Below are 230,686 nucleotides of genomic sequence, written 5' to 3'. Positions count from 1 at the left end.
GGTCGGCCCTTGTGAGTTGTCGACCGGGAGGATCTGTTAATTAGCGACGGATGAAAAGCGCTACGGTTGCACTGATGGCGCTGGAGATTGCGACGATCAGAAAGACAGCAGATGTATCACCGTGCGTATCCATATAACCCCCGATCAGAGGCTCACCGAGACCAGCGAACAGGTAGGCAAAGAAGTTCATGACCCCGATTGCGGTTCCGGCTCGCTTGTGTCCGACAAGATCGGGGCACAGTGCCCAGAACGAGGACTGAGGACCGTAGACGAAAAAGCCGCAGAGGAAGAGAACCACCAAACCCTTGTAAACGTCCGTCGCGGGGATCGTGTACATGTACAGCGACGTGACCGCCGCCAACGCCATATAGAGCACGATGGCAATGTACCGTTTGGAATTAAATAGCCGATCCGATACCCAGCCATTGGTAGCCGCGCCGAAAGCCATGCCGACCGGCAAGGCTACGCTGATCCATTTCGGGTCGATGACGGCGGTTTCGGCGCTCGCCTTTGCCCAGTTGGAGCCAAGAAAATGCACCGGCACCCAGACGAGGAGGCCGTATCGTGCTGCGTTTTGAAAGCCGATTGCCAGACCGCCAACCAATAGGCGCCAGTTCTTGAGAACACCTTTGTAGCGCTCCAGTGAAGTCTCATCGTCGGCGACCTTGGCCGCCTCACCGTCGTCGATAGCGTCGTCGTGCGGGGAGCGGTACCCAAGGTCTTCCGGCCGTTCACGCGCAACGAAGTAGAAGGTAATCCCTCCAAGCAGGAGGAGGAGCACAGGCAGTCGGAAGATCCAACGCCAATCGAGTTGCAAATAGTGAACGACCACCAGCGAGGTCACATAGGAGAGCACAGAGGCAAGCCCGGCGGCAAAGACATAGCAGCCGAACACCTTGCCCCGTTCGTGCCTGCCCCACCAATTGGACAGAAGTCGACTGCCGGGCGCCCAGCCCAGCGCCTGGAAGTAGCCGTTTGCGCCCCACAGAATGCCCAGGCTGAGCACGCCACCGGCAAAGCTCGTTGCCCAGTTCATGGCGCAGGAAAGAATGGCGCCGGCGCTCATGACGCGCCTCCCGCCGAACTTGTCGCCGAGATTGCCATTGATGGCCTGCCCGATCGCATAGCACCAGAGCATGGCGGCACTGACCCAACCCAGAGCTTCCTTGGAAACACCGAATTCGGCCTGGATGCCGGGGATGGCAAACCCAAAGGTCTGCCTTCCGGTATAGAAAAACAGGTAGCAGAACATGGCCGCAAGCAGCATTCGCCATTGCGCCCGACGGAAACCGCTGCCCGCCACGGATTGGACGGCGTAGCGGGACGTGTCGATTGAACTCATGGTAACCTCCCCTGGTTTCAGTGGCAGGCGAAGGCTCCTCTCCTTCGCCGCGGCTGTTTTCCGATGAGCCGAGTGGTGAACCGGAGCCGGCGCGCGCCAATCGCGGGCGCGGCTCCGATCCGCGCTACGTCAGCCCCATGGCATCGACCAAGTGCGCACGTTGGTGAAGCTCTTCATCGCCTCCACAACGCCTTCCTTGTAACCGAGGCCCGAATCCTTGATGCCGCCGAATGGAGACATTTCGATCCGATATCCCGGTACTTCCCAGATGTTCACCGTGCCGACCTCGAGCTCGGCGACAAAGCGCGAGATGTAATCGAAACGGTTGGTGCAGACGCCAGACGACAGGCCGTAGGCGGTGGAGTTCGAGATGCGGACGACCTCGGCGATATCATCCGGGCAACGGATGATCGGAATGACTGGACCGAAGGTCTCCTCGTGTACGAGCTCGCAGTCATATGGAACGCGGTCGACGACTGTAGGTGGAAACAGGGCTCCTTGCCGTGGCGTCCCATGAAGCACCTCGGCTCCCAAGCGCTCAGCATCCTTGACGCGGGTTTCGAACAAGGCCGCCGAGCGCTCGTTGATCACCGTTCCAATATCGGTTTCCGGATCCATCGGGTTGCCGCATTTGAGCCGTTTCGCCTTTTCGACGACCAACTTGGAAAAGGCATCGGCGACGCTTTCGACCACAAGAATGCGTTTGACGGCAGTACAGCGCTGACCGGAGTTCTTGGTCGCTCCGGTCACAGCCAGTTCCGCCGCCTTGTCGAGGTCGGCGTCTTCCATGACGATTAGCGGGTCGTTGCCGCCTAATTCCAACACCACGCGCTTATAGCCGGCGGTTGAGGCAATATGCTTGCCAACACGAACGGAGCCGGTGAACGTCACGAGGTCCGCGTCCGGATCGGTGATCATCGCATCACCCATCGTCGATGGATTGCCGGTGACGACCGACAGCATTTCAGGCGGCAGCCCGGCTTCGTAGAGCAGATCGGCAAGCGCCAATGCAGTCAGCGGCGTGAGTTCGGTCGGCTTCAGCACCACCCTGTTGTTGGTCGCGATGGCCGGCGCGATCTTATGGCTCACCATATTGAGCGGATGGTTGAAAGGCGTGATCGCGGAGATGACACCGAGCAGCGGCAACCTGGTCGTATAAATCTTCCGGTTCTTGCCGTTCGGTGAGATGTCGCAAGAGTAGATCTCCCCGTCATCCTTGATTGAAAGCTGCGCGGCGAAGGACCAGACGTCGTAGGCGCGGCTCGCCTCGTAAAGCGAGTCCTTCCAGCAAAGCCCGGCTTCCGCTGTGATGAGACGTGCGAAGTCCTCTTTTCGGTCGCGCAGCAATTCCGCCGCTCGCTGCAAGATCGTCTGGCGCTCGTAACGTGTCAGTTTGGGCTTGAACGCCTGTGCCTTGGCGAAGGCGTCGCGAACGTGCTCCGCCCGTGCGGCAGGCACTGTTCCGACGACCGAATTGTCATAGGGGTTGAGCACCTCGATCCGATCATCCGTATCGACCAGTTTGCCGGCGATCCGCATAGCCTCGCGACGAGGAGAGAGTGTGGTGTTGGTATCCATGGTTCAGCGCACCAGATTGAGCGCGACGTCGAAGACATCGAAATTGCGGAGGATCCGTCCGTCAGGAACCTCGATCTTGCGGTTAGCAATCAATGGGACCCTTTGCTCGGTGAGACCGCCGTGCGAACGCAGCGGTTCGGTCAGACCGGAAAGATCGTGGCGTGCCCTTGCCGTTCCGAGCACCTTGTGGCGCGAAGACAGCACCACGACATCACCGATCCGGTCAGCTGGCAGCTCAAACCGTTCGCAGGCTTCATCCGCCGAAACGGCGACGTCTATTCCCGCGATCCCATTCAGAAAATCGATGATATCTTCGTGATCGCCCACGTCGGCGTAAACTGTGGCGAAGGACCCAAGCGCGCCGTGATGGGCAACGTAAGGATCGGTAATCGGCAGGATGACGCGAGTGGCACCGGCGCCATAGCGCGCGTCGAGTATCTCCTGAAGGTAGATGACATCCGGTTCACCATTCTTCAGGTGCTTGTCATTCATGCCGTGGTCGGCGGTCATGACCAGTGTGCAGCCGGCGCTGTCGAGTTCGCCAACATATCGATCGAACATCTGATAAAAGTCGTTGGCGACCTTGGAACCGGGTGCCGCCTTGTGCTGCACATAGTCTGTCGTCGACAGATACATCAGGTCCGGTTTAAACGTCTTAAGCAGCTTGACGCCTGCGGCAAAGACGAATTCGGAGAGATCGGCCGAATAGACCTCCGGCAAGGGTAGACCGACGAAATCGAGGACATCTGCGATGCCGTTCTCGGTAACGGTCGCCTTGTCCGCCTTTTCAGAAGAAAAGGCGATGGCGGTTCCCTTGGTGAAATCGAGCCCCTTGCCGAGCAGCGTGCGGAGCTTGTCCTTGGCGGTTACCATTGCGACCTTAAGGTCCGCCTTCTGGAATTCGGCAAGAATGGTCGGCGCGCGCAAGAAGCGCGCATCGTTCATCATGACCTCTTCGCCACTCTCCCGATCGTAAAAGTAATTGCCGGCGATGCCATGGACGGCCGGAGGGCGACCGGTAATGATCGAGATGTTGTTGGGATTGGTGAAGCTCGGGATTACGGACAGAGCGCTCGTGTTTGCACCGGACTTCATCACCCGATCGAGGTTCGGCGCCAGCCCCTTCTCGATCGCCTGTTCGATGTAGCCCGGTTCCGACCCGTCGATGCAGATCACCACCACAGGCCTGTCGGGTCGCTTGTAGCTGCGACCGTTCGCGACGACCTCGGCACCGAAATTGACATAGGTGTTCATGATGGCTCCCTTATGCTGCGGCGAGGATTGCTTCGCGGCTGCCGATGAAGTTGCGGCCGCGCTCGCCCAGAAGTGCGTCGTTGATAGCGTTCAGCCAGTTGTCTTGAGTCACGCCATAGTCCGTCGCCTGGGTGGACACCCCAAGGCCCGCTAGAAAGGCGTCTAGATTGCTTGCGCCACGGACGAGGTCGTCGCCAAAGATCTGCTTGAGCGCCGCATCACAGTCCGCGTTTTTCCCGATCACGCTGCGCAAGATCGCCGGCAGAGTGAAGGAACACGCGATCCCATGCACCGTACCGTGGTGAAGCGTGAGGTAATATGAAAGCGAGTGCGCTAGCGCCGTCTTGGTGTTCGAGAACGCAAGACCTGCAAGAAGGCTTGCCCGGGACATACGTGACCTGAGATCGAGATTGTCGAGACGTTCCAGCAATTGGGGCAGAACCACCATGATCTCACGCGCTGCGAAAACGGCGTGGTTTGACGAGACCGGGTTGGCGTTTACGTTCCAGATGCTCTCAAGCGCATGCGACAAGGCGTCGAGACCCGTGCTCAGCGTGAGCGCGCGTGGGATGCCAAGCGTGAGTTCCGGATCAAGGATCGCATGTTCGGGATATAGGCTTTCGTGGGCGAGCGAGTATTTCTTCTTCGCGTCGGTGTCCCACACCGTGGCCCAACACGTCACCTCGCTTCCGGTACCGGACGTGGTCGGAACCGCGATTATCGGCAGATTGAGAAGGGTGTCGGCGCCAGCGCGGCCCTGAAGATAGGCTTGGACGCGTGCAAAATCCTTGCCCGAAGCGGCCAGGACCTTTGCCGTATCGATCACGGAGCCGCCGCCGATTGCCACGATCACCTGCGGAACCTTCGCAGCCGCACCGAATGCGGCGCATGCGGCGCGGAGGCCCTGAAAGCTCGGATTGGGCTCTACGTCGCGGACCACAACAGATGGTCGGCCGGCTTCCTTGGACACGCGGTCCACCAAAGCATCGAAGGCCGGATGGTCATTGTATGTCAGCAGGCAGTAGCTTCGGCCTGCAAGCTTCTCGCCGATTCTGGATATGGATCCCACGCCAAATGTGACGTTGACCGGGTTGGCGTATTTCCACGACTGCGACATCGCTTTCCTCCGAATTTCGTCTTCGGACGGTATAAGCGGGCCGTCGGTCACATTTGTCCAATTGATAGTTTATTGCTTATTCATATGTAAAACCTATGGACAACGAGCGGTGCGCGCGGCATGGTGCCCTGCCTCAAGTTTGTAGGAGCATGCTCGTGGCCATCGTTTTTACCCATCTTCGGTCATTTCATGCGGTGGCCGAACATCGCGGTTTCACAGCCGCAGCAAACGCGCTGCGCGTGAGCCAGCCGACGGTGACGACACAGGTCAGGGAGCTTGAAGAGCGCTACGGGGTGGAACTGTTTCTTCGGCAGGGCCGTCGCGTCGAACTTTCTGAAACCGGCCGTGCCCTTTACGCAATCAGTACACGCATCTTGAAGCTGCACGAAGAAGCGGAAGACCTTCTATCCAGCAGCGGTCACCTGACGACCGGGCAACTGCAGATCGCTGCCGTGGGTCCGTTCCACGCAACCGAAATGATCGCACGTTTTGTGGCGCGTTACCCCCTCTTCAAGGTCAGCATGCTGCTGGGCAACTCCGATCTCACGCTCTCGCGGATCCTCAATCTCGAAGCCGATGTCGCGATCCTGGCCCACCTGGTTGACGACCCCAGAGTACACACGGTGCCCTTCAGTACGCATGAGGTCGTCGTGTTCGTGAACTGCGACCATCCCTGGTATGGTCGAGACGAGATCAGCATCAGAGAGATCGAAGGGCAGCCGCTCATTCTTCGCGAACAAGGTTCAACGACGCGCCGAGCTCTGGAGACAATTGCCGAGAGTGCCGGCATAGCTTTGAGCCCGTTTCTGGAAATCGGCAGCCGAGAAGGGGTGTGGAAAGCTGTCGAACGAGGGCTTGGAATTGGCGTCGTCGCCGATTTCGAATTTGTCTCCCATCCCCGCCTGAAAACCATTCGCATCGCCGATTGCGCCGTGAGGACCGAATATCGGCTGGCCTGTCTCCAGGAACGACGCTCGTCGCGCAAGATCAACGCTTTTCTGGAAGCCGTGCTGTGATGCCGCCACGGCGGCGGTTGACGCGCGGCTTCAATCCTGCGGACTCCTTTGGCCAGACCTCGGCAAAGACGACGGGCGCGGATTGAAGCCGCGCCTTTCACGGCCGCACGCAATGCGGTCTCCTAAGGGCCTTCTGGGGACGCCTAAGCTCGCACATCGGGTACTGAAGGCGCAAAATCTGCCCGGTTCCGATCGCCGCCTGCGGTCACGCTATCCCATTCATCTCATTGTCGCAGAAACTGAGTAGGCTGCCTCACCCATATATAAAATCAATGAGGAGCATAGATACGATGTATTTCGCCAATACAGTAACACGTGTAAAGTTCAAGGCGGGAGATCAAATACGACAACGGAAACGTGCCAGCGCCGGCATCAGAGGTACCGTCGCGGGAATTCTTTTGACCATTGGCCGCTGCTGATACTGGGGAGGTTGGGCATGTCTGCAATTTCAAAGCGTGAGTTTTTACAACTACTTGGATTGACTGGCCTCGTATTGGGAGCAGCGTCTCTTTCGCCCGGGCGAGCCTTCGCACAATCGGTCGGCGCTCAACCGGCCTGGGCGAACCTTCCGGAGGGAGCGGTTCCGAAAACCGGTGGCAAACTCGTCTACGGACAGACCTACCCGAACTGGGCGGTCGGGACCTCTGACAATGGCAAACATCCCCATTTCTGGATCGACCTTCTGACGCGCTCGATCTGGAACTGCCTCCTGTGGGTGGACCACGACTTCAATCTTCAGGGCGAACTGGCAGAAAGTTGGCAGCCGACCGACAATTCGCTGACGGTCTGGGACTTCAAGCTCCGCGAAGGGGTCATGTTTCACAATGGCCAGGAAATGACGGCGGATGATGTCGTTGCCTCCATCAACGCCCACGTCGCCCAGAAAGGCAGTTCCTTCTTGAACAAGTGGTTCTCGAAGGTTGAGACCCAAGGCAAATACGCCGTCCGTTTCACTTTGAACGCCGGCTATGCCGAGTTTCCGTTCGCTTTGGCGGAATATCGCCTCGCGATCGTACCGGCTGCGACACCGGAGACCATCCTTACCGACGGTATCGGCACGGGTCCGTTCAAATTGATCGAAGTCGATAATCGCCGCGGCTTCCGCGCCGTGCGCAATGAGAATTACTGGCTCAAGGGGCGACCTTTTGTCGATGAGCTCGAAGGTTACGTCGTCAACTCGCAAACCGCGATCAACGGCTTCCGTTCTGGCCAATTCAATGCGGTGTTCAACATCGATCCGACGACGGCCGCCCAGTACGAGGGCGCGAACGGGGTTGTACATAAGTCAGCAGGCGGCGACCAGTTCCTGATCAGCCTGCCCAAGAACCTCGATTTGGTATGGAACGATCCGCGTATCCGTGAGGCAATCAGCCTGAGTATCGATCGCAACGCCATCAATACGATCGTCTACAACGACCCTGGCACCTGGGTCGGCAACGACACGCACATGTCAGGGCTAAATCAGGAATTCCTGCCACGCCCCAAGCCATACGACCCCGAGAGGGCCAAGCAACTTCTCGCCGAGGCTGGTCATTCGGGCGGGCTTACTCTGCCTGCAATCGTCTACTGCCCTTCGTTCCCCGAAGAACCCCGGGTCATGGCCGTGGTCGCAGAATCCCTCAAGAAGAACGGCATCAACGTCGAAATCCGCGAGATGCCTTGCGACGGCTTCAGCGCCTACCAACAACAGGTGAACGCGCCGTTTGGAAGGCCGGCACGTTCGCTTGTGGGACCGCGCAATCCGGCCATCAATCTCGGTCGCATGGCGACAAACGATTCTGAGTCTGCCGGCTGGTCGGGTGAAAAGGGGGACGGCTACAAGGCGCTTTATGCCAAGGCGATCGCGGAGCCGGACGGCGAGAAGCGCACCGAAATGTACCAACAGCTCCAGGCCATCGCCCAGTCGGACACACCGGCGATTGTCCTTGGTGGTCGCCGCAATATGTTGGCGCACGCTCCCTCGGTGAAGAACCTGAAGTCGCACTCTCAGAACTGGGGCAGCCGCTTCGACGACGTCTGGATCGAAAGCTAGCTGTCTCCGGGCCGCGGACCCCGCGGCCCTCATCACGTATCTGGGAGATTGACGTGCCGCGCATCGCCGCAATTATCGGGCGCAGACTTGTTCTGTCGTTCTTTATTCTGACCTTGACATCGCTGATCGTTTTCCTCGGCACAGAAGTGCTGCCAGGCGACGCGCTGACAGCAACCATTCCGGCCGACGAACTCGCTTTCATGCCGAAGGAACAGATCGATCAGATGCGCCAAGAGCTTGGGCTTGACCGGTCGATTCCTGTGCGTTTTTTCGAGGTATGGCAGCGGCTTATCACTTTCGACTTTGGGTCGACGATCATCAAGCGCGAACCCGTGTTCGACCGGATCCTCCATCCGATGATCAATTCCGCGGTCATGGCCGGCGTCGCCTTGCTGATCATGCTTACGCTCGTTGTCTGCCTGGGAGTACTCGCCACGCTTAGATCCGGTGGCCGGCTGGACACGGCAATCAGCGGCTCCACCCTGTTCACCTATTCGATGCCCGACTTCGTGGTCAGCAACATTTTCGTCATCATTTTCGCGGTCTGGCTCGGTCTGATGCCGGCCGTCATACTGGCACCGACGAACGCGCCCAAGTTGACGATACTTGCCGCGTCCATCCTTCCCGCAGTGGCGTTGTGCGTTCACGGGGCAGCCTATCAGTTCCGGCTGCTGCGTGCCGGCATGATCGAGGCGCTCAACAGCGACTACGTCGAACGCGCCCGGCTCGCCGGCGTTCCGACCTGGCGCATCGCGGTAAGACACGCGCTACCGTCCGCATTGATCCCGATGCTGAACGGCACCGCCACCTTCGTTGCCGGCCTGCTTTCGGGCGCAGTGGTCGTCGAAGCGGTTTTCAAGTACCCGGGTGCCGGAGGCGAATTGCTGCGGGCGATCTCCCAGCGCGAAATTCCGACCATTCAGGCAATCGCTTTTCTTGCCGCTCTCGCGGTGATCGCTGCAAATCTTGTGGCCGATCTTGCCGTCCTCGTCCTCGATCCACGCGTTCGCACGAGCTATCGTCATGGTTGATGTCAACACTTCGCCGCCGCAGGAAGCGCCGATCTATCGCTTGTCGCCATTGCGCCGCGCGCTATCCGAACCCGTAACGCTGATCGGCGTCATCGTCGTTGTCCTGCATCTGTTGCTCGGCGTCCTGAGCCCGCTGATCGCGCCATACGACGCAAGTGCTCTCGTCGGCGCACCGCTTATGCCGCCGTCGTCGGACTTCCTGATGGGCACCGACCAGATCGGGCGTGACTATTTCAGCCGCATCATCGAGGGAGGGCGGATTGCCCTGATGGTATCCTTTTGCGGGGTCGCGATCGCTCTCGTGATTGGCAGCATTCTTGGGGTATTCGCCGGGTACCTGGGCGGTCGGTTCGACGAGGCGATCATGCGCTTTGTCGACGCGATGATGGCCATCCCAGAGATCATCATGATCGCGATCCTCACCTTAGCGCTCGGCAAGGACGTGGTGGCGCTGATCCCAATCGTCGCCGTTGTTTACACCTGGGGTGTTGTCCGCGTCATCCGCTCGAAGACCATCAGCCTTTCGACGCTCGACTTTGTTCGGGCAGCCGAACTGCGCGGCGAGACCCGCTGGTCGATCATGCTGAGGGAGATCTTCCCCAATCTGATCGGCCTGCTTGGGGTCGAACTGGCGGTGCGCGTTTCCTCGGCCGTGTTGCGCATCAGCGCCCTGTCGTTCCTCGGTCTTGGCATCAGCCAACCGACACCCGACTGGGGCCTGATGGTGCAGGAAGCAATGGGTGTGGTCTTCACAGATCCCTGGTTCCTGCTGCTTCCAGCGGCGATGCTCTCCAGCTTGATCATTGCCGTCAACTTCGCCGTGGACGGTTTCGCCCGCGCCTTCGGCATTACATCGACGGAGCTTTGACCGATGCATCCTTCACACATTGAGGTTCGCGATCTCAAGCTCGTTTACGCGACCGGCCCCAAGCAAGAGGTCACCGCAGTCGACAGTGTCAGTTTTTCGATCGCAAAGGGCGAGACGCTCGGCATCGTTGGAGAAAGCGGATGCGGCAAGTCTTCGTTGGCGCGTGCGTTCCTTGCCTACACACGGCCCGGGGCTCGCTTTGCTGGCGGCTCCGTCAAGGTGTCTGGCGTCGACGTCTTGAATTTCGGGCCCGGGGAGCTTCTGAAATACCGTGGACGGAAGGCGGCGATGGTGCCCCAGAACCCGCTTTCCTCCCTGACCCCGCATCGCACGATCGGCAAGCATCTTGTCGAGTTGATCGAGCTTCACGATGCGGCCGGAAACAATTCCCCCCGGGCAAAAGCACTTGAGTTGCTTGCCGCGATGGAGCTTCCAGCCCCTGAGGCAATCTATGACCGCTACCCGCATCAGCTCTCCGGCGGCCAGCGGCAGCGCGTGGTGATTGCTGCAGCGCTGGTGGCAGAACCGGAATTGATCGTGCTGGACGAACCTACGACAGCCCTCGACAAGACGGTGGAATCCCAGGTTCTCGATCTCGTCGGTCGTCTCCAGAAGCGCACCAACACGACCGTTATATATGTCAGTCACGACCTGAACGTCATTGCGCGCATGTGCGAGCGCGTCCTGGTCATGAAAGATGGAAAGGTGCTGGAAGACGGACCAACGACGGAAGTCTTCGCCAATCCACGAACCGATTATGCGCGGGCCTTGATCGCCGCGATCCCAAGATTGAGCACGGCTACGCGCTCCAATGTGAAACGCCTGTCGTCGCCCTCGATGCTTGCTGCACGTAACCTTGACTTTGCCTACAGGACCGGAAGCAGTTGGACACCGCTCGGCCGCCTGTTTCCCAAGCGACAACAGCCCAACATCCTCTCGGAGATTTCGCTCGCTATTCCGGTCAACTCCACGCTCGGCGTGGTCGGCGAATCAGGTAGCGGCAAGTCCACCTTGGCGGCCATCATCGCCGGCCTCGTCGACGGAAACAGCGGCGCAATCGAGTTCGACGGCAAACGATTGTCGGGCCTGGCGACCCAACGTAATCGCGATCTTCGCCGACGCATCCAGATGATTTTCCAGGATCCGGCCTCGTCCCTTAATCCGCAGCATACCGTTGAGCAGATCATCGTGAGGCCGCTTCAGATCTTCTTCGGCATGACACGGGCAGCCGCTAGGGATCGGGCGGTGGAATTGCTGGGTGAACTTGATCTTGGTGCGCAGTTTCTAAGCCGCTCGCCGCGCCAGCTTTCCGGTGGGCAGCAGCAGCGCGTGGCGATTGCCCGGGCGTTTGCGGGCAAGCCGGATCTGGTCCTATGCGACGAAGTGACCTCAGCACTCGACGTGACCGTGCAGGCATCCGTGCTCAAGGCCATGAAGCGCCTGCAACGCGAGCACGGCACGGCCTATCTTTTCATCTCCCACGATTTGCCCGTCGTGGCCGAGATGTCGGACCAAATACTCGTCCTCGAAAAGGGAAACATCCGCGACTACGGCGATACCGCTACTGTCCTTAGCACTCCGACCTCAGACTATACGAAACGGCTCCTGGCGGCATTCGAGACCGCCTCTCAACAACTAGCAAACAGGACTTTGAAGCATGCAAATTGACGCCTTCGCCGCACCGGGAAAGTTCTATCGGGGCAATCTGCACACACACTCCACCATTTCGGATGGCAAGTTGCATGCTGAAGAAGTGTGCGAACGATACCGTGCTCGTGGCTATGATTTCATTTGTCTTTCAGACCATTTCCATGCCGCCTACAAATTCGCGATAGCAGACACGCGCGCCTACAGGACGGATCGCTTTACGACCATCATAGGGGCGGAATGCCACGCGCCTGCGACTGAAAACGGTGAGGCATGGCATATTCTCGCCGTCGGCTTGCCTCTCGAGTTCGCCAAATACGCTGAAGACGAAACAGGCCCGCAAGTTGCTCAACGCTGCCTGGATGCCGGCGCGTTCGTCGCAATTCCACACCCTGAATGGTACGCCCTTTCGATCGCGGATGCGGCCACGATCCCCGGCGCGCACGCAGTCGAAGTCTATAACCACACCAGTCAGGTGCTGAATGGGCGCGGAGGCGGTTCCTACTACCTCGACGATTTGCTTAATGCGGGCCGGCGCATCAATGCGCTTGCTTGCGACGATGCCCATTGGGTCGTGGAAGCCGATCGCAATCGTGATGCATTCGGCGGTTGGGTCATGGTGAAGTCCGAAGCCAACGAGCCCGACGCGCTCGTCGAAGCGCTCAAGAATGGCCACTACTACTCGTCGCAAGGGCCGATGATCGAGGACATCTCGATCGACGGCGACAACATCGAGATCAAATGCTCAGCAGCGTTTCAGATTTCTGTCGTCGGCCGTGCATCCAAGAACGAGAAGATCTCGGGCATTGACCTCACCTCGGCCAAGCTCCCGTGGAAGAAGTTCGCGGGCGATTGGGCAAGGGTCGTCGTCATCGATGCATCGGGCAAGATCGCTTGGTCGAATCCATTTTATTTGTAATCCTGCGTGTCGCCGGCTACCGGATTCTATATGAGAGGACGTGAGAGGCCGGGGACAAGCAGGGTTCAGTCGAGACATGAAAAGGCCAACCAGCCACGACGTAGCCCGGAAGGCGGGTGTTTCCCGCACGACGGTCTCGCTTGTTCTCAACGGATCCGATCTTCTAAACGTCACGGACGAAACGCGAAAGCGCGTGCACGAGGCGGCTCGCGCGCTGAACTATCGGCCGAACCGTGCGGCCCTTGGCCTGGTCAAGGGACGCTCGGAAACGCTCGGCATCGTGGTCACGCATCCGACCCTCCTTGCGGTGGACGGTTTCGTGACGGCGCTCATCCAGGCGCTGGTGACCCGAAGTCGTGAGGAAGGGTATCGCGTGATACTCGACTATGTCAGCGGTCAGGGAGAGAGGACCTATACGAACCTCGTCTCAGAAGGGTCGGTCGACGGTCTCTTGGTGATCAATCCTCTGAGCGGCGATAGCGAACTGTGCAACATCATCGAGACTGGATTTCCTGTCGTTCTGATCGGTCAGATGGGGTCGCCGAACGAACATAGCGTGCGGACGGACATCGAAAGCGGCGTGCGTGCCGTGGTCAAACATTTGAGCGACCTTGGACACCAGCGAATTGCACATGTGGCGTTTGCGCCGCCGGAATTCATCGCAGGAAAGGCCCGACTTTCAGCCTACACGCGGGCAATTGCGGAACTGAACTTGCAGCAGGACCCCGAACTTGTCACTCATGCCGCTTTCAGCGCCGCCTCGGCAAGACAAGCCACACACCGGTTGCTCGACGGAATGAGCAAGCCTCCCAGCGCGGTTTTCGCCGGCAATGATACAATTGCCGTCGGTGTTCTCAGAGCTTTGACCGAACGTGGTCTCCGCGTCCCGCAAGACATCGCCCTTGCCGGCTTCGACGACCTCCCAATCGCGTCGATGCTCACGCCCTCTCTCACCACGGTTAGGCATGACCCGAGCCAGCATGCCGCGCTGGCCGCGGATATGCTTGTGCGCCAGATCCATCGAAAAACTGTAACCGAACGAAAGGTTGAAATCGCTCCAGAGCTAGTGATCCGCGAGTCCTGCGGTCGGGTATCGGATTGATCGAAACAGCCGCGGGTTGACGCGAGATTTTCACGTCGGCGAGCATTGCTGTCGATACCTATGCCGCTCTAGCAGGAACATAGCGTGTCGAGCGTTGTCGTCGCACCCAATTTGGCCGCGCCGACGTTGCGCTCCAGATCGCCGCACGTTGGGCGACATCGCGCGGATCAGCGCTTCTCAGTTGCAAGCTCTATGGCTGGAGGGGAGGGTCGAAGGCCTCTGGCGCACGGAAAAGCTGCAGCTGGAACGCGACCTGATCAAGCTTTCAGGAAAACCAGCGCGCGCAAGATCTCGGCAAAATCCGCATGCTTGAAGGCAACGGCGCGAGGACCGTGCGCATAGGCTCCGGGATACCAACCGGCACGATAGGCATCTGTCGGATTGTTGAACTCGATCACCACTTCGTAGCGCTCGGCCCTGGACGGCAGCGCCTGAGAAAAATCGCCGGACAGCGCTTCTGCTACGCCTTCACGAATAAGCCGGCGCGACCAGGCAGGCGAGATCGACGTCGTTGACCGACCTTTTCCCTCCAGTGTTTCAACCGACTTCAGCCCCGGCACCATCGCCCGGGCGTCGGCGCAAATACCGGCATCGCCGGCAAGGAAGACCGACGGTACGCCGTACCCGGCGGCACAGAGCGCGTTGACGGTGAATTCCGAGGCGACCTCGCCGTTGAGAACCAGGCGCGAGATGCGCATGGTGGAGGTATGGGCGAGCGGATTTTCCTCGCTGCCGGCTTTGGAGTGATAGCCCGTATAGATCGCGGCCGCGAAGCCGGCATCGAGGCCGAACATCATCGCATCGGGATGGCCGGACCAGCCGCGCACGATGCGGACGTAGTCCGGCAGGCGATCGAGAATGAGGTTGCGTCCACTGTCATGGGCGTCTTTCACCACCACTTCGGTCGCACCGGCGGCACGCGCGCCCTCGCAGGCGGCGACCACCTCGGCGGTCATCAGGGCGCGAAATTCGCTCCAGTCGGCATGGGTGCGCTCGGCTTCGTCCCATTGCGCAATGCCTGCGGTGCCTTCGATATCAGCGGAAATGAAGACTTTCATGGGTAGGTTCCTCTATCGGTCAATCGGGAAGAGCGGGATAGATGCGGTCGTTTCAGGCAGGCATCACGAAGGCCAACACCGCGCTCGGCGCCCGGCAACCGCAGGGCTTCAGCGGCCATTTGGGCAGACTTGGTTATCGGCGAGGCACGCATGATTGGTAACCGGCGATTTGCATGTCGTTGGGACGGAACATTGGTCAAGCTCCCCACCACAGGCCAATTCAATTTGCGCAAAACTCCATGCAAAAATCGCCTAACCCCTGAAATTTCAATTTGTTATGGATACCCTCTCAGGAACAAACGGGCATGCACGATCGGTAGCGCGATGCCGCCGACGCCAACGTCGGCGGCATCGCCACACGCAGGTCTAAAGAAGCTCGCCCATCGACTGCAGGAGCCGATCAATCTGATCGGTCGAGTGCTCGGAAAACACCGCAAGCCGCATGGTCGCGACATCGGACGCGTCGGAATAGCCACCAGGCTGCTGCACCCTGACAATGATATCGCGCTCCGCAAGACGATCGCGCAGTTGTTCGAGGTTGGTGACGCCCTTGATGGTGACGATCGGTACCGGCGTGTCGGCAACGTCGAACCCGAGGCTCCGCAACCCGCTGCGCACATGCTTGACGTTGCGAACGAGATTGGCGCGCTTTTGCGGTGTCGCCTGCAGAACGCGCAACGATGCGGCGGCAGCGGCGGCAAGCCCCGGTGGCGCCGGCGAGGCCCCACGCATGATCATGGCATTGCCCGCGATCTTGGCGGCCAGATCCGCACTGCCAGGAACGATGCCGCCGAGCGCGCCGAACGCCTTGCTCATGGTGCCGGCGAGATAGTTGCCCTCGCCTTCGAGACCCGCGTGCTGCAGCGATCCGCGGCCGGTCTCACCAAGGACGCCGACGCCGTGGGAATCGTCGATGCACAGCAGCGCACCATCATAAGGGGCCATGGCCTGCCGATAATCCCCAAGTGGCGCCAATCGCCCGGACGACGGAAAGACGCCGTCGGTCAGCACCGCCGGGCGCTCGCCCGCCTTCACATACAGCGACAGTTGCGCAGCAAGATCCTCCGGATCGGCATGTCGAAACTCATGAACCCGCTTGCCGAGCGTCGGGATCGCGTCACGGGTGCTGTAATGCGTTGCGGAATCCATGAGGATGACATCGAATTCGTCGCGCAGCCCCTGCAGCAACACCATGGGGCTGGTGTAGCCGGAGATCATGTAGACGACCTCCTCCGTGCCGAACCAGTCGCGCAACCGCTCCTGCAAATCGGCATAGACCTGCATATGGGCAAGTGTCCCCGGACCCATGCCGTAGCGCCTCGTCGCTTCGCAGGCCGCCTCGATCACCTCGGAGTGGCCATGCAGGCAGAAGTACGACGTGCCGCAATAATAGTCGACCTCGCGCCCGCCGATGAACATGCGGGCGCCAAGAGGTGACTCCATCTTGATTGGAGCGGTCATGATTGGGTCACGCAGCTTCGGCTTGAGACGGGCTGCGTCGCTCCAGGAACATCGGGCCGACGCGGATGCCGCGCTTGCCGCTATCGTCGACGGCGTCGAGTTCGAGGATCTCGTCTTCGTAAAGCCGCCCATGCATGAGGAAGCGGCCCTCCTCGACCGGCTCGCATGTGTGGGTGCAGAAGTACTCGATCAGGCACTTCAGGCCGCCATGGCTGTAGGTCAGGTAGGTGATGTTGAAGTCCGGCCCGTATTCGCCGAGATGCGGCGCAATGGCATCGGGCACAGTCTCATCCTCAGGCGTCTCTATGCGTGTCCAGCTTGTATCCCGCCACACGAGCTTGCCGGCTGCCGGGAAGGAGAGGTTCATGTGGGCATAGTCCGCACCGCGCCCGTAGATACGACCGTCGATGACGAAATCGTTGCCGGCCACCGGACGGATCCGGTGCGGTACGCCCTCGCCCATCAAGTAGATCTTGCCGCCCTTGGACTTGACCTCGACGATCTCTTGCGTCGCATCGTCCCGGTAGTAGCCCGGAAGCGTCTCGAGCTGCGCTTCCGTAATTTCCGGCGGACGCTGTGTCCGCTCCGGCATCTTGCCCATCTTGCGTTCGGCAAGGACAATGCGCACACCTTCGACACCGAGCCGCGAGGCGATCTGGTTGGCGAAGTCGAGGGTCGCGAAGATCAGCACGCCGACGCCGGCTGACGGCAGCAGCATCATCTGCGAGGCGTAGCCGTAGACCGCGCCGCCGTGGCCGACGGAAGTCCAGCCGTCAACTTCGCCGGCGCCGAAGCACAGGCCATAACCGGCGAGCGTCTTGTCGCCACCCGGACGCTTGCCGAACGGCGTCCACATTTCGCGCAGCGACGCCGGCGAGATGATGGAATTGCCCTCGGCATCGAAGCCTCCGCGCAGCAGGCATTGGGCGTAGCGCGCCATGTCGCCGGTGGTGGAGAAGATGTTGCCGGCCGGCGACCCGCCGAGGCTGAACACCGGCGCTGGCGTATCGCCGTCGAGCGTCCACATGTCGGCAGGCGCCAGCCGCTCGCGAATGCCCGGCGCCATGCCGCAGGACGAGCCATCCATGTGAAGCGGCTTCAGGATGTTGGCGGCAACATAGTCGGAATAGCTCTGGCCTGTAACGACTTCGATCACCCGACCGACGACGGCGATGCCGGCGTTGGAGTAGTGCATCACCCCGAGGCTCGGGTCCTGCTTCAAGGTCGAGTTCGCGAGCTCGTCGACTGTATCCTCCAGCGGAGGACGGGTCGCGTCGAGATAGTGGCCACTCTTCGGTTCGCGCACGAGGCCCGCCGTATGGGTCATCAGCTTGCGCAGGCTAATGACCGAGCCGTAGGGCCCGCCCTCGGAGCTCGCGAACGGGTTCATCGGCTTGAATCCGGGCAGATAGGTCGAGACGTCGACATCGATATCGACAAGGCCCTTTTCGACCAGTTGCATGATCGCAAGCGACGTGAAGGTCTTGGTGATCGAGCCGATACGGAAGCACGTGTCCTTGCCCATGTGGAAATGGCGGTCATGGCGCTGGACATGGCCTTCGGCAAGCACACCGTCGCGGTCGACGAGGGCGTAGGAGATCGACGGGATCGCCTTATCCTCGACCTCGTACCGGATCAGATCCTCGAATAGCTCGATGGAAGCAGCAGACAGAGGGGACATAGAAAATGCTCCTTGGGTCGTGAAGGGATCGGGTCTCAATGGGCGTGGCGTGGGTCGAGCATGTCGCGCAGCGCATCGCCGACCAGGTTCCACGACAGCACGAACAGGAAGACGGCCGCACCGGGGAAGGCCAGCGTGTACCAGAACTGGAAGGGATTGCCGGGCTGACCGACGATCCAGTTGCGCGAGTAGGCGATGAACTGGCCCCAGTCGGCATAGCCTTCTTCGGTGCCGACGCCGAGGAAGCTGAGGGCCGAGGCGGACAGCACCATGGAGCCGGTCGCCATTGTCGCGAGCACCAGCACCGGGAACATGGCGTTCGGCAGGATATGCAGCACGATCAGCCTGAGATCGCTGGCGCCATAGCTCCTGGCTGCGTGGATGTAATCCATCTCGCGGATCCTCAGGATCTCGCTTCGAACGATACGGGCATAACTCATCCAGCCGAATGTCGTGAGCGCGATCGTGATGGGCACGATGCCTTTGCCGAGCAACGCCGTCAGCACCATGGCAGCGATCAGGAAGGGCACGGCCATGAACACGTCGACAATTCGCATCAGCACTTCCTCGACGACCCCGCCGTAATAGGCCGCGACAGCGCCGACGACCGTGCCGATCAGCACGGAGATCGCCACAACCCCGAGCCCGATCTTGAATGCCGTGCGCGTACCCCAGACGACGCCATAGAAGATGTCGTACTGGCCCTGTGTCGTGCCAAACACGGCCTCCGGCGAAGGCGGTTGCGGCGTCGCCAGGAAACCCGCGCGCGGCGTGTCGTAGGGCGAAAGCTGGAAGCTCTGTGGCGGTGCCAAGACGGGGGCGAAGACGGCGATCAGCACGAAAGCGAGCAGGATCACTACGCCCAACAGCGACACCGGATTGCGCGCGAGGTAACGAAGAAACTTCATTGCGTCTTCACCCTCGGGTCAAGCAACGGATAGATGAGATCGACGACCAGGTTCATCAGCACCAGGACGACTGCGAAATAGAGGCCGAAGCCGAGAACTGCAGGAAAGTCGAGATTGGCGGCGGTCTTGGCCGCGAACTGACCGAGCCCGGCATAGTCAAAGATGGTCTCGGTGATGACCACGCCGCCCATCATCACGGCGAGTTCCATGCCGGCGATAGTTGCGAGTGGCAGAAGCGCGTTGCGTCTGGCGTGATGCAATTCGACGACGCGGCGCGGCAGTCCCTTGGCGCGGGCGGTGCGCACGTAGTCCTGGCGTAGCGTTTCCAGCATCGAGGTGCGCATCACCCGCGTCATGCTGGCGACGTTGACATAGGTCAGCGTGATGACGGGTGCGGCAAGGTGACGAAGTGCGTCGCCGAAGATCGCCAGGTTACCGTTCAAGAGGGCATCGACTGTGTTGGCGCCGGTGTAGCGCACGAAGTCGCCGGAACTGACGATGGTCTGGGCCCACTGGCTGAGCCGGCCGGGCGGGAACCAGTCAAGCGCCGAATAAAAGATCAGAAGCATCAGCAGGCCGAAGACGTAGACCGGAAAAGACCAGCCGAGAATGGTGAAGATGCGAATGACATGGTCCGGCCAGCGGTTGAGATAGATGCCGGCGCGCGAACCGAGGTAGACGGCAAGCAGCATACAGGGCACGAAGGCCAGCACGACCAGCTCCAGCGTCGCCGGAAACAGCGACATCAGCGCCGTCGACACCGGCTGGCGGGCGGTCTCGGACCAGCCGAGATTGCCGCTGAGAACGCCGCCGATCCAGCGGCCGTACTGGAGGTAGAAGGGATCGTTCAGCCCGTACTGCTCGATCATCCGGCGAATGCTTTCCTGACCGCCCTTGAGATAATCGGGCGACGGTGCGTAGGCCGCCAATCTCTGTGTCGGCGAAAGCGACATCTGTAGCGCGAAGATCATCAACGACAGCGCGAAGAGGACGATCGGCAGCATCATCAATCGTCTGAGTGCATAGTTCAGCACGGCTCACACATTCCGATTTCAGGGAAAATGAAACAAGGGCTACCGGGCGGGATCGCCACCCGGCAGCCCTGGCCAATCAGTTGTTGGCCTTGGTGACCGGGTAGAAATCCCAGGCACCGTAGAGGATCATGTTGTCGACATAACCATCGATATTGCTGCGGGTGACGACGTAGCCGAAATCTTCCCAGAGGAACTGGGTGGTGGCGTATTCGTAAGACATTTCCTGCAGCTTGGCGTAGATCGGCTCGCGCACGGCGGGGTCGACCGAAGCCCAGGCTTCGTCCAAGAGCGGTTTGAACTTCTCCGCCATCAGGTCGCGGTAGCCCTGGCCGACCATGCCGCCGACGAGACCCGTGGGCGAGAGGTAGTAGCTGGCGGCGCCGAGCGGACCACCCGGGTCTGAATAGTCAGGCCCCCAACCCATCACCGTCAAGGGTGCTGCCGGCTTTTCGCGGTTGTTGAGCTTGTCCGAAACGGAGGCCCAGGGCAGCGCCTGGATCTGCATCTTGAACTTCGGATTGATGCGCGACAGACCCTGCTGCAGCGCGGAAAGTGCGGCGGTCAGCTGCGGATTGCCTTCGGTCACATAGGCGGTGAAGGCAAAGCCTGTGTCCCAGAGCTTACCGCCAAACGCCTTCTTGAAGTGTTCTTCGGCCTTGGCGGGATCATAGCTGTAGACAGGTGAATCCGGGCGGTAGCCCATGATGCCGCGAACTGTCGGGCCGCGCGACTGCACAGTCTTGTTGAGCAGTACCTGGGTCAACAGCGCATCGTAGTTCTGGGCGTAGTTGAAGCCCTTGCGCACGTCGATGTCGGCAAAGAAGTCCGGCGGAATGCCGGCGCCATCCAGCTTGCCGCTGCCGATTGCCGGATTGTCGTTGTCGTCGAGCGGCCAGGCGAAAAAGGCACCGCGCGAGAACACTTTCTGCAGGCCATCGATGACCTTGACGCCTTCGGTCTTGCTGAGTTCGTCGATGAACTCGACCGGGGCGGTGACGAAATCGGCGTCGCCCGACAGAAGCTGCAGGCGCCGCGTCGTCCATTCCGGCACGGTGCGCATGACCACGCGCTCAAGCTTGGCGGGGCCCATGAAGTAATTATCGAAGCGCTTCAGGGTGATGCGCCGGTCGGTCCGGTCCCATTCCTCGAGCATGAACGGTCCGGTGCCGTTTTCTTCGGCAAACAGCGGATTGGCGCCAAGTTCCGGTCGGTAATAGGCCTTCCAAGTGTCGCCGGAACCATCCCACCCGCCGACAGATGCAACCCATTCCTTGTCGACGACCGAGGTGCCGAAGGGCAGCGCGATCACGCCGAGCGTCGCCGGAAACGACTTCGGCAGTTTCAGCGTGACACTATCGCCGTCGACGACGATCTGCGAGGCGAGCTGGTCATAGACCTTGCGCAAAACCTCGGGGCTGGCGTCATTGATGGATTTGACCTCGCCTTCGGTCTCGACCCACTTGGCAATGTCGGTGTACTTGCCGGCAGTGATCACTTCAGTGATCGCATTCGACATCCACGACTGTCCCTGGAGGATGGCGCGCAACAGCGAATACCGCACATCCTCCGGCGTGATCTGGCCATAGCCAGGCTCGATCGTCGCCTTTTGGGCGTCGGTCAGCTTGTCGTAGTACTCCCAGGTGACTTTGCCGTCAGCGCCCTTGATCCCGACCTTGTGAGCGAGAACGCCTTTGCGGATGGGGAAGGTGTAGCTGACGGAACCATCGGCCGCCTGCTTGATGAGGCCGTTTTCAAGCGACGGCACCTCGGTCGAGAGTGACGGCACGAACTCGGAAATCTTCGAGCCGTTGAAGTTCAACAGGCGGCTGTAGATGTTGAGCGAGCCGTAAGAGCTCGGCGTGTTGGCGATATAGGCCGGATCGAACGACTGGATGTCGTCGGTCCACATGAAGACGAAGGTGCCGGGGTTCTTGGTCTCGGCCATAGCGGGCGCAGCCGCCATGCCGAGCCCTAAGCAGAGAGCTAGGGCTAAGGTGCGTTTCATCGTTGTTCCCATTTGGTGGAGGCGGAAGTTTTTCTTCTCGTTATGGGGGAGGCTAGAAGAGCCCTTGCACGTCTGTCCAATGTGTAATTAGGATAGACTATGCAAAACACGCATGAGGGCCGGCATGGAACTGCAATGGCTTGAAGATTTTCTCGAAATTGCCGCGACAAGGAATTTCTCGACGGCGGCGACTGCGCGCAACATTTCGCAACCCGCCTTTAGCCGCCGCATCAAATCGCTTGAGAACTGGATCGGCGCGGACCTGATCGACCGCAGCACCTATCCTGTTCAATTGACACGGGCGGGAACGATGTTCCTTCCGGGTTGCCAGCGTCTCGTGCGTGAGGCCTACCGGCTGCGCACCGATTGCCGCAACGTCGCGGGCGAAAGCTCGGCCATGCTGACATTTACCTCGCTGCATACGCTGGCGATGTATTTTTTCCCGAGATGGATCGGCTCGCCGCTAATCTCGCGGATGCCGCTTCGCACCAGCATGCATGCCGCCGACTTCCTTGAAAGTATAGATCACCTATGTTCGGGCCAGTGCGATTTTGCCATCACCTATGTGCATCCCGATGGCCCACCGGTGCTGGAAGGCGGTCCGTTCGAATCCCTGCAGATCGGCAGGGACAGGCTCATCCTGGTGTCCGGAACCGACGAGAGCGGCCGCCCGCTATTCGACATCGATGGGCCTGAAACCACGGAAATTCCCTACCTCGCCTATTCCTGGAGCGACGGTTACATCGGCAAGCTGGCAACGCTCATCCAATCCCGCTGGCGCCGCCCGCTCAACCTCAGCACCGTCTACCAGTCGGGCCTTGCCGACGGCCTGAAGCACATGGCCGTCGCCGGGCGCGGCGTCGCCTGGCTGCCACAGATCTGTGTGGAGGAAGCCATTCGCCAAGGCCGCCTCGTCCAGATCGGCGGGCCACAAATGTCGCTCGAAATGGAGATCCGCATCTTCAGGCGCGCCGGCCCTGGTAGCGCCGACAGCGATGCGTTGTGGCAGCATCTCAAGCACTGTGCGGCACTGCCACAATACAAGAACGGATTCGATGCCGGCATCGACGCCGCCTGAGGCACCGTCATGACCGAAATCGCCCGACCGAGACCGTATGCGAAGACAGGCGACACGATGCAGAAAGCGCATAGTTTCGATTACCACATTCGCGACACATTGATTTCACTCGGTTTTGTGGCACGGATCGAAGCCGCTCGGATGCCGCCCGGGCACTGACGGTCAACCGCCCAGGGAGTTCTCCACCATCCGAGCATATTGACAGGATACAACCCCGTTGCGAGACCTGACAGGGCAACGTCCCCTCGAAATCGGGTCCATGTGCTGATGTTCCTGTCTAAATCCGCGCCCCCTGAACTGCCCGAGGATGTCATCCTATCCGTGGAAGACCTTGAGGTTTCCTTCGCGGCCGGCACCCGCTCACAGCTGCGCGCAGTGCGGGGCGTCTCCTTCCGCATCGCGCGCGGCGAGACAGTTGCGCTGGTCGGCGAGTCCGGATCCGGCAAATCGGTGACCGCCATGACGATCATGCGGCTGACCGAATATGACGGCGCGGCAATTACCGGCGGACGGGTGCTGATGCGCTTGAAGGACGGCAAGGTCGCCGACCTTGCGACACTATCGGAAAAGCGCGTCGTAGCCCTTCGCGGCGCGGACATCTCGATCGTGTTCCAGGACCCGATGTCCAGCCTAAACCCGGTCTTCACCGTCGGCGACCAGATTGCCGAAGCGGTGATCCATCACCAGAACAAGAAACCCGAAGAAGCGCGCCAGATCGCGCTCAACACCCTCAAGCTCGTGCGTGTGCCCGATGCGGAGCGCAGGCTCGACCAGTATCCTCACCAGCTCTCCGGCGGCATGCGCCAGCGCGTCATGATCGCCATTGCGCTTGCCTGCCGCCCATCGCTGATGATCCTCGACGAGCCGACGACCGCGCTCGACGTGACCATTCAGGCGCAGATCCTCGATCTGGTTCGCGCCCTCCAGCGCGAAATCGGCATGTCGGTGCTGTTCATTACCCACGACATGGGCGTCGTTGCGGAAGTCGCCGACCGGGTCTGCGTGATGCTCAAGGGTGAAATCGTCGAGATGGGTTCGGTCTACGACATTTTCGCCAAACCGAAGCATGCCTATACACGCGCCCTGATTTCCGCCGTGCCGCGCCTCGGCAGCATGGCCGACAAGGATGCGCCGGAGAAATTTCCGCTGCTGGTGTTTGATCCGGAGCGGCAGCCCGCGGAGGCGACAGAATGAACGCGCCGGCTCATATGACGGAAGCCCCTCGCCCACTCGTCGAGGTGCGAAACCTGGTGACGCGCTTCGATCTCAAGGCCGGGCTGTTCGGCCACGTCTCCGGCCGGGTGCACGCGGTGGAGAACGTCTCCTTCGATATTTTTCCCGGCGAGACCCTGGCGCTGGTCGGTGAATCCGGCTGCGGCAAGTCGACGGTCGCCCGCTCGCTCATGCAGCTCGATCGACCGCGCTCTGGCTCGATCCGCTTTGATGGAACCGAGTTGATCGGCGCGCCGCGCCCCGTCCTCGCGCGATTTCGGCGCGAAGCGCAGATGGTCTTCCAGGATCCGTTTTCTTCGCTCAACCCGCGCATGACGATCGAGCAATCGCTGACGGATCCGATGCGGGTCCACAAGCTGGGTTCGACCGGGGACATGCGCGCCCGCGCCGCCGAACTTCTGGCAAAGGTCGAGCTTTCGCCTGAACACCTCGAGCGCTATCCGCATGCATTTTCCGGTGGCCAGCGCCAGCGTATCTGTATCGCCCGGGCGCTTGCGCTCAGGCCGCGCCTCATCGTCGCCGACGAGGCGGTCGCTTCGCTCGACGTGACGATCCAGGCCCAGGTGATCAACCTGCTCATGGACCTGCAGCGCGAGATGCAGATCGCCCTTCTGTTCATCAGCCACGATATGGCGGTAGTCGAGCGTATCGCTCACCGCGTTGCGGTCATGTATCTCGGCGAAATCGTCGAGATCGGCGATCGCCGCTCGGTCTTCGGCAATCCGCAGCACCCTTATACCCGTAAGCTCCTATCGACCGTGCCGATTGCCGATCCGACGCGCCGTCCAGAAGGGCGCCAGCCAATGTACGACGAAATTCCAAGTGCGGTGCGTGCGCCGGACTTCGTGCCTTCCGAACTGCCGATGCGGCAGATCTCATCGACCCACTACGTGCGCCAGGTCGCAACCGGCTGACAGTAGCCGCGATACGCCATTCCAGATCAGAGTATCCCATCATGAGCACTTTCGAAGTGACGCAACCGGCTGCCACTGCTGCCGGCCTAGCGGCGACAGATATCAGCAACAGCGCAAGCGGGACCAAGGCCACAGGGTTCCTGCGTCCAGCGGCCGCCGAGCGACCGACACCCTATATCGAGGTCGACGAGAAACGGCTCACCCGCAATATCAAGGCCATGCAGCAGCGCGCCGATGCAGCCGGCGTGGCAATGTTTCCGCATGTGAAGACGCACAAGAGCCTCCACATCGCCCGGCAGCAGCTAGCTGCAGGTGCGCGCGGTATCACCGCCTCCAAGCCCAGCGAAGCGCTGGTCTTTGCCGAAGCCGGGATTCCGTCGATCATCCTGGCCTATCCCATCGTCCGCGCGGCGTCGCTCGATCGCCTACTGCCCGCGGTCAAGGCGCGGGGCGTGGAACTGCGCACGATTACGGCAAGCGAAACAGGTGTCGATGCGCTGTCGGAGGCCGCCAGCAGGCACGGCGTCGAGATCGGCGTGTTCCTCAAAGTCGACGTTGGCCTCGGCCGCGTCGGCCTCAAACCCAATGACCCGGCAGCGCCTGAACTGTGCGCAAGGATCGCCCGCGCCCCCGGCTTGCGATTTGCCGGACTGCTTTCACACGCCGGACATGCCTACGCGGCTCCGGAGCCGCACGCCCTCGCCACTATCGCCCGCGACGAGGCGGAGGCCCTCGCCGACCTTGCCGACCGGCTTCGGCAGCGCGGAATCGCCGTCGATTGCATTTCCGTCGGCGCAACGCCGACTTGCCTCGGTGCACCGCTGCCCCAGGAACTCGATTACATCCGCCCCGGCAACTACGTCTTTCTCGATGGCACCGCCCTTCGGCTTGGCATCTGCACCGCCGACGACCTCGCGCTTTCAGTCATCGCCCGCGTCGTTGCCTCCAACGACACGCACTTCATCATCGACGCCGGTTCGAAATCCATGAGCTCCGATCGCGGCGCACATGGCATGGGTGGCGCAGGGTTTGGCACGATCGTCAGCGCCGAAGGCGACGGCGAGACCGGCCTGTGGACGCTCGAGCGACTGTCCGAAGAACATGGGTTCGTCCCCCATTCCGGGCGTGCCCTGCAACTCGGCAGTCGCGTGCGCGTGTTCCCCAACCACTCCTGCGCCTCGATCGCCAACTTCGACAAGTTCATCCTGGCGCGCGCGGATGGCACCGCAGCCAGTCTGCCGGTCGACGCACGCTGCGGTCAGACCTGACGAGCGCACCTGCCTTTCGGCCACCTGGGCGGCGATCAATCGCCGCCCTTGAGCGAGCTGAAATTCTCGCTCCTTCTTCCATCATCAGGATGGATTGCTGGTTTCTGCGACCTAGATCTCCCAAATGTAATTGCGACACCAATATCAGCGCATCGAGAAGCCGACGCGGCTGATCGGACTTCAATTCTACTCCTCCAGTGCAAAGGATATGATCCATGAAGGTCCTAATGGTCCTCACTTCGCACGACACCCTCGGCAACACCGGCAAGAAGACAGGGTTCTGGCTCGAAGAGTTGGCGGCGCCCTATTACGTCTTTAGGGATGCTGGAGCCGAAATCACCCTTGCATCGCCCAAGGGCGGCCAACCGCCACTGGACCCGAAGAGCGATGAACCGATGTTCCAGACCGACCTCACTCGGCGTTTCAAGGCAGACCGGGAAGCCAACGCCCAGCTCGCCGAGACGGTTCGCCTCGACAGCGTCAACCAGGGGGACTTCGACACCGTTTTCTATCCCGGCGGTCACGGTCCGATGTGGGATCTCGCCGAGGACGGAAACTCGATCAGGCTGCTCGAAGCCTTCATTGCGGCGGGCAAGACGATTGCCCTCGTTTGCCACGCCCCCGGAGTTCTGCGCCACGTCAAGAACCCGGACGGCACACCTTTCGTAAACGGTCGAAGGGTCACCGGTTTTACCAATTCCGAGGAAGCGGCCGTCGGCCTGACAGAGGTCGTGCCCTTCCTGGTGGAAGACGAGTTGCTCGATCTCGGCGCCGTTTTCTCAAAGGTGAAGGACTGGGGCGTTCACACGGTCGTCGATGGCCTGCTCATCACCGGCCAGAATCCCGCCTCATCTGGCGAAACGGCAAAAGCCCTCCTGGCCGCCTTGAAATCGTGATCGGAGAATGGATCGCCAGAAAGAGCAGCCGCCTTGCCTTCGCTAGGGCAATAAACATCGATCTCATCGGTAAACATCATTGCGCTCTCATTGAGAGCATATTGCACATGATGCGAGCGGGTGAGCAATCACTACACGCTTGCTCAAATCGGGCTGCCAGATCCCCGGGCCCACCGGCGTTCAACGGCAGGCCGCGCCCAGTGTGGACTTGGTTACAGGCGGCGCCCTACAAAGGCCCACATCCCTGGGCGCTGTCTTAGCCATATGCCTGCGACGACAATTCCCGGTGGCATCGAAGTCAAGGCATCGTCGACGGTCAAGGCTGAAGACTTCAGAGGACTGCGGCAGTTGCAGGAGGCGGTGGGCGACCGCTTCCTACACGGCACCGTTTTGCACGATCACGACCGTGTGGCGCCATTCGGTGATAAATTGCACGCTGCACCGCTTTCGGCGCTGTGGACGATGTAAAATCGCGCAAGATTTATTGTGGAACCTTGTCCGACCATGGTCATCCGTCAATCGGCCAGCGCACGTCAATGACTTCGCATCCCGCGCCTCACAGGGGGAGTATCCCCGCTGTGAGGCCAGTCGGCGTCACCAATGCCCACTCAGGCCCTCAAAGCCTTAATAATGGACAGACAAGGAGTCGATTGGCGCCGCCTTCGGCGGAGCGAACTTTGTCAGGTCGATTCCGTCGACAGCGCTTCGGTACTCTTCCACGCTTGGGGTGCGGCCAAGGATTGCCGACAGCACCACGACCGGGGTCGAGGCCAGAAGCGACTCACCCTTCTTCTCCGCCGTGTCTTCCACCACGCGGCCCTGGAACAGACGAGTCGAGGTGGCGAGAACCGTATCGCCCTTCTCCGCCTTTTCCTGATTGCCCATGCACAGGTTGCAGCCAGGGCGCTCGAGATAGAGGATGTTCTCGTATTCGGTCCGGTTGCTGGTCTTCGGCTTCAGATCATCGAACTCGAAGCCCGAATACTTCTGCAGGATTTCCCAGTCGCCTTCGGCCTTCAACTCGTCGATGATGTTGTAGGTCGGCGCAGCAACGACCAGGGGCGCCTTGAACTCGACCTTGCCCTCTGATTTCTCGATGTTCTTCAGCATCTGCGCGACGATCTTCATGTCGCCCTTATGCACCATGCACGAGCCGACGAAGCCGAGGTCCACCTTCTTGGTGCCGCCGTAGTACGAAACCGGACGGATCGTGTCGTGGGTGTAGCGCTTGGACACGTCGGCGTTGTTGACATCCGGGTCGGCGATCATGGGCTCGTCGATCACGTCCAGGTCGACGACGACTTCGGCGAAATACTTCGCGTTGGCATCGGGAGCCAGCGCCGGCTTCTCGCCCGAGCGGATCTCGGCGATGCGCGCGTCCGCCTTGGCGATCAGGCCCTTCAGGGTGCCGGCGGCATTTTCCATGCCCTTGTCGATCATGATCTGGATGCGCGACTTGGCGATTTCCAGCGACTCGATCAGCGTTTCGTCCTGCGAAATGCAGATCGAGGCCTTGGCCTTCATTTCGGCGGTCCAGTCGGTGAAGGTGAAGGCCTGGTCGGCGAGCAGGGTGCCGATGTGGACCTCGATGATGCGGCCCTGGAAGACGTTGTCGCCACACTGCTTGAGCATCTGCGCCTGGGTCGCGTGCACCACGTCGCGGAAGTCCATGTAAGGCTGCATGGTGCCCTTGAAGGTCACCTTGACCGATTGCGGGATCGGCATGGTTGCCTCGCCGGTCGCGAGCGCCAGCGCAACTGTGCCAGAGTCCGCGCCGAAGGCAACGCCCTTGGACATGCGGGTGTGGCTGTCACCGCCGATGATGATCGCCCAGTCATCCACGGTGATGTCGTTCAGCACCTTGTGGATCACGTCCGTCATCGAATGGTAGACGCCCTTCGGGTCGCGGGCGGTGATCAGGCCGAAATTGTTCATGAAGCTCATGAGCTTCGGAATGTTTGCCTGTGCCTTCTTGTCCCAGACGGATGCCGTGTGGCAACCCGACTGATAGGCGCCGTCCACGAGCGGCGAGATGACGGTGGCCGCCATCGCCTCGAGCTCCTGCGCGGTCATCAGGCCGGTCGTATCCTGCGAGCCGACGATGTTCACCTTCACCCGCACGTCGGAGCCCGCATGAAGGGTCTTGCCCGGCGTCACGCCGACGGCGTTGCGATTGAAGATCTTCTCGACCGCGGTCAGGCCCTGCCCCTCGACGGTGATTTCCTTGTTCGGGGCAAAGACCGGGGTCGCCTCGACGCCAAGGGTCTGCGCTGCGAACGTCTGAAGCTTCTTGCCGAAGACGATGGCATAGGAGCTGCCGGCCTTCATGAACTCCATCTTCTGCGGCGTGAAGGCGGAAGCGACGTCGACCAGTTCCTGGCCGGCCTCGTCGCGGAGTTTCTTGTTCTTCACGTCCAACGAAAGAACGGTGCCGGTCTCGACGGAGAACTTCTGTTCCAGGATCGGATTGCCGTCATTGTTGAGGATCGGCTTGCCGTCTTCACCTGTCTTTTTCACCCAGTTTTTCAGATTGATGCCGATGCCGCCGGTTACGTCGACGGTTGTCGCGAAGATCGGCGAGATGCCGTTGGTGCCTGCAACGACCGGGGCGTAGTTGACGAAGGGCACGTAGGGGCTGGCCTGCTTACCCGTCCAGAGCGCCACGTTGTTGACGCCCGACATGCGCGACGAGCCCACGCCCATGGTGCCTTTTTCGGCGATCATCATCACCCGCTTGTCCGGATGCTGCTTTTGCAACGCCACGATTTCCTGCTGCGCCTCGGGCGTGATCATGCACTGGCCGTGCAGTTCGCGGTCCGAGCGCGAGTGGGCTTGATTGCCGGGAGACAGAAGGTCGGTCGAGATATCGCCTTCGGCAGCGATAAAGGTCACGACCTTGATTTCGTCCTCGACCTCCGGGAGCTTTGTGAAGAACTCGGCCTTGGCGTAGCTCTCGAGAACGCCCTTTGCGATCGCATTGCCCGCCTTGAAGGCGTCACGCAGCCGGAACATGTCGGCATCGTAGAGGAAGACCTGCGTTTTTAGCACCTCACCGGCCTGCCCGGCTATTGCGGCGTCATCGCCAAGGGCAATGTCCAAGAGCACTTCGACCGAGGGACCACCCTTCATGTGCGAAAGCAGCTCCAGAGCGAATGCGGGGGAAATCTCGGAAACTATCGTTTCGCCAAGGATGATCTTCTTCAAGAACGCGGCCTTGACACCAGCCGCACTCGTCGTGCCCGGCAGCGTATTGTAGATGAAGAATTTCAGGGCATCCGCCCGGTGCCCGTTGCCGGCATCCTCGATCAGCGCAATGATTTCGGCCACGAGCCCGCCGTCATCGATCGGTTTGGGAGCGAGCTTTTGACTTTCTCTGCTTTTGATCTCAGCCAGGTAATCGAGGTAAAGGGTCATCGCTATCTCAACGTTTAGAGGTATGTGCCGTCCAATGCCGTTCGTTGAACAGCTTTGCTGGCTGAGGTGGTTATACGCCTCGACTACGTCAACCAACGCCGGCTGACAAGATACCGCAACCGTGTAAAAAAGTGGTCGTTTGGATTCAAGTTTAATCGGCTAGACGTTGCCTTGAATGCGCGTCGGATTGGATTATGGCAAACTTCGATTTTATCCCACTTGGCTTTTCCGATCTGTCCAGCGACGAAGCGTTCGTCGTTTCGGGCTTTCGACTTTGGCAATCGAGCGGCACCTCTTGCCATGAGCCCGAAAACAGCCTGACCGACACGTTGAAAAATGATCGGTTGCGTGAGGGGCTCTGCTTCTTGTTCGACTTTTTTGGAACACTTCCTGATTGGCATCGGCGAAAAGCGTCCGGCAATAGCTCCGTCTTGACGGCGATCGAAGAGACGCTGCTCAACGAAATCGGTTCCGTTGACGGCGCGACAAAGCAATCTGTCAAATCGTTCAAGCAGATTTTGGACCAAGCGGGTATAATCATCCGTCCCGCCTCGGAGATCCCGCGGTCTGGCTATGACCACCTCCTGGAAGTGATTGGTCGAAAAACGGCGAGGGTATTCGACGCGCTCTACCCGGAATTCTGGGAAACGCTGCGTTACCAAGGCTAACCGCCGGTCAATTACCCCCTTGTCATGGCGAGAGCGTTGTCCGGGGTCTGGACAGTTGGCAACCAAGAACGAGACTGTAGGCTCACCGCGTCATGGTTCTTTCGGGCCCGGCGGGAGCTAAGAGGAAACCCGATGGAAGGCCGGAACTGTCCCGTAACTGTAAGCGGAGAGCACCGCGCCCAGGCGATGGATCGTCCCGAGCTTCGTGATGCGGTCTCCAGGCCACGGAGGGACCCTGCCGCCATGAAGAGGGAGATCTGCACTTCAGGCCCCCTGAACCACTTTTTCTTTTGACCGCTTGGCGGCGTTGCGCGGAAGAAAGTTCGGTAAACCTGCCGCCGGGAACAAGTCGCAACCCTTGCGGTTTTGTGGTTGGAATAGTGCGATGCGCCGTTGCGTCTCACGATGAGAGGGGCCAATCCTGGCAGGGGCCTTCCGATGCAAAACCGTTTCCCGCATGCAGCAATCATCATCCTCCAAACCGCGGCTCTAATGGCGGGTTGCGCCAATGTCTCAGCCAGGCAGAGGGCGGCGAACACCAGCGTGGTTGGATACGGTTCGAACCCGGCTTTGCCGAAGCCGCGTCCAACAGTGATACCGACAGTCAAGATTGCCGATGCGACTGGGTGGCAGGACGGTGGCCATCCACGCGCGGCCAAAGGGTTGAAGGTCAACGTCTTCGCAGCGAATTTCGACCATCCGCGCTGGCTGCGCGTGCTGCCCAACGGCGACGTTCTGGTGGCCGAAAGCAATGCCCCGGCCAAGCATGACGAGGGCTTCAGCCTGAAGAAGGTCTTCATGAGTGCGGCCATGAGGCGCGCCGGCGCCGCCACGCCAAGCGCAAACAGGATCACGCTGCTTCGCGACACCAATGGCGACGGCGTTGCAGATATGCGCACCACGTTTGCCGAGGGCCTCAATTCTCCGTTCGGCATGACACTGTCGCAAGGCAAGCTCTATGTTGCCAACACCGACGCGCTTGTCGCCTTTCCCTATTCCAGCGGACAGATCCGGATCACGGCGCCGCCGCAAAAGATCGCGGACCTACCGGCCGGCGATCTCAACCACCATTGGACCAAGGATGTGATCGCCCGCCCGGACGGGCGCAAGCTCTACGTTACCGTCGGCTCCAACAGCAATGTTGCCGAAAACGGCATGGCCGCTGAACGGGGCCGCGCGGCCGTGCTCGAGATCGATAAGGCAAGCGGTCGCATGCGCGTCTTCGCATCCGGCCTGCGCAACCCCAACGGGCTCTCCTGGAACCCGCAAAATGGGGGCCTTTGGGTGGCAGTCAACGAACGCGACGAACTCGGTGACGATCTCGTTCCGGACTACATGACATCCTTGCGCGATGGCGCCTTTTATGGCTGGCCCTACAGCTACTTCGGCCAGAACGTCGACACCCGCGTCAAGCCGCAGCGTCCCGACCTCGTCGCAAGGGCCATCAAGCCCGACTACGCGCTGGGCGCGCATACGGCATCGTTGGGACTGGCATTCTCGACGGGTTCTTCGCTCGGCCCCGCCTATGCAAACGGCGCGTTCGTCGGACAGCATGGCTCCTGGAACAGAAGCGTCCCCAGCGGCTACAAGGTCATCTTCGTCCCGTTTGCGAATGGTAAACCCAGCGGACGGCCGAAAGATGTTCTCACCGGCTTCATCGGCCAACGTGGAAACGCTATGGGGCGCCCAGTCGGCGTGGCGATCGACAAGACAGGCAGCCTTCTGGTTGCCGACGATGTCGGCAATGTCGTATGGCGTGTCAGCAGGAAGTGATCTTCGTCGGCTCCGTACATTGAGCGAAAACGCCCCATCAACACGTTAGTGTGCCTTTGGTCTCGCCCCGCCGGCATTCCTCCGTTGGGACCTGGAGGTCGCGTGGCGGCGCTCTTGAGTTCGGGCCAGCCTCCTGGAAGCGCGCAATTCCTCCAGATCTGGAAGCCACCAGCCCCTTTGATGATCGGCACCGGCCCGGGCCGGCCATACCGAGACCAGCTCTCGCAGGGTTGCGAACCGCCAAGAGGCCCAGACAAACTCCATCAGGCTATTTTTGATGAACGGATAAGAGGCGGAGAGACCTCGAGGGACAATCTCCTGTAAGATCGCAGTGAATATTACGACGCCGTAGGTCTCGGTGGCGACCGGGCGCCCGAGTTGCGGTGGAAAAACCGCGGGGACAGGGTACCGCCGCCTTCGTCGCTCATTGCTGCGGTTCATCGCCTCCAATTCCTCGGCGGACCCACGCAAAGCAAGTCGGCGTAGCTTTCGTGCATCAGGTTCGTTGCGGCGAGCGGCGGCTTCGATCACAGGCCAGCGTTTCCGCAATTCCTCGTAGGAGCGGTAGGGAACATGCCATGATCTGGAACTGTCATCCCAGTGTGCCCACGGCACTTGCCGCAATTCGCCAACGATGGTGCGGGAGAAAGGGGTCCGCAGGCAAAGGTCATCGCCTGCCTCCAGGTATGGGCTGCCGATGGGATCAAAGTCGTAGGCGTCCCTGCCCCTTGCGTCACCGAACGGGTCACGCTCCGACAACTGGCGCTCCATCCATTTGGCAAACCGGCGGTCGGCAGTTTTGCCCGGAATGAACCAATTGCGCCTTTCGTCGCTCCAACGGGCTCGCGGAAACGTCCGCCGAAATTCTCCCAGCATGTTGCGGTCGTAGGGAAACGAGACGTAGGCGCCCAGACCATGTGTTGTTTCGCCGGACATGGTTCCCAAACCTCACTCTTGCGCTATGTAACGGCAACCGGGGTAACGGATAGGATCGTGAGGTCGTTCCCTTGGCACACGATCTTTGCGTGCCGCGCAGTGAAGCCGACATCCCTTCATTGGGCCGGTCGCTTAAATGCTCGCTGGCGTGGCGGTCCCGCGAGTGCTGCGTTTTCCAACAAGGATAGCCCTGCCTCTGTTGAAACCGACACCGTTGATCAGGCCTTCCACTCATCAGGCAGCTCGCCCCGAGCGATCGAACCTCGGTCTCCCTAGCCGCAACAGTGCAAAGCCACGCTCGATCTTGAGTTTAAATGAACGTGAGCCCAGGCGTCTCACGACGCATTGCGCTTCCAGACGGTGGGACAACACTTGAGCGTACCAGGGGGCGGCCACGAAAGCGGCCAGAGCTCGAAGCGCGGCGGCCGATCCTGATAGATCGAAGCCGCTGGAACGACCGAAACACCCGCGCAACGTCATGCGCGGGGATATCCGTTGAAGCGATGATAAACCTGCCTGCCGACAGGCACGCATCGATAATGCTCTGCGAGAGCGCCGATCAAGCGTCCTCGTCAGCAAAAGCCGCGCCTGAGGCCAGCCATGCGCTGATCTGATCGCCCGAATAGCCGAACTCACCGAGGATCTCGCGCGTGTGTTGGCCAACGAGCGGTGCCGGTTTGCGGATTGTCGCGGGAGTTTCGGAATGGCGCACCGCAGGAGCAACGACTTTGACAGTCCCTGCCCGCGGATGCTCGTAGCTCGTCACCAACCCCATATGGCGTACCTGCGGGTCTTCTGCCGCCTGCAGATGCGACTTCACTTCGCCGCACCAGATGTCGGCCGCCAGCAAGGCCTCCAGCAAGGCTGCCGTCGTCCATTTTCCGGTCTCCGCCGCAAGCCTGCGCCAGATCTCGTCGCGTTGCACAAAGAGCTTTTCCGGATCGTCGTAGACAAGCAGGTCATCATTGCCGAGTACACCGACGAGGGTCCGGTAGGGGCTCATCGCGATCGTGACCCAGCCGTCCTTGGTCGGATAGGTTCCGAACGGCGCATCCATGCCCGGATGACCTATACCCGAACGGGGCCGCTGAAAATCCTCGTTGAAGTTCAGAGCCATCACCATTTCCTGGTTCTGGTGCGCAAGCATGCCCGCAAGAAGGTTGACCTGGACCTCTTGGCCCCGCCCGGACTTCTCACGCCAATACAGCGCCGAAAGGATACCGTAGACCATGTTCATCGCGCCGATCTGGTCGGAAAATCCGGCGCCGACCGGCGTTGGCGGCGCGTCCGCCTGCCCGGTTGCGGCCATGATGCCGGTCAGTCCCTGAACCAGCATGTCTTGGCCCGGACGATCGACATAGGGGCCTTCCTCGCCGTAGCCGGAACCGGAGCAATAGATGATGCGCGGATTGACGGCACGAAAGTCGTCGTAGCCATACCCCATCGCCTTCATCACACCGGGACGGAAATTCTGCACCACGATGTCGGCGCTCTTGGCCATCTCCATGATGATCGCCTTTACCTCGGGCGACTTCAGGTTCAGCGCGATCGAGCGCTTGTTGCGGTTCCAGGCAAGGAAATTCGGGCTTTCACTGCCGCCCACCCATTTGTTGCGGAAGGTTAGCGAGCGGAACAGGTCGCCTTTGCCCGGACGCTCGACCTTGATCACGTCCGCGCCCATGTCGGCCAGCAACTGCGTGGCGAAGGGGCCCTGCAGAAGATGGGAGAAATCGAGAATACGGACGCCGGCAAGGGCAGCAGGCGTGGAGTTGGTGTCGTCGGTCATCGGATCAGCCTTTTCGATCATCAAGATGTCCACGCGCAGCCTGGCGCGCACCGCGCCAGAGGGTGCGAAGGACGGAAAGCGTAGTGGCGGGGTCTTCACGCCGCTCGAGTGCGGCGCGGATATGGTCGGCAGCCGCGGCCTGGAAAGCGATGTAGCCGTCGAAGCGGGGGCGCAGCAGCGCTGCTTCCGCAGTCGCAAGCGTGTCTCGATAAAAGTCGCCCCAATGGCGATTGACTGGCAGCGACTGCCAGGCGGCGCGCGCCGAAGGCTGGCCGCCGAAGGCCGGGAAAGTTTCGATCTGGGTTTCAGCCGAAAGCAGGCTTGCGATGTGGTCGAGGAGCTCAGGCGTCGGCCGGCATCGACGTGTAAAGGCGATGCCCGTGCCGCCGATCACGCCGCCAACGCCACCGGCACAGCGGATGGTGTCGGAGAAATGGACGACATGGGGTGCATGGCCCGACGCCGCGTAGGTGACATAACCGAACACCAGCGGCACGAGCGCAATATCCTCGGCGCGCGCCATCGCCTCCAGGAGGCCGATCGGGTTGAGTGCCTCGCTGCCTTTTGGCCGGTAAGCGTAGAGACGCTGCATGGTTTCCAGCGCGCCCGTGGCCTCTTCGTCCGACAGGAGTCCCTCCCCACCAACCGTGCCGCCGGCGCCTGCCACCATCGACATCAGGCTGAGCACGGCATGCGGACCGGCAAGCGACTGGGCAACGGGTTGCCTCTTCGCCGCGTCCAGAACCTCACCCCATGTCTTCGGCGCCTCGCCGATGCGGTCGCCGCGGCGGGCCATTACCTGCGTTGCCACATCAAGCGGCAGCGCCCAGGTCTTGCCGTCCCAGTGATAGCTTGTCGCCGACGGGCCTATGCTCGCTCCGCGCCAGGCCTGTAGCTGCTCCTCGGAATAAAGCTCTTCCAAGGGCCGAAAGCAGCCTTCGGCCACCGCCTCCCCGATATGCGGATGATCCATCACCAGGAGATCGTTTCTATCTGCAAGCTCGCGGATCGGCGCGCTCTCGAAACCTTCGAGCGGTTGCTTGTTCCACTGGATCAGCGCATCACCACGTCCGACATTGATGCGACGTGCCGTCTCGGCAAGCGCATTGTAGCCCCTTGGATGATCCCAGGTCAGGCCGATAAAGGTCATGCGGCAGTCCTCCAGAGCGGCGGCGCCCCGATGTCGCAATCGATCGCCGCGATGTGCCAGCGGCCGAGATTGGCCGCAAAGAGCGTCGTGCCGTCGAAGGCGATGTTGGTCGGGTGGCAGAGCGCATGTGCCGTCGGATCCTCGACCAGCACCGAGATGCGCCGATCGGCGTCCACGCGCAGGATGCGCGAAGGCTCGTAAAGCGAGATCAGGAGGTGTCCGAACTGGTCGAACGCCAGCCCGTCCGGATAGCCGGGGAGATCCTCTACAAATGGGTGAACGGCTCCGACGGCACCACCCGGTCCGATCTCCACGCGGGAAATCCGCCTTGCGAACGTCTCGCAGACATAGACCGCTTCCTCCCCATGACGGATCGCCAGTCCGTTGGCAAAGGCGAACTCGCTTGCGCACCAGAGCGTCCCTGCTCCGCCGGAAATGTCGAACGACCAGAGGCCGGGACCGGCCTTTGCCGCATCGTGGCTGTCCGAAACGAGAAGCCGGTTCCGCTTTCGATCGACGACCGGATAGTTCGGAATGCGCAGCCCTGGCGCATTGAGGCGAATAAGAGCGCCGGTTGCAAGGTCCAGGCGGAAAACCGCCGCGTGTTTGAGGTCACAGGCATAAAGCGCCCGATCTGCGTCAAAGGCGAGGCCGAGAAGGAAGCCTCCGGTGGTTGCAACCCGCTCTATCCGGCTGCCGTCCGGCGCAATGCGGCAGATGTCACCGTCCTGATTGCCACACCAGACCCAGCCATCGGGGCCGACCGCCACACCTTCCGGGTGGCTAAGGCGCGGTTCGCTCCAGATGCCGTCGAAGAAGACGCGCAATCGGTCCGCTGTAAAAATGGGTGTTGGCATCATGCCTCTCCCCGCCGGACGCCGGTCGCCGCATCGAAAAGATGCATGCGCCCCGCCTCGAAGCTGAGACTGACCGGCGTTCCCCGTTCAAGCCCCACTTCCGGCGGCAATTTGGCGGCAACGGATGCGTCGCCGGCCTTGACGGTGAGGATCGTGCAGTCGCCGAGCAGTTCGGAAGAAAAGACCGTGCCCCTGAAATGACCGTTTCCGTCCGACGCGATCCGGACGTGCTCCGGCCGGATACCGAGCGTGATATCGCCGGCAGCGCCCTCAAGGGCGAAGGGGCCGCCGGCACTCACGAACGAACCGTCCTTCAACTGGCCGGAGAGAAGGTTCATCGGTGGCGAACCGATGAAGCTCGCGACGAAGGTGTTCGCCGGGCGCGCATAGACTTCGGCCGGCGTTCCGATCTGCTGGATGACCGCCTTGTTCAGGATCACGATGCGGTCGGCGAGCGTCATCGCCTCGACCTGGTCGTGGGTGACGTAGATGGTGGTGGTGCCCAGATCGCGCTGGAGGTTCTTCAGCTCGCCCCGCATCACCGTGCGAAGCTTCGCATCGAGATTGGACAAGGGCTCGTCCATCAGGAACACCTGCGGACGGCGCACGATGGCGCGCGCAAGCGCCACACGCTGACGCTGGCCGCCGGAAAGCTCCGCCGGCCGCCGGGTCAAGAGGTGCGCCATGTCGACCCGCTGAGCAGCCGCCCGCACGAGCTCTTCGCGTTCGGTGCGGGCCACCTTCCGGATCTTCAGCGGATAGGCGATGTTCTCGCCAACGGTCATATGCGGGTAGAGCGCATAGTTCTGGAACACCATCGCCAGATCGCGGTCGCGCGCCGGAATGTCGTTGACCCGGCGCCCACCGATGAGGATCTCTCCGGACGACGGCTCTTCCAGGCCCGCGACGATGCGCATTGTCGTCGACTTGCCGCAGCCCGACGGACCAAGCAGAACAAGAAACTCGCCGTCGCCGATGTTGAGATCAAGCGCGTCGAGCGCGGTGTAGGAGCCGAAGCTCTTGGTCAGCTTGCGCAACTCTATTGCGGCCATTTTAGTCATTTCCTCTTAGAAAATCGCGGCGCCACGGCAGCATCACCTGCCGCCCGGCGCTGTCCGAGATCATGAGCGCGTCCCCTGCAACAGTGATCCCTGCAATGTCGGTCCAGCCGGCGGGGCGCGGTATGGCACCGGTCACGTGCCGCACGACATGGGTCCGGCCCGGAGCGAGCGCCAATCCGGTCGGAACGCCTTCGGCCGCAACGGGATTTGGCGCAGCCGCCGCTAGTTCGCCGCCAACACCGGCCGCACAACCGTCCTCGATGCCGGTCACGCCGGAAAACCGGCCGTTCCACGGCGCATAGTCACGGCCGCCGTTCGAAAACCACAGCATGGTCACGGGAAGAATTGCGGGATCTTTGAGAAAGAAGACAATGTCGTCCTCTTCTTCGCGCAACACCGCCGACCAGCCGAGCGATGCCCCTGCCGCCTCGACCAGGGTCACGAAGTCCTCGTTGCGCGCGGCGATCGGCCATTGCGTCAGGTCGAGTGCTCCACCATCCGCGCCAATTGCACGGTCGAGCTCCGTCACGTGCATGGGATAGGCCAGGCGCGAGCGTCCGGGCTCGAAAGCCTCATCGGCGGTGAGAGCCGCCCGCTTTTTCGACGTGAAGAAGCGCCCTCGCCCCTTGAGGCGGACCATCGGATGATGGGCCACGGGCAGCAAACCCGTACCGCCGTCGATCCCGTGCTCCTGGTAAAGGAGCGGCGCATCTTTTGCGAGCTCCAGGGTCTTCGTGATGACGGCGCCCAAGACGCGATGTTCAAGCAGGAAGCGCACCTGCCCAGGTTGACGGTCCTGCAATCGCCAGGCGCTGTTGGCGGACCAGCCGTGCGCGGGTACGGCCGGGTCGGCAGCGGCGGCAAAAGGCGCGCAGAAAAAATCGCCGGCAAGCCTGCGCTCCGCCGGAGAGAGCCTAGGATCGGCCTGAGCTTCCGGCTCCTCGCGCCAGGGAGCGGCATAGAGCGGCTCGATCGCCCGGCCAGCCCAGTCAAACCGTAAGACGGGAATATTGCCGACCGCCGGGTCGAACTGCAGCGCGCCGCATTGGGTGCTGATTGAAACCAGACCTTGCATCACTCGCCCCGGATCGCGAGACCGCCGTCGCAGCGGACGATCTCACCGGTGATGAAGCTCGCCCGATCCGAGGCCAGGAACGCAACGAGTTCGGCGACCTCCATTGGCTGGCCGAAGCGGCCGATCGGATGGGCTCGGTTCCAGCTGTCGATCAGCGCCTGTGCATCCTCGGTCTCTTCGAAGATCTTCTCGTTCATCGGTGTCATAATGGTGCCCGGCGCCACCGCGTTGACACGGATCCCCGCCTTGGCAAGGTCAATCGCGCATTGCCGGGTCAAGGCGATAATGGCGCCCTTGGCCGCGGCATAGGCCGGCCAGCCCTGGAAGCCGATCAGCCCCTGCACCGAGGAAAGATTGACTACCGCACCACCGCCGCGCTTGCGCAACAGCGGCACGCAGGCCTTCATCGTCCGCCAGAAGCCGGTGAGATTGGTATCGATGACCGTGGTCCAGCGCTCTTCGTCGATCTCGTCGATGACGCCGTTAAGCGCAATGGCCGCATTGTTGACGATGATGTCGAGGCCGCCGAACTGCTGCTCGGCAAGTGCTGCCATGGCCTGCATATCGTCAAGCTTGCGCACGTCGCCGCGGATGAAAACCGCAGCGTCACCGAGTGTTTCGGCAAGCGCTGAACCGCCTGCCTCGTCGATATCCGAAAAGACCACCTTGCCACCGCGAGCCACGAACAGCTCCACGCAGGACCGCCCGATGCCCTTGGCCCCACCGGTGACGGCGACGACTTTACCCTTGAATTCCATGACCTATTCCATCCTGAACTGCGGATCGCGTTTTTCGAGGAAGGCATCGATGCCTTCCTGGCCATCGGCGGTCGAATAGAGGCGAAAGAGCACCTCCTGCTCGAGGCTCTTTGCCGTCTCGATCCCTGCATCCATGCCTTCCCGTAGCAGCCGCTTCATTTCGGCGGCGGCCAACGGGGCGACCTTTAGGCAGGCGCGGGCGCGCCTCAGGATCGCCTCGTCCATGTCCGCCGGAGCGACCACATCGGCAGCGATGCCAAGAGCCAGCGCGCGCTCGGCGGACATTCGCCAGCCGGCAAGCAGGAGATCAGAGGCCGCATACTTCCCAACAGACCTCAGGAGGCGTTGCGTTCCGCCGCCACCGGGGCAGAGCCCGAGCCGCCCTTCGGGAAGACCGAGCTGGGCCGTGTACGAGAGGATCAGGATGTCGCAGCAAAGCGCGATCTCGAACCCACCACCAAGAGCAAAGCCGTCGATCGCACAGATCACCGGCTTGCCGATGCGCTCAAGCCGGTCGAAGACACGCCGGGAGTTGAGCTGATAGGCGATGAACTCGGCGCGCTTGTCGCCCTGATATTCAGCAATGTCGGCGCCGGCGACGAAGGCTTTGCCGCCGGCGCCACGCAGCACGATGACACGGACGGCCGGATCGGCTGCCGCCTCATCGAGTGCCGCTTCGAACGCGCGCATCAGTGGGGTAGAAAGCGCATTCAGCTTTTCCGGCCGGTTGAAAAGGATCTGGCGGATGCCCGGGATGAGATCCGATGGTTCGATCAGCGCCATTGGCCTAACCTTTCACTGCGCCAGCGGTGACGCCGGCGACGAAATAGCGTTGCAGGAAGAAGAAGATCGCCATCACCGGGAGCGACACCATCACCGAAGATGCCATGAGCTCGCCGTAGCGGATGCCGTATTGGCCAATGAAATCGTTGAGGCCGACTGGGAGCGTGCGCATCTCCTTCGTCGAGGTGAAGGAAAGGGCAAAGAGAAACTCCTGCCAGGTCACGATGAGCACGTAGACCGAGGTGGCGATCAGGCCCGGCCGCGACAGCGGCACCACGATGTCCCAGAAGACGCGCATCGGGGTTGCGCCGTCGATCGCGGCAGACTCCTCGAGTGCAGCCGGGAGCTTCAGGAGAAAGCCCCTAAGCATCCAGATCGCCACGGGCAGGGTCACCGAAACGTAAGCCAGGATCAACGACCAATAGGTGTTGAGCAGGTTGGCACTGCGCATCATCTTGTAGATCGGGATGATGATCGCGGAATGCGGGAACATTTGCGCCAGGACCACGAGCCCGATCAGCGCCGAGATCGCGGCAAGCTGCGCCCGCGTGAAACTGTAGGCGGCCAGCAGGCCGAGGGTCACGGTGATGACCACGGTCGAAAGCGACACGACCAGGGAGTTCAGGAAATAGATCCGGAACTCCGGCCGGAAGGCCGTGACATAGTTGTTGAGTGTCGGATTGTCCGGCCAGAGTTTGGCTGGAATGGCGAATGGCTCTGTCGGCGGCTTGAGGCTGACCGACAGCATCCAGAAAAAGGGCAAAAGCACGATCGCCGCCAGCAGGAGCTGCATCAGCATCAGAAAGGCGCGGGTCGATTTGGTCTGCTTCATGCCGAAGCCCTCCGGCGGTTGGCGCCGTTCTGGACGATCGCATAGAGCGCGACGAGCACCGCAAGAACGAGAATGGAAAACACGCCGTAGGTTGCCGCCTCGCCGAAGCGGAACTGGCCGAAACCGGTCTCGAAGATCTTGGTGGGGAAGATGTGGGTTGCCGATTGCGGCCCACCCTTGGTCAGCACCCAGATGATGTCGAAGTAGTTGAAGGTCAAGATGAGCGTCAGCACGATGTTGACGACGACCACGTCGCGGATCGCCGGCAGCGTCACGTCGATCAGCCGGCGGATGGGGCCGGCCCCATCGAGCGTCGCCGCCTCGATCTGGCTGCGATCGACGTTCTGAAGGGCTGCAAGGTAGATCAGCATCGAGAAGGGAAAGCCCTTCCAGACCGCGGCGATAATGACGGAGACCATGGCCATGCGGCTGTCGGCAAGCCACGCGACGCTGTTTTCGATGAGGCCCGCCTGGAGCAGCAGCGAGTTCACGAGACCGAGCTGCGGATCATACATGAAGCGCCAGAGAATGGCGGCGACCACGCCGGGCAAGATGAACGGCAACAGCACGACCGCACGCAGCGTACCCTGCATGGGCAGGTTCTGATTGAGCAGCAGTGCCGTCAGGAAGCCGAGGATGTTTTGCAGAAGCACGACCCCGAGGGTCCAGACGATCGAGTTCGTCAGCACTTCGGTGAAGGTGCCGTCAGACAGAACGCGCTTGTAGAGCGCGAGCCCGGCGAACTTCGGATCGGGGCTGAGAAAGCTCGTTTCGTGGAAGCTCTCATAAATCGTCCCGAACATTGGATAGTAGAGCATGACCGCCATCAGAAGGAGGGCGGGTGCAAGAAGCAGCCAGTGGAGCCGGCGATCTTGGCGCATCGGAGAAATAACCTTGTCCTTAGCCGCATCCCGCAAGCGGGATGCGGCGGAAGCATGTGATCAGTCGAGAGCGTTGATGATGTCGCAGGCCTTCGCAGCAGCGGCCGCAGGATCGCCACCCGCATAGATGTCCTGGAACATCGCGATCTGCGCATCGGCGAGTTCGAGGTAGCGCGGCGACAGCGGGCGCGCCTTGGCGTTGTCGAGATGGGCGAGGATGATCTGCGGTTCCTGCCGGTTCTTTTCGAGGAAGGCGGCGGCCGCCTTCTTGTTGGCCGGAATGAGATCGACGACGTCGCCGTTGACGTCCTCGCGCACCATGAACTGGATGAATTTCCAGGCGGCTTCCTTGTTTTTGGAGCTTTCGAACACGGCAAGGTTCCAGCCGCCAAAGGTCCCGATCGGCGTCTTGCCTTCCGGCGCCGTGCCGTTGACAAAGCCCCAGCTCAGGCTGCTCTTCTTCAAGGTCGGTTGTTCGAGTGCCGGCCAGAACTCGATGGCGAGCGAACCGTTGAGGAAGAGCTCGCGCATGTCGCCGGATGAGGCGTTGAGAATGCCTTGCGGGGCGGACTTCGAAAGCGTCTGAAGGTAGCTCAGCGCTTCGACCGCCGGCGCCTCCGCCAGGGCACAGCTGCCATCGTCATTGAGGACCTTGCCGCCATTGGAGAAGATGAAGCTGTCGCCGACCACGACCGTGTCTTCGCCCTTGTGGCCGAAAAGGCCGACGCCGAACTTACCGTCCCCAGTCAGTTTCTCTGCAGCTGCCTTCAGTCCCTCGAAGGTGCCGAGGCTTGCCGGCTCGATCTTGGCCGCATCGAGCAACGCCTTGTTGTAATAGCTGAACTGCCAGACATCGACATTGAACGGTATCCCGTAGAGCTTGCCGTCGAGCACGGCCGAATCCCAAGCGCCGCCGAAGAAGCCGTCTCGGGCAAGCCCGCCGGCAGAAGCCTTCTCAGTCAGGTCCGTGACCGCGCCGGCCTTGGCAAATGCACCGACCCAGATCTGGTCGAGCGTAGCAATATCAGGCGCGTTGCCGCCCTGCACCGCCGTCAAAAGCCGCTGCTGGTATTCCGGATAAGGAACGGTGGTCACCTCGATCTTGATATCGGGGTTTTCCTTCATGAACCGATCGACCGCCGCCTTCTGCACGTCGGAAAGCCCGCTTTCGGTCTGCTGGTTGTCCCAGAACTGCAGCGTGACCTCTTCGGCCAGAACGGGGCCCGCGCCCAACAGCGCTGTCCCAAGGTATAAGGTTCTCAGTAGCGATCGCGTCATGGTTTCCTCCCTCGCGATAGTTTTTCAGGATTGGTTCCGGTAGTGTCCGTTCGCCTCTACGGGCGGTTCGGGTAGTGCTTCGCCGGCAATCAGCACCTCGACGCCGACGGCACGGAAGCGCTGGCGATCCTCCGGCAAGGCGCCGTCGTCGGTCAGGACCGAATGGATTTGTGCGACGCCCGCAATGCGATGGTTGGCGTCGGAACCGAGAGCGACGCTGTCGGCAAGAACGATGCTGACCTGAGCGGCATCGATAAACCGCCCGGCCGCCAGCGCGCGGCGCTCGTCGAGCGAGGACAGGCCGAAGCCCGGCGTCACGCCGTCGGCCGCGATGAAGGCGAGATGCGGGCGAACCCGCTCAAAGATGGCGCCAAGGCTCGGGCCGACCAGGCAACGGTCGGCCTTCTGGTATTCGCCCGCCGTCAGGATCACCTTGATCGACGAGACATCTTCCAGCGCGTGCAGCACATCGAAGGAATTGGTGACAACGGTCACACCCTGAAGCCGCTCGGGGCTGGCAGCCGCAATGCCGCGCAGTTCCTCTGCGAGGAAGACATTCGCCTGGCCCTCGTTGAGGGCGACGACCATGCCGGGCCGCATCAGCGCCGCCGCACTTTGTGCGATCTCGCGACGCAACCGCGAAATTTCGGCCGATATCCCGTGATGCGGCGGCGAGATAACGAGCGTTGCGCCGTAGTTCTGGCATCGTACCTGCATTGCGACGGCCATGCTTCGATACCAGTCATGTGCCGGATAGTGCGGCAGAAAGCCGATCCGCCGCGATCGCAGCAGCTTCGTCTGGAAACCGGGTCCGGCCTTGCTCAGGCGATCAAGCACGGCGTCCTTGAGCCGACATCCCTCCGGGCCGTTTTCGAAGTAGTCGGTATAGGTTTCCGGCGTCACGATCGCATGGGGCGTGACCCGATCGACCGGTGTCTGGCCGAGAATGCCGAGAACGGCCATGTCGATGCCGAGACGCCCCACCACCTCCGGGAAGAGGGCGCCAACGGCACGCAGCGGTCCAGCCTTCGTGAGCCTTGCCAGGAACCCGGCGCTTTCGCCACCCATCGCATAGACCGCGACCTGACGGTCCAGCCGCTCTGCCGCCTCGATGCCGGCGATGGCAGCGTGGTCGTTGACTGCGAAGACGAGATTGATCGCTTCGTCGGCCGCAAATGCATCATGAGCGACGCGCAAGCCGATCCTGTAGCTTCCCTGACCGTTGACCCGGTGGATCGCCAAAGGCTTGATGCCCTCCTCCGTCAGCCCGGCCTCGAAGCCTGAGACGCGCTCACGCGTGTTGGGCAGTTCCGCCACGCCAATGACCAATAGGGAGACCGGCTTGTCGCTCATCTCGCGCGCGGCCAGCCGCCCGAGCTCCCTGCCCGCGGCGTAATTGTCCGGGCCGAGATAGGCACCTCCCTGCTGCGCCGCGCTTTCCGCGATGAAGGGAATTGCGCGCCGCACGATCTCGCGCCGCAGGACTTCGCTGCCGCGGCCGGAAATGGGCGGCAGGATGACGGCATCGAGTGCGTCGAGATCGGACGCCAGGACGCTCACCTCGGCGCCGGGGAGCGCGCCTTTGGTGCGAACCAGCGCCTCGTCCGAAAGCACCGCACCACCGTGACGACGTTTGATCGCGCCCAATTCGTCGAGTTGCACAAGGTCGCGCCGAAGCGTCACCGCAGCCACATCAGGCATGGCGCGACGCAAGTCGGCCATGCTGACGACGCCTTGCTGGCGCAGCAATGACAGTATTCTCGCATGGCGCTGTTCTTTGATCATTTGATCTCCTCCGGCCGCAACCTTGCGGATCGGGGGCACCATATCAATCGAATGCGAAGGGGAGAGGCGGAACTGATGCGAGCATTCGATCCAATATGATCAAAATCGATCACGACAATGGAGATCGGCCCGAATTCGGCAGCCGCTTGCTGTGATATTCGCGACCGCTTCCAATCGAGGTGATAGTCGGGAAGGGACGGCTGAGCTCTTTCAGCGGCGGCGGTGCGATCGAGCCGTACCTTGAGCAAACACCCTTTCAGCGGCAGCAACGTCGCGCCTTGCAAGGCGATGAAGACATTGAGCGGCGAGAGGCTGGTCGAGAAACCAAACGTCGGTATCGACCCGGACCCGGCCGTCAGTGCAATGGGAGCTGCGGGGCCGGCTGCTGTGGATCGTCGAGCAAGAGTGCCTCATGCGAGATCAATCGCGCGACCAACCGGCCGCTAGACGTGCTGACATCAATGATTGCATCACGGTAATCGTCGTTCCTGCTCAACTCGTCGACGATCCTTTGGCCGTAGGCGACAGCCAGTCCGTCGGACGAACACATCCGGCCGACCTTGTCACGACTTACAACACCCGCAGCATAAATATCGAACATGTAGCGGCGACGCATGATTCCTCTCCATACATTTGACCGCTTCAGCCAGTCACGATAGCGACCTGACCTGCCCACGGTACATCTTGCTGGTTTGAAATGACCCGTCAGCCTACTCCCCTATCAGGTGCCTGTCGCGTGACCCGAGCGTGACATTTGCCCAACACCATTGGCAGCCACCGGACACTTCAGCCCGATGAAGCTTGCGTTATCGCTGGCTTCAGGGTTCGATGAGGCGAGTGCGAGATAGTGGAGGCGGCGATGGCGTACGACTGGTCCGGTACCCGCGAGCGTCGCATGAAGGTCGCGCGATACAGCGCAGCCGTCAGCCTGGCTGCCCTGGTCGGTGCGGTGATTGCGCAGATCGTCAGCAAAACTCTTTGAGACAGCATCGCTAGCCAACACTATGCCCAGGCGACCACTGGCCAGCAGTTCGGGCCAACTCCTAGACCGCTGATCGTTCGCGCTGTACATTATGGTTTCGGCATGCCGGACGTAGTCCGGATTTCAGCCATTCGCACCGACCGAAATAAAACGCGGTTCTGAGTTGCGCCAAGCCTCCCCCAACACGATTTTCCCACGCCAGACTGGAGGAATTTCCGATGGCAACTGCGCGATGTGCCTGTGGCGCTCTGACACTGAGCTTGAGAGGACCGCCTCAATTGACCGCACTGTGTCACTGCCTTGCTTGCCAGCGACGAACGGGTGCGCCCGTTCAGCGCGAATGCGTTCTACGCAATGGACTGCGTCGAAATCTCAGGGGTGTCGACAGAGTACACGCGCACCGGCGATAGCGGGCGTAAGGTGCGAATGCATTTTTGCCCAACCTGTGGTTCAACAGTTTATTGGACGGCCGAGGCTTCGCCGTCCTGGGTCGGCGTTGCCGTCGGTTCATTCGCCGACCCGGCCTTCAAACGACCTGCCATCTCCGTGTTCGAACAATCGAAACATGACTGGGTGCAGCTCGACGAAAACCTGAATCACTTCCATGGTCTTCCACGCAAACAACCACAGGTGCACTCCGAAGATCGCCCGGGCGAAAAAAGCGACCAGGCTCGGCATGCGGCGCAAAACCTTAAGACAAGAGGCCCTTCGACCGAAGCCCCGCCGAAACCCCGATCGGCCGTCGCGGGCAGCCCGTGGAATTGGCAACGGCATACGTGATGCTTGCCGATCCGATGTCGAGCTATGTATCTGGCGCAACGATTGCCGTTACCGGAGGAAGACCCTTCCTATAATGTGCCGCGCCCGATGGTCCCTTTGCGCATACGCGCAAGCGAACCGATCAGGGAAGATCGCTTTACGTGCAGCACTCCCTCGGCCGGCGGGGCATTTCACGGCTAATGGTGCTGGTACCCTGCGTTTCGCTGCGTCTCTCGCGCAAATTCCGGCTGGACCTGCGGTCAAATCGTTGCTGACGTTTTGAAGTGGCCGTTGGGCAGGCACGTCATCCGGTTTGATCGGGTGCGACGCCGTGGAAAAAAGCGAGCCACGACGAGGGGGCAAAAGACAAGCTCCGGCGGCGGTTTATTTGCGAGGGGTCCTTGTCCAGGAACTTAAATGCCGGCCAAGCATTGACCAACATAGCAATCCGGCAACCTTGAAAGGCAGCCCAGATGCCTTCATTTCCGACCCTTGACGATAAGACACGCCCCCTTGAGATACAGGTGGTGGACCTCATCCCGGCCTTAAGGGCTTTTGCGCGAACCTTTGGCGGTTCGAGATTTGAGGCCGACGATTTGCTGCAGGAAACGCTGTTTCGCGCGCTGCGTGGTATCGACGGCTTCGAACCGGGGACCAACCTCAAATCGTGGCTCTTCACAATCATGCACAACGCGTTTCGCACGCAATACAAGCTGCGCAAACGCGAAGCACCCGGCACCATAAATTGCGCAGATCTCCCCATTGCGATACCTGCTCCGCAGGATTGGTGCGTGTTGAACGGCGAGTTGCGGACCGCGCTTGACAGGCTGGCGCCCGATCACAGGGAAGTTCTGGTGCTCGTCGCCGGCTACGGTTTGAGCTATAAGGAGGCAGCCGACATCTGTGATTGCGCGGTCGGCACCATCAAGAGCAGACTGAGCCGCGCCCGCGACGAACTTGCCCTCCGCATGAACGGTGTTCCGCTGGATTGAGCGACACGGACAATCATCGTTCAAGCCAAGGCAAACGTAATTGCGAGAGCCGCAGCCAAGCCAACAAGAAAGATGAGCCCTTTCTTCGCAACGCGATCGGCGTTTTCGCGCCTGGTCATGGCACGCGCGTCACTTTGCGACAGCTTGGGGCCGAACCGGCCTTCTCGACGCAAATCGCCCGCTCCCTCATCTCGCCTTAGGCGTTTATCCCTATTGGCGGCGACATCGAGCAAAAGCAATCGACGTCTGTATTGCGCCACATCCCCACCTTGCCTTTCCACCTGGGTGAGATTGTCCTGAAGGTCGGCTCGCTTGACGACGGCACCAAGCGCATTGGCCGCCGCGCGTATCGTCAACGCGTCTTTGGTTTCTCCTGGGCGATGGGTCAAGCTTTCGACAGCCGCTACAACGTCTTGGGAAAACCCGGAAACCAGCAATCTCTCGAGCGTCCAGTCCGGAGCCTTTTCGACGATGTCATGAAGAAATGCGACTGTTTTGGCCTTGTCGCCTTCGACCGCCTCTGCAACCCGCTGGCAATGACGGATATAAGGTTCTCCCGCCTTGTCCCGTTGGCCTGCATGAGCGTGCAGGGCCACCTCTTTCGCCCAGACACGCTGCTCCGTGACAGACAGTGAAACCGGAGAGCGCCAAAAAGCGCGCTTTTCGCGGATATCGGCCATGATTAGGGCCTCTGGATATGTGGTCCACCGGGGTTCGTGACGTCTTGCAAGCCGATGCCGGCGAGAGACGGATCCCGGCGCGCTGCGTCGGCAAGCGAAACGAGGCCAACAAGACCCTTGTTGCGGTCGAGGACCGGCAGGCGGCGGACCTGCTCGTTACCAATGTTGTGTGCGAATTCCGACACGTCCTCGTCTTCAAAGCAATAATTGACGTCGGCCGTCATGATGTCGCTCAAACGGGTATGATCGTCACGCCGTTCGCCGACACAGCACACGACAATGTCGCGATCCGTTATCATCCCGACAAGCCGATCGTTGTTACCAACGGGAGGAAAGCCAATATCGTTCTTGGCCATTTCCCGCGCAATTGTCGAAACGGTGTCGTCCGGCCTCGCGACATGGACGTCCTTCCTCATGATGTCAGCTATTCGCATGGGACTGCCCCTCGAAAATCATGGTTCATTGCTTGGCTGACCCGCCTTTCCCCGCGGGGCGGTCGAAGGCGCGACGACCGTTCCCACCTCACTCTCTTCTCGTCTCTCGTCTGTTGGTTCGCTTGGAGGACGTTGATCGCCATCTGCCAACTCGCCTTCTGCCTTTTCCCAATGGCGTCGATCGTCACCCTCGGGGCGGCCTTCGCTTTCCCAAATCGCATAGGCGCGCTGGCGAATGCGTTCTTCCTTGTCGTCCATGTCCTTGACCCTCCTGCCTGTGCAGAAGGACAAACCGACCAATGCCATGTTTGTTCCGTCTCGATGCTCTGGCAAAGACCGCAGCTTCGGAACGCGCCCAAGACGTTGCAGCAGTTGATCGTGCAATGCACCAATGGCAAGCGTGACCCGGCACCGTACAGTCCAGATGACCGGCGAGGCTCCGACGGTGACGCCGTTCGGAACTTTCAGGGGAGTTATCGGTTCGACCTGCAATGCGCCGGAGTGGTGTGAGAAACAGGTACCTATCGGCCAGCCCTGAATTGGGCGTCGACGGCTCTATAGCGGAGAGATGTGATGGCTGAACAGTTGGATGAACGCGGCGAACCGAAAACAGCAACCCACGGCGCTGACCGAACCACTTTCTCCGCGCGTGAAACCCGCCAAGCCGGAATGGGCGCTCGGGTTTTCCTGGTGCTTGCCGCAAGCCTCTTTCTGGCGCTGCTTGTCTGGGGGTTCGTCGAATGGGGCCACCGCGGTGGTGAGCAGACCGGACAACCGGCGTCATCCCAACAGCAACAGCCGGATGCCGAAGAGCGTCCAAGCACCGAGAGCCCGCAGGGTATGGCCCCCGCAGAGCGCACCCCCAATCCACAATAGGCCTGGCGCGATAGCGCTAGAATGCCCGTCGCTCAGAGCACCGACGGACAGCGCCAGGCGCACCGGCCTACCGCCGGGGGTGGCAATTTTCCTCCGGCGATAACCACGTTTCGCAATCAATTTCGATCGACGAACTTATTGAAGCGGCTGAGCTTACCGTCTCCAGTCGTGTCCTGGTAAAGGAAGAGCAGCTTATTGTGATCAAAAATGAGGAAGAACTCCTTCCACGAGATTGGCTCAAGTCCGTTCTCCGGCTCACCGAAATCAATCCTCAGGATGCCATCGAGCGCCCCTTTTACTCTTGCGGGGCGACCTTTCCTCCTCTCGGCCCATTGTTGAATTTCATTGTGATCATCGGTGGTTTTCGCCTCACTCATTGATCTGCTCCTTGCGATCTTTTTGTGCGCCGAACCTCCTTTGCGATCGATTGTTCCGGAACTGCGATCCATCCATCCGACAAACTTTTCGGAACCAAGCGCAGCTACCCTTGTTCTCCCCGTAGACGAGGAGCAAGGACATGACCCCCAAACCACACGATCCAGGCGAGCGGCAACCGCCGATGCCAAGGCCGCATGAGACGCCACCGCCCGTAGAAGAACCCGAACCTGAAGATATGCCGGATGAAAGGAGAACACCGAATCCGGACGAGGTCCGTGAGCCGCCCATTCGCACCGATCGGCGCCCTCTCGCGTCCCGGCGTCCCGAGATGCCTAGTGCGGCCCGTATGGGTTTTCAGTGTGAATTGCCGCGATCAGTTCGTGCAGCCACGCGTCGAGACTTTGAGACCTGTCCCTTGTGCCCGCCAGAGCAATGGCTCGCTCTAGCGTCCGCTCCACAAGACGATCGGCGGCTTTTGCCGGAGCTCCGACCATAAGAAGCCGCGCTCTGAAACGCAGCGCCGGTATCAGTTCGCTCACGGATTGATCAGTCACCCCGGTGTAAAGTGGCGCCAGGTTCGACAGGCTAAGAAGATGCTGCTCAAAAACCGCGCTCACGAGGTCCGACGAGGCGGAACACTTGCTGACACGCGCAACCGCGCGGAAGCGTTCGGGGACGTTCATGTCGTCATAGCCACTGAAAAAAATCACCGGGACCGATCGGCGCGCAAGTTCGTCGGCAACGGGGAAAATCAACTCGCCATTTAGGTTGATATCGAGAACAGCAACCTGAACATCGACCGCCTGCGCGAGACTATTCAACGTTTCCTTTACCGTGGGTGTCGGGCCGATAATCGTCGCGCCGGCCTGCTCAAGCCAAAGCGCGATGTCATTTGCAACAAAAAACTCATCCTCGGCCACGAGCACCCGCAATCGCTGCAGGTCCGGCGTCATTTGCCATCCTCGATCCGCTCGGTGACCATCTCAATGCTTCCGACGTAGGGTACCGGTCGTCGCTCGCGACATCTCCCGATGGTCGAGCGCCCTTTGCAACCGGTTGGCAAGTATCAGCAATCGATCCGGCACATGGTCCAATTGCACCATGTCGCCATCGCCTGGGCAAGGTGCTGCGCTGTCAGCCAGCAACTCCCGTTTTTCATCGTCAGCTTTTTTGCCCGATGCCATCGCCTTGACCCTGTTCGTCGGAACAGCACTTCTTCGGCCGTGTCCGTCGCCTATGGTGTCCTTGTCTGAAGATACGCCTTCGATGCCGAGAAGCCAAGCTATTGACGGCCCAAGAGCCCGGCGGGATGCTCGAAGGGAACGGTGAAACAGCACACCCGCGCCCGAGATAGAAGGTGGCTGACTGTCGTCAATGCCGACAGAAACCGAAGGAACCAATCGTCAAAGAACGCGTTTGACGCCCACATCAGGTGGCTTGATCATGATGAAATTTATCATGCCACGTTTACCTGGAGTTGGGTTTTTGCGCCGCCGCCTGGGTCAGCCTAACCTGTGAGACGACCAGATCGGCCTTCGAGAGGAGATCGCAAGATGCTTGGAACCGTACTGTTGATTATTCTAATCCTGCTGCTCGTCGGCGCGTTCCCCGCTTGGCCCTATTCGTCGGGCTGGGGATACGGGCCATCCGGACTGCTGGGCGTTGTGGTCGTCGTTCTGCTGGTTCTGCTTCTGATGGGGCGGATCTGATTGGACACGCGACAGAGAGGGCGCGACGAGGCAGCCGAGCTTGTATATGTCTCGGATAAGGAACCGGGCTATAGTCGGTCGCGCTCCGCCGAAGGCTTCATTTACCGGCGGCCAAACGGTGAACTCCTGAAAGACAGGAGCATTCTTGCCCGCATCCAGAAGCTTGGACTACCGCCCGCCTACGAAGATGTCTGGATTTGTACCAGGCAAAACGGACACCTCCAGGCAACAGGCTATGATGCGCGCGGTCGCAAGCAGTATCGATACCACGATATCTGGCAGGACATGCGAAGCCGCGACAAATACAGCCAGCTTCCCGCCTTTGCCAAAGTGCTACCCCGGCTGCGGCGAACAATCCGCAAGCAGATGGAGGGCCCGGTCGGCGATCCTGCCACGGTTCTTGCAGCCCTTGCGTCACTGCTTGACCAAGCTCCGCTTCGTATCGGTAACTCAACTTACGTCCAGGAGAATGGCAGCTATGGCGCCGCCACGTTGCTCAAGCGACATCTCAAGATTGCTGACAACTGCATTGAACTGAACTTCAAGGGCAAGGGCGGACAGCGCATCAGAAGACGATTGCGAAACCCTCGACTGCAGCGGATTCTTGAGGAGATTGCGGAGCTTCCAGGCCGCCAACTCTTCGTTTGCGTCGGGCCAGACGGAAGGCCGGATCCGATCGAATCCGGCCGATTCAATCGGTATCTTGCAGAGATCTGCGGAGCGCCGGTTTCAGCCAAGACATTCAGAACCTGGGCGGGGAGCGTTGCTGCATATGCCGTTGCCCGTCGGGCTCTCGTCGAAGGCCGGCGTCCAACCGTTAAGGCGATGTGCCAGGCGGCTGCCGATGCACTTCACAACACTCCGGCCGTTTGCCGCAAGAGTTATGTACATCCGGAAATTCTTGCCTTGGCAGACGCCCACCAAAAAACTCCCCAGCTGCGTAACAACGCCAAGCCGATATCTGGACTTCGCGCCGACGAAATACAGTTCGTTCGTTTCCTCAAATGGCTAGCTAGGAACGGACGGCGGTAGACGGAGTGTGCTCGGCCTCGCGTCGGAAGCTCTCGAAGTGGAATGCTCATATTGAGAAGCGCACTGTGGCCATCAACGCAATGCTGCCGCTTCCAGCGACGGGCGGGAACAATCATCGGGGATACCGGTTGGGAACGAAAACTCGCGATGCCGGTGAGCGTTTCGATCGGCTTTTGAAAGAGCAAACAAGTTCACCGCGCGATCCGCGCCGAACCTCTGCCCCGCAGATCATCGCGTTGTTTCAGGCGGGCTGCTGTGACGGCGCCAACCCTCACTTCCGTCCTAGCGGAGGTTGGAAAATGCCCAAGCTTTTGCGGTTTATCATTTGGCATTTATCGACTGGCTTCGCACTGGGAGCCGTCACCACGCTGGTGATCGCCTTCAGATACCCGCACGCGCTCGGCCATGATGGCGCGATCGAACCAATTGCTCTTCTGCTGCAGATTTATGCCTTCGGCGCATCGTTTGCTCTTGGCTGCCTCGGCACCGCGCTCATGGGAAAGATCGAGTGAGCTCGCCTCGTTAGCTGAAGTCTCCCCCTTGCGTCTGAGGAGGCCAAAATTTTCAGCCGACTCAGAAAAGCGAGTGCGCCGACCAGCAGCGGGGTCGATTGTCTGCATCGTGGAGGGTTTAGCGAGGCGGGGGGCGTGTCCGCCCTCCGCCTTCCGCGTCGTTTAAGCGGCGGCCTTGATGTTTGCGGCGGAAAGAGCCAGCTTGCTAAGCGCCTTGTCGGTGGCGCCTTCCTCCTGAAGCGTCTGATCAAGCAGTACGACTGCTTTTTCGTGCCCAAGCTGCTTGGCCCAGGTCTTCAATGTACCATAGCGCGCGATCTCGTAGTGCTCGACCGCCTGAGCCGCAGATATGAGACCGGCATCGACGGCCGGGCTTCCCTTGAACTCCTCAATAACCTCCTCGCCTTCCGCAATAATGCCTTGAATTGCTTCGCAGGTTTTGCCCTGCGCACGCTTGCCGATGATCTCGAAGACCTGCTGAAGGCGCTCCACATGGCCTTCGGTTTCATCGCGGTGCTTTTCGAATGCCGCCTTGGTATCGGGTGACTGTGCCGCGCGCGCCATCTTCGGAAGCGCTTTCAGGATCTGCCTCTCAGCATAGTAGATGTCTTTCAGAGTTTCATGGAACAACATATCCAAGGTCTTCTCCGGCATGGCAACCTCCTTCGCCTTTCTGGGAGGCGCACCCAACACCACAGGGCTTCGAAGGTTCCGGAAGGGAACAAAAAGCACTGTGGAGCGCTTTGACGGTTTTCCGCAAAAGAACGAGCGGTGATCCACCCGAACGGAAGACACATCGTCGATTAGGGAGAGAAGGATGAAGCACAACCAACCCATGTCGAGCAGCGGCGTATCGCTTTCGGCCTATACCAAGAGAAGACGCGCCAAGATCATAGATCCTTCAGAGGCCGTCTATGGTGGACACTACGACCTCGCCGAGTTCATTGCTGCCTATGGTCTGACGCCGTTGGATGCGCGCGAAATTTTCGTTCGCATCGGCCCCACACGAACCGACCTCGATCGATACATGCACGAGCGCCGCAGCTCCCTGATTTGACCAAGGGGGCCTTGGCGTGGGCAACAGATCGGCTTTGCCTCAAACCAACGGGACGGACGGGGCGTCGTCCGTCCACGTCACAGCCAGGCGGACCCGGGCGCCCCTTTCAATCTCGGCTGCAACGCGCAACGGTTCCTGCAACCTGCCTGCAAGTGGTTCTCGGCGATGCGGTCGGCTCACCATGGTGGCTCCGACTAATGATGTCGTGATTGCACCGGATGACGGGAGGGCCGCAGCCGGAAATGCTAGCCTGACGTTCCTAGAACGCGATGCTTCCGGCCATGAATGCAAGGACAAGGAACAGGAGGAAGATTGCCAGGGCAACGAAAAACAAAACCTTGGCAATACCGGCCGTGGCTGCCGAAATGCCCGAAAACCCGAGCAAACCGGCAACGACCGAGACGATGAAAAATATGATTGCCCATTTGAGCATGCCGATCCTCCTTGATACGCGAATTTGCGCCAGCGTGGGTTTTGAACCCACAAAAGGAAGGATTGTTCCAAGTCGGAAATTCGGAAAACTCGCCTGAGGACCTCTCGGCCCGTGAGCGGCCGCGAGCAAGATCCATCGTAAGCCGATGCGCTCAAGCTCAAGAATTTATAGTTGGAAGCGCAGGCGATGCCATAGGAAGCGGCCCACTAGAGTTGTGGTTCGCCAAGGTTTTCTCGTGCTGCTCCGGTACGGTTCAGACAAGAGCTGTAGAAAACATGGAGCGCGCCCGAAAGTTCCGCCATAGGGCTTCAGTCCGATGGGTTTCCCGCAAAGGTCCTAGTTGGCTGGTGATCCGGTTTCACCGCGCTACCTCCAACCTTAGCCTGGGGTAAACACCCTGGCATTATGCCGTCCCGGGCGGACAACGACACCAGAGCGGCTTAAACGTCCCTTCGGTTGGTTCGGGTGCCGTTGTCCACGAGGCAAGAAGGATCCTGGAATGTACGAACGCTATAGTTACGGCAAACCGCAACGGACTTTCTCTACCGGCCTTCCGATCGGCGTCATGCTCTTCGCATTCGTGGTCATTGGCGGATACCTCGTCATAGGCAGCGCGATCGTGAACGACAGCAACCAAACTGTCGCCGTCGTTCTGCCAACGCCTGTCGCCAGCCTGTCCAAGTAGTCTGCCTGGAACAGGCAAATCATTTGGACAGCGTGGTTCCTCGTCCGACATTTCCAGAGACCACCCGTCGAAGAGGGGAAGCAGCAAGGGATTAATGGACCTGGGCAGAGCCCGATTGGCGATGGTGCTTCCAAAACATCGGAGCCAGCTTGTCTTTCCGTACGGACCGTCCGTACGGTGCCTCGGATCCGCGTGATCGGAGGTGAGGAGATGGGCCAAGACACGGACGGCAGGTTCGCCCTCACCCACGGTGTCAACGGTGGCACTCGTTCGATGCCGCAACGTCATCTGTATTTGACAAGCCGGATCCATGCTCCACTTCAGAAAGATGAGCTTGAGCGAAGTGCGCAGTAGGGCGCAACGGGCAGCAAAACTGGTCAAACGGCCTTTCGGCGAGAAGCGGCGGCGCCCGAGCAGCCCCGTATCCTCCATGCGCAGCTTCTGGGGCCTGTTGTTCGCCTACTGGCTCTCTAATCGGTGGAAAGAAGCCTGGATCCTGACATTTCTCATCCTGCTGCTTACCGGATTGTCGGCCCAGGCAAGCGTCTGGTTTGCGCTGACATCGGGCGAACTGGTCAATCAGATCGCGAATTTCCATCACCCCACCGTCCCAACGACCCCATTGTCACTTCTAAAGATCGCAGCGACGCTCGCTGCGATCGCGATCACGAGGGACGCAGGGTTTACCGCGGTCCGCCACTTCCTTTCGACCAACCTTCACCGTAAATGGCGCCAGTGGTTGGACGAGCGTTTTAACCGGGCGCTACTCGATTCCAATCACACACACTTCCACCTGCAGCAGAACGGGTTTGGTGGCGGGAGCGAGGCGGACACGTCATCAGCACCTGACAACATCGATCAGCGGGTACAGGAGGCGATCAAAGGTATGACGGGCGGTGCGATCGGCCTCGGCGTCGGCATCGCCGGTGTTGTCCTATCGCTCGCCTTCGTTGGTGGCAAATTGATCGAGACGTCGAGCCCGGTGAGAGGGCTCGATTTTCTCGGCAGCTACGGTAGCGCCTGCCTGACGCTGCTAGCGATCGCGATCTACGTTCCCCTCAACACGTTCATTGCAGCCAAGCTGGGCGGTATTTTGCAGGGGCTGTCCATCCGGATTCAATCGGCGGAAGGCAGCTATCGCAGCGAACTCAACCAGTTGCTGCACCGCAGTTTTCATGTTGCGGTCATCAAGGGAGAGCCGGCGCAAAAGGCGCTCAACGTGCGCCGGTACCAGGATATCGACCGGACCTGGGCGAGCCTCAATCGGATTACGGCGAGCTATATGGGCTTTGAACTGGTGCATAATTTCCTCGGCTCACGCATCGTCGCCTACGCGCCCGGTCTGCTTCCCTATGTCGACAAGACAATCAGCCTGCAGGACTACGTGACTGGCGCCGAACTTGCGACAGCCCTGATCAATGAGTGCTCATGGTTCATTCACGCGATGCCCGACATCGCCACGCTCCGGGCCGACGCGCACCGCATAACGGAGCTCGCCGAAGCGATAGAAACGGTCCAGCGCCCGCAAGACTACTATGCGCAAAGTGGTCCTGCAGCGTTTGAATATACGTCCAAGAACGGAGCAAAGGGCCTGACGATCCATGCGGTCGAGCTCATGCATACTGGCGAGGACGAGCCCTTTTTGACTGCCAATGCGCTCAACTTCGCTCCGGGCGAGTGGACGTTGGTGATGGGCGAATCGGGAAGCGGCAAGACCTCGCTTCTCAAGGCGATTAACGGTCTTTGGCCGCACGGGAGGGGTAAGATTGCATTGCCCGACGGTTTGCAAACCCTTCACGCCGCCCAGGACGTCAAACTTCAAGGCGTTTGCCTCAAAGATCTCGTCTGTCTCCCCGATGAAGCCGCCGCGCATCAGGACACTGCGGTCTCAAGCGCATTGAAAGAAGCAGGGCTCGAAGAGTTTCAAGGAGAGCTCCAAGATGAAGGTCGGGATGGTCAGCGGTGGGACAAGCTCCTGTCCGGGGGTGAAAAGCTCGTTCTTGCGAAAATCCTGCTGCTGAAGCCAGGCTTGCTTTTTCTGGACGAGGCGACAAGCGCCCTTGATGGGCAGGCAGTGCAAGCGTTCTTTCAATCGATCAAGGACAATTGCCCGGATGCAACGGTCATCGCCATTATGCACGATACGTCCTCGATCCAATCGGAGGGCGGGATTGATTTCTTCGATAGCGTGCTGGTGATCGGAGAAGGCGTCGCCGAAAAGGTGGCATTTTCGGCGTGGCAGTCGGCGCAAACAAGCGCCCAGACGGGTGTTGCGACAAGGAAATGAGAGGGCGCTAGGCGACATGGTGATGGTTACAAATCCGATGGATGGAACAATGCGTCACCCCGGAGGTTTTCTGCCGAACCGGAGGCAACGGAAATGGAAGCCATTTTTTGGGATCACCCCGTCAGGATCGGCACGCACGGCGAGCGCTGCATCAACGGACCACACGAAGCACTGCAATATTTAAGCGAGCTACCCCAGGGCGGGTGGTTCTATGAGCGCGCACGGAACCGTTGCTATGGCGCATTGGAACGCGGCGAAGCGCTCGATCTTTCACGCAAAGCCTTCATTGGCGCAGCGATTGAGGGGTCACTTCCGATCCTCGACGACGGAAACCAGAGCGTTTGAACCAATCTTAATTCGACGGCTCGCAGCTTGTGCCTGGAGCGGCCAACTGCGGAAATCCGAGGCCTGGTCAGGGCTCCAAGATCTGGATGCAGTACGCTGCAGCCGAGACAACCGGCGCCTGGATGATCAAGGGCAGCAATATTGGCTGGGACCATGAAGCGCAAGGGCAAGACAAATCACCTTGATTTTCCCGACGTTGGCGACCGTACGCTCAAAACGCTACGACGCGGGGGAACAAGCACCTGAGAGTTTTGTTTGAATGTGCATCCCGGGCAAGCAGGAAAGGAATGCTCGCCACGGAGGTTGGGTCATGGATCGATTCTTCGCAAAATTCGCCACGGCAACCGCACATGCGACAGGCAGCCCTTTCGCCTTTATCGTCTGCGTCATCACGGTTCTCGCGTGGGCTTTTTCAGGCCCCGTGTTTGGTTTTTCAGAGACTTGGCAGCTGGTGATCAATACGGGCACGACCATTGTCACGTTTCTGATGGTGTTTCTCATTCAAAATACGCAAAATCGTGATGGCGCCGCGCTCCAAGCAAAGCTCGATGAGATCATTCTGTTCACAGATGCCGAGAATGAATTCGTCGGCATTGAGAAGTTGACTGACAACGAGCTCGATGCGCTACACGCCCGATGCGAAAAGGCCGCTCGGCGATCAAGCGCTATGCTGCAGAGTGCACATGAAGAGCGCGACGCGAGACGGCAGCGGTCGAAGTAGCCGGTTCTATCGGCGCCTGAAGCTACTTGCGTCGACAGGAACAGCTGATGTCGCAGCATCCACACCCAGATCTACGATGCGGGCCTGGCAACGCACACTTTCCAAGTGCGGCGCCTTCGTCCGCCTTCATGAAGAAGGCTTCCGTGTGTGCTGGCTCCGCCACGGCTCAATGAGCTTCAGCGGTTGTGCTCAATTTGGGGCTAACATTGTCCGAGGCTATGCGGCCACAGCCGCTCGGGCCCCGGCAACGTCGACCAACTGGACCCGGAAATGTACCAAGCGCAGCGTCGTAGCCCTCAAATTCTGGCGGAACTAAGCGTTAGACCTTTTTGCGCTCCTCAGCCACCGCGTTTGCTTTCTCTCGCGAGTTGCCCGCTTCCTTGATGATATCGCGGGCCTGCTCCATTGTGAGCCCGTGCTTGCGCTTGAAGTAGTTGAGTTCGTAGGCCTGTCCGGCGGCAACGCGTCGACGGGCGCTGCCAATATTCTTCTTGTAGCGTGCCATAAAGTTCCTCCGGCTCGGCCAACTTCAACGGCAGATGCCCGAGGAATGTTCCAAGCTCGCTCGAAGGCAGAACCCAGCCATTCTGCCTGGATGGCCCATCATGGGCACGTCGGCGAAGGAATTTCATGCAAGCACAGGGGAGGCATTCTGCCGACGGACAGCCGAAAACGGTGGACATGATCGTGACACTTCAGAGGAGCTGGAATGGCGAAATGGAAGAGTGGGAAGGCCCCATAACCGAAGATCAGCCCAGTCGCTTTATGTGAACGAGACGAAAAACAAGCGGCGGCGGAACCTCTTCCAAAGTCAGGCGTTCGTACCGCGGGCCTAGCGTGTTTCCATCCCTCCGGGCCCGCGCATGCATCAAACTCCTTAGCCCCATCTCCAGTTGGGGCCTCTTTTCGCCGCGCAGGACCGAGGGTACACCATGGGATTGATGCAATTGGGTCGAGCACGGCTGGCTCTGTCTTTGCCACGCCATCGCAAACAGTTGCGCGACGCCAGAGATCACCGGCTGTACGGTCTTTTCGAGGAATACGCTCGAGCTTCATCAACGCTCGCCGACCTCCAACGGGAGCTTCCTCGTCGCGAAGCGCTGATAGCCAACTATCAGCAAACCTGCCTGGATCTGCAGGCAGATGTCCTTGTGTTGCTCGGTAAACTGAACGAGCCGCTTTTTTACTAGTGTTCTGACACCCCGCGCCTATCGGAACCAATCCGCAACAGGCGCCAGATCACCGGATCCATTCTTGCTGACTTCCGATCAAATCTTCTGGCCCTCAAGCCACCTTTTGCGCCATCTTTTCTTGCAAGGCCCGGAACGATTTCCCAATGCGCGCGTTCCTGCATTGTCTTGATCCCGTTTCCCCGATCGGGTCAGGCGCAAGGCTTCACAGATGTCCCCCAGTGAAGTCTCCTCGATAAGAGCCTCTGGCCTCGTCGCGCCCCCGACGGGGCCATACTTTTTTGGTCCTCTGATGACGGGCAAGTGAGGCCTCGAAGCTCGGCCGATGGAATAGCGTTCGAACTGCGGCAGGAGTGCGCCGAAGAATAGGAGCTGTTTCGGGTCAAAGCAAATTGCCGGAACCCGCTAGGGATCCGGCAACCCACCATATTCTCACAAAACGGTAGCTATGCTGTGTCTCGAGAGGCGGTTATGAGTATCGATCATGGTGACGCACCCATTCCATCCCCTCGGCTTCGTTACGGCCTTTCGGCATGAGATCGAGAAGGGCATAGGTACCCATCATTAACTCTACGCCGCGACCGAAAGTGGAGTAGGTGTGGAAGACGTTGCCGGCCTCGTCCTTGAAAAAGGCGCTGAGGCCCGGCCATTCCTCGCCCAGCTCGCTCCATTGCCCGAAATTGTAGTCGATATGCCCGCTGGCGACCTCCTCAGGCGTGAAACTGACCCGAAAATCGAAGTTGAACGGGCTGCCATTCGAAGACACCCAGCGGAACCGCCACCCCATGCGTTGGCGAAAGCGCTCGATCTCGGCAAGTGGGGCCCGAGAAACGGCGATCATGGTTACGTCATGCGGGGCCAGGTGCATATTCATACCATCGGTATGATCGGCCATGAAAGAACAGCTCGGGCAGCCTTGCTTCCATCCCGGCGCGAACATGAAGTGTTGCACCAGAAGCTGAGATCGTCCCTCGAAGAGATCAGCCAGCATGCGAGGGCCATCGAGCGTATCGAACACATATTCCGTTTCGATGCGCCTCCATGGGAGCTCCAGCCGCTTTCGAGCGACCTCATCACGATGACGCGTGAGCTCCTTTTCCGCCTTCAGCAAGTCCCGACGGGCGGCTTGCCAGTCATCATGCGAAACGGCAGCGTGTTTCATTGTCAGTCTCCTCGGGTTGGGACGAAATGGTGCCGCGCGCTGTGGATATGCTCAGCCACGGCGGCAGGTGAAAAAGGCTCCTAGGGCTCAGGAAAGCGGCCAGCGGAGCATATGAACACCCGGCGGGTGAAGCAGGCTGTCGGGGCCAAGATTGCGCTCGCAACGAGGCCGAGCCGTCCGGCGAGGCTATCGACCCGCTTGAGCACCGATGGTCCCGTTTCTGCGAACTTCGGCATGTCCTTCCTCCAAATCGTTTCCAGCGATTGTGGCAGGAAGAGGCTATCGCGGGTGGAGGACATGGTGGGAGTTACAAGTATGGCGGGATCCGTACGGACGCGCTGATTATCGTGGCAATGCGGCCCCTTTTTTTCCGCCGAGAGCCGGTCCGCGCTGACAAGGTGGTGATGTGCAGGCTCGTTGCCAATCCGATCGCAACGCTGGACACCAATGCTGTTCTGCCGTTTTTGAACATGCGCGAGATAGATCTGCAGGTCCATGTTTCGGAGGTCGCATACGAAGAGACGGTTACTTCATTTCGAACCAAGATGGTGAAGGCGCTGACCGAAGTCGCGAATGGCTCTCATCCAGGTCGGCCTTGTCCCTCCAGCACCAGCAACTCAAAAAGGCGCTCGATGCACGCAAACGTGCGGAAGCACTCTACGAGACCCGGTTTCGTGCGAGAGCGATCGCGCTGCGCCCGCTGCTTGACGCGCACGCGAAAAAGCCAACGCGCTAGCGGAGGAACGGAAGAGGTAACCATATGAAGGCTTCGCAAGCTCGCACGCTGTCGAAATACGACAGCTGCCGTATGTCAACGGCTCGGCGATCGTCCTAGGCCAAGTCTCCCCGCTTAGAGCCGGGTGATTTCGAACGAAGGAGACGACCAATGAAGATCATGATAGCCGCCGCAGCATCGCTCGCGATCGCGGGCTCTGCCCTTGCTGCTGTACCGTCCACGACCATCGAGCAAAAGCCATCGCTAAAATCGGCCGGCCAAATTGACCTTGCCTGGGGACCAAACCGCAGCGGGAACAAAGTACCATCAACAGGCAAAATCTCGAACGGCAAGACGTTCGGCTGATCGGGCTTGAAAGGGCGGCTAGGGCCGCCCTGAAATTTTGGCATTGTTTTGGCGATGCCGGTATCCCCGCGATGCAAGTAACGGAACGGAGAGGAGCGAACCGTCAGGAAGCGCGACGGTTTGCCTTTTCCTGCATGAGCGTCCTTTACCGTACTTCGATCGTGGCTGCTTGCGCGGCAACCCGGTAACATAAAGCGGCATGGCGTTGGATGCCGATGCCGCCCAGGATCTGTTCGAGCCGCTGGGGATCGCTAGATTTGAATGGTTGCCGGTGACGACGGTGAGCCCGCGCGCCGCGTCAGGATTGCGTTAGACATTGCTGCCGGATCTCGCAAACATTGCGGACTGGCGGAGGGCCGCGGCGTGTACAACGAGCCGAACCGCGAGAAACTAGCCTGCAACATGATTACGATCAGAGCCAGCTCCGTCCGTCAGGGGCACTGCACCCATACGGTGGGAGCTCCCCTTCGAATCTCGATTGCATTTTCCGGCAGCCCCAGCTTCTCAAGGGGAGAGGCATGTAGCCATTCAGCGCGATTCCTACTTCGTCATAAGGACTATCACCCAAGGCTACATACATGTACCACCGCCCACCAATCATCACCGCCATCGCAACGGAAACGAAGATAATGACATGAACTAACTTCTTGATATTATATCTCCTTACGCGTTTGGAGCAGCCTTCTATTCGTTTTGTATCTGCCGATCAAGGCCATCGAAGACGCGCTTTCCGCAGCCACGACCAGATGGCCAGGCGAGCGTTGGCACCGATCTGCATCGCCGCCTGAGTGCTGCGAAATTCTTGTGGCGCCGGCGCGAGGCGTGTTGTTTGGTTTTGAACGGATCGAAACCTAGGCGGAAAACGGTGGCGGAACTCAATCGGCAGACGCAACTCCAATCCTTGTCTTCGACCGCACCGTTCAAATCTCCCGAAACGCCTTGCGAAGAAAGGGACGCCGTTCCAGTTTAGCGGATTTATGGGCCTGCCTGAGGCGAAGCAGGTCCTTGCGGGCGACAAGGCCGAGCAAGGCTCCCGATACCGGATCGGTGATCGGAATCCTCGCTGCATCGGTCGAAATCATGATGTCCGCGATGTGACCAACGGTGTCGTCGGGATGCCCGATCGGGATCGAACTTTCCGACACCTTGTCTCCCAGCAGGTCAGTTCCGATTTCCGGACCTCTCCGCCACCTAAGCGCATCTGCACGCGAAACCATGCCGACAAGGACCCCAACCGCGTCAACCACCGGATAGGTCCGGTGAGCATCGTCCGCAGCGGCAAAGTGTGCGCACACTTCCCGCGCCGACATCGTCGCCGGCAACGTATCGACGGTGCTGACCATGATGTCGCGAGCCCGCTCGAACTCGAAGGGATCGACGCCGTATTCACCGCTGATGTGCTGGCCTCTCCGGGCAATTTTCTCTGTGATAGAGCTGCTCGGCGATCTCCAGACGAAAGGTCCGGTTTCCAAGCCCTGACCGCTTAACCGCCGACAGCTTTCTAAGCCCAGCGACCGCGATCGGTTTGTTCCACCTCTTGATCGCAAAGCAGGTAACTGCGCCGACAAGACGATCACGGGGACCTGACGGCCGCATGGGAATCGTCGACCGCTCCCGTCGGGCCGCATCCGCACGACAATCAATCGGGTTTCATGGCAGCCGAGAAAAACGGCGGCGGAACAATGGCCGTCCTCCGCGGTTGACAGGGATCTCAAGGAGGACTGAACGACATGACGGATCCGGCACGCGAACCAGCAGACAATCAACCACCGGAACTGGCTGGCGAGACAGATCAGCCCACCGAGGCCGATGACATTTATAAGCCTCCCTATGACACGAGAGAGGCCGAACTGGAGGCCTTGCGGTCAGACATGAACAAGCTTCGCACCGAACTGGCCGCGATCGCTGCCGGCACTTCAAGGCTGATCATTCTGGAAGCTGATGCGGTCAAGCAGATGGCGGAGACCAGGATTAGGCCTCACCTTATTCCAGCTCTGGTTGCGGCTGGGATCGTCGGGTATGTCTGGAGCGCGTTTTTGCGGCCGCGATGAGACGCCGAGCTCGACCGAAAAGGACGGTTACCTTTGTCGATGCGTTCGAAATCCCCGAGTACTGATCGTCAAATAGCCCTCGGCGTTTGCGTGGTCGCTGCGATCGGACTTTGGCTTCTTCAAGTGAACCAAGAAACCCAGAATGCTATGCGGAGACGTGCTCTCGATCACCCGGGTGAAGCAATCGACGAAGATCGCGGCAGAAACGCTGACGTCCCCGAGGAAATTCCATCAAAGGGGCTCTACGACGTAGCGTGGCGGGTGGTGCACGAAATACTCAAAGACCGAGTGGCGTTTGTTGCCGCCGGAGTGACCTTTTATGTTCTCCTGGCGCTGTTCCCCGCTTTGGGAGCGATCGTCGCACTTTACGGGTTGCTCATCGATCCGGTCGATATAGCCGACCACTTACGAACGCTTGCGTATGTTCTTCCACCGGGTGCATTCGACATTCTGGCGACACAACTGCTCACGCTTGTGCACATGCGTGACGCGACTTTGAGCCTTACATTCTTCATCGGCCTCACAATTGCTCTTTGGAGTGCGCGAAACGGTGCGCTCGCGCTCTTCGATGCCATGAACGTCGCCTATCAGGAGGTCGAGAAGCGTGGATATTTCCGGCTCAACCTCGTTGCCATTGTATTTACGCTCTGCGCGATCGTGGCGATTGTCCTGATGATTGGTATTGCCGCCGCGTTGCCAACGGTCCTTAGAGTTACGTCGTTTGATCCGACAAACGAAACCATGATCCTGCTCACGGGCAGGTCGCTTGTGGTCATTGCGGCTTTTATAGGCTCGGCTGTGATTTACCGGGTCGGCCCCAGTCGGCAGCCGGCCAAATTCCGCTGGCTGACCTGGGGATCGGTCTTCACGACAGCCACCTGGGTCGCAATGTCTCTGGGCTATGCTTGGTATCTCGACAATCTTGCTAACTATGCCGCCAGTTACGGTGCGCTCGGTGGGCTCGTCGGATTCCTGATATGGCTCTGGCTATCCGTAGCGCTGTTGATCGTAGGAGCCGAGATCAATGCGGAACTTGAGCATCAGACCGCAAGGGACTCGACGACCGGTACGCCCCTTCCGATCGGTTCTCGCGGCGCACACATGGCTGACACGATCGGCAAAGCGGCTAAGTGACCATTCCTACGACTCGGATCGATAGACAAAACTGAGCTCGAAGATGCGATATGTAAGTCTCATCAATCAGATCTAGCGTGACGGCGATCGAAGGGGAGGCCTCCTTCGAGACGTCAAATCACCTGCGAGGCTGGCCAGGATCGCGAGGCTGGAAAATCGAGACCCGAGAAAATCAGGACGGTTTGGGCCGCTCAGGGCGCCAGACATGCTTCTCAGATGTTGCAATCATGCAGCCTTGAGCCTCCTCGAAATGGAAAGGCCCCGTCGTGAGCGACGAGGCCATACTCATGGTGTCGAGGCTTTACTCGGTGAACGCGTCATTTGCTGCTCGGGAGGAGGGAGGTCGTCCGGATCGTCGTCGTCCGGATCATCCAGGTCCGCCTCCTCGGTCTCGGCAAATTCGTCGTCATCCTCAGGATCATCGAATTTCGGCGGCGGGTCGCGTGGCTCGCGCAAGTCGCCTTTGCCGAGCGGGCTATCGTCGGGGAAATCGGTCGGCTCGCGTCCGGCTGCTGTCGACCTATTTGCGATGTTCTCGCCGTTACCGTCTAGATTGCCCATCACCGTTCTCCTTGCTTATGCTTTCGCCTATCTCTGAACGCGTTCCATTTTTGCGAGGACATCCAACGCGCACGAGAATGCGGCCGGCGCCAGCGATATCTTCGGCAATGCCGCGGACGAAATCGTCCGCACCTGAGTGGCTAACCTGGCCCTCTATGACCACGGATGTTCCAAGCACCCTGAAGCAGAGATTTTCCGTGTCGAAGGGCGCTTGGCACGCTAGAGCAAATTTGATCGAGGCGATGAGCCCCGAGACGTCCGCCCCTCCGCCGCCCCGGCAATCGAATTCAGGTCGAATGAAAACCATAGAAACCTCCTGTTCGGAGTCTCAACTCGCCTTCACGGACCTTGTTCCTTGTCGTATTGCTAATTTAATGGCGCCGTTCAGTGCGCCAAGCGAAATGGCCTCCAAAGGACGAGGAAGAAGCGCGCCGCCGATGCGGACCGCGGCTAATGCAACACCGCGCGCGCGACGGAAAAGGTGCAGACGCAACGTTTTAGGGGTCGGATGGGGAGCGGGGCGCTCAATGAAGGGGAGCCTTGGCCTTTCGAATGATGGCACCCGCCCCTTCCTCGAACATTTTCTCCTTGGCATTGAGCATGAACCACCGGTTATGCGCCAGTTCGATCAGCGCTTCGGCGACCTCGCGTTCGGTCCAGCCCGCAGCCTCGCCATACTCGGCCACCGACTGGAAAACATCTTCCATCGCCATCTGACAATCTAGGTCTCGGTCTGGATACGAACCCGCCCGTTTTGACGACAGGAATCTTGGATGCTTTGCCATGACGGACCTCCTTGGATCCGCAGTAGAACGCACTAAGCTATCCGCAAGCTTTCGCTAAAACGCTTGCGACTTCTCCCGGTTCCATGCGCCGTTGCGGCAAAGCCGAAACAGCGGAAGAACCGCGGCTGCCTGCCCGCCAGGCCCGTCCTTCTCAGGTGGGCTGAGTTCCACGTTGCTGCCGCTCTATCGCACGGGCTCAGTCGATCGAGTATCTGGCTGTCCGAATGGGCCACAGGAGAATTGGAACGATTTCTCCGTAAAACTCTTTCTCTCCTGCATTCATCTGCCAAGGAGAGAACCATTGAAATCGCTGGCTGAAATTTTCGAGCATACACTGCAGGATATCTATTTCGCTGAGAACGCCATCACCAAGGCGCTTCCCAAAGTTGCTAAGGCTGCCAACAGCGCCGAACTGAAAAAAGCAGCCGAAGAACACCTCTCGGAAACCAAAGACCAGATCAAGAAGCTGGAGCAGGTTTTCAAGTCGATCGGCAAGACGGCGTCTGGCGAAAAATGCGACGCCATCGAAGGGCTTATCAAGGAAGCCGACGGCTTGATGAAAGAGGCCGAAGGAACAGCTCTCGACGCCGGACTGCTGGCCGCTTGCCAAGCTGTCGAACACTACGAGATCGCGCGCTATGGCTCGCTTCGTGAATGGGCCAAGGATCTCGGTCATGATGAGGCTCACAAGCTTCTGAGCGAGATTCTCGACCAGGAGAAGGCCACCAACAACAAGCTCACCAACCTGGCCGTGACGTCGATCAACAAAACATTGAAGCGATCCAAGGCGGCCTAAGTCGCCAAGCGGCGGCCGCGCCCATTAAGTGGCGCGGCTGGCGGCGGGGCGGCCACTGCAGTCCCGCGCCGGCCAGCGGCCGGTTTCGTGAAACCTCATTCTGCAGCGGCGTTCTTCGGAAAGGAGAAAAGCGCATGACTTACATTGAGGACGACGGCGAGGTCTGGGACCTTGCCGAAAAGATTGGGTTCTGCATGCTGACTACTCAATCCGGAGGGGAACTGAAGGCACGGCCAATGTCGGCCCACATCGAGCGGGTTGAGAACGCCTTGTATTTTTTGACGGACATCAAGGGCCACAAAGATGACGAGGTCGCACAGCACCCAAATGTCTGCCTGGCGTTCGCAGACACGAAGAAGCAAAAATACGTGTCGATCTCGGGCGTGGCCGAAGTGCAAAATGACCGCGAGAAGATCCGCGATCTCTGGTCTACCCCTGCCAAGGCGTGGTGGGATAGCCCCGACGATCCGTCCATTCGCATTCTCAAAGTTACACCTCGCTCTGCAGAGTACTGGGATAGTCCTGGCACTGTGATCAGTTACATCAAGATGGCGGCGGCAGCCGTCACCAGTGCCAAACCGGACATGGGCGAGAACGCCAAGGTTCGGATGTAAGGGGGGCCGGATGGAAAGTAGGCGTGGCGGATTGGTTTGCACCCGTCGGTGTGAAACTCGATATCGTACCGCATCTGATAGCGAAGGATTGCGCCGCCTCCGATGAAAGCCAACACCGTTGATCAGCCCTTCGACCACGCGCGCGGTGGCTTCAGCGTTGCCAACTGTGATCGTCTCTGCCGCCTGAATAAACCCACATGCAGCGATGGCGACCAACGGAATGTCGCCAACGTTCAACCTGGGAGACGGCCGGTCCGGTCCCGTCGAGCGGTAACGCAAGGCAGAATAGATGCCGGACGACACCCGCGGAACCGCGATGGCGGAGCGCATCTGGGCCACGGCCGCAATTGGTGTCGCCGTGGGGCTGAGATCCTATGACACGGCCATCGTTCTCTCGATCGTCACCTTCGCAACACCGAAGATTAGGACAAATTTCAAGTCACCGAGAAACGAAGCCCTGACGCCGCTGGAAAAGGAGGGAAATAGCGTCATGGATTGCGGTAGCGGGAGAGCCGCCAACCCTAAGCTGCGCGACGCAGAAAGTCCCGCGGCAACGAGCAAGAATGTCTACTAAGACATTCCGTCGCGGGCTGAATTCAGGCCGCGTACCATCTGCGGAACCAAGTTCACAAAGCACGCGTCAAGCGCGTCTGAGGCGGAGCTCCCGCGGCCGCGCGCCAGACCGCCAGCCGAGCTTGCGCCTGTTCTGGAACCGGTGCCAAGGCGGCTCGCCGGCAATTGACATGAGTCAATGCAGCATTCCCTCCTTCGGGTTTGTTTGGGCGATCCTTTCGCGCCGCAGTGCGCGGTCGCTGCGCCAGGGGCTTATTCCCGGTTGTGTTTGAATGGCCGCGGACTATTCTCGTGGTCTGTTTTGATGGTGGAACGCTAAAATGGAAAAAGCCCGGAAGAATTGGTTCCTAGTCGGTCTGGTTACTCTGGCGCTCGTGGGCGGCTACTATGCTTGGCAAAACATGGATCGCAATGCACTGCCGGCCGGGATTGCGAGCGGCAACGGGCGCATCGAGGCTGTCGAGATTGATATCTCGACCAAGACGGCGGGCCGGATCAAGGAAATCTTTGTGGACGAGGGTGACTTCGTCAGTGCCGGCCAGGTGCTCGCCCAGATGGATACCGTGCAGTTGGAGGCGCACAAGCGGCAGGCTCAAGCGCAGCAGCAGCGTGCGATCATCAGCGTCGAGGCGGCGAAGAACCTCGTAACGCAGCGCGAAGCCGAAAAGGCGGCTGCCGTGGCTGTCCTCGCGCAGCGGCGCGCGCAACTGGACGCCGCCGAGCGGCGCCTTGCCCGCTCCGAGCAACTGGTAAGATCGAACACCGTTTCGCAACAGGTGCTCGACGACGACCGGGCGACCGCCGAGGGCGCGCGGGCGGCCGCCAGTGCGGCGGAAGCTTCGCTTGCCGCGTCGAACGCGGCGATCAATTCGGCGAAGTCCCAGGTCGTCGATGCCGAAGCCGCGGTCGAGGCCGCCAAGGCGTCGGTCGAAAGCATCATCGCCGACATCAACGACAGCACCCTGATCTCGCCGCGCGACGGCCGCATACAATATCGTGTGGTCCAGCCCGGCGAAGTGCTGGCTGCCGGCGGCCGCGTTCTCAATCTCGTCGATCTCGGCGATGTCTACATGACGTTCTTCCTGCCGACGGATCAGGCCGGCCGCCTGTCGATCGGCAGCGAGGTCCGGCTCGTGCTGGATGCCACCCCGCAATACATCATTCCCGCCAAGGTCTCCTATGTCGCCGATGTCGCGCAGTTTACGCCGAAGACGGTGGAGACCGCCGAGGAACGGCAGAAGTTGACCTTCCGCATTAAGGCGCAGATCCCGAAGGAACTCCTGAAGAAATACATCCGCATGGTGAAAACCGGTCTTCCGGGCGTTGCCTATGTGAAGGTCGATCCGAATGCAGAGTGGCCGGCGAGCCAGACCGGCACGCTGGTGCAGTGATGGCCGCCTCGGACCAGGCCGGCGTGCAGCCGGCAGAGCCCGTGGTTCGCTTGAGCGCCGTCACTCTTTCCTATGGGAAGACAAAGGCGCTGGACGAGGTGACACTGGATATTCCGTCCGGCTGCATGGCTGGGCTGATCGGACCGGACGGCGTCGGGAAATCGAGCCTGCTGTCTCTCGTTGCCGGCGCCCGCGCCGTGCAAGTGGGCCGCGTCGAGGTGCTTGGCGGCGACATTGCCGATGCCGGCCATCGCCGCCGGACCTGCCCACGCATCGCCTATATGCCGCAGGGTCTCGGCAAGAACCTCTATCCAACGCTTTCCGTATTCGAGAATGTCGACTTCTTCGGCCGGCTCTTCGGCCATGATCGCGAAGAACGCGAAAGGCGGATCGAAAGCCTGCTCGAAAGCACCGGGCTTGCTCCCTTCGCGGCGCGCCCCGCGGGCAAGCTCTCCGGCGGCATGAAGCAAAAACTCGGGCTTTGCTGCGCGCTGATCCACGATCCCGATCTCCTGATCCTCGACGAGCCGACGACCGGCGTGGACCCTTTGTCGCGACGTCAGTTCTGGGAACTGATCGACGACATCCGCGCTGAGCGGCCGGGAATGAGCGTCATCGTTGCGACTGCCTATATGGAGGAGGCCGCCCGCTTCGACTGGCTGGTCGCGATAGATGCCGGCCGGGTGCTGGCAACGGGCACACCCGATCAACTGCTTGCAAAGACCGGGGTCGACACGCTCGACGCTGCCTTCATCGCGCTGCTGCCGGAGGAAATCAGGGGCGAACACCACGATGTCGTCATCCCGCCGCGCCCGGAAGGTGCGGGCGATGATATCGCCATCGAGGCGAACAACCTCACCATGCGCTTTGGCGATTTCGTCGCCGTCGACAATGTCAGCTTCCGCATCGGCCATGGCGAGATCTTCGGCTTCCTGGGTTCCAACGGCTGCGGCAAGACGACGACGATGAAGATGCTGACGGGCCTGCTCGCAGCCAGCGAAGGTACAGCAATGCTCTTCGGACGCGAGGTCGACCCGCGCGACATGGAGGTGCGCCACCGCGTCGGCTACATGTCGCAGGCCTTCTCGCTCTACACCGAACTCACGGTGCTGCAGAACCTGGAACTGCATGCCAAGCTGTTCGGCATGGCGGCGGACAGCATTCTCAAACGGATCGAGGAACTGGCGAAGCGCTTCGATCTCTCGGACGTGATGCAAGCCTTGCCGGATGCCTTGCCGCTTGGCGTGCGCCAGAGGCTGTCGCTTGCGGTCGCGCTGATCCATTCACCCGATATCCTCATCCTCGATGAGCCGACATCCGGCGTCGATCCCGTGGCGCGCGACAGTTTCTGGCAGATCCTCGTCGATCTCTCCCGCAACGATCAGGTGACGATCTTCATCTCCACCCACTTCATGAACGAAGCGATGCGCTGCGATCGCATGTCGCTGATGCATGCGGGCAAGGTGCTCGTCAGCGATACGCCGGCCGGCATCATGAAGAGCCGTTCCGCCGCGACGCTGGAAGAGGCTTTCATCGCCTATCTGGAGGAGGCGATCGCCGGGGCGAAGCAGCCGGTGCCCGCAGTGGTCAGGGCCAAGACGCCGCTGGAGCCGGTCACTAAGCGAACGGCCGAGGCGACACGGCCTCCGAAATCCAGTTTTTTCGACGTCGGGCGGATGTTCAGCTATACCCGCCGCGAGGCCCTGGAACTGTTGCGCGATCCCATTCGCGCGACGCTTGCCACGATCGGCACGGTCATCCTGATGTTCGTCATCGGCTACGGCATCAACATGGACGTCGAGGACCTGACCTTTGCGGTGCTCGACCGCGACCAGACGACGACCAGCCGCGAATATATTCTCGAGATTGCCGGCTCGCGCTACTTCATCGAGAAGGATCCGATCACCGACTATGCCGATCTGGACCGGCGCATGCGCAACGGCGAACTGAGCCTCGCGATCGAGATCCCACCGGGTTTTGCCCGGGATGCGGCGCGCGGCGACACGGTGCAAATCGCCGCCTGGATCGATGGCGCGATGGCGAGCCGTGCCGAAACGGTCAAGGGCTACGTGCAGGGGCTGCACGCCCATTGGCTGACCGGCAAGATCCGAGAGCGCTATGGAGCGGCCGCAACCACGGGCGCCTTCAAGATCGAAACGCGCTTCCGCTACAACCCTGATGTCAAGAGCATCGTCGCCATGGTGCCGGCGGTCATCCCGCTGCTACTGATGCTGATCCCGGCCATGCTTTCGGCGCTCAGCGTCGTGCGCGAAAAGGAGCTGGGGTCGATCGTCAATCTCTATGTCTCGCCGGTGACGCGGCTCGAATTCCTAATCGGCAAGCAGATACCCTACATTGCCCTGGCGATGCTCAATTTCGTGCTGCTGACGGCATTCGCGATCTTCGTCTTCCGGGTGCCCTTTACCGGCAGTCTGCTTACCTGGACGGTCGCGGGGCTGATCTATGTCTCGGCGGCAACGGCCATGGGGCTCGTTATCTCCACCTTCATGTCGAGCCAGATCGCGGCGATCTTCGGCACGGCGATCCTGACGCTCATTCCGGCGATCCAGTATTCCGGCATGATCGATCCGGTGTCGTCTCTCGAAGGTGCGGGCGCCTTCATCGGCCAGATCTATCCGACCACGCATTTCATGACGATCGCCCGCGGCACTTTTTCCAAGGCGCTCGGTTTCGCTGATCTTGGCGGTGCCTTCGTGCCGATGCTGATCGCGGTGCCGGTGCTGCTGGCGATCGGCACGTTCTCCCTCAAGAAGCAGGCGAGGTAGTGATGCGCCTGTCCCACATCTACCATCTCGGCATCAAGGAGCTCTGGGGGCTCTGGCGCGATCCGATCCTGCTGATCCTGATCGTCTATTCCTTCACGCTGTCGGTCTATACCGGCTCGACCGCCATGCCCGAAACGCTGAACCGCGCGGCGATCGCCATCGTCGACGAAGACCAATCGCCGGTTTCGACGCGGATATCGACGGCTTTCTATCCGCCCTATTTCGTGCCGCCACAGATGATCACGCCGGCGGAAATGGACCGCCGCATGGACCAGGGGCTCGATACCTTCGCGCTCGACATCCCGCCCGATTTCCAGACAGATCTTTTGGCCGGCCGCTCGCCGACCATCCAGCTCAACGTCGACGCGACGCGCATGAGCCAGGCCTTTTCCGGCAACGGCTATATCCAGCAGATCGTGACCGGCGAGGTCTCGGGCTTTCTAGAGCGCCACCGCAACGAGACGCCGCTGCCGGTCGATCTCGTTCTACGGGCTCGGTTCAATGCCGAGCTGAACAAGGGCTGGTTCGGCGCGGTCATGAACGTCATCACCAACATCACCATCCTGTCGATCGTGCTGACGGGCGCCGCCCTTATCCGCGAGCGCGAGCACGGCACTGTGGAGCACCTGCTGGTCATGCCGGTGACCCCGTTCGAAATCATGGTCAGCAAGGTCTGGTCGATGGGACTGGTGGTGCTGCTCGCGTCCGCGGTCTCGCTGATCTTCGTGGTCAAGGGCGCGCTCGCCGTACCGGTACAGGGGTCGTTTGCCCTTTTTCTGCTGGCTACGGCGCTGCAGCTTTTTGCGACGACGTCGATGGGCATCCTGCTTGCCACGATTGCGGGCTCAATGCCGCAATTCGGCCTGCTGCTGATGCTGGTGCTCCTGCCGCTGCAAGCCCTGTCCGGCGGCATGACGCCGCGTGAAAGCATGCCCGAGATCATCCAGAACATCATGCTGGCGGCGCCGAACACGCACTTCGTCATCCTGGCGCAGGCGGTTCTGTTTCGTGGTGCCGGCCTGGACGTGGTTTGGCCGCAGCTCCTTGCCTTGCTGTTGATTGGTGCGATCCTGTTTGCCTTCGCCATGCGGCGCTTCCGGGCGTTCCTGAAGTAAGCCGCCTTCCGACTGGCAGGCGATGTCGACCACGTCGGGGGTAGAAGCTTCACCCGCAGGGGTAGCGAGCTTCGCTAACTTTACTCGACCGAGCTTTTTGATGATGACTATTCGCGTCGCGTGCGGGCATGGCATGTGAAGTCCGGTCCCGAAGAACAGCTTCCGCTCACCTGGCCGAGTTGCGACTGATGCTGGGCACGTCCATTCAAACCTGCACCAAGTGCCCCAGCGAAACCTCCCTGTATTGGCGCTTGGGCGGTACGTATCCGATAGACTGCACCGGACTTTTGATCTCGTCGGTCGCAATCGATCGTTTCAGATTGCGCCGTACCGGATCCGGCACGGGGACCGCAGCCATTAGCTTGCGCGTATAGGCATGCTGCGGGTGGTCAAAAACCGCCTGGCGCGGCCCGATTTCGACGATCTCGCCCAGATACATTACCGCGACGCGATGGCTCACCCGCTCTACAACCGCCATGTCGTGGCTGATGAACAGATATGCAAGATTGAAACTTTGCTGAAGGTCGAGGAGCAGATTGCAGACCTGTGCTTTTATCGACACGTCGAGCGCGGACACCGCCTCGTCGGCCACGATTACTTTCGGATCAAGCATGAGGGACCGCGCAATTGCGATACGCTGTCGCTGACCGCCGGAAAACTCGTGCGGATAGCGCCGCATTAGATCCGGGTTGAGTCCGACTCGTGTCAGGAGATCAGCCGCCTTATCGCGTGCTTGCAGCTTCGTGCCGAGACCGTGCGCGATGAAAGGCTCCATCACCGCCGGGCCAATTGTCATGCGAGGGTCGAGACTTGCGAAAGGATCCTGAAAGACCATCTGGACGGTGCGCCGCATTTTGCGCAACTGCCCGCGCCGAAGGCCCATCACATCGTTGCCGTCGAGCAGGATCGTTCCGGCAGTCGGTTCGACCAGCCGGGTGATCGAACGCCCCGTCGTCGACTTGCCGCAGCCGGATTCGCCGACAAGCGATAAAGTCTCGCCAGGCTTAAGGTCGAAGGATACATCCTCGACGGCATGCACTGCGCCGCTTTTGCGACCAAGCAGCCCGGACCGAATGTCGAAGCGTGTGGTCAGGTTCCTGACCTCGAGCACAGGGCGTTGACCTGCGGCCGGCAGAACAGCCTCGCGTTCGTCCTGGGTCGCTCGGCCAGTGACAACGTCGATCACCGGGAAATGCATGGGCCGCTCACGTCCCGCCATCGACCCAAGCTTGGGAACCGCCGACAGCAGCGCCCGTGTATAGTGATGTTTGCCGCGTTTGAAGATGTCGTCGGTCGCACCCGTTTCTACCGCATCGCCGCGGAACATGACGATCGTGCGGTCTGCAACTTCTGCCACGACGCCCATGTCGTGCGTTATGAAAAGAACCGCCATGCCCTCCTCTTCCTGAAGCGCCTTGATCAGATCGAGGATTTGCCCCTGGATCGTTACGTCGAGCGCTGTGGTCGGTTCGTCCGCGATCAGGAGCTTGGGCTTTGAAGCGAGAGCCATAGCGATCATCACGCGCTGCCGCATGCCGCCGGAAAGCTGGTGCGGATACTCGTCGAACCGGCCGTTGGCATTCGGAATACGCACCTTGTCCAGAAGCCTGATGACCTCGGCCCTCGCCTCCGCCTTCGAGATCTTGCGATGGCAGGTGATGGCCTCAGCGATCTGCCTGCCGATCGGGTAGATCGGATTGAGCGAGGTCATCGGCTCTTGGAAAATCATCGCGATTTCGTTGCCGCGAACCTTGCGCATGTCCTCGGCGTCGAGTGTGAGCAGGTCACGGCCGCCAAGATACACCTTGCCTTCTATCCGGCTCGAGTATTTCGGCAACAGTTGCATGATCGACAAGGATGTGACGCTCTTGCCCGATCCGGATTCCCCGACGATCGCCACCGTTTCGCGGGGAGCGATGGAGAAAGAAAGGTTGCGAACAACAGACTTCCATCGGTCACCCAGCCTGAAAGAGGTCGTCAGATCGTTGACGGACAGGACGGGAGGCTGGGCGGCAGGTGTGTCCATCTCGCTTTTCCTTCTCACGCGGCGGTGTTGATCGGATCAACAGGGTGCTTGGCCAGCGGAAGCACGTCGATGTCGTACATCCAGGGGTTGGCCGGCAGACTGGTAATAATCTCATGTAACTGGGTCGCATCGGCGGCGCGCCAGAGGCCCCAATTCTCGAAGCGGCAAGGGACGCGCCACATGCGCACCAGATGCCCTTCCTTGATCAATTCCGCCGCATGGGCGCGTTCGTCATGGATTACCTTCGCCTTCAGATCGGGATCCATGTCTTCGGACCAGCGAAGCTTGATGTTGACCAGAAATTCCATCGCATTTTCCCTCATTGATTAAGCTCCAGATCCTTGATGATTGTATTTGCGGCGTTATAGCCGGGGATGCCGGTGACATAGCCGCCCGGCCAGGTGCCGCCGCCCGACAGATAAAGTCCGGGGAGCGGCGTACGGTAATCGTGTGCCTTGCGATGCGGGCGCGCACCGAAAAGCGCGTTCGGCAACATGTCGCCATGGGTGATGTTCGACTGGACGAGACCCAATTCGCTTTCGATCTCGACGGGGTTGAAATAGCGCAAGCCGACCAGTCGCTGACGCAAGTCCGGCATGTAATGCGTAAGTTCGTCGATGCAGATATCGGCGAAGCGCTCGCCCGCCTCGGGCCAGCTACCTTCGGCGAGCGTGTAAGGCGCATGCCAGGCGTTGACGCTGAGGAGATGTCGCCCCGCAGGCGCCATGCCCGAAGACGTCGCCGACGGCATCAGGCCCCACATGATCGGCCGCTGCGCCAGCCTGCCGGCCAGTCCGTCCGCGATGGCCCGCTCGATGTAGTCGAGAGACGGCGCGATGCGGAACTGGACCTGCCCTGCCTGTGCAGGATCGACATCCGCCGGCAGGCCCGAATATCGGGGCATCCCGTCGAGCGCCAGGACCAGCTTGAACGCCGATCCACGCATCGGAACGGCGGCGATTTCGCGCCTGACATCGGCACCCACAGCCTCGTCGTCGAGCATCTGACCGAAAAGGGTCTTCGGGTTCATGGCCGACAACACGATCGGGGCGAGGAACTCGTCGCCGTTGACGGTCACGACGCCCCTGGCCTCACCTGACGCATGCAGTATCCTGTCGATCGGCGCGTCCTTAAGGATCGTGGCGCCATGCGCCACGCAGCATGCTTCGAGCGCATCGATGATGGCGCCCATGCCGCCGACCGGCAGGCCGGTAGAGCCGCGCAGTGCCGCCCGTCGCGGATCGTCATCGTCCAGCGCCGCGTAGGAAGCCAGCGAGATCGGGCGCATCATCAGGCCCACGGCCGAACCGGGCGCAGATGGCGGCGTGAGGGTCGCATTGAGCGCCAACATCCCAAGCAGAGCCTTGGCCTCCTCCGATTTCAGCCGCTCGTCGAGCAGCTGGCGCAGACTGCCGCACATGACGCGGTCGAAAAGTCCGGCAAGCCGTTCGGGCACGTCGCGAGCCGCCCGTACCAGATCGGGAGACGGCGTGAACACTGATGCACCGAGATGCTGCCCCAGCTCCTCCAAATCGGACAGCAAGCCGAAGTAGCGTTTGGCTTCGCCGGAGGCGTAGGCGTTGAGTTGCTGCGTCAGCCGCTCCCTGTCGCGCCAGCCGATGAAGGCTCCACGCGGGAAAGGGTGGACGACCGTCGGGTCTGTGCGGACGAACTTCAGCCCGAAATGTTCGAGCTGCAGCTCAGCGATGAAACGCGGCTCGAAGCTGCCGGGCGAATTGGTGAAGGCGCAGCGGTAACCGGGAAGGAACTCGAAGGTTCCGCAGGGGCCGCCAAGCGTCGAGCGTGCCTCGATCAACAATGGGCGCAATCCGGCCTTGGCGAGATAGGCGGTGGCAACGAGACCATTGTGCCCTCCCCCAACGACTATGACGTCGTATGTGCCAGGCGATCTATCGACGATATCAGACATGCAGTTTCCATCTGGTTTGCAAAGGCAGCCCGCGGCATGCCGACGGTTGAGGTGAAGAGGCGCTATTGAGGAAGCTGGTCGTTTGAAAAGTAGGCCGTTGCGTCCTTCTTGCCGATCATCGTGCCGAATTGCGCAAGTGTTTCATTCATCGACTCCCAGTCCTCCTCCGCCATCCAGCCGAGCGGCTTGCCCTCGGTGCGCTTGGTGTGAAGGGATGCCTCATAGGCATCGAGGACGCCGCGATGAAACTCGGCCGGCTGGGTGTTGCCGGACACCTTGAGGAAAATTCCGACGGCCTCATCCTTGTTGGCGAAGGTGTACTCCATGCCCTTTCTGGTCGCGGCGAGGAAACGCTTCACGATGTCAGGGTTCTGCGCGAGGTAGTCGTTGTTGACGACGATGCCGAAGCCGAGATTGGTGATGCCCCAGTCCGCATATTTCAGGACCGAGACCTCCTTGCCCTGCGCCTTCAACTGCGGGACGTAGAAGTAGTCGTCTCCGCTGATGCAATCGAGCTGGCCAGAGGCAATCCCTGCAAACTTGGCGTCACCCGGCATGTTCACCAGCGTTATGTCGGTCAACTCCAGTCCGTTGGCCTTGAGGAATGCGGGCAAGATCTGACCATCGGAGCCGGTCGGCGTCGAGCCGATCCGCTTGCCCTTGACGTCGGCCGGCGTCTTGATGGCTGGGTCGGTACAGATCAGCGAGATGGGCCCCTGCTGCCACCAGCCGGCAACCGCAGTAATCGGCACACCGGCGGATATTGACTGGGCGACGGTGGAGAGATTGGCATGACCGATCGGATCGGCGTTTTCGCCGACCACCATGGTCGTCGTCTTCGATCCCTGCCCCTGGACGATATCGACATCCAGACCGACCTCGTCATAAAAGCCTTTTTCCTTGGCGAGGATCATCGGGGTCTGTCCGGCCCACCAGCTCCAGTCCAGGCGCAGTCGGATGCTGTCGGCTGCCAGGGCCGTCGTGCTCATCAATGCGAAGGCGAAGAGTGCACCGCCTGCATGCTTGAAGTATCTCATGTCCGGTTCCTTTTTTCTGATGTCAGGCCGCGTCTTCGGCGTCATCGCGAATGACGCCCATGCGTTCGAAATGAACGAGGATCTGGTCAACGATCGCGTTGAACTCCGGCGTGCTGCGGATGGAGAGACGGCGACGGCGTGGCAGAGGCACATCGAGAACTGCCTCGACGCGACCAGGTCGGGGCGCCATCACCACGATCCGGTCGGACAGAAACACCGCCTCCTGAATGCTGTGGGTGACGAAGACGACCGTCGGCCGGGACCGCAGCCAGAGCGACTGGAGATCCACCATCATCTGGTCGCGGGTGAGTGCGTCGAGAGCGCCAAACGGCTCGTCCATCAGAAGCAGCGAGGGATCGTGTACGAGCGCCCGGCAGACGCTGACGCGTTGGCTCATGCCACCCGAAAGCTGATGCGGATAGGCATTCTCGAAACCCGCAAGGCCGGCAGCAGCAAGCAGATCACGCGCCTTGGCGCGATACTCGCCGTCCGGCAGCCCGCGCGCTTCGGCCTGCAGCATGACGTTGCCGATGACAGTGCGCCAGTCCAGCAAGACCGGCGATTGGAAGACATAGCCGAGGTCGGTTTCTGCCTTGACGACACGCTGGCCACCGACCCGGAGCGTCCCGGAAGTCGGAAAATCCAGCCCCGCGATAATACGCAGCAAGGTGCTCTTGCCGCACCCGCTCGGCCCGACGATCGAGAGAAACTCGCCCGGCTCGATGTCGAGAGAGGTCGGCACCAGAGCCTCCAATCCTGCATAAGACCTCGAGACCTTGTCGATGATGACGGATTTGCCCATGTCGTGCTCCTCAATGTCCTTCGTTGCGCTGCGAGCGATGCCAGGGCATGACGCGCGCCTCGACCATTTGCACGATGGCGAAGCTGACGACGCCGATCAGCACCAGCAGGATGAGCGCGGCAAACATCAGCGCTGTCTGCAACTGCCCGCTCGAAAGCAGGATCAAATAGCCCAGGCCGCGATCGGAGCCTACGAACTCACCCACGACGGCTCCGACCACGGCGAGCGTCACGCAGACCTTCAAGCCGCCAAACAGGCTGGGCAGTGCGTGCGGCAAGTAGATCTTGCAGAACATCTGCGCAGACGAGAGGCCCATGGTCCTGCCCAGGAAGACCATGTCCTGCGGCACGCTTTTGAGCCCGACCACCCCGCTGATAACGACTGGGAAGAAAGCCATCAGCACGCCGACGACGATGTTGGTGTGCAGGCCGAAGCCCAGCCAGACGAGAATGAGAGGAGCAAGCGCCACCTTCGGAACCGCCTGGCTGGTCACGAGAAGCGGATAGACAGCATCCTCGAACCATCTGAACCGCGCGATCATCACAGCCAGAGGCAGCGCAATGGCGATACTGAAGAAGAAGGCGATGACGGTCTCGAGCGCCGTAATGCCCGAATGATAGATCAACAGCGGAAACTGCGAGATCAGCGTGGTGGCGACCGCTCCGGGCGACGGCAGGAGATAGGGTGCCGGCTTCAGGACAGAGACGACGAATTGCCAGAGCGCGACGATCACGACCAGCGACAGGATGGGATAGACGATACGGGACATCCTGACGGAAAATCCCACGCCTCCGCTCTGCTGCATTGTTAAATCGGTTTGGCTCATCTTGCTCTCCGGTTCTCGTTTGGTGATGGCGGACTATATCGCGCGCTGCCGCCATCACCGGATTTTTCAGGCCGCGTCAGCCGTTCTCACCGAAGCGGCTGGAACGAAGCCTTCGCGGAACAACGCAAGCCAGTTTCCGCCGGCGATCTTGCCAATTTCGTCATTGGAGAAGCCGCGTCGATCGAGACCCTCAAGGATGTTCGGGAAGTCGACTGGCGACTGGAACCAGGAAGGCCACTTGGAAAAGCCCTTGATCGGGATTGCGCTTTCGCGCGCCCACCGGCCCGCGCGCCACCACTTGATCTGGCTTTCCGGCCAGCCATCGTAAAAGTCCGTACCGAGGCCGACATGGTCGGCACCAACCAGATCCACCGTCCATGAAACCATGTCGAGGAAGGTATCGAGCGTGCAGTTCGATCCGTTCTTCATGATTTTCGGATAATTGCTGAGGCCGATGACGCCACCGGTCTCGGCCAGGCGCTTGATCAACGCCGTCGACTTGTTGCGGCGGTTGAGCTCGATATCGGTTCCCACGAACTCCTGCGGATTGGCGTGGGTGACCGCGATCGGGCGCGAGGAATATTCGATCGCATCGAAGCAGGTGCGCTCGGTGCAATGCGAGACGTCCACGACCATGCCGACGCGGTTCATTTCCGCAATGACGTTGCGACCGAAGAACTTGGAGACACCGGCCTCATCCGGTTCCCAGCAACCGGAGGCAACACGGTTTTGAACGTTGTAGGTGAGTTGCGCGACACGAACGCCAAGCTGATGAAAGATTTCGACCAATTCGATGTCGTCCTCAAACGGCGACGTATCCTGGAAACCGTAGACGACGGCGGTGCGACCGGAGGCGGCGACACGCTCGATGTCCTCTCCGGTCGTGGCAAGTGCGATCAAATCGGCATTCTTCTCCAGCAGCCGGTTCCATTCACCGATGACGGTCAATGTTTCGCGCGCGTCCTCCCAGATCGACAGGGTCACATGCACGCAACCGATGCCTCCCCGCTTCCACTCCTCGAAGCGTGCGCGCTCCGGCTTGTTGTACTGTAATGCATCGATCACCAGGGGCTTCGTTGCCGACATTGTCATCGCGTTTTCCTTTCCGTTCCTATTTCAGTTTGCGAAGGGGTCCGCCGCCGGGCCATGTTCCACGACGATTGCCTTGATCTGGGAAAACTCCTCCAGGGCCTCGACACCGTTCTCGCGGCCGATGCCAGACTGCTTGTAGCCGCCGAAGGGCACGCGCAGATTGATCGCCCGATAGGTGTTCACCCAGACGGTGCCTGCCTGCAACCGGCGCGAGACACGGCGGACCCGGTCGATGTCGCGTGTCCAGAACCCGGCAGCCAGTCCGTAATCGACGCCGTTTGCCATGGAGATCGCCTCGTCTTCGCTTTCGAAGCGCTGAACGGTGACCACCGGGCCGAAGATCTCTTCCCGGCAGATCCGCATGTCGCTTGAGACGTCAACGACTACCGTCGGCTGGACCCAGTAACCCTTGGCCAGGTCCGGCCCGAGATCGGGTCTTTGTCCGCCGGAAGCCACACGCGCTCCGGCCTCGACCGCCTCGCTGACGAAATTATTGATGCGTTCGTACTGGCGCTTGTTCGCAACCGGTCCGATATGCGCCCTGGGCGACGAAGGATGACCGAGTCGGATACGGCCGACGGAGGCGATATATCGTTCCACGAAGGTGTCGTAGATCTCCGACTGCACGAGTATGCGCGACCCGGCGACGCAGGTCTGGCCACTGCCGGAGAAGGCGCCTTGGGTCGCTGCGATCACGGCACCATCGATGTCGCCGTCGGCAAAGACGATGTGCGCCGACTTGCCGCCCGCTTCGCAGACGAAACGCTTCATTCCAGCGGCAACCTTTGCACCCAGGACCTTAGCCGTGGCCGTGCTGCCGGTGAAACTCACCATATTTACGTCCCGATGGGTGGCAAGTGCCTCGCTGGCGATGGCATCGCCGATGACGACGTTGACGATGCCGACTGGAAAGCCCGCTTCGATCGCCAGTTCGGCCAGCGCGATACTGGAACCCGGGGCTTCGGCCGGTGGTTTAAGGATGACCGCGTTGCCCATGGCAAGGGCCGGCGCCAGTTTCCAGGAGCCGAGCGAAAGCGCACCGTTGAACGGTGTGATGGCGACAACGACGCCGAGCGGTTCCCGCACGATGCGGGCATCGGCTGTGCGCGACACGGTGCGCAGGATGTCGTCATGGGTATCGAGAGCGCTCGCATAGTAGTCGTACCAGGTGGCGGTCGCCTTCATCTCGGCGGAGGTTGCGGCATGGCTCTTGCCGTTAGCAAGACTTTCGAGCGTCCCCAGTCGATCGGCGTTGGCAGCAATCAAGGCGCCCAGCTTGCGAAGGAGGATGGCGCGCTCGTACCCCGTCATCGACGCCCATGGCTCACAGCGAAATGCTTTGGCCGCGTTGGCTGTCGCTAGCTCCACAGCCTCGTCCGAGACGAAGGCCGTCGCCCAGACAGCACCCGTCGAGGGATCGTGAAGCGGGACTTCCCGGCCAGCGGGCGCGATCGCCGCACCGGCGATATACGATGTGAAGACGTCCTGATTGGCGGATGTAGGCATGTTCGAGACCGGTTCCGTTTGTAGTGCGTGGGAATGCATCGTCGGCCCCGTTACAGTTTGAGCTTCGGATTGAAGCAGGTGTAAAGAACGTCGACAGCGAAGTTGATCAGCACGAAGGCGATCGCCAGGATCAGGATGCCCCCCTGGATCAGCGGTATGTCGCGGGTGGAGATCGCCTGGTACATGGCAAGACCGATGCCGGGCCAAGAGAAGATGGTCTCGGTGAGTACGGCGCCACTTAAAAGGAAGCCCATCTGCATGCCGATCACCGTGATGATCTGCGGCATTGCATTCGGCAGCGCATGACCAAGCACCACGCGTGATTCACGCATGCCCTTGGCACGGGCCGTGCGGATGTAGTCACTGTTGATCACTTCAAGCAGGGATGACCGGGTCATGCGCGCGATCGTCGCCAACGACCATGCGGCAAGCGTGACGGAGGGCAGGATCATGTGGGCGGCCAACCCGAGCACACCGTCGCCACCGCCCACACTCTGCATGCCGCTGACCGGCAGAAGGCGCAGATTGAGGCCGAAGATCATGATCAACACGAGACCCAGCCAGAAGGACGGCATCGAATTGAAGAACAGAACGACGACCGAAAGCGACTGGTCGCGGAGCGAACCCGGCTTCAACGCCGCCCAGGTACCGGCTGCCACACCGACGAAGGCGGCCAGGACGATTGCGGCCATCGCGAGAATGGCCGTGTTGCCAAGGCGTTCGACGATGACGGTGGCGACGGGCTGCGCGAAGGTGAACGACTGGCCGAGATCGCCCTGGAGCAGATTTCTGACGTAGATCAAGTACTGGATATGGGCCGCCTCATGCAGTCCCATGCTCGAACGCAACCCTTCCTTTGCCTCTTCCGAGGCCGTCGCCCCGAGCAGCATGTCGGCCGGATCCCCGGGGATGATCTTGGCGAGCAGGAAGGTTGCGATCGTCACCCCAATGATGACTGGAATGATCTGCAGCGCGCGTCGGATTGCAAATACGATCATCGTCTTAGTCCCGCTGCTTGTTGAAACGTGGGTCGAGGTAATCGCGCGCACCGTCACCGATAAGATTGAAGGCGACTGCGAGGATGACGATGGCCAGCCCCGGAACGGTTGCCACATGGGCGGCCGTCGCAAGCGCCGCACGTCCGCTCGAAAGCATTTGCCCCCATTCCGGCGTCGGCGGCTGAGGCCCAAGCCCGAGAAAGCTCAGGCTTGACGACAGGATCACGTTTCGACCGGTCTGCAGGGTGCCGTAGACGATCGCTGGACCAAGAATGTTTGGCAGGATGTGCCGAAACGCGATCCGCCTGCTGCGAAAACCGAGAGCATGGGAAGCCTCGATGAACACCTCTTCTTTCACCTGCAGCACGGCACCCCGGATGATGCGGCCGAACGCGGGGACGGTGACGACAACCATCGCGATGATCATCGAAGACAGCCCCGGCCCGAGCGCGGCACTGATGCCGAGTGCCAGAAGAATGCCCGGGAATGCGAACATGACATCAAAGAACCGCATGATGGTCGCGTCGAGGAACCCACCAACATAACCCGAGACCATTCCAAGCAGGCCGCCGAGGACGAGAGCGATCACGGTCGGCACGATCGCGACCAAAAGAGCGTAGCGTGTCCCATGAATGAGGCGGCTCAGGATATCGCGACCGAGTTCATCCGTTCCAAGGATGTTCCAACCCGAAAGGATCCCCTTATACCGCTCGAGCGGATTGGCGCGCAGCGGGTCGAATGGCGATATCCAGTCCGCGAAAATCGCCGCGAGAACGATGGCGACCAGGATGCAGAAGCCGATCGCCAGCGGTGGGTTGCCGCGGATACTCCGCAGCACGGCTTGCCATTTGGGCATCGGTCTGACAGTCGTCTGTTCGATCATGATCGTCATCGTTCTCTTCCGTCGCGGATTTCTCGGTCAGGCGGCCTGCCAGAGCTTGCCGAGATTAGGGATTTGATCCTTCAGACCCACCGCACGGAGTGCGCGCCAAAGCGTGGCCTGGTTGCTCGAGACCACGGCAGCGCCAGTGTCCATCTCCAGATACGGAAGGATCGGGAACGTGCGATAGGTGCCGCAGGAAATCAGGATCGCGTCGCATTTTCCGGCAGCCTTGAAGGCTTGCTTGCCGAGCTTGTAGGCGCTGTCGGCATCATGAACGCTCGCGTCAAAGGGATCGGTGATCTGTAAGCCGACCATGGATGCGATCTTGAAACCCTTAGCCTCCATGAAGGCCCCCATCTTCTCGTTCACTTCGTCGGAATAGATCGTGGCGACGGCAACGGAGGTGGCGCCCAGCGCCTTCAAGGCGTCCATCTGGGCAGCCATCATCGTGATCGCAGGAATACCGGTCTCGGCCTCGATCTCGGCGCAAACTTGCTCGTCGTGACCAACGCCACGCAGGAACGTGCCGGGCGCGCCGCACTGGACGATGAGATCCACCTTGGCAGTCGCCAGTTGGCGCGATGCCTCCAGCACCTGTGACATCATCACCTTCAGGCCTTCTTCGTCGACCCGCGGCACGATGGTCCGGGCGTCGGCGAAGGCGACACCCACAGGCGCAACCGAACGCCACTCCTCGGCCCCCTCAATCGCCGTCGCCGGCCTCATCTGTCCGATACGTGCACGCCAACCTAACATCATCTGCGAATTCTCCTCTTTCAAATGTCAATCAAAGCAGCAGGTTACTTGACCTGAATGCGGGGGTAATCGATGAAGACCGACCTTGCCGGCGAGATCCCGCTAACGCGGGCGCTCAGCACCCTCGGCAGTCGATCCTGATAGAGAAATATCCAGGGGCTATCGTCCGCCAGACGTTCCGCAGCATGCCGGTAGAGATCGAGGCGCTTCGTCTCGTCGCTCTCGCCGCGCGCTCGCGCAAAGACCTGATCTGCCTCCGCATTCGAGAACCACCCGCGATTGACGCCACGCGGCGGCTGTTGGTCGCCCGCGAACATCCGCTCCAGCCAGTAGGCGCTGTCGGCACCGGTCGTCCAGCCGTTGAAAGACCCCTGTACGTCGTCCTTGTAACCAGGCCCCTCGGTCGACACGAGGGTGGCGAACTCTAGGAACTGCGGCTCCAGGTTGATGCCGACTTCGCCCAGATCCTGTTGCAAAAGCGTGATGATCTCGGACGCCTGTCCGAAGCCAGGACCGCTGTTCGGTGCCAGCAACTTTATGGTGACGCCGGTAGAAAAACCGGCCTGAGCCAACAGTTCCTTCGCCTTCGCAGGATCATAAGTATAAGACATGCCGGAATTGCCCGGCAGTTCGTTGCCCGAGGGGACGGGGCCGCCGAGTGGCGTGACCTGTCCATTGAGCAGGGCCGCCAGATTGTCCCGATTGACGGCGTAGTTCAGCGCCTGACGGAAGAGCTTGTTGTCCGTGTACTTTGCCTTGGTATTCAGCCGCACGAAATATTGGTTCGCAGGCTCGGGGTATTGGATCTGCAGGCTCGGATCGGTGGAAAGTTGCGCGATCTGCTGGGAACTGGCGCTCGGGATAATGTCCACCTGGCCGGTCTGCATTGCGATTGCCATCGCTGTTGGATCGGTGACCGGTCGAAAGATGAGGCTCTCGACGTTGGCGGCACCGCCCCAGTAGGCGCCGTTGCGTTTGAGTTCGATCTGTTGGCCCTGCTGAAACGCCTTGAGTGTGAAAGGCCCGGTTCCAACGGGATTCAACCCGATCCCATCCCCTTTATTCGCGCTGATACTGGCGGGGCTGATGATGCCGGAGCGCCGATCGCTGAGCAGGCGCAAGAGACCGGCGAAGGGTTCCTTCAACTTGATTTCGAACGTTCCTGCATCGATTGCCGCGGTGCTTTCGATCCAGCGCGTCAGGAAGGTCATGTTACCGGCGGCGCGCTCATCATAAGCGTCGGAAGTCTTGTCCATGATCCGAGCGAAATTGGCCTGCACGGCGCTGGCATCAAAGTCAGTTCCGTCGTGGAACTTGACGCCGGAGCGAAGCGTAAAGCGGTAGACCAGACCGTCGTCGCTGACCGCCCACTTTTCGGCAAGGCTTGCCTTCAGTGCGGGAGCGGTATCCGTGACTTCAGAAAGATCTTCCCGCACGAGCGGATCGTAGATAGCATCGATCACCCGCAAACCCTGCGTACCGGTCATGCGATGCGGGTCGAGAGGCGGTATCGCCCCTTCGGAACCGATAACCACCGTCTGAGCGAAGGCTTTGACCGGGACGACCAGAGAAGAGCTGGCGACAAGGCATGCGAATGCAGTCGCCAAATGGCGTTTTTTCAACATATTCAACATCCTGTTCCCCTTATTGGTTGGGCTTTTTCCGCAGCAAGGATGAGTGGCTGCGACCCGTGACAATCATTAAATGCGCCACAGTTCGATAAATCAAATTGAAAAACTTTGAGGATTGATCAGTATTGACTATACTTTGAGGTTAGGAGACAGCCGATGGCGCCCCCCCACAACCAGGCATTGCCTGCACCGTCTTTCAGCGCGACAATCCGGCATTTGCGAGCGTTTCTGAGTGTCGCGAAACATCGCAGCTTCACCCGAGCGGCCACGGAACTTCATCTCTCGCAGCCCTCGCTGACCATGACGATCCAGCAGTTGGAGGATATCGTCGGCGGGACGCTCTTCGACAGGACCACGCGCAACATCCTCTTGACGCAGGAAGGAACCGATCTCTTCCCGGTCGCCGAACGCGTCGTCGATGACTTTGATCTAGCCATTCGCAACATCCGGTTGACCGCCTCAAGCCGAAACAGCTGTATACGGGTCGGCGTCGTAAGCTCGATCGCCACCAAGATCATGCCGCGCATTCTGGAGGGGTTCCTTGCCACCCGACCCGGGGTGCGCGTCCAGCTACGCGAAGGCAATTCCAACGACGTGCGACGCCTCGTGCGGCGCAACGAGGTCGATATCGGCTTTGCGAGCATGGATGGCCCCGAAGCTGAACTCGTGTTCAAACCCCTGTTCAAGGACCAGCTCGGTCTTTTCCTTCGCCATACTCACCCCTTGCACGAACGCGCCAAGGACGGCGTGCTGCGGTGGGCCGATCTCGCAAACCACAATTTCGTCGGCTTGACGCTCGACACCGCCACGGGCCCGATCCTTTCGCAGATGGAACAGCTGCCGGAGTCCATTCGGGTACCCAAATATGAGGTATCGACCTATCCGACGCTGTGGGCTCTGATTGAAAACGGGCTTGGTATCACGACGGCGCCAGCGCTAGCGGCGGAGTTCATTCCCGACAACCGCATCGCTTTCCTAGGCCTCACAGAACCAGTGGCGTGGCGCAGCGTCTATATCGTCAGCAGGCTTGGACGGGCTGTTCCCCCGATGGTAACGGCTCTTGTGAAAGCGATCGAGGCGGAACTTGCAGCTATCGCAAAAGGGCATTCAAGGATCAGCACCTTGTAGGAGATTTCTTTGATCAAGCTCCTAAGAACCACGCGAGATAGCATCTAACCTCTGTGGGATCACTCCGTCACGTTCATCGCAGCGGCGTCTCGCATCGTGAGCCGGCGGGCTATAGATCGCCGGCGAGAAACACGAGCGGGACGCCTCAATTGCCAGTCATCTCCTCCAAACCACAGAAGACCGCTCGCGCCATATGAGGTCGGAGGCGAGGAGAAGCTAGGAGCCTCGGCGTTCCCCTCGTCGTCGCAGCGCACGCGCCGCGACGGCGGCGCCCCCATCGGTGACATTGATCAGAACGTTTGAGAAAACATGGATGAACTGCCGGCTCAACCAAACTCTCGTGTTACTCGTCAGCAGCCGAATGGCGGGCGAGCTCCGCAAGCTTGACCTGCACCAGCAGCGATACTTCGTCATACACGTTACACTCGCCGGCAATCTTGCCGACCTTGTAGTGGTAGTGGGTCATGCCCATGGCCTGCAAGCGGGCGCCGGTCGGCTCGACAAATTCCTGTTGGATGCCATAACCGAGATGGTGGCCTTCCATCAGCCATCGAACGGCAACTTCGACGCCGCCTTCTTCGCATGGGTTTGAGCAGAAATGCTGCGCAGTGAAAGGAGCATCTGGGTAGAGCCGATCAGGCCGAGCTTGGGGCCTTTGTCACTATTGGCCGCTTCGATGCCAATCGAGATCATTGAGATAATTGTCAACGTGCAAAGCGGGAAATTCACCGTCCCTTATGGGGGCGGCTCGCATGATACCGTGATCTGAAGGTCATAGACCCCATCATCATCATCGTCTTCGTCTTCAGCCGGGTTGAAAACCAGCGGAAGCTGAACTGTGAGACTGGCCCCGATCCCCTCAATGACCTTATCCGTGTTGGCCAGGATGTCGAACGAAGGTATTTGGATCGATGTTCGGTCAGCAGCGCTGAAGTCGTCCAATTCAACCAATTCGAATTCAGCCGAATCGATGTATCGAACCATGTTGATTTGAGGCAGATCCCGGAATGAATCATCATCGAACTCCAATTCGTCGCTGTTCGGGATATGAACGCGAAGCTGACCTCCAACGCTGACATTGATCTGGATGTCATCGGAACCTGCCTCGCTGCCTAGGAAGCCGTCTGTTTCGTCACGACAGAAAAGCCGCGCCATCGTCCGTGCGCGGGAGCCGGCGTTGCTCGGGTTGCCGTAGAGGTAGCTGACGTTCGACTTCAGGGTGATGGTGAACCGCTGTGCGGTAAAGCTTGGGTCCTGACGTTGCGCCAGAAAATAGCCGATCAGAGGGTGATTGTAGCCTACCTGCGACACGACAGCAGGACTGGGGTCCACTTTATCCAATAGAGCCAAATCGCTTGATCCGGGCTTGGAGGCGAGCACGAGCAGACTGAATGCGTCTATGTCCGCGTTGCTTATGGATATGGTCGATTTGGCGTTCAGACTGCCATCCGGCTCAGTGTCTAGCGCCGCACAGAACCAAACCGTGTCCATCTCATTGAAATCGGGCGTGGACGGGTCATCCAGTGAGTGCGGAGCACCGACCTTGGCTTCGGCAACAAATGGCACGTTGCGCTGCAGGGGAATGGCGTCCAGACGGCTCGTGCCAGCATAACGATGGACCCGCACCCTGTAGCGTCGTTCGCCGTGCCGGCTTGGATAGGCGATGCGGATGAGGAAAGGAGCAAGCGGCAATGCAAACCGCGTCATCTTTTCCTCGCGCGACCCACCTTCGTCCTGGATGCTAAATGGCTTCACCGGAACCGACAGATTGTCGGCGGTGAAGATGTCCATTCTCACGTCAGGCCCTCCTCGTGTGAGGTCGATCGCGTAGCCGCCAGGATCCTTAATGCAGATCCAACGCATCTGACCTTCAACCACGAAGCCATCGAATATCTTGTCACCGCTTCCTATCGGCATGCTGATCTGCTCGGATGTGGCGATCGACGCGAAAGGTCTGTCAAGGTCGAGATCAATGCGGACCGGAAGATGGTCGCTAACGTAAGACGTCGGATTCGTCGCGTCTGTCGCAATGTCGTAGGCGATACACATATGTTGCATCGCCCGTCGTCCGTTCCGTGGGCCCCGGCCGCGTAACGCGTAGTCCAGCCGCTGGTTATGCACGGTCATTCCCCGGTCGAACCAATCAGGTAAAGTTAGCATGCCGAGGCGCACGTCGCCTGGCGACTGTTCGTGCATCCACGCGTCGTGCAGCTGCTTCGTGAAAGGGGCGCCAGGCGTATCGAAGCGCTCGGTCCATTCCTGGCGGAAGCCAGTGGCCGGATGGCTCATACCGTCGATGTTAAGGTCGCCGCACATCAGGATTTCGGCATCTTCGACGTTGCCGGCCATGGTCTTGATCAGGTCGAAAGCCCGGTCGAGCTGCTTGCGGCGTATATCCTTGTGCGCCTCGACGTTATCCGTCGAGTCAGCCTGTGTGTGGCTGTTCAGCAGATGAAATGCCTTTCCATTGTGCACGAGCCTGGCATACAGGACGCCCTTAGAGGCGGCGGAATCGTCCCACACCGAGTCTTCATATTCCACGAACGCGACGATCGGGATCCTGTCCTGTCCGACTATATCCTGCAGCTCGGGTGGGACCGGTGTGCCTTCGAATGGAATGCGGCTGAAAATCATCAGACCCGAGTCTTCAAACTTGCTGAAAGGGACAAGGATCAGTCCAATGACGCCGGCGACGATCGACAGAGCGGCGCCACCGGGAATAGTCGCCGCGTAACCGGCAACGCCCAAAAGGGTAGCGCACACCGTGGCAACCGAGTCACCTTGCGCCTTCTCGACGCGGAAAGGGTATTTGGCCTTGAGATGCGAGATCAAAGCTTCGCGTCCGTCCTCGTCGAATACTTCCTGAAAGCACAAGACGTCATAGTCCCACTCGCTGTCGAGAATCCTCCGCGAGATCAGCTTGGCGCGGTCCTCGACGTTCTCGTATGGCGTTAAGGAACCTTGTGCGCCCGCTTCCATTGCCCACGACCGCATCTGGACATTGTAGGTCAGAACCCTAATCGACGCGCTCATCTTGTCCTCACGGCAGGTGGCAGAGGGCGGTTGGCCGGCGGATGCCGATTTGATCGAGCCTGGCATCGAGGGATACATTCCAGCCCGAGGCGTCGCGAACAACGGAACAGAGTGCAAGCGTTGGAAGGGAGAATGCAACCACCGCCTTATCGCCTGTCACAGCAAGTGCGGCCGGATAGCGCAGGACATCCCCGAGTATCGCCTCCGTGATTCCGCCTGACGGCGAGGTCATGATGGAAAGCCCTTCGCGTGTCAGGTCTCCCACGATGATCGTACCGTCGCAAAGCACGGCGACCGCGGCAGGATTTCGAAATGTTCCCTGCGAACTCACATCCCAAAAGGCATCGTCGAGCTGGGCAAGCTGCACGATCCGCGCAGCGGCCGGATCCGCCACCACCAACCCACCCGGTCCATGGTGAACGCTGACCGGACCAGCGAACCTGCCGGGCCCGATGGAACCCGTCGCAATTTTCCGGCCGTAGGCCTGCCAACCGCTGCCATCAAAGGCGTCCATGGCGACGATCCGGAAATTGCCCGTGTCGGCAACGAATATCTGTCCCTCTTCGGAGACGGCAACGCCCATGGGGTTTTGAAACTGGCCCACGCCGGCGCCCGGCGACCCAAAGCTTTCCCAATTCGTGCCGTCTTCTGCGCAGGCGATGATACGGCTTTGGCGACGATCGGCGGTCAACAGTCGTCCATCTGGGAGGCGGGCCAAGCCATAGGGGAGCCCGAATCCAGCGGACGCTGGCACGTCAGCCGGGGGATCGGACGGATCCGCCTGGAGAATTGAAATTCCTCGCCTCAAGTCGGAAACGGCAAGTCCAGCCATCTTTATAATCCCAGCTGCGGTTGCTCCGGTTGCTAGTCGATGACCCTCGCAATTTACCAGTGCACCCTGCGATCAGCAAGACCGGTATGAAGGCCGCTCATTAAGGCGGGCGCAGTCGAATTCCAATTGAGACGCATGCATCAAAACAGCCACACTGCTGGCGCCCCTCGGACGTCCAGACCACAGGCCTTGGAGCGGACTCTCCACTCGACGGCAGCACGCCGGGCGACCCGGTGGCATTCAAGCTCCTGGCGCAGCCAGGCGGTTGCGAGCGACCGGCAGGCTCCGAGATCGTCTGGACGCAGAAGCATGTGGGCGGCATCGCGGCCAGGCGCATAGCGGATGAGGGCACTACCGAGAAGCTGGGCGCGCGCATTCTTTACGATGAGTGACGTTGATACGGATGTTTGAGATCTGCCGGGATTTCAGCCCGGCTTGTGCCTCGGAGGCAAGGGTCTCCACTGCGCCTAGAAGACCGACGCACAAAGGACGCATGCGCTCACCCGCCCAAAACGCGATGTGATTTCGCGATATCCAACCTACAACGACCGCTCAACCTGCCCGGTCGCGCCAGCGACCAGGCAATGTCAGTGATGTCGTCGGATCCTCCTCACATGAGGAGTATGGCGTCAACAGTGATCAGGGTGGCATCGTGATTTCCTCGTCTCGATCCTAGATCTGAGCCCGATTCTTTTACCGGCCCGGCCTGCGAGCCTGTACAACCTCACATACGGTCGCCGCTGCAGGCGGCTGCACCACGATCCCGCTTGCGGCGGGCAAGGGCTCAGGAGAACGGGACCAACCTTGTTCCCGACTGGTAATGCCATGAGGATCCACGGTCCGTTCACCCGGATCGTCAGGGCTGATCCGGCCCTGAAGATTGTAAACAGCGTTGCAGTTGTATTGTCGGCGGTTAGGCGGATTTCAATATTGCCCCTTCGATGACGACGCCACCATTCACATACTTCCATACGGTGACCAGCAGCTTGCGAGCGAGCGCCACGCTCATCGTCTTTTTGAATCGTCCGCCATTCTGTGTGACGCGCTTCTTAAACCAGCAGGACAGGCTGGAGTCCGGCTGGTAGCGCAGCCATAACCGGGCGAGCTCGACCATCGCCGTTCGCAGCCGCGGATTGCCCGCTTTGGAGACGCCCTGCTCTCGATCGCGCCACTCTGCCAAGGTGACGGCGCCGGCCCCGCATAGGCGGCAACTTGACGGCGGTTGTCAAAATGCCGGAACAGGTCTTCAGAGTGAAGGACGGCCGCAATCTCGGGGCCAAGCCCCCTGCTGCTGGCGAGCGCTTTCACTGGCGCTAGTTAACTCGTCGCCTGCTCGACGATGAGTGCGTCCCGTTCAGCCTCCACGGCCTTGATCTGCTCAAGCACAACTCGAGACGATCGAGTTCGCGGGAGATTTGCGCTGACATGCGTGGGGAGTGCGTGGTCATCGCCCGTACGAATATCTTCCAGTCGCGTTCGCCGATCGCGGCGCAAAGGCGCATAATCTCGGATGCCCTGGCAGAACAGCAGTCCCTTGATCCGATTTACGTGGAGAACACGCTCAGCGACCCGCACTTTCGCTCGCGGCCAATCCGGCGACGATCTTCTTCTTCTGACGTCGGCATCCTGACCATCGAACAGACGCGTGGTTCTCCCCGCTTCCAGGCCAGCAGCGTGCGCATCAAAGTTTCCCCATCGATGCGGTCGGTCTTAGCGCGGCGTCGACGACGCGGCATCGCGATCGATGCTGCCTCGACGAGGTGGCTCTCAACCCAAACGACTTTGTTCAGCGCCCGGCCGATCCAAAACCCGTCCAAGCCCACCTGCTGGATCACCACCAGGGGATAAAGCTTTCCCTCGCGCGACAGTGCTTTTTGACGCAGTTCGGAAAAGAACGCGATCAGACCGGCGATATTGCCGCCACCGACCGCATGGCGAGACATCTTCTCGCTTCCCGGCGAAAGCGATGTGACCAGCCAGGTTGATTTACTCAGTTCCAATGGAGCGAAGATTGCGCCAAGATCGACGCGGATAGCGGCAGGTACCTCGGGTTTGTCGGCTGTCGTAAACATGATGAGCCTCCAGGGAGATTTTCTAGCGAACCCACTCTGCCACGGTGCAGGTCGCTATCGACTCCCCATAGGATCTTCTTCCAGGCAACACCAAGCCCGATCTTGAGATCGACGCCGCGCACTGCTTGAGCTCGAAGTTACGGTTCGACAGATCCTTTGTCCATTCCGGCAGCAAAGCCGATGCCGAGACCGGCAGAAACCAGCGAAAACGTATCGTCGCAGCTATAGGGGATGTTGCCGTTCAGCCCATGGGTCTCGAACATCTCCGAGAAGTACCGCTCTAAGTAGGAGAGGTTCTGCCGCCTCGATGTCGATCTCGGTATGAGCAGCCAGCGGGTTCGCCTTTTCGACCGCCAGCAGATAGCGCTCATGCGTGGTCTAGAAGAGACGTAACGACGGGCGGAAATGCATAACTGGGGGGTCCGCTTGACCGCGCCGATGCTTGGTCACCGCAGGCGGGTGTATCGGCAGACAGCTGCCGACACACCCTTCGCCTCACAGCACCAGGAAACCGGCGTCGACCGGGTCATCGCGGTTGATGGTCCAGGCCGCAGTGCCCAGAATTCCCGCAGTGCCCTTGACCGTCGGGCGCACGGCGCGTACCGAGCCGAGCTTCGTTTCTCCGATCAGGCAGCCTTCGAATACGCCTGAGCCGAGAAGACCTTCCGAGGTGATCGTCTGGTTCACGGTGATGACGCCGCGCTTCTCGAAATAGGCCATCATCGCGGAGGTGCCGGTTCCACCCGGCGAACGATCGAGTTGGCCGGCAGAAAAGACATGCACGTTCTTGTAGAGGCATCCCTCGATCGTCGGCTCGTGCCAGAAGGTGACGAAGTTCAGGTTATTGATGTGGGCTTCGGTCGGATGCTGGACCTTGACCTTCTCGCGGATGGCCTCCCGGGCAATCAAGCCCATGCGCGACAGTTCGGAGCCATTCTCAGGCGCAATGCGCAGCGTGGTGTTGCGCAGATCGATAATGCCGAAGTAGTTGCCGCCCCAGACGAGATCGGCCTTCAGCGAGCCGTATCCCGGCAGCTCGAACTCGATGTCCTGCTCGGCCACATAGGCCGGAACGTTCTCGAACCGTGTCCACAGCACGCGATCGCCTTCGTGGGCGACTTCCGCCACGACCAGACCGGCCGTCGTTTCGAAACGGATCTTGGTCAGTCCGTCCGGCGACCGGCGCACCAGGCCGTTCGCGACCATCGCCATGGCGACTGCGATCGTGCCGTGGCCGCACATGTGCGAATATTCCTTGCCGTCGATGTAGATCAGGCCGGCATCGAACTCCCGCGACGACGGCGGCGTGAGAAACACGCCGAACATGTCGGCATGGCCGCGCGGTTCGCGCATCAAGGCCTTGCGCAGCCAGTCGTAGTTCTCTTCCAGAAAGGCGCGCTTCTCGAGGATGCTCGAGTTCGCCGGATAGGGGACACCGCTATAGATGATGCACAGCGGTTCGCCTTCTGTATGGGTATAGATTACGTTATACACGTCCTGAACGCGCATCGCATGTCTCCTGATATGTTGGGTTTGGTAAGCTTTAACTTCCGGACAGGAAGTCCAGACCGATCAGCCAGTCGATCAGTATGATCGCTATGGCTGCGGCCAAGATGGTCAGCGACGAGACCGCCGCAATCGATGGATCGACCGAATACTGCACGTAATTGAACAGCTGCACCGGGATGGTGTTGAGCGTCGACGTGGTGTTGAAGATCGACAGCTCGACATTGATGAACGAGGTGATGAAGGCAAAGATCCCGCCGGACACGAGCCCTGCCCGGATCTGCGGAAGCGTAACCAGGAAGAACGTCGACCACGCGGAGGCGCCCAGATCGCGCGACGCCTCTTCCTGCGACAGTTGTTCCGGCGAAAAGAGCGGCAGCAGCGTGCGCAGGACGAAGGGCGTGACGATCACCACGTGGCCAACCAAAAGCGCTGGAAAGTTCCGCACCAGCCCGATCGATGCGCCGTACTGCAGCAGCGCTGCGCCGATCACGATATGCGGCAGGACCAGCGGTGACAGCATGAGGGCGGAGAGCGCCGATTTTCCGGGGAAGGAATAACGCGCCATCGCGATTGCAGCGGGCAGTGCGACGAGTATCGCCACCAGCGTCGCCAAGGCTGCGAGAACAGCACTTGTGAGGAACGAGCGGAGATAGGTCGGGTTTTCCAGCACGACCGCATACCAGGCGAGCGTCAGCCCCTGCGGCGGAAACGCCAGGAACTTCGTTTCGGTGAGCGAGACACCGATCACCACGGCCAGCGGCAGCACAAGAAAAGCCACCGTCGAGAGAGCAATGAGACGGATGAACATGTCAGTTTCCTTTCATGTCATGCGCGCCAAGCCGCGCCAGCCAGGACGAGAAGCCGATCAGGGCCATGGTGAAGACGAGAAGCGTGATCGACAGCGCTCCCCCGTAATTGAAATCGAAGACCGTCGAATATTGCTGGAAAGCCAGCATCGCGAGCACCGTCACCTTGCCGCCCGAAAGCAGCGCCGGCGTGACATAGGCGCTGATCGCCATGGAGAACACGATAATCCCGCCGGCCATCACGCCATGCATCGTCAGCGGAAACGTCACGCTGAAAAACGTGCGCATGGGACCGGCGCCGAGATCGCGCGAAGCCTGTTCCAGGGCGGGTTCGACCCGCGCAAGCGCGTTGCCGATGGTCAGAACGGTGAACGGCAACAGGATGTAGACGAGGCCGATCAGGATGCCGGTTTCCGTCCCGAGGAAACGGACCGGACGCTCGACCAGGCCGGTCGCCATCAATGCGTCGTTGACAAGCCCCGTACGTCCCAGAAGCACCATCCAGCCGAAAGAACGGACGATGTTGGAGGTGAACAGCGGCAGGATCAAAAGGATCACGCATGCGCGCCGCCAGCTGCGCCATTTGACGATGCGGACCAGATACCAGGCGAGCGGATAGCCGAGCACCACGCAGATCAAGGTGGACAGGATTGCGAGCCGGAAAGTGACGCCAATGACCTGCCAGTGATAGCCGTCCATCAGGATGCGACCATACTGGGCGAAGCTGACCTGGCCGTCCTGCGTCGTGAACGATGCGACAAGCACCACGCCGAGGGGCATCAGGAAGAAGGCCGTGAACACACAGACCGGCAGCGCGAGCAGCCAGAGAAGGGTCAGGCGGGAGGTAAACATCGCCTATCCTTCCAAAACGTGGATATCCGCCGGATCAAATCCGGCGATGACGTCGACACCTTCGCGCACGCCATCCGGCAAGGCGCTGTAACGGCGGGCATGCAGCGTCCGGTCGCCGGAGATCAGGTAGATGTTGGAGGTACCGCCGACATAGGTGGTGGCGGTCACCTGGCCCTTCAGCGACGACCAACCTGCCGGCACGTCGTCCGCCTGCGTGAAGACGCGCAAATTTTCCGGGCGCAGAACACCCTCTGACGGGCTTTCGGCGTGCAGGCGGCCATCGCCCTGCATTGGCAGAATATTCGCCTCGCCGATGAAATCAGCGACGAACCGGGTCTTCGGCCGGCGGTAGATGGCCTCCGGAACGTCGATCTGTTCGATATGTCCGGCCGACATCACCGCTATTCGATCGGACATGGCCATCGCCTCCTCCTGATCGTGCGTGACGAAGATGAAGGTGATGCCGAGCTGGACTTGCAATTGCTTCAACTCGATCTGCATGCGCTTGCGCAGCTGCAGATCCAGTGCCGACAGCGGTTCGTCCAACAGCAGCAGCTTGGGCCTGTTGACGATGGCCCGGGCGAGCGCCACGCGTTGCTGCTGTCCGCCGGACATCGCGCGCGGACTGCGGGGCGCCATCGCGGCGAGTCCGACCATTTCCAGCGCTTCCTGGGCACGGCTTTCCGCCTCCTTGCGAGAGGCGCCGCCACGAAGAGGTCCGTAGGCGACGTTCTGCAGCACTGTCATATGGGGAAACAGCGCATAGTTCTGGAACACCGTGTTCAGCGGTCGCTTTTCGGGCGGCAGCACCGAGACATCTTCGCCATCGATCACGACACGACCGCTGTTTGCGGACATGAACCCGCCGATGATGCGCAGAAGCGTGGTCTTTCCGCAGCCCGACGGGCCGAGCAACGAAATGAATTCGCCTTGCGTGACATCCAACGACACGCGATCAAGCGCGCGGTAGTTGGCGAAGGACTTCGTGACGTCTGTGATGGCAAGCAGGGTCATGGGTTCAGTTCGCAATCTCGCGGTTCCAGCGGTCGGTGATTGCCGGTCGCATCGCGTTGACCTTGGCCCAATCGAAGAGATGCAGTGTCTTGATCGACCCACCGGTGCCCCACGGCAGTTTTCGCTCGACATCGGCCGAGAGAGCGACGCCGGTGATCGCCGGGCCGAGATAGAGCTTTTTCGCCAGGCACGTCGCAGCTTCTGGCGTCAGGGCCGTATCGATGAACTTGGCGGCGGCTTCCGGATTTTTCGTGCCTTTGACGATGTGCATGCGCGCGTCGGTGGCCCAGACGCCTTCCTTCGGAACGACGAAACCGATCGGCAGGCCAGCATCGATCAGATCCCATGCACCGACATTGAAATGCGCGCCAATGACAATCTCGCTGCTCTGGAACGCGTTGGAAGCCGCACCTGATGTATCGTAGAGAAGGCCACTATCCAGAGATTTCAGCTTGGCGAACGTGGCATCCATGGTTTCGGACGTGTCGCCGAAGGCGCCGGCAAGGAAGATCACGAACGGCACGCCGGCCGAATTGTTCGGCGACGGAATGGCAACGGCCCCGGCATAGGCGTCGTTCCACAGTTCCTGCCAACTCTGTGGCGCTTCGGTCACTTCCGACGTGTTGTAGATCAGGCCAAGCGAATAGTAGCCGGCGCTGACGGCGAAGACATGATCGCCGTTCTTGTAGGCGGCCTGCGGCTGAAGGGCGGCGGAATTGGAAAGTGTAGCGAGATCGATCGGCGCCAAGACACCCGCAGCCTCGGCGATCTCACTGATGCCGCCATCCATATAGGCGACGTCGATGACGGCATTTCCAGTCTGCTGCTGCAGCTTGGAGAGTGTGGTGGTCGAATTGCCGATTTCAGCAACGACCCGAATTCCGGTTGCCTTCGTAAAAGGCTGGGCGACACATGCATCGAACGCTTCACCCCAGTTGCCACCGTAGTAAGCAACGGTGATCGACTGCGGTGCTGACTGGGCAAGACCTGTCTGGGGGAGGCCGACGACACTGGCAACCGTGGCAAGCAGGATGGTTTTCTTCATCTGATATCTCCGTCTCTGGGGTTGCGCTTTGTGCGCTTGGGACCTCTGTCCGGCTGAGACCATAGCAATAAGCACGGGATCCATATTGAATAATTTGGACGAATGATTGAACATGACCGACAACTTAATCGGTGGCCAGCGGCATGACAAAGACGCAGGAAAGCAGCTTCGAACTGCGCATAGCATTCATCTTGCAGAACAAATTCACGCTTGCAGCCTTCTCCGGCTTCATTGACGCGCTCAGGCTTGCAGCCGATGACGCAGCAAAGAGCCGGCAAATTCGTGTCGGGTGGGACGTCTATTCGCTTTCAGGTGGCCCGGTACACGCAAGCTGCGGCGTCGCAATTACTACGCTGCCGGCACCGCGCGATCCGGCAGGTTTCGATTACGTTGCAGTCTGCGGCGGCAACGGCTTCGACGACGATACGCCGGCTCCATCTCTGATGCATTTTATCCGGTCAGCCCACACACAAGGTGTTGGGCTGCTTGGCATCTGCACCGGAAGTTTCGCCTTGGCGCGAGCCGGCCTCATTGATTCACGCCGCTACTGCATTCACTGGAACGTACTCGAGGCGTTTAAGAGCCGTTTCCCCCGCGCGCAGATCTCGCTCGATCGGATTTTTGTCGATGAAGGAGATGTGATTACCTGCGCCGGATCAACCGCAGCGATCGACCTGGCGCTGTACCTGATCGTACGCCATTGCGGCTCCGAGCGGGCTCGGCAAGTCATGAGGCACATGATGCTCACCTCAATGCGCCCGGCCAGCGTGCCGCAGGCACACTTCTTCCAGTTGCCACCTGATGGAACTGACAGCCGCGTGCGCAAAGCATTGCACTTCATGGAACAACAGCTTGACCAGCCCCCGAACAACCTCGCGATCGCACGCTATTGCGCGATCTCACATCGCCAGCTCGAGCGACTGTTCCGCGCGAACCTTGGCCTGACAATCGGCCAAACCTTTAGAAACATGCGGCTGAACTATGGGCGCTACCTGCTCTCCGGGGGATCGCTCACCGTGATGGAGATTGCAAACATCACAGGCTTCGCAGACACGGCACATTTTTCACGGGAGTTTCGTAAAGCATTCGGAGGCACGCCGAGCGCTTTCCGTGCATTCGAACGCTCGGATCAGCATCGACCCGTGGGAGCAGTGCGGATGCATGCCATTTGATCGCTGCTACAGCCCACCGAGAGTACCTGTCGGCAGACAGGCACGTCAGCGAGCTTTTCGGAGCCTAGCTTTCGGTATTCCCAAACTTCTGGGCAGGTGGTGAACCCTGCGACGCGCAAAGTCGATAAACGAGACGCCATCTATCGAGTGTCTCGCAAAACAGTGGAGCGAGCTCGTTGCAATCATAGAGGACATTCAGGACGAGCTGCCCTGCTACGGATACCGGCGCGTGACACACGAACTTCAGCGAAGAGGCCACCTCGTTAATCACAAGCGTGTCGCCCGCGTCATGCGGGCCAATGGCCTCGGTACCAAGCCTCGCAAGCGGTATGTTCGCACGACGGATAGCAACCACGATTCGCCGATTTACCCGAACCTTTATCGCAATGTGATCCCGTCGCGGCCTGACATGGTCTGGGTGGCCGACTTCACGTACATTGGTATCGCCGCTGGCTTCTGCTATCTTGCTGTCATTCTCGACACCTGCAGCCGGAAAGTTGTCGGCTATGGCCTGTCGAAACGCCTGGATACGCCGCTTCCCGACGATACATGGCCTTTATCCACCCAAAGACAGCAATAGTTTTTCTGTACGTGCAAAGCTCATAGAGAAGGTTTCCCTCGACCCGAAGCAGACCGTCAACCTGTGCGGGGATGGTAAGGCTGCGCTCTCGTTATTTCTTCCCAGCTTAGGCGCCTGCGGTCCGGCTGTGACCGGTCCCACCATGGCCGGAGGATCAAACTCCGCCGTATGCTATGATGGCTCTCGTCCGATTGATCTCTCTTGGGCGTTAATCCGAAGCGCGGCAGAGTAGCCGCTTTGGGTCGAACGAAACCATCGCCCCGCCATTTTCCGCTGATAGAAGGACGGCCAGCGTGATCTCGCGGCAGCAACGTGACGTCAATCGGTCGCCCGACCCCGTTCTAAAGATAACGGCGATCGCGTCCTTGAAGACTTTTGACAGTCCGGGGACATTTAGTCCAGACGCGGCCCAAATGCGATTTGGCAGGCACTATACCGGCCCGCCAAAGTGGCGGTGGAATCGACTGCCGCTTTGCGCACGCTTGCCTTCACCGTCCCGGACCATAACAAATCTCGGATCACGATTGCTGCCGCGATCCGAGCGCCATCGAGTGTTAGACACGACGATAGACGTGTTACCAGGACAGAGGTCTGTCGCCATTCTCATCCTGGATGCGGGTCGGTAGCCCCATACCGTTTAGCAGTTTGATAAATGGAATGGGCGGGAGTTCCTCGACGTTGACCATCCTCTTCGCGTCCCACTCACCCGTGGCCACGAGCAGGGCGGCTGCAACGGGTGGGACACCCGCAGTGTAGGAGATGCCCTGCGAACCGACTTCTGCATAGGCTTCCTTGTGGTCGGCCACGTTGTAGATGAAAACTGTCTTTTCCTTGCCGTCCTTCAGGCCCTTTACATAGTCGCCGATGCAGGTCTTGCCTTCGTACCCCGGCGCGAGCGAGGCTGGATCAGGCAGGCAGGCCTTGACGACCTTAAGCGGGACGACCTCCTCGCCGTTGACGAGCTTGACCGGTTGTTCGGAGAGCAGACCGATCGATTTCAGCACTGTGAAGACGTTGATATAGTGATCGCCGAAGCCCATCCAGAAACGCACATCGGCGCCGTCCATGTTTTTGGCCAACGAATGCACCTCGTCATGGCCGCAGAGATAGGCCATGCGCTTTCCGACGACCGGCAAGTCGTATTCCTTGCCGACTTCGAACATGCGGTTCTCCTGCCACTTGCCCTTTTGCCATGAATAAACGACGCCGGTGAATTCGCGGAAGTTGATTTCCGGGTCGAAATTGGTTGCGAAATACTTGCCATGAGTACCGGCATTGATATCGACGATGTCGATGTCGGTAACCTTATCCAGATACTCGTCCTTTGCGAGGCGCGCATAGGCGTTGACGACGCCCGGATCAAAGCCGGCGCCGAGGATGGCGGTGATGCCTCTCATCTCGCATTCAGCAGCTCGTTTCCACTCGTAGTTACCGTACCACGGCGGGGTCTCGCAGATCTTGTTCGGTTCTTCGTGGATCGCGGTATCGATATAGGCAACGCCGGTGTCCATGCAGGCCCGAAGCACAGACATGTTGAGGAAGGCGGTGCCGACATTGATGACGATCTCGGATTTCGTCGCCGTGATGAGCGTCTTCGTGGACTCGACGTCGAGCGCGTCGAGAGCATGGCCCGCAAGCACGCCCGGCTGTTTCATCGCGCCCTTCTCGTGAACGGAGGCAATGATCGCATCGCATTTCGATTTCGTCCGCGAAGCGATGTTTATGTCGCCGAGAACATCGTTGTTCTGGGCGCATTTGTGCGCAACGACCTGGGCGACGCCGCCTGCGCCGATGATGAGTACATTCTTTTTCATGATGAGGACGAGTTCCTTATATCCAATCGTCAGAAAGTCCTCCTGCCGGCTGAGGGCCAGGATCAGGAGAGGCTCTGTTCGTAATCCGCGTAGCCGAACTCGCGGACCGTCCTGAGGCTGCCATCAAGTTCGCGGATGGCGATTGCCGGCATTTTCACGCCGTTGAACCAGTTTTTCTTGACCATCGTGTAGCCGGCAGCATCCTGGATCGAAAGACGATCGCCGACGTTCAGCGCGTTCGGAAAATCAAACTCGCCGAAGATATCGCCGGCCAGGCAGGATTTGCCGCAGACCATGTAACGATGAGGTCCCTGGTTCGGAGAGACCTTCGCGCTCTCGCGGTAGATCAGAAGATCTAGCATGTGCGCTTCGATGGACGAATCCACCACGACAAGGTCCTTGCCGTTGTAAAGCTTGTCGAGCACGGTGACTTCCAGCGTGGTCGATTTGGTGATCGAGGCCTCACCCGGTTCCAGATAGACCTGAACTTCATAGTCGCCAGCAAAACGTTTGAGGCGTTCGGCGAACCTTTCGAGCGGATAGTTCTCTCCGGTAAAGTGGATGCCGCCGCCAAGGCTGACCCAACGAACCTCTTTCAGGAGCGAACCAAACTTTTGCTCGATATGGCCGAGCATTCGCTCAAACAGATCGAAATCGCTATTCTCGCAATTGTTATGAATCATGAAGCCCGACACCAGGTCCATGACCGGTTCCACTCGCCTGAGATCCCATTCGCCGAGACGCGAGAAGGGCCGGGCGGGATCGGCAAGATCGAAGCTCGATGAGGAGATCCCGGGGTTCAGGCGAAGGCCGCGGGCGATGACCGAGGACTGAGCCTTGAATCGTTGAAGCTGGCCGATCGTATTGAAGATGATCTTGTCCGCATGAGAAACGACCTCGTCGATCTCATAGTCTGCATAGGCAACGGAATAGGCATGTGTCTCTTTACCGAAACGCTCGCGCCCCAAGCGCACTTCGTTAAGCGAAGACGAGGTCGTTCCGTCCATATAATCGTGCATGAAATCAAAGACGGACCACGTGGCAAAGCACTTGAGCGCCAGCAGGGCCTTGGCTCCCGATAGCTCACGAACAAGTGCGATCTTCTCCAGGTTGGAGAGGAGCCTGCCTTTGTCGATAACGTAGCACGGGGTTTGAATCACGATGAACTCCCTCAGAGTGGATGGACGATATGCTAACCCTACCGTTGGCAATCAAGGCTTCGGCTCGCATTCACAAACAACACCCAAACAGGGAGAATGCGTGCGGGAAGGACCCTGAGCTGCTGCGAGGCAGAGGACGTTTGGTCAAGATTTCAGATCATTGGTGCGGCGGTAACCGCGAAGGTGGCGCGTTGTTCGGGAGGAGTTCCTGGAGACCCCGAACGCAAACCAGGTGTCACCTGCGTTCGGGCTACGAACCGTTTTTAGAGCGCGAAGGCTCTCTACGAAGCTGGACTATGGCGTTTAGCATAGCGGTTCATCGCCTCCCGGCGCCACAAAGTCAACCTCCAGCCGGATGTTAATACCGACACGGGATTGGCTTCCACTTGATACACAGGCTTGCGGGCTTCCTTCTGGCTTTGCATGCTTTGCCGGTCGACATACTCGGCGGCGCGGACGAGCCAGATGATCCCTTGGCCGAGTGGTCCGGGCTCCTTTCGGAAGTCGACGCCAAGGTCTTGCCACTGCTGCCTACCGACACTGCCATGGCGGTGGGCGCCAGGTTCGAGCGGTTTCTCGCTGGCAACGACGAGCCGCATCCAAGGGCGGCCATCCACGGCGACTTCGGCACGGGAAACATCCTCGTTGATGATGGCAACGTCTCGGGCATCATCGACTTTGCCGGATGCGCGATCGGCGATCTGGCCTACGACCTCGCCAGCCTTTCGGCTGGCCTGGGTGACGATTTCCTCGCGCTGATGCGGTGGTCCTACCCCGGGATCGATGCCATGCGGGAGCGGATCTGCTCTTACAGGAGCACATTCCCGCTGCTGGATGTCGTCTTCGGTCCGGAGCATGGCGACGTCAGCGCCTTGAACGCCGGACTCGAGGCCTTGCGGAACGGTTTGCGCGTGGGCAGTGGATTAGGCAGAAGCGCTTGAGCCGATAAGAACCGTGGACCACTGCGTCGGTATTGAGGAGATGTGCGACTTCACGCGATATCGCTTGCCTCGGCTTTTTGAAACATTGACGGATAGCTCGGCGATCCTAGTTAGATGGGTACTGGCATAGACGTTTAGGGTATAATGAAAAAATACAGTCTAGAAAACAAACGTATCCTCATTCTGGAGGACGACCCTCTCCTCGCCCTCGACCTTGAAGACTTCTTCACGGAACTCGGCGCCAAGGTAATCGGCCCCGTCTCAAGCGTCGAGCAAGCCCTTCAGGCGGTTTCTTCCGGCATCGACGGGGCGGTTCTCGACCTCAATCTAAGAGGCGTCTACTCCTACCCCGTTATCGAGATACTCGTCAAAGCGGGCACACCCTTAGTCGTCTGTTCCGGATATGCTGAGCTGCCTGACACCCGGACAGAACTGACCGACATCGTGCTGCTGCCGAAACCTTGCGACCTCAAGGTCTTGCAGACCAGGCTCGCGGAGCAGATTGCCGCAGCGCCCCAGACAGCTTCCTAGTCGCGTAAGATTCGAGCCGGCGAAGTGCCGGGATCGTATCCTTTAGTCCGACACCGCCCTCAGCGCTTCGCTCTCGGGGATAGGAAGGTCTATCTCGGCCCTGAACCCGTCCGGCAGGTAATGGAGGTTTACCTGCCCGCCCAGCTCGTATTCGATATTGGCCTTGATAAGCCGGGTGCCGAAACCCTCGTCATCAGGCGCCTTGACGGCCGGTCCGCCGCGCTCGGTCCAGTTCAGGCGCACGGACCGCCCCGGCCCCGTCTTGTCGACCGCCCACGCTATTGAGACCCTGCCCTGCTCATTGGCCAGCGCGCCGTATTTCGAGGCGTTCGTCACCAGTTCGTTGAATACCATTCCGATGGAGAGCGCGGCCTTGGGGTCCAGCCGAACGAGATCGTGCCGTCCAATGTCGAAGCGCGATAGATCCTTGTTGTGGGGGCGAACAGCGCGCTGGAAAACGATCAGAAGCTCGGTCTCGTCCCAATTGCCTTCAAACAGGAGCTCGTGGGCGTCTGCCAGCGCAGACACGCGGGCGATGAGTTTCTCCTCGAATTCGGCGACCGACCGGCAACTGCGACCGGTCCGGCGAATGAGCGAAAGTACGACGGCGAGATTGTTTTTCACGCGGTGGCTGAGTTCACGGACCAGCAAATCCTTCTGCTGCTCGATCCGCCTGCGCTCTGCCCGCTCGCGTGCTTCGTTCAGCGCGCGCGTCACAGCAGCCGGCAGACGCGCCAAGCGCTGCTTCAGAACATAGTCCGTCGCGCCCTTGCGGAACGCTTCGATCGCGGCGTCCTCGCCGAGAACACCGGAGACGAAAATGAACGGCGCATCGGGCGCCAAGGCGACCGCCAGGTCGAGCGCGGCCATCCCATCGAAATCGGGAAGCGAGAAGTCCGAAAGGACGAGGTCGAAGACGTCATGCGCCAGCGCAGCCTGATAGGCCGCGCGCGTCGCGACGCGCGTCACGGCGAACGCCTCATCCAGGCTTTCGAGCTGCGCTTCAATGAGTTCAGCATCGATGGTGCTGTCTTCCAGCAGCAGGATCCGCAGCATGCCGGCCATGTCAGTTGCCGCCCACCAGCCGCAGCTTCGGCGGCGGCTCGTTGAGAAGCGCCCAGAACACACCGAGGTCCTGGATCGCCTTGAAGAACTGGTTGAATTCGACCGGCTTGACGACGAATGCGTTGACCCCGAGTTCGTAGCTTTTCACCAGATCCTGCTCTTCGCGCGACGAGGTGAGCATGACGATCGGCACATGGCGCAGGTTCTCGTCGCGCTTCACTTTTTCGAGCACCTCCAGTCCGTCGACTTTCGGCAGCTTGAGATCGAGGAGCACCACGGCGGGGTCACCGGGGTCGCGGGCTGCGTGGGAGCCGCTAAGATAGAGAAAATCCAACGCCTCGGCGCCGTCCCGGGCAACCACGATGTCATTGGCGATTTGACACTTTTCAAGCGCCGTCAGGGTCAGTTCGAGATCCCGGGGATTGTCTTCAACGAGCAAGATAGGCCTCATTTCTGGCATGGATCACTCCTCAGGTAGCGCCGGTAAGGAAAAGGTGAAGCATGCGCCCTCGTCAATCGTGCCCATGGCGTCCACGCTACCGCCATGCCGCTCGACGATGCGCTTGATGAGGGCAAGGCCGATACCGGTGCCCTCGAAATCCTCGCTTCGCTGCAGCCGCTGGAATACACCGAACAGCTTGGACCTGTAAGCCATGTCGAAGCCGACGCCGTTGTCGGCGATCCGATACAGCACGCCGTCATCGGTCCGGTCGGCGGATATCTCGATATGCGCCTCCTCACGCAGCCGCGTATATTTGACCGCGTTGTCGATGAGATTGTACCAGACCTGCCGAAGGAGGGTGGCGTCCCCTGTCGCAGGGGGCAGATCATCGACCTGCCACACGATCGAACGGCTCGCCGCTTCCTCCGCCAGTCCCCGCCGCACCTCGTCGACGAGCTTGTTCATATCCACCTTGTCCGCGGAGAGTGCCGCTCGACCGAGATGGGAGAACGTCAGGAGATCGTCGACGAGTTCACCCGCGGCCAGCGCCGAATCCGAAATCATCTGGAGATAATGGCGCGAGCGCTCGCCAAGATTCTTCTCCCGCTCCGTCAGAAGCTGGGAGAAGCCGACGATATGACGGAACGGCGCTCGCAGGTCGTGCGAGATTGAATAGGAGAAGGCCTCCAGTTCCCTGTTGGACTTCTGCAGATCGGCGGCAAGTCTGGCCATTTGCTCGGCCTTCTTCAGCACGATCTCCACGATCGAGGCGCGCAGGTCGCGCGCGGCGGCGACCTCTGCTGGATGCCACGGCGCGCTCCTGCCGCGCACCATCTCGCGCCAGGCCTCGAACGACTTGCGAGGATGGATCCGCCCGCTTTCCCGCACCACCTTGTGCGGATCCCCGCCCCAGGTGACCGTCTTGACCACTTCCTGGCGGAACCAGACAAGCCAGCTGTCTTCCACTTCGGAAATGCGCAAGGCGAGAACACCGCAGGTGGCGTCGGTGAAGACGTCGTCCTCCGGGAGTTCCAAAGCGATGGAATCCGTACAATAGAAATCGGTGGCCGCGCCGTGCTGCGAAAGGCGGCCGACCAGTCGCCTTACCTGACGTTCTTCCGGAGCCTGGCCGACAGGCAGGAAACTGTCCTGCGACAGGATCGCCACCCCGTCGGCCCGGGTGAGTTCCAACAGTGCCGCCGGCGCGCGGGCAAGGCCTTCGTCCCACTTGTCGGTTTTTGCCATCTCGGCCAAAAGCCTGGTGTGCACGCGGGCGAGCTCGATGCCGAGGGCCGCCGTCTCGGCCCGGCTGTCGGAGCTGATCCGCATGGCCAGGCTCTGGACCACGAAATCGCAGGCCTCGCGGATGTCGCTCGTGACATGGTGGGCATTGCGGCTGTGGCAGGACAGGAGGCCCCAGAGCTTGCCGTCCACCATGACCGATATCGACATGGACGAGAGCGTGCCCATGTTGCGCATATATTCGAGATGGATCGGCGAGACGCTGCGAAGCTGCGTGAACGTCATGTCGATGGATCCGGCGTCCTGCTCCTCTCCGATCGCGGTGAGCGAGACCGGCGTGTAATTCGCATCGGGGATCAGGCGTATGCGGTTGAGGCTGTAGAGATTGCGTGCCTGCGCCGGGATATCGGCAGCGGGGAAACGCAGGTCAAGATAGGAAGGCAGCATACCGTTGCCGGCTTCGGCCACGACATGCCCGTTCCACTCGGGATCGAACCGGTAGACGAGGGCCCGGTCGAAGCCCGTCAGCTCGGCGATCAGGTGCGTGGCTGCGGAAAGCGCGTCCGCCAGCTCCTCGGTCGCCGTCATCTGCTGCGCGAAGCCGGTCAGACGGAAAAGAAGCGCGTTGTGAAAAACGGGCGTGCTGCGTTCGAACTCGACGACAATGCGGCCCTGATGGACATGTGCCGCCATGTCCAAATCCGGATTCTGCAGCCGGGCGCGGTAGCTATGCGTTCCGGTGGCCCGCCAGGCGCGCAAAGCGGCCTCGACAGAACGGAGCAGTTCGACCGGCGTCCGGCCCGTGATCCCTTCGAAATTGGCCGATACCCACAAGACGGCGAGATCGGCGGGATCGAGAACGAGCAGAGATCCATGGGGCTGGATTGCGCCGGGAACATGAATCGGCTCGCGTGCGCAAGCATCCAGATCGCTTCGGCTCCCTGACATCGAATCCCCTCTCCCTACGCCAATGCGGCGAAACCTAGCGATATTCGGGATCGTGTAAACCGATCATCGAAGGGTTATAAAGACCAACTACTATCTAAGAGCGGGCCGCAATTTTGGTAGGCCTCCGCCGCGCCCTTATCCCGTTAGCGCATCCGACACGCGGAGACCGTGTCTTGAGCCGACAGAAGGGTGGTTTGCATTTTATTAAGATTGTTCGCAAAGACTGGCCTTGGGGACGGGCGAAATTCCAGGGGGTGCACGTTGTGTAAACCAGTAAACTGGAGAAACAGATGGCCGCGTCGCAATCCACCATTCTCGTCGTCGAGGACGAACCGTTCATCCGCCTCACCCTGATCGAAGCGTTGCAAGATGAGGGGTACCGAGTGCTGGCGGCATCCAATGTTCTGGAGGCTATAGGACACATCGCGAGGCACGCCCGGATCGACGGCCTGGTAACGGATGTTGACCTGCCGGGCGGCCTGAGCGGCCTCGACCTGCTGGAATTGTTCAGCGATTGCCGGCCGGACGCAGCCAGGATCGTCGTTTCGGGCAGAGGCGATCTGACGCAAGAGGCATTGCCGGTGGTGGGCCGAATCTTCGCCAAGCCCTACAGTCTCGACAATGTGATCGCCGAACTCGACGATCAGATCAGGGCGAAAGGCACCGTCCTGCCGAGCCGGCGCATGCGGTCGTAGCGTCGAGGCGAATGCCGGCCACGTCGCCGCGGCGCGCGCGTGAACGCGCATCACTCCCTCTTGTATCCCTTTCTATTTTTAATTTTCACAGAGTTACCACGCTTTTCAATTCTTCGGACTTCCCCATATAAGCCCGCGACACCTCGAGAAACGGCAAGATGACTCCTACCTCCAACGCAATCGGCGAAATGAATCAGCGCATCCGGGGATGTGACTGGGAGAAAACGTCCTTTGGTGCCGAAGCCGACTGGCCGCAGGAGCTGCGGATGGCGTTGAGCCTGTGTCTCAACACCGCGCTTCCCACCGCCCTTTACTGGGGTGACGATCTTCATCTTCTCTACAACGATGCCTGGGCACCGATTGCCGGCGAAAAGCACCCGTGGGCTTTGGGGCGTCCGGCCCGCGAGGTCTGGGTCGATATCTGGCATGTGATCGAGCCCCAGCTCCTCGCCGTGCTGCAGACAGGTCAGGGGTTCTCGGTTACCGATCAGATGCTGCCCATGCAGCGCGGCGGCCGCATACAGCAGACCCATTGGGATTACAGCTTCGCACCGATTTTCGGACAGAACGGCAAGGTTCTCGGCATCTTCAACCAGGGCAACGAGACGACGGCGCGCCTGTCGGCCGAGCGGGCGCTGCGCGCCAGCGAGGAACGGCTGGAATACGCCCTGGGCGCATCGGATACGGTGGGCACCTGGGACTGGGATGTGCCCAACGACCGGGTGATCGCCGACGCGCGCTTTGCCAAGCTCTACGGCGTTCCGCGCGAAAAGGCGAGCGCCGGTGCATCAATCGCCGATTTCTTCGATGCCATTCACGCCGACGATCTTCCAAATGTCGAAGAAGCTATCGCGGCGGCCTTGACGAATGGCAGCGTCTTTTCTCAGGAATACCGCCTCGTCCAGGCGGACGGCACACACAGATGGGTCATCGCGCAGGGTCGGCCGACGCTTGCGCCGGACGGAACACCTCTGCGCTTCCCCGGCATCAGCTTCGATATAACCGACCGAAAAAATGCCGAGGCCGCGCTTCGCGACAGCGAGGAGCGCTTCCGGGCGATCACGAACTCCATCGACCAGATGATCTGGTCGACGACCCCGGATGGATATCACGACTACTATAACCAGCGCTGGTACGATTTAACCGGCGTCCCGTCAGGCTCGACCGATGGCGAGGGCTGGGCAGGGATGTTTCACCCGGAAGACCAGGACCGCGCCTGGACCGTCTGGCGGCATTGCCTGCAGACCGGAGAGCCCTATCACATCGAATATCGGCTACGTCATCGAAGCGGAAAGTACCGCTGGGTGCTGGGCCGCGCGCAGCCTGTGCGCAATGAGGACGGTGCAATAACCCGCTGGTTCGGTACTTGCACGGACATCCAGGATATCATCGACGCACGTGAGGTTCTTGCCCGCTCCCGCGAAGATCTTGAAACGGCGGTGCAAGAGCGCACCGCCAGGCTCTTGGAGGCCGAAGCACAGTTGCGGCAGGCACAAAAGATGGAGGCAGTCGGACAACTTACCGGCGGTGTAGCCCACGACTTCAACAATATGCTCGCCGTCATTCTGGGCGCGATGAACCTCCTCGAAAGGCGCCTCGCACGCGGCGAAACCGATCTGGGACGGTACATAGAAGCCGCCAAGGATGGTGCAAACCGTGCATCAGCGCTCACTCAACGTCTGCTCGCCTTTTCCCGTCGACAGCCGCTCCAACCCGAAATCATCGAACCGAACCGGATGGTCGCGGGCATGAGCGACCTGCTGACGAGAGCTCTCGGAGAGCAGGTCCAGGTCGAGACCGTGCTTGCCGCAGGGCTATGGCGTATTAACGCAGATGTCAGCCAGCTTGAGAATGCGATTCTCAATCTTGCAGTCAACGGCCGCGATGCGATGCCGAACGGGGGTCGGCTCACCGTCGAGACGGCCAACTCATTCGTCTCCGAGGACTATGCGGAAGAACATTCGATGTCGCCTGGCCAGTATGTGATGATCGCAGTCACCGATACCGGCACAGGAATGAGCGATGACACTCTTGCGAAAGCCTTCGATCCCTTCTTCACGACAAAGGAGGTCGGCAAAGGGTCCGGCCTCGGCCTGAGCCAGGTTTTCGGCTTCGTGCGTCAGTCCGGCGGACACGTGAAGATCTATTCCGAACAAGGTCACGGCACCACCGTGAAACTATACCTGCCCCGCCATTACGGCGAGGCGGAAACCAGGGAGATTTCACCACAGAATGCTGAGCCGGCTCGTGGTGCTCGCGGTGAGCTCGTGTTGGTGGTGGAAGATGACGAGCGGGTGCGCAACTTCTCCGTCGAGGCGCTACGCGAACTCGGTTATACGGTGGCGGAAGCTGCTAGCGGCGCGGCAGCGCTCGCCCTTTTGGGAGAAGGCCTGAAGCCCGCGCTCCTTTTTACGGATATTGTCATGCCTGAGATGACGGGCCGTGAACTCGCCACCCTCGCGTCGAAGAAACTCGGGGAACTAAAGGTCCTTTATACAACCGGCTACACCCGAAACGCCGTCGTACACAACGGCATCCTAGACGCCGGAACTCACCTGCTTCAAAAGCCCTTCAGTCTGGAGCAGCTGGCCGAGAAGGTTCGACGCGTGATCGATGCCTAATCGGCGCTCGCTTTGAAGTCAGGCTACGGTAGCCCGCCTGTCTCGACGCATCGCAAGGCGAGATCAAAGACTGCATTCGCGGCCTGGGCGGCGCATTCGATGTCGAAGTCTTCAACATCGTCCAGTTGACGAATAAAGGGCTGCCAGCACGACATGTCGCGCGTCATAACCGCCAGATGCCGTGCACCGAAACCATCGGTCATTCCAAGCGCGGCGGCTCGGATCTCAAAACGCGCGCACCGAGGGTTGACCCCTCAAGAACATAGACCGCACCCAACAAACCACTTTGATCGTCAAATAACGCATCCGTCGTTTCGGTGGGTGTAAGCCCGAGCCCCAGATCTTTCGCGTCCTGCGCGATCGAATTGGACACGGCGGTCGGACGCCAGAACCAATCACCCGGCCAGACGACATCGTGCAAGACCCTATCCATCGCGAAGCGAAATCGGCCGAGGAAGGCCACATAGCGCCGATACGCCGTTAGGCTCTCAAATGCGCCGATCGCGGCGTCGAGTTTCTCATGGTTGGCTCGGGTTCGATCCCGAAGCGCAAACCGCCTTTCACTGTGTCCCATGTGTTCCGTGGTATCAGACTGGTGGGCAGGAAGCACCGAGAATTGCTAAAGAACCTGAAAGCGCACGCAATCAAGCGCCCTGCAGGGTTCGGAAAATTCGATCGCATTCTCCTTGGACGGACCATGGCCGCATAACTCCACCCAGGCTTTCGCCAACAGCCAAGCCCGCCTGAATGGCATCCTCATGGAAGCCGGATCCGAAATAGGACCCGCAGAACCACGTATTGGCTTCGCCCTGCAGCGACCAAAGCTGTCTTTGCGCGGCAAGCGTCGCGGCGTTGAAGAGAGGGTGCTGGTAGAGCCCTCGCCAGATTATCTTGTCTTCGGCGGGAGCGTGTAACGGACTAAGCGTCACGAAGCAGGGACGAGGATTGGAAATCCCCTGCAGCCGGTTCATCCAGTAGGTGACGCAGGGCTTGCGCACCGCCGTGTTGTCACGTCCGGATTGCGCAAGATAATTCCAGCTTGCCCAGACACGCCTTCGGCGTGGCATCAGGGTTTCATCGCGGTGGAGGACCGTCTCGTTGTCGCCATAGGCGAAAGCGCTCAACAGCGCAGCCTCGCGCGGGGAACGGTCAGCAAGCATCGCCAGCGCCTGGTCTGCATGAGCACCGATCACGACATGGTCGAACCATTCCGCCTCCGCACCACCCACGGAAATCTCCACCGCGCCGTTGACGCGGCGGATTGACCTCACCGGCGCATTTGTCCGGATCCTGTCGCGGAATGGTGCCGTGAGCCGCTCGACATAGGCACGGCTGCCGCCATCGACCGTTCGCCAGATTGGCCTTCGTACGAATTTCAGCAAACCGTGGTTCTCGCAAAAGCGCACGAAGGAGAGCGCCGGATAGTTGCCGATCTCAAGCGCCGGCGTCGACCAGATTGCAGCCGCCATCGGGTAGAGGTGGTCTTCTCGAAACGCCCGCCCGAAGCCGGCGCTGTCGAGATACTCGTCAAGGCTAGCGGAGGGATCGAGATCGCGCACGCCGCTTGGTGCCTGACGGTAGAAGCGCACGAGGTCGCGCAGCATCGACCAGAAGCGCGGGCTGGCAAGGTTGCTGCGCTGGGCGAAAAGACCGGCGAGATTCGTGCCGGCATATTCCAGCTTCCCACCGTCCATCGAGACGGCGAAGGACATGTCCGATGCCTTGGTCGGCACGTCGAGATGTGCAAACAAAGCCTTAAGGTTGGGATAGGTCGCCTCGTTGTAGACGATGAAGCCTGTATCGACCGGCGTGCCACCCGCATCCATCGTGTGCGAATGGCCGCCAATACGATTGTCGGCCTCGAAAACCGTCACCTCGTGGCGCTGCGACAGCAACCACGCCGCTGACAGGCCGGCGATGCCCGTGCCGACAATCGCGATTTTGAGTGGCCGATCCGTTTGAGGAAAATGGCGCATAATGATCCTTTTGCGGCTTTCGAACTCTGGACAACTATCTGTACCCTTTACGGGCGGGGACTTCTGACGGATCACTGCCAAGGAACGATATCGTACAGGGTGATCCGCTTCGGAGAGCACCGCGTAGAAGGATGCATGAATGAAGCTTCGAACCCCGTTGAGATTGAACTCAAACCCGGTCTCCAGGCCGGCCGGCGGCTTGCTGTGGTAAGCTCAAGGGACAAACAACAGACGCCCTCGACCGATGCCCTTGTCGAAATGATGAGACAGGTCGCACAGGATCGGGATCGCCAGGCTTTTGCCCTGCTCTTCCGCTATTTCGGGCCGAAGCTGAAGACCTTCTTCCTGCGCTGGACGATGTCGTCCGTCGCAGCGGAGGATCTCGTGCAGGAGACGATGCTGACCGTTTGGCGCAAGGCATCGTATTTTGATGCGGATCGCGCAGGGGTCGCCACCTGGATCTTTACGGTCGCGCGCAACATTCGCATCGACCATCTGCGGCGACAGAGGGACCCATCGGCTTTGCCGCCAGATCCTGAGATGGCGGTGGATACGGTCGAGGATGGAATGCTCGGCGCCGAGCGGGATGCGGCGGTGCGCGCCGCGCTGACCGCGCTCTCGTCCGAGCAGCAAACGATCATCCGCCTCTCGTATTTCAGTGAGAAATCGCAGACCGAAATCGCCGATGAACTGGGTATTCCGCTCGGCACCGTCAAATCTAGAACACGCCTGGCCATGAACCGGCTTCGCGCGCTGCTGGAAGAAAAATCATGACCACCACACATCACGCAACCGACGAGACCTTGATGCGCTATGCCGCCGGCACGCTTGCCGCCGCGCCCGCCATAGTCGTCAAGGCGCATCTGGCAAGCTGCCCGGCCTGTCGCGCCTTCATCGGCAAATATCAGGCGCTGGGCGGCGCGCTCCTGAAAGAAACGGAACCGACGCAGATGTCGGCGACCGCGCTGAGCGACGTGCTCGCCATGCTCGATGACGAAGACGCTGCCGCCCCCATAGAACCGTCGCCGCTAGCGCCGGTGGAGATTGAAGGCATTCGCCTGCCGGACGCCTTGCGCGGCTGCAATATCGGACGCTGGCGCTGGATCGGTCCAGGCATGAAGATGAGCCGGGTCGGCGTGCCGCAGGATCCCGATGCCAATCTCATCCTGCTCAAGGTCGGCCCTGGCCGCGCTCTTCCCGACCACGGTCATGTGGGCACCGAGTTCACCTACATCGTATCGGGTTCATACACCGATCGTTTCGGAACATTCGGTCCAGGGGATCTCGCGGAAATGGATGAGGACGTCGAACACCGACCGGTCGTCGACAACGGCGCTGATTGTATTTGCCTTGCGGCTATGGAGGGTAAAATGCGCTTCAACAATGTCATTGGGCGCATGCTGCAGCCGATCTTCGGGATTTGAACCATGTCGGCGTCGGTGCTCTTCCTCCTTCTGGCCGCTGCTATCTCACTGGGCATGGCAGCCGTCTGGCTCGCGGTCGTGAAGGGGGCGGGATCCGGCTGGGTCGATACCGTCTGGTCCTTTCTCGTGGGCGGGGCGGGCGTCGCCGCCGCGCTTGTTCCGGTTTCGGGCTGGGAGGGCGATGGGCAGCGACGGCTTCTCATCGCAGCGGTGGCCGCGCTCTGGTCTTGTCGTCTCGGCCTGCATATCCTGCGGCGCACGCTGAAGGGCGGTGAGGATCCTCGCTACGCGAAACTTAAGGAGGAATGGGGCGGGCGCTGGCGCGGGCGTCTCTTCCTGTTTTTGCAGATCCAGGCCGCCGCCGCGCTTCTCCTCACCACGACGATCTTCGACGCAGCACGCAACCCTGCGATTGGTTGGCAGTGGAGCGATATTGCCGGCATCGCGATCATCGTCATTGCCGTCCTCGCAGAAGGCATCGCCGATGCGCAACTGGAACGGTTTCGCGGTGACCACGCCAACAGGGGCAAGGTTTGCGATGTTGGGCTCTGGGGCCTGTCGCGCCATCCCAACTATTTCTTCCAGTGGCTCGGATGGGTTGGCTATGCGGTCGTGGCTATCGGCCCTGCCGGCAATTGGGGCTGGGGCTGGCTGGCGCTTGCAGGCCCCGCCCTGATTTATTGGCTGCTGGTGCATGTTTCAGGGATTCCGCCGCTTGAAGCGCACATGATGCGTTCGCGTGGCGCTGCCTTCACCGCCTATGCCAGGCGCGTCAATGCCTTCTGGCCGGGCCCACAAAAACGGGAGCAGACGACATGAACCTTGCCGTTACCGCCATCAACGCCGCCGAGCGGCTGCCGTTATCCGATAGTGCCCTGCGGTTCGGTATCAGCCGGCTCGTCGGCCGCACGCGCCGGCTGCTGGCGGAAGGGAGCGGTGCGACGGACCGGGACTTTGCGCGCTCCATGCGCGAATGGCCCATCGCTGTGCATACCGATGATGCGAATGCCCAGCATTATGAGCTTCCCGCGGCATTCTTTTCGCTGGTGCTTGGCCCGCGCCGCAAGTATTCATCCTGCCTCTATGCCTCGCCCGCCACGACACTCGCAGAGGCGGAAATCGCGGCGTTGGAAGAGACATGCCTTCACGCGGACCTAGCCGACGGGCAGGACATCCTCGAGCTCGGTTGCGGATGGGGATCCCTCTCGCTGTTCATGGCAGAGCGCTTTCCGTCCGGTCGTATCGTCTCCGTTTCGAATTCATCCTCGCAGCGGACCTATATCGAGGCGGAAGCCAAACGCCGCGGCCTTCGCAATCTGACCGTGATCACCGCCGACATGAACACATTCTCGCCGGGCGGCACCTTCGACCGCATCGTGTCGGTGGAAATGTTCGAGCATATGTCCAACTGGCATTGCCTGCTCCAGCGTGCACGCGGCTGGATCCGCGACGACGGACGGCTCTTCCTGCACGTTTTCTCGCATCGCAAGACGGCCTATCGCTTCGACCATGCCGACAAGGCAGACTGGATTGCGCAGTATTTCTTTACCGGCGGCGTCATGCCCAGCCACGGACTGGTCCGCGAATTCGGCGACAGTTTCGCTGTCGAACAGGACTGGCGCTGGAACGGCAGACATTACGAGCGCACCGCGCGGGACTGGCTCGATAATTTAGACCGAAACCGCGGCGCTGTCCGCGCCATCTTCGAAGCGACCTACGGCAAGGACGCCGCCGTCTGGATGCGGCGCTGGCGGATGTTTTTCCTCGCCACGTCTGGTCTCTTTGGCCATGCCGATGGGGAAGAATGGGGTGTGAGCCACTACCGCCTCATCCCGGCCGGCGCAGGCCGGTGATCTTCCTCCTTAAACGCCTCGCCGCGATGGTGCGGGCCTATATGCACCATCCCGACCCGCGTGTCGCTGCGGCGAACCTGATTTCCTTGCTGGTCGCCTCGAACCAGCCCTTTTACCCACTCTATCTCTTCTGGCTGGTGAGTGCTGATATCACCGCCGCCTGGTTCACGTTCCTGTCGACACCGTTCTTTCTCGCCGTGCCGGCCGTGGCGCGCCGGAATGATGTTGCTGGGCGGGCTCTGCTGCCGCTGGCGGGGATCGGCAACACCGTGCTTTCGGCATGGCTCTTCGGCACGGCTTCGGCAGTCGAAATCTTCCTGGTTCCGTGCGGGGTCATCGCGCTTCTGCTGTTTCGCCCGCGGGAACGTGTCGTCGCCCTCGCGATTACCGCGCTCGCCTTCGGCGTTTTCCTTCTATTGCACGATGTCTATGCGCTGCCGCTCGCGCAGTACAATGCAGTTCAATACGCCGCCCTGGCACGGCTCAACCTGATGAGCGCCGGCATGCTCACCGCCTTCGTCGCCATCCTGTTCTCAGGCATTCTGGCCGACGCCGAACGGTCAGCCGATGCGACTCGCCGCGAGAAAGCCGACTGATGCGCCGACCGCGGTCACGAAAGCACCCCAGGCAATATCGGCGAGCGTAACGGAAAGCGGCCAGTCCCGGAGCGTCGCCTGGTTGGTGAGATCGTAGGTCGCATATGCCACGAGACCGAGGACCGCACCGTTCAGCGCCGCCTTGCCGAGCCCGCCCCCGTCGAGCACAGGCATCACGGCGAAAAACACGATGCCGGCAACATAGAGCAGATAGAACACAACGGCTGGCGCCAGATGAAACTGCGGCGCCAGCTTGTCGCCCAGGAGAGGCCGGTAGAGCATATCCGCCATCGTCGAAAGCCAGATGGCATCAAGGATCAGAAAGGCGATGCCGGTCGCCAGATAGGCGGTGACGATGGTTTTCATACCGATGTATCCCAGGACATTTCTCGACATTTCTACGCCTTTGTCGTCCTGACGGATCACTTTGAGTGAACCGATTCGCCCGCGCGTGCGTATTCAGGGAAAAGCAACAAGGATAGTCCGATGAGGATAGTCGTTCTGACTGCATTTTCCGCCCTGATGCTGACTGCCGCGATGTCCCAAGCGCAGCAATCCGCCGATCCGAGCGGTGTCTGGCTGCGCGACGACGGAAACGCGCGTGTGCGCATCGCACCATGCGGCCGCAATATCTGCGCGACCAATCTCTGGATCCGGGATACCAGCAAGGGCGAAGAGGCCGGCGACCGCCTGATCATGTCGCTTCAGCCCAAATCGCCGGATAAATTGTCCGGCACCGCCTTTGATGAGAAACGCGATCGCACTTATTCGATCACGGTGCAGGTATCCGATAATTCGCTTCTAACGCGTGGCTGTATTCTCGGCGGCGTGCTTTGCAAGAACGTGCGCTGGCAACCCGCCCGATGATGAACGGAAAGAAGCAGGGCATGAAGCAGATCCCGGTCACCAGCATGGCCGACAACGGCCCTCCTCCCTCTGCGGCCGGTACGCTTTATCCGGGAAAAGTGATGCACCAGAGGCTTCATCCCTTCGGCCATCGCTTCAGCTATAGCGTCTTCTCCCTTTTGGTCGATGTCGACCGGCTTGCCGATCTTGCGGGACTAACCCGCCTGCTCGCCGTGAACCGCGCGGGCATCCTGTCGTTCAACGAGCGCGATCACGTCGAAGAGGACGGGGAGACGCTGCGAGAGTTCGCCGACCGCCTGCTGGCGCGCGCCGGTCTCGAAAGGGCCGCGGCCCGTATCCTGCTGCTCGCCTACCCTCGCATGTTCGGTTATGTCTTCAACCCGCTCTCGACCTATTTCGCCTATGATGACGAAGACCGGCTGATTGCCATCATCTATGAAGTCAGGAACACCTACGGCGAACGCCACAGCTACGTGGCGCCGGTCCTTGCGGGCGACATCAGCGCCGCCGGCATCAGGCAGACGCGGATGAAGGTCTTTCATGTTTCCCCCTTCATGGACATGGGGCTGCGCTACCATTTCCGCCTTCTGCCGCCCGGCAGGACCGTACGGGTACGAATTCATGAGACCGCCGGCAAGGACCCCGTCATGGTCGCGACGTTCAACGCGGACGCGGCGCCGCTGACGGACGCCATGCTGGCACGCTACCTGATCCGGTTCCCCTTCATGACTATTAAGGTGATGGCCGGCATCCATTGGGAAGCCTTCAAGCTGTGGCTGAAGGGCGCGCGCTTCCGCACAAGTCCGCCGCCGCCGGAAACCGCGAGTTACACAGACGCCGCGTGAACCGGTTTCCAACGCACGGCGCCTGAGGCGTCTGCACCCATAATTTTATCGAATTTTTCCAGGAACACATCGTGCTCGCATTAGCAAGAATATTCAGGCGTGGCCTTGGCGAAAACAGAGCGACAATCGGAGTTTTCGCGCGCGCGCTGGATGCCGTCATTTCATCGGTCGATATCGGGAAAATCAGCGTCATCCTACCCTCCGGCGAACGTATTGAACATATCGGCGCACGTCCGGGGCCTTCGGCGGCGATCACTATTCACAAATGGCGGGCCGTCCGTCGGCTCGCGACAGGTGGTGATCTCGGCTTCGCGGAAGCCTATATCGACGGGGACTGGTCGACGCCGGATCTGGAAGCCACTCTGGACCTGGCCGCACGCAACATCGATATGCTCGATGGGAAGATTTCAGGTCACTTGACGGTCAGGCTGCTGCAGCGGTTTCGCCATGCTCTGCGCGCGAACAACAAGACCGGTAGCCGGAAGAACATCGCCTATCACTACGATCTCGGCAATGCTTTCTACAGAGAGTGGCTCGACCCGAGCATGACCTATTCCTCCGCGCTCTACGCGGAACCGGCCCTCAGCCTGGAGGAGGCCCAACGGGCAAAGATAGAGCGGGTCAAGCAGCTCCTGTCGATCAAGGGTGGCGAGCAAGTTCTGGAGATTGGTTGCGGTTGGGGAGCACTCGCAGTAAGTCTCGCCCATGCGGGCGCCACGGTGGATGGTGTCACGCTATCCTCCGCGCAACTGGACCATGCGACGGAGTGCATCCGGGCCAAAGGCCTTCAAGAAGCGGTGCGTCTGCAGTTGAAAGACTACAGGGATGTTACAGGAAGCTATGACCGGATCGTGTCCATCGAGATGCTGGAAGCGGTTGGCGAGGCCTATTGGCCGCTGTTTTTCAAGATGCTGCAGCAAAGGCTTCGCGCGGGCGGGCACGCCGTCCTTCAGGTCATTACGATCGACGAGAGTCGTTTTGCCGCATATCGAGACGCGGCAGATTTCATTCAGCGGCATGTCTTTCCCGGGGGCATGCTTCCGACCAAAAACATCATCCAGTCACAAGCTGCGCACGCAGGGCTTCGAATGGTCCAATGCGAGTATTTCGGATCGGATTATGCTCGAACACTCCTCGAGTGGCGGAAGCGATTTCGCGCCGCGTGGCCCCGCATCAGCGCACTGGGCTACAGTGAACAGTTTCATCGCCTGTGGGACTATTACCTCTGCTACTGCGCGGCTGGTTTTAAGGCCGGAACCATAAATGTCGGCCTCTATGTATTGGAACGGCCTGCCGACCCCATTCGCGCGAGGGGGGATACTACCGAGCTTATTCCCACGCTTACTGGTAACTGAAATTGGCATAACAAAGAATGCGAATGACATCTGCAAAAATCGAACACAGCCATCCGCCTGTCAAACACGGCAAGGTGGGCGTTCTGCTCGTCAATCTCGGCACGCCCGACGGCACGGACTACACGTCCATGCGGCGCTACCTGAAGGAATTCCTGATGGACAAGCGCGTCATCGAGTGGCCGCGCATCGCCTGGTACCCGATCCTGTTCGGCATCGTGCTCAACACTCGCCCCGGCAAGGTCGGCAAGGCCTATGAGACGATCTGGAACAAGGACAGGAACGAGAGCTACCTGCGGACCTATACCCGCAGCCAGGCCGAACTGATGGCCGAAGCCCTCAAGGACCATGCCAACGTCATCGTCGACTGGGCCATGCGCTACGGCCAGCCGTCTATCGCATCGCGCATGGACGCGCTGCAGAAGGCCGGCTGCGAACGCATTCTCGTCTTCCCGCTCTATCCGCAATATGCCGCCGCCACCACGGCCACCGTCAACGACAAGGCCTTCGAGACGCTGCTGAAGATGCGCTGGCAGCCGGCGCTGCGCACCGTGCCGCCCTATCACGACGACCCGACCTATATCGACGCGCTCGCCGTCTCCATCGAAAAACACCTCGCAACGCTCGACTGGGAACCGGAAAAGGTACTTACCTCCTTCCACGGCATTCCGAAGAGCTATTTCGAGAAGGGCGACCCTTACTATTGCCAATGCCAGAAGACCGCACGCCTGCTGCGCGAACGCCTCGGCTGGTCGAGCGACAGGCTGCTAATCACCTTCCAGTCCCGCTTCGGGCCGGAGGAATGGTTGCAGCCCTATACCGACAAGACAGTTGAAAAGCTGGCACAGGAAGGTGTCAAGCGTATCGCCGTGCTTAATCCCGGGTTCGTTTCCGACTGCCTGGAAACACTGGAAGAGATCGCCGAGCAGGCGGCTGAGAGCTTCCTGCACAACGGCGGCGAGAAGTTCGCGCACATCCCCTGCCTCAACGATTCCTCCGAAGGCATGAAAGTGCTCGAGAAGATCGTCAGGCGGGAGCTTTCGGGTTGGGTCAATCCCAAGTCGCTGTAATAGGTCTCAAATTACTGCCTCCCGGGAATTCATTTTGAATAGAAGCAGTATCGCGCTGCTTCTTTCGGTCTAAGCGGCAATACGGACGTAAACTGCCGCGTGCCGATCACTGTACACGAAACTTGCTCGCTGTAGTCGCGTCTTGTTTCCCACTCTGAGACTAAGGAATTAGCAAACCTTCACGAACAACAAGGGTACGGCGGTAACGCGAAACGTTACAAAGAAATGTGTCGGAGTTGCAGAGTCGCTGGCGAAGGTAGATTAAACATTATCTATGACGTCGTAGGAAAAGGCGTATTCGTTGAATTCACTGGCCGATCGCACTATCTCGAGGGTCCATTTCCAAACAGGAGAAAAGCGCTAGCAGCCGCGATGCTATTTTGCAGATCCGCAGGCTGGCCTTCGGGTTTCGAAGATCGTGAGGTACGTGATGATTGATGAAAACTGGAATGTAATCCTTTTTCGTTATCAGTGATAATTAGGCATTTACATCGTGAATGCTGCCATTATTTTCCATTTTTCTTAGATTATCATCACGACTATACTATTACAACAAAAGTTACTTGCTGCGCTACGGAGATCATAACCTAGAATAGGGAGGATTTCATGAACCATCTCACGCTCACGATCGGGACCGCTCTGTTGGCAGCGTTCCTTTCAGCCGGTGCTGGAACTGCATCTGCGGCCCCCAAGGTCGCCAAAGTAGGGCCAGATCACTACCGCGGCACCTGGCTGGAGATCGGTCGGACACCCATGTTCCTGACGGACGGCTGCGTCGCGGGTTACTCGACCTACCGGCAAGGCAAAGCACCGGACGAGGTCTCGGTTGAGGATGGTTGCCGGATGGATACGCCCGAAGGCCGCCTCAAGACGGTTCGCGGCAATGGCAAGATCCAGGACTTCGGATCGACGAATGCGAAGCTGCGCGTTCGCTACCCGCTGCTGGTCACTTTCAACTACTGGGTTCTCTACAAATCACCGGACAAATCCTGGTTCATCAGCGCCAATCCATCCATGACGGACCTTTGGATCTATGCCCGTGCCGTCCCCTCCAAGACGAAGCTCCAGCGCATGATAAGTAAAGCGAGCGAACTCGGATATGACGTGCGCAAGCTCGAGTTTCCGCCTCAGTGAGACGTATCGAATGCCTAACTGAAAGATGACGCCCTTACAAACCCGTTCATCATCGTCCAGCTTCTGCAGAAACGAGGATGCGCTGTTCCGATATGGCTTCCTTTTTTCCGGGCTCATACGATCCCAAGAGGAGTAAATCGGGGCGAGACGATGGTTTTTGGAGAGGCTATCGGCATTTCGAACGATGAAATCCCAATACAGGGCATTAAAGGGACAGGCGCCTTTGCCGCTCTTCTTCGAAACGTCGTATCGGCATCCGCCGCAGTAGTTCGACATGCGTGCGATGTAGGCGCCGCTCGCAGCATGGGGCTTGGACGACATGAAGCCGCCGTCGGCAAACTGACTCATGCCACTGACGTTGGGCAATTCCACCCATTCGAACGCGTCGGCATAGACGGCCAGATACCATTCGTGGACAGCATAGGGGTCGAGGCCTGCCAGCATTGGACAGGTCCGCGCCCTATGATAGCGTTGGCATCATGAGCGTCGATCGCATCGCCAGGCTACATATCCAACTCGACGATATCGAGCCTTTGATCTGGCGCAGGGTCGAGGTTCCACTCACGATGAGCTTGAAGGGGCTCCACGATGTCATTCAGGCCGTGATGCTGTTCGAGGATTATCATCTGTTCGAGTTCGAGGCTGGTGGGCGGTGTTACGATGTGCCGGATCCAGAAGACCTCTACGAACGCAAAACCTTTGCAGCTCGCAACGTCCGGATCGCGGCACTCATCGAGCGTGGGATCGCGACCTTTAGCTACACCTATGACTTTGGTGATAACTGGCGGCACACGATCACGGTCGAGGCAGTGGAGGATGAAAACCCCAGCATCGAATATCCGCGCTTCATCGATGGTGAGCGCAGAGCGCCGCCGGAAGATGTTGGCAGCACCTCGGGGTTCGAGGAATTCCTGAGCGTCATGGCAAGGCCACGACATGCGCAGCATCCAGAGTTCGTGCGTTGGTATGGTGGCCGCTTTGAACCAGAAGATTTAAGCGTTGATATCATTCAAGACCGTGTCGCTAAAATTGCGCGCCGTCGGACACTTGGAAAAGCTGGATTTGCGAAGAGCCAAAACCAGCAGCACTGACCAAATCTAGAAAATACAGAACGAGGCATCATGGGCTAGCGCAACTCTGCCCTGTATACCCTGAAGTATGCCGCAGCCATGATTGATGAGGACGAAGACTTCTTGCGAGAATGTTCGATTGAGATGTTCTCTGAAGATGGCTGCTTGTGTGCATATGATGATTATCCGGCCTCGGAGCTCAGCGAGCACATCATCTTGTTCACCCAGGTGGGGATCGAAAACCTTCAACAGATTATCCGCAATCTTCGCGGAATTGGCGGCCCGCCATCGAAACCAGTGGCGGAAAAAAATCGCAAGAAGCCTCGGCTACTGCGGCCCTGACCGGATGGTTACTTTTAGGGCGTTCGTCATCAATTCGTTGATGACCAGCCGACCGGCATCGCGATATTGACGGAGACGGGCCAGGTGTGGACTTTCGTATCCAGCCCAATACCCTTAACCGCATGCGCCGCCATCACGGCCGCGGCAATCTGGCTGACATATGTGCCGAGATCGACGGTCTCCTGCGCATTGGTATCGGATATCCGCCTCCTTATCCCGTTTGTCATCGGTAATGATCAGATAGATCGGCTGTCCGACCACCTCGGATTCCGAATAGCCGAACATGCGTTCGGCGGCCTTGCTCCAGCTGACGATCAAGCCTGAAAATCATTACTGATGATCGCGTCGAAGGAGAACTCGACGATGGCTGCAAGGCGTTCTGTGGTGTGTTCATCCATGCCGACCGCTTGGCTTATCGCGGCGTTAGAGTGATTTAGGCAGGAGCCTGACAGATCAACCTCGCAGACTATAAGAAACTTCAGGCACGGTACCGTATAAAGACTGGCGGTTCGGATGACCGTCTATCGTGGTCAGGCACGGTCGTAGGTAAAGGAGGTCAGCAGCGTCGTCACGAAATTGCTGGCACGTTCCTTGACCAGCATTTCGGTCCACTCGCTGGTTCCGCGAAGCCTCAAGTCGGTCTGGATGCTGTCGACGGCCGCTTCTTCGATCCGCTTGATATGGGCGCTGAAGGCCGCTTCACCCGCACCACGGTACATGTCACGGATGACCATGCGCAGGATTTCCTGGATCGCTATCTGCCAGGCGGTATTGATTGCCTGCAGCTCGTTCGTGTCCGGTGCCATCAAAGGCTCCTAAGAAATGAGTAAGTTCGAGCGCGACCATATATCACGCCCTGATCTATTCCACGGCCGCCTCCACCAGAAAGCGGGTGCCTGGACGTTAAGCCTTCCGGGCCTTCCGGGCGGCGTAGCGTCTGTCGCGTTCAGCCTTGCGAGCGGCCTCATCTTCAATGACGCGCGATATCCGGGCGTTTTCAGCGGACTGTCGCGCCTCAATCTCGGCCGCGGCGGCGGCCTCGACGGCTGCCTGCTCTTGCGCTGCAAGTGTTTCGAGGCGGGTGCTCTCCTCGACTCTCAGTCGTTCCCGTTCTGCACGGCGCGCTTCGCGGGCTTCAACAAGCAAGATGCGCTCCGCCTGTCGGGCGGCTTGAACTGGCTCTGCCGCCGTCTTGGCGGCCCGGTAGGCAGTGAGAAGAGCGGCCTTGGCGTCTGCAGCAGCGGAGCGTCGGTCGGTGAGTTCGTTATCTCTGGCGTGTCTCAAATCATTATCCTGATTTAGCGTTTGGGATGATCAACTGGCCTTGGATCGTTTGGCAAGAAGCGCCGATGTTGCAGACATCCTGTCTGCTTGCTCCTTGGCGAGGCGCGCTTCGCGCAACCTGACTGTCTTGGCGTCGCGTGCTTGAGCTTCGGATTCGAGTTCTTCCGCCGCATTGTTCTTGGCGAAGAACTCCGTGCGGAGATTGCCAAAGGCGGTTTCGGCCTGCTGGCGAGATTTACTATATGTCTCTGTCACTGAATTTCCTCGATGTGGCTTGAGGCCAGAACGAAAAAGGCCAGGCATGACGCCTGGCCTAAAAGTGATAATTGCTTCCGGCAGTGCCAGTACATCCGTGGTCACAGGGAAGCAGCCATCCTTAGGCAGCCTGCAGATTGCAGGCCGACATCTTACCCGACTTCTTGTCGCGCTCGAGGTCGAAGCCGATCTTCTGGCCTTCGACGAGATCGCGCATTCCAGCGCGCTCGACAGCCGAGATGTGAACGAAAGCGTCAGCGCCGCCGTCGTCAGGCTGAATGAAGCCGAAGCCCTTGGTGGAATTGAACCATTTAACTGTGCCAGTGGTCATTGTGAACCCTTTCAAGCATAGAGTGAAGAACTGCGGAGCGGATGCCACGCAGACGAAAACCGACTATTTTTGAAAGAGAATTTCGCTTAGAGCGCGGTGCCAATCGCGCGGTAGACAAAGCTCGGCAAGCAAAAGATCGATGACCCGTCTATACGGGGTCTGGGGCCACTCGTCAACGCTTAGTTTTCGAAACCCCTAAATGCACCGATAGAATGCGCTTGTCTTCGCCGTTGCGGTGGCAGCCTGAACGGTCGTCCTCGTCTAGCCGAGCGGTCAATCTGGATCGTTTTATGGTGGCTCCACGGTCCGATACTGGGTCGAAGCGAGACGAACGTTTTCACGATCAAAGTGAAACGGTCGGTGTACTGACCCCTTCATGTTGCTCCAAGATGTGTTTCATCACCGCTCACCTCACCTGACTGGATCCCGGCCGTCGCTTTGACCGTATCGCCTCTGGCACAAAGGCATCTGGCGCAAGCAGATCGTGCTTTTCCGCAAAGGCAGCAAACAGCCCGCGCACTGTTTCCGCTTCGATCTCGCTGCGCAACGCGGCGCTACAGGCATTGAGGGCCGCGCGGTGCGCTGCATCCCGGTTCGAGGCTGGCCATTCAACCAGATGCCGGTAAGCTTCCATCACGGAACAAACGTTGGTGGGAAATCCAAGCCCGACGAGGATCGTCACGGGCGTTTTGAACATATCGGGTTTCATTCTTGCGCTCCTTTCCAACCCAAAATGTCGTTGGGGGCCTTTCAGCAAGGGCCCCCGTCTTACCGCGAGCTTTATCCAGCTTTCCGTGCTTCGATTTGCGGCGCAGCATCCAAGCCTGTTGGAGTGGTCAAGCCCTGTATCGTAATCTTCCGCGGCTTCATCTCTTCCGGAACCTCGCGCACGAGTTCGATCTCCAGGAGACCGTTGTTCAGGTCAGCCGCATGAACCCTGACATGATCGGCAAGCTCAAAGCGATGCTCGAACGGCCGCCCGGCAATGCCGCGGTGCAAATAGCCGTCCGAAGCCGCTTCCTGCTTCTTTCCGGTGACGGTCAGGAGATTGGACTGAAATGTGATTTCGAGATCGTCCGGGGCAAAACCTGCGACCGCGATCGAGATGCGATAGCCGTCATCGCCCGTCTTGACGATGTCGTAAGGTGGCCAGTCACTGATCGTGCGGGCGCGATGCGCATTCTCAAGCAAATTGAAAATCCGGTCGAACCCGACGCTCGAGCGGAACAGGGGTGCGTAGTCGTAAGATGTTGCCATAACCATATCCTCCTTGAAGCAACATGGATATGAAGGCGCCGAGGGCGACGCCTCCAGCAAAGCCAGCCCTTGCGGCGACTGGCGATCATCGATTTGGTTTGGGATTTTCCAGGTTTCAAGAGCTGTGGGCGCAAATTTTTTGCCGTCGAAGATTGGCCTCATTATTCGCCGCAGCACTCTGCGTTAACACGGCCTTCCGCCAGGTTCTCAGAACCAATATTTACCGGCAATCATCGTCTTTCTGATGAAAGTCCCGGGCCCTCAGTGGATGGCGTGGCTGATCATTCGATAAGGACGACCTGCGTGAAAATTTGAGATGACAGCCGTCGCCTGCTGAAGCACGCGTTCGGCATCTTGTCCGTTGTCGCGCGCCAGTTCGCCGGCGTTGATGCGGATCGCCTGGGCCATGTTGGCCGAAAACGCGGCGAAGTGCCGCTTACCTTCGACATAGGCCTCGTGGGAGGTGTCCTCCAGAACACGGGCAATATCGGCAAATAGGTCTTCGCGTTCCTGAATGCTAAGGTCTTTGATCAATCTGTTTTTCTCTTCCATAACCGTTGTCGCCTTGCCCGAGGGCGATCGTGACTTGCGGGCGAATTGGCTTGCAAGATCGAGGAGGGCCGTGGCAACCCGTTCGGCAGCCGTCTTGCGGCCGAGCAAAATCGCGTGGGCCTGTGCGCGCAATAGCATCTGCCGCATGACCACATCGATGACCGCAGCTTGTGGCGGTCCGTCGAAAGTCTCGACGCTTGTCGCGGCAAGCGTCATGGCCCTGCAGTCCTGAACGTCAACGAGACCGGACCCGAAAAGTCGCCCCGGTCCAAGCACGTCAAGGATCAGTCGCCGTCCATCGCCAAGTTCGCGGTAAAGCGCGACGCAGCCTTCAACCACCCGAAGTGTCGTCGGGCGCGAAGAGCCACGGAGATAAATTTGCGTTCGAGCGGCAACGCGGCTCTGGTGCGATGTTGGGCCATCAAACGGGCCATTGAAGAAAAGTATGGGCGAACTGCCACCCACGACCGTCCTGCTGAACATGGAATGTGGTCCGGCCTTGGGCCGGCACATGCCCGTACGAGGGACACGTTTTCCGGCCGCAGACTGATGGAACTGCCGCGCGATGGCGGCAGCGGCTCAGGCTGAAAGACCGGAAGGTGGACCACGTGGCGAGGTGTTTGGAGGAAAGAGCTGGCGATAAAACGTTTCCGTGCGGGTAGGCACGAACAGGTTGATCGACCGAGAGATCGGCCTCCCGGCGGAATCGGCCGGCGACGGCAGCAAGACAGCGGAAGCGAGGCGGCAGAACTCGCATCCCGTTCCTGCATCATGGCTGCCATGGCTGGATTTGCCATCTTCCGATGGCAGGCAGAGAACGGGACTTGTCCCGTCGGGAAGGACGTATTCCGACAAGAGTTCCGCCGGGAGAGGTGAGGCCGCCGCCATCGGCGGCTTGTAGGTGAAACCGGCAAGCAGCAACGCCAGCGCGCACAAGATGCGCACTGCCCATTGCTCGGCACGGCTCAGTCCCTTGGCCATCGACTCCCCAACGTGATCCAAACGTCTGCGCACTACAAGCAGATCCTTGAGTGACGTTCAATGCGACCTCGCACTCGGTGAAGCGGAATTCATAGCCGCTGGTCGGTTTGCCATAGCGCCATACGCTTCCCCGAACAGCTGATATCTCCGAAGATCAGCACGCCAAGCCAGCCGACCTCGCCAGATGCGGGATAAGCCGAAAAACCGAGTGACGCGAAAGTTAGCTAGTGTCAAAGAGCGAGGAATGTTGTGAGCGACAGTCAAACAATCAGTTTCTATTCCGCAATTCGCAACGATCGAGAGGCGCTAGGCCGTCTCGCAGCCGCAAAAAGTGAGTCTGAATTGATCGAGCTGATCCTCGATGAAGCGCGGACGCGCAACTGCCTGCTCGAGGTCGAACAGATCAGGGCAGGTCTTGCCAATCTCGGCAGCCTGGTTGGCAAGGCCGCTGGAAACGATGAACTTCGAGACTTCGAGCTCGAACTTGTTTCCGGGGGTGTCGAATCTGCACGGGAGCAATGGGAGCGCGCCAAAAAGGCCAATGGCGCCTGCTGGTAAGCCCCCTCCAGGATTGGATCACGTTTCGGCAAACCTTGCTTCGGCCGAGGCCGTAACGGCGCGTGACTCCGCTGTGCGACCGCGCCGTGCTGGTTGGTTGAAGGCACCGACGCGCCATGCCTTGCGCGTCCAAAAAGGTTCAGCAAACTCAATGAGTCGGCAAGAAAATCGATCCTCATTTCGCAAAATTCAACGAGAAACCTGTGACTGCTAAACTTGTTTCCTCGTTTATGTTCGGGCTAGTTGCCGCCATAGATGGCCTGGGTACCAGTGTTGCCTTCGCAGCACTGCTCTTCTCCGGCAGTCTCGCCTCAGGCTTTGGAGCTGGCGTCAGCGTCATGCTTTTGAGCTGTGTAATCCTCGCGATCTACGTGTCGTTGCGCAGTCGTTTTTCCACCAGCGTCGCGCAGGTTCAAGAGACCAGCATCGCCATTCTGGCCTCAACCGTGGCCGTTGCGACCAGCTCGATGAGCGCTGCCGGCCCGCAGGAAAAGGTTGCCACGGCCTTTGCAGTCCTCGCCGTCAGCACATTGGCGACAGGCTCCGTTTTCTACCTCTCCGGCCGCTTCCGTCTGGGTACCTTGGTACGGTTCCTGCCCTACCCGGTAGTGGCGGGCTTTCTCGCCGGCTCCGGGTGGCTACTCATTGAGGGCGCACTCGTGATGATCCGCCCGGGTGCTGATCCGGTAAGCCTCATCCAATCACTTTACGATTTCGCGGCGCTCGGCATGCTTTTCCCGTCGATCGCCTTTGCAATCGCCTTGGCGGCCGCCCTTCGCCTGACGCCTAGTCCATTTGCTGCGCCGATTGTCACGCTGGCCGCGATCATGCTGTTTTATGGCGCTCTTGGTCTCACGGGCCTGTCGATCGAAGCGGCCCGTGCATCGGGGTGGTTGCCGGCGATCGCGAACTCCGGTGGTCTTTCCCTCCCATCGCCGATTTGGGTCATCTCGGCCGCAGACTGGTGGGCTGTGATCTCGATCGCGCCTATGCTCGTCTCGCTTCCGCTCGTCGCGATGACTGGTATGCTTCTCAACACAAGTGGGCTTGAGGCAGCGGTCGGTCGCGACATCGATGCGAACGCCGAACTGCGCGTTACGGGTCAGGCAAACGTGGTCGTCGGCTTTATCAGCGGCGCATCCGGCTTTACCGGGCTCGGCATGACGCTACTGGCGCGCCGACTGGGTGTCACGGATCGCTCCGCCGGTCTTGCAACCGCTGCCATTATGGCGCTGGCTCTCCCCTTTGCGACCGACCTTGCCGCCAGCATCCCGCTGTTCGTTGCAGCGGGCCTGATGATCATGCTCGGTGCGGAACTCCTCTACGACTGGGCTATCGCGGTGCGAAAGACGTTGCCCGGGCTCGAATGGGCCGTGGTGCTGTCGATCGTCGGTTCGATGATGGCCTTCAGCTTCATGGCCGGTATGGCAGTGGGGCTCGCCGCATCGCTGGCAACCTTCGTCTACACCTATGCTCGACTGCCTGTCATTCGCCTTGCCGCAAGCGGGCGCGACCGGCGCAGCCGGACCGACCGCTCGCCCGCGACAAATCGTATTCTCGATGAGAAGGGCGATCTCATCCACATCCTGGAGCTTCACAATTATCTCTTCTTCGGCACGATGGGACAGGTCGTCGATGCCGTTAAGGAGCGTCTTGACGCCAGTCCGCCGCCTCGCTTCCTAATCCTCGACTTCCGACGCATCGGCGGAACGGATTCGGCTGCGGTTGCTGGATTTGCACGGATCTTCAGCCTTCTGGCCGCTGAGGGGGTTTCTGTCACTCTCTCGTCCTTGCCGCCTTCGGTAAGGGCTATGCTCGACCCGGTTCTGCAATCCGACTGCCATGCCGGAAGAGTGGCGTTTGCCTGTGACCTGGACCACGCGCTCGAAGACTGCGAAGAGCAGTTGATCAAGGCGGAGTGCGGTGAGCACAGCGACAATGATGTTGCCGCCCAGCTGGTCAAAGCGCTCGGGCCTCACCCGCGACTTGCAGCACTCATCAGCTCGATGGAGCGCTTCGAGCGGAAAGTCGGAGAACGACTGATCGCGGCCGGCGAGCAGGCAGACGACATCTTCCTTTTGGGGCGTGGCGTGGTGAGGGTGCAGATCACCTTGCCCGATGGACAAGCCCTGCGCCTGCGCAACATGGCATCGGGAGCCGTGCTTGGTGAAATCGCCTTCTACCTTGGCGAAACGCGTACAGCAGACGTGCTCATCGAAAAGGAGGCCGTGCTGTTCAGGCTGACACGGAAGGCATTGAGATCGATGGAGACGAACGACCCCGAACTTGCCGTTCTCGCCCACCGGCTGTTCGCCCGCGCGCTAGCGGATCGTCTGACCGTCGCCAACCGCATGGTCACAGTCGCAAACGCCTGAGCCGTCCAATCGCCAAAAAATTCACTCGACGTGCGTGCCGCTCTCGGTTTCGTAAGGAACGTGGAGCCCGAGGGCCGCCGCGTTGTGGGGTGTCGCCGTGGGAATTGCATGGCGACCGGCTCAATCGTTTTCGAACAAGATCGCGACGCCGCTGCATCGGCAGACCGTCATCAAAGTAGCCAGTGGATTGGCGCATATTGCCGGTTCCGTGGCATCTCCAGACCATTTGCTTTCTAAAAAACCTAAACAGTTGCAAAGCCTTGCCGGTTGTCGCCAAAAGATTCCAGCCGCGAAAAAACAAACCGCGGCGGCGGCATTCGCCCCAATCGAACAGCGATAGCCTGTAACTCAAACCTGGCACGAGGAGACCGGTCGATGAGGATCGACGCCCTGACACTCGATGGTTCGGCGACAGTCTTTGCGTCCCAAAGGATCCGAGCCGCAGTCGGAATGGTCGGCGTCGTCCACCACGGAAGCACGTTTGGCGGACTTGAGCTCTACGTCATGCTCGCCGAAGCGGAACAGGACGCGAAACTGGACCTCCTGTGCAACGAGCAGAGCGATTCGCTGACGTGCCTCTTTGCGTTGGCCGGTCACGCTTGCCTTGGCCTTTCACGGCTCGAAGCCGGATATGGCTGGCACAATCACGGTTCCGGCACACTGCAAGTGCATTTTCCGGCAAGAACACGCACGCTGGTCGTGGGCTACCGAGCGACTGCTTGTTGCATTGCACGCCTGACGGATCTTCCACCTCACGCGCTTGCACTTGAGCGGCCGGCCCTGCGTCGCACGCCAGAGATCTTGATCTCGAACCTCAATTTGCTCGCGACCCCGCCGATCGCCGGCCACGGCAGCGATATCTATCGTTGGGGCAAGCTCCTGGAAATCCTGGCTCTGCATGCGCCAACGCTCGCCTTGGATGAGGTGCGGGAAGGCGAAGGGGTTCTAAGCCTGCGCGAACGTGAGGCCGTGGGACGCGCCGCACAAATTCTATCGTCCAACCTGGCCCAGCCCCCTTCTCTATCGGAGTTGGCCGAGGCAGCAGGTCTCAGCCAGCGTCGTTTGACGCAAGGCTTCCGCGAAAGCTACGGATCGACCATGTTCGGATACCTGCGCGAAGCGCGTCTGTCTGCGGCACGCGTCATGCTGGAGGAGACCGACATGCCACTCAAGCAGATCGCCTTCCATGTAGGGTACGGACACGCAAACAACTTCATCGCAGCCTATCGCGAGCGCTTCGGAACGTCGCCGCGCCGTCATGCGCGAAAGCTGGCCCACGGATAGAAGCAGCGTCCCTTGTGCCGGCGAAGTCATAGAACGAGGGTCGTCGCCTCTCGCGCCGCGAACACGCGGGGCCAACTGCCCCGAGCCGCCTGCTCGATCCGATCCATGAACGCGTCGTCATGCGCCGGATCATGATGAATAAGCCCCAGCCGTCTCGCTCCTGACGCTCGCGCAAGCCGTACGGCATCTTCCCAGGTAGAATGTCCCCATCCCTTGCGGTTTTCATATTCCATGCCGGTATAGGCGGCATCAAAGAGCACGAGATCAGCGCCTTCCATCAGCGCGGTCGCTTGCTCGTTCCAACCGGGCGCGACTTCATGGTCGGTTATGTAGACGAGGCTCCTATCGGCCCATTCGAGCCGATAGCCGGTGCAGCCGCCCGGGTGGTTGAGAGGGGCGGTTCTGACTGTAACGCCATGTCCCGGCGCAAGAGTCTCGCCCGATTCGAAATCGGAAAACCGGATATCGGCAGCCATCGCGGAAAGGGGAACCGGGAAATAAGGTGCCTGCATCTGCCCCATGAGGACCTGCATTACGCCGCCATTGTTCGCCATGCTGCCCGCATGCACATGGATGCGCCAACGTGCGTCGTAACAGGGTGCGAAAAAGGGGAAGCCGCATATGTGGTCCCAATGCGCATGCGACAGGAAAATGTGGCAGATACCGGGCTTCGCCTCGGCAAGCCGACGCCCGAGCGGCATAAGGCCAGTGCCCGCATCCAGGATGAAGATTTCGCTTCCGATCTTCACCTCCACGCAGGCAGTGTTCCCGCCATAGCGTGCGAAGGCGCCGCCCGAGCAGGCGATCGAGCCTCGCACCCCCCAGAATGTCACCGAAGCCGTCATCTGGCGGCCATCACTTCGAGGTCGCTCTGAAGACGCCATTCCAATTTTCGGATGGCGGCTGACGTCTGAGATCGGCGATGCGCTGAGCATAGAGGTCGTAGAGGGCCGAAAACTCCGCAGAAGTGCTTCTGAGGCGTTCAAGACGCGCCTCGGCTTCGTCCCAAGCACCAGTTCGATAAGCCAAGAGCATGGCGTCATGTCCCTGTGGAGCCTTTCCCAGCGTGAAAATGCGCACCGCCTCCTCCTTTCCCTTGACTACGATGAGGTCGAGCTCCACCCCTGCAAGCCCCGCCCGCTGCAGTGTCTCCTCGCTGACCACGATCGTTACACCATAGGTCTTCGACTGCCCCTCGAGACGGGACGCCAGATTAACGGCATCGCCGAGTGCCGAATAGTCGAACCGCCGTTCGGAGCCCATGTTGCCGACAACACAGGAACCGGTGTTGATACCAATGCCAATCCCGAGTTTGACGGGCAGTTCCCGGTTCAGCGCCTCAAGTTCAGCCATCATGGCCTGAGCAGCCGCACAAGCTTGGCTTGCGTGTTCTGGGTCGTCGAGAGGGGCATTCCAGAAGGCCATGATGCAATCGCCCATATATTTGTCGATGGTACCGCCTGCCGCGAGGATCACATCGCTCATGGGCGTGAGAAAGCGGTTGATGAGGCTGGTCAGCTCCTGAGGATTGCCCCTGAAATGCTCGGAGATCGCAGTAAACCCCCTGACGTCGCAGAACATCAGCGTCAGCTCTCGTGTCTCGCCGCCAAGGGCAAGTTGCTTGGGATCGGCCGCGAGCCTCTTGACGAGAGCCGGGGAAAGATACTGACCGAAGGCCGCCGTTACATGCCGGCGGTCGCCCTCGACCTTCAGATATGAGGCCAGCGACCCGGCCATATAGACGAAAATCCCCGCAAGTCCCGGTGTCACGGGGTCGAGAAGCAGCCGTTCGGCAACATAGAGATGCCAGGACGCCGCGCCTGCAACCAGCAACGCTGCCAACCCCGCAAAGGCGCTCCAGAAGGCGTTGGCATAGAACAGCGACGCCATCAGCAGCAGGCCGAGCGCGAGCGTAGCCAGCCACTCAGCTCCTTCCGCCCAATCGGGCCGTTGCAGAAACGACTGCAGCAGGATCTGCTCGATCGCTTGAGCATGGGCCTCGACGCCTGGCATCATCGGGTCCAGGCTGGAAGCTCGGATATCGTTGAGCCCGACTGCCGAAGTACCGATCAATACGATATGCCCGCCGATGAGATCCGGTGGCGCATCGGTGGAAAGCACCTTCCAGGCGGGAACATACCGCGCGCCTTCGGGCCGGGAAAAATGCATACGCAACTCGCCGCGGGCCGTCAGTGGAACTGTGAAATCGCCGATGCGCATGTCCGTGAGGGCGCCAGCTTCAGCCTTCAGGGTGTAGGATCTGGCGCCTTGCGCCACCCGCAGCAATTCGGCAGCCAGACTGGGATAGAGTTTTCCCCGCAAGGCGTACACCATGGGTACGGCACGGACGATCAGTCCATAGGAGGGATAGAAGTCGAACGCACCTGTCCCTGCCGCCGCGTCATCCAATTTGGACAGATTGACGACGGCGCCCTGGAACGAAGGGAGAAAGCCCGCGGGATCCGCTCCGGAGAAAGCAAAGCCCGCCTTTTGCGCCGGCGCTGCCCCATTGGCATGCACGGACAAGCCATAACCCGTGACGACGTTGCCAGCGCGCGCAATCGCATCAGCAAAGCCTGCGTCAGGATCTGGCAGCCGCGCGAGCCCCTCGATTTCGGGATATGCCTGCGCCAGAAATTTGGGAGCGGTGCGGTCTTCCTCGGCGAACACACTGTCAAAACCGATGGCAGCGGCGCCCATTTCGTTGAGCCTCATGGTGAGATCGGCAAGCAGTCGGCGCGGCCATGGCCATTGGCCAAGGCGGCGAAGACTTTCGTCATCAATGTCGATGATGCGAACCGGGACGGATTCGAAGTTGCGCGGCTGAAGCCGCGTATAGACATCGAAAACCATTACCCTTGACCGAACGAGCAATTCACCAGGGTCGAAAGCCCTCCAGATGAGAATGAGGGTGAGCAGACAGGCGGGTGCCAGCAGAATTTTCAAGCGTGAAGACATGAACCGATTGTGTTGACCGCTGCCGGCGCTGCCAATGCGATCGATCCGGAATTCATAGTCCGTGAGGCCCGCCCATAGTTTTCACGCGTTGAGCGTGAAAACGCCTGCCGTCTAGATTGCGAGGCAATCAATCCTTGCGATGGAATCTCATGCGCTACCGTCTTCTGCTCATGGCCACACTGCTGGCTGCCCCCGCCGTTGCCGAGGACGCGCTCTCAGCGGCGCAACTCTTGGAAGCACGCGATGACCCGGAAGGCGCGATTGCAGTCCTGGAACGCCGCCTGATCGCCTTCCCGGGCGATGCGAGCGCGCAGCTGAGGCTCGGGCAAATCTACGAGAGTATTCACTCGGAACAGGCCGCCCGGATCTACTATGTTACGGTCGCCGGCAACGACAGCGCTCCCAAGTCCTTGCAGCGGATCGCGCTTGATCGGCTGCGCGTCATCGATCGGTCCAATCCATGAACCGGCGCCTCGTCTGCACTTTGTTGCTCCTGTCGCTGGCGCAGCCGTCCGTCGCGCGCGACATTGGTACCGCAGCGGCGGTTCAGCCAACCGTGGTCGGCGAAGGCGAAAGGATCATCCATGTGAACGCGGCCGTGCGCGCCAACGAGCGGATCGTGACTGGAGCGGAAGGCCGTGCGCAATTGCTCTTTGCCGACGGAAGCGCCTTTTCCATCGGCCCCGGCAGCGACGTCGTGCTCGACGCCTTCGTCTACGATCCCGACCGAAGCACCGGCAAGATTGCGCTGTCGGTGACCAAGGGCGTGTTTCGCTTTGTCGGCGGCAAGCTCTCCAAGGAGCAGCCTGTCACCATTTCGGCCGGCACTGCGACGATGGGCATTCGCGGCGGCATCGCGTTCCTGACCGTTCAGACCGACCACTCGGTCTCGGCGGCATTTCTCTACGGCGAAGAGTTGACACTGCGCCGAAACGGGGTGACGCGTTCGACGCGCAAGCAGGGTACGGCCATCGATGCGGAGCCGGGCCACGCGCCTCGCACGCCTCGGCCGCTCTCCTCGATCGAGATTGACGATCTGCTTTGTCAATTCGACCGCGGGCCGAAGAAGACCGATCAATTGGCGGAGGCCCCAATCGACCGCAGCAAGCTGCCTGCGAGATAGCTGCCATGTCCCGACAGATCTTTCGGCAGGCGGCGCTTGACCGTCTTTCTTCCCCTGAGCAGTTGGACACGGCACTTCCGCTCGTGAGCGTGAGGGGGTGGGCAGGCATCGCCGTCTTCGGCTTCCTCATTCTATGCGCGCTGCTGTGGGGCGTTTTCGGCTCCTTGCCGTCCAATATTTCGGGCAAGGGGATCCTGGTCGTGCGCGAGGGGCGGGTACAGGAAGCCATGACGTTGGCCTCCGGCGTTCTGACGGAGATCCTCGCTACCCAGGGACAGGTCGTGACCAAGGGACAGGTGGTCGGCCGGATCGAACAGGCCGGCAGCGAACGTCAGCTGCTGAACCTCGACCAGGAGATCGAAGAAAAGCGCGGGGAACTGGCACGGCGCCAGTCCTTGTTTCTCGATGAGATGCGCAGTCGCGAGGCCATCAAGTCAGAGCAGGAAGCGGCTTTGCGCACCAACCTTGAAGCATCCCGCCAGCACGCCGAGTGGCTGGTAAAGTCGATGCCCGGTATCGAGAAACTGCAGATCAAGGGCGTTGTGTCCGCGCGCGGTCTCCAGGATCAGAGGGTTTCGCTCGCCAATGCGCAAAAGCAAGTCAGCGACGTCGAATTGGCGCTCTCCAAACTTGACAGTGATCTCGCCGAACTGCGTCTTTCGCGTGAAACGGCCCTCAAGGAACTGGAGGCGGCCCACAACGATGCGGTACGGCGCAGGGCGCTGACCGAGGCGCGGATGCAGCAGGAAAATCTCATAACCGCACCGGTGGCGGGCCGCGTGGTGGCGGTCAAGCAGGCGGCAGGATCGGTCGTGGCGGCCGGCGCGCAAATCGTTTCGATCGAAACCAACGGTGGTGGGTTGGAGGCCCTGGTCTTTCTGCAGACCGCCGATGGCAAGAAGGTGGTCAAGGGGATGAGGGCGCGCATCACGCCCGACGCCGTGCGCAAGGAGGAGTGGGGCAGCATTCGCGGCGAGGTCCTGGAGCGTTCCGACTATCCGGTCGCAGCCAACGGGTTGGAAGCCTGGATCTCCAACCAAGCCTTGGTTCAGCAACTGGCGGCCGGCAGTCAGCCCTATGTCGCCCGACTGAAGCTGCAGATCGATGAGGACGGTCGGTGGGCGTGGACCTCGGGCAAGTCTCCCCCCATCGTGATCACCTCGGGCACGACCGTCGCGTCCGAGATCACCTATGAACGTCGTCGTCCGATCGATCTCGTGCTTCCTGCGCTGCGCAAATGGTTGAGCCTAGAGCCATGAGCCGTTGGAATGTGGCAGGCACCCGAACGAAAACAACCGCAAGAACGCCGACCATTCTGCAGATGGAGGCCGTCGAATGTGGCGCCGCTTCGCTTGCCATGGTTCTGGCTTGCTACGGTTGCTGGGTGCCGCTGGAGCAGTTGCGAGAGGAGTGCGGCGTCGCCCGAGACGGAACCAATGCGGGCAACATTCTTAAGGCCGCGCGTCGCCACGGTTTCATCGCCAAAGGGTTCCGCAAGGAGGTCGGCCAGCTGTCCGATATCCGCGCGCCCGCCGTTCTTCACTGGAACTTCAACCATTTCGTGGTGTTCGAAGGCATAAGGCGCGGCCGCTACCTGATCAACGATCCTGCCCAGGGCCGCCGCGTTCTTTCGCGCGAGGAAGTGGACGCGGCGTTCACAGGTGTTTTGCTTGCCTTCGAACCTGGCCCCGACTTCGTGCGGCAAGGCACGCCCCCCAGACTCCTGCCCATGTTGGGCGCGCGACTTTCGGGTGCCCGAGATGGGCTCATGATGGTTCTGCTCGCAAGCCTTCTGCTGGCGATCCCGGGGCTCGTCATACCCGCGTTCTCGAAGGTTCTCGTCGATGACATCTTCGGCCGGCAGGCGCAAAGCTGGCTCGCCCCTCTCCTCATTGCCATGGGCTTGACGGCCGTCATCCGCGGCGGCCTCACCTACGTGCAGCAATTTTATCTGGCGCGGCTGGAAGCCAAGCTCGCGGCGGTGGCCTCGTCCCGCTATTTCGAGCGCCTGCTGCGGCTCCCACTTGCGTTCTTTCTGCAACGTCAGCCAGGCGACCTCATGAACCGCGTCGAGGCGGGCGAACGCATGGCGCGGCTCCTGTCGGGCGATCTCGCAACCAGCGCTTTCAACCTGATCTCGGTCATCTTCTTCAGCGTGGCCATGTTGCTTTACGACCCCGTCCTTGCGGCACTGGCGATCGGGCTTTCGGCCGCAAACGGCGTCGCCGTCTGGTTCAACACGACACGCGCCGAGGAAGACAGCGCTGCCGTAGCCTCTACTGCAGGCAAGTTGCAGGGAGCCACCGTCGGCACTCTTTCAGCGATCGAGACGATCAAGGCGAACGGCGAAGAGGACGACGCGTTCGCCACCTGGTCCGGCTATCAGGCCAATGCGCTGAAGACCATTCAGCGGCAGATGGCCGCGTCACAGCTCGTTCAGGTGATCCCGAAACTTCTCTCCGGCCTTACCACGGCGCTTGTACTCGTGTTGGGCGCGTTTCGGGTGCTGGAGGGAGCGATGACGGCCGGCGACCTCGTCGCGTTCCAGACCCTGCTTGGAAGCTACGCCACGCCGATCGCGCGGCTGACCCAGCTTTCGACGCAGGTGCAGGCGGCCAGAGCCGATCTTTCCAAGCTTCAGGACGCTTTCCGCTATCCGATGCCAGAGCCATGCGTGCCCGTTCACCTCACCGGAACGCCATCCGGGCGGATGACGATCGAGAATGTCTCCTTCGGCTATGCGCCCCTGTCAGCACCCATACTTGACGATTTCTCGGTTGACCTTCAGCCAGGGCGACGCGTTGCGCTGGTGGGGGGCTCCGGTTCAGGCAAGAGCACGGTCGGACGTCTCGCGGCCGGCCTGACGGTTCCCTGGACGGGTCATATACGCATCGATGGTCATCCCCTGGCTGCGCTCGATCCGGCGACGAAGGCTCGGCTTCTAGCCTATGTCGACCAGGACACTTTTCTTTTCGAAGGAACCGTGCGCGACAATCTTTCCCTCTGGGATGACGGCCTCCCCGACGACGCTTTGATGGATGCGTTGCGCGACGCCGAGCTGCTGTCGGAGGTCATGGCGCGCGGCGGGCTCGAGGCGCGCGTCCTTGAAGGCGGCACGAATTTTTCGGGAGGCCAGAGGCAGCGGCTGGAGATCGCCCGCGCCCTCACCCGCAACAGCCGTCTTCTCATCCTCGACGAGGCGACCTCCGCCCTCGACGCTCTCACCGAGCAGCTCGTCGACACCAACCTCAGGCGGCGCGGATGCAGCTGCCTGGTCATCGCCCATCGCCTCTCCACCATCCGGGATTGCGAGGAGATCCTGGTGCTGGAACGCGGCCGTGTCATCGAGCGGGGAAATCATGACCGACTGATGGCCCTCGAAGGTGTTTACGCAGGTCTGGTACGGAGCCAGTAGTCATGTCGATTTCGAATGTCGCCGCCGCTGTCATCGACGGCCCGGCTCCTCCGCAGGGAATATGCGGATCGCTGCTGGCGTCCATCGGCGTGCCGATGCCGCCCCGGGCCGGCGGCAGCGCGCGCGAAATCCTCGCCAGCGCGGGTATCCGTCTCCGCAAGGTTCAACTGCGCCTCGACTGGCACAGACGCTCCCAGGGCGCGATGCTGGCGCGCTTCAGGGGACTGGACGCGGCGCTGATCCCCGGGCCTTTCTCGGGCTACCGCTTGGTTACGACGGAAGGCTCGCATCCGGTCACCGCAGCGCTTGCCGAAGAATTGGAGGGTGAGGCTTTCCTGCTGCATGCTCCCCTTCCACCGGACGCCCGTGAATGGCGCGCGCTCGCCCGCTTCGCAACCGCGGGCAGTCGGGCCGACCTGCTCCACATTGCGGCCATGGCCACCGCCGGCGCCTTGCTCGCCCTGCTGTTGCCCATCGTCACGCAACTGATGTTCAACAACGCCATCCCGCAGGCGGATATTCCATCGATCCTGCAGATCGGCTTCCTGCTGCTAGCCGCCGCACTTGGGAGCGCCGCCTTCGCCGCGCTTCAGGGATGGGCCGCACTGAAGATGGAGGGCCGGCTCGATCCGCGCGCGCAGACGGCCTTGTTCGACCGGCTGTTGCGGCTCTCGCCCCGGTTCTTCAAATCCTTCACCGTCGGCGATCTGACCACGAGAGCCCTCAGCATACAAAGGGCGCGCGCCATCGCCTCGGCCTCCGCATTTCAGGTGCTCATGGGCGTGGCAACCGGAATACCAAGCCTGATACTTCTCTTTTTCTATGACGCCAGACTGGCGGCCGTGGCGGTGCTGCTGGCCTTGTTCGGCGCATGCGCTCTAACCGTCATCGCCCGCAGGCAGGTCAAAGCAGGACAAGCGGTGGTCGAGAGCGGCATCAGCGGCCTGACGTTGCAGATGCTTTGCGGCATGGCGAAGCTGCGCGCGGGACAAGCTGAAGGACGAGCTTTCAATGTTTGGCTTTCGCACTATGCGAAGCTTTTGCGCCTCCGGCATCGCGAACTCGCCTGGGGCAATCTTACCGAAGTGTTCTCGAATACTTACCCGCTCCTGGCAAACCTCGTGGTCTATGGCCTTGCCGCCTATTTCCTGAAGCAGTCGCTTGCCGCAGGCGACGCGGCCAAGGCGATGAGCGCCGGCACTTTGATTGCCTTTTCGACCGCCTTTGGCCAATTCATGGAGGCGCTGACGGCGACCGCTCTGTCCTCAACGCAGCTGCTTTCAGCTCTGCCACATCTCTCACGTGCCAAGCCCATTCTCGAGGCACCGCCCGAGGCTGCCAGCCTCGCGCGCGACGCGGGCAGGCTCCTGGGCGGCATCAGCCTCAATGCGGTATCCTTCCGTTACACGCCAGAGACGCCCCTGGTACTCGATCGCTTGAGCCTCGAAATTCCACCAGGAAGCTTCGTGGCCATTGTCGGGGCCTCCGGCAGCGGCAAGTCGACCCTGCTGAGATTGGTGATGGCGTTCGACATACCCGAGGGTGGTGACATCCTGTACGATAGCCAGCCGCTGGCGACCTTGCGTGCCGAATCCGTGCGCAGACAGATCGGCGTGGTGCTGCAGCACGGCCAGGTCCTTTCCGGAACCGTCCTTTCCAACATCGTCGGTGCGAGCGGACGCGGGGTCGATGAGGCCCGTCGCGCCGCAACGATGGCGGGGCTCGATCGCGACATCGACGCCATGCCAATGGGCTATCACACCGTCATGCAATCGGGAGGGACAAGTCTCTCGGGAGGACAGCGCCAACGGCTCCTGATCGCCCGCGCTTTGATCAACAACCCGGCCCTGCTTCTGCTCGACGAGGCTTCGAGCGCTCTCGACAACGTGACGCAGTCCCTGGTGATGGACACTTTGGCCACGCTTCCTGCCACACGCATCATGGTGGCGCACCGCTTGTCGACCATAAGGCGTGCGGATCGGATCCTCGTCATGGAGCGCGGGCGGCTGGTCGAGGACGGCACGTTTGACGAACTCATCCGCAAGGGCGGCGCCTTCGCGCGGCTTGCGCAAAGACAACAGCTCTAAGGATCCCCAGCATGCGAAAGGTACTTTATATTCTCGGCCAACTCACCGACCAGGATGTCGAATGGCTGGCGCGAGCAGGGGAAAGACGCCTGCTGCCGCCTGGCCATCTTCTGATCAACGAAGGCGAGGCTGTGCCGGCACTTTTCGTGCTGCTCACCGGGGAACTGGATGTTGAAATTCGGGGTGTCGGCCAGGTCGCACGCCTGCTGCCTGGAGAGGTCGTCGGCGAGATGAGCTTCATCGACAGAGCCCCGCCTTCAGCTTCGGTCGTCACGTGCGGCCACGTTCAGGTTCTCTCCGTCAGCAAGGCCGCCATCGAAGCGCATATCGCCCGGGACCCGGCCTTCGGCATGCGATTCTACCGGGCCCTTGCCACATTCCTTTCCGACCGCTTGCGAGGAACGGTGAGACGGCTCGGCTACGGCAGCAAGAGCGGCAGCATCGCGGATGAGACGGCCGACGAACTGGATGACGCCGTGCTTGAAGGCGTGTCGCTTGCCGGCGAGCGCTTCACCCGCATGATGGACGTATTGAAGGGTTGAAAGCGATCCCGCGAGATCGGCCTTGAGTTCGCTGGCGCAAGCCGCCTCGCGGGGCCATTTGATGCGACCAAAGGCGGACCCCGGCCACTGTGCGCTCGATTGGTGCCCCTGCAACGGTTGAACAACAAGAACCGCGGACCCGGAAGCCAGATCCGCGGTATTGGGCACCGCCGCGCCAAGACGGCTCTCATGAAGAGCGTGGCGAGACGGTCAACCGCGCTTGGCGACGGATTGGTAGGGGCGACCACATGAATCGGTCGGGCCTCTGACCTGTCCGTAGCCACCCGAGACGATTTCCAGTTCCATCTCCGTCAACTCGTCCCCGCCAGCTGCCTGCTGAACGATGGTGCCTAGGTCTGAAAGAGCTGACCTCACAAGCTCCTCAGTCGAAGCAAAGCCGCGTTTGTCGGCCTCATCCATGATGAGCTCAATTAGCTCCGCTTCACTCCCGGCCTGCGCGAAACGATCGAGCGTTTTAGTATCCTTGCGGATCGCGACATAGAATTGAACGCCTTGTGTATCAGTCATCGGTACGCTCCTCTTCAATCAATGGCTTCAGCGCGTGCATGAACCACGAATTGCTCATTTCTTGCACGCAGGCGTCGAAGGACGGTCCCGGTCGTTGTAGAAGAGAAAGGCGCTGAACCCTAAGCCGCCCGACACGATCTCCAGCTCCATCTCACTGAGTTCATCCCCCTTCGAGGTCTCTTCGATAATGGCTGGCAAGTTATCGAGACCAGCCTTGACGAGTTCCACCGTCGGCTCGAAGCCGAGCGTTTTTGCCTCATCGAGTATGAGCTCCACGAGCTCTGCCTCGCTCGTTGCTTGACCGAGCCGGGCGAGGGTTTCGGTGTCCTTGCGGATCGCGGCGTAGAATTGGACTGTCTGTTTGTCTGTCACCGGTAAATTCCTTTCTGGGTGGCCTTGCAGGCGGGTTGGAGCCCCGAGCAGATCTTCGACCAGGGGCTCGGCACGGTTCCCACGGGGAGGATGATTGGAAGCAACGCCTTGCCGGCTTGGTCGGGAGCCAGTTCCGATCCCCGTGGCCGCGGTCGTTCACTTGCAACTGAGGGTCTTGGTCGTCCTGTGCTCGACGAAGCTCGAAAACATGGTGCCGCCGGAAACGATCTCGAGTTCCAACTCCGTCAGTTCTTCACCGTTTGCAGCTTCTCTCATCAAGCCGGCAAGATCCGACAGACCTGCACGAACAAGATCGGCAGTCAGCTCGAAGCCACGCGACTGTGCTTCGTCCATGATGAGTTCGATGAGCTCCGCTTCGCTCGTTGCCGCGCCAAGTCGTGCCAGGGTCTCCGCGTCACCCCGGATGGCGGCATAGAAGCGAACGTTATCGCCATTGGTCATGTTGGGTCCTTTCTCGGATCGCTCGGCGTGTTTGCCGATCGCCAGGATCATTGGTGATGCGCTGCGTCGTGGAAAGCGCTGCGGGCTATGACAAGACGGCAGGTGCTATGGAAATTGAAACGGGACGCAGACCATTCATAGTCGTGCTCTGCTATTCATAGTTCGGCCGTCAGGACGCCTTTGCGGGGCCCCCTTATGATCGAGGCATGTCATCCACTCCACGGATCAGCCATGCCCACCGATCTCGATGCCCTGCCCTCAGCACTACCCGAAGCATGGACGGCCTTGAAAGGCATTCGTGAGTTCACGGATGCGCAGCTCCGGTCGGAGATAGACCGCATTCGACAGACGCATGCCTGGGCCCTCGTCCAGGACGACAATCTGTGGGGTGATCTCGTCCTGTGGCAACGCCTCGAAGGGGCTCAATCCTTGGACGGCCGCCCCCTGCTCCTTTTCCTCGCGGAAACCACCCTGCCCCTGCCGGAGGACAACTTGCTTGCGGCCGCAGCGAACGCCGGCTTGCATATGCTCACACTCCGGATCGAAGGCAGCGAGGTCAATATGTCCTTGGCGGCGGAAATCAGGCGCCTTGCAGGCCATGGCATTGCGACACAAATCATCGCCAGCGGCGATGCGAAAGCATTCGCCCCTTTGCGTCACCTACCCACGCCGCGCATCGTACCTGCGGATCCAAGGTCCGAGCGTAGCGAGTGGCGGGCGCTCAATGCACCAGATCTCTACGCTATCCGGTTGAATGCGCTCATCACGGCGCTCCGCCTTCCCTCATCTGCCGCGCGAAGGGCGGACGCCCTTTCAAGGGGCAGCGACGCCCGGTCACCGGCCATGCTGACGCGCCTTGGTGAAGCCGAACGCCGCATTGTCGACATCGTCATGGCTAGGAACGCCGTCGATGATGGCCTGGCCGCAACGGCCAGCTTCTACCTCGATCTGCGTTTGAATGATCTGATGACCTGGGGCGACGTCATCGCTCCGCCGCCGGTTCGATTGGTACGACGCGGTGCGGATGGTCTCACGCTTGAAACCCTGGCGGGGCCAGAGCCCGACTGCATGCCGCTGACCTACGGCCGCTTCTGGTTTCACTGGTCCATGAGGCGCCCGGACTGGCTCGCGATCGCAGCCCGCGGGACCGATTCTAAGATTGTCGGGTTGGCTCTGTTGTCCGAGCCAATCACTGTTGACGGCGGCCTGGGGCGGCGGCTTTTGTCTCTTTCCGTCGATAGTGCCCATAGACGTCGGGGCATTGCGAAGAGCCTTCTTGCCCTTTCGGCCGAAGCTGCGCGTGAAAGCGGCACGCCGACCTTGTTTACGACCTATTCGCATCACATGGCCTCCCGCACGCATTTCGAGCGGACCCTTGCCGCCTGCGGTTGGACCAGTCCGGAGCCGATGGAATACATGATCGTCGGCCAGGCGAAGTGGGTACGCGCAGCGGAGCGAGAATGGGCGCCGGTTCTCGCCCGTGCGGCACGGCAAGGGTTCTCCATGTCCGCCTGGACCGACGTCAGCGACGCCGACCGCGTGGAAATCGATGCGGCGATCCGATCGGGTGAAGCCCCAGCCGAATGGCATCCGGATATCTTTCTCAAGGACGGGAACGAAGCCTTTTCGCTCCTTCTTCGCTATCGGGAAAAGATTGTCGGCTGGATCATCGGCGAACGCGACGGCGATCTCTGCGTGCACTATCGGCGCGGGTGCCTCTTTCCACCCTATCGCAAGTACGGGTTTCTTATCGTTGGGCTCTACGAAGCCTGCCGTCGCCAAGCCGCGCTTCTTGGGGAAGACAGCGTCTGCGTAAACTGGGCAAGTGCCGGCTCCGATATGGCCCGTTTCATGGAAACCCGCCTTCGACCGCTCCTGGACGGCACCTTCCTCCATCCACCGCAACTTGCCAAGACACGCTTTGAACGGCCCGGCGGCTATCTCGAAATTCGCTATCTCGCACGCAGGCAGGCCGGTTAGGTCTTCGGTCCGCCTGTCAGCAATTTCATAGTCTTTGCCGATGCCTCATAGTTTGTTGCGCGCATATCGGCTGGTTTGGCAGATATTCTAAAGACTGAAATCAGGATAGCCGCCATGCCCGCCTTCACCTCCGAGGAACTCCGCCGTGCACTCGTCGCATTGCAGGACCTCGTCGACTATGACGAGGAATTTCGGAACGCCGCCCGGCAAGACGCCCGAGTGGCCGTCGAGCAGGCGCTGGGACTGACGCTGCCGGCGGATATAGAGGTGCGTCAGGAGGAGGCTGACGGGCGAATGCGTCTTGCGGCCGAGTGGCGAACGGCCGGTGAACTCAGCGACGACGAACTGGAGGTTGTGACAGCCGGACTGGTGGATCCCTCGACTTCGGCGCGGGAAAAAACCGTGGTTCAGCGGATTTGACGGAGCCACTGGTCTTTGAAGTGCTTGATAAACCGGAGGAGGGTTTCCGCACCCTTAGCTACCCAAGGTTCTGGGCATACTGGTCGTCTACGGCTTGTGACTGGCAGGGGATCGTCGCCCGGCAGGCTGGTGGAGGCGCAGTCGGGCTGGCGCTCATGGGCGCAATCCACGAGCAGGGCGGCAAAAGGAGTCGGCGCTTGCTTTCGGTTGCTGTCGCCCGACAGTCCCGCGGCACCGGCATTGGCCGAATCCTTGTTGCCCTTGCCGAAGCCCAGGCGCGCAAGCAGAGCGTTGAGGAGATGTTCGCTCTTTACCCCGGTCGCCTGACGTCGCGACCTGCGTTCGAGCGCTTGCTCGCGGTTTGCGGCTTTGAAGCGCCACGCCTCAGCGAGTACACCCTGAGCGCCGAGGTGAAATGCGTGTCCAATGCAGCGAGAGAATGGTCTTTCTTGCTTGAACGTCTCAAGCGAGATGGCTTCCGCTCAGTGCCTTGGCGAAGCCTGTCCGAGGTCGACCATCTTGTCATCGAGGAGACGCTTGCGTCCGGAAAGATCCACTCGGACTGGCGGCCGTACGCCCATCTGGATCAAACGTCCCTCGATTTCTCTCTCGCGCTTTTTCACCGTGGCGATATCGCAGGCTGGATCGTCGGTCGCAAGGAAAACGACCGTCGGGTGTCCTATCCACTTGGTTACGTTTTGCCCCGATTCCAACGTCGTGGTTACCTGGTCGGCGGCATGGTCGAGAGCTGCACACGGCAGGCAGATAGGCTCGGCGGCGATAGTGTGGCGATCTACTGGACGCTTCCCGAAACGTCCATGTATCGCTTCATGGAAAGGCGCCTGCTGCCCCTCCAATGGAAGGGAGAGGCAAACCAGGATGGACCGAGCCTCGCCACGGAGTGCAGGGCTGACATTCGCTTGTTGTCGCTGAAACGCCTGTAGGCCGGTCAGTTCACCTCATCCCTCATCAAGCACCCGCATCCGCGCGCATCCTGGGTAAAGCGGGTCAAGCGACCGGTCTTGCCACCTGCTGATTTTTCCAGCCCGACCAACAATTCCTCGGTCGGAGCGACCGTGCGCGGCAATGTGACAATGTTGGCCCCCGCCGGATCGGGGCGTGTGGTGACAAGAAGCGTCCGGCCACCGTGCGGGTACAGCAGCGGATCGCGGCGCAGATCACCGATGAAGTTGACCGGAACGGGAAGCAGACCGACGTCGGTGACAAGCGGAGAAGGCGACGATGTGGTTTGCGGCCAAAGCGGCAGTCGTGAGGGGGTGGCGGTTGGAACTGCTGCGGCTGGCAAAATGCTCAATAGGCCATTCACCCACGTAATCGCGTAGTTTGAAGAACTCAATCCGGAGGCCGATATGGCGTAGGTTCCGGCATTCTTCGCCCCTTGCGCCGAACCGCCATAGACGAGCGAGCCCGACAGAACCGACGCATCTTCGCCATTGACGAAGCCAGAGTAGCTCACGCCGTTGCCACCGGTATAGCTGGCCCCGCTATAGGAGCGGCTGTCGCCATTGGCCGTCACCGTCAGCGCCGCCGGCGTGATCGAGAGCGAACCGTCGACATAGGAAATGCTGTAGTTGCCCGAGGAAAGCCCAGAGGCCGAGATCGCATAGTTGCCGGCGTTCTTCGCCCCTTGCGCCGAACCGCCATAGACGAGCGAGCCCGACAGCACCGAGGCGTCTTCGCCATTGACGAAGCCAGAGTAGCTGACGCCGTTGCCGCCGGCGTAGCCGGCCCCGCTATAGGAACGGCTGTCGCCATTGGCCGTCACCGTCAGCGCCGCCGGCGTGATCGAGAGCGAACCGTCGACATAGGAAATGCTGTAGTTGCCCGAGGAAAGCCCGGAGGCCGAGATCGCATAGCTGCCGGCGTTCTTCGCCCCTTGCGCCGAACCGCCATAGACGAGCGAGCCCGACAGCACCGAGGCGTCTTCGCCATTGACGAAGCCAGAGTAGCTGACGCCGTTGCCGCCGGCATAGCCGGCCCCGCTATAGGAACGGCTGTCGCCATTGGCCGTCACCGTCAGCGCCGCCGGCGTGATCGAGAGCGAACCGGCAACGTAGGAGATGTCGTAGCCGGCCTGCCCTGAATAGAGCCCATCGGGTGTGATCGTATAGTTGCCGGCATTGCTGCCGCCCCCTCCGATCATCGCTGTTCCCATCAAGAGACCCAAGTCGACCGCTCCTGCAAAGGAGGCATATGTGACGCCGAACGACGGGGTGCTACCGCTGTAGACCGCGGTGCCCGAATTGGCGGCAACGGTGATTGGCCTCAGGAATGCTGAAAGCAAGGGGCCGGACTGCCCCTCATAGATTCGCCAGATCGTCTTTTGCCCGCCGCTCGATGCCATGCTCCAACCGGAAAACGTTGAAGGCGTTCTCAGTTGAGCGCTCGTGATCGCCTGCCCGGAACCGTTGTCGGGCCCGGTATCGAGAAAGTAGCTGTTCGAAATCGTCGTCCCCGAAGCTTCCCCGATCAAGCCCCCGGCCGTTGCGGCGGAAACCGCGCCGGTCGCGTAGGTATTGGCAACATCGCCGCCGATGTCGTCTCCCACCAACCCGCCTGCGCGGGTGACGCCAGTCACGTTGCCGGTGGCATAGGAATCGGCGATCGATCCCTGGTTGATGCCGACGAGCCCGCCCGCCGAAGCACCGAAGCCGCTCGCACCATTCGCCGCGACGTTGCCAGTCGCGTACGAACCGCTGATAATGCCCCTGTTACGACCGACCAGCCCGCCTGCGCCGTCATTGTTGGATGTAACTGTGACGCCTTGGGCACCGACATTGACCACCTGCGCTTCGTTTGCGCCGAACCCTCCGCTTGAAACCATGCCGGCCGCGGCACCGACGGTATAGCCGCCGGTGACATTTCCGCCTGAAATGGTGAAATTGCGGATCACACCGTCGCCGCCCACGAATCCAAACAGTCCTACGCCCTCAAGGGTCGGCCTGTTGATGCTCAGGTTGGAAAGCGTATGGCCCAGCCCGTCGAAGATGCCGACGAAGGCGTCCCGACCCTCCGGCTGGAGTGTCCCGCTGATGTTCACGATCGGCGCAAAATTGCTGATCGAGGAAAGGTCAAGGTTGGACCCGAGCACGTAGTGTCCCGGAGTGTTGCCAAGGTTCGACGCGTCGCCGATCGCCTGCAATTCTGCGGCGGAATTGATGATCGAATAGTTGATGGCAGTTCCATCCGACCCCTGTTTCGTCTGGAAGGACGCTGTCGACGCCAGATTGACCTCTCCCCTGACCACGTAGGTCGAGGTGTTGTTGAGGACCGGTGTTGCCTGCCCGTAGCTGAAAACCAGGCCGCCGGTTCCGGTGACGTTGAGTGCACCGTTCACGACAATATCGTTTTGAGCTTCCAGCGTCAGCGTGCTGCCATTGCCCCAGCTGACGGCGTCGTTGACATATATGTCACCTGCCGTGCCCGCGCCCCCGCTTATGGATTGCACGGTCACCGAGCCATTGCTCGCAAGCAGGCTTGTCAGCATGGCGCCGGTCATGTCGCCGCCAGAGGCTGCAATCGTATAGTTGGTGGGATCGATCAGAAAATGACCGGACTTGCCGTGGGCGGAGCGGGTCGTAATCCTGGCTTTGTCGGCAATTGTAACTTTCTTGGCGGAGGTTTCGATGAATCCGCCGTTGCCGTGATCCGGGGCCGATGCGTCGAGGGTCCCGGAGACTTTCACTGAACCGCGTTCCATGTCACCCAGGAGCAAGATCCGGCCATTCTTGTTGACCATGCCCTTGGCTTCGACCGTGCCGGAATTGTTGATAACCGACGCCTTGGCCGCGCTTGCGCCCTTTGCGGTGAAAATCACGGTACCGCCTGGCGCCTTTACGGCGCCTTTGTTGTCGACCAGGGTGGAAAGGGTCGACTCTTCGACCTTGACGGAGATCAGTCCATCGCCGCCGAAATCCAATCCCACTTTCGTGCCGGCCGCCAGGGCCGTATCACCGGTGATGGTACCCGCGTTGGTCACTTCCGGCGCGATCAAGGCCACGACTTTGCCGTTGAGGCTGCCGTCGTTGGCAATGCTGCCACCCGTTCCGGAGAACGTGTATTTCCCAGCCAGAAAGTCACCATCGGCGATATCGAGGGTGGAGGCAACAAGCGCCGCGGTGTTCACCTGCGACCCTGCCCCGAAGACCACGCCGTTGGGATTGACGAGGAAGACCTGGCCGTTTGCACTGAGCGCACCTCGAATGTGGCTCGGTTCCACACCGGTTACGCGGTTGAGGGCAACGGAACTGGACGACGGTTGCTGAAAGACCACCGAATTGGTGCCACCGATCGAGAAACTGTTCCAGTTCGTGACCAGGCGGTCACTTGTCTGGTGGACCGTGAGTGTCGAACCCTGCGTGGAAATGCTGCCCGACCCCGAAACGATGTTCCCGCCGGTCGGCAATTCACCTGCAAGGGCCGGTAAAGGCAGCGCCGTGCTGCCAAGCAGCGCCATAAGGACGCTCGAATAACGATTGCTCATCTCGTTCCTCCTAAAACCTCATACGGCCCGACAACCAGAGCTGATGGCGCCCCGTCCCGCCGTCGACATTGGTGCCATTGGCACTGCGGCCCGGGTTGTCGCCGAGCCCCATGCCCCAGCCCGCCGTCAGCGAAAGGCTCTCGCGCTGCCAGTCGAGAGTGAGCCCCGCGGCAAAGAGCGCGTATTCGTTCTTTCCGGTGGCCGTGGAAAGCGTGACGCCTCTTGGGCGCGCATTGATTTTCGCGTATCCGCTGTCGAAGAAGCCGCCCAACTGCAACTGGCCCCACTCTTCGGGAACCGGAAGATCGTGGCGTAGTTCCAGCGTGCCAATCGCTCCCGTGTCGGCAGAGGCTTCTCCGACCGGCCAACCACGGATGCCGTAGGGCCCGCCAAGCGCAATTTCTTCCGATGATTCGAGGTTCTTCGAGGCCCATTGACCGCTAACACGGGCAAGTAACGTCCATCGGTCCGCCAGGCTTTGTTGGCGCTCAATCCGGGCATTGAAGCGAGCAAAGCCGCCCTCCGTCTTGAGGCCCGCCGCGTCGGCTGCCGCCGAGCTTGTGACGCGGGAGAGGTCAAGTGCGCCGTAGGTGGCGTCCAGTCCCCAGCTCGTCGTCCCGTCGAAATCCCTATCGATACCGCTCACCGACAGCGTGCCGGTGAGAAGGCGCTTGTCGTCGAGCTCCCCTGCCGCCGAACCGTTTCTGAGCGCCTTGCCCGTCACGGCTCCACCCAGCGACAGTTCCGCGGCGCGGTCGCGAAAGACAGGATGGGTGAGACCGAGCACCAGTTGATGCCCGTCTCCATCCAGGCCCGCCGCGCGCCCGGTATCAGTGACGTCATGATAGGTCAGATAGCTGTAGGCACCATTCACGAAAGTGCCCCCAGTGCCGAGGGGAGCGCTTCCGGAAAAGCGGCCATAGACCATTCCTTGCGAGGCGACGCTCTGGAGGCGGAATTGCTCGCCGTATCCCCAGGGGTCGCTGAAACTAAAAAGCGCATTGGCTTCGGGTTTCCCGGTGCTTGCCGAACCGAAATTGTCCGCCCAGATCTGTCCCGCAAAAAGCGGGCCCTCCTCAATGCCGATCGAAACCTTGGAGGTGCCCGGATTGTCTCCCGCTTCCACGCTGGCGCGAACCTTCAATCCCGGTAGACTGTTCATCTGAAGCAGCGCTGCCTCCAGCTGCTGCTCTGTCATTGACGCGCGATCGTTGAGATAACGTTGTTCGATCCCTCTGAGGACCTCGTCCCGAACGCGAACGGACCCGACCCGCACCAAACCGACGTCTTCCACGCGCGCTTCCATGAGGGCTATCTCAACGACACCCTCGGTCACATCCTGTGGAGGCAGAAAGGCCCGCGCAAACAGATGCCCCTTCGATTGGGCAAGCCGGGTTACCTCTGACGTGAGGTCACGCAGACCGGAAAGGTCGAAGGCTCTCCCGGCGGCGGCTTCGACAAGCCGGGTGCGCTCTTCGGGCGACAGCAGACTTATCCTGCCTGAGAAGATCAGATGGTTGACCTTCACCGTGATGCCGCCGGGCTCGATGCGCTTTGCCTCGGCGCGGACGTCTTCGACGTCCGCAGGTAATGGCTCAGGGCGCGGCTGCACGGACTGCTGCTCGCGGTCGCGCAGGAGCGCGCCGGCATCCTGGGCAAGCGCGGGAAAGCCAAGTTGGGCGACAAGTGCTAGTCCGAGAAGTACGACGCGCGACACGGGCACACCTTTCGAAGATCGACGTTTCCCATCCGCTGACATGGAGGCGATGCGCACGGCAATGCACCCGCCCGGCATTCATAGCTCTTGTTCAGGATTCATAGTTTGCGCCCCTTGCCGGCAACGGCCTTCCAACGATGGATTTCTGAGCGACTGTCCCTGCAAGTTCGTCCGCTCTGACACGGAAAGGTGGTGGCGAGCCACCACCTTTCTTGCTGTTGGGCATTTGAAGCGACGCCCCCCGGAGCGCGACTTATCGGATCGAAGCGGTCTCAAGAGTTCGGAGGGTGAGGCGAAAATGCAAGCTGACGTTTGCGGTCGTCGGCATCCTGCCAGAACGGGGCGAACTTCTTAGCGGAGGTCGTTTTTTTCTCCCGATCCGTTGCCGACGGCTCACAAAACGTGCGTCGATCGGCAGGGAGAAGAATCCGGGCCCACCATACCGATCGCCACACATCCCAGACGGGCATGGCCGAACTCGAGGTCACGAAGTTCGTGTCGCAAACCCCGTGTAGCTGAGCCTGCCCACCCTCACCTCCCCGGCCGCGCCAACGATCGGGCAATGTCGATGATGTCGTCGCGCGCCGCGGTTGGATCCTCCTTATTCCAGGCGACGCCAAGCCCGATCTTCAGATCGACACCGCGCACCGGCTTGAGCTCAAAGTTTCGGTTCGGCAGATCCTTTGTCCATTCCGGCACAAAGCCGATGCCAAGGCCGGCTGAGACCAGCGATACCAACGAGAAGGTGTCGTCACAGCTGTACGCGATGTTGCCAACCAACCCATGGGTGTCGAACATCTCGGAGAAATACCGCTCCGAATACGAGAGGTTCTGACGGGAAAAGGCGATGATCTTCTCTCCCCTGAGGTCCTCGATATCGATCTCGCTGCGGAGAGCCAAGGGGCTCGTCTTTTCGACCGCAAGCAGATAGCGCTCATGGGCGATCGAGAAGAAGCGCAAGGAGCCGATGTTTTCGACCGGCCGAATGAAGCCAAGATTGATCTGGCCGTTTTCCAGGCCGCGGATGATGTCTGAGGTCGAACCGCTGCGCACATGCAGCGCCACATCGGGAAACTTCCGACCGATCCTCGACAGAAACGCCGGCAGCACGCCAGTTGTTGCCGGATAGACGGTTCCGATCCTGATCGTGCGGGCCGCCTTGCCAGCAACGGACCGCGCTACCTCGGCCGACAGCCCGACATCGCCGATGATCCGAACGGCCCGATCGTAGAACGCCTCCCCTGCCCGAGTGAGTTCCACGCGCCGCGTCGACCGATCAAGTAACCGCACACCCAACTCCTTCTCCAGCGCCTGGATGTGTGAACTCAGTGCCGGCTGGGCGATGCACATGCGCGCCGCCGCCCGATGGAAGTGCAACTCCTCAGCCACCGCAACGAAGTACGAGAGTTGGCGCAGTTCCATGTCGGCATCTCTCCACATCGCTCGTCGCGCCGGTGGCCATCTGCCCGACGAACACAATCATGACTACATATTGTTCTTATAACACTCCAAATCGTTCGTGGCCAGATGCGTGTCTCTGAGGAACAGATTGTTCCCATGGACACTCTCGCCAAACGATTGCAGGAGCGAGCCCAGCAGTTGGGCATTTCGAACGCCGAAGCAGCGCGGCGCGTGGGGCTCGATGAGCGCCGTTATGCGCACTATGCGTCCGGCCGCCGCGAACCTGACCTAGCGACGCTCGTGAGGATTGCCGACGCCTTGGGAACTTCACCGAATTGGTTGCTGGGGGTTGCGCTCAATACGGCAATTGATCAGCACCTTGCCGCACTCGTCGAACGGTTCGCAAACGCCGCGAACGGGATGACGAAGCAAGAGGTGGAACTCTGCGTCATCCAGGCTGAAGCTATCGTTGCTGCGAAAGCCCGCGGATAACACATCCAGTCGAGACATTATGCGATCTGCTTGGCCCAGACGGTGAACATACGCGCAACGAGCCTTTGCCAGGGTTGGTCTGCCCTTCGGCTTGACGGTTGCTTCACGGGAGTTCGGCGCAAGATGCTGGCGAACCCCATGATTGCCGTCCCGTCTTTTCGGGGACGTCATGCGTGCGCCATTTTGCAGAAATTGCCGGAACAAATCGCTTTTAAGAACTACGCGGGGTCGCCCGATGTCTTTGGCTGCGCGCTAGCCCGACAAAACGACGCTTCACCTCTTCGAACAGGGCTGGAGGCAACGGGCCGTGGTAGCCGCTTTCCGTGTCGAGCGGTCGGTCGTCCGGCCCTGGCCAGGCAAAGCGGTTGCTTTCCGTCACAACAATCCAGGAGCGTTCGTCATCTAACCCCAATCGACGCTTTGTCGCCGGCGGAATCTCGACGGCATCGGCGGGGTGGGAAGGTGGCGTATGCGTGATCGGAAGCACCCGCACCACCGGCGTTCCATCTTCCAAGGTAGCAACGATGGCAAGAACGAGCGCCGGGCGATCCTTGTCCCCCTCTTCCCGTCCTTCCAAGTGCTGCCAGTGCCAGAGATAGGAATAGCGGAAGACCCAGCCGGTCGGGCTGGGGGCCGCCGATGATTGCTTACCAAAATCTTCGATCAAACCGCGCCGTGATCATCGGCACTGCTGCTGCCCCTGCGGCCCCTAGACGAAGCTGCTGGAAAACGCGGGTAATGACGAAAGCTAGCGCGGCAGTCGCAGCAACCCTGAGCCAGGGGTGGCGTTCGCCATATGTCGGAGAAGCATCGATCCCTTCGGTCTGTCCGCGAATTTCGAGCAACCGCGCCCGCAGGCCTTCAACTTGAAGACGGAGGCTTGCGATCTCTTCTGCGGCAGAAACGCGTGCTGCATCAGACACATCTTCCGCCTGGTTGTCGTCTTCCAAGTCTGCGAAATGTTCCTGCAATTCGGATCGGTCGTATTCGGTTGCTTTACCCATCAGAGGCTCTCCCATGAACAATGCGAATCGCGACCCAACGCGCCAACAGGGCGGTGTCATCCAGATGAAACTCGCAGGCCGCATAGCAGTTCCAAACTCGCGCGGGGTCACAGCGCAAATATACTGCGCACCGCACCGTAAGCACTCATCCCTACGCGGCGCAACCGGATTGGCTCCGGCCCACCCTGGTGTCTTCCATTGGAACAGTCGACGCTACATGCGCCCCGCCGCTCCCTCCGGGCCGCCAGCGAGCCGTCAATGCCACTGAGATTGCCTCGTATTCCGATCAGGTCCCCAATACCCCGCCAACCGCCCTTCATCGGCAGCTAAAGCAGCCGGCCCCCTTTAGGAATCGCTCAAGACACGCTCGATCTCAATGGCGAGTTGCCGCTGAGTGTAGGGCTTTCCGAGCCTCGCCACGCTGAAGTCGATACCTTGCGGCAGTTCGGCATAACCGGAAGCGATGAGGATGGGCAGATCGGGAACCAGTTGACGGGCGGCCTTCGCCAACTCTCCCCCCGTCATTTCCGGCATGGAATAGTCCGTAATCAGCAGATCGAACCGATCATTGCCTTCAAGATGCGCGAGAGCCTCCCGTCCGGAATGCGCCTCGACCACGTCATGGCCGAGGTCGATGAGCATATCGACCGAACTCATCGCGATCAGGAAATCGTCATCGACCAGGAGGACGCGAAGTGGTTCGAGCCGACGAACGGCTTCCGTGGCCTGGGGCTTTTCCGGGGCAACTGGCCTTTCGCCCGATACTGGGATCCAAAGTTCGGCCGTCGTGCCTTTCCCAGGTTTGCTGTCGAGCCGGAGGGCTCCTTTGAGTTGCAGCGCAAGCCCGTGGATCATCGACAGGCCCAGGCCCGTACCCTTGCCAAGCTCCTTGGTTGAGAAAAAGGGCTCGATCGCTTTTTGCAGTGTATCCTCATCCATCCCGTGCCCTTCGTCTGTAACGGAGAGCACGCCGTATCGTCCTGTTGAAAGCTCGCCCTCCTGCGCCGGCACGCTCTCCTCACGAAGCCTTATGCGGATCGCGCCGCCCTGGGGCATGGCATCACGCGCGTTTACCACCAGATTTAGAAGCGCCAACTCTAACTGGTTGGAGTCAGCAAGTATCGAATCCATGCGTTCGGGAAGACTCGTTTGGATGACTATGCCCGTGCCAACCGTGCGCTTGAGTAGATCGACCATCTCCATAACCAATTTCCCCAGATCAACCGCGTCAACACTAAGGTCCTGCCGGCGCGCGAAAGCCAGTAGACGCTGAGTTAGAGACGCGCCGCGTCTGGCCCCCTGAAGGGCACCGTCGATCAGGCGTGTGGCGCGTGCGTCACCGTGGGCGTGCTTATGCAGAAGTTCGAGGTTTCCCAGCACAGCCATCAACAGATTGTTGAAATCATGGGCGATCCCGCCGGTTAACTGACCGATGGCCTCCATCTTTTGCGCCTGCCGAAGCTGCGCCTCGGCGCGCTCGCGCTGGGCCACTTCCGCCATGACGATCCCGTGGGCCTTGTCTAGTTCGGCTGTGCGTTCTGCGACACGCTCTTCAAGGATTTCGTTCAACCGCCTCTGTTGCTCGTCGGAGGACACTCTGGCGGTGACGTCGGATGAGACGCCGACCATCCTGACCGCCTTTCCGCTCCGGTCGCGATAGAGCTGAGCGCGCATTTCCACCCAATGAACAGAACCGTTGGGCCAGAGGGTGCGATACTCGATTGCATAGTCGATCCCGTTCTCGACGGCGGCCGTCATTGCCGAGTTCATTCTTACGATATCATCAGGATGGGTGGCGGACAGGAGATCGTCATACGCCAACGCTTCGGTAGGATCTCGACCAAAGATCTCCCTGCAGGTGACCGACGTTATCAAGTCTTGGGTGACGAGGTCGAGTTCCCAAGCACCGAGATGACCCGCCTGAAGCGCAGTCTGTAGCCGTCGCTCGCCTTCGTCCAGCGCCTCGATGCGAAGTCGCGCTTCGTACTGGCGTCGGCGTCCCCGAAGCGCCGAACTCGCGACGCTGATGAACGTCGTGGCGTGGAAAGGTCGTTCAACGAAGCTGACGTTTCCCATAACCTCCGACAAGCGTATGGCGGAAGGGTTACGCTCAGGCCCACCCCCGCGACGGGTCAGAATGATGAAGGGGAGGTCGGACCAACTCGCTTGCGCCTTAATCCATGCCGAAAGGGGGCGAAGGTCCGCCGAGCGCAGGGCCTCCTCCGTCACCACGGCAAATGCGGTATCCTCACCCAGGGCCGAGAAGAAATCGTCGATATCCTTGCTGGTTTTTGATGGGATGCCCGCTTCCGCCAGCAGCGCCGCCGCTATCTGTGCGTCCCGGCCGAGAGGTGCGTAGATCAGAGCAATGGCGCTTCTATTCGGAATCTTCCCCACCCTCCGTGGACTTCATCAGAGGTTGACTTTCGCCAACAAACGTCGGCACACCGCGTAGGATACCCTGAAAGTCTGAAAGCGGCATCCCAAGCGAAATGCCACCTCGGCCGATCCGGAATTCCCGTATCGTCTGCTCGTGTTCGCCGGTGCGCTTCTTCACGACCGAGATTGCCCGCCTGACCTTGCCCGCCGCCTCGAAGTAACGCAGCAGCACGACGGTATCGGCAAGATAGGTAACATCGACCGGCGACTTCATGTCACCGACGAGCCCATGCTGCGCCACCGTGACAAACGTATTTGCGCCCTGGCGGTTGAGGTATTGCAGCAGTTCATGCATGTGCAGGATCAGTGCGCTTTCCTCCGGCATGGAGGCCTGGTAGCCATTGATGCTGTCGATGACGACCGTCTTCGCTTCAAAGCTCGTAACATGGTCGCGCACGCGCTGGGCGAACTCACCTGGGGAAAGCTCGGCTGCATCCAGCTGTTCGATGTGAACCAACCCGTCCCGCCGGTGTCTCTCCAGGTCGAAGCCGAGCGCCTTGGTGCGCCGGAAGAGCAGTCCCAGTTCTTCGTCGAAGATGAACAGGACCGCCTTTTCCCCGCGCTTGACGGCAGCATCGACAAACTGCAGCGCAAACAGGCTTTTGCCCGTGCCTGCCGGGCCGATCAGCAATGTGCTTGAGCCTCGTTCGATACCGCCACCCAGCAACGCGTCAAGTTCAGCCAGTCCGCTCTTTAACATTGAGCGGTCGAACTCGGTGCGGTGTTCGGTCGCCCGCAGCCTCGGGAACACGCAAACGCCGCCGGTCCTGATCGTAAAATCGTGATACCCGCCACGAAACGCCTGCCCGCGATATTTGGTAACCCTGAGGCGGCGTCTTTCCGAACCATAGCTTGGCGCCAGTTGTTCGAGATGAATAACTCCGTGAACCACGCTGTGAACCGTCTTGTCGAGGCTGTCGGAAGTCATGTCGTCGAGAAGAAGGACTGTCGCGCCCGTCGTGGAGAAGTAGTGTTTCAGCGCGAGGATCTGGCGGCGATAGCGAAGGGAGCTCTGTGCAAGGAGCCTGATTTCCGACAGGCTGTCGAGCACGACACGGTTCGGCTGAACCCTTTCAAACGCCTCGAAGATCATCTTGGTCGTCTCGCCAAGCTCCAGGTCCGACGAATACAGCAAGCTCTGCTGTTGCTCGGGGTTCAGCAGGCTCTCGGGTGGCACCAACTCGAATACTTCGATGTTGCGATCGATCTCCATCCCGTGCGACAATGCACTGTCGCGAAGCTCCGCCTCGGTCTCGGAGAGCGTGATATAGAGACATTTTTCGCCGAGTGCCGCTCCCTCTTGGAGAAATTGCAAGGCGATCGTTGTCTTGCCCGCACCGGGTGATCCCTCAAGAAGGAATACATGACGGCGTGAAAGGCCACCGACGAGAATATCGTCAAGCCCCTCCACACCGGTTTTTGCCTTCACCGAAGCGCTTGCGTCCATTTTTGTCCTCCGTTGGTCCAGATAAATTAGGGTCGAGCTGTGCGATGGCAACACCGCCGCAGCCGTGCCCGGAGGTCCTTGACTGGCAATGTTGTCAGCATGCATAAGCCGATCTCGTTGCCGAGATCCCAAACCGTGTCCTGACCCTCTCGGTTTCTGCCACGTCGCTCTCCATTTTTTTCGCAAATCGGGAACGGCCTTAATCAGGAACGGCTTTGGCCCGTCGAAGGTTCCGCTCGCGCTCCGGCATACGCAAGCTCGGAGCGTTATGATTGTCGGTATTGGTGGGCCCGAATGTTCTTGCCCGCACGGCGCGCAGTTTCCTCGTTAGGCCTACCCGAGTATCTGGCGTCCTGGCCTGCTTGATCCATTCAAGAATCGATCGTTGAGCGGAACGAGGGAATGCCGCGAAGCGTTCAGTCGCGTCTGTCACGCTTCCCACTTCCCAGCGGCAATACAAGGTCGCTCGGCAGTGCGCCCCGCGGGCGAAATACGATGCGTCGGCTTCACGGCCGATTTCGAGAGGGTCGTCGTCCGCAATCGGGAACAAAACTGAACCGCCCCGGCTTTGCCGGAGACCGTTTGGTTTAAGTTATGCGGCCACGGCTGGCGCGTCCAGCATGGCATAGTATCGTTCTTCGGCCTCGGCTGGCGGTATGTTGCCGATGGGCTCCAGAAGGACACGGGCTGCCGGCCAACGGTGGGTCAGATTGAAAACGAGGGCCTTCGGGATATAATGCGGACATTCTTTCACCAAGGCTGCCGGTCCACCGCCGAGCTTCGGCGTCAGTCATTTTTGTTGACCGTCGTCTTCTGCGGAGCGACAGATGTCGAACGACGATGGACTGAGGAAAGATGCCCACTTTCGCGAGCATACTCGCAATATCACCGAGCTCGCGCTTGATCTTCTCGACAACTCACCCGGCCACATGTGGTCGATGGATACTGCCGGCCGATTCATCTATCGCAACCGGAGCATGGACGCCTACTTCGGCAGCAGCCTGAAAGACCAGGGCGCCTGGCTTGAACGCATTCACAAAGACGATCAACGTTTTGTGGCGACGACCTGGCGGCGGAGTGTAAAAACGGGCGAGCCGATTGACAGCGCTCACCGTCTGCGTGGTGCGGACGGTCAGTTTCGCTGGTTTCGCGCATCGGCGAGACCTTCAAGGGACGCCCAGGGCCGCGTCACCGTCTGGCATGGGCAGACCATCGACATCGAACACGAGAAAAAGGCTGAGGAGAGCCTGCGTGCTCGTTCCATCGAACTATCCCTGCTGGTCGATATGGTTCCAAGCAATCTATGGCGCCTGACACCCGACGGCACCACGACGCTCGTCAACAGGCGCATGGCCGACTATCTGGGACTTGACCTGTCAAACGTCAGTGACATTGCATCCGTCATGGATACGATTTTCCATCCGGACGACGCTGATGCCGTTTATGCCGAGCTAACCCGCTGCCTTGAGACCGGGGAACGATTTTCGATGCGATATCGATTGCTTCGAGCGGACGGTGCCTATCGCTGGATGTCTGGCCGCGCGGAGCCCTTGCGCGACCAGGACGGCAACATCGTCCAGTGGTTTGGCCTTTGCCACGACATTGAGGATCAAGTGCAAACAACAGCTGCCTTGCGCCGTTCGGCCGAAAAGCTTGCGCGCGCGACCCAGGCGGCCAATCTTTCGCAGCTTTCCGCCTCGATTGCTCACGAAGTCAACCAGCCGCTCGCGGCGATCGCCGCGGACGCTGACGCGTGCGTGCGCTGGCTTTCGGCCGATCCTCCGAACGTTGAACGAGGCAAGCGTGCTGCAGAGCGAATTACCCTGGACGTCGCGGCGACCATCGAGGTCATCAGCCGCATGCGCGCCCTTTTCAAACATCAGCCGCAGGAACGGGCGGTCGAGGATGTAAACCGGCTTGTCCATGACGTTCTTGATCTGATGTCAGATGAAATCGCGGCAACGACGACGCGCATCGACTTGGCCCTGGACCAGGATCTTCCCAGAGTTTCGCTCGATAGGGTTCAGGTCCAGCAGGTCCTGGTAAACTTGATCCGCAACGGCATCCAGGCCATGGACACGACGAACCCACTGCGTTCGCTGAAGATCATGTCCAGCCACGATCACCCCGCCACCGTCAGGATCTCGGTTGAGGACACCGGAAGTGGCTTCAAGGATCCGGAGCGCGTGTTCGAACCGTTTTTTACGACGAAAGGCAACGGCATGGGAATGGGTTTGCCCATCTGCCGATCGATCGTTGAAGCCCACGGCGGCCGCCTGTGGGTCGCAAACAACCAGGCATTAGGCGCAACGGTGGCATTCACTTTGCCCGCCGCCTCGGCCGACTAGCGGTGTCAGCCTAAGGCGCCGAATTTCGGAACCGGTCGGCCAAGCGGTCTCGGTGAAAAGCGCGTGCGATGATGGAAACGGCAAGGGCCCAGGCGACGATGGTCATGGTGACGCATACGGTTGCGAGGCTTGCGTATCCCGAAGCTGCGATCACTGCGCCGGTAAAGATTGGCCCGGCAGCAAATCCGAGCAGGTAAGCCGACCCGGCTGCTGCCGCCCAGCGCCCGCTCTGGTCCAGTGCCGCTGCCAGGCCAAACAGATACGGAAGTGAAAAGTAGTAAAGGACGGCGGATAGGATGACGGCAACACTGTAGGCCACAGGGTTCGTCCAGAGGCAAAGAACGAGCGCCACCACGACGTAGCCAATGCAGAACGCGGAGATCGGGACCGCCCTGCCCCAGCGAACATTCAGTGCCGTGGCCGCTCCGGCGCCGGCAAGCCCGACGACCGTCGACAAGGTGAGAATGTACCCTACCGCGGCCGTGTCCAGACCGATGCGCTCGCCCATCGGTCCGCTGAAGGCAAATAAACCGGCGGAGACCGCGACGTAAAGAAAAATGGCAGCAAACAGCAGGCTTCCAAGCAGAGGCATAGAAGGTGGCGTCCGGGTGGGGGTCTGCTTTGGAGCTCGAAGATCCGGCATGAGAAGAAGAAACGGAGACAGGGCCAGCGTCAAACCCGCCAACAGCGCAAAAATCCCTCTGTGGCCATAGGCCGCCGTCACCTCCCCGCCTATGCCGAACAGCACCACGCTGCCGATTGCCCAGACGAGCTGGAACAAACCAAAAGTTTTTTCCGGATTGCAGCAATGAGACGCGACAAGGCTGAGCGACATGGCATAGAGCGCTCCCTCCCCGATGCCTGCAACGCCGCGCAAAAAGACCAGTGAAGGCCATCCCTGAGCTACGACAGAGGCGGCCTGGGCCGCCATGGTCAACACAAGCGCTGCCAGCCCGGCGCGCCGGATGGATAGTCTCGCCACCACTGGCGCGGCAAAGATGGCGGTGACAGCCAGCGCCAGCAGCTCGATCGAGGTTATGATGCCGGCGTCGCGTTCGGTCAAGGCGAGACCGTCGATCAGTCCGGCGACCACAAAAGGCGACATTTGCGGAACGAGCCCACCGATCACCTGACAGGCCGTTGCACCGATCACAAGTGAAAGCGGATCGCGAGAGGCGGAGGGTTCGATTGAAAGGTTGGCCATGGCCCGGTCTCCCGACCGTTTCCTGTTCGCCGAAAAATAACCTTGGCATTTCATATCATATGGGCCGCCGCGTGTGCGACAGGGGCCGAGTCCCTGCGAACCTCAGCCTGAACGAGCGAACCTCCGCGAGCCAGCCTCCGATACGATCGTCAGATGTCATTTCTATCCTGACCGACGAACATCTGGAGCGTAGACATTGCCTCTTAAATCGCTTCGAGCGCCTGATCGCACCGAAGAGAAAGGCGTCGGGGCCGATGCGCCTGTCGTCGCCGCACTGCCCCGACGGAACGATTTCAGGCAGCCGCCTGAGATCGTTGGGAGTTCCAGGTCCTGAAATCGAGCTTACCCAGATTGGCGGATCCGAGAGGAACCAGCGACTGCTCGTCGACGCGCGAGCCGAAGTACTTGGCGTCCGGGTCGGCAACGACCTTGCGGCTGTCGCCGACGGCTGCCAGATACTCGGAAATGAAATCGCTCATGGGCTTCTTTTCAGGGCCAGCGATTTCGATCGTCTGGTTCTCGGGTTTGCCGATCGTCGCTTCTGCAACGAATGCTGCGACGTCGTCTGCAGCTATCGGCTGGAACGCGCCGGACGACACCCTTGCGGTCCTGTCGACAGTTGCCTCATCGGCAATGCCGCCGAGGAACTCCAGGAACTGCGTCGACCTTACGATGGTGTAAGGAACGCCGCCGTTCTTGATCAGGCTCTCCTGCGCGACCTTGGCTCGGAAATAGCCATTGTCTGGCGACCGTTCGATACCGACGATGGAAAGCGCGACGTGGTGGCCGACACCAGCGGCCCGCTCCGCCGCAAGCAGGTTCGAGGTCGATCGTTCGAAGAATGAAAGAACGGCACCCGGCTCAAAGGACGGCGAATTGCTCACGTCGAGCACCACCTGGGCGCCGGTCAGCACATCGGCCAGACCTTCACCCGTCAGTGTATCGACGCCCGTCGACGGTGCCGATTGCACCACGTCGTGGCCCTTGCTTCTGAGGCGCTCTGCAACTTTTGACCCGATGCGGCCGGTGCCGCCGATAATGACGATTTTCATGGTTCTGCTCCTTGCAAGCTCGTCTTGGGATCGCGTTTGATTGAGAAGAAGGGGGCTACTTCGCGGGCAGCACCATCTTCGTTTCGCTCGTGTCGAGAACGAAAACGGCCAAGATCTTCGCCGGCTCGCTGTCGCTGGCGTTGGCGCTTACGCGGTGATGGTCGCCCGGGACTTCGATCCAGTTCTCGCCGGTCTTGTAAACTCTCACGGCACCGTCGTTGATCTGGCTCTTGATGCTGCCTTCGATCACCGTCGCATAGATAAAGGCGCTCTTGGGGTGGGTGTGTGACGGGTTGTGGCCGCCGGGGCCATATTCGACCAGAACGCCGCGCATGCTCTTGCCCGGCACATTCGGAAGCGCGTGGTCGAACACCACGGTGACCTTGGCATTATAGGGCTCGTCGGAGGCCGCCACCGGTCCGGTGATCAGCGTCGCACACAGCAAGCCAATCGCTAGTTTTCGCATGGATTTCTCCTCCATTCACGTTGTTGGCAATGCATGAGATCGTATGGTCGGCCTCCGGGGAGAAACAGATATACGTAGGTTTGCCCGGGTGGCGATTTTGTCTCGGAAGAGATCGTGCGCGTGTGCGAACCGCCGCTTCACCGCTTCAGCTGTTCGTGTTTTCACGCTGACTTCGAAAGATGGATCGGATCGCGTGAAGCAGATCCAGCTTGCGTCGCTCGCGCTGGTTTCCAGGCAATTGCGAACCTGTTCCGATCGCTTCGCGCTGCGCCAGGTGGGTTGCCAGATCCTCCGCAATTTCCGGGCGCTTCGACAAGAGCGGCGCCAACGCGGCCTGATCGACCTCATAGACGGTAAGGCGGGTGACGGCGTGGAGGTCGTGTCTCTCCTTCATTCCGGCCAGAAGGCCGTCCTCGCCGAAGAAATCACCGGGGGCCAAGCGCGCGATTTCCATATCGCCGCTCTTCAGCGACACCACGCCGTTCTTGATCATCATCAGGCTTTGGAGCGACCGGCCTTCTCTGACGATTTCGGCGCCGGCGGCAAAGCTGCGCGGCGTCGCCGCGGCCGCAAGCGTATCGCGTTCTTCCTGGCTGAGATTGGAGAAGATCGGGATCGCGTCGATCAGGTCCTGTGCCGGTGCGACAGTGTGCTGCAGGTCGGACCTGGCAGCGCTTTGCATGAGCGTGCTCTCGGGCGGTAGAGCCAGTTGCAGCCCGTTTGCCCGGCAATGCCGATAGACCAGATCGATGATTTCGTTGCGCGCCGGGCCGCGCTGTGCCGGGCTGGTGACCCGGAACTGGAGTTCCACAGTGATTGCGCTGGCATCGATCCCCATGAGCCCGACGGTTGGAGGCGGCTCTTTCACGATCGCGTTGCAACTGTCGAGAACAGCATGCATCACCTCGACGATCATGTGCGGCATGCGGGTCGGAGCCACGCGAACCGAGACTATGATCTGGTGGTTCTCGTCGGGCTCGCTGATATTGGTCAGCCCCACCTTTGCCAGGACGCTGTTGGGCAGCACGACGAGATTGTGGGCTGCGGTCAGCAGATGCGTCGACCGCCAGTTGCTTGAGACCACCCGGCCTTCCGTTCCGTCACTGAGACAGATCCAGTCACCAAGGACATAAGGGCGACCAAGGGTCAGCGCTATGCCCGAGAAGACGTCACCCAAAGTGCTCTGCAACGCGAGACCGAGAATGATCGCAATGACGCCCGACGTCGCCAGCAAGCCCCCGATTGGCACGCCAAAGACGAATGCCAGGATAGAGAGCAGCACGCCAAGATAGACAACGGCAACGACCAAATCCTGGATCAGTCGCGCTTCCCGCGGTCGGCCGTCGAGCACAAGGTAAAGCCGGATGAACCCGATCACCGCCCAGGAGAGATGGACCCACCAGAGCGTCTTTGCCGCTACGAGCAGTGTCTGCGCGCCGTCGAGATTGACCCGGTCGTAGCGAAACGGGTTGAGGCGGCTGTAGGCGAGCACGGCCGTCATCGACGCGAAGAAGGCGATCTGGACGACCAGCCGCGCCATTGGGCGCGCCTTGCCCTGCAGATGCCAGACGACAATGCCGACGATACCCAGAACACAGACGAGGACGGGAAACAATTGCGTTTGCTGGTCCATCTGCACTCCCCTGGCGAGGCGGCGTTCATCCTTCCACCAGAGCTAGCTGGCGGCGCCTTGTTCTGAAAAGGACAAGGGCGAATGCGCCCTTGTTGCCCTGCAAGGCGAGCCGATGGCGCTTGCGCGACACCCGCTCAATTGGAGACGTCAGTAGTCCCAGAACACCGGAACCCACCGGAAGCGATCACCATCGATCGCCACATGCCCGACAGAAGGGAAAGGAAGGTGCGTGGCCACCAGCGACGATCCTGTCTCGGCCAGTTCCTTCATGAGACGCACCCGAACGCGAGCCGCCTCCTCGGGGTCGTGCTCAAAACCGTTGTACCAGTCAGGATGATCGAATGCGACGGCGAACAGAGCGTCGCCGGCAAACATCAGCCGGTCGCCTCCCGAGGCCACCCGGACCACGCAGTGCCCAGGCGTATGGCCGCCGGTGCGCTGAGCGACCACGCCCGGCGCCACCTCGCACTCGTCCTCGAAGGGCCGAAGATGGTTGCGGTATTCGTTCGCGAAGCGTTTGGCCGTTGCCCTCAGCGCATCCGGAAAACCCTGCGGCATGACCGCATGCGAGAAATCAGGCGATTCCCAGAACTTGATCTCGGCGGCGGCGACATGGATCCGCAAGTCCGGACGCAATTGCCCCTTTACGCCATCAACCAGCAATCCGCCGATATGGTCCATGTGCATGTGGGTAAGAACCACATCGGTCACGGATCCCAGGTCGATGCCTGCAGCCGTCAGTCTCCTGATCAGTTGGCCCGCCCGCGGCAGGTTCAAATCCGGATCCAGGCCAAGCCCGGCATCGATGAGAATGGTTTGTGCGCCGCTTCGCACTACGACCACGTTCAGCGACCAGTCGAAGGCGTCGGCCGGCAGGAACATGCCGTCGAGCCAGGCTGCCCGATCGGCGGCGTCGGCGTTGTGCCCCAACATCGTGGTCGGCAATGGCAACACCCCATCGCTGACCACCAGGACCTCGATGTCACCAACCCGCACGGCATAGCGCGACGGAACCAGCTCTTCCGGACCCGGCCGGCCGGCCAGCGTGGGTTCCAAGGCCGTACTCGTATGAGATCTTGCTTCTGCCGCTGTCATGATGTTCTCCTGTTTGCCCTGATGAAAACGTGCCGTTCGCGGTTGACGTCGTGGACTCTAGGTTCGAGCGATGTTGACGGTCGAGCTATACCTCGGTTTAGGACAGCCCTTTCGGTCAGCGGTCGGCGCGTTTTGGGTGTGCTTTGGCGCGCCGGGCCAGTCCGATCTTGATGGCCACGAGCATCGGCGCTGCGACGACGAAGAGCAGCGCCACGGCATTGAACGCAGTGTCGAAGGCGATGACGACCGACTGTCCGGCAACGGCCCGGCCGAGAAGCGCTATCGCGCCCCGGCTGGCAGGAACGGCATCCATGCCCCGCGACGAAAGCATGGCGGCCGTTGCGGCCAGACGCTCGATGACGGCCTGGCCCCCCGCAGTGACGCTCGCGCCGAGGACCGCGACATTTGCAGCGACGTTGTGGTCGATAAGGGTCTGAAGCCCGGCCACGCCGACAAGGCCGCCGAGCTGGCGCCCGGTGTTAAACAGCCCGATCCCGGCGGCGAGGTTTCGCCTGTCGAGATTGCTAAAGGCAATCAGGGTGATCGACAGAAACAGGAAACCGAGGCCAAGGCCGCGCAAGAGGATCGCAGCCATCATGTCGGCGGCACCGCTTTCACTCGTCGACCCGGACAGCATCCACATGGCCAGCATGATCAGCAGGATACCGAAGGGTACGGTTGCGAATGGAGGAACCCGACGGACCTGCATGAGGAAAGCGGCAAGGAGCAAAGCCGCGACGAAGAGGGCACCGCTTGGCAGGAGCAGCAGGCCCGCGTCGGTTGGCGTGAAGGCCAAAACGGATACGGCGAAAGAAGGGATCAGGAACGCGCTACCAAACAGTGCCGCGCCAGCGATGAAACTGACGATAAACGCGAAGGTGAAATCGTCCGATCTGAACAGGGTGAAATCGAGAAGGCCGGTGCCCTTGCGAAGCGCCTGCTGCCCGAGAAACAGGAACAGCGAGGCTACGCCAGCCACCGAGAGCCAACGAATGCGCGGCTCTTCGAACCAGTCCCAGCGGCTTCCCTGGCTGAAGATATAGCTGAAGCAGAAAAGCGTGACAGAAACCAGTAACAGACCGCCCCAGTCGAGGGGGCGGTGCATCATCGTGGCGGGTGCCGGATCCTCGACCATCAGGAGAAGTCCTGCGGCGGCCAGAGACAGAACGACATTGCAGTAGAAGATCCAGGTCCACGACTGGCTGTCCAGCAACCATCCCTGAAGCGCGGGCGCGACCGTTGCGGGCGCGACCACCGCACCCATGGCAAACAGCGCCTGAAGGACTGGCTGATGGGCGCTCCGAAATGCAAAGAAGATGGTGGTCTGCCCTGCAACGAGCAGGACACCGCCGGCAAGCCCCTGAATGATCCTGAGCGCAATCAGGAGATCGAGCGACGTCGTCGCGGACGCCATCCCGGACGCAAGCCCCATGGCGAGCGTCGATGCGATGACGAGACTGAGCGGCCGGATGCAGGGGAGCATCGAAGCGGCGACCATGAAGCCGATGAGCTTGAAGGCGGTATAGCCGACGTCGAGCCAGGCGAATTCGTCGGGCGTGGCATAGATGTCGCCGATGATGTCTCCGCGGCTGAGCGAAAGAATGGTGCTCGCAATCGCCTCTGTCAGTGCCGCAAAAACGATGCCGGCGACGAGCAGCGTGGCTGACACAAATGTCTTGTGTTTCACCGTGGCGACGATGTGCGTGGTCATGACCCGCTCCCGAGATCCACGTCGACCCTCGCCGACAGCCCCGGCACGAGGCGACCAGTCAACGGGTTGCGCGCAAATCGGATCTTGACCGGCACCCGCTGGACGACACGGACGAAGTTGCCGGTTGCATTGTCCGAGGGCAGCAGGCTGAAGGCCGAACCGCTGCCCGGCGCAAAGCTGTCAACCCTGCCTTCAAGGGTTTGCCCCGGATACCCGTCGATGCTGATGCGGACGCGCTGACCCGACTGGATGTGCTCGAGTTGCGTTTCCTTGAAATTGGCGACGACCCACAGGTCGTCGATGGGAACGATGTCGAGCAGGGAGGTGCCGGGCGCGACGAAACGGCCGACGCGCACCTGACGGTTGCCGATGACACCATCGACCGGGGCGCGCACAATCGTGCTTTCGAGGTCTATCTGGGACAGGTCGCGTGCAGCCTCGGCCTGGGCCACGGCCGCGACGGCCGCCTCACGCTGGGCCGCAAGGACGGCAATGCGTTGCTTCTGCGCTTCGATCGTTGCGGAGGCCGCAGAGACGCCCGCCTGCGTTTTCGACCGCGCCGCATCACTTTCGTCGACATGCGCCTGACTGATGGTATTGCTGCGGATCAGTTCGCGCCGGCGTTCATATGCCTTGGCGGCGAGATTCATCTCTGCGACGGCTGACAGCTTCTGCGCTTCGGCCTGGCGAATGAGGGCGTGCTGAAGCTCCGTTTCCGCATCGACATTGACCAGCCGAGCGCGTGCCGCTTCGACGTTGGCCGCCGCCTGTGCAAGGCGAGCCCGATAGTCCCTGTCATCGATCCGGAAAAGCACATCGCCCGCCCGGACACTCTGATTGTCCTGGACCTCGACGGCCACGACATACCCGGCGATCTTCGGCGCAAGCGACGTCACGTCGCCACGGACATAGGCGTTGTCGGTCGAGGCCTCGTCGCCTGGATGCGCCCAGGCCCAGCCGCCGACGATGGCGACCGCAGCACCGAGGCACAGCAGCATGCCAACCTTCTTCCGCTTGCCGGTTCGCTTTCCGGCCGCACCGGTCGAGGCGTTTCCCGTGACGTTGGCAATCCTGTCCTCGATCGTGTCCATGGTCTTGGTTCCCGTTGAATTTCTTCGGCTGCGGCGGCGCGCCAGGAGGATGTCATGCACGTCGCTCGAACGCCGCCAGCTTGCGGATATTGGTGCACGCGTTTTTCAGAGCCGCGCCTGTTGGCCGACCCAATCGCCGAAGCGGATTGCGCCGAGCCGCGGGTTGTTGCCGGGGGTGAGCGATCGGTCATCGAGCAACGCGCCGAAATAGCGTGCGTGGACGTCGGGAACGACCTTTCGGCTATCGTTCGTCGCCCGCAGGAAACGCCGGACGACCTCATCGAGCGGCATGGCTTCCGGTCCGGCGACTTCGATCGTTCCGTTGATCGGCGCTGCGAGCGCAACATCGGCAAGTGCTGCGGTGACGTCGTCGGAGGCAACGGGCTGGAACAGCGCCGGCGAAAGGCGAACCTCGCCGTCCACGGTCGCCGATTGCGCAATGCCGCCGACGAACTCAAAAAACTGCGTGGCCCTGAGGATGGTGTTAGGAATGCCGGATGCCTTGACGAGGTTTTCCTGCGCGACCTTCGCTCGGAAATAGCCGTTGTCGGGCAACCGGTCGCTGCCGACGATCGAAAGCGCGATGTGGTGGCGAACGCCGGCCGCTGCTTCCGCTGCCAAAAGATTGCGCCCCGACGTCTCGAAGAATTCGAAAACAGCCTTGTCGTCCCAAACCGGCGCGTTAGCGACATCGACGACGACGTCGGTGCGATCCATCGCTGCAGCCAGACCTTCACGCGTGATCGTGTTGACGCCAGTATTTGGCGCGGCAGCGAGCACGTCGTGTCCGCGCTCGCGCAGGCTCTTCACAACTTTCGATCCGATAAGGCCGGTGCCTCCGATGACGACGATCTTCATGGGTCCACTCTGCTTTGTCTCGACCGCACCATTGCCGCCGATCTGCACTGAGAGTGGCCCTATGCTCTCAGGAAGTCCTTGGGACTGTCTTTAATTACCCTTGTGGATAGCTTGATTGTCCGTCCAAGCGGTTGTGTGATCGTGGCGGGATGCTCTAACCACGTGATGGCGTTTTGGTTATCCGCGGATGGCAATCGCCAGCCGGGGAAATCGTCCAGGAGACCTGAGGTGCAATTCAAGTTCGCAGACTACCTGCTCGATCCGAAACGCCGGGAACTGACGCTCAGCGGGCAGGTTGTCGCCGTCGGTCCGCAGGTCTTCGACCTGTTGGTGCATCTCATCGAAAATCGAGAAAGGGTCGTCGGCAAGGACGATCTGCTGGCCGCCGTCTGGGGCGGTCGGATCGTGTCGGAATCGACGATCACCAGCCACATAAACGCCGTTCGCAAGGCCATCGGCGACAGTGGTGAAGAGCAGCATCTGGTGCGCACGGTCCCTCGCAAGGGCTTCCGCTTCGTCGGCGATGTCAGCCTTGTCGACGTGGGAAATGATGTCTCTGCGCGTGACCTAGGCGCCGTCGATGGCAGTTCCGGAGAAGCCCGCGCGGCGGCGCCGGCGCTCCCCTTGCCCGACAAACCCTCGATAACCGTCTTGCCCTTTCAGAACCTGAGCGGCGATCCGGAGCAGGAGTATTTCACGGACGGGGTGGTGGAGGATATCATCACCGCGCTCTCGCGGATCCGCTGGCTGTTCGTCATCGCACGCAATTCGAGCTTCACCTACAAGGACAGGACGGTGGATCCGACGGAGGTCGGTCGCGAGCTTGGCGTGCGCTACGTTCTGGAAGGGAGTGTGCGCAAATCGGGAAACAAGGTCCGCATCACCGGACAGCTCGTCGACGCTACGACCGGCGCGCATCTCTGGGCCGAGCGCTTCGAAGGCACGTTCGACAACATCTTCGAGCTGCAGGATGGAATAGCCGAAAGCGTCGTCGGCGCGATCGCGCCGCAACTCGAACGGATCGAGATCGAGCGCGCCAAAAGCAAGCCGACCGAAAGCCTCGACGCATACGACTACTATCTTCGCGGCATGGCGAAGCTGCACAGCGGCACCCGCGAGGCGCTTGAGGCTGCATTGCCTCTCTTCTACAAGTCGATCGCGCTCGACGACGAGTTTGCCGCAGCCTATGCCGGCGCCGCCTGGTGCTTCTTCTGGCGCAAGCTCAACGGCTGGATGGTCGACCGCACGGCAGAGATCGCCGAGGGCGCGCGGCTCGCGCGGCTCGCGGTGGAGCTTGGCCGGGACGACGCCGTGGCGCTCACAAGAGGCGGCCATGCGCTCGGTCATCTCACCGACGATCTCGACGCCGGCATCGCGTTGGTCGACAGGGCCCGGCTGCTCAATCCGAACTTCGCGCTCGCGTGGTTCCTGGGTGGCGTGCTGCGCGTCTTTCGGGGTGAGACGGAGAGCGCGATGAAGGATCTCACCCATGCCGTTCGGCTGAGCCCGCTCGATCCGGAGATGTTCCGAATGCAGACAGGAACGGCAATCGCGCATTTCTTTTCCCGAAATTACGACGATGCTCTGGTCTGGGCCGAGAAGGCACTTGCGAACCTGCCGAGCCTGCTCGCCGCGGTCGCACTTGCCGCAGCCAGCCATGCGCTCGCCGGCCGACCCGACGAGGCAAGGCGGTACATGCAGCGCCTGAGGCAGCTTGATCCTACCTTGAGCGTTTCCAATCTGCGCGATTGGCTGCCGATCCATCGACCGGACGATTTCAAGCGGTTTGCCGACGGATTGCGGCTCGCAGGATTGCCGGAGTGACCATGGCCGCTTGCGGTGCGCGTTTGGCGGAGCAACCTTGACGGGGTCGCTAACGTGCACGCATTCGGCGCTGTACGATGTTCATCTGGAGTTCGTGGCAGGACGCCTCTCGCCCAAGAAGCAACAGCAGTCTGCGCTCCTCGGCTTCGCCGATGCCCGCCCGCCTGCAGTACTCCGATACGTTCAACAGTGGTTGCGGGCCGGACAGGGCGATCAGCTTAGCCTCTGTAAATGTCATGGAGTGTAATCCGCCTGCGGTCGCGCAATCACCACGTTCGTGATGTCACTGACCGAGCAACGGCCGCCTGCGCATACCGGACGGAGGTTAGGCGATTGAATTGACCGCCGAAACTATACGCAGGTTTGGGGAGACCTCCTCCACCTACCGTTTACGCGAGCAAAGCGCGTGCGTGGCGCGCAGATTGACGCACGAACTCGCTTCACAGGGACCAGGCTCGGACAGCCCCATACTCAGGTGTAGCTCGACCGCCCAAAAACCCGAACCTAGACTCCGCGATGTAACCCTGACCGGGGCATTCCAACCGTGAAAACAGGAGCACATCATGTCCAATGTACAAGCAAGTTCCCGAAAGATCGACCCGCAGGAAAGACCCGCACCGGACGAGCTGGTTCCTTCCCGTTATGCGGTACGGGTTGGTGACATCGACGTACTGGTCATCAGCGATGGCATCTTGACCCCACCATCCGAATCGATGGCCACCAACGCCGACCCTGAGGTGCGCGGCGCGTGGCTGGACGACAGGTTTTTGTCAAAGGTTGCCTTCGATTGGGCGCTAAACGCCGTCGTCGTGCGCAGCGGCGACCAGACGATCCTCATCGACAGCGGTCTCGGCGAGGAGTATCCCGATTTCCCGCGGGCCGGACAGTTCGTCCATCGATTGGAAGCCGCCGGCGTCGATCTTGCCGCCGTGACCGACGTGGTGCTGACGCACATGCACTTCGACCATGTCGGCGGGCTCCTCGTAGAAGGCGTGAAGGAGCGCATGCGCCCGGATCTTCGCGTCCACGTGTGCGCCGCCGAGACCAAGTTCTGGCAGGCGCCCGATTTCTCGCTTACCGCCATGCCACCGGCGCTCGCAGATCTGGCGCGCAAGGCGTCCCTCGATTTTCTGAAAGCGTATCGCAGCAATCTGCGGACTTTTGACGAAGAGGCCCAAGTGGCACCGGGCGTGGTGGTCACTCGTACCGGCGGTCACACCCCCGGTCACAGCGTAGTCCGCATTTCGTCCGGCGGCGAGCGACTGATGTTCGGCGGCGACGCCCTGTTCCCAGTGTCCTTCGACCATCCCGAGTGGCACAACGGCTTCGAACACGACCCCGAAGAGGCGACCCGCGTTCGACTGCGGCTTATGAAAGAACTCGCCGAGACCGGCTCCTGGCTGGTTTCGACGCATATGCCGTTCCCGTCGGTCGGTCGTGTAGCAGCCGCCGGCGACCTCTACCGCTGGGTTCCCGCCTGGTGGGACTACTGACGGACGGCTTCCTTCGGGAGCGAAAAAGGCGACTGATCTGGCGAGGACAACCGGTCGATTGCTGCCCATGGCGCCCAGGTCGGCAATCGACCGTTGGCCCTGATTTGATTGAACTTGGCGCTTCCAACTTCCCATGGGCGCGGATGCGATTGCTGAAGGCCATGGGATTGGAGCTGAAGACTGAAATGTGCGAGCAGATCGTGCGCTGGCTCGCAACCGGGGTCCGCGACGAGCCCTTGGGAGAGAAGGTTTTTGCCGAGCTCTGCGGTCGGCTCGTGCGCTGCGGCGTCGCGCTGAGCAGGGCAACGCTTCATCTTCGTGTCCACCATCCGCAATGGCTGGGTACACGCATCACCTGGATGCGCGGCCAATCGATCGCCGAGGTCCAGACCATTGCCTATGACGTCGAGGCAACCGACGCCTTTCTGCTCAGTCCCTTTCACCTGGCGATCGTCAGCGGATTACGCGTGCGGCAAAAGCTGCAGATCGTCGGTCCACATCGATTTGCGGTGTATGAAGACCTGAAGCGCGCCGGCCACACGGACTACGCCGCGTGGCCCCTCGATCATACGCAGGGCCGCCGCCACCTCCTCACCTTTGCGACGGACCGTGACGGTGGCTTTTGCACAGAGGAACTGGCGCTGTTCGACGCGCTTTTGCCCTGGCTGTCCCTCGTCAGCGAAATCCGTGTCAAAAGCCAGCTGGCTCGTACGCTGCTGGACACCTATGTCGGCTCGCATGCCTCCGCAGAGGTGTTGCGTGGTGCAACTCGACGCGGGACGGGCGCGGCGATCAATGCTGCAATCCTCGTTTGCGATCTGCGAGATTTCACGCCTCTGTCCGACCGCCTGCCGCGCGACCAGCTGATCGAGATATTGAACGGCTTCTTCGACGCCGTCGGAGAACCGATCGAACAGCATGGCGGAGAAATCCTGAAGTTTATCGGAGACGGTCTGCTCGCCGTTTTCCCCATGGACCGGGCGCAGGCCTGCATGCACCTCATCGCGGCAGTGCGGGAGGGCTATCAGGCGGCGTCCCGGCTTTGGCCGCAGGACCACCGAATGCGCTTCGGCATGGGCGTCCACCTCGGCGAGGTCAACTATGGCAACATCGGTTCAAGACGACGCCTCGACTTCACTGTGATCGGGTCAGCCGTCAACAGGGCCTTCAAGCTCGAGGCGCTGACCAAACGCCTGCGCCGTCCCGTCCTTCTTTCAGGAGAATTCGTGGACGCGGCAGCCTGCCATGAGCAAACCGAACGCCTCGGGCGACACACGCTCGAGGGCATAGAAACTGCCATCGAAGTCCATGCCTTACGATTTTGAAGCCACTAGGCTTCGCGTTGAACTTCAGGATCCCCTGGAACAGGTCGCGAGAGGTCGCCGAAACCAAGGTATACCTTTCCCGCCATGCGCCAGGTGCTAGCGTCGTCACGTCGCATGCCGGCCGTTGCTCCCCAAGGAACAAGGTCCCCAGCGGGGCGTCGAAACGGTCCTCCGTTAACGAAGGCGCTCATCGCGGGGTCGTGTTTCGGGAGCTGAGCATTGCGGCCTGAAACCACCATTTGATGCGGCACGACCAGCCGAGAAAGGAATGGCCATGACATCCGAGCACTCCGGTCACGGATACGTAACGACAGAAGACTCGACCAGGATTTTTTACAAGGATTGGGGGCCGCGCGACGCGCAACCCATCGTGTTTCATCACGGCTGGCCATTGAGCGGAGATGACTGGGACAACCAGATGCTCTTCTTTCTGGCAAAAGGCTATCGCGTCATTGCCCATGACCGCCGTGGCCACGGGCGATCGGAGCAGGTGAGCGACGGCCACGACATGGATCACTACGCCGCCGACGTAGCCTCTCTCGTGCGACAACTGGATCTGCGCAATGCGATCCATATCGGGCATTCGACGGGCGGGGGCGAAGCGACCCGGTACGTCGCCCGTCATGGCAAGGGGCGTGTGGCCAAACTCGTCCTGATCGGCGCCGTGCCACCGCTTATGCTGAAGACGCCGAACAATCCCGAGGGGCTTCCGATCGAGGCGCTCGACGGCTACCGCCAGGCCCTTGCCGCCAACAGGGCGCAGCTCTATCACGACATCGCAAACGGCCCCTTTTACGGCTTCAACAGGCCTGGCGCCACGCCGTCTGCAGCGGTCAGCCACAATTGGTGGCGACAGGGGATGATGGGGGCAGCCAACGCCCACTACCTTGGCGTCAAGGCCTTCTCGGAAACCGACTTTACCGAAGACCTGAAGATGATCGATGTGCCGGCGCTGGTGCTGCATGGCGATGACGACCAGGTCGTCCCGCTCGCGATTTCCGCCCCTCGTTCCGCTCGGCTTCTGAAGAACTCCACCCTCAAGATTTACGAAGGTTTCCCACACGGCATGGCGACCACCCACGCGGACGTCATCAACGAGGACATCCTCAGCTTCCTCACCAAGCGGGTATGACGAGGGCGCCGCCGGCGCCCTTCGTCGCCACACCTGGCCGACACAGAACGTAACTTCGAACGGCTGTGAGATGAGGCCGCCGCCTACTTCGAAGGAATGGAGGATTTCATGTGTTCCCTGATCAAAAGGACTGCAAACTTCGGTTTGCCATGGGAAAAAGCCTTCGGTTATTCCCAGGCCGTGCAGGTTAAAGGCATCATCTATGTCTCGGGTCAGCTAAGCCATGACAGAGCCGGCAACCTCGTTGCCCCCGCAAGGCTCGATGCAGCCGGCGTACCCGTCGATTTTTCAAACATGGAAGAGCAGATGCGGCAGACCTACGCCAATGCCGTCGCCGTCCTTGCCGAATTTGGCGCTTCACTCGACGATGTCGTCGAAGAGACACTCTATGTGCTCGATGTCGATGCCGCGTTTGCGGCAGCTGGCAAGGTGCGGAAGGAGATGTACGGAGCAGAGGTGCCGTCATGCGCGAGCAACCTCATTGGTGTTTCCCGCCTGGCATTTCCCGAACAATTGATCGAGGTCACTTTTAGGGCGATCGCACCGTGTGTTGCGCTTTGTGGCGGCTGACTACGAACCATCTACTTACTCGCCGCCGCCCTGATCGAACAGATGGAAGGATCGCAGACCGCGCGGAAGAGCAAACCTTCGTTTTATAGCCACCAAGACCATGTCGGATAAAATGGGCGGATGTTGTTTGTTGAGATCAAGGGAGCCAAGCGATGCCCGAACGTTCAAACCCCATCGAAGCGGCGACCGACGTGAACGTGGTCCACATCATCGACGACGATGAAAGGATGCGCTCGGCGCTGCTGGAACTCTTCGGCTCCTCAGGGATACAGGCCGAAGCGTTCATCGACACCGCGGACTTCGACGAAAGGGGCGATCCGGAGGCCGTCGGGTGCCTGTTGCTCGATGTGAAACTCCCCGGCGTGAGCGGTATCGAGTATCAAAGGAAACTGTCGGATGCGGGCTTCGACCTTCCGATCGTTTTTATGACCGGCGATGGAGACGTCCCGACAAGCGTCACTGCCATGAAGTCGGGAGCCGTCGATTTCCTGTTGAAACCCTTCGAGGTGAACGACCTGCTTTGTGCGGTCGCCGCTGCTTTGGAGGAAGGGAAAAAGCAGCGGGAGGTGGCGGCAAGGAGAAAACATGCCCGTCAGTGTGCGGCCACCCTCACCCCCCGTGAGAGGCAAGTGATGAAGCTTGTTACCGAAGGTCTCATGAACAAGCAGGCCGCCTATGAGCTGGGGATCAGCGAAATCATGGTCAAGCTTCATCGTGCAAGCGCGATGAAGAAGATGGAGGCGCGGACCTTCAGCGACCTCGTCAGGAAGTCGGAACTGCTTCAGTGAAATCGCGATCGCATCCTTTCCGGCTGTCAGCGCCACGATGCGTGTCCCCCAACAAACGGCGCCCGCAAGGAACGGACCGGCTAAACGAACGTATAGTGATGCGCCTGCGTGAAAAACGGTAGTCTTCCATCATCATCCCTGGCCGGCACCTTCGTAAGAAGGTGATGATCGGAGTGCTGCAGTCCCCTCCCCGCGGCACGACCGCCAAAGCCGGCACACCTAGAGGCCGCTTGCCCAAGGCAGGCGGCCTCTCCTTCCCTGGAGATCGATTCCTGCGGGACTAGGCCTTGCTCAATTCCGTCGCAGCTTTTCCGTCTTGCGCACGAGATCTGCCAGCGAACGGCTCTGCATCTTGCGCATGAGGCTCATCCGATGGAGCTTCACGGTCATTTCGCTGATACCGAGCTGGTATGCGACCTGCTTGTTCATCAGACCACTGACCACCGCGAACATAACCTCCTGCTCGCGCGGAGTAAGCGTATCCGCCAGCGCCTGGATCCGGTTGCGTTCCGCTTCGATTTTGCGCCGCTCGGCGTCGAGTTTAATGGCACGATCCACGGCCTCGAGGAGATCCTGGTCGGAGAAAGGCTTGGTGATGAAATCCATGGCGCCAGCCTTCATCGCTTTGACGCTGGTCGGAACATCTGCATGTCCAGTTAGAAATATCACTGGCAGGCGACTACCGGCAAGTGAGAGATGCTCCTGGAGGTCCAGACCCGTGCCCCCCGGCATCTTGAAATCCACGACAAGGCAACCGGGCGCCCGGATGTCTGCCATCTCCAAAAACTCGGGCGCGTTCGAGAACACAGTCACGCGCTTTTGGGTCACCATGAACAAATCGAGCAACGCTTCCCGCATCGCCTCGTCGTCGTCGACGACGTAAACGATAGGTTCCGCAGGTTCTTCCGTTTTGGTTTGAGCGTGTTGCATCAGATCGGCCTCTGTTTTTTGCCGCATGCATCATCGACGATCACGACGAGCGGGCGTTCGCTTTGACGGTGCGCGAGCGAAACGACCCTCAGCTCGAGCGGCAACTCAAGTTTCATCGCTTCCCTCCATCTGCCGGTCGCCCAATGCGGCGGCAAGCGTGGCCAGCAGAACCTGCGCGTCGAAGGGTTTTCTAAAGCAGCAAGTCCGGTCGCGCACACTCAACTGGTCTGCGATCTCGTGCCGTCCGGTCATCAAGAAAATGGGAAGGCCCGGTTCTTTCGTTTTGACCAGGTCCCTCAGTTCGAAGCCATCCATTCCCGGCATCCCGATATCCGTAATGAGCGCATCCAGACCCGGTAGCCCGGCGGATAGAAGCGACCGGCCAGACGAGAAGCTGCGAGCCGAGTAACCGGCCGACTCCAACAGATCCTCCAGCGACTCCAGCAGTCTCGGATCGTCATCGACGATCGCCACGACCTGCCGATGCGGGGATGCCATTGATTTCACGCCTGTCTTGCGGGCATGCGTGATGGGTATCTTCAAACGTTCCGCGATACGCACGAGGTCGGCAAACGACCCTGCCTTCATCTTCTGCATCACATTTCGCCGGTGGATCTGTAGGGTCACCTCGCTGATGCCGAGTTCTGCGGCCGCCTGCTTGTTGAGCAGCCCGCTTATCACCAGCGGCAACACCTCCCGCTCGCGCGGTGTCAGATCGAGATAGCGTCGCCTCAGCTTTCCGAACTCCGCGCGCTCAGCCCGTCTTTTCTCGTCCTCAGCGATGGCCGCATGAATGGCCGCCATCAAGTCCGCGTCGGTAAAAGGTTTGGTCAAGAAGTCGACCGCGCCATCCTTTATGGCCCGTACCGACGAACGGATGTCTCCGTGACCGGTTATGAATACGATCGGTGGATGCTCGCCTGCTGCAATTTCACTTTGAAGATCAAGACCGTTGATGTCCGGCAATTCGATATCCAGAAGTAGGCAGGCAGGCGAATCCGGCTTTTCCGAATTGACATAGTCTCCGGCCGAACCGAAGGCGATCGCCTGGATACCGTGTGAGGCCAACAGCTCGCACAGTGCCTCGCGGATCCGGCTGTCGTCATCGACGATGAAAACTGTGTACTCGTCATTCGTCATGCCGCTGCTTCCACTTCAATCGGCAGGGTAAACGTGAAGGTTGCGCCGTTTGTTTCAGTGTTTTGCGCCCATAGCCGCCCCCCGTGCGACTCGATGATCGAACGACAAATTGCCAGGCCCATGCCCATTCCGTTCACTTTCGTCGTAAAGAAGGGTTCGAATATTCGCTCCGGAAACTCGACGCCCGTACCGTGGTCGCTGACCTCGGTCGCGACGAAATCCCCCACGCGACGGACCCGGATGCGAACGACGCGGTCGCGGACCGCAGCGTCCATGGCATCCATGCCGTTGCGAATGAGGTTCACCAGAACCTGTTGGATATGCACCTGGTCCACAGCAACATACGGAAGGTTTTTCTCGATATCGACGGCGACCCGAACGCTACGGCGCATTGCCTCCTCCGCGATGAGATGAACGGCTTCGGCAACGACGGTCACGAAATCGGTATCGCTCTGCGGCTCGACACGCTGCTTGAACAGCGCGCGGATACGGCTGACGACTTCTGCGGCGGACTTTGCGTCGCGGGTAATGCGCTCTGCGGTGATCTTTGCCCGCTCGAGATTGGGGGGGTCGGCCAGCAACCAACGGTGACAGGCATTGGAGTTGGCCACGATCGCTGCCAATGGTTGGTTTACCTCATGGGCAATTGACGCCGAGAGCTCGGCCAGGCTCGCTGAGTGACTTGCTCTGGAAAGCCTCTCTTGCGCAAGACGCAACTCGTCCTCGGCCTGAACCTCGCCGTCGATATCCAGGCAAATCACATTCCATTGGATGATCTCGCCCTCCAGATTGCGCATGGCGGCCGCTCTGGTCTCGACCCACCGATAGGCACCGTCAAACCTGCGCAGCCGGTGCTTGCGCGCATAGGGTTCACCGGTGGCGAGAGAATGTGCATACCGTTCCCGGACGCCTGCGACATCGTCAGGATGCACCCCGGCATCGAGCGTTGCGTCCAGCCGGGACTTCCCGGTTACATCCAAGTCTTCAAGATTGTAGCCGAGAAATTCCCGCAGCTGCTGGCTGCGATACACCGGCTCGCCGTTTGGCGAGGCACAGTCGATCATCGCGGGCAATGTCTCCACGAGTTGCCAGAGTGAACGCTCGCGTTCGCGGAGTGCCTCTTCGACGCGCAACTGGTCGTCGATATCGTGTGACAGCCCGTACCATTGCACAATCTGTCCACTTTCGTCGCGCAAGGGTTCGGCACTGCTCTCAACCCAGCGGTAGACGCCATCCGACCGGCGCAGGCGGAACCTTTTTGAGAAATTCTCGCCCGTCGCAACAGACCGTTTCATTGCCTCTTCAAGGCTGAATGCGTCATCGGGGTGGACGCCCCCGCTGAATGCAGCCGCCAGGCGGCCCTTGTCTGGCGGGGCGGAACTTGGTCCATCCAGACCGAGGAAGCACATCAGCCGCTTGTTGAAAAACGTTGGTTCGCCCTGAGGGTTCAGGCGCCAGAGCAGACTAGGAACGATGTCGACGAGCTGCAGAAGTTCCCTTTCGCGGTCGCGCAACGCATTCTGCGCACGCATCTCGTCATCGATGTCGATCGAGATCGCATACCAGTTAAGGATCGCCCCCTCCTGGTTGATCAGCGGCGCCGCGCGTCCGTCGACCCAACGGTAGACGCCGTCCGAGCGGCGCAAACGGTACTTCATGGCGTAAGGCTCGCCTGTCGCCACGGAATGACGGACCGCATCCAGAAGGCGAGCCGAGTCCTCCGGATGAACGAGCTTGTGCATAGCCGTCGCCAGCCTGCTCCCATCCGTCGTTTTCAATTGCTCGATATCGTTCCACCCAAAGAAATCAAGCAGGCGCTTGTTGAAAAAGGTCGGTTCTCCGTTGGGGCCTAGTCGGCGGATGTGAACAGGGACCATGTCGACAAGCTGCGAGAGTTCGAGCTCTCGGCCGCGCAAAGCCTCAACGGTCTTCTTGTAAACATCGATGTCGAGCGCGATGCCGAACCACCCGACGATGCGGCCTCTGGCGTCGCGGGCCGCCCGTGCGGCAGTTCTGGCCCAGACATAACTTCCAGATGCGCGGCGGAAGCGAAACTCGATATTGAAGTCATCTCCCGTTTCCAGACAACGGTTCCACGCCGCAGCGGTGCGCTCGTAGTCGTCCGGATGCAGCAATTGCTTCCAGGCTGTGTGGCCTTCGTCAACCGAGACGTTCAGTTGCTCGGGAGTGACCCCGAGCGAGTTCTGCGCAAATGGATGCAGGTAAATCCAGTGTCCACGGGCATCGAACGCCCAGCCGTTGCCGAATATGCTTTCGACAGCGCGCGCAGACCGCAACGGTTCTGGTTCGCCAGCGGTATCGGATGCCGCAACCATGCGGGGCTCGCGATCCGTCACCAACTCATCGATGTCGACGCTGACGCTGTACCCGGGCTCGGCGCGGGTTTCCGTCCACCGGTACTTGCCGTCGGGCTGCCGCTGTCTGTGCCTCGTGACCTGGGGAACGCCCGTCCAGAATGCACGCGCGGCGGCATGCGCCGCCGCAGTTCGGTCATCGGGGTGAATTTTGCTCAGCGAGCTTGGCAATTCCTGCACGGCCTGCTCCGCCATGTCGGCAAAACGAGCAGCGTCGGCGGACGTTTCGATGTCGATTATCGCGCCGTACCAGCCAAGGACGTGATCGTCACCGTTGCGCAAGGGCTGAGCAGACGTACGGCTCCAACCGTAAGCGCCGCTCGCGCGCAGAGTTCGGTGTTCGATGCTGAAGTGCTGGCCGGTCTCAAGGCACGAGCGCCAGAGCGCGATTGACCGCTCGTAATCATCCGGATGGATCATCCGCCTCCAGCCGAGCGGACCACCATCCGACTGCGAGGCGAACTCCTCGAGCGTCAGCGCCAACCGCGACAGCACCCCAGGGCTGACGCAGGCGATCTCTCCGGCCGCATTCGCCGCCCAGGCGTTGCCGACCACACTTTCGATGATCCGCACCGCCTGCATTGCTTCCTGCCCGATTTCGTCAGGTGATCCGAACGCCTTCGTCATTGCCTTCTCCTGCAGGACGAGGAAAGCCACTATCAGCGCTCTGCATAGCAGTAATTCTCGAGATTCGGACTGCGCGAACCAGCCGCCATCCTATTCTCGCCGCGTCTCGCCTGCATCCTATGGAAATCTATGACAACTGGGCGGTATATTCTAAGCTGTACTTCAGCATAGGCGAAGAGTAGCACCCGGCCTCGCCTGCCAGCGTGCACCTCATGGACTTCCATAGGCTGCGGCATGGCCGTGATTGCGATAGGGTTGAGGGAATGACTGGTTCGCCCCACCGGACTTCGTTTATAGTGGCTTGGTAGGGCCGACTGTGCCCAGGCTTTCTCTGTCCGATCGGAGCAGCCGATGGAATCCGCTTCTAAAGCAATTGGCGACCGTCATCCACAGACAGTCAGCCATCCTGAGCAGGCGCTCGAGCGAACGTCGCCCGGGCCCGCACGAAGTGCGTTGCCGCGTCCGTCGACCGCCGCCCCGTCTGCCGAGCGGTCTTCATCACTATGGCAGCGGTTCCGATCAAGCCGCCCACAGCTCTTGCATCTCGTGGCGTTCTTCGCCGCCTACGTGCTGGGCTGCGGTTTTGCAAATGTGCTTGCGATCGTCCCGGGCATCACCGTCTCGATCTGGCCTCCAGGCGGCGTGTTCATCGCAACGCTCATCCTCACGTCTCCCTACAGCTGGCCATGGTGGATCATCAGCGGCTGCCTTGCCGAGATGTTTGCCCAGCTGGTGTGGTTTCACAGCCCGCTTCCCGCCGGTTTCCTGATCTTCGTCGGCAACGCGCTCTGCGCTTCGGCCGGCGCAGTGCTGCTGAGCAGCGCCACCGGCCGTCCGGCCCGGCTGGAAACCCTCCAGCACGTCCTGGCTTTCGTCATTTTGGGGGCGGGCGTAGCCCCCCTAGCAAGCGCGACCGTCGGAAGCGCAACCCTTGCCTGGTTCGGAGTTAAATCCCAGACATTCGCGTCGGTGTGGCCATTATTCTGGGTCGGAGATGCAACCGGCATCCTGCTCGTAGCGCCACCAGTGCTCGTCCTCGTTCGCTCTTGGCGTGGAGAAACCGGCCTGTCGGTGACACACTGGACGGAGGCTGCCGTTCTCTGTTTCATCTTCCTGGGCGTTGCTGCCCTTTCCTTGAGTGCGCGCTTCTTCCCCTCGCCCTACATCATCCTGCCGTTTCTGCTTTGGGCCGCCGCTCGTTTTGAGTTCCGAGGTGCGGCCGTCGCCTTGACCCTACTAGCGCTGACTACAATGGCACTCACGATTTCCGGGGACAGTCAGTTCATCGGGGATGCCGGATCGCAGAGGCAACAACAGGTCATGCTGCAGCTCTTCCTGGTAATTTCCGCGTTCTCGGCGCTCATCGTTGCAGCCATTTCCCGGCAGCACCAACTCGCGCTGCTCACCGCACGCCAGAGCGAACTGCGGCTGCAACGCTTGATTGACACCGTTCCGGCTCTCATATGGAGCGCCACGCCTGACGGAACACCGAGCTACCTCAACAAGTGGGCCACCGACACGACCGGGCTGGCGCTAAAGGATCTGATTGCCACCAACGGCAAACGATCGCTGGCGGACATTCACCCAGATGACCGCACCGCCACCGACGAGGCGTTGAAACGCGCGTTCGAAGAAGGCACGCCCTTTGCCGGAAGATACCGTCAGCGGCACACAGATGGTTCCCATCGGTGGGTCGAGAGCCGGGCAGCGCCCTTGCGCGACGAAGCCGGAACGATCCTGCAATGGTATGGCGTTTCGGTCGACATCGAAGACGCCGTGAGCGCGCAGGCCGCACTGGGGGAACGCGAGCAGGAGCTGCTTCAGCTTGTGAACATGGTGCCAAGTCACGTTTGGCGCCTGACGCCTGATGGCGAGCCGACCTTCTTCAACAAGCGCATGGTCGACTTCCTCGGTTTGGACATATGCGACACGGACAAACCGGGAAAAACGCGGCTGGCAGCTATGGTCGAAGCCTCCGTGCATTCCGCCGAGGCAGATGCGTTCGTCGAGCGACTTCGACATTGCCTCGAAACCGGTGAGGCCTTTGCCATGCGGTATCGGCTGCGCCGGGCCGATGGCGTCTTTCGCTGGATGTCGAGCCGGGCAGAGCCGATGCGGGATCACTCCGGCAAAATCGTCCAATGGTATGGCATGTGCCATGACATCGATGATCTGACGCATGCCGAGGACGCATTACGCCGCAGTCAGAGGCAGCTTCAGCTGATGATCGACGCAGTGCCGGTCCGCATCTGGAGTGCGACGCCATCGACCGGCTCGGTCTACTTCAACAAACAGTTCAGAGACCGCTTCCGCTCGGTTGTTGCAAGCTTCGAAGCGCATGGGGAGCAGAGCATCGAAAGCTTGCTCCAGAAGCTGATCCATCCGGACGACTCTCCAGCCGTCGGTGATACACTGCAAAGATGTTTCAGGACCGGCAACAGCGCAACCTTGCGCTTTCGCTGGCTCGAAATTGAAAGCGGGTATCGCTGGGTAGAGTGCCGGGTCGAACCTCGTCGCAATCAGGAAGGAGAAATCGAGGAGTGGTATGGCGTTTCGCTAGATATCGACGATCAGATGCGCGCACAAAACGCATTGCGCGATCGCGAGCGCGAGCTATCCCTGCTCGTCGACATGGTGCCGGCCTTCATAGCCCGTCAGACCGCCGGCGGTGAACTGAGTTTTCTGAACAAGCGGTTGGTTGACTTTCTCGGATTCGACACCATCAACGCCGACAAGCCGGGAATAACCCGCGCGGGTGCAATGATGCGTGCTGTCGTCCATCCGGACGATATCTCATCCGTGCGGGAGAATGCCACGCACGGCTTCTCCGCCGGTGAACCCTTCTCCAACAGATATCGCATGCTGCGCGCCGACGGCGCGTACCGCTGGGTGGATGGTCGGTGTGAACCATTGCGCGACCAAGATGGGACTATCGTACAGTGGTATGCCGTTGCCATCGATGTCGACGACGAAGTGCGGGCCCAACAACGGCTCTTCGATCGAGAACGCGAACTCTCACAGTTGGTAGACATGGTCCCCAGCCCACTCTGGCGGCTAGACCCAGATGGTGAAGCGGTCTTCTTCAGCAAGAGTCTGATTGAATTCCTCGGATATGACGTGAAGGACTATTCGGGGACCGGCGGCGTACTCGCCGCTGCCATTGCGGCCGCGCTTCACCCGGATGACGCAGCGAAGATGGATGCCACGCTGAGAGAGGCCTTCGCCACCGGCGAAAACTTCTCCTTGACCTACCGGCTGCGCCGTGCTGACGGCGTCTATCGCTGGATGTCGGGCCGCGGTGCTCCCTTGCGGGACGCCAACGGTCAGATCCTGCAATGGTTCGGCATTTGTCACGATATCGACGATCAGCTCCGCGTCGAACAGGTCTTGCGCGAGCGTGAGCGCTCACTTCGACAACTTATCGAAACCTTGCCTGCGATGGTCGAATGCACTGACCCGAACGGTGATCCTGTCTACCGCAGCGAGCAGCTTCGCGAATATCTGGGATTCAAGTTGGAAACGCCGGACGCCTCAGGAGAAGCACGACTGTCGAGCGCGCTTGGTGCTGCCGTCCATCCCGACGATACGCCTCAGGTCCTCGAGAACGGCGGCCATGCCTTGTCCACCGGCACACCCTATGCGCAGAAGCATCGACTTCGTCGGTCGGACGGGGAGTATCGCTGGGTGGAAACCCGAGCAGCGCCCATGAGGGACGCCGATGGGATGATTGTCCAGTGGAACGTCATTTGCATCGACATGGACAGCGAAGTTCGGGCCCAGGAGGATTTGCGGACTGCGCGCGATGGTCTCACGCGTGCGTCTCAAGCCGCGAGCCTCGCCGAACTTTCCGCCTCGATCGCTCATGAGGTGAACCAGCCGTTGGCGGCGATCGTTACAAATTCGCATGCGTGTCAACGCTGGCTTTCTGCTGAACCGCCAAACCTTGAGCGAGCACAAAGGACGGTGGAACGCATTACGCGCGACGCAAATGCCGCCGCAGACGTCGTGAGCCGCATCCGTGCGTTGTTCACGAGGTCCGTGGAACCCGGGATGAGCACAACGGTGGACAGCGTTGTTACCGAAGTACGCAGCCTTTTGATCGAGGAAGCCATGCGGCGCCGCGTTCACATCCAGGTTGACGTCGAAAGCGACTTGCCTCCGGTTGCCATGGATCGCGTGCAACTTCAGCAGATACTGGTCAACTTGATCCGAAACGGCATAGAAGCGATGGCATCCACTGCTGATCTGCGGCTGGTCAGCCTGCATGCAACCCGTATTGATGACGCGATCCGCATCATTGTGAGCGACCGTGGCGCGGGGGTCCAAAACCCCGACAGGATATTCGAACCGTTCTTCACCACGAAGAACGACGGTATGGGCATGGGTTTGGCGATCTGCCGTTCGATCGTCGAGTCTCACGGCGGACGTCTGTGGGCAGAAATGAACGAACCCCAAGGATCGAGGTTCGTTTTCACCTTGCCGATCGAATCCAGCGCAACGACATGACGACTGCCTTACTGGACCACTTCAGACGAGAGGTGCTGTTTCTGGCAAGCAAAGTTTTCACCCGAAATCGCAAAGCGGAACCCATTGCTCACGCATAATGTCAGCCGTTGTCGAACCTATTTCGCCACGTTGAAACTGATTGCGCCGAACTCGCCGAGCCGAAGGGGGCTCAGCAGCGGTTGCCGTTCCGGTCGATACATTATGTGATCTTCTGTAACGGGCGTTGCGTCAATCCCTTGTGAGCGTAATCCCTCGCCGAGTGCTTGCTTCTGTCCGCAGTCGGAGCTTTGCCGCTGCTCTATGGTGTCTGCCAAGGACGGTTGGCAGGCGCAGTCACCGCGTGCTGCTGATCGCATAGCGGCCTAACCCATCCATCGTCCCGGCGAAGGGACCTTGCTGCGGAGGGCTGATGGCTGTGCCCGTCCGAAAGCCTGTGTTGTCGTCTTTTCCTCAAACCGCCGGGGTGGGCCCTCCCTTATGAGCAACGAAGCTGGTTCCGTCCCTAAGCATGCAATGCAACACAACGGCCAACTTGCGGGCCAGCGCGACGCGCGCCTTTTTGGGACCGGCACGTCTGGCGACCGCCAGTGCCCAGCGCTTCAGATCGGAGCCTTTGACCGGTCGCGTCAGGGTGACGTTGGCCGCCTCGTAGAGCGCGGTTCGCACGCTGCCATCGCCGATCTTCGAAATGCGGCCGCTATGATCGGTTTCGCCCGATTGATATTTCCTTGGCGTCAATCCGAAGTGTGGCCCGACCGCCCGCGAGGAGCGGAATCGCTCCGGTGTATCGACGGCCGCCACAAACGTCAGCGCCACCAGGACGCCAACGCCGGGCGTCGTCATCAACCTGAGGGCATTGTCGTCCTGGCGGGTGATGGCGCGCAGCGTGCGCTCAAACCCAGAAAATTCCTGCACAAGCGCGTCGCGCACTTTGAGCAGTGCCGTAGCGATCACTGCCAAGGTCGAATGGCCGGCAATCAGCGCGCGGATACGTCCCGCGTAAGTGCGCCGCGTCGTCGGCCCGACCTTGAGGCCGAAGCTGCGCAGGATGCCCCGGATGATCATCTCGATGTCGTGAAGCTTGCCCTGAATGAGCTTGCGGGCAGTCAGCAGCGCACGCACCTCCTGGGCGGCGAGAGATTTGCAGTGGACCGGCCTGAACCAGCCCAGCCGCATCAAGTGCGCAATGCCGAAGGCTGCACGTGGCGCGTCTCGATCAGCTCGACAGAAAGACCTGCTTTCACCATCCCGGCATGCAGTCACTGCGACAACGGGCCGGCCTCCAGACCAATGCGCTCCATCGCCACGCCGTGAGCGACGAACCAGGTGATCAGCGCATCCGGCTCGCTGAGGATCTTCGCCTCGATGATGATCCGGCCATCCGCATCGATAACGCACACGCTCGAATATTCCAATGATACGTCGATGCCCGCATACTGCTTCATGGTCGTTTCTCCGTGATGCTATGGAGCAGGCCGCTCCTGACTCCAAGACACCATCATTGTGAGGGACGACCACCGGCCCATCAAACCTGCCGGGGCGAGTTCCACCCGTTACACCATCTAGACGCACAAATCGGCAACAAGGCACGAGGCATAGTGACGCTTTCATCTGCCGTCTTCGGCGATCTTCGCGATTATAGATTGTGGGCTGTTCATAAGAGCTCAGACCCTTTTTCCCAGAAACGGTTCGGCCCAGGAAATTCAATGACGCCACCTAAGCGGACCTTCGCCGCCGATAGCATCCGTATCATGCGGTATTTCGCTATACAGGTGCTCGGTAATCAGGCACTCTCTGAGGGTTGCAAGCGCCCCGCGATGGCTGCGCTGCCAACGATTGCTCTTGTTTATTCTGGCCAGGCGTCTTCCGGTTTCCGACCGTGTGCTCGCGCGAGCGAATATTGGTTCGCACTTCTTGATGACGCTGCTCCGCTTGGCCAAGAGGAGGGTTTCATGCGTCGCTATGGAATGAAGAGCATTTCTCGTGGCGTGGTTGCTGCGCTGGGTTTTACGGCGTTGACCGGGTTTGGCTGTGCGGCGGCATTCGCGCAGACGGCAACTGGAGCACCTGGAGCAACGATTACGCTCGACGGCAAGCAGCTTCCGCCCCCCACGCCGAATTTCGGTGGAGTGATTAAGGAGAAGGCGTCGGAATCTCAGCCTTGGTGGGCGCCGCGCGTGACGCCGCCAAAAGGCGCGCCGAACATATTGCTGATCATGACGGATGACCAGGGATTTGGGGCGCCAAGCACCTTCGGCGGCGTCATTCCCACGCCCGCGATGGATCGCATCGCCAATCAGGGCCTGCGCTTCACGAATTTCCACTCGACGTCACTCTGTTCACCATCGCGGGCAGCGTTGATCACGGGGCGAAACCACCATTCGGTCGGTGCCGGCGTGGTAGGCGAGATCGCTACAGGATATCCGGGTTACGACTCGATCATACCGATTGAGAAAGGCACCATCGGCACGATCCTCAAGGAGAATGGCTACGCGACGTCGTGGTTTGGCAAGAACCACAACACACCGTCCTATCAGTCGAGCCAGGCGGGACCGTTCAATCAATGGCCGAACGGAATGGGCTTTGAATATTTCTACGGCTTTGTCGGCGGTGACGCCAGCCAATGGCAACCGAATCTATATCGCAACACGACGGCCATCTATCCCTTTGAAGGCAATCCGAGCTGGAACCTGGAAACCGCGATGGCCGACGAAGCCATCCAGTACATGAAGCAATTGAAGGAGATTGCACCCGACAAGCCCTGGCTGGTCTACTACGTACCGGGTGCCACGCATGCACCGCATCACCCCACCCCGGAATGGGTGAAGAAGATCGGCGACATGCACCTCTTCGACGACGGGTGGAACAAGCTGCGCGAAACGATCTTCGCCAACCAGAAGCGGCTCGGTATCATGCCCGAGAACGCGCAGCTGACGCCGTGGCCGAAAGAGCTGCCGGAGTGGGATACTCTAAGCCTTGAGGAGAAGAAGCTCTTCATCAAGCAGGCGGATGTCTACGGCGCTTACCTCGCCTATGCCGACAACGAGATCGGCCGGGTCATTCAGGCTGTCGAAGATCTCGGTGAACTCGACAATACCCTGGTCATCTATATCGGTGGCGACAACGGGGCGAGTGCCGAAGGCATGCTCAACGGCACGCCGAACGAATTCACCACCTTCAACGGCATACCTGTGCCGGTGAAGGACCAATTGCCCTGGTATCCGTTCTGGGGATCGGAGCGGACGTTTCCCCACTTTGCTGCAGGCTGGGCATGGGCGATGGATACGCCCTTCAAGTGGGTAAAGCAGGTGCCGTCGCACTTTGGCGGAACCTCGCAAGGGGTGGCGATGTCCTGGCCCGGCCATATCAATGATGTCGGCGGCATCCGGCGCCAGTTCCACCACGTCATCGACATCGTACCGACGATCCTCGAGGCGACAGGCATTCCGGCGCCGGAGACAATCAACGGCATCGTGCAGAAGCCGGTCGAAGGGGTGAGCATGACGTATACGTGGGACAAGACGAACGCCAACGTCCCTACCCGACACACGACGCAATACTTCGAGATGCTCGGCAATCGCGCCATCTACGACAATGGCTGGGTGGCGGCGACGACTCCGGCGACCCGCCCATGGGAACTGAGCACCGCGACGCCGCCCGACGTCATCTCCGGCTACAACTGGGAGCTCTACAACGTCGACGATGATCCCACTCAGTTCAACGATCTTGCCAGCAAGATGCCCGAGAAGCTCAAGCAGATGCAGGACCTCTTCTATTCCGAGGCGAAGAAATACAACGTGCTCCCACTGGACAATTCGACGCTTGCCCGCTGGAACACGCCGCGCCCGAACCTTACAGCCGGTCGAACCGAATTTACCTATTCGGGCCAACTGAGCGGCGTGCCACCCAGTGCTGCCCCAAGCATCCTGAACAAGTCCTATACGATCACGGCCGAGGTCGAGATACCCGAAGGCGGCGCCGACGGCATGATCGTTACAGAGGGTGGACGGTTCGGGGGCTACGGCCTGTTCCTTAGCAAAGGCGACTTCGGCGTCGGGCGCGGCAAGGTGGTGTTTCTCTACAATCTTCTCGACCTCAAGCGCACGATGTGGGAAGGGCCGGAACTGGAACCGGGCAAGCATGAGATCGTCTTCGAGTTCAAGTCCGATGGTCCTGGCCTCGGCAAGGGCGGTACCGGCGTCCTGTCGGTGGACGGCAAGCAGGTGGCGACAAGCGCGCTTGAGCACACGATCCCGGTCACCTTTCCGGAGGACGAGAGCTTCGATGTCGGGCAGGACACACGCACAGGGGTCGCCATGATCGAATATCGTTACGACGCTCCGTTCAAATTCTCCGGCAAGATCGACAAGCTGACCTTCAAACTCGGACAGTAGGACGGGGCGACGATATGTCTGGAACTATGGGAGCGTATTCTAAGCTGCTGCTTTCAGTAACGGGCGTGGTTGAAGCCGCGACGGGCCTGGCATTGATGCTGGCACCCGCTCTTTTGGTTCAAGTGCTGCTCGGGGCCGCGCCAGATTCGCCTGTCGGAACGACGGCCGCCCGCGTCGCCGGGGCCGCCGTGTTCAGCTTGGCCGTCGTTTGCTGGTTTGCGCGGGATGACTTGTCAGGCAAGTCGGCAAAGGGGCTGCTCACAGCGATGCTGTTTTACAATTTCGCCGTGGTCGCAATACTTGCTCTTGAGTGGCTTCGTACCGGCATCTCCGGTATCGCTCTCTGGCCCGTTGTCGCGGGACATATCGCGCTGGGCGCCTGGTCTCTGGCGTGCGCAGTGAGTTCGACCCGCGTTGCGGGCCGTTAGCGAAATCGTCCGCCGCAACGTCTATTGATGAATAGTGCTATGGCGCAGCCGTGGTTCGGCTCGATGCATTCTGAGACTCCAGAACCACTAAGGGGCAGCTCGAGTTCGTAGTCCAATTTGCGCCGCTACATGGCGCGCGGATCCCAACTGGACCCGTTGCGCAGTATTTGCGCACGGCGCCGTGTTGGCTCACCATCATTCCGCCTGCTTTGCGATCGGCAACTGAAAATTCACGCCCGCGAAGATCTGCCGCCGGGGCGCGCCCTGGTCGTTGTGCCATACGGTGTATTGAGGCTCGATGAAGGCGTTCATGGTGATCCCCTTTTCCAGCTCAAACACCTTGCCGAGGCCGAGGCCGACGGGAATGTAGTTGTTCTCGTTGTCGAGGTCGAAGTTCCAGATCGCCGAGGACCGCAAATACCACCCTTGCGACAGGTTGACGTTCACGATGGGCTGGAACGTCAAGAGATTGACATCTTCGCGATCGTCGGCGCCGGCAAACGAAGTCTGGTAAGTCACGAGTCCTGCGAGAAGACCCCAGTCCTGTGGCGCCACCACGACGCCTGCTGCACCGACCTGCCATTTTCCGCTTCCCAGAGAATCGTCAGTTGCCGTCGGCAGCACGAGAAGCGGTCCCGCTCCGAACGTCACCTCGTCTTGTTTGGGCATCGTGCTCCGGCTTAGTCCATGGCTACATAGGTGCGGCTGCGTCGGCGTAGGTCTGGGTGTTCGGGGTGTTGCGTGGCCATCTGTCGCTTTTCATTTAATTGAGTTCATCCTCAATTTCTGTGATTCAGCGGCTGAATTCTCGTCCTCATCAGTTCTGGGTCGGCACGATCGTCTTCAGTCGAAGCCGCCAAAGCTGTTTGCGGCGGATCGGGAGGCTATTGCCATGGGATATTGAGGCCAATCCGCTTAGCCGGGAAAGCGTTGGTCGCAACGGCGGGTAAAATTAATCACAAGCGCGGCGTCTTTCTCAGCAACAGCGGCCAGAGAATTTACATGCCTTTGCGTGTGGGCATCTGCATCGCTTTTGGATCGATGAGATTACTCGAAAATGCCTTCCGCCTGAGCAGCCAGCTTGTCGAATTTTGTTTGGTAGCTTGCTCACGCAAGAAGTTCCATAATCCGCGTTATGCAATTAACTATTTGATTTTACTGCATATTTTATTCCGAGACGGATAGGATCCGGATCTCAAGCGACATCTTGTAAGCACGGCGGCCTATAAAGACATGTACACGTCGGCGGTCACGGCCCGTCGAGATAGAAGAACGTCGAGTCGTCTTCGCTAACGACCGGCTCTTGCCACGAGCCGACAAGCCATCCGGGACGCTTGCGTTTCGAGACGGGCTTGAACCTCAACTGCTTGTCCGACTGGTAATAGGCAGCAAGCCTGAGAAGCGCCGCATTCGGAACCTTGTCGCCGTCCGGATGGGCCTTCAGAATGACCAGTAGACCATATCTCCCAAGCGCGTGTTGCGCTTCCCGCATTAGCCTCAGCCCGAGGCCACGACCGCGCACGGTGGGGTCGACCCACATTCGGTCGAGATGCGCAATCGCTCCAAATTCGTCGGAGAGCGAGTCAACCTTCAAGGCCTTTTCTATCAGCGAGGCGTCGTCGATCAGGACCCGGAATGCCTGGTACGCATGCTGGCTTCGCATGTCGAACACGTCGAAATACCAATCGTCATGGTCTTCGGGAACGTAGCCCGGTTGGGCAAGAAAGCCGGTCAAGCTTGCTAGAAGCTTCCCCGGATCGTCTTGCGTGTCGCCGCGATATCGGCGCAGGCCCACCGTCCAGTCGAGAACGTGCGGTTCGTCCGGACATTTTCGAAAACGGGTATCGAAAGCCAGATATCCACCATCGTCTTCACTGTCGTCCATCCCGCCCCTCCGTTCCTGATGAAGGTCATCGCACGGGAAACACGAAGCCATCAAGATACTCGCGTTTTTTTGAGACCAGGCGAATCTCTTTGTCGGTTCGGTGCAGAGCGGAGTTCGACAAGCGCGAACGCGGTCATCCACGCCACCAGTCGAGTATCGAAATTATCATTTGGTTAACCATAGCGAACGCAGAATTGCTTTAAACCAGCAATTGCAATTTGAGCGTCATATGCAGAACTTCCGCCCTCCTCAGACTGCGCGCCGCAAGCGCTCTCATGTCGTGACAGCCGCGGCGGCGCCGATGTTGGTGCTGCTTGCCACCACGCTTCCGCTACGAGCACAGGTAATCCTTTCCGGCGATGCCAATCCGTCGGATCCTGCGAGCATAGACAGCAGCACGGATCTGGTGGTCGGCGACAGCGCTGCGGGAAGCCTGACAATATCGAACGGCGGCGTCCTGACGAATTATACAGGCATTATCGGCAACGACCTCACAGGTGTCGGTACCGTTAGCGTTTTGGGCCAGGGCACGCATTGGAACAATTTTGGAGACGTGGTCACCGGGCAGTCTGGTCGTGGCACATTGGATATTCTGGGCGGCGGGCTCGTTACCAGCGAGGCTGGCTACATCGGAGCCAGCGCGGACAGCGTGGGCGTCGCGACAATCTCGGGCAATGATGGCTTCGGCACTGCTTCGACCTGGACTCTCAATCAAGATCTGCGTGTGGGGGATGAGGGCAGCGGGACGCTGAACCTTACCGACGGCGGTCGCGTCGTGACCACGCGACGAATCAACATCGGCAACTGGAACGCGGGCACTGTTACAGCATCGAATGGCGCTGAGTTGACGAGCCACGACGGGATTGTTGGTGTCTCGGCACGCGGTGAGGCGCTCCTGAGCTCAGGCGCCACCTGGTCGATGATGGACCAGCTCACCATAGGCCTGTATGCCCAGGGAACACTCAGGGTCGAAGACGGTGCAAGCATAACCAGCAACCAGGGCTATGTCGGCGCGAACTCTGGTGGCGACGGCAGCGTAACGGTGACAGGCGCTGGATCGAGCTGGGTGATGACGGGGTCAAACCTAACATTGGGCAACTACGGCGTCGGCACCATGACAATCGAAGATGGCGCAAGGGTCTACGCCAAGAGCGGTGTCTATCTCGGCATTTCGGATGCGGCGGCAAGCGGCACGCTGAACGTGCTGGGCACACCTGGAGCTCGTGGGGTGCTGGAAACCAGCGGCCTCCGCGGGGGCCTCGGCACGGCGAGCGTTACAGTGGATGGCGGCATTGTCCGGGCCATTGGCACCAACGAGAACTTCTTCAGGAATTATGGTGCTCAGAAGGTCACCCTTGGCACTGGCGGCGGCATCTTCGACACCAACGGCCATGATATCGGAATCGCACCCGAAATTACGGGTGCAGGTGGCCTGACCAAGCAGGGCGGGGGAACTCTGACCCTGACCGGTGCGAACAGCTTCGCTGGCGGCACAACGATCAATGCAGGCACCTTGCAGTTGGGTAATGGCGGCACGAACGGCAGTATCATCGGCGATGTCGCCAATGACGGCACCCTTTCCTTTAATCGATCGGACCTAGTGAACTTTGACGGCACGATCGCGGGAAGCGGTGGTGTCCATCAGGTCGGAGCCGGCCAGACCACACTGACGCAGGACAGTTCTGGGCTTTCGGGCATGTCGCGGATCTCCAACGGTATTTTGTCCGTCGACGGGATTTTGGGGGGTACCCTCGACGTAACTGGCGGGCGCCTGCAAGGCGATGGCAGAGTAGGAACCACGACCAATTTTGCGGGTGGCACCATTGCTCCGGGCAATTCCATCGGCACGCTGACGGTCGCGGGCAACTACGCCGGCAGCGGTGGCACACTCGAAATCGAGACAGTACTTGGCGATGACCTTTCGAAGACGGATCGCCTCGTCGTGACCGGGAACACATCGGGCAATACCAGCGTGCGTGTCATCAATGTCGGTGGCGCAGGCGCCCAGACGAACGAAGGCATCAAGATCATCGATATCGGCGGCGCTTCCGGCGGAAGCTTTTCACTTTTGGGCGATTATGTATTCCAGGGCGACCAAGCCGTCGTTGCAGGGGCCTATGCCTATCGCCTTTATCAAGGCGGCATGAGCACGCCAGCGGATGGCGACTGGTATCTGCGTTCAGCGCTGCTCAACTCGGGAACACCGACCGAGCCTATCTATCAAGCCGGCGCGCCCATCTACGAAGCCTATGCATCGGTGCTGCAGAGCTTTAACGACCTTGAGACCTTGCAGCAGCGTGTTGGCAATCGCTCCTGGACCACGGGAACCAACCAGTTCGCCCTGACCGATCCCGCCGACAACAGCGGTTTTATCTGGAGCCGAATAGCCGGCCGCACCGCAAAGACGGATCCCAAGTTTTCTACGACCGGCATGCAATTCGATACCGACACCTGGCAAATCCAGTCCGGCGTCGAGGGCCAACTTTCCGCCAGCGAGGCCGGAAGCCTGATTGCTTCGCTTTACGCACGCTATGGCAATGTCACCGGGCAAGTCTCCTCGATCTTCGGCAATGGCTCGATCAGAACCGATGGCTACGGTTTGGGGGGCGCTCTGACGTGGTATGGAGCCGACGGCCTCTATATCGATAGCCAAGGAAGCCTGACCTGGTACGACAGCACACTCAAATCTTCGACAGCGGCGGTTGGCCTGACTTCGGGAAATGGCGGTTTCGGCTATGCACTCGGTGTCGAAGCGGGCCAAAAGATCGCGCTGAACGCCAACTGGGCAGTGACCCCACAGGCGCAGATCGTCTATTCCGGCGTCGACTATAACCGATTCACCGATGCTTTCGGCACCGATGTTGCCCTGAACGAGGGCGACGATTTCGAGATCCGTCTCGGTATCTCTGCTGACTACGAGAATGCCTGGCGCGCCGAAAACGGAGAGACCAGCCGGTTACACGCCTACGCAATAGCCGATCTCTACAATGATTTCCTGCCGCAAAACAGCGTCGAAGTTGATGGCGTTCGCCTTGCAGCGGAGCAGGATAATCTTTGGGCCGGTATCGGGTTGGGCGGCACCTATAGCTGGGGCGACGGCAAGTACGCGCTTCATGGCCAAGGCAAGATCAACACCGGTCTTGGTCACTTCGGCACCAACTACGCATTGACAGGCACCGTCGGCCTCACCGCGAGGTTCTAAGCCGCCGCCTCGCCCTGCTTCGAAGAGGCCGAACGGCGGGGAGCGTAGATGCGTTGCTGGACCAGGTCTTTAGAAATCGAACGCTCAGACGGAAGGCTTGGGATCTTGCCCGTTTCGATCCAGGGCCTGTTCGCGTCCAGATTGTGATCCAACCGATGGCCTGCGGCGCCAGACGAAGCCCGCAGAGAGACGGGCCGTCCAAGGGACGGGCGACGGCGCCCTTTGGCGGGCACCGAAGCTTCCGCGACTGCCGACGCCGATCTTCGGCTGAATGGCTAAGATCATCCTTACTAGGCACGTTGCCTTTACACCTACATTCCCAAGCCCAGTCCCTTTTTCAGTCCGCGCGTGAGTTCGTACTTTCGGCTCAGTTCCGCCCGATGAGCCCGATCGACAACCCGGGCGACGTCAGCGATACGCTCGATCTTCGCGGCGTCAGCCATCCCGAGCCGCTCCAACTCCTTCTTGAACGAACGCGGGTCTGAGCTGCCAAAGCGCTGTTCGAGACAATGCGCGACCTTTTTGGCCTCATCGAGCGCCTCTCGTCCCTCAGGATTGCGCGCGAGTTCTTCACGAACTGCGCCTTCTGCGCCTGGGGCAGATCATCGAGCTGCTTCAGGATGCGCTCACTGCGCGGCGTAAGCCCGGGAACTTCGACGACGTCTCTTTTTTCCCGTTGCCAGGTCTCAGAATCGCGCTCCGCTTGCAAACGCCGCGTCCAGGTTTCGGCCGCGGCCCCAACATGATTGCCGAGCGCGCGCGCAAACTGGCGAGCGGTCTTGCGCTCCTTGTTCTCGCCAAGCAGTCCTGCCCTGCCCCGAAGCGCACCGAACTGCTCTGGACGCTCGGCGATAGCTTTCGCAAGCGCATCACCATCGACACCTTTCTCGACGATTGCCGCGGCGATCTTTGGCAGCAACGCCATCCGGATCAGCAAAGACGTCCCGCGCGAGGGAACGCACTGGCTCCATTGCGCGGTCAAAGTTCGGCTTGGCTTTTTCGCGGGCTATGTCGTCGATGCTGCGTGCGTAGGACGTGATTGCGGGGACAAACGGCTCGACGGTCCGACGTTGCCCGCCAGACAGATCAGGCGACGGCGCAACAACTTCGCTCCGACGCTCTCGATCGTCCATTTTATTCGACGACCTCGGCGGCGAGGCCAGACCCGGACCTGGCGCAATCTGAATCTCACTGCTGACGCCAAGCTGTTCCCCAAGCTGGGCAAAGGCGCCGGTGTAATCGAGCGACGTTTCCTTCGCGCCCGAGCGACCCATGCTGAGGCTCAGCGTCTTCATGTCTTTGAGTTCGTCGCGTCCCGCATAGAGATGCACATCGTCGCGATGGCGGGTCATGGCAACATAGGTAAGATGACGGTCCATCGTCCGCGACGCCAGCACAAAGGCGCGATCGACCGTCGACCCTTGCGACTTGTGAATGGTTGTGGCGTAACCGTGATCAAAGCTTTGGTAACTGTTGACCGGTATGGACACCGCACGGGCGCTGTTGCTCCCGCCAGTTCCGCCGTCGAGACGTAAATGTAGCGCGTCCGGCTCGACGGCGATCACGGTCCCGAGCATGCCGTTCTTCACGCCGAGATCACGGTTGTTCTCGAGCAGCACGATGCGGTCGCCCCGCGCGAAGGACCGCACCCCGTCATTCGTTCGATAGACGATTTCCTTCCCAAGGCTGTCATGGTTTTCCGCGCCCTTCGCCAGCATCCCACGTTGTTGAAGGCCTGCTCGGATGTCGGCATTGATCGCTCGGACATCCACGCGCCGATGGGCCAGCGCGATGCGTGAGCCGGACGGTCTTGTACTGGTGTCCGCCAGGTAGTCTCGCACCAGTGCTGCCCTCGCCTCATCACGAGTATCGTCAAACTGGACAGCACCACGCTCCGCATAAAGCGAAAGCCCCTCGCCCGTGCGATGCGTGGCAAAGGCAACGGACGCCTCGCGTTGCCAGGCGTGCTTCTGCCTGCGGATTTCCGAGAGTTCGACCGCACCGACCTGTTCGACGATCGCGCGGAATGGGGAGCCCGCACCGATCGCCTGCAGCTGCTCATGATCACCAACAAGAACCAGCTTGGCACCCGAGATCTCCGCCTGGGCGACGAAGCGTGCGAGCTGGCGACTTCCGATCATGCCGGCTTCATCAATGACGAGAACGTCGTTGCTTGAAAGCTGTCCCTTGCCGTTCTGCCAACCGTATTCCCAGGAGGCGAGCGTGCGCGGGAATGCCGGAAGACTCCTCCAATCCTTCGGCAGCCTTGCCGGCCAGGGCAGCGCCATGCACGCGATACCCTTGGGCGGCCCAGGCGTCGCGCGCCGCGGCCAGCATCGTCGACTTGCCCGCTCCGGCAAAGCCGATCACCGCGGCTATCTGCTCAGCACCCGTGATGTGCTGCACGGCCGAACGTTGCTCGTCGCTCAGCCCCACATGGCCTGTCGTCGCGGTACGGTCCGACGCCCGTCCTTCCCCGTTCAGCCACGCTGACGTTTTCGAATGGGACGCGGACACCTTCGCCCGTATGGCATCGTCCTGAACGCTCAGCGCCCGCTCGACATGACGACGATGGACCGGATGTCTTTCCAACTGGCGCATGCGCTCTGCCCCCGCCGCCATGACATGCTCGATCTCGACCATCTCGCGCGTCGAATAGCGCGCAAGCTCGGTCTCGGTTTCGGGCTTCAGTTCAACCAGCGCCGATGATGCCATGACCGCGGCAAAGGCGTTTTGAAACTGCTCCGGATTGTCGATGTAACGGTGCAACGCTCGCGCCACGTCGTGACGATCAAACACGCTCTTCTCACCGGTGATGATCGCAAGAACCTGCTCCGGTTGTCTGCGGATCAACTCGGCGTTCTGGCTCGCTGCCTTCTGATCGATCCGCTCGCGAGACACGTCCAGACCACGCCGGTCCATCTGCGAGGCGTGCACGCCCATATGCTCGGTCGGCTCGATCTCAAGACCGCGCTCCAGATGCGAGCGATGGTCGATGCGAATGTCCAATCCAAGCCGCGTCAGATGGCGATTGGTCTGGTGCTCCCAGAGCTGCCGGATATCACGAAGCTGCATGTGCGAGGTCGGGTGATCATGGTTGAGCAGCCATTTGTTCTCGCGCTCGATCAACGTCTTTTCGCCGAGACCTTCCGTCGTCACGACGCGTGTCGTCATCACCACGTGGGCGTGATGGTTGCGGATGTCAGTACCGCCAAGCGGCTGGTGAATGGAGAAGTCGACCGCAGCGCCGTAGCGGTTGGCAAGATCACGCGCAAAGTCACGCGTCAACGCCAGCCGATCGGCCGCATCCATCTCATGGGGGAGCGCCACTTCGAACTCGCGTGCGACGCGCGCATCCTTGCGGTTCTCTGCTTTCTCGACCGCGTTCCAGAGCGTCGAACGATCGAGCGCCCAGGCGGCATTGACGTTATCCGGAAGTACGATCTCGGAATGCTCGACGCCCCGCTTGTTCGTGAAGTCGTGCACGATGCCGTCGCGCTCGTTCAGCATTTTTGTCGCCGTGCGATAGGCAATGGCGGCGACCGCGCTGCGGCCGCCGCTTCGAGCGATCGGTTTCATGCTGCAATGGTAAATGGCCAAGCGACACTCCCCAAAGTAGCACAACCATACCAAGAGATCTCGGCAATTTCCGTCGCTTCGCGCGCGGTGTCGCAGTAGTCCTGGTTTGGCGTCGGCGATGCGGCCGATGTAACCGATCCCATGTTGGTGCCGGCGTCGCCCGATCAGCGTATTCTGCACTGTTTCAGGTCGGTCTAAAACCCAACACGAAATCGATGACCTTCGATGATGCCATCTCACACGGCTTGAGAACGACGCCGGTATCGAGCACATAGAAGTTGAAACTGACGACGTCGGTTCCACCGAGCTGTTCGCCGTAGAGCCAAATGCGTCGTTGATCGGCCGAGCGCCGGATGGTTGCGCCCCATGGTCGATCTTCAAAGGTTCCTTGGACGTAACCGTCGGAAAGTTGTGCAAGCGCTTCCTCGAACCGCGACAGCACTTCAGGCGAAGGCTCGGATGCGTGCGCCTTCATGGTGCAAGGCATTCCTCACAGATGCCGCAGCCGTCGGCGTCCATATGCGCGGCGAGCCGTTTCTTCTGACAACAGAGGCACACCACGGCGCTGCGGCCGCCTTCGTTCTCCCGTTTTGGCGGAAGGACATCGACTTCGTCGTCGAAAGTTACTCTGTCTGCCAATCGATCCATCTCGGGGCTCCATGTCGAGGACAGCACCAGAGATAAGAAGCGTTTAGATCCGCGCAAGATCCTGGGATGACCCCAAGCTGCGTGCCATTACGGGAGCCGAAAAGAAGGGGAGCCCCTAGTCTGTACCAAACCGCTCAAGCATGGTTCGCAGTTGGGCATTCTCCTGTCGAAGTCGTTGCACCAGAAGCCCTTTCAACCTGCGATTTTCTTCCTCGAGTGCAGCCAGGTCATCGACCGCTATATCTGCGGCCGGGACATCAATTGTCTTGCTGAGGGCGCGGCGAACGACGGGAGATCGACGGTTGGGTTTCGCCATCTGCGGCGCCTCCAGCGCCACAGGCGCCACCTCTGCAAGCGGGCGGCCAGCGTCTTCGGTGCGATCAGGAAGAGCCTCTTCCGCTACGACGGTGGCACTATCGATTTGCGGCACGTCGGCAATCTTGCTCTGATCTTGCGTGCCTGCCTCGCCATTCTGGCGCGAGGAAAGATTGTCGGCTCGACCGACAGCTCCGAACAGATGCGGCGCTTCGGTCTCAGCCTCGCGCACCAGTGCCTTGAGGTCGGTATCACCCCAGATCGACGATGGCCGAATTGCCGAACGCCGGCGTGCAGATTTCACTTCGACGATGAATTTTCGCTGCTGTGGTTTCATTGAAATCCAATGGTCAAGAGCGGCAGGCCGAAGTACGGCGCATCAAAATCGCTCGAGCATCTTCTTGAGTTGGGCGTTCTGCAAAGACAGTTTATAGGCCAGCTGACGCCTCAGTTGCTTGATGTCCTCGTCCAGGGCGGAGACTTCATCGGCAAAGGTGACCGGCGGCACGGGAACGTCGGACTTTGTGGCTTCATATTCGACCTTGGTCGACGCGACAACATTATCGACGCTCGATTTTGTGCCCCTCGCCTGCCGTGCGAACGATTTGCGCCTGGGCGGCTTCACCGGTTCGACGACTGAGGCCTCATTCGTTGCAGTATCCGGTCGCCTGTCGTCGCTGGCAGTCTCGATGGCCGGGAAGACTTCCCCACCGGGGTCGTTAGCGGTGTCGATCTGCTTGGCCTCAACTGCTGACGCGGGAGCGGCCGCGGTGTCGAGCGCCGTCGATGACGCCGCCGGATGCTCGGTGTCGATGGCAGGCGCGGGCTCTGACGGCTCGGCCGTTCTGCCCCTGGACGCCAGATCGAGCAAAAACTTCCATGGTGATTTCATGATGCCGTGTTACCCCAGGGCATGCGCCACGTTCACCCAAAACGATGGGAGGATGAGGACCGATCGTATTGCCGACCGGTCTTTCACCAGGTGGTCAGTTGCGCCCGAGCCGTTTGCGCAGGTCCGCATTCTCCGCTCGCAGTTTCTCGGCGAGCGCCTTGCGCAGCCGCGCGTTTTCTTCCTCGAGCTGCAGAAGATCTGCGATCTCGTCGAGGACGGAAACCGGAGCTACCTCCGACGATTTTGGCGGCACGCTTTTCGCGGTCGCCTTGGCTGCGCCCTTCACCCTCGGCTTTCTGCCAGTCTTCGTTTGCACCGCATTTACGTCGGCCGAAGCGTCCTTGCGTTTACGACCTCTTCTTGCGGGGGATGCAACGCTGGCTTCCGCCGTCGTTGCGTCCGCGGCAACTTTCTTGGCCCGCGGCCCACGTTTTTTGGGCGCTGCCGCTTCTACCGGTGTCACTGCTTCGACGACGACGGCTGCGTCATCCGGTTTGTTTTCATCTGCCATGAGTTATCTTCCCTCTCCAACTCTAAAGGATGTTTCTAACGTAGGGCGCGCGCTGTCAATGACACTACCGGCGACGCCGTCGAGACTTCGTTAACAGAGCTGCGACATGGCGTGACGTCGTCGTTCGAACAGTCGGACGTCTTGATGGCGCACGCCTGAGACCGTGGAAACAGATGACGTATCATGGGACCGCGAGAGCGGCCATTCGTGGCTAGTCTTCACGAAATGTTGGCCGAGACCTGTGCCGCCAGCACAGCCTGGATCTTGAAAGCGATGTCGGGAGAGGCAATCGAAAAGCACATTCCGGCCGATTTTATGCTCACGGCGAGCATCCCGATATCCACGAGCCGGTGGAGGTGTTTGTAGACCATCCCAGGCGGCAGACCGACGGCAGCCGCAAGCCGCCCGGCAGACAACTGCCGATCGGCAAGGACCGCCAGCAGCAGAAGCCTCTTCGGATGCGCGATCGCTTGCAAGAGCTTCGCAGCCTCGTTCGCCTGCTGTTCGTTCAGTTCGGTGGTCATGGTGTTCGCCGGAACTTTGGTCGTCAAGTGATGGGGTTGGCAGCCGTCATCCTCTAGCCGACGGGCAGTGGAACACAACAGTGAATGATGCAATTGGTAGCTTTTAGCGATGTACGCGGTGGAGTGGGGGCGATCGAGCACCCACCCTCCCCAAACCTTCCCGGCCGCGCCAGCGACCGGGCAATGTCGATGATGTCGTCACGGGAGGCGGTCGGGTCTTCCTTGTTCCAGGCAACACCCAGTCCGATCTTCAGATCGACGCCGCGCACCGGCTTGAGCTCGAAATTGCGGTTGGGAAGGTCCTTCGTCCACTCCGGCGCAAAGCCGATGCCAAGGCCGGCTGAAACCAGCGACACCAGCGAGAAGGTGTCATCACAGCTGTAGGCGATGTTGCCGGTCAGACCATGGGTCTCGAACATGTCGGAGAAATAGCGCTCTGAGTAGGGTTCTGACGGGAAAAGGCGATGATCTTCTCTCCCCTCAGGTCCTCGATATCGATCTCGCTGCGGAGAGCCAAGGGGCTCGTCTTTTCGACCGCCAGCAGATAGCGCTCATGCGCGATCGAGAAGAAGCGCAAGGAGCCGATGTTTTCGACTGGACGGATGAAGCCGAGATTGATCTGGCCGTTTTCCAGTCCGCGGATGATGTCGCTGGTCGAGCCGCTGCGCACGTGTAGCGACACATCCGGGAACTTCCGGCCGATGCGCGACAGAAATGAAGGCAGCACGCCGGTTGTTGCGGGATAGACGGTTCCGATCCGGATTGTGCGCGCAGCCTTGCCGGCAACCGAGCGCGCCACTTCCACCGACAACCCGACGTCGCCGATGATCCGAACGGCCCGATCGTAGAACGCCTCCCCTGCCCGAGTGAGTTCCACGCGCCGCGTCGACCGATCAAGTAACCGCACACCCAACTCCTTCTCCAGCGCCTGGATGTGTGAACTCAGTGCCGGCTGGGCGATGTGCATGCGCATCGCTGCCCGATGGAAGTGAAGTTCCTCGGCCACCGCAACGAAATATGAGAGTTGTCGGAACTCCATGGCGACCCCTTTCAAAGGTGTAGCCTTAATCGACCACACGTACCGATCGCTTTCATAGTTCTATAATACGTGGTTTCATAGGTTGTCAAATGCTGTTTTGCTGCTATGGATGTACGGCAGCTGGTCGCCTTAAACCTTCGACGCTTGCGGGTTGCGCGACAAATATCTCAAGATGATTTGGCTCTAGCGGCGGGCATCGAACGCTCGTACGCCGGCCACCTCGAGCGCGGCACCAAGAACCCGACCATTGTCACGCTGGAAAAGCTTGCTCTCGCTATGGAATGTGAGATCGCCGAATTGTTCAAAAAAGTCCCAGAGGGAGTAACCGGAATTGAGCCGCTCAAGAGTGGCCGGCGACCACCGGCGGAACGACGCTTGAAATAGAGGTCCGTCTCAAAAGACATATCGGGCGACGTCGAGTCGCCCTGCAGCGTTAAACTTCCCGGCCTAACCGGATCAATCGGTTTTCTGTCCCAGAAACTTTCTGGTGGAGCCGATAGCCCGATGGTTCGAGCCGTCGGCTCATAACCGATTGGTTAAAGGATCTGGTCCTGCCGGGCCCACCATATCAAACGCTACTGATCGTCAGACGGTGGAGCAACAGCTAACCCACGGGGAATGGTTGCCCATTACCCTGTGCAAGCCTCCCGGGCCTCCTCAGCGACCCGTGATGTTGATGGGAGCAGGCCTCAAACATCAGGCAAATCCACGTCCAATGTGAGAGAGTGTGGCGTCCTAGTTTAAAGGTGGTGCTCGCCGCATCCCCTCAGAAGACCTTGCCTTCCTTCAGGTGCGCCGTCGTGCCGTTCACCAAGTAGTCGCCTAGCACCCGCGCTTTATGTAGGAGGGGGTTATGGTTCAGCACGGTACGGATGTTGCGCCAGTGCCGGTCGAAATTGTTGTTGCGGGATGTCGCCGAGCCGCCGCCAAGTTCAAACATGCGCTCAGCGCTTCGCAAACCGAGCTGGCCAAGTACCAGCTGCGCTCGCGCCGTCGAAAGCGCGCTGGCGATCAGCGCGTCCTCGATCCCGGCATCGTTGCCATTGCCCAAGGCGGCAACCGTCCGGTCGAGCGCAACCGCGGCGGCGGCAACCGCCGCGTCGATCGCAAAGGAATTGGCTGCGATTTCGCCGATCACCTGTTGGACGAAGGGATCCTGATTGGCCGTTTCGGCGCTGCTGTGGGCGGCAGAGCGCGCTTGGCTGCGGACATAAGCAAGGCCATCCGAAAGGACATTGCGAACCGCGCCGGCCGCACTTGCCGCCAGGTGCAGCTGGCGCAGCGTCGAGCAATGGCGGCCGACGAGATTGTCGAGCGCGCGACGGGCCAACTCATGCGGGAAGACCTCGACGTTGTCGAGTATTATGCCGCCGCTCGCCGTCAGCCGCTGCCCCATGCCATCCCAATCGTCCAGAATGGCGATGCCTTGCCGATCGACCGGCAGCAGAACGCCGACCGCCTGCCCTTCCTCGTCCAGCGCACTGAACGATGCAAAGTCGGCGAAAGCGGTGCCTGTCGCGTACCATTTGCGGCCGTTCAGCCGGTAGGTATCGCCCCGCCGGACGATCGTCGTCGTCACCTGCCCGGGCCGCGCGGTGCCCTGCTCGGTATGCGCGCCACCAAAGAGCTTTCCGGCGAGGATCAGTTCGACTGCGCCAGCATCCCGTTCCCGAGGCTCGCTCAAAATGACGTTTTCGACGTAGTTGAAATGCGACCGCAGCGCATGCGCGACATTGGAATCGGCCGAACCGATCGCGGCGATCATCTCGATGTAGTCGGCAACCGAACCGCCCGGTCCCCCGAGTGCTGCCGGGATGCGCAAGGTGCCAAGTTCGAGCTCGCGAAACAGCTTGAAGGCTTCGAAAGGAAGTTCACGCGACAGGTCTCGTTCCGACGCGCCCTTTGCCACCTCGGACACAAAACCGGGAACGCGCGCCAGAAGCTCCGCGCGCGTCGGACGGGAAACGGACAGCACTCTGGTTTTCGTCACGCATCAACTCCGAGACTGAAATAAGGAGGGTGCAGCCGGGTACCCGCCGGCTGCACTGACGCCTTCGACGATCGTTCGTCGAAATCAATTACGATTGCCCGTCGAGATAGATGTCCGCTCCATTGCTCCACAGATGCTCGACACCCAGTTTCAGGTTCTTCACCCGCTTGTCGTAGACGGTGATGACCGCAGGGGTGACGATGTCGAGCGTCGGAAGGTCCTGAACGACCAGCTTCTGGAACTCGTTGAAGAGTTCCAATCGTCTCTTCGGGTCGATCTCGACGGCAGCCGTTTCGAGCAGCCGATCTACGTCCGGGTTCGAGTATTTCGAGCCGTTGGTGAAGGGGACCCCCGGCTTGAAGTTCTTCGACCAGTAGAGGCGCTGGACGCCGACCGTCGGATCGTAAAGGTTGCTCATGCCCTCGATGGCGATATCAAAGTCGCGTTCGGTGAAGACGCGCTTGACGAAGGTCGCAAAGTCCTGCGTCCGCAGTTCCACCTTGATGCCCACTTTGGCAAGGGCCTGGGCGATGTATTCCGCGGTCTGCTTGGGAGGACCGGAAGGCTGGGTCGGATCGATGAACAGCTTGAAGCGGAAACCGTCTGGCCCACGCGCGTAACCTGCTTCGTCGAGGAGCTTTTCGGCCTTGGCCGGATCGAACTCGTACTTGGGAAGGTCTGGCGTATAGAATTTCGCGAGGTCCGGGCTCACGGGCCCGTCAAGCCGCGTCGCGTAGCCGAGGTAGACAGTGTTGACGATGAAGTCCTTGTCGACCGCGTGCGCGATCGCATGGCGCACCTTGATGTCGGCAAGATACTTGTTTTCGAGATTGAACTCTGCGCGGGCGATGCTCGGGGAATAGGGCGCCGGATCGGTATCGACGACGAGGTTGGGGTTGGCCTTCAGCCGGTCGATGTCGGTCAGAGGCAGGTTGGCCGTCGAGATCTGCACCTCGCCGGTCTCGATCGCGGCGACGGCTGCGGCCGGATCGATGATGAAGCGGAAGATGATCTGATCAAGGTAAGGCTTGGGCGCCCCCCAATAGTCTTCGTTGCGAACAAACAGCGCGTGACTTCCGCGAACCCACTCGACGAACTTGTAGGGGCCGGTGCCGACCGGCGCGACGTTGTGCGGGTTTTCCGCAATCTTCGTCCCTTCGTAGAGGTGCTTCGGGACGATCGGTGCCTCGAAGCTTGCAAACGCCGTCAGCAGATAGGGAGCCGGCTTGGTGAGGATCAATTCGACCTCATGCGAACTGAGGACATTGGCCTCCTTCACGTGGGCAAAGGTCGCCCGGCCACGTGGATGGTTTTCCTTCAACGCCAGGATCGAAAAGGCGACGTCTTCGGCGGTGAAATCCTTGCCGTCGTGCCAACGGACACCCTGACGCAGCTTGAACCAATAGCGCCGGCCATCCTCGCTCACCGTCCACTCGGTGGCGAGCAGCGGCTGAGGATTGAAGTCCCTGTCATAGGTCAAGAGGCTCTCGGTTGCCTTGCCGCTGATGTAGTATGCGGCGCCGGCGCTATGGGCGATAAGAACGAGAACCGGCGGTTCGGTGCCGATGTTGATCGATACGCTGCCGCCGCGCGGCGGCTCGTCTGCCGCGAGCGAGGGCACCGGCAGCATTGGAAGGGCAGTCGCGGTCGCGAGTGCAACGGAGGAAAGGAGAAACGCGCGGCGCGTCGGCTTCAAAGTCCCGGTCTTCCTAGATGTCATCTGAGTATCCCCTAGCAGGCGAAGCACAGGCAACGCCGATTTCTCCAGCACCTGATCGTGGTGTTAGTCAGACCATATAAAATCTACTATATTTATCGAGATAGTGTAATTCTAAAGTCCGCGGCTTTTCTGAAAAAAGCTACTCAGGGCACACCGTTTGCCGCGTCCCTGACGTTGTCACGGAGAGCCTGACGCTACAGCACCACCTCTTCGACGGAGGAAAAGTTCCCGTTTGGACGCGCAAGCGACAATCCATCCCAAGATCGACCGGCAAAACGCAATCGACAAAATGCATCAAATAAATAGACTATATCGTTCTCGTGCTTGCTTTCTGAAGGAGTTCTCCATGCGTCCCGAATTCATCGGCCATACATCCAACCGGGAAGGGTCCGACATTGTGCCCACCTCCGGCCCGGTCATCGACCAGGCCTATATCCGCAATCATGTTCGGGCGGCGGAAGCGGCGGGTATCGACCGTCTGCTGATCGGCCAGTTCGCGCAATGGCCCGACAACAATCAGATCGCCGCCTATGTCTTCAGCCAGACGGAACGGATCGGGGCGCTGCTTGCCCACCGACCAGGCCTGATGGCCCCGACACTTGGCGCGCGCCAGCTCGCCACCCTCGATCAGTTCTCCGAGGGCCGCTTGTGGGTGCACATCATCACCGGCGGATCCGACACGGACCAGGCTCGCGACGGCGACTTCGAGGATCACGACACCCGCTACGCCCGAACCGACGAATATCTGACGGTGCTGAAGAAGGTTTGGGAGAGCGATCAACCCTTCGACCATGAAGGGCGCTTCTACAGGTTCAAGGGCGCCTTCAGCCAGGTAAAGCCGTTCCAGAAGCCGCGCATCCCGATTTCCTTCGGCGGTTCGTCGGATGCGGCGATCGCCGTTGCCGGCAAGCATGCGGATGTCCATGCGCTCTGGGGCGAGCCGCTTGACGGCGCGCGCGAAACCATCGGCAAGGTACGCGCAGCAGCGATTGCCAATGGCCGGGCGGCAGACGATATCCGCTTCACCCTCGCCTTTCGCACCGTCGTGGCTGAGACCGAAGACGCCGCCTGGGCACAGGCGGCGGATATCCTCGAGAAGGTGAAATCGCAGGTGGCACGCACGGCCGGCGGCAACGGCGAGAAGCTGCCGTCGAATGTCGGTTCGGTTCGCCTGCGCGAGGCCGCCAGCCGCGGCAAGGTGTTGGACAAGCGGCTGTGGACCGAAGTCGCGGAAGCCAGTGGCGCCGGCGGAAACTCGACCGCGCTGGTCGGCACGCCCGAACAGGTCGCCGAAGCCATCCTCGACTACTACGACGCCGGGGTCTCCAACTTCCTCGTCCGCGGCTTCTATCCGACGGAAGATACCGTCACCTATGGGCGCGATGTCGTGCCGCTCGTCAAAGCCGGGATTGCTGAACGGGACGCCAGAAAGGTTGCCGCCGAATGACTGCGCCGCTCGATATCGTCGACATTCATGCCCATCTCTGGCCTCCGGCCTGGCACCCGGGCGGCAGATACGAAAAGCCGGCCGGCGCCTTCACGCCGGAGATACACCAAAAGATCACCACGCCCCAGGCACTGGTCGATGAACTCGAGCAGAGCGGCGTATCGCTCGCCGTGGTTACCGCGACGGTCGAAAGTCTGTTCGGGACGGAAGGGAACGTTCCGCTTGCGGCCGTTCGGGAAGCCAACGACTGGCTGGCGACATTGTCTCACGAGCATCCGACGCTTGCGGGATTTGCCGTCGTCGATGCCTTTGCCGGTGAGGAAGCGGCACTGGAGGCCGAACGGGCGATCGTGGACCTCGGTCTTTCTGGCCTCGTGATCGACAGTTCGCGCGACGACAAGTTCATCGCCGATCCTGTAGTCCGACCGACACTCGACGTCGCGGCCCGGCACAGAGTTCCGGTTTTCGTGCATCCTGTTGCACACCCAAATGCCGAGGTTCTGATCAGAGGCGCCGGCAATCTCGGCAATTCGCTCGGGCGCGGTCTGATGAACGGCGTCGCATTCTTGTCGGTCGTCCAGTCTTCGCTGCTCGAAGAACTGCCAGACCTGCATCTGGTCTTTGCAACACTCGGTCTTGGGGCGATTGTCCAGGCGGCACGCGGCGGCGTCTATGCTCTCCCTGCCCGGCAAGCAGGGCGGCGGCCCAATATCTATTTCGACACGATGGGGCATGATCCGGACATCATCCACACCCTCACCGGGTTTTTCGGGGCCGATCGCGTGCTCGCAGGCACGGACTGGCCGATCCTTGCGGCACTCAACCGGAACGAATTTCGAGAAAGTCTGGCACAGGCCGGGCTGAACGAGCAGGAGGCACGCCTCGTCGCCGGCGGCAATGCCCGACGCCTCCTTGGCTTGCGGCATGATCAAGCGGCGGCGGCGGAATAAGGCTGACAAAGGCAAAAGCCCCGGATCAATGATCCGGGGCTTTTGCAGCTCGGCTGCCATTGGCCGGGGGACTTGCCCCCGATGACGGTCAGGCGACCCGCTGCGAACGCGTGAGCGGAATGATCTCGGCTTCCGCCGCTCCGAAACGTGGTTCGCGGCCCTCGAGAGGATGGCCGGGATCCGTGAAGCCCGGGGTCGACGGATGACCGGGCGCAACGAGCCGATCGACCAACGCCTCGTCTTCGGCGTCGAGCTTGATGTTGAGCGCACGGATGTAGGCATCCCAATGCTCTTCCGTGCGCGGACCGGCAATAGTCGAGGTGATCAGCCGGTTGTTCAGCACCCAGGCGAGCGCGAAATCGGCCGCCGCTATGCCCTTGGCCTGGGCGTGCGCTGCAATCTGCTTGGCGATCGCGATCGATTCTTCACGAAACTCCACGTCATGCATGCGCTTGTCGCCGCGCCCGGCGCGGGTATCGGCGCCCGGAGCCTCGCCGGGATTGTATTTGCCGGTCAGAACGCCGCGTGCGAGCGGGCTATAGGACACGGCACCCAGTCCATAAGCGGCAGCTGCCGGCAGCTGCTCGGCCTCGGCGGTGCGGTTGACGATGTTGTAGAGCGGTTGGCTCGCGATCGGCCGATCGATGCCGAGTTGGTCGGCAAGATGGGCGACTTCCGCAATGCGCCATCCCCGGAAGTTCGAGACCCCGAAATAGCGCAGCTTGCCGGCCTTGATCAGGTCGGCAATCGCCCGCACGGGCTCTTCGAGCGGCGCATCGAAGACGGCACGGTGGAAGTAGAGGATGTCGATATAGTCCGTGCCGAGATTACGCAGCGAATTTTCGACCGTCTGATAGACCCATTTGCGCGAATAGCCGCCGAGATTTGGTCCCTTCGCACGCGAATTGACGAACTTCGTTGCCACCACCCAGTGATCGCGATGGGCCTTGATCCCGCGCCCGACCACTTCTTCCGACTTGCCGTCATGGTAGACGTCGGCCGTGTCGATGAAGTTGATGCCTTGTTCGCGCGCCTTGTCGATGATGCGGAAAGCGACATCGTCCGGCGTCTGGTTGCCGAACATCATGGATCCGAGCGTCAGCGGCGACACTTTGAGGGCGCTGCGCCCAAGATAGCGATACTCAACCATTCAAGTTCTCCATTTCAGTTGATCTGGTCCGCAAAATGACAGGCCACCTGATGACCCGGTTTGATGAAGCGGAATTCGGGTTCGGTGACGCGGCAAAGCTCGCTAGCCAGCGGGCAGCGGGTGTGGAACCGACAGCCGGAAGGAATGTCGCTCGGGCTCGGCAGATCGCCGCCGAGGGGAGCGGCCTGCCGCGGCCGCGAGGGATCGGGAACCGCGGCCATCAAAGCGCGCGTGTAGGGATGGCGCGGGTCCGACCAGAGCGTCTCGTTATCGGCGCTTTCCACGATCCGGCCGAGATACATGACCAGTACCCGATCGCAGAAATAACGCACCACCGACAGGTCGTGGCTGATGAAGAGATAGGAGAGACCGAACTCCTTCTTCATCTCCACCAAAAGGTTCAGGATCTGCGCCTGGATCGACAGGTCGAGCGCCGAAACGGGCTCGTCGCAAACGATCAGGTCCGGATTGAGCAGCAGCGCACGGGCGATGCCGATCCTTTGCCGCTGGCCGCCCGAAAATTCGTGCGGATAGCGATTGATGGCATCGGCGGGCAGCCCGACCTTGGCGATGATGCCGGCAACGGTGTGACGCCGCTCCGGCCGGTTACCCGCCCTGTGCACGATCAGAGGCGCCTCCAGTATTTCACCGATCGTGTGACGCGGATTGAGCGACGCGAACGGATCCTGGAAGATCATCTGGATCGACTTGCGGACGTTTTTGAGCCGGCTCTGATCAAGTCTCGTGATGTCTTCGCCCTTGAATTCGATCCGCCCCTCGGTCGGATCGACCAGGCGCAAAAGCGTCTTGCCAAGCGTCGACTTGCCGCAACCGCTTTCGCCGACAAGCCCGACGGTTTCACCGCGCTCGACCACGAGGTCGACGCCATCGACCGAACGCAGCAGTCCGTCGCGCGTCTTGTAGTGGGTCTTGAGATCAGAGGCTGAGATAAGCGGCATCGGGCACGGCCTTGAGGGACGAGGTGAACGGGCAGGCAACGAGACGGTCCGGTGCTTGCGCGATCAACGGCGGCACCTGATGGCCGCAGCTCGCACGCGCCTGGCGACAGCGCGGCCTGAAGGGGCAGCCAGCCTCTCCGGCCGCCGACACGATCGACCCGGGGATCTCGGTCAAGCGACCGCTCAGATAGTGAAAGTCGTTCTTCAGTCGTGGCGAAGCCGAAAGCAGCCCGCGCGTGTAGGGATGCAGCGGATCGTTGAAGAGATCGCCGGGGAAGGCCTGCTCGACCTTGCGGCCGGCATACATCACCACGACCTTGTCGGCCCATTGCGCGACGACGCCGAGATCGTGGGTGATCAGCACCACCGCCATCTGAAGCTCGCGCCTGAGGGTGTCGAGCAGGTCGAGCACCTGCGCCTGGATCGTGACGTCCAGCGCGGTCGTCGGTTCGTCGGCGATCAGCAGCTTCGGCCGGCACGCAACGGCCATGGCAATCATCACCCGCTGGCGCATTCCGCCCGACAGCTGATGCGGATAATCGTCGACCCGTTTTTCGGCGGCAGGAATACGCACGAGCTTCAAAAGTTCAATCGCGCGTGCCCGCGCCACCCGACCTGAAAGTTTCTCGTGCACCTTCAGCACTTCGCCGATCTGCCGGCCGATCGACATGACCGGATTGAGGCTCGTCATCGGCTCCTGAAAGATCATGGCGATCTCGCGTCCGCGCAGCTGCCGCATCTCGCGCGCATCGAGACCCAGAAGGTCGCGGTCGTCGAAGACGATGCGGCCGCTGGTCACTCGTGCTGCGCGCGGCAGCAACTGCATCAGGGCAAGCGCCGTCAGTGATTTGCCCGAACCGGACTCGCCGACGATCGCCAGCGTCTCCCCCGCTCCCACTTCAAACGAGAGATTTCTGACCGGCTCGGCACGCGGAAAGCCGATGGTGAGGTTTTCGACCTGGAGCAGCGGCGCCATCGTCAGCGATCCCCAGCGAAGCGGGGGTTGAGGGCATCGTTCAGCCCGTCGCCGATGAGATTGAGCGCAAGTACCGTGAAGACGATCGCCAGGCCCGGAAGGGCCGTCAGGTACCAGGCCGTTCTGACCAGCTCGCGACCGGTACCGATCATCGAGCCCCAGCTCACGACATTGGGGTCGCCGAGACCCATGAAGGAAAGCGCGGATTCCATCAGGATTGCGGTGGCGACCATGACCGACGACGTCACGATGATCGGCGGCAGCGCATTCGGCAGGATCTCGCGGAAGATGATCCGTCCATGGCCAAAGCCGAGACTGCGGGCGGCCATGACGAAATCCTTCTCACGGATCGCCCGAAACTCGGCCCTGGTCAGTCGCGCGACCGTGGGCCAGGAGATGACGGCGATCGCAAGCGTCACTGTCGTTGCCGAAGGTTGGACGATCGCGACCAACACGACGAGAAGCACGAAGCTCGGCAAGGTCTGGAAGATCTCGATGAGCCTGACCAGGAGATCGTCGACCCAGCCGCCGAAGTAGCCGGCGATCGCACCAACGAAGACGCCGAAGATGAGGCCGAGCGCAGTCGCCATCAGCCCCACGAACAGGGAGATGCGAGATCCGTGCAGGATGCCGGCGAGCACGTCGCGACCGAGCGCGTCCGTGCCGAGCGGGAAGGCAGGATCCTGGCCCGGCCACAGGAACGGCTTTCCGACCATCGACAAGGGGTCGTCCGGATAAAGCACCGGCGCCAGCAGCGCGACGCCGATGACAAAAGCGAGAAACGCCGTCCCGAACAGCGCGTTGGGATTGGCGAGAAAGACTTTGAGTGCCCTTCGGCCGTTGGTAATCGCGACCGCCGCGCTTGGCTGGGAGCGCGCGTCAGGCGCCTTTACGTTGGACCAGGTGGGACGTTCCGGCGCTGTGATCTGCTCGTTCGTGGCCGGCGCAGCATAGGCGCCGCCGGTAGCCGCAGGAAAAGCTCCGAAGTCGGTGGTGGACATCAGCGCGCTCCAATTCGGGGATCGAGCCAGGCGTGGACGAGGTCCACCGTGGCATTGGCAATGATGACGAGAAGGGAGGACAGAAGCAGGATGCCGAGCAGCACGGTGAAATCCCGGCCCATAACCGCCTCGAAGGCAAGCCTGCCGAGGCCGGGCCAACTATAGACAGTTTCCACCACGACGGCGCCACCAAGCATGCCGCCGATATGCATGCCGGCCATGGTGGTGATCGGGATCAGCGCATTGCGCAGAATGTGCCTCGCCGTCACGCCAAGCGGCGTCAACCCCTTGGCATAGGCGGTGCGCACGAAATCCTGGTTCTTGACTTCGAGCATGGCAGCGCGTGTCAGCCGCGCATAGATCGCGACATAGAACAGCGCAAGCGACGTTGCCGGCAGCACCATGTAACGCGCCTTGTCGAGCAACGCCGGGAACCCTTTCAGCTGGGATCCGATCGTGCCCGCGCCGCCGCTCGGCAGCCACCCGAGTTTGACGGAGAAGAGCACGATCAGCATCAGGCCGATCCAGAAGCTCGGGATCGAATAAAACAGCAGCGAGAAGATTGACAAGAGCCGGTCGGGGATCCGCCCCGCAAACGTCGCCATCAGCGATCCGAGGATGACACCGAGGAAGATCGCGATGACGAGCGCCACCGCCATAAGGGTCAGTGTTCCGGGCAGACGTTGGGCGATCAGGTCGGCGACCGGCATGCCGTAGCGCGGCGAAAATCCCAGGCTGAAGTGGGCGAGGTTGCCGAGATAGGCAGCCAGCTGTTCGAGCACCGGACTGTCTAGCCCGAAGCGGGCTCTCAGCGCCGCAACACTCTCTTCGGTCGCCGAGCCTGCCTCGCCGGCCAGAACATCGGCCGCGTCGCCGGGAGCCAGCTGCAAGAGAAAGAAATTCAGGATCACAATTCCTAGAATCGCCGGAACCGCCTGCAGCAGCGTTCGTCGAAGCGTTCGCGCAATTCTGATCAGCACCGGCATCGATGTCGCCTCTCCGTTTGGCTGTCCGCCAACAGCGAACCTTCACCTCGGCCTGACCGTTCGCCGTAGGTGATTTTTATAGTTGACTAATTACATAGGCTTTGTCAAATCTATTTTAGCAATTTCATCCTGCAATGGACATGTCGAAGGAACACAATTCCTAGAAATTTTCCCGAACTATGCCGTTCCAGGAATACTAATCCGAAATTGGTACAGCTCTCGCAATGACGGACTAGGGAGGCGCGCTCGAACGAAAAACGCTTCCCGGCGCATTTTATCAAGGACAGCGGAGGATCCCGTGACACGCAAGAACGCCATCTCACAAATCTGGTACACCCGCTGCCCCGTGCCGACGCCCGTGGGGCTTGCCACCCAGCTTGGTCTCCTCGACACCGCATTTGCCGCCGAGGGCATCACGCTCAACTCCATCATCGACAGCAAGGACCGCACCGTCCGGTCCAGCCACTTCGATCACCATCTCGACTATTCCTTTCGCCATGGCGGCAATGTCCCGCCGATCCGCGCCCGCTCGGAGGGCAATCCGACCCGTCTCGTCGGCATCACCTGGACCGACGAATTCCAGGCCATCATCACGCTGCCTGGCACAGGTATAAAAACGACACGCGACCTCGCTGGCCGGCGCTTCGGCATTGCACGCCGTCCGCCCGGTATCGTCGACTTCATGGCCGCAACGGCGCTGAAAGGCCTCGTTTCTGCTCTTTCGCTTGAAGGGCTCGCAGCCACCGATGTCGAGATCGTCGATATCCCGCTTTCCGAAAGCGTGCTCGATGGCAGGGAAGGCCCGCAGCTCCATGGCCTCAGAAACCGTCACGCCTATGGCCCGGAGGTCGCCGCACTTTTGCGTGGCGAAGTGGACGCCATTTATGTCAAGGGCACGCCCGGCATCGCCGTCGCCAATCTCTTCGCCGCCCACACGGTCGCGGAGTTCGGCTTCCACCCTGACCCGAAGATCCGCATCAACTCCGGCTCCCCGCGGGTACTGACCGTCGACGAGCGGCTGGCGGAAGACCGCCCCGATCTGGTCGCCAAGCTGATCGCCACCTTGAAGCAGGCCGGGGTCTGGGCCGAGGAACATCCAGACGAGGTTCGTCGCTTCGTTGCCCGCGAAGTCGCCGCCTCCGAAGAGGCCGTTGCTGCGGCCAACGGCCCGGAACTGCACAGGCATCTCGGCGTCAGCCTCGAACCGGACCTCGTCGCGGCGATCGGCCACTACAAGGACTTCCTGCACGAATGGGGTTTCCTCGCGAGCAACTTCGACATCGAGCAATGGGTCGACCACAGGCCCTGGGCGGAACTCAACAATCGTGCCGTCGCTTGAACGAGAGTATTCGATGACCGATCCCGCACATTTCGAACCAGTGATCGCCACGGCAAAGGAACTGGGCAAACGCTTCGCCCTGACCGCCCGCCACTACGATGAAACCGGCGATTTCCCTTTTGCCAACTTCGACGCGCTGCATGAGGCGGGACTGCTTGGCCTGGTCACGGCGACCGAGCACGGCGGCCTCGGCGGCGGATTGACGGAAGCGCTCGCTGTTGTCTCGGCCATTGCCCGCGGCGAACCGTCGACCGCTCTCGTTCTGTCGATGCACTACAACCAGCACCATTCGGTGCGCACGTCGGGCAAGTGGCCGCCCCACCTCGTGGAGCGCGTTACCAGGGCCAATCGTGAAGGCGTCGCGCTGATCAATGCCGCCCAGGTCGAACCGCGCGTCGGCTCCCCATCGCACGGATCCCTGCCGGAAACGGTGGCCCGGCGTGTTGGCGACCAGTGGCGTATCACGGGGCACAAGACCTATGCGACCGGTATCCCCCTTTTGCGCTGGGTGTCGGTTCTTGCGGTGACCGACGAGCCGGAACCGCGACTTGGCTCGTTCCTCGTACCGACATCGGCCGATGGTATCCGCGTCGAAAAAACATGGAACGCAACAGGCATGCGGGCCACCAACAGCGACGATCTGATCCTTGATGACGTCGCGATCCCGCTAGAAGACGTTCTCGACATTGCGCCGGCAAGCGAAGGCCTGAAACGCGACGAACGTATGGGCGCCTGGTACTTCTCGCTCGTCCCGGCGATCTACGACGGCGCCGCCCGAGGCGCGCGCGACTGGCTGATCGAATTTACAACCTCGCGCGCGCCGGCCAGCCTCGGCGCACCGCTTTCGACCGTCCCTCGCATCCAGGACGGTCTTGGAGAGATCGAAGTGTTGCTGACGGTCAATCGCAGGTTGCTGCGCTCGATCGCCGAGGATTTCGACAGCGGGCGCGCCTTCGGGGCGGATGCCGCGGCGGTCAAACACACCGTCATAACCAACGCGATCTCGGTGACGACGCTCGCCCTGGAACTCGGCGGCAACCCCGGCATCAGCCGAGACAATCCGCTGGAGCGTCACCATCGCGATGCGCTCTCCGGCAAGGCGCACGCGCCGCAAAACAACTTGATCCGGACAATGCTCGCCAAGGCCGCGTTCAACCGCCACGCCGCAGCGCCCGCCGTGGCGCTCGAGCCGGTCCCGGTCCGGCCTCCCCCGCAACCCCGTCTTGCCGTCGTCGGCGGCCGCTAGGAGTTCCCCGATGTCTTCCCTCTCTTCCGTCTGGTACACGCGCTGCCCGGCGCCGACACCGCTGTCGATCGCCCATCAGCTCGGCTGGATCGACAGCCAGTTTCAGAGCGCAGGCGTTGGCGTCCGCTCGATCCGCGACAGCAAGGATCCGTCGGTTCAGCAGAGCCATTTTACCCATGCGCTGGATTACTCGTTCCGACAGGGCGGTAGCATTCCGCCGATCTGGGCGCGGTCCGGCGGCCGCGAGACGCGCGTCGTCGGCATCACGACGACAGACGAATTCCAGGCAATCATCGCGCTTCCAGGTTCAGGCATCGCCACTGCGAAGGACCTGAAAGGGCGCCGCATCGGCGTCCCGCGCAAACCCAAGTCCGACGTCGTCGACTTCCAGCGGGCCACCGCATTAAAGGGCATCGTTTCGGCGCTTTCGCTCGACGGTCTCGATCACGGCGATGTCGAACTCGTCTATCTCGATACCGACGAGGGCAACCTGATCGAGCGCGGCAATGCTGCCTTCCTGGGCTTGAAGCGCCGTTACCCGTACGGTGCGGAACTCCTGGCTCTGGCATCGGGCAAGATCGACGCCTTCTTCGTCAAAGGCGCCGAGGGAATTGTGCTCGCCAATCAGATCGAGGCCACCATCGTATCCGAGTTCGGCTTTCACCCGGATCCGAAGATCCGCATCAACAACGGCACGCCGAGGCCGCTGACGGTCGATGCCCGCTTCCTCGACGACCACCCAGACAGGGTCGTCGATCTGGTGTCGACGGTTGCAAGTGTCGGGGAATGGGCCACATCGAATCCGGACATGGCCGTTCGCTTCATCGCCAATGAAATTGGCGTCGGCGAGGACGCCGTCTGGGCTGCAAATGGCCCTGATGTCCATCGACACCTCACTCTGACGCTGCACACTGACCAGATCGGCGCCTTTGAGCACTTCCAGCGCTTCCTTCTCGACTGGGGTTTCATTCCGGCCGCCTTCGATGTCCGCAACTGGATCGATCATCGTCCGTTGGAAGCGGAATCGCGACGGAGAGCGGCATGAGCGTCGCACCGATCCTCGTCACCGGTGCAACCGGCAAGCTTGGCCGACTGATCGTCGACCGTCTGCTCGCGCTTGGCCAGCCGGTTCGCGTCTTCACACGCCGCCCTGACGCCGCACGTGTCCTGTTCGGAGAAACCGTGCAGGTCGCCGCCGGTGATTTCGACGACCGTAAGGCGCTCGACGCGGCCGTTCACGGGATTGGACGGCTTCTCCTGCTTTCGCCGATCAATGCCAGGCTTGTCACCGATCAGATCGCCGTCGTGGATGCCGCCGTCGCCGCGAACGCTGCCCGCATCGTCAAGATTTCAGGTTCCGACTGGACGATCGAACCGCCGGGAAGTTCGATTTCCGGCGCGGCGCACGCTGCCGTTGAGCGCCATCTCAACGGATTGGCGGCGAAGACCGTTTCACTCCGTCCCAACGCCTGGATGCAGGTCTCTCTCGCCAACACCATCAAGCAGGCAATTGCCAACGGTCAGGTCATCGCAGCAAACCTCGACGCCGGAATCGGCTATATCGACGCGCGCGACATCGCCGATGTCGCTGTGCACCAACTGCTTGCCGACCGCCTCCGCCGCCGCACGCTCATCCTGACCGGCCCAGACGTCGTCTCGTTCCGGCAGATCTCCACTCTGTTGGCGGCCGAGTTGAAAAGGCCGGTTGCCGCACTCGATAAGCCACCCCAGACCGTTCCGGGGGATGGCGATTTCGAGCACCGCGCCGTCGCGCAATTCGCAAGGTTGATCGCTGCCGGCCGCGCCGCAACGACGACCGATGTCGTTCCGACGCTGCTTGGTCGTCCACCGCGTACCGTCGCAGCCTTCATTTTGGAACAGGTCGCCGCCATGACGGCAGTGCCCGAGTATCAGCCATGACCACACCCTTCGTCGACGTCGCCATCATCGGAGGCGGGCCGGGAGGCCTCGCCCTGGCACAGGGCCTGAAGAAGAACGGCATCGATACAGCCGTCTTCGAGCGCGATCCGATCCGCGCCGACTACGTGCAGGGTTTTCGCATGCGCATCCGTCAACGGGGTATCGACGCGCTTCAGGCGAATCTGCCACCACATCTCTTTCAGGCCTTTCTCGACACGCTTGGATTGGCGCCCACGGAAAACCTTGTCCTCAACGAAACCTTCCAGCGGCTGGAAGACGCAAGCCAGCGATCAGGCGAGCCCGAGGACACCCATATCGAGAAGTCGGTCAGCCGGATCACGCTACGACAGATCCTGCTTTCCGGGCTCGACGGGGTTTTCCACACAGGCAAGCGGTTCGAGCGCTACGAGACGCTTCCCGACAGCACGGTCCTTGCCCATTTCTCCGACGGCTCGGCCATTCGCGCCAACCTTTTGGTTGGCGCCGACGGGGCGGGGTCTGCGGTCCGCCGCCAGCTGCTGCCCGACCTGAAGAGCATCGATACGGGCGTGCGCAGGCTCGCCGGCAAGATCACCCTCGATGCGGCGGCCCGACACGGCATCTCGCCGCTTCTGACCGAGTTCAACGCCACCATTCGCCCGCGCGACGGCCGCGGCCTGATGATCACCAGCCATCGGGTCGATCCGTCCGCCTATGCCCGTCACGATTTCATTGGCACCGAGGATCCCGGCCATGCCGACATCCCCGGCTTCCACTTCAACAATTCCACCAGCTACACCTGGTGGAATACCGCCTATGACACGGATGAACTCGGGCCGGACGACGTGCTCGAAACACTCGACGGCGCAGCCCTCCTCGAAGCGCTCCTTGGGCGTATCGGCCACTGGGACGCGCGCATCCTGAAGCTCGTTCGCAACAGCGACCCTTCGACGGTCGCCTTCCTCAAGGTCAAGAGTTCCACGCCCGGCGCCACATGGCAAAGCGGTCCGGTGACGCTGCTCGGCGACGCGATCCACGCGATGACCTATTTCCGCGCGCTTGGCGGCAACACGGCCCTCTATGATGCCGGATTGCTCGTCCGCGAACTCGTCGCCGCACGGCGTCACGGCAAACCACCGCTTGCCGCCGTAGAAGATTACGAAAACGCGATGCGCGAGCATGGCTACGAAGCCGTGCGGTCCTCGCTTTCAGCCATGCAACGCAATGTCGGCGTCAATCGACCGCTGAAAGCCTTGGCTGCCCTCTAATCTCAGGAGAAAGTGATCATGCCTATCGTCGTCTTCGGCGCTTCTGGAAACATCGGCAGCAACATCCGCAAGGAGGCCCTCTCACGCGGGCACGGCGTGACCGCTGTTACGCACGCCTCGGCCCTTGAGCCCGCCGAACGCCTGACGACATTGAGAGCGGATATCGCCGATCCGGAGCACGTGGCTAAAATCGTTGCCGGTCACGACGCCGTCATCAGCGCCTACAGTCCCGGCCTGCGCCGCCATTCCGCCAAGGACGCAGCCGTTCTCATCGAGAAGGCGCATGCCTCCCTCTTCGAAGGCGTCAAGCGCGCTGGCGTCCGCCGCATCATCATCGTCGGCGGAGTTGGAAGCCTTGAGGCAAGCCCCGGCGTCGACGTCGTCGACAGCGATTTTTACCCTGCGGACCACAGGGCCCATACGCTGCGCAACCGCGAGATCCTGCGCAGCCTGAAACGTGGCGAGCACGACCTCGACTGGACCTATGTCTCCCCACCGCTCTCGATCAAGGCGGGTGAGCGCACCGGCCGTTTCAGGCTCGGCGAGGACGTGCTGCTGCGCGACGAAGCGGGCGAGAGCCGGATTTCCGAAGCGGATTTCGCGATCGCCATTCTCGATGAACTCGACAAGGGACAGTTCATTCGCCGTCGCTTCACCGCGGCCTATTGAAGGACTTTCGTTCGCATGCCCCGCACGCTCAATCTCAATGTCGGCATCAACACCACCGGCTATCTGCCGGCCGCCTGGAAGTACCGTAGCGGCAACCGCCACGACATCTATGATCCCGACTACTACAGGCGCCTGACCGAATTGGCGCATCGCGGCCTTTTCGACGCGGTGTTCTTCTCCGACCATCCGGCATTGATGACCGACCCGAACAGCCGGCCCTTCCATACCATCGACCCGCTGATCCTCTGTACGGCGCTTGCGGCTCAGGTGCCTGACATCGGCTTTGTCGCAACGATGTCCTCCACCTACAATTCGCCCTATAATCTTGCCCGCCGCACCCAGTCGACAGACATCGTTTCCGGCGGGCGGCTGATCATCAACATCGTCTCGTCCTTCAACCCGAACGTAGCCGCCAATTTCGGCTCGGCACCTCTGCCTCCACGCAACGAGCGTTATGCGAGAGCTTCGGAATTCCTTGACGTCGCTAAAAAGCTTTGGGCGAGCTGGGATCCGGCCCGCGAAGGCCACGTCCCGGACGAGCGTTTCTGGGATGCAGAGAGCGCGCATGCCATCGACCACGAGGGTGATCATTTCACAGTTAAGGGACCGTTGAATGTTCCCCGCGGGCCCCAAGGTCATCCGGTCATTGCGCAGGCCGGCGCGTCAGAGGGAGGCATCGAGCTCGCCGCCCGCCATGGCGAGATCATCTATTGCAACATCCTCTCTCGTCCGGCCGGCCAGGCCTTCGGCAAAAAGGTCAGGGATCGGGCTGCGGCCCTTGGTCGCGACCCGAAGGGCATCCGGATTGTGCCCGGCGTGGTGGTGATCCTCGGGGAGACGAAAGAAGAAGCGCTGCGCAAACACGAACTCTTCAGCGGCGCGGGTTCAGAAGACGGTCTGATAGCGCGGTTCCTCAAGGAGAACGGCATCGATCCGGATGGCTTCGATCCGGACGCGGTGCTGGACGCCGGCCACTTCACCCCGGATCCCAACCGCCTACAGGCGGTCGGAATGGGATTGGGGCTATCCGACCTACTGACGCATGAAAGACTGACAGCGCGACAGGCAGTGCGCCGCTCCGAGGGCCATCACCGCCTGCTGCTCGGCACGGCAGAAGAGGTGGCTGACGCCCTTATCGATTTGTGGGACGACGGAACCGTCGACGGTTACACGTTGCAGCCGCCTCGCGCGCCCGATGATATCGTGGAATTTGTCGCAAAAGTCGTGCCGATCCTTCAAGACCGCGGTGTCTACCGCAGGCGTTATGAAGAGACGACCATAAGGGGGCGCTACGGTCTGCCCTTTCCGGCAGTTTGAAATATCCAGTATCTCCAACTGACGTCAATGAGCACGCGGCCCCTCTTCGTTTGTAGTTTCAGATCTGGCCCACCAGCGGCAGCTCGCGCTCGGGTCTGGCCGAACCTTCCAGTCGATACATAGCCTTTATCAACCAAATCAGCAGTCGCTGTCTTTGGTTGATAAAGGCCTGATACATTATGCGATCTCCGACGCACAGAACGGGAACAAACGGGAACGTTGCCGCAAGTTCGTCTCAACAAAAGACGCGTTCTGTTGGCCGTGGCTAGAGAACCTGCGGCCATCTTTGGTGAGGGTGCATGACGGTGAGAATCTCGACGTCCCCACTTACGCGGTAGGGTATGATATAGGGGATGTCGACTAGCACAAGCTCGCGCGTGCTCTTGATGCGACCAGGCCGCCCAGGGCTGGGTAGTCCGCCAAAGCATCCACGGCAGTAACAATCCGTGCCACGACGCGGGTCGCCGCATCCGGATTCTCTTTTTCGATATACGCGCCGATCTCATCAAGCCGCCGCAACGCCCTAAGCGTCCAGCGAATACGTTTTCCGCTCATGATTGACGAGCAGACCTGACGTACTTCCCGACGACGTTCGCCACATCTTCATCGCTGGCGAACTCACCCCGCTCGGCCTCGGCCAGCCCGGCTTCAATCTCGGCAAGCTGCCATTCCTGCTGTTCAACAAAAGCTTCGATGGCTTCCGCAGCCATATAGGAGCGTGACCGATCCAACTTCTCAGCGATCTGATCCAGCTTGCTTGCGGTTTCATCTTTTACACGCACGGTAAACGCGGCGGTCATGGGTCCAACTTTCACTGGTTCACCTTGATTTTGAGTGAACCACAATGATGCATCAAGGTTAAGACCTCCGACGCATCCACCACGAGCACTGGCAGGGTGGCGCGCTGGTGGCGACGGAGATCGATTTGTTCAAATTGCGATGGTGGGGCGTCCATGAGTTCCTACTGGCCCTCCATGCTGCCGGTTTCGCGGAGGTGATCGTATCTGGCAATTACCAACACGGACGTCCACCGCAGAAGGACGACGCCATCATCAGCTTCGAAGCGGTTCGGCATGCCGACCGCGCATGTGTAAAATAGCCATACGCTCAAATCGGAAAGGGACATCGCAATCGAACACTTCAGTCGGTGAGCCCTCAAGCCTGGATCGTTCGCCACACCACCTGAACCGCGACCGATAGCAAGAAGGCCGCCGGTGCGAGGGCCCTTACAACTCGCGCAATCTTCTTGCTCATATCGACTCCACTTTCTCAGAAGTTGATGGAGTGGATGTGCCCCTCCCGCCTCTGTCGCGATACGGCAGACTGGCAATGCTGGTAATGTCACGGTTAGGAGTATTGACATGGACGACGCCACCATCATCGCTATCGATTTGGCGAAGCGCGTCTTCCATGCCAGTGGCGCTCGCGCCGACGGCGGTGTCGCGTTCACGAATAGCTTGACGCGCGATCAGCTTCTTGCGTTTCCCTCCGCCCAAAAGAACGACACCGCCGATGCGGAAGCTATTGCTGAGGCGGCATCTCAGCCCACCATGCGCTTGGTTTCCGTCAAAACCGAGGATCAGCGTACCTCCATGAAGGCCAGCGGCTGCATTATGCCGGAAAATGTTCTGAACCGCCCCAAGTTTCTGGACCAGCGGAGGGCAGAGTTTTCCGGCCTATCTCAGGGAAGCGGGCTGGCGACGCTTCCCGGATTCATCAGTGATGATCGGTACCTTGTTGCCGATCGCACCATGGGGCCGAAGCAGAGCGTCATCCGCCAGCCGTTGGCGCCAATATTGTAAAATAGGGCAGTGAAAGGAAGACTTTGGCCACAATCGCATTGGCCAAGTCCACGTCCTCCGCCGCATAGAAAATCCTCCGGGCGCATGCCGCAGCCGGATCGGACGCAAGCTTTTCCACTTCGCTGTGGGTGGTGACATAGATGTCGAGATCAGGCCTCACGCCTCTCAATACACTAGCGAGCTTAAACGCGGAGGCGTCTGGCAGCATTAGAGCTATGCTGCCGTCCAGGATGCGTCGCAGGGCCGGCGCGTCATGCTTCGATCTGAACGGCGCGCCCTCTGCGACGATGACAGCGAGAATTTTCGGATTGACTATGGCTGCGCAGAAAGCGTCCTCGAAGCTGCCGACGATGACCGGCTCGTAGATAAATGAATCCTCGACACGTCGAAGACGACGAATCTCCGCACAGATGCCTCGTCAGCGTTGACAGTTCGGCGCATGTACTATCATGAAGCTTCAACGCCGGAACTATGATGGCTCGCAGAAAGACGCCACGCTCTTCCGCCTGCGATATCGTCGACAGAACCCCGTCCCGGAAGGTCATTGCGCAGACCTTCCCGCGACGCACGACCAATCCAAACTGCTTCAGCAGCCCAGTGATGCTGTTCTGCAAGCCGATCTTCTGGCCGACCAGGTATTGCCGCATCGTCAATAGCATCCGTGCTTCCTGACTGCTTCTGCTGCGCACTTCGACACGTCGTAGGAAGCGCCCCCCGAGCCGGATGATCTGCGCCAGACCGCGCGCGTCATTCCGGTCGGCTTTGTTCCGTTGGGTTTTGAGTAGCTGCGCCGCCTGATACGCCTCAAGGCACACCATCGGTAAGCCCATCGCGGCCAAGTCTGTGTAAAGCCAAAAGCTCATGGCACCAGCTTCAAGGCCGGCACGGCGGACCAAGACGATATCGATGCGCTTTGCGATCCACTGGTAAATATCAGAGGGCGATGTGAGCGCTGTTCCTTCAGCAATCATTGCCCCGTCGTCATCGAGGATGCAAATCGCTGTCCGTCGCTGGGACACGTCTAAGCCGATGAAGTAGGCCATTGTCTCCTCCTGATGTTGCTACGAGCTGAACGACAGAAGAATACCAATTCCGAGTTCCGCCGAGGCAGTCGCGGCTACACCATGGGGGAACCGCCTGCACGCATCGAAGCGCAGGCGAAATGGAGGAAGGTGGGCGGAAGCCTGTTTGGGGAAGAGAAGGGGCCAAGCCCCTCAGCGCCCCGACAGGGTCGTTCAAACAGAGATCAAGCGTATCGGAGCTTTCAGCATAGCGCCGCGCCAAGCGCGGGAAAGCGGGAATTCGCGTCACGCGAAGGGCGGAGAAAGGGCCGCCGCAGGAGCTTCAACATAGTGGCCCGAACGGGAAGCGGGACCGACTGCCCCCGCCCGAACGTTCCGCTTGAGGAGCGGTCTTAAGGCCTCGTCGCGGACTTTGTTACAAATCCCACCGTGAAACCGAACAGTCTTCCGATTTTTTCCAATGTTTCCAAAGTC

At 60.5% G+C, this 230,686-nt stretch carries 208 protein-coding genes and 12 pseudogenes (1 of these 220 cut by a window edge); 93 read left to right on the top strand and 127 right to left on the bottom strand.

Features of this window, described 5'->3' with window-relative positions; translation table 11 throughout:
• Positions 1 to 40: 40 nt before the first annotated feature.
• The 4 genes from IB267_RS18835 to psrA form a co-directional block, all read right to left on the bottom strand.
• Positions 41 to 1,342, bottom strand: coding sequence for an MFS transporter (locus tag IB267_RS18835; RefSeq protein WP_192448964.1), 1,302 nt, complete (start codon positions 1,340 to 1,342; stop codon positions 41 to 43).
• 129 nt (positions 1,343 to 1,471) lie between these two features.
• A complete protein-coding gene (gene phnY / locus IB267_RS18830; protein WP_192448963.1) occupies positions 1,472 to 2,920 on the bottom strand; it encodes a phosphonoacetaldehyde dehydrogenase in 1,449 nt (482 codons plus the stop codon).
• A gap of 3 nt (positions 2,921 to 2,923) precedes the next feature.
• Entirely contained in the window at positions 2,924 to 4,174 is a 1,251-nt protein-coding gene (gene phnA / locus IB267_RS18825; RefSeq protein ID WP_192448962.1) for a phosphonoacetate hydrolase, read from the bottom strand.
• 10 nt (positions 4,175 to 4,184) lie between these two features.
• Complete coding sequence (gene psrA / locus IB267_RS18820) at positions 4,185 to 5,291, bottom strand: iron-containing alcohol dehydrogenase PsrA (protein ID WP_192448961.1); 1,107 nt, start codon at positions 5,289 to 5,291, stop codon at positions 4,185 to 4,187.
• Between the two features lie 155 nt (positions 5,292 to 5,446).
• Here psrA and IB267_RS18815 point away from each other — a divergent pair, with 155 nt between their 5' ends.
• The 7 genes from IB267_RS18815 (at position 5,447) to IB267_RS18785 (ending at position 13,906) form a co-directional block, all read left to right on the top strand.
• Positions 5,447 to 6,307, top strand: a complete 861-nt coding sequence (locus tag IB267_RS18815; protein ID WP_192448960.1) for a LysR substrate-binding domain-containing protein — start codon at positions 5,447 to 5,449, stop codon at positions 6,305 to 6,307.
• A 436-nt stretch (positions 6,308 to 6,743) separates the two neighbouring features.
• Positions 6,744 to 8,339: an ABC transporter substrate-binding protein gene (locus tag IB267_RS18810; RefSeq protein ID WP_192448959.1), complete on the top strand. Its 1,596-nt coding sequence runs from the start codon at positions 6,744 to 6,746 to the stop codon at positions 8,337 to 8,339.
• Positions 8,340 to 8,392: 53 nt separating this feature from the next.
• Positions 8,393 to 9,370 (top strand): ABC transporter permease, encoded by a 978-nt coding sequence (locus IB267_RS33990; protein ID WP_192448958.1) that lies wholly within the window; start codon positions 8,393 to 8,395, stop codon positions 9,368 to 9,370.
• On the top strand, positions 9,363 to 10,238 hold the full coding sequence (locus tag IB267_RS18800; RefSeq protein WP_192448957.1) for an ABC transporter permease: 876 nt from the start codon (positions 9,363 to 9,365) through the stop codon (positions 10,236 to 10,238). The genes IB267_RS33990 and IB267_RS18800 overlap by 8 nt, the downstream gene beginning before the upstream one ends.
• A 3-nt stretch (positions 10,239 to 10,241) precedes the next feature.
• A complete protein-coding gene (locus IB267_RS18795) occupies positions 10,242 to 11,906 on the top strand; it encodes an ABC transporter ATP-binding protein (RefSeq protein WP_192448956.1) in 1,665 nt (554 codons plus the stop codon).
• Positions 11,896 to 12,804 (top strand): CehA/McbA family metallohydrolase, encoded by a 909-nt coding sequence (locus IB267_RS18790; RefSeq protein WP_192448955.1) that lies wholly within the window; start codon positions 11,896 to 11,898, stop codon positions 12,802 to 12,804. The genes IB267_RS18795 and IB267_RS18790 overlap by 11 nt, the downstream gene beginning before the upstream one ends.
• A 76-nt stretch (positions 12,805 to 12,880) precedes the next feature.
• Positions 12,881 to 13,906: a LacI family DNA-binding transcriptional regulator gene (locus IB267_RS18785; protein ID WP_192448954.1), complete on the top strand. Its 1,026-nt coding sequence runs from the start codon at positions 12,881 to 12,883 to the stop codon at positions 13,904 to 13,906.
• Between the two features lie 257 nt (positions 13,907 to 14,163).
• On the opposite strand, the gene IB267_RS18780 is transcribed toward IB267_RS18785, so the two are convergent.
• From IB267_RS18780 to IB267_RS18755, 6 genes are all read right to left on the bottom strand, one after another.
• On the bottom strand, positions 14,164 to 14,964 hold the full coding sequence (locus IB267_RS18780) for a M55 family metallopeptidase (protein ID WP_192448953.1): 801 nt from the start codon (positions 14,962 to 14,964) through the stop codon (positions 14,164 to 14,166).
• Between the two features lie 366 nt (positions 14,965 to 15,330).
• On the bottom strand, positions 15,331 to 16,425 hold the full coding sequence (locus IB267_RS18775; protein ID WP_192448952.1) for a pyridoxal phosphate-dependent aminotransferase family protein: 1,095 nt from the start codon (positions 16,423 to 16,425) through the stop codon (positions 15,331 to 15,333).
• Positions 16,426 to 16,432: 7 nt separating this feature from the next.
• Positions 16,433 to 18,106: a serine hydrolase gene (locus IB267_RS18770; RefSeq protein ID WP_192448951.1), complete on the bottom strand. Its 1,674-nt coding sequence runs from the start codon at positions 18,104 to 18,106 to the stop codon at positions 16,433 to 16,435.
• 35 nt (positions 18,107 to 18,141) lie between these two features.
• Positions 18,142 to 19,014, bottom strand: a complete 873-nt coding sequence (locus IB267_RS18765) for an ABC transporter permease (RefSeq protein ID WP_192448950.1) — start codon at positions 19,012 to 19,014, stop codon at positions 18,142 to 18,144.
• Entirely contained in the window at positions 19,011 to 20,048 is a 1,038-nt protein-coding gene (locus IB267_RS18760) for an ABC transporter permease (RefSeq protein ID WP_371742567.1), read from the bottom strand. Before IB267_RS18760 ends, IB267_RS18765 begins: the two co-directional genes overlap by 4 nt.
• 76 nt (positions 20,049 to 20,124) lie before the next feature.
• Complete coding sequence (locus IB267_RS18755) at positions 20,125 to 22,053, bottom strand: ABC transporter substrate-binding protein (protein ID WP_192448949.1); 1,929 nt, start codon at positions 22,051 to 22,053, stop codon at positions 20,125 to 20,127.
• 124 nt (positions 22,054 to 22,177) lie between these two features.
• Here IB267_RS18755 and IB267_RS18750 point away from each other — a divergent pair, with 124 nt between their 5' ends.
• The 5 genes and pseudogenes from IB267_RS18750 to IB267_RS18725 all read left to right on the top strand — a co-directional run bounded on the left by IB267_RS18750 (position 22,178) and on the right by IB267_RS18725 (position 27,910).
• Positions 22,178 to 23,131 carry a LysR family transcriptional regulator gene (locus IB267_RS18750; protein ID WP_192448948.1) on the top strand — a complete coding sequence of 318 codons (954 nt, stop codon included), beginning with the start codon at positions 22,178 to 22,180 and terminating at the stop codon, positions 23,129 to 23,131.
• 267 nt (positions 23,132 to 23,398) lie between these two features.
• Positions 23,399 to 25,278, top strand: a pseudogene (locus IB267_RS33985) (ABC transporter ATP-binding protein).
• A 41-nt stretch (positions 25,279 to 25,319) separates the two neighbouring features.
• Positions 25,320 to 26,546 (top strand): alanine racemase, encoded by a 1,227-nt coding sequence (locus tag IB267_RS18735; protein WP_192448945.1) that lies wholly within the window; start codon positions 25,320 to 25,322, stop codon positions 26,544 to 26,546.
• Positions 26,547 to 26,761: 215 nt separating this feature from the next.
• Entirely contained in the window at positions 26,762 to 27,442 is a 681-nt protein-coding gene (locus IB267_RS18730) for a type 1 glutamine amidotransferase domain-containing protein (protein ID WP_192448944.1), read from the top strand.
• Positions 27,443 to 27,706: 264 nt separating this feature from the next.
• A complete protein-coding gene (locus IB267_RS18725; protein WP_371742566.1) occupies positions 27,707 to 27,910 on the top strand; it encodes a hypothetical protein in 204 nt (67 codons plus the stop codon).
• A gap of 156 nt (positions 27,911 to 28,066) precedes the next feature.
• Here IB267_RS18725 and IB267_RS18720 read toward each other — a convergent pair whose 3' ends face one another.
• Positions 28,067 to 30,856, bottom strand: coding sequence for a bifunctional aconitate hydratase 2/2-methylisocitrate dehydratase (locus IB267_RS18720; RefSeq protein ID WP_192448943.1), 2,790 nt, complete (start codon positions 30,854 to 30,856; stop codon positions 28,067 to 28,069).
• A 194-nt stretch (positions 30,857 to 31,050) separates the two neighbouring features.
• Between IB267_RS18720 and IB267_RS18715 the strand changes: the two genes are divergently transcribed.
• Entirely contained in the window at positions 31,051 to 31,524 is a 474-nt protein-coding gene (locus IB267_RS18715; protein WP_192448942.1) for a hypothetical protein, read from the top strand.
• Between the two features lie 438 nt (positions 31,525 to 31,962).
• Positions 31,963 to 33,297 carry a sorbosone dehydrogenase family protein gene (locus tag IB267_RS18710; protein ID WP_192448941.1) on the top strand — a complete coding sequence of 445 codons (1,335 nt, stop codon included), beginning with the start codon at positions 31,963 to 31,965 and terminating at the stop codon, positions 33,295 to 33,297.
• A 45-nt stretch (positions 33,298 to 33,342) separates the two neighbouring features.
• Here IB267_RS18710 and IB267_RS18705 read toward each other — a convergent pair whose 3' ends face one another.
• The 13 genes from IB267_RS18705 to IB267_RS18645 all read right to left on the bottom strand — a co-directional run bounded on the left by IB267_RS18705 (position 33,343) and on the right by IB267_RS18645 (position 47,095).
• Positions 33,343 to 34,233, bottom strand: coding sequence for a hypothetical protein (locus IB267_RS18705; RefSeq protein WP_192448940.1), 891 nt, complete (start codon positions 34,231 to 34,233; stop codon positions 33,343 to 33,345).
• A gap of 559 nt (positions 34,234 to 34,792) precedes the next feature.
• The gene (locus IB267_RS18700) at positions 34,793 to 36,040 is read right to left on the bottom strand and encodes a CaiB/BaiF CoA-transferase family protein (RefSeq protein WP_246810702.1); all 1,248 of its coding nucleotides are present in this window, start codon (positions 36,038 to 36,040) and stop codon (positions 34,793 to 34,795) included.
• On the bottom strand, positions 36,024 to 37,169 hold the full coding sequence (locus tag IB267_RS18695; RefSeq protein ID WP_192448939.1) for an extracellular solute-binding protein: 1,146 nt from the start codon (positions 37,167 to 37,169) through the stop codon (positions 36,024 to 36,026). Before IB267_RS18695 ends, IB267_RS18700 begins: the two co-directional genes overlap by 17 nt.
• Positions 37,166 to 38,026 carry an SMP-30/gluconolactonase/LRE family protein gene (locus IB267_RS18690; protein ID WP_192449281.1) on the bottom strand — a complete coding sequence of 287 codons (861 nt, stop codon included), beginning with the start codon at positions 38,024 to 38,026 and terminating at the stop codon, positions 37,166 to 37,168. Before IB267_RS18690 ends, IB267_RS18695 begins: the two co-directional genes overlap by 4 nt.
• Complete coding sequence (locus IB267_RS18685; protein WP_192448938.1) at positions 38,026 to 39,078, bottom strand: ABC transporter ATP-binding protein; 1,053 nt, start codon at positions 39,076 to 39,078, stop codon at positions 38,026 to 38,028. Before IB267_RS18685 ends, IB267_RS18690 begins: the two co-directional genes overlap by 1 nt.
• Position 39,079: 1 nt before the next feature.
• The gene (locus tag IB267_RS18680; RefSeq protein WP_192448937.1) at positions 39,080 to 39,865 is read right to left on the bottom strand and encodes a hypothetical protein; all 786 of its coding nucleotides are present in this window, start codon (positions 39,863 to 39,865) and stop codon (positions 39,080 to 39,082) included.
• A 296-nt stretch (positions 39,866 to 40,161) separates the two neighbouring features.
• Positions 40,162 to 40,920 (bottom strand): SDR family NAD(P)-dependent oxidoreductase, encoded by a 759-nt coding sequence (locus tag IB267_RS18675; protein ID WP_192448936.1) that lies wholly within the window; start codon positions 40,918 to 40,920, stop codon positions 40,162 to 40,164.
• Positions 40,921 to 40,923: 3 nt separating this feature from the next.
• Positions 40,924 to 41,703, bottom strand: a complete 780-nt coding sequence (locus IB267_RS18670) for an enoyl-CoA hydratase/isomerase family protein (protein ID WP_192448935.1) — start codon at positions 41,701 to 41,703, stop codon at positions 40,924 to 40,926.
• A 4-nt stretch (positions 41,704 to 41,707) separates the two neighbouring features.
• On the bottom strand, positions 41,708 to 42,535 hold the full coding sequence (locus tag IB267_RS18665) for a carbohydrate ABC transporter permease (RefSeq protein WP_192448934.1): 828 nt from the start codon (positions 42,533 to 42,535) through the stop codon (positions 41,708 to 41,710).
• Positions 42,532 to 43,416, bottom strand: coding sequence for a carbohydrate ABC transporter permease (locus tag IB267_RS18660; protein WP_192448933.1), 885 nt, complete (start codon positions 43,414 to 43,416; stop codon positions 42,532 to 42,534). Before IB267_RS18660 ends, IB267_RS18665 begins: the two co-directional genes overlap by 4 nt.
• A 60-nt stretch (positions 43,417 to 43,476) precedes the next feature.
• Positions 43,477 to 44,649, bottom strand: coding sequence for an ABC transporter substrate-binding protein (locus IB267_RS18655; RefSeq protein WP_246810701.1), 1,173 nt, complete (start codon positions 44,647 to 44,649; stop codon positions 43,477 to 43,479).
• A gap of 69 nt (positions 44,650 to 44,718) precedes the next feature.
• Positions 44,719 to 46,479 (bottom strand): substrate-binding domain-containing protein, encoded by a 1,761-nt coding sequence (locus IB267_RS18650; protein WP_192448931.1) that lies wholly within the window; start codon positions 46,477 to 46,479, stop codon positions 44,719 to 44,721.
• A gap of 355 nt (positions 46,480 to 46,834) precedes the next feature.
• Positions 46,835 to 47,095: a hypothetical protein gene (locus IB267_RS18645; RefSeq protein ID WP_192448930.1), complete on the bottom strand. Its 261-nt coding sequence runs from the start codon at positions 47,093 to 47,095 to the stop codon at positions 46,835 to 46,837.
• Positions 47,096 to 47,338: 243 nt separating this feature from the next.
• Between IB267_RS18645 and IB267_RS33745 the strand changes: the two genes are divergently transcribed.
• The 4 genes and pseudogenes from IB267_RS33745 to IB267_RS18630 all read left to right on the top strand — a co-directional run bounded on the left by IB267_RS33745 (position 47,339) and on the right by IB267_RS18630 (position 49,212).
• The gene (locus IB267_RS33745) at positions 47,339 to 47,461 is read left to right on the top strand and encodes a hypothetical protein (protein ID WP_256436950.1); all 123 of its coding nucleotides are present in this window, start codon (positions 47,339 to 47,341) and stop codon (positions 47,459 to 47,461) included.
• Positions 47,462 to 47,679: 218 nt separating this feature from the next.
• Positions 47,680 to 48,076, top strand: a pseudogene (locus IB267_RS18640) (GFA family protein); the annotation flags it as partial.
• A gap of 122 nt (positions 48,077 to 48,198) precedes the next feature.
• Positions 48,199 to 48,315 (top strand): annotated as a pseudogene (locus tag IB267_RS18635) (NAD(P)-dependent oxidoreductase); the annotation flags it as partial.
• Positions 48,316 to 48,693: 378 nt separating this feature from the next.
• Complete coding sequence (locus tag IB267_RS18630; RefSeq protein WP_192448929.1) at positions 48,694 to 49,212, top strand: sigma-70 family RNA polymerase sigma factor; 519 nt, start codon at positions 48,694 to 48,696, stop codon at positions 49,210 to 49,212.
• Positions 49,213 to 49,232: 20 nt separating this feature from the next.
• Here IB267_RS18630 and IB267_RS33440 read toward each other — a convergent pair whose 3' ends face one another.
• From IB267_RS33440 to IB267_RS33980, 3 genes are read right to left on the bottom strand one after another with little or no spacing between them, the layout of a single operon-like run.
• Positions 49,233 to 49,892: an HD domain-containing protein gene (locus IB267_RS33440; RefSeq protein WP_246810700.1), complete on the bottom strand. Its 660-nt coding sequence runs from the start codon at positions 49,890 to 49,892 to the stop codon at positions 49,233 to 49,235.
• Positions 49,893 to 49,894: 2 nt separating this feature from the next.
• On the bottom strand, positions 49,895 to 50,326 hold the full coding sequence (locus IB267_RS18620) for a CBS domain-containing protein (RefSeq protein ID WP_192448928.1): 432 nt from the start codon (positions 50,324 to 50,326) through the stop codon (positions 49,895 to 49,897).
• An 18-nt stretch (positions 50,327 to 50,344) separates the two neighbouring features.
• Entirely contained in the window at positions 50,345 to 50,584 is a 240-nt protein-coding gene (locus IB267_RS33980) for a DUF2934 domain-containing protein (protein ID WP_371742565.1), read from the bottom strand.
• A 315-nt stretch (positions 50,585 to 50,899) separates the two neighbouring features.
• On the opposite strand from IB267_RS33980, the gene IB267_RS18610 reads away from it, so the two are divergent.
• Positions 50,900 to 51,202 (top strand): hypothetical protein, encoded by a 303-nt coding sequence (locus IB267_RS18610; protein ID WP_192448926.1) that lies wholly within the window; start codon positions 50,900 to 50,902, stop codon positions 51,200 to 51,202.
• A 116-nt stretch (positions 51,203 to 51,318) separates the two neighbouring features.
• On the opposite strand, the gene IB267_RS18605 is transcribed toward IB267_RS18610, so the two are convergent.
• Both IB267_RS18605 and IB267_RS18600 read right to left on the bottom strand, forming a co-directional pair.
• Positions 51,319 to 51,579, bottom strand: a complete 261-nt coding sequence (locus IB267_RS18605) for a hypothetical protein (protein WP_192448925.1) — start codon at positions 51,577 to 51,579, stop codon at positions 51,319 to 51,321.
• 333 nt (positions 51,580 to 51,912) lie between these two features.
• A complete protein-coding gene (locus IB267_RS18600) occupies positions 51,913 to 52,533 on the bottom strand; it encodes a response regulator (protein ID WP_192448924.1) in 621 nt (206 codons plus the stop codon).
• A 600-nt stretch (positions 52,534 to 53,133) separates the two neighbouring features.
• Between IB267_RS18600 and IB267_RS18595 the strand changes: the two genes are divergently transcribed.
• The 3 genes from IB267_RS18595 to IB267_RS18585 all read left to right on the top strand — a co-directional run bounded on the left by IB267_RS18595 (position 53,134) and on the right by IB267_RS18585 (position 54,833).
• Positions 53,134 to 53,289: a DUF3309 family protein gene (locus IB267_RS18595; protein ID WP_192448923.1), complete on the top strand. Its 156-nt coding sequence runs from the start codon at positions 53,134 to 53,136 to the stop codon at positions 53,287 to 53,289.
• The gene (locus IB267_RS18590; protein ID WP_192448922.1) at positions 53,290 to 54,321 is read left to right on the top strand and encodes a DNA topoisomerase IB; all 1,032 of its coding nucleotides are present in this window, start codon (positions 53,290 to 53,292) and stop codon (positions 54,319 to 54,321) included.
• 65 nt (positions 54,322 to 54,386) lie between these two features.
• Positions 54,387 to 54,833, top strand: coding sequence for a hypothetical protein (locus IB267_RS18585; RefSeq protein ID WP_192448921.1), 447 nt, complete (start codon positions 54,387 to 54,389; stop codon positions 54,831 to 54,833).
• A gap of 162 nt (positions 54,834 to 54,995) precedes the next feature.
• Here IB267_RS18585 and IB267_RS18580 read toward each other — a convergent pair whose 3' ends face one another.
• Entirely contained in the window at positions 54,996 to 55,487 is a 492-nt protein-coding gene (locus tag IB267_RS18580) for a ferritin-like domain-containing protein (RefSeq protein ID WP_192448920.1), read from the bottom strand.
• 163 nt (positions 55,488 to 55,650) lie between these two features.
• Between IB267_RS18580 and IB267_RS18575 the strand changes: the two genes are divergently transcribed.
• Positions 55,651 to 55,890, top strand: a complete 240-nt coding sequence (locus IB267_RS18575; RefSeq protein WP_192448919.1) for a hypothetical protein — start codon at positions 55,651 to 55,653, stop codon at positions 55,888 to 55,890.
• Positions 55,891 to 56,149: 259 nt separating this feature from the next.
• Here IB267_RS18575 and IB267_RS18570 read toward each other — a convergent pair whose 3' ends face one another.
• The gene (locus IB267_RS18570) at positions 56,150 to 56,323 is read right to left on the bottom strand and encodes a DUF1328 domain-containing protein (RefSeq protein ID WP_192449280.1); all 174 of its coding nucleotides are present in this window, start codon (positions 56,321 to 56,323) and stop codon (positions 56,150 to 56,152) included.
• Between the two features lie 499 nt (positions 56,324 to 56,822).
• Here IB267_RS18570 and IB267_RS18565 point away from each other — a divergent pair, with 499 nt between their 5' ends.
• The 4 genes from IB267_RS18565 to IB267_RS18550 all read left to right on the top strand — a co-directional run bounded on the left by IB267_RS18565 (position 56,823) and on the right by IB267_RS18550 (position 60,361).
• On the top strand, positions 56,823 to 57,008 hold the full coding sequence (locus IB267_RS18565; RefSeq protein ID WP_192448918.1) for a hypothetical protein: 186 nt from the start codon (positions 56,823 to 56,825) through the stop codon (positions 57,006 to 57,008).
• A gap of 343 nt (positions 57,009 to 57,351) precedes the next feature.
• On the top strand, positions 57,352 to 59,295 hold the full coding sequence (locus tag IB267_RS18560) for an ABC transporter ATP-binding protein/permease (protein ID WP_371742593.1): 1,944 nt from the start codon (positions 57,352 to 57,354) through the stop codon (positions 59,293 to 59,295).
• 93 nt (positions 59,296 to 59,388) lie between these two features.
• The gene (locus IB267_RS18555; protein WP_192448916.1) at positions 59,389 to 59,640 is read left to right on the top strand and encodes a DUF982 domain-containing protein; all 252 of its coding nucleotides are present in this window, start codon (positions 59,389 to 59,391) and stop codon (positions 59,638 to 59,640) included.
• 310 nt (positions 59,641 to 59,950) lie between these two features.
• The gene (locus tag IB267_RS18550; RefSeq protein WP_192448915.1) at positions 59,951 to 60,361 is read left to right on the top strand and encodes a low affinity iron permease family protein; all 411 of its coding nucleotides are present in this window, start codon (positions 59,951 to 59,953) and stop codon (positions 60,359 to 60,361) included.
• 319 nt (positions 60,362 to 60,680) lie between these two features.
• Here the strand turns inward: IB267_RS18550 and IB267_RS18545 are convergent, their stop codons facing one another.
• Positions 60,681 to 60,866 (bottom strand): DUF3606 domain-containing protein, encoded by a 186-nt coding sequence (locus tag IB267_RS18545; RefSeq protein WP_192448914.1) that lies wholly within the window; start codon positions 60,864 to 60,866, stop codon positions 60,681 to 60,683.
• 427 nt (positions 60,867 to 61,293) lie between these two features.
• Between IB267_RS18545 and IB267_RS18540 the strand changes: the two genes are divergently transcribed.
• Positions 61,294 to 61,551: a hypothetical protein gene (locus IB267_RS18540; RefSeq protein ID WP_192448913.1), complete on the top strand. Its 258-nt coding sequence runs from the start codon at positions 61,294 to 61,296 to the stop codon at positions 61,549 to 61,551.
• 469 nt (positions 61,552 to 62,020) lie between these two features.
• On the opposite strand, the gene IB267_RS18535 is transcribed toward IB267_RS18540, so the two are convergent.
• Both IB267_RS18535 and IB267_RS18530 read right to left on the bottom strand, forming a co-directional pair.
• Positions 62,021 to 62,713 carry a thioredoxin family protein gene (locus IB267_RS18535; RefSeq protein WP_192448912.1) on the bottom strand — a complete coding sequence of 231 codons (693 nt, stop codon included), beginning with the start codon at positions 62,711 to 62,713 and terminating at the stop codon, positions 62,021 to 62,023.
• An 80-nt stretch (positions 62,714 to 62,793) separates the two neighbouring features.
• Positions 62,794 to 63,210 carry a hypothetical protein gene (locus IB267_RS18530; RefSeq protein ID WP_192448911.1) on the bottom strand — a complete coding sequence of 139 codons (417 nt, stop codon included), beginning with the start codon at positions 63,208 to 63,210 and terminating at the stop codon, positions 62,794 to 62,796.
• Between the two features lie 389 nt (positions 63,211 to 63,599).
• Between IB267_RS18530 and IB267_RS18525 the strand changes: the two genes are divergently transcribed.
• Entirely contained in the window at positions 63,600 to 63,794 is a 195-nt protein-coding gene (locus IB267_RS18525) for a hypothetical protein (RefSeq protein ID WP_192448910.1), read from the top strand.
• A 920-nt stretch (positions 63,795 to 64,714) separates the two neighbouring features.
• Here IB267_RS18525 and IB267_RS18520 read toward each other — a convergent pair.
• Positions 64,715 to 65,266: a CBS domain-containing protein gene (locus IB267_RS18520; protein WP_371742564.1), complete on the bottom strand. Its 552-nt coding sequence runs from the start codon at positions 65,264 to 65,266 to the stop codon at positions 64,715 to 64,717.
• A gap of 258 nt (positions 65,267 to 65,524) precedes the next feature.
• Between IB267_RS18520 and IB267_RS18515 the strand changes: the two genes are divergently transcribed.
• Complete coding sequence (locus tag IB267_RS18515; RefSeq protein ID WP_192448909.1) at positions 65,525 to 65,845, top strand: hypothetical protein; 321 nt, start codon at positions 65,525 to 65,527, stop codon at positions 65,843 to 65,845.
• 39 nt (positions 65,846 to 65,884) lie between these two features.
• Positions 65,885 to 66,979, top strand: a complete 1,095-nt coding sequence (locus IB267_RS18510) for a YihY/virulence factor BrkB family protein (RefSeq protein WP_192448908.1) — start codon at positions 65,885 to 65,887, stop codon at positions 66,977 to 66,979.
• A 285-nt stretch (positions 66,980 to 67,264) separates the two neighbouring features.
• Here the strand turns inward: IB267_RS18510 and IB267_RS18505 are convergent, their stop codons facing one another.
• Positions 67,265 to 67,540, bottom strand: a complete 276-nt coding sequence (locus tag IB267_RS18505) for a hypothetical protein (RefSeq protein WP_192448907.1) — start codon at positions 67,538 to 67,540, stop codon at positions 67,265 to 67,267.
• A 524-nt stretch (positions 67,541 to 68,064) separates the two neighbouring features.
• Positions 68,065 to 68,325: a hypothetical protein gene (locus IB267_RS18500; protein WP_192448906.1), complete on the bottom strand. Its 261-nt coding sequence runs from the start codon at positions 68,323 to 68,325 to the stop codon at positions 68,065 to 68,067.
• 301 nt (positions 68,326 to 68,626) lie between these two features.
• Between IB267_RS18500 and IB267_RS18495 the strand changes: the two genes are divergently transcribed.
• Together IB267_RS18495 and IB267_RS18490 are read left to right on the top strand one after the other, a co-directional pair.
• The gene (locus tag IB267_RS18495) at positions 68,627 to 69,121 is read left to right on the top strand and encodes a ferritin-like domain-containing protein (protein ID WP_192448905.1); all 495 of its coding nucleotides are present in this window, start codon (positions 68,627 to 68,629) and stop codon (positions 69,119 to 69,121) included.
• 134 nt (positions 69,122 to 69,255) lie between these two features.
• Positions 69,256 to 69,735: a pyridoxamine 5'-phosphate oxidase family protein gene (locus IB267_RS18490; protein WP_192448904.1), complete on the top strand. Its 480-nt coding sequence runs from the start codon at positions 69,256 to 69,258 to the stop codon at positions 69,733 to 69,735.
• An 83-nt stretch (positions 69,736 to 69,818) separates the two neighbouring features.
• Here IB267_RS18490 and IB267_RS33430 read toward each other — a convergent pair.
• Positions 69,819 to 69,954, bottom strand: a pseudogene (locus tag IB267_RS33430) (MgtC/SapB family protein); the annotation flags it as partial.
• A gap of 70 nt (positions 69,955 to 70,024) precedes the next feature.
• On the opposite strand from IB267_RS33430, the gene IB267_RS33975 reads away from it, so the two are divergent.
• From IB267_RS33975 to IB267_RS18470, 4 genes are all read left to right on the top strand, one after another.
• Positions 70,025 to 70,309, top strand: coding sequence for a hypothetical protein (locus IB267_RS33975; protein ID WP_371742598.1), 285 nt, complete (start codon positions 70,025 to 70,027; stop codon positions 70,307 to 70,309).
• 319 nt (positions 70,310 to 70,628) lie between these two features.
• On the top strand, positions 70,629 to 71,699 hold the full coding sequence (locus tag IB267_RS18480) for an HlyD family secretion protein (protein WP_192448903.1): 1,071 nt from the start codon (positions 70,629 to 70,631) through the stop codon (positions 71,697 to 71,699).
• Positions 71,699 to 74,485: a ribosome-associated ATPase/putative transporter RbbA gene (gene rbbA / locus IB267_RS18475; RefSeq protein ID WP_192448902.1), complete on the top strand. Its 2,787-nt coding sequence runs from the start codon at positions 71,699 to 71,701 to the stop codon at positions 74,483 to 74,485. The genes IB267_RS18480 and rbbA overlap by 1 nt, the downstream gene beginning before the upstream one ends.
• Positions 74,486 to 74,487: 2 nt before the next feature.
• The gene (locus IB267_RS18470; RefSeq protein WP_192448901.1) at positions 74,488 to 75,600 is read left to right on the top strand and encodes an ABC transporter permease; all 1,113 of its coding nucleotides are present in this window, start codon (positions 74,488 to 74,490) and stop codon (positions 75,598 to 75,600) included.
• Positions 75,601 to 75,805: 205 nt separating this feature from the next.
• Here IB267_RS18470 and IB267_RS18465 read toward each other — a convergent pair whose 3' ends face one another.
• The 12 genes from IB267_RS18465 to IB267_RS18410 form a co-directional block, all read right to left on the bottom strand.
• Positions 75,806 to 77,626, bottom strand: coding sequence for an ABC transporter ATP-binding protein (locus IB267_RS18465; RefSeq protein ID WP_192448900.1), 1,821 nt, complete (start codon positions 77,624 to 77,626; stop codon positions 75,806 to 75,808).
• A 14-nt stretch (positions 77,627 to 77,640) separates the two neighbouring features.
• Entirely contained in the window at positions 77,641 to 77,934 is a 294-nt protein-coding gene (locus IB267_RS18460) for a muconolactone Delta-isomerase (RefSeq protein ID WP_192448899.1), read from the bottom strand.
• Positions 77,935 to 77,945: 11 nt separating this feature from the next.
• Positions 77,946 to 79,556 (bottom strand): NAD(P)/FAD-dependent oxidoreductase, encoded by a 1,611-nt coding sequence (locus IB267_RS18455; RefSeq protein WP_192448898.1) that lies wholly within the window; start codon positions 79,554 to 79,556, stop codon positions 77,946 to 77,948.
• Between the two features lie 62 nt (positions 79,557 to 79,618).
• Positions 79,619 to 80,593, bottom strand: coding sequence for an ABC transporter substrate-binding protein (locus tag IB267_RS18450; protein ID WP_192448897.1), 975 nt, complete (start codon positions 80,591 to 80,593; stop codon positions 79,619 to 79,621).
• Between the two features lie 22 nt (positions 80,594 to 80,615).
• Positions 80,616 to 81,395, bottom strand: coding sequence for an ABC transporter ATP-binding protein (locus tag IB267_RS18445; protein WP_192448896.1), 780 nt, complete (start codon positions 81,393 to 81,395; stop codon positions 80,616 to 80,618).
• Positions 81,396 to 81,405: 10 nt separating this feature from the next.
• Entirely contained in the window at positions 81,406 to 82,221 is an 816-nt protein-coding gene (locus IB267_RS18440) for an ABC transporter permease (RefSeq protein WP_210335903.1), read from the bottom strand.
• A gap of 66 nt (positions 82,222 to 82,287) precedes the next feature.
• Positions 82,288 to 83,313, bottom strand: a complete 1,026-nt coding sequence (locus IB267_RS18435; RefSeq protein WP_192448894.1) for a dipeptidase — start codon at positions 83,311 to 83,313, stop codon at positions 82,288 to 82,290.
• A gap of 24 nt (positions 83,314 to 83,337) precedes the next feature.
• Positions 83,338 to 84,819 (bottom strand): aldehyde dehydrogenase family protein, encoded by a 1,482-nt coding sequence (locus IB267_RS18430; protein WP_192448893.1) that lies wholly within the window; start codon positions 84,817 to 84,819, stop codon positions 83,338 to 83,340.
• 50 nt (positions 84,820 to 84,869) lie between these two features.
• Positions 84,870 to 85,817, bottom strand: coding sequence for an ABC transporter permease (locus IB267_RS18425; protein WP_192448892.1), 948 nt, complete (start codon positions 85,815 to 85,817; stop codon positions 84,870 to 84,872).
• A 4-nt stretch (positions 85,818 to 85,821) separates the two neighbouring features.
• Positions 85,822 to 86,709: an ABC transporter permease gene (locus IB267_RS18420; protein WP_192448891.1), complete on the bottom strand. Its 888-nt coding sequence runs from the start codon at positions 86,707 to 86,709 to the stop codon at positions 85,822 to 85,824.
• Positions 86,710 to 86,736: 27 nt separating this feature from the next.
• Positions 86,737 to 87,459 carry an aspartate/glutamate racemase family protein gene (locus tag IB267_RS18415; protein WP_192448890.1) on the bottom strand — a complete coding sequence of 241 codons (723 nt, stop codon included), beginning with the start codon at positions 87,457 to 87,459 and terminating at the stop codon, positions 86,737 to 86,739.
• A 41-nt stretch (positions 87,460 to 87,500) separates the two neighbouring features.
• Positions 87,501 to 89,081 carry an ABC transporter substrate-binding protein gene (locus IB267_RS18410; RefSeq protein WP_192448889.1) on the bottom strand — a complete coding sequence of 527 codons (1,581 nt, stop codon included), beginning with the start codon at positions 89,079 to 89,081 and terminating at the stop codon, positions 87,501 to 87,503.
• 162 nt (positions 89,082 to 89,243) lie between these two features.
• Between IB267_RS18410 and IB267_RS18405 the strand changes: the two genes are divergently transcribed.
• Complete coding sequence (locus IB267_RS18405; protein WP_192448888.1) at positions 89,244 to 90,215, top strand: LysR family transcriptional regulator; 972 nt, start codon at positions 89,244 to 89,246, stop codon at positions 90,213 to 90,215.
• Positions 90,216 to 90,558: 343 nt separating this feature from the next.
• Here the strand turns inward: IB267_RS18405 and IB267_RS18400 are convergent, their stop codons facing one another.
• From IB267_RS18400 to IB267_RS18390, 4 genes are read right to left on the bottom strand one after another with little or no spacing between them, the layout of a single operon-like run.
• A complete protein-coding gene (locus IB267_RS18400; protein WP_246810698.1) occupies positions 90,559 to 90,759 on the bottom strand; it encodes a hypothetical protein in 201 nt (66 codons plus the stop codon).
• On the bottom strand, positions 90,759 to 90,908 hold the full coding sequence (locus IB267_RS33425; RefSeq protein WP_246810697.1) for a hypothetical protein: 150 nt from the start codon (positions 90,906 to 90,908) through the stop codon (positions 90,759 to 90,761). Before IB267_RS33425 ends, IB267_RS18400 begins: the two co-directional genes overlap by 1 nt.
• 42 nt (positions 90,909 to 90,950) lie before the next feature.
• Entirely contained in the window at positions 90,951 to 93,248 is a 2,298-nt protein-coding gene (locus tag IB267_RS18395) for an endonuclease/exonuclease/phosphatase family protein (protein ID WP_192448887.1), read from the bottom strand.
• 7 nt (positions 93,249 to 93,255) lie between these two features.
• Entirely contained in the window at positions 93,256 to 93,939 is a 684-nt protein-coding gene (locus IB267_RS18390; protein ID WP_192448886.1) for a hypothetical protein, read from the bottom strand.
• A gap of 374 nt (positions 93,940 to 94,313) precedes the next feature.
• On the opposite strand from IB267_RS18390, the gene IB267_RS18385 reads away from it, so the two are divergent.
• Entirely contained in the window at positions 94,314 to 94,472 is a 159-nt protein-coding gene (locus IB267_RS18385) for a hypothetical protein (protein WP_192448885.1), read from the top strand.
• A 521-nt stretch (positions 94,473 to 94,993) separates the two neighbouring features.
• Here IB267_RS18385 and IB267_RS18380 read toward each other — a convergent pair.
• The 7 genes and pseudogenes from IB267_RS18380 to IB267_RS18350 all read right to left on the bottom strand — a co-directional run bounded on the left by IB267_RS18380 (position 94,994) and on the right by IB267_RS18350 (position 101,378).
• Positions 94,994 to 96,152, bottom strand: a pseudogene (locus IB267_RS18380) (IS110 family transposase).
• Between the two features lie 74 nt (positions 96,153 to 96,226).
• Positions 96,227 to 96,524: pseudogene (locus IB267_RS18375) on the bottom strand (LysR substrate-binding domain-containing protein); the annotation flags it as partial.
• Between the two features lie 123 nt (positions 96,525 to 96,647).
• Positions 96,648 to 97,661 (bottom strand): proline racemase family protein, encoded by a 1,014-nt coding sequence (locus IB267_RS18370; RefSeq protein ID WP_192448884.1) that lies wholly within the window; start codon positions 97,659 to 97,661, stop codon positions 96,648 to 96,650.
• Positions 97,662 to 97,695: 34 nt separating this feature from the next.
• Entirely contained in the window at positions 97,696 to 98,469 is a 774-nt protein-coding gene (locus IB267_RS18365) for an ABC transporter permease (protein WP_192448883.1), read from the bottom strand.
• A 1-nt stretch (position 98,470) separates the two neighbouring features.
• Complete coding sequence (locus tag IB267_RS18360) at positions 98,471 to 99,319, bottom strand: ABC transporter permease (protein WP_192448882.1); 849 nt, start codon at positions 99,317 to 99,319, stop codon at positions 98,471 to 98,473.
• Positions 99,320 to 99,322: 3 nt separating this feature from the next.
• A complete protein-coding gene (locus IB267_RS18355) occupies positions 99,323 to 100,348 on the bottom strand; it encodes an ABC transporter ATP-binding protein (RefSeq protein ID WP_246810696.1) in 1,026 nt (341 codons plus the stop codon).
• Positions 100,338 to 101,378, bottom strand: a complete 1,041-nt coding sequence (locus tag IB267_RS18350) for an ABC transporter substrate-binding protein (protein ID WP_192448881.1) — start codon at positions 101,376 to 101,378, stop codon at positions 100,338 to 100,340. Before IB267_RS18350 ends, IB267_RS18355 begins: the two co-directional genes overlap by 11 nt.
• 143 nt (positions 101,379 to 101,521) lie before the next feature.
• Here IB267_RS18350 and IB267_RS18345 point away from each other — a divergent pair, with 143 nt between their 5' ends.
• Complete coding sequence (locus tag IB267_RS18345; protein WP_192448880.1) at positions 101,522 to 102,550, top strand: GlxA family transcriptional regulator; 1,029 nt, start codon at positions 101,522 to 101,524, stop codon at positions 102,548 to 102,550.
• A 106-nt stretch (positions 102,551 to 102,656) separates the two neighbouring features.
• Entirely contained in the window at positions 102,657 to 103,130 is a 474-nt protein-coding gene (locus IB267_RS18340; RefSeq protein ID WP_192449277.1) for an IS3 family transposase, read from the top strand.
• A 575-nt stretch (positions 103,131 to 103,705) separates the two neighbouring features.
• Here IB267_RS18340 and IB267_RS18335 read toward each other — a convergent pair.
• A complete protein-coding gene (locus IB267_RS18335) occupies positions 103,706 to 104,944 on the bottom strand; it encodes a saccharopine dehydrogenase family protein (RefSeq protein ID WP_192448879.1) in 1,239 nt (412 codons plus the stop codon).
• Positions 104,945 to 105,006: 62 nt separating this feature from the next.
• Positions 105,007 to 106,104, bottom strand: a complete 1,098-nt coding sequence (locus tag IB267_RS18330; protein WP_192449276.1) for a carboxynorspermidine decarboxylase — start codon at positions 106,102 to 106,104, stop codon at positions 105,007 to 105,009.
• Between the two features lie 386 nt (positions 106,105 to 106,490).
• Between IB267_RS18330 and IB267_RS18325 the strand changes: the two genes are divergently transcribed.
• Together IB267_RS18325 and IB267_RS18320 are read left to right on the top strand one after the other, a co-directional pair.
• Positions 106,491 to 107,045, top strand: coding sequence for an aminoglycoside phosphotransferase family protein (locus IB267_RS18325; protein WP_192448878.1), 555 nt, complete (start codon positions 106,491 to 106,493; stop codon positions 107,043 to 107,045).
• Positions 107,046 to 107,189: 144 nt separating this feature from the next.
• Positions 107,190 to 107,576, top strand: a complete 387-nt coding sequence (locus IB267_RS18320) for a response regulator (protein ID WP_192448877.1) — start codon at positions 107,190 to 107,192, stop codon at positions 107,574 to 107,576.
• A 42-nt stretch (positions 107,577 to 107,618) separates the two neighbouring features.
• Here the strand turns inward: IB267_RS18320 and IB267_RS18315 are convergent, their stop codons facing one another.
• The 3 genes from IB267_RS18315 to IB267_RS18305 are packed head-to-tail and all read right to left on the bottom strand — an operon-like array spanning position 107,619 to position 111,273.
• Positions 107,619 to 108,641 (bottom strand): sensor histidine kinase, encoded by a 1,023-nt coding sequence (locus tag IB267_RS18315; protein ID WP_246810695.1) that lies wholly within the window; start codon positions 108,639 to 108,641, stop codon positions 107,619 to 107,621.
• Position 108,642: 1 nt separating this feature from the next.
• Entirely contained in the window at positions 108,643 to 109,101 is a 459-nt protein-coding gene (locus IB267_RS18310; protein ID WP_192448876.1) for a response regulator, read from the bottom strand.
• Between the two features lie 3 nt (positions 109,102 to 109,104).
• The gene (locus IB267_RS18305) at positions 109,105 to 111,273 is read right to left on the bottom strand and encodes an ATP-binding protein (RefSeq protein ID WP_192448875.1); all 2,169 of its coding nucleotides are present in this window, start codon (positions 111,271 to 111,273) and stop codon (positions 109,105 to 109,107) included.
• Positions 111,274 to 111,563: 290 nt separating this feature from the next.
• Between IB267_RS18305 and IB267_RS18300 the strand changes: the two genes are divergently transcribed.
• Entirely contained in the window at positions 111,564 to 111,968 is a 405-nt protein-coding gene (locus IB267_RS18300) for a response regulator (protein WP_192448874.1), read from the top strand.
• Positions 111,969 to 112,126: 158 nt separating this feature from the next.
• Entirely contained in the window at positions 112,127 to 114,589 is a 2,463-nt protein-coding gene (locus tag IB267_RS18295) for a PAS domain-containing protein (RefSeq protein WP_210335902.1), read from the top strand.
• A 23-nt stretch (positions 114,590 to 114,612) separates the two neighbouring features.
• Here IB267_RS18295 and IB267_RS18290 read toward each other — a convergent pair whose 3' ends face one another.
• The 3 genes from IB267_RS18290 to IB267_RS18280 all read right to left on the bottom strand — a co-directional run bounded on the left by IB267_RS18290 (position 114,613) and on the right by IB267_RS18280 (position 116,565).
• Positions 114,613 to 114,792 (bottom strand): hypothetical protein, encoded by a 180-nt coding sequence (locus tag IB267_RS18290; RefSeq protein ID WP_192448873.1) that lies wholly within the window; start codon positions 114,790 to 114,792, stop codon positions 114,613 to 114,615.
• Positions 114,789 to 115,163: a biliverdin-producing heme oxygenase gene (locus IB267_RS18285; protein WP_192448872.1), complete on the bottom strand. Its 375-nt coding sequence runs from the start codon at positions 115,161 to 115,163 to the stop codon at positions 114,789 to 114,791. The genes IB267_RS18290 and IB267_RS18285 overlap by 4 nt, the downstream gene beginning before the upstream one ends.
• A gap of 70 nt (positions 115,164 to 115,233) precedes the next feature.
• On the bottom strand, positions 115,234 to 116,565 hold the full coding sequence (locus tag IB267_RS18280) for an NAD(P)/FAD-dependent oxidoreductase (protein WP_192449273.1): 1,332 nt from the start codon (positions 116,563 to 116,565) through the stop codon (positions 115,234 to 115,236).
• Between the two features lie 135 nt (positions 116,566 to 116,700).
• Between IB267_RS18280 and IB267_RS18275 the strand changes: the two genes are divergently transcribed.
• From IB267_RS18275 to IB267_RS18255, 5 genes are read left to right on the top strand one after another with little or no spacing between them, the layout of a single operon-like run.
• Positions 116,701 to 117,339, top strand: a complete 639-nt coding sequence (locus tag IB267_RS18275; RefSeq protein WP_192448871.1) for a sigma-70 family RNA polymerase sigma factor — start codon at positions 116,701 to 116,703, stop codon at positions 117,337 to 117,339.
• The gene (locus IB267_RS18270) at positions 117,336 to 117,989 is read left to right on the top strand and encodes a ChrR family anti-sigma-E factor (RefSeq protein WP_192448870.1); all 654 of its coding nucleotides are present in this window, start codon (positions 117,336 to 117,338) and stop codon (positions 117,987 to 117,989) included. Before IB267_RS18275 ends, IB267_RS18270 begins: the two co-directional genes overlap by 4 nt.
• Before the next feature lie 3 nt (positions 117,990 to 117,992).
• Entirely contained in the window at positions 117,993 to 118,808 is an 816-nt protein-coding gene (locus IB267_RS18265; RefSeq protein ID WP_192448869.1) for a DUF1295 domain-containing protein, read from the top strand.
• Entirely contained in the window at positions 118,805 to 119,842 is a 1,038-nt protein-coding gene (locus IB267_RS18260) for a cyclopropane-fatty-acyl-phospholipid synthase family protein (RefSeq protein WP_192448868.1), read from the top strand. Before IB267_RS18265 ends, IB267_RS18260 begins: the two co-directional genes overlap by 4 nt.
• Complete coding sequence (locus tag IB267_RS18255) at positions 119,839 to 120,438, top strand: hypothetical protein (protein WP_371742563.1); 600 nt, start codon at positions 119,839 to 119,841, stop codon at positions 120,436 to 120,438. Before IB267_RS18260 ends, IB267_RS18255 begins: the two co-directional genes overlap by 4 nt.
• On the opposite strand, the gene IB267_RS18250 is transcribed toward IB267_RS18255, so the two are convergent.
• Complete coding sequence (locus IB267_RS18250) at positions 120,403 to 120,804, bottom strand: DUF2177 family protein (protein WP_192448867.1); 402 nt, start codon at positions 120,802 to 120,804, stop codon at positions 120,403 to 120,405. The two genes, IB267_RS18255 and IB267_RS18250, sit on opposite strands and share 36 nt — an antisense overlap.
• Positions 120,805 to 120,960: 156 nt before the next feature.
• On the opposite strand from IB267_RS18250, the gene IB267_RS18245 reads away from it, so the two are divergent.
• From IB267_RS18245 to IB267_RS18215, 7 genes are all read left to right on the top strand, one after another.
• The gene (locus IB267_RS18245; protein ID WP_246765094.1) at positions 120,961 to 121,305 is read left to right on the top strand and encodes a DUF2147 domain-containing protein; all 345 of its coding nucleotides are present in this window, start codon (positions 120,961 to 120,963) and stop codon (positions 121,303 to 121,305) included.
• Positions 121,305 to 122,150: a DUF1365 domain-containing protein gene (locus IB267_RS18240; RefSeq protein ID WP_371742592.1), complete on the top strand. Its 846-nt coding sequence runs from the start codon at positions 121,305 to 121,307 to the stop codon at positions 122,148 to 122,150. Before IB267_RS18245 ends, IB267_RS18240 begins: the two co-directional genes overlap by 1 nt.
• A gap of 71 nt (positions 122,151 to 122,221) precedes the next feature.
• Complete coding sequence (locus IB267_RS18235) at positions 122,222 to 123,505, top strand: cyclopropane-fatty-acyl-phospholipid synthase family protein (RefSeq protein WP_192448865.1); 1,284 nt, start codon at positions 122,222 to 122,224, stop codon at positions 123,503 to 123,505.
• A gap of 23 nt (positions 123,506 to 123,528) precedes the next feature.
• Positions 123,529 to 124,572: a ferrochelatase gene (hemH, locus tag IB267_RS18230; RefSeq protein ID WP_192448864.1), complete on the top strand. Its 1,044-nt coding sequence runs from the start codon at positions 123,529 to 123,531 to the stop codon at positions 124,570 to 124,572.
• A 606-nt stretch (positions 124,573 to 125,178) separates the two neighbouring features.
• The gene (locus IB267_RS18225) at positions 125,179 to 125,706 is read left to right on the top strand and encodes a lipocalin family protein (RefSeq protein WP_192448863.1); all 528 of its coding nucleotides are present in this window, start codon (positions 125,179 to 125,181) and stop codon (positions 125,704 to 125,706) included.
• A gap of 479 nt (positions 125,707 to 126,185) precedes the next feature.
• Entirely contained in the window at positions 126,186 to 126,797 is a 612-nt protein-coding gene (locus IB267_RS18220; protein ID WP_192448862.1) for a plasmid pRiA4b ORF-3 family protein, read from the top strand.
• A 78-nt stretch (positions 126,798 to 126,875) separates the two neighbouring features.
• Positions 126,876 to 127,118, top strand: a complete 243-nt coding sequence (locus IB267_RS18215) for a hypothetical protein (RefSeq protein WP_246810692.1) — start codon at positions 126,876 to 126,878, stop codon at positions 127,116 to 127,118.
• 12 nt (positions 127,119 to 127,130) lie between these two features.
• Here IB267_RS18215 and IB267_RS18210 read toward each other — a convergent pair.
• From IB267_RS18210 to IB267_RS18165, 10 genes and pseudogenes are all read right to left on the bottom strand, one after another.
• A pseudogene (locus IB267_RS18210) lies at positions 127,131 to 127,300 on the bottom strand (histidine kinase); the annotation flags it as partial.
• The gene (locus IB267_RS33415; protein ID WP_246810756.1) at positions 127,233 to 127,403 is read right to left on the bottom strand and encodes a PAS domain-containing protein; all 171 of its coding nucleotides are present in this window, start codon (positions 127,401 to 127,403) and stop codon (positions 127,233 to 127,235) included. The gene IB267_RS33415 and the pseudogene IB267_RS18210, both read right to left, overlap by 68 nt.
• Positions 127,404 to 127,648: 245 nt before the next feature.
• Positions 127,649 to 127,924, bottom strand: a complete 276-nt coding sequence (locus IB267_RS18200) for a hypothetical protein (protein ID WP_192448861.1) — start codon at positions 127,922 to 127,924, stop codon at positions 127,649 to 127,651.
• Positions 127,925 to 128,021: 97 nt separating this feature from the next.
• The gene (locus IB267_RS33410) at positions 128,022 to 128,402 is read right to left on the bottom strand and encodes a DUF6481 family protein (RefSeq protein ID WP_205239769.1); all 381 of its coding nucleotides are present in this window, start codon (positions 128,400 to 128,402) and stop codon (positions 128,022 to 128,024) included.
• Positions 128,403 to 128,432: 30 nt separating this feature from the next.
• Positions 128,433 to 128,657: a hypothetical protein gene (locus tag IB267_RS18190; protein ID WP_192449270.1), complete on the bottom strand. Its 225-nt coding sequence runs from the start codon at positions 128,655 to 128,657 to the stop codon at positions 128,433 to 128,435.
• 121 nt (positions 128,658 to 128,778) lie between these two features.
• Positions 128,779 to 128,988, bottom strand: coding sequence for a cold-shock protein (locus IB267_RS18185; RefSeq protein ID WP_130520340.1), 210 nt, complete (start codon positions 128,986 to 128,988; stop codon positions 128,779 to 128,781).
• Between the two features lie 406 nt (positions 128,989 to 129,394).
• Positions 129,395 to 129,697 (bottom strand): DUF982 domain-containing protein, encoded by a 303-nt coding sequence (locus tag IB267_RS18180; protein ID WP_192448859.1) that lies wholly within the window; start codon positions 129,695 to 129,697, stop codon positions 129,395 to 129,397.
• Positions 129,698 to 129,768: 71 nt separating this feature from the next.
• Complete coding sequence (locus IB267_RS18175; protein ID WP_192449269.1) at positions 129,769 to 130,245, bottom strand: Hsp20 family protein; 477 nt, start codon at positions 130,243 to 130,245, stop codon at positions 129,769 to 129,771.
• 261 nt (positions 130,246 to 130,506) lie between these two features.
• Positions 130,507 to 130,797, bottom strand: a complete 291-nt coding sequence (locus tag IB267_RS33405; protein WP_205239766.1) for a hypothetical protein — start codon at positions 130,795 to 130,797, stop codon at positions 130,507 to 130,509.
• Positions 130,798 to 131,376: 579 nt separating this feature from the next.
• Positions 131,377 to 131,778, bottom strand: coding sequence for a DUF2946 family protein (locus tag IB267_RS18165; protein ID WP_192448857.1), 402 nt, complete (start codon positions 131,776 to 131,778; stop codon positions 131,377 to 131,379).
• 249 nt (positions 131,779 to 132,027) lie between these two features.
• On the opposite strand from IB267_RS18165, the gene IB267_RS18160 reads away from it, so the two are divergent.
• The 4 genes from IB267_RS18160 (at position 132,028) to IB267_RS18145 (ending at position 135,995) form a co-directional block, all read left to right on the top strand.
• Positions 132,028 to 132,336: a hypothetical protein gene (locus IB267_RS18160; protein ID WP_192448856.1), complete on the top strand. Its 309-nt coding sequence runs from the start codon at positions 132,028 to 132,030 to the stop codon at positions 132,334 to 132,336.
• Between the two features lie 203 nt (positions 132,337 to 132,539).
• Positions 132,540 to 134,711 carry a SulP family inorganic anion transporter gene (locus tag IB267_RS18155; protein ID WP_192448855.1) on the top strand — a complete coding sequence of 724 codons (2,172 nt, stop codon included), beginning with the start codon at positions 132,540 to 132,542 and terminating at the stop codon, positions 134,709 to 134,711.
• A 97-nt stretch (positions 134,712 to 134,808) separates the two neighbouring features.
• Positions 134,809 to 135,051: a hypothetical protein gene (locus IB267_RS18150; RefSeq protein WP_192448854.1), complete on the top strand. Its 243-nt coding sequence runs from the start codon at positions 134,809 to 134,811 to the stop codon at positions 135,049 to 135,051.
• 35 nt (positions 135,052 to 135,086) lie between these two features.
• On the top strand, positions 135,087 to 135,995 hold the full coding sequence (locus IB267_RS18145; RefSeq protein ID WP_192448853.1) for a helix-turn-helix domain-containing protein: 909 nt from the start codon (positions 135,087 to 135,089) through the stop codon (positions 135,993 to 135,995).
• A gap of 26 nt (positions 135,996 to 136,021) precedes the next feature.
• Here the strand turns inward: IB267_RS18145 and IB267_RS18140 are convergent, their stop codons facing one another.
• Together IB267_RS18140 and IB267_RS18135 are read right to left on the bottom strand one after the other, a co-directional pair.
• Positions 136,022 to 136,930 carry an MBL fold metallo-hydrolase gene (locus IB267_RS18140; RefSeq protein WP_246765092.1) on the bottom strand — a complete coding sequence of 303 codons (909 nt, stop codon included), beginning with the start codon at positions 136,928 to 136,930 and terminating at the stop codon, positions 136,022 to 136,024.
• Positions 136,851 to 138,953, bottom strand: coding sequence for a CHASE2 domain-containing protein (locus IB267_RS18135; protein WP_210335901.1), 2,103 nt, complete (start codon positions 138,951 to 138,953; stop codon positions 136,851 to 136,853). Before IB267_RS18135 ends, IB267_RS18140 begins: the two co-directional genes overlap by 80 nt.
• Positions 138,954 to 139,102: 149 nt before the next feature.
• Between IB267_RS18135 and IB267_RS18130 the strand changes: the two genes are divergently transcribed.
• From IB267_RS18130 to IB267_RS18105, 6 genes are read left to right on the top strand one after another with little or no spacing between them, the layout of a single operon-like run.
• A complete protein-coding gene (locus tag IB267_RS18130) occupies positions 139,103 to 139,417 on the top strand; it encodes a tetratricopeptide repeat protein (protein ID WP_192448851.1) in 315 nt (104 codons plus the stop codon).
• Positions 139,414 to 140,076 carry a FecR domain-containing protein gene (locus IB267_RS18125; protein ID WP_192448850.1) on the top strand — a complete coding sequence of 221 codons (663 nt, stop codon included), beginning with the start codon at positions 139,414 to 139,416 and terminating at the stop codon, positions 140,074 to 140,076. The genes IB267_RS18130 and IB267_RS18125 overlap by 4 nt, the downstream gene beginning before the upstream one ends.
• Positions 140,077 to 140,081: 5 nt before the next feature.
• The gene (locus tag IB267_RS18120; RefSeq protein WP_192448849.1) at positions 140,082 to 141,335 is read left to right on the top strand and encodes an NHLP bacteriocin system secretion protein; all 1,254 of its coding nucleotides are present in this window, start codon (positions 140,082 to 140,084) and stop codon (positions 141,333 to 141,335) included.
• Positions 141,332 to 143,491, top strand: a complete 2,160-nt coding sequence (locus IB267_RS18115; protein WP_192448848.1) for an NHLP family bacteriocin export ABC transporter peptidase/permease/ATPase subunit — start codon at positions 141,332 to 141,334, stop codon at positions 143,489 to 143,491. The genes IB267_RS18120 and IB267_RS18115 overlap by 4 nt, the downstream gene beginning before the upstream one ends.
• A gap of 2 nt (positions 143,492 to 143,493) precedes the next feature.
• Positions 143,494 to 145,578: an ATP-binding cassette domain-containing protein gene (locus tag IB267_RS18110; protein WP_192448847.1), complete on the top strand. Its 2,085-nt coding sequence runs from the start codon at positions 143,494 to 143,496 to the stop codon at positions 145,576 to 145,578.
• An 11-nt stretch (positions 145,579 to 145,589) separates the two neighbouring features.
• Positions 145,590 to 146,120, top strand: coding sequence for a cyclic nucleotide-binding domain-containing protein (locus tag IB267_RS18105; protein ID WP_192448846.1), 531 nt, complete (start codon positions 145,590 to 145,592; stop codon positions 146,118 to 146,120).
• Between the two features lie 210 nt (positions 146,121 to 146,330).
• Here IB267_RS18105 and IB267_RS18100 read toward each other — a convergent pair whose 3' ends face one another.
• The 3 genes from IB267_RS18100 to IB267_RS18090 all read right to left on the bottom strand — a co-directional run bounded on the left by IB267_RS18100 (position 146,331) and on the right by IB267_RS18090 (position 147,482).
• On the bottom strand, positions 146,331 to 146,648 hold the full coding sequence (locus IB267_RS18100; protein WP_192448845.1) for a hypothetical protein: 318 nt from the start codon (positions 146,646 to 146,648) through the stop codon (positions 146,331 to 146,333).
• Positions 146,649 to 146,702: 54 nt separating this feature from the next.
• Positions 146,703 to 147,020: a hypothetical protein gene (locus tag IB267_RS18095; protein WP_192448844.1), complete on the bottom strand. Its 318-nt coding sequence runs from the start codon at positions 147,018 to 147,020 to the stop codon at positions 146,703 to 146,705.
• Between the two features lie 156 nt (positions 147,021 to 147,176).
• Complete coding sequence (locus IB267_RS18090; protein ID WP_192448843.1) at positions 147,177 to 147,482, bottom strand: Nif11-like leader peptide family natural product precursor; 306 nt, start codon at positions 147,480 to 147,482, stop codon at positions 147,177 to 147,179.
• A gap of 231 nt (positions 147,483 to 147,713) precedes the next feature.
• Between IB267_RS18090 and IB267_RS18085 the strand changes: the two genes are divergently transcribed.
• From IB267_RS18085 to IB267_RS18075, 3 genes are all read left to right on the top strand, one after another.
• A complete protein-coding gene (locus tag IB267_RS18085; RefSeq protein ID WP_192448842.1) occupies positions 147,714 to 149,462 on the top strand; it encodes a GNAT family N-acetyltransferase in 1,749 nt (582 codons plus the stop codon).
• A 114-nt stretch (positions 149,463 to 149,576) separates the two neighbouring features.
• Complete coding sequence (locus IB267_RS18080) at positions 149,577 to 149,882, top strand: hypothetical protein (protein WP_192448841.1); 306 nt, start codon at positions 149,577 to 149,579, stop codon at positions 149,880 to 149,882.
• On the top strand, positions 149,879 to 150,826 hold the full coding sequence (locus tag IB267_RS18075; protein ID WP_192448840.1) for a GNAT family N-acetyltransferase: 948 nt from the start codon (positions 149,879 to 149,881) through the stop codon (positions 150,824 to 150,826). The genes IB267_RS18080 and IB267_RS18075 overlap by 4 nt, the downstream gene beginning before the upstream one ends.
• 5 nt (positions 150,827 to 150,831) lie before the next feature.
• Here IB267_RS18075 and IB267_RS18070 read toward each other — a convergent pair whose 3' ends face one another.
• From IB267_RS18070 to IB267_RS18060, 3 genes are all read right to left on the bottom strand, one after another.
• On the bottom strand, positions 150,832 to 154,386 hold the full coding sequence (locus tag IB267_RS18070) for an MBG domain-containing protein (RefSeq protein ID WP_192448839.1): 3,555 nt from the start codon (positions 154,384 to 154,386) through the stop codon (positions 150,832 to 150,834).
• Between the two features lie 10 nt (positions 154,387 to 154,396).
• Positions 154,397 to 156,103, bottom strand: a complete 1,707-nt coding sequence (locus IB267_RS18065; protein ID WP_192448838.1) for a ShlB/FhaC/HecB family hemolysin secretion/activation protein — start codon at positions 156,101 to 156,103, stop codon at positions 154,397 to 154,399.
• 531 nt (positions 156,104 to 156,634) lie between these two features.
• Positions 156,635 to 157,525 carry a LysR family transcriptional regulator gene (locus IB267_RS18060; protein WP_192448837.1) on the bottom strand — a complete coding sequence of 297 codons (891 nt, stop codon included), beginning with the start codon at positions 157,523 to 157,525 and terminating at the stop codon, positions 156,635 to 156,637.
• A gap of 135 nt (positions 157,526 to 157,660) precedes the next feature.
• On the opposite strand from IB267_RS18060, the gene IB267_RS18055 reads away from it, so the two are divergent.
• Positions 157,661 to 157,996 carry a helix-turn-helix domain-containing protein gene (locus IB267_RS18055; protein ID WP_192448836.1) on the top strand — a complete coding sequence of 112 codons (336 nt, stop codon included), beginning with the start codon at positions 157,661 to 157,663 and terminating at the stop codon, positions 157,994 to 157,996.
• 211 nt (positions 157,997 to 158,207) lie between these two features.
• On the opposite strand, the gene IB267_RS18050 is transcribed toward IB267_RS18055, so the two are convergent.
• From IB267_RS18050 to IB267_RS33970, 5 genes are all read right to left on the bottom strand, one after another.
• Entirely contained in the window at positions 158,208 to 158,663 is a 456-nt protein-coding gene (locus tag IB267_RS18050) for a plasmid maintenance toxin (PemK-like) (RefSeq protein ID WP_210335900.1), read from the bottom strand.
• Entirely contained in the window at positions 158,644 to 159,000 is a 357-nt protein-coding gene (locus IB267_RS18045) for a hypothetical protein (RefSeq protein WP_192448835.1), read from the bottom strand. Before IB267_RS18045 ends, IB267_RS18050 begins: the two co-directional genes overlap by 20 nt.
• Positions 159,001 to 159,345: 345 nt before the next feature.
• Entirely contained in the window at positions 159,346 to 161,397 is a 2,052-nt protein-coding gene (locus tag IB267_RS18040) for an ATP-binding protein (protein WP_192448834.1), read from the bottom strand.
• Positions 161,378 to 162,886: an ATPase domain-containing protein gene (locus IB267_RS18035; protein WP_192448833.1), complete on the bottom strand. Its 1,509-nt coding sequence runs from the start codon at positions 162,884 to 162,886 to the stop codon at positions 161,378 to 161,380. The genes IB267_RS18040 and IB267_RS18035 overlap by 20 nt, the downstream gene beginning before the upstream one ends.
• A 199-nt stretch (positions 162,887 to 163,085) precedes the next feature.
• The gene (locus IB267_RS33970; protein ID WP_192448832.1) at positions 163,086 to 163,319 is read right to left on the bottom strand and encodes a YdeI/OmpD-associated family protein; all 234 of its coding nucleotides are present in this window, start codon (positions 163,317 to 163,319) and stop codon (positions 163,086 to 163,088) included.
• 394 nt (positions 163,320 to 163,713) lie between these two features.
• Between IB267_RS33970 and IB267_RS18025 the strand changes: the two genes are divergently transcribed.
• Positions 163,714 to 165,234 (top strand): PAS domain-containing sensor histidine kinase, encoded by a 1,521-nt coding sequence (locus IB267_RS18025; protein ID WP_192448831.1) that lies wholly within the window; start codon positions 163,714 to 163,716, stop codon positions 165,232 to 165,234.
• Between the two features lie 10 nt (positions 165,235 to 165,244).
• On the opposite strand, the gene IB267_RS18020 is transcribed toward IB267_RS18025, so the two are convergent.
• From IB267_RS18020 to IB267_RS17985, 8 genes are all read right to left on the bottom strand, one after another.
• Positions 165,245 to 166,438 carry an MFS transporter gene (locus IB267_RS18020; RefSeq protein ID WP_192448830.1) on the bottom strand — a complete coding sequence of 398 codons (1,194 nt, stop codon included), beginning with the start codon at positions 166,436 to 166,438 and terminating at the stop codon, positions 165,245 to 165,247.
• A 293-nt stretch (positions 166,439 to 166,731) separates the two neighbouring features.
• The gene (locus IB267_RS18015) at positions 166,732 to 167,490 is read right to left on the bottom strand and encodes an SDR family oxidoreductase (protein ID WP_192448829.1); all 759 of its coding nucleotides are present in this window, start codon (positions 167,488 to 167,490) and stop codon (positions 166,732 to 166,734) included.
• 55 nt (positions 167,491 to 167,545) lie between these two features.
• Complete coding sequence (locus IB267_RS18010; protein ID WP_192448828.1) at positions 167,546 to 167,956, bottom strand: cupin domain-containing protein; 411 nt, start codon at positions 167,954 to 167,956, stop codon at positions 167,546 to 167,548.
• Between the two features lie 145 nt (positions 167,957 to 168,101).
• Positions 168,102 to 169,589, bottom strand: coding sequence for a mechanosensitive ion channel family protein (locus IB267_RS18005; RefSeq protein WP_192448827.1), 1,488 nt, complete (start codon positions 169,587 to 169,589; stop codon positions 168,102 to 168,104).
• Positions 169,590 to 169,736: 147 nt separating this feature from the next.
• Positions 169,737 to 170,684 (bottom strand): MBL fold metallo-hydrolase, encoded by a 948-nt coding sequence (locus IB267_RS18000; RefSeq protein ID WP_192448826.1) that lies wholly within the window; start codon positions 170,682 to 170,684, stop codon positions 169,737 to 169,739.
• 115 nt (positions 170,685 to 170,799) lie between these two features.
• On the bottom strand, positions 170,800 to 172,395 hold the full coding sequence (locus IB267_RS17995; RefSeq protein ID WP_192448825.1) for an MFS transporter: 1,596 nt from the start codon (positions 172,393 to 172,395) through the stop codon (positions 170,800 to 170,802).
• Positions 172,392 to 173,486 carry an HlyD family secretion protein gene (locus tag IB267_RS17990; protein WP_192448824.1) on the bottom strand — a complete coding sequence of 365 codons (1,095 nt, stop codon included), beginning with the start codon at positions 173,484 to 173,486 and terminating at the stop codon, positions 172,392 to 172,394. Before IB267_RS17990 ends, IB267_RS17995 begins: the two co-directional genes overlap by 4 nt.
• A gap of 105 nt (positions 173,487 to 173,591) precedes the next feature.
• Positions 173,592 to 174,344, bottom strand: coding sequence for an SDR family oxidoreductase (locus IB267_RS17985; protein ID WP_192448823.1), 753 nt, complete (start codon positions 174,342 to 174,344; stop codon positions 173,592 to 173,594).
• Positions 174,345 to 174,572: 228 nt separating this feature from the next.
• On the opposite strand from IB267_RS17985, the gene IB267_RS17980 reads away from it, so the two are divergent.
• The 6 genes from IB267_RS17980 (at position 174,573) to IB267_RS17955 (ending at position 181,476) form a co-directional block, all read left to right on the top strand.
• Positions 174,573 to 176,168, top strand: coding sequence for a winged helix-turn-helix domain-containing tetratricopeptide repeat protein (locus IB267_RS17980; RefSeq protein ID WP_192448822.1), 1,596 nt, complete (start codon positions 174,573 to 174,575; stop codon positions 176,166 to 176,168).
• Positions 176,169 to 176,731: 563 nt separating this feature from the next.
• The gene (locus IB267_RS17975) at positions 176,732 to 177,661 is read left to right on the top strand and encodes an MBL fold metallo-hydrolase (RefSeq protein ID WP_192448821.1); all 930 of its coding nucleotides are present in this window, start codon (positions 176,732 to 176,734) and stop codon (positions 177,659 to 177,661) included.
• 149 nt (positions 177,662 to 177,810) lie between these two features.
• Positions 177,811 to 178,986 (top strand): adenylate/guanylate cyclase domain-containing protein, encoded by a 1,176-nt coding sequence (locus tag IB267_RS17970; protein ID WP_246810691.1) that lies wholly within the window; start codon positions 177,811 to 177,813, stop codon positions 178,984 to 178,986.
• Positions 178,987 to 179,260: 274 nt separating this feature from the next.
• Entirely contained in the window at positions 179,261 to 180,118 is an 858-nt protein-coding gene (locus IB267_RS17965) for an alpha/beta fold hydrolase (protein ID WP_192448819.1), read from the top strand.
• Between the two features lie 108 nt (positions 180,119 to 180,226).
• Positions 180,227 to 180,688: a RidA family protein gene (locus tag IB267_RS17960; RefSeq protein ID WP_192448818.1), complete on the top strand. Its 462-nt coding sequence runs from the start codon at positions 180,227 to 180,229 to the stop codon at positions 180,686 to 180,688.
• Positions 180,689 to 180,840: 152 nt separating this feature from the next.
• Positions 180,841 to 181,476 (top strand): response regulator transcription factor, encoded by a 636-nt coding sequence (locus tag IB267_RS17955; RefSeq protein WP_192448817.1) that lies wholly within the window; start codon positions 180,841 to 180,843, stop codon positions 181,474 to 181,476.
• 291 nt (positions 181,477 to 181,767) lie between these two features.
• On the opposite strand, the gene IB267_RS17950 is transcribed toward IB267_RS17955, so the two are convergent.
• From IB267_RS17950 to IB267_RS17940, 4 genes and pseudogenes are all read right to left on the bottom strand, one after another.
• On the bottom strand, positions 181,768 to 182,406 hold the full coding sequence (locus tag IB267_RS17950; RefSeq protein ID WP_192449266.1) for a response regulator transcription factor: 639 nt from the start codon (positions 182,404 to 182,406) through the stop codon (positions 181,768 to 181,770).
• 105 nt (positions 182,407 to 182,511) lie between these two features.
• Positions 182,512 to 182,937 (bottom strand): response regulator, encoded by a 426-nt coding sequence (locus IB267_RS33400; RefSeq protein WP_371742591.1) that lies wholly within the window; start codon positions 182,935 to 182,937, stop codon positions 182,512 to 182,514.
• Positions 182,914 to 183,546: pseudogene (locus tag IB267_RS33395) on the bottom strand (response regulator transcription factor); the annotation flags it as partial. The pseudogene IB267_RS33395 and the gene IB267_RS33400, both read right to left, overlap by 24 nt.
• A complete protein-coding gene (locus tag IB267_RS17940) occupies positions 183,543 to 186,548 on the bottom strand; it encodes a PAS domain-containing protein (protein WP_192448815.1) in 3,006 nt (1,001 codons plus the stop codon). The gene IB267_RS17940 and the pseudogene IB267_RS33395, both read right to left, overlap by 4 nt.
• A 351-nt stretch (positions 186,549 to 186,899) precedes the next feature.
• Here IB267_RS17940 and IB267_RS17935 point away from each other — a divergent pair, with 351 nt between their 5' ends.
• The gene (locus IB267_RS17935) at positions 186,900 to 191,054 is read left to right on the top strand and encodes a PAS domain-containing protein (RefSeq protein ID WP_192448814.1); all 4,155 of its coding nucleotides are present in this window, start codon (positions 186,900 to 186,902) and stop codon (positions 191,052 to 191,054) included.
• Positions 191,055 to 191,504: 450 nt separating this feature from the next.
• Here the strand turns inward: IB267_RS17935 and IB267_RS17930 are convergent.
• A pseudogene (locus IB267_RS17930) lies at positions 191,505 to 192,499 on the bottom strand (IS110 family transposase).
• A gap of 522 nt (positions 192,500 to 193,021) precedes the next feature.
• Between IB267_RS17930 and IB267_RS17925 the strand changes: the two are divergent.
• Positions 193,022 to 195,448 (top strand): arylsulfatase, encoded by a 2,427-nt coding sequence (locus IB267_RS17925; protein WP_371742590.1) that lies wholly within the window; start codon positions 193,022 to 193,024, stop codon positions 195,446 to 195,448.
• A gap of 14 nt (positions 195,449 to 195,462) precedes the next feature.
• Entirely contained in the window at positions 195,463 to 195,876 is a 414-nt protein-coding gene (locus IB267_RS17920) for a hypothetical protein (protein WP_192448813.1), read from the top strand.
• A 195-nt stretch (positions 195,877 to 196,071) separates the two neighbouring features.
• On the opposite strand, the gene IB267_RS17915 is transcribed toward IB267_RS17920, so the two are convergent.
• Positions 196,072 to 196,500 (bottom strand): hypothetical protein, encoded by a 429-nt coding sequence (locus tag IB267_RS17915; protein ID WP_371742561.1) that lies wholly within the window; start codon positions 196,498 to 196,500, stop codon positions 196,072 to 196,074.
• A 625-nt stretch (positions 196,501 to 197,125) separates the two neighbouring features.
• Positions 197,126 to 197,761, bottom strand: coding sequence for a GNAT family N-acetyltransferase (locus tag IB267_RS17910; RefSeq protein WP_192448812.1), 636 nt, complete (start codon positions 197,759 to 197,761; stop codon positions 197,126 to 197,128).
• Positions 197,762 to 197,990: 229 nt separating this feature from the next.
• On the opposite strand from IB267_RS17910, the gene IB267_RS17905 reads away from it, so the two are divergent.
• On the top strand, positions 197,991 to 200,963 hold the full coding sequence (locus IB267_RS17905; RefSeq protein ID WP_192448811.1) for an autotransporter outer membrane beta-barrel domain-containing protein: 2,973 nt from the start codon (positions 197,991 to 197,993) through the stop codon (positions 200,961 to 200,963).
• Between the two features lie 311 nt (positions 200,964 to 201,274).
• On the opposite strand, the pseudogene traA reads toward IB267_RS17905, so the two are convergent.
• The 8 genes and pseudogenes from traA to IB267_RS33735 form a co-directional block, all read right to left on the bottom strand.
• Positions 201,275 to 204,563 (bottom strand): annotated as a pseudogene (gene traA, locus IB267_RS17900) (Ti-type conjugative transfer relaxase TraA).
• A 163-nt stretch (positions 204,564 to 204,726) separates the two neighbouring features.
• Entirely contained in the window at positions 204,727 to 205,029 is a 303-nt protein-coding gene (locus tag IB267_RS17895) for a hypothetical protein (RefSeq protein WP_192448810.1), read from the bottom strand.
• A complete protein-coding gene (locus IB267_RS17890; protein WP_192448809.1) occupies positions 205,014 to 205,190 on the bottom strand; it encodes a hypothetical protein in 177 nt (58 codons plus the stop codon). Before IB267_RS17890 ends, IB267_RS17895 begins: the two co-directional genes overlap by 16 nt.
• Before the next feature lie 115 nt (positions 205,191 to 205,305).
• Complete coding sequence (locus tag IB267_RS17885) at positions 205,306 to 205,842, bottom strand: hypothetical protein (RefSeq protein WP_192448808.1); 537 nt, start codon at positions 205,840 to 205,842, stop codon at positions 205,306 to 205,308.
• Between the two features lie 42 nt (positions 205,843 to 205,884).
• Entirely contained in the window at positions 205,885 to 206,397 is a 513-nt protein-coding gene (locus IB267_RS17880; RefSeq protein WP_192448807.1) for a hypothetical protein, read from the bottom strand.
• A gap of 94 nt (positions 206,398 to 206,491) precedes the next feature.
• Complete coding sequence (locus IB267_RS17875) at positions 206,492 to 206,908, bottom strand: hypothetical protein (protein WP_192448806.1); 417 nt, start codon at positions 206,906 to 206,908, stop codon at positions 206,492 to 206,494.
• A 218-nt stretch (positions 206,909 to 207,126) separates the two neighbouring features.
• Positions 207,127 to 207,432, bottom strand: coding sequence for a helix-turn-helix transcriptional regulator (locus IB267_RS17870; RefSeq protein WP_192448805.1), 306 nt, complete (start codon positions 207,430 to 207,432; stop codon positions 207,127 to 207,129).
• Positions 207,433 to 207,587: 155 nt separating this feature from the next.
• Positions 207,588 to 208,471: pseudogene (locus IB267_RS33735) on the bottom strand (LysR family transcriptional regulator); the annotation flags it as partial.
• Between the two features lie 105 nt (positions 208,472 to 208,576).
• Here IB267_RS33735 and IB267_RS17855 point away from each other — a divergent pair.
• On the top strand, positions 208,577 to 208,855 hold the full coding sequence (locus IB267_RS17855) for a helix-turn-helix domain-containing protein (protein WP_192448803.1): 279 nt from the start codon (positions 208,577 to 208,579) through the stop codon (positions 208,853 to 208,855).
• Between the two features lie 382 nt (positions 208,856 to 209,237).
• Here IB267_RS17855 and IB267_RS17850 read toward each other — a convergent pair whose 3' ends face one another.
• Both IB267_RS17850 and IB267_RS17845 read right to left on the bottom strand, forming a co-directional pair.
• Positions 209,238 to 210,461, bottom strand: a complete 1,224-nt coding sequence (locus tag IB267_RS17850) for an acyl-CoA dehydrogenase family protein (RefSeq protein ID WP_192448802.1) — start codon at positions 210,459 to 210,461, stop codon at positions 209,238 to 209,240.
• Positions 210,462 to 210,549: 88 nt separating this feature from the next.
• Positions 210,550 to 212,181 (bottom strand): ABC transporter substrate-binding protein, encoded by a 1,632-nt coding sequence (locus tag IB267_RS17845; protein WP_192448801.1) that lies wholly within the window; start codon positions 212,179 to 212,181, stop codon positions 210,550 to 210,552.
• A gap of 346 nt (positions 212,182 to 212,527) precedes the next feature.
• Here IB267_RS17845 and IB267_RS17840 point away from each other — a divergent pair, with 346 nt between their 5' ends.
• On the top strand, positions 212,528 to 213,628 hold the full coding sequence (locus tag IB267_RS17840; protein WP_192448800.1) for an LLM class flavin-dependent oxidoreductase: 1,101 nt from the start codon (positions 212,528 to 212,530) through the stop codon (positions 213,626 to 213,628).
• Positions 213,625 to 214,578, top strand: a complete 954-nt coding sequence (locus IB267_RS17835; protein ID WP_192448799.1) for an amidohydrolase family protein — start codon at positions 213,625 to 213,627, stop codon at positions 214,576 to 214,578. The genes IB267_RS17840 and IB267_RS17835 overlap by 4 nt, the downstream gene beginning before the upstream one ends.
• A gap of 88 nt (positions 214,579 to 214,666) precedes the next feature.
• Here the strand turns inward: IB267_RS17835 and IB267_RS17830 are convergent, their stop codons facing one another.
• From IB267_RS17830 to IB267_RS17810, 5 genes are read right to left on the bottom strand one after another with little or no spacing between them, the layout of a single operon-like run.
• Positions 214,667 to 215,728 carry an aldo/keto reductase gene (locus IB267_RS17830; protein ID WP_192448798.1) on the bottom strand — a complete coding sequence of 354 codons (1,062 nt, stop codon included), beginning with the start codon at positions 215,726 to 215,728 and terminating at the stop codon, positions 214,667 to 214,669.
• Between the two features lie 14 nt (positions 215,729 to 215,742).
• Positions 215,743 to 216,687 (bottom strand): ABC transporter ATP-binding protein, encoded by a 945-nt coding sequence (locus IB267_RS17825; RefSeq protein ID WP_192448797.1) that lies wholly within the window; start codon positions 216,685 to 216,687, stop codon positions 215,743 to 215,745.
• Positions 216,665 to 217,663 (bottom strand): ABC transporter ATP-binding protein, encoded by a 999-nt coding sequence (locus IB267_RS17820; RefSeq protein WP_192448796.1) that lies wholly within the window; start codon positions 217,661 to 217,663, stop codon positions 216,665 to 216,667. The genes IB267_RS17825 and IB267_RS17820 overlap by 23 nt, the downstream gene beginning before the upstream one ends.
• A 2-nt stretch (positions 217,664 to 217,665) precedes the next feature.
• Entirely contained in the window at positions 217,666 to 218,664 is a 999-nt protein-coding gene (locus tag IB267_RS17815) for an ABC transporter permease (RefSeq protein WP_192448795.1), read from the bottom strand.
• A complete protein-coding gene (locus IB267_RS17810; RefSeq protein ID WP_192448794.1) occupies positions 218,664 to 219,650 on the bottom strand; it encodes an ABC transporter permease in 987 nt (328 codons plus the stop codon). Before IB267_RS17810 ends, IB267_RS17815 begins: the two co-directional genes overlap by 1 nt.
• 298 nt (positions 219,651 to 219,948) lie before the next feature.
• Between IB267_RS17810 and IB267_RS17805 the strand changes: the two genes are divergently transcribed.
• From IB267_RS17805 to IB267_RS17775, 7 genes are read left to right on the top strand one after another with little or no spacing between them, the layout of a single operon-like run.
• Positions 219,949 to 220,989 (top strand): ABC transporter substrate-binding protein, encoded by a 1,041-nt coding sequence (locus IB267_RS17805; protein WP_192448793.1) that lies wholly within the window; start codon positions 219,949 to 219,951, stop codon positions 220,987 to 220,989.
• Positions 220,990 to 221,002: 13 nt separating this feature from the next.
• Positions 221,003 to 222,235: an acyl-CoA dehydrogenase family protein gene (locus tag IB267_RS17800; protein WP_192448792.1), complete on the top strand. Its 1,233-nt coding sequence runs from the start codon at positions 221,003 to 221,005 to the stop codon at positions 222,233 to 222,235.
• A 10-nt stretch (positions 222,236 to 222,245) separates the two neighbouring features.
• The gene (locus tag IB267_RS17795; protein ID WP_192448791.1) at positions 222,246 to 223,280 is read left to right on the top strand and encodes an ABC transporter substrate-binding protein; all 1,035 of its coding nucleotides are present in this window, start codon (positions 222,246 to 222,248) and stop codon (positions 223,278 to 223,280) included.
• Complete coding sequence (locus tag IB267_RS17790) at positions 223,277 to 224,155, top strand: NAD(P)H-binding protein (protein ID WP_192448790.1); 879 nt, start codon at positions 223,277 to 223,279, stop codon at positions 224,153 to 224,155. Before IB267_RS17795 ends, IB267_RS17790 begins: the two co-directional genes overlap by 4 nt.
• A complete protein-coding gene (locus IB267_RS17785) occupies positions 224,152 to 225,402 on the top strand; it encodes an NAD(P)/FAD-dependent oxidoreductase (RefSeq protein ID WP_192448789.1) in 1,251 nt (416 codons plus the stop codon). Before IB267_RS17790 ends, IB267_RS17785 begins: the two co-directional genes overlap by 4 nt.
• 18 nt (positions 225,403 to 225,420) lie before the next feature.
• Entirely contained in the window at positions 225,421 to 226,071 is a 651-nt protein-coding gene (locus IB267_RS17780) for an NAD(P)-dependent oxidoreductase (RefSeq protein ID WP_192448788.1), read from the top strand.
• A 15-nt stretch (positions 226,072 to 226,086) separates the two neighbouring features.
• Entirely contained in the window at positions 226,087 to 227,388 is a 1,302-nt protein-coding gene (locus IB267_RS17775; RefSeq protein WP_192448787.1) for an NtaA/DmoA family FMN-dependent monooxygenase, read from the top strand.
• A gap of 265 nt (positions 227,389 to 227,653) precedes the next feature.
• Here the strand turns inward: IB267_RS17775 and IB267_RS17770 are convergent.
• Both IB267_RS17770 and IB267_RS17765 read right to left on the bottom strand, forming a co-directional pair.
• Positions 227,654 to 227,943, bottom strand: a pseudogene (locus tag IB267_RS17770) (type II toxin-antitoxin system RelE/ParE family toxin).
• Entirely contained in the window at positions 227,940 to 228,188 is a 249-nt protein-coding gene (locus IB267_RS17765) for a CopG family ribbon-helix-helix protein (protein ID WP_065785458.1), read from the bottom strand. The pseudogene IB267_RS17770 and the gene IB267_RS17765 overlap by 4 nt, the downstream one beginning before the upstream one ends.
• 561 nt (positions 228,189 to 228,749) lie before the next feature.
• On the opposite strand from IB267_RS17765, the gene IB267_RS33965 reads away from it, so the two are divergent.
• Positions 228,750 to 229,190 (top strand): hypothetical protein, encoded by a 441-nt coding sequence (locus IB267_RS33965; protein WP_371742558.1) that lies wholly within the window; start codon positions 228,750 to 228,752, stop codon positions 229,188 to 229,190.
• Positions 229,191 to 229,441: 251 nt separating this feature from the next.
• On the opposite strand, the gene IB267_RS17755 is transcribed toward IB267_RS33965, so the two are convergent.
• Together IB267_RS17755 and IB267_RS17750 are read right to left on the bottom strand one after the other, a co-directional pair.
• Entirely contained in the window at positions 229,442 to 230,233 is a 792-nt protein-coding gene (locus IB267_RS17755; RefSeq protein ID WP_192448786.1) for a transposase, read from the bottom strand.
• A gap of 371 nt (positions 230,234 to 230,604) precedes the next feature.
• Positions 230,605 to 230,686 carry the end of a helix-turn-helix domain-containing protein gene (locus IB267_RS17750; protein ID WP_192448785.1) on the bottom strand. 206 nt of this gene lie beyond the right edge of the window, so the window shows 82 of its 288 coding nt (coding positions 207-288); the start codon falls outside the window, past its right edge — the gene reads right to left on this strand; its stop codon occupies positions 230,605 to 230,607.

This window comes from Ensifer sp. ENS09 (assembly GCF_014852425.1).
In the GTDB taxonomy this organism is placed as follows: Bacteria; Pseudomonadota; Alphaproteobacteria; order Rhizobiales; family Rhizobiaceae; genus Ensifer.
Note: the sequence above shows the minus strand (reverse complement) of the source record. Positions and strands in the feature narration are given on the sequence as shown.

Coding starts and splice junctions, on each gene's coding strand:
- IB267_RS17815 (WP_192448795.1), bottom strand. CDS start 218,664: ATGTCCACCACCGACTTCGGAGCTTTTCCTGCGGCTACCGGCGGCGCC.
- IB267_RS18480 (WP_192448903.1), top strand. CDS start 70,629: ATGGAAAAAGCCCGGAAGAATTGGTTCCTAGTCGGTCTGGTTACTCTG.
- IB267_RS17870 (WP_192448805.1), bottom strand. CDS start 207,432: ATGACCACCGAACTGAACGAACAGCAGGCGAACGAGGCTGCGAAGCTC.
- IB267_RS18185 (WP_130520340.1), bottom strand. CDS start 128,988: ATGACCACTGGCACAGTTAAATGGTTCAATTCCACCAAGGGCTTCGGC.
- IB267_RS18090 (WP_192448843.1), bottom strand. CDS start 147,482: ATGACCAATGGCGATAACGTTCGCTTCTATGCCGCCATCCGGGGTGAC.
- IB267_RS18780 (WP_192448953.1), bottom strand. CDS start 14,964: ATGAAAGTCTTCATTTCCGCTGATATCGAAGGCACCGCAGGCATTGCG.
- IB267_RS17825 (WP_192448797.1), bottom strand. CDS start 216,687: ATGCCGCTTATCTCAGCCTCTGATCTCAAGACCCACTACAAGACGCGC.
- IB267_RS18620 (WP_192448928.1), bottom strand. CDS start 50,326: ATGCGAATAGCTGACATCATGAGGAAGGACGTCCATGTCGCGAGGCCG.
- IB267_RS18365 (WP_192448883.1), bottom strand. CDS start 98,469: ATGTTCATCCGTCTCATTGCTCTCTCGACGGTGGCTTTTCTTGTGCTG.
- IB267_RS17810 (WP_192448794.1), bottom strand. CDS start 219,650: ATGCCGGTGCTGATCAGAATTGCGCGAACGCTTCGACGAACGCTGCTG.
- IB267_RS18770 (WP_192448951.1), bottom strand. CDS start 18,106: ATGTCCCCTCTGTCTGCTGCTTCCATCGAGCTATTCGAGGATCTGATC.
- psrA (WP_192448961.1), bottom strand. CDS start 5,291: ATGTCGCAGTCGTGGAAATACGCCAACCCGGTCAACGTCACATTTGGC.
- IB267_RS18460 (WP_192448899.1), bottom strand. CDS start 77,934: ATGGAATTTCTGGTCAACATCAAGCTTCGCTGGTCCGAAGACATGGAT.
- IB267_RS18135 (WP_210335901.1), bottom strand. CDS start 138,953: ATGTCTTCACGCTTGAAAATTCTGCTGGCACCCGCCTGTCTGCTCACC.
- IB267_RS18670 (WP_192448935.1), bottom strand. CDS start 41,703: ATGGCGCTGATCGAACCATCGGATCTCATCCCGGGCATCCGCCAGATC.
- IB267_RS17835 (WP_192448799.1), top strand. CDS start 213,625: ATGACTGCGCCGCTCGATATCGTCGACATTCATGCCCATCTCTGGCCT.
- IB267_RS18225 (WP_192448863.1), top strand. CDS start 125,179: ATGAACCATCTCACGCTCACGATCGGGACCGCTCTGTTGGCAGCGTTC.
- IB267_RS17960 (WP_192448818.1), top strand. CDS start 180,227: ATGTGTTCCCTGATCAAAAGGACTGCAAACTTCGGTTTGCCATGGGAA.
- IB267_RS18440 (WP_210335903.1), bottom strand. CDS start 82,221: ATGAGCCAAACCGATTTAACAATGCAGCAGAGCGGAGGCGTGGGATTT.
- IB267_RS18310 (WP_192448876.1), bottom strand. CDS start 109,101: ATGCCAGAAATGAGGCCTATCTTGCTCGTTGAAGACAATCCCCGGGAT.
- IB267_RS18115 (WP_192448848.1), top strand. CDS start 141,332: ATGAGCCGTTGGAATGTGGCAGGCACCCGAACGAAAACAACCGCAAGA.
- IB267_RS18060 (WP_192448837.1), bottom strand. CDS start 157,525: ATGGAACTGCGCCAACTCTCGTACTTCGTTGCGGTGGCTGAGGAGTTG.
- IB267_RS18370 (WP_192448884.1), bottom strand. CDS start 97,661: ATGCGCGTTCAGGACGTGTATAACGTAATCTATACCCATACAGAAGGC.
- IB267_RS18435 (WP_192448894.1), bottom strand. CDS start 83,313: ATGACAATGTCGGCAACGAAGCCCCTGGTGATCGATGCATTACAGTAC.
- IB267_RS18550 (WP_192448915.1), top strand. CDS start 59,951: ATGGATCGATTCTTCGCAAAATTCGCCACGGCAACCGCACATGCGACA.
- IB267_RS18045 (WP_192448835.1), bottom strand. CDS start 159,000: ATGGGTAAAGCAACCGAATACGACCGATCCGAATTGCAGGAACATTTC.
- IB267_RS18405 (WP_192448888.1), top strand. CDS start 89,244: ATGGCGCCCCCCCACAACCAGGCATTGCCTGCACCGTCTTTCAGCGCG.
- IB267_RS18175 (WP_192449269.1), bottom strand. CDS start 130,245: ATGGCAACATCTTACGACTACGCACCCCTGTTCCGCTCGAGCGTCGGG.
- IB267_RS18215 (WP_246810692.1), top strand. CDS start 126,876: ATGATTGATGAGGACGAAGACTTCTTGCGAGAATGTTCGATTGAGATG.
- IB267_RS18580 (WP_192448920.1), bottom strand. CDS start 55,487: ATGCCGGAGAAGACCTTGGATATGTTGTTCCATGAAACTCTGAAAGAC.
- IB267_RS18785 (WP_192448954.1), top strand. CDS start 12,881: ATGAAAAGGCCAACCAGCCACGACGTAGCCCGGAAGGCGGGTGTTTCC.
- IB267_RS18200 (WP_192448861.1), bottom strand. CDS start 127,924: ATGGCACCGGACACGAACGAGCTGCAGGCAATCAATACCGCCTGGCAG.
- IB267_RS18500 (WP_192448906.1), bottom strand. CDS start 68,325: ATGGCAAAGCATCCAAGATTCCTGTCGTCAAAACGGGCGGGTTCGTAT.
- IB267_RS17790 (WP_192448790.1), top strand. CDS start 223,277: ATGAGCGTCGCACCGATCCTCGTCACCGGTGCAACCGGCAAGCTTGGC.
- IB267_RS18510 (WP_192448908.1), top strand. CDS start 65,885: ATGCGTTCGAAATCCCCGAGTACTGATCGTCAAATAGCCCTCGGCGTT.
- IB267_RS17975 (WP_192448821.1), top strand. CDS start 176,732: ATGTCCAATGTACAAGCAAGTTCCCGAAAGATCGACCCGCAGGAAAGA.
- IB267_RS18240 (WP_371742592.1), top strand. CDS start 121,305: ATGAACGGAAAGAAGCAGGGCATGAAGCAGATCCCGGTCACCAGCATG.
- IB267_RS18490 (WP_192448904.1), top strand. CDS start 69,256: ATGACTTACATTGAGGACGACGGCGAGGTCTGGGACCTTGCCGAAAAG.
- IB267_RS18595 (WP_192448923.1), top strand. CDS start 53,134: ATGCTTGGAACCGTACTGTTGATTATTCTAATCCTGCTGCTCGTCGGC.
- IB267_RS18530 (WP_192448911.1), bottom strand. CDS start 63,210: ATGGACCTGCAGATCTATCTCGCGCATGTTCAAAAACGGCAGAACAGC.
- IB267_RS18650 (WP_192448931.1), bottom strand. CDS start 46,479: ATGATCAAAGAACAGCGCCATGCGAGAATACTGTCATTGCTGCGCCAG.
- IB267_RS18165 (WP_192448857.1), bottom strand. CDS start 131,778: ATGGCCAAGGGACTGAGCCGTGCCGAGCAATGGGCAGTGCGCATCTTG.
- IB267_RS17885 (WP_192448808.1), bottom strand. CDS start 205,842: ATGAAACCACAGCAGCGAAAATTCATCGTCGAAGTGAAATCTGCACGC.
- IB267_RS18575 (WP_192448919.1), top strand. CDS start 55,651: ATGAAGCACAACCAACCCATGTCGAGCAGCGGCGTATCGCTTTCGGCC.
- hemH (WP_192448864.1), top strand. CDS start 123,529: ATGACATCTGCAAAAATCGAACACAGCCATCCGCCTGTCAAACACGGC.
- IB267_RS33980 (WP_371742565.1), bottom strand. CDS start 50,584: ATGGACGACAAGGAAGAACGCATTCGCCAGCGCGCCTATGCGATTTGG.
- IB267_RS33425 (WP_246810697.1), bottom strand. CDS start 90,908: ATGATCTCGATTGGCATCGAAGCGGCCAATAGTGACAAAGGCCCCAAG.
- IB267_RS17820 (WP_192448796.1), bottom strand. CDS start 217,663: ATGGCGCCGCTGCTCCAGGTCGAAAACCTCACCATCGGCTTTCCGCGT.
- IB267_RS18305 (WP_192448875.1), bottom strand. CDS start 111,273: ATGTCAGGGAGCCGAAGCGATCTGGATGCTTGCGCACGCGAGCCGATT.
- IB267_RS18710 (WP_192448941.1), top strand. CDS start 31,963: ATGCAAAACCGTTTCCCGCATGCAGCAATCATCATCCTCCAAACCGCG.
- IB267_RS18130 (WP_192448851.1), top strand. CDS start 139,103: ATGCGCTACCGTCTTCTGCTCATGGCCACACTGCTGGCTGCCCCCGCC.
- IB267_RS18725 (WP_371742566.1), top strand. CDS start 27,707: ATGCCTGCGACGACAATTCCCGGTGGCATCGAAGTCAAGGCATCGTCG.
- IB267_RS18810 (WP_192448959.1), top strand. CDS start 6,744: ATGTCTGCAATTTCAAAGCGTGAGTTTTTACAACTACTTGGATTGACT.
- IB267_RS18775 (WP_192448952.1), bottom strand. CDS start 16,425: ATGACCGCTCCAATCAAGATGGAGTCACCTCTTGGCGCCCGCATGTTC.
- IB267_RS18795 (WP_192448956.1), top strand. CDS start 10,242: ATGCATCCTTCACACATTGAGGTTCGCGATCTCAAGCTCGTTTACGCG.
- IB267_RS33440 (WP_246810700.1), bottom strand. CDS start 49,892: ATGGCCGATATCCGCGAAAAGCGCGCTTTTTGGCGCTCTCCGGTTTCA.
- IB267_RS18395 (WP_192448887.1), bottom strand. CDS start 93,248: ATGAGCGCGTCGATTAGGGTTCTGACCTACAATGTCCAGATGCGGTCG.
- IB267_RS18505 (WP_192448907.1), bottom strand. CDS start 67,540: ATGGGCAATCTAGACGGTAACGGCGAGAACATCGCAAATAGGTCGACA.
- IB267_RS18020 (WP_192448830.1), bottom strand. CDS start 166,438: ATGGCCAACCTTTCAATCGAACCCTCCGCCTCTCGCGATCCGCTTTCA.
- IB267_RS17780 (WP_192448788.1), top strand. CDS start 225,421: ATGCCTATCGTCGTCTTCGGCGCTTCTGGAAACATCGGCAGCAACATC.
- IB267_RS18605 (WP_192448925.1), bottom strand. CDS start 51,579: ATGAGTGAGGCGAAAACCACCGATGATCACAATGAAATTCAACAATGG.
- IB267_RS18720 (WP_192448943.1), bottom strand. CDS start 30,856: ATGACCCTTTACCTCGATTACCTGGCTGAGATCAAAAGCAGAGAAAGT.
- IB267_RS18700 (WP_246810702.1), bottom strand. CDS start 36,040: ATGATCGAAAAGGCTGATCCGATGACCGACGACACCAACTCCACGCCT.
- IB267_RS33405 (WP_205239766.1), bottom strand. CDS start 130,797: ATGGAAGAGAAAAACAGATTGATCAAAGACCTTAGCATTCAGGAACGC.
- IB267_RS17765 (WP_065785458.1), bottom strand. CDS start 228,188: ATGACCGCCGCGTTTACCGTGCGTGTAAAAGATGAAACCGCAAGCAAG.
- IB267_RS18730 (WP_192448944.1), top strand. CDS start 26,762: ATGAAGGTCCTAATGGTCCTCACTTCGCACGACACCCTCGGCAACACC.
- IB267_RS18790 (WP_192448955.1), top strand. CDS start 11,896: ATGCAAATTGACGCCTTCGCCGCACCGGGAAAGTTCTATCGGGGCAAT.
- IB267_RS17940 (WP_192448815.1), bottom strand. CDS start 186,548: ATGACGAAGGCGTTCGGATCACCTGACGAAATCGGGCAGGAAGCAATG.
- IB267_RS17965 (WP_192448819.1), top strand. CDS start 179,261: ATGACATCCGAGCACTCCGGTCACGGATACGTAACGACAGAAGACTCG.
- IB267_RS18800 (WP_192448957.1), top strand. CDS start 9,363: ATGGTTGATGTCAACACTTCGCCGCCGCAGGAAGCGCCGATCTATCGC.
- IB267_RS17830 (WP_192448798.1), bottom strand. CDS start 215,728: ATGGTTGAGTATCGCTATCTTGGGCGCAGCGCCCTCAAAGTGTCGCCG.
- IB267_RS17875 (WP_192448806.1), bottom strand. CDS start 206,908: ATGGCAGATGAAAACAAACCGGATGACGCAGCCGTCGTCGTCGAAGCA.
- IB267_RS18415 (WP_192448890.1), bottom strand. CDS start 87,459: ATGATGTTAGGTTGGCGTGCACGTATCGGACAGATGAGGCCGGCGACG.
- IB267_RS18765 (WP_192448950.1), bottom strand. CDS start 19,014: ATGAAGTTTCTTCGTTACCTCGCGCGCAATCCGGTGTCGCTGTTGGGC.
- IB267_RS18000 (WP_192448826.1), bottom strand. CDS start 170,684: ATGACAGCGGCAGAAGCAAGATCTCATACGAGTACGGCCTTGGAACCC.
- IB267_RS17990 (WP_192448824.1), bottom strand. CDS start 173,486: ATGGACACGATCGAGGACAGGATTGCCAACGTCACGGGAAACGCCTCG.
- IB267_RS18345 (WP_192448880.1), top strand. CDS start 101,522: ATGACAAAGACGCAGGAAAGCAGCTTCGAACTGCGCATAGCATTCATC.
- IB267_RS17985 (WP_192448823.1), bottom strand. CDS start 174,344: ATGAAGATCGTCGTCATCGGAGGCACCGGCCTTATCGGATCGAAAGTT.
- IB267_RS18545 (WP_192448914.1), bottom strand. CDS start 60,866: ATGGCACGCTACAAGAAGAATATTGGCAGCGCCCGTCGACGCGTTGCC.
- IB267_RS18675 (WP_192448936.1), bottom strand. CDS start 40,920: ATGGAATTCAAGGGTAAAGTCGTCGCCGTCACCGGTGGGGCCAAGGGC.
- IB267_RS18750 (WP_192448948.1), top strand. CDS start 22,178: ATGGAACTGCAATGGCTTGAAGATTTTCTCGAAATTGCCGCGACAAGG.
- IB267_RS18555 (WP_192448916.1), top strand. CDS start 59,389: ATGGAAGCCATTTTTTGGGATCACCCCGTCAGGATCGGCACGCACGGC.
- IB267_RS17925 (WP_371742590.1), top strand. CDS start 193,022: ATGAAGAGCATTTCTCGTGGCGTGGTTGCTGCGCTGGGTTTTACGGCG.
- IB267_RS18610 (WP_192448926.1), top strand. CDS start 50,900: ATGGCTGAACAGTTGGATGAACGCGGCGAACCGAAAACAGCAACCCAC.
- IB267_RS33975 (WP_371742598.1), top strand. CDS start 70,025: ATGCCGGACGACACCCGCGGAACCGCGATGGCGGAGCGCATCTGGGCC.
- IB267_RS18570 (WP_192449280.1), bottom strand. CDS start 56,323: ATGCTCAAATGGGCAATCATATTTTTCATCGTCTCGGTCGTTGCCGGT.
- IB267_RS18265 (WP_192448869.1), top strand. CDS start 117,993: ATGTCGGCGTCGGTGCTCTTCCTCCTTCTGGCCGCTGCTATCTCACTG.
- IB267_RS18080 (WP_192448841.1), top strand. CDS start 149,577: ATGCCCGCCTTCACCTCCGAGGAACTCCGCCGTGCACTCGTCGCATTG.
- IB267_RS18715 (WP_192448942.1), top strand. CDS start 31,051: ATGGCAAACTTCGATTTTATCCCACTTGGCTTTTCCGATCTGTCCAGC.
- IB267_RS17845 (WP_192448801.1), bottom strand. CDS start 212,181: ATGACATCTAGGAAGACCGGGACTTTGAAGCCGACGCGCCGCGCGTTT.
- IB267_RS18285 (WP_192448872.1), bottom strand. CDS start 115,163: ATGGGACACAGTGAAAGGCGGTTTGCGCTTCGGGATCGAACCCGAGCC.
- IB267_RS18645 (WP_192448930.1), bottom strand. CDS start 47,095: ATGCGTCGCCGCTACATGTTCGATATTTATGCTGCGGGTGTTGTAAGT.
- IB267_RS18430 (WP_192448893.1), bottom strand. CDS start 84,819: ATGCCTACATCCGCCAATCAGGACGTCTTCACATCGTATATCGCCGGT.
- IB267_RS17840 (WP_192448800.1), top strand. CDS start 212,528: ATGCGTCCCGAATTCATCGGCCATACATCCAACCGGGAAGGGTCCGAC.
- IB267_RS18630 (WP_192448929.1), top strand. CDS start 48,694: ATGCCTTCATTTCCGACCCTTGACGATAAGACACGCCCCCTTGAGATA.
- IB267_RS18250 (WP_192448867.1), bottom strand. CDS start 120,804: ATGAAAACCATCGTCACCGCCTATCTGGCGACCGGCATCGCCTTTCTG.
- IB267_RS18455 (WP_192448898.1), bottom strand. CDS start 79,556: ATGTCTGATATCGTCGATAGATCGCCTGGCACATACGACGTCATAGTC.
- IB267_RS18695 (WP_192448939.1), bottom strand. CDS start 37,169: ATGACCTTTATCGGCCTGACCTGGGATCATCCAAGGGGCTACAATGCG.
- IB267_RS17895 (WP_192448810.1), bottom strand. CDS start 205,029: ATGCCTTGCACCATGAAGGCGCACGCATCCGAGCCTTCGCCTGAAGTG.
- IB267_RS18735 (WP_192448945.1), top strand. CDS start 25,320: ATGAGCACTTTCGAAGTGACGCAACCGGCTGCCACTGCTGCCGGCCTA.
- IB267_RS18420 (WP_192448891.1), bottom strand. CDS start 86,709: ATGACGATCATGATCGAACAGACGACTGTCAGACCGATGCCCAAATGG.
- IB267_RS18400 (WP_246810698.1), bottom strand. CDS start 90,759: ATGGAAGGCCACCATCTCGGTTATGGCATCCAACAGGAATTTGTCGAG.
- IB267_RS17795 (WP_192448791.1), top strand. CDS start 222,246: ATGTCTTCCCTCTCTTCCGTCTGGTACACGCGCTGCCCGGCGCCGACA.
- IB267_RS18270 (WP_192448870.1), top strand. CDS start 117,336: ATGACCACCACACATCACGCAACCGACGAGACCTTGATGCGCTATGCC.
- IB267_RS18145 (WP_192448853.1), top strand. CDS start 135,087: ATGAGGATCGACGCCCTGACACTCGATGGTTCGGCGACAGTCTTTGCG.
- IB267_RS18300 (WP_192448874.1), top strand. CDS start 111,564: ATGGCCGCGTCGCAATCCACCATTCTCGTCGTCGAGGACGAACCGTTC.
- IB267_RS17785 (WP_192448789.1), top strand. CDS start 224,152: ATGACCACACCCTTCGTCGACGTCGCCATCATCGGAGGCGGGCCGGGA.
- IB267_RS18025 (WP_192448831.1), top strand. CDS start 163,714: ATGTCGAACGACGATGGACTGAGGAAAGATGCCCACTTTCGCGAGCAT.
- IB267_RS18690 (WP_192449281.1), bottom strand. CDS start 38,026: ATGCCAACACCCATTTTTACAGCGGACCGATTGCGCGTCTTCTTCGAC.
- IB267_RS18535 (WP_192448912.1), bottom strand. CDS start 62,713: ATGAAACACGCTGCCGTTTCGCATGATGACTGGCAAGCCGCCCGTCGG.
- IB267_RS18055 (WP_192448836.1), top strand. CDS start 157,661: ATGGACACTCTCGCCAAACGATTGCAGGAGCGAGCCCAGCAGTTGGGC.
- IB267_RS18835 (WP_192448964.1), bottom strand. CDS start 1,342: ATGAGTTCAATCGACACGTCCCGCTACGCCGTCCAATCCGTGGCGGGC.
- IB267_RS18705 (WP_192448940.1), bottom strand. CDS start 34,233: ATGTCCGGCGAAACAACACATGGTCTGGGCGCCTACGTCTCGTTTCCC.
- IB267_RS18220 (WP_192448862.1), top strand. CDS start 126,186: ATGAGCGTCGATCGCATCGCCAGGCTACATATCCAACTCGACGATATC.
- IB267_RS18665 (WP_192448934.1), bottom strand. CDS start 42,535: ATGAAGCAGACCAAATCGACCCGCGCCTTTCTGATGCTGATGCAGCTC.
- IB267_RS17905 (WP_192448811.1), top strand. CDS start 197,991: ATGCAGAACTTCCGCCCTCCTCAGACTGCGCGCCGCAAGCGCTCTCAT.
- IB267_RS17950 (WP_192449266.1), bottom strand. CDS start 182,406: ATGCAACACGCTCAAACCAAAACGGAAGAACCTGCGGAACCTATCGTT.
- IB267_RS17920 (WP_192448813.1), top strand. CDS start 195,463: ATGTCTGGAACTATGGGAGCGTATTCTAAGCTGCTGCTTTCAGTAACG.
- IB267_RS18350 (WP_192448881.1), bottom strand. CDS start 101,378: ATGAAGAAAACCATCCTGCTTGCCACGGTTGCCAGTGTCGTCGGCCTC.
- IB267_RS18515 (WP_192448909.1), top strand. CDS start 65,525: ATGACGGATCCGGCACGCGAACCAGCAGACAATCAACCACCGGAACTG.
- IB267_RS17800 (WP_192448792.1), top strand. CDS start 221,003: ATGACCGATCCCGCACATTTCGAACCAGTGATCGCCACGGCAAAGGAA.
- IB267_RS18110 (WP_192448847.1), top strand. CDS start 143,494: ATGTCGATTTCGAATGTCGCCGCCGCTGTCATCGACGGCCCGGCTCCT.
- IB267_RS18085 (WP_192448842.1), top strand. CDS start 147,714: ATGCCCACCGATCTCGATGCCCTGCCCTCAGCACTACCCGAAGCATGG.
- IB267_RS18035 (WP_192448833.1), bottom strand. CDS start 162,886: ATGGACGCAAGCGCTTCGGTGAAGGCAAAAACCGGTGTGGAGGGGCTT.
- IB267_RS18280 (WP_192449273.1), bottom strand. CDS start 116,565: ATGCGCCATTTTCCTCAAACGGATCGGCCACTCAAAATCGCGATTGTC.
- IB267_RS18525 (WP_192448910.1), top strand. CDS start 63,600: ATGAAGATCATGATAGCCGCCGCAGCATCGCTCGCGATCGCGGGCTCT.
- IB267_RS17995 (WP_192448825.1), bottom strand. CDS start 172,395: ATGACCACGCACATCGTCGCCACGGTGAAACACAAGACATTTGTGTCA.
- rbbA (WP_192448902.1), top strand. CDS start 71,699: ATGGCCGCCTCGGACCAGGCCGGCGTGCAGCCGGCAGAGCCCGTGGTT.
- IB267_RS18410 (WP_192448889.1), bottom strand. CDS start 89,081: ATGTTGAAAAAACGCCATTTGGCGACTGCATTCGCATGCCTTGTCGCC.
- IB267_RS18445 (WP_192448896.1), bottom strand. CDS start 81,395: ATGGGCAAATCCGTCATCATCGACAAGGTCTCGAGGTCTTATGCAGGA.
- IB267_RS18540 (WP_192448913.1), top strand. CDS start 61,294: ATGGGATTGATGCAATTGGGTCGAGCACGGCTGGCTCTGTCTTTGCCA.
- IB267_RS18275 (WP_192448871.1), top strand. CDS start 116,701: ATGAATGAAGCTTCGAACCCCGTTGAGATTGAACTCAAACCCGGTCTC.
- IB267_RS18290 (WP_192448873.1), bottom strand. CDS start 114,792: ATGACCGATGGTTTCGGTGCACGGCATCTGGCGGTTATGACGCGCGAC.
- phnY (WP_192448963.1), bottom strand. CDS start 2,920: ATGGATACCAACACCACACTCTCTCCTCGTCGCGAGGCTATGCGGATC.
- IB267_RS17855 (WP_192448803.1), top strand. CDS start 208,577: ATGGATGTACGGCAGCTGGTCGCCTTAAACCTTCGACGCTTGCGGGTT.
- IB267_RS18005 (WP_192448827.1), bottom strand. CDS start 169,589: ATGGACCAGCAAACGCAATTGTTTCCCGTCCTCGTCTGTGTTCTGGGT.
- IB267_RS17775 (WP_192448787.1), top strand. CDS start 226,087: ATGCCCCGCACGCTCAATCTCAATGTCGGCATCAACACCACCGGCTAT.
- IB267_RS17755 (WP_192448786.1), bottom strand. CDS start 230,233: ATGGCCTACTTCATCGGCTTAGACGTGTCCCAGCGACGGACAGCGATT.
- IB267_RS18470 (WP_192448901.1), top strand. CDS start 74,488: ATGCGCCTGTCCCACATCTACCATCTCGGCATCAAGGAGCTCTGGGGG.
- IB267_RS18260 (WP_192448868.1), top strand. CDS start 118,805: ATGAACCTTGCCGTTACCGCCATCAACGCCGCCGAGCGGCTGCCGTTA.
- IB267_RS18425 (WP_192448892.1), bottom strand. CDS start 85,817: ATGATCGTATTTGCAATCCGACGCGCGCTGCAGATCATTCCAGTCATC.
- IB267_RS18450 (WP_192448897.1), bottom strand. CDS start 80,593: ATGAGATACTTCAAGCATGCAGGCGGTGCACTCTTCGCCTTCGCATTG.
- IB267_RS18010 (WP_192448828.1), bottom strand. CDS start 167,956: ATGCGAAAACTAGCGATTGGCTTGCTGTGTGCGACGCTGATCACCGGA.
- IB267_RS18245 (WP_246765094.1), top strand. CDS start 120,961: ATGCTGACTGCCGCGATGTCCCAAGCGCAGCAATCCGCCGATCCGAGC.
- IB267_RS18100 (WP_192448845.1), bottom strand. CDS start 146,648: ATGACTGATACACAAGGCGTTCAATTCTATGTCGCGATCCGCAAGGAT.
- IB267_RS18315 (WP_246810695.1), bottom strand. CDS start 108,641: ATGGCCGGCATGCTGCGGATCCTGCTGCTGGAAGACAGCACCATCGAT.
- IB267_RS18465 (WP_192448900.1), bottom strand. CDS start 77,626: ATGGACACACCTGCCGCCCAGCCTCCCGTCCTGTCCGTCAACGATCTG.
- IB267_RS33965 (WP_371742558.1), top strand. CDS start 228,750: ATGGACGACGCCACCATCATCGCTATCGATTTGGCGAAGCGCGTCTTC.
- IB267_RS33415 (WP_246810756.1), bottom strand. CDS start 127,403: ATGTTCGGCTATTCGGAATCCGAGGTGGTCGGACAGCCGATCTATCTG.
- IB267_RS18015 (WP_192448829.1), bottom strand. CDS start 167,490: ATGAAAATCGTCATTATCGGCGGCACCGGCCGCATCGGGTCAAAAGTT.
- IB267_RS18320 (WP_192448877.1), top strand. CDS start 107,190: ATGAAAAAATACAGTCTAGAAAACAAACGTATCCTCATTCTGGAGGAC.
- IB267_RS18600 (WP_192448924.1), bottom strand. CDS start 52,533: ATGACGCCGGACCTGCAGCGATTGCGGGTGCTCGTGGCCGAGGATGAG.
- IB267_RS33745 (WP_256436950.1), top strand. CDS start 47,339: ATGGCGTACGACTGGTCCGGTACCCGCGAGCGTCGCATGAAGGTCGCG.
- IB267_RS18070 (WP_192448839.1), bottom strand. CDS start 154,386: ATGAGCAATCGTTATTCGAGCGTCCTTATGGCGCTGCTTGGCAGCACG.
- IB267_RS18685 (WP_192448938.1), bottom strand. CDS start 39,078: ATGGCCGCAATAGAGTTGCGCAAGCTGACCAAGAGCTTCGGCTCCTAC.
- IB267_RS17910 (WP_192448812.1), bottom strand. CDS start 197,761: ATGGACGACAGTGAAGACGATGGTGGATATCTGGCTTTCGATACCCGT.
- IB267_RS17890 (WP_192448809.1), bottom strand. CDS start 205,190: ATGGATCGATTGGCAGACAGAGTAACTTTCGACGACGAAGTCGATGTC.
- IB267_RS18565 (WP_192448918.1), top strand. CDS start 56,823: ATGTACGAACGCTATAGTTACGGCAAACCGCAACGGACTTTCTCTACC.
- phnA (WP_192448962.1), bottom strand. CDS start 4,174: ATGAACACCTATGTCAATTTCGGTGCCGAGGTCGTCGCGAACGGTCGC.
- IB267_RS18180 (WP_192448859.1), bottom strand. CDS start 129,697: ATGAAACCCGATATGTTCAAAACGCCCGTGACGATCCTCGTCGGGCTT.
- IB267_RS17880 (WP_192448807.1), bottom strand. CDS start 206,397: ATGAAATCACCATGGAAGTTTTTGCTCGATCTGGCGTCCAGGGGCAGA.
- IB267_RS18660 (WP_192448933.1), bottom strand. CDS start 43,416: ATGCGCCAAGATCGCCGGCTCCACTGGCTGCTTCTTGCACCCGCCCTC.
- IB267_RS18105 (WP_192448846.1), top strand. CDS start 145,590: ATGCGAAAGGTACTTTATATTCTCGGCCAACTCACCGACCAGGATGTC.
- IB267_RS18295 (WP_210335902.1), top strand. CDS start 112,127: ATGACTCCTACCTCCAACGCAATCGGCGAAATGAATCAGCGCATCCGG.
- IB267_RS18335 (WP_192448879.1), bottom strand. CDS start 104,944: ATGAAAAAGAATGTACTCATCATCGGCGCAGGCGGCGTCGCCCAGGTC.
- IB267_RS18125 (WP_192448850.1), top strand. CDS start 139,414: ATGAACCGGCGCCTCGTCTGCACTTTGTTGCTCCTGTCGCTGGCGCAG.
- IB267_RS18755 (WP_192448949.1), bottom strand. CDS start 22,053: ATGAAACGCACCTTAGCCCTAGCTCTCTGCTTAGGGCTCGGCATGGCG.
- IB267_RS18120 (WP_192448849.1), top strand. CDS start 140,082: ATGTCCCGACAGATCTTTCGGCAGGCGGCGCTTGACCGTCTTTCTTCC.
- IB267_RS18140 (WP_246765092.1), bottom strand. CDS start 136,930: ATGCTCAGCGCATCGCCGATCTCAGACGTCAGCCGCCATCCGAAAATT.
- IB267_RS18360 (WP_192448882.1), bottom strand. CDS start 99,319: ATGTTTACCTCCCGCCTGACCCTTCTCTGGCTGCTCGCGCTGCCGGTC.
- IB267_RS17935 (WP_192448814.1), top strand. CDS start 186,900: ATGGAATCCGCTTCTAAAGCAATTGGCGACCGTCATCCACAGACAGTC.
- IB267_RS17955 (WP_192448817.1), top strand. CDS start 180,841: ATGCCCGAACGTTCAAACCCCATCGAAGCGGCGACCGACGTGAACGTG.